Source organism: Lentzea sp. NPDC020367 (genome assembly GCF_044387305.1).
Taxonomy (GTDB): domain Bacteria; phylum Actinomycetota; class Actinomycetes; order Mycobacteriales; family Pseudonocardiaceae; genus Lentzea.
This window is the reverse complement of sequence record NZ_JBIRVV010000003.1, coordinates 574170-799592: the sequence shown is the minus strand read 5'-3', so window position 1 is coordinate 799592 and position 225423 is coordinate 574170. Positions and strand designations below refer to the sequence as shown.

Sequence of the window (225423 nt, the reverse complement as noted above, 5' to 3'; positions counted from 1 at the left end):
CGTCGGCGTCACGTGACCGCGGCCAGGGCTTCGAACAGGGCCTGAACAGCGGCAACATCAAGGTCACCGCCACCGCCGTGGCCGACTTCGACCGCGCCAAGGGCCTCAACGAGACCACGAACCTGTTGCAGGGGCACCCCGGCCTCAAGGGCATCTTCGCCGAGAACGACGAGATGGCGCTCGGCGCGATCAAGGCCCTCGGCGCCCGTGCCGGCAAGGACGTCATGGTCGTCGGCTTCGACGGCACCCCGGACGGCCTGAAGGCGATCCAGGACGGCACGCTCGCCGCGACCATCGCGCAGCAGCCGAAGCTGCTGGGCTCCAAGGCCGTCGAGCAGGCCGTGCACGCCGCCAAGGGCGAGCCGGTCCAGCAGGTCGTGGACGTCGAGGTCAAGGTCATCAACGCGAAGAACGTGGCAGAGTTCATCAAGTGACGAACGCTCTGCTTGTTCTCGGGTCCGCCAACGCCGACCTCGTGGTCGAGGTCGGCAGGCGGCCCGCCGGCGGTGAGACCGTGCTCGGCGGCGACACCGTCGTGCTGCCCGGTGGCAAGGGCGCCAACACCGCCGTCGCCGCTGCCCGCGTCGGTGCTTCCGTCGCGTTGATCGGCGCCGTCGGTGGCGACGGCTACGGCTCGCTGCTGCGGGAATCGCTGGAGTCGTCCGGCGTCGACACCGCTCTGGTGAAGACCTCCGCGCGCCCCACCGGGATCGCCTACATCACCGTGACGCCGGACGGCGAGAACTCCATCGTCGTCTCGCCCGGTGCCAACGCCGACGTGTCACTGTCCGATGTGGACGGTGTTGCGTTCGACGGCGCCCAGGTGCTGACCTGCTCGCTGGAAGTGCCGCTGGAGACGGTGATCCACGCGATCGGCGTCGCGTCCAAGGCGGGCGTCCGCACCGTGCTGAACCTGTCGCCGGTGGCGGAACTGCCCGCGGAGACGTTGAAGCAGCTCACGGTGCTGATCGTGAACGAGCACGAGGCCGCGCAACTGGTCGGCGACGACTGGCGCGACCTGCTCAAGCTCGGCCCGACCTCGGCGATCGTCACGCTGGGCTCGCGCGGAGCGGCCGTCGTGGCGCAGGCGGGCGTGGTCGAGGTGCCGTCGATCGAGGTCGACGAGGTGGTCGACACGACCGGCGCCGGTGACGCGTTCGCCGGAGCGCTCTCGGCACGACTGGCCGAGGGCGACGACATCGTCCAGGCCGCCAGGTACGCGGTGAAGGTGGCCGCGCTGTCCGTCACCAAGGCCGGCGCGCAGCCGTCCTACCCGACGGCCGCCGAGGTCGGCTGACCTACGCCCGCACGGCCGCGCGCTCGTCGAACAGGTCCTCGCTCGGCAGCACGTACCTGTCGACGTCCGGTGCCTTGTCCGGCAACGGGTCCGCGGGCATCTCCGGCTGCAGCGGCGGCGCGGCGACCTGGTTGAACGGGATCCCGCGCGGCGCCCTGGACTTCTTCTGCGGCGCGTCGGCTTCGTAGCGCACGTCCTGGCCGTTGCCGACGATCACGTTGGTCTCCAGGTGGTTGTCCTTCGGGTCCTGGCCGGGGCTCAGCGCCAGCCCGACGCCGGGGTTGCCGGTGATCAGGTTGCGGGACACCAGGTTCTTCGCGCTGGTCAGGATCCTCATGCCGAGCCCGAACGCGCCGTCGGCCTGCGCGGGTGAGAGGGCCTCGTCGTTGTCGGACACGAGGTTGCCGACGAGCACGACGTCCTCCTGGCGTTCGGCGGCCGAGGTCATGCCGACCCGGTTGCCGCTGAACCTGTTGCCCAGCACGAACATCCGGCCGGACGCGTTCGTGCCCTGGTAGCCGACGGCGTTGCGTTCGGCGACGTTGCCGCGCACGACGACGTCGCACGGCTTGCACCGGCCGACGGAGAACCCGGAGTCCGCGCTGCCGCTCGCGTAGCTCTGCTCGATCACACCGTTCTGGGCGTTGAGAGCGCGGACGCCGAACCGCGCGTTGTTGCTGGCCGTCACGTAGGAGACGCGGAAACCGCGCTGCTCGGAGATCAGCACACCGTGGGCCGTGTGGTTGCGAACGGTCAGGTTCTGCACGGACACGTCCTCAGCGGCGACCTCGATCCCGTTCTCGCGCTTGACCTCGCCGTCGATGATCACGCTGCCGCGGCGGGCTCCCCTGATCGTGAGGCCCTTGGTCCTGACCCGCACCGATTCCTCGTAGACGCCCGGCGACACGACGATGGTCGCGCCCTCCTGCGCCGCGTCCACTGCCTCCTGGATGGTGCTCAGCTGAGCGGGAACGTTGATCTCGGGGCCGAGGCCCGGTTGCGCCGACGTGCATCCGGCGACCAGGAGGACTGCGGCGAAGACGGACGGAAGTCGCACAGCGGGACCGTACTGCTCCGAACGGCCTACTGTCACACCGCCGTCGGCCGTCCGTGTTAAGCCATGATGACGAACGGAGCATCGTTGCGCGTTCCGCCGCTCAATTGGTCACACTGAGCTGTCCTGGGTTTCCGGTCGGAGGGTATGGTCTAGACCATGTCGAGCGCGCGGCTGAGCGGTGTCGGTGTGAGCAGTGGTCGGGCAACCGGCCCCGTGGTGAGGATCGCCGAGGCCCTGCCGGAACCTCCTGCGGGCCAGCGAACAGCGGATACGAAGATGGAAGCCTCCCTCATCCGCCCTGCGGCCGAGGTCGTGGTGCAGCGCCTGATGGAGCGCGCGAAGACGGTCGAGGGCGACGCCCGTGCCGTTCTGGAGACCACGGCGGCGATGGCGGGTGACCCGTCGCTGATCAAGGCCGCCGAGAAGCTCGTCGTCGACCAGTCGCTGACCGCCGCCCGTGCGGTGCACCAGGCCGCCGAGAAGTTCATCTCGGCACTGCAGGGCGCCGGTGGCTACATGGCTGAACGGGCCCGTGACGTCCAGGACGTCCGCGACCGCGTGGTGGCCGAACTCCTCGGCCTGCCCGCGCCCGGCGTTCCCGACCTGGCTTCGCCGTCCGTGCTGGTGGCGCGCGACCTCGCGCCCGCCGACACCGCCGGCCTCGACCCGTCGAAGGTCCTGGCCCTGGTCACGGAGGAGGGCGGCCCGACCTCCCACACCGCGATCCTCGCCCGGTCGCTGGGCATCCCGGCCGTCGTCGCGTGCCGCGGCATCCTGGCGTTCGAAGGCACCTCTCTCGACGTCGACGGCGACACCGGCCAGGTCCGCGAGTCGGACGGCAAGGTCCGCTCGGCCGGTACCGGCAAGAAGGCCTCGTGGAACGGCGTCGGTGTCCTCAAGGACGGCCACCGCGTCAAGGTCCTGGGCAACGTCGGCTCCCCTGCCGATGCTCAAGCCGCTGCTCAGGCGGGTGCGGAGGGCGTCGGCCTGTTCCGCACGGAGTTCTGCTTCCTGGACGCCGCAGAGGAACCGACCGTTGCTGAGCAGACTGCTGCTTACGAGGCTGTGCTGGCGCCGTTTGCGGGCAAACCCGTTGTGGTGCGCACCCTCGACGCGGGCGCGGACAAGCCGCTGGCGTTTCTGAACCCGGCCCCCGAGCCCAACCCGGCCCTCGGTGTCCGCGGCCTGCGCGTCGCGTTCGACCGCCCGGAGATCCTGGACCGCCAGCTCGAGGCCATCGCCGCCGCGGCCAAGTCCTCCGGCGCCGACGTCTCGGTCATGGCCCCGATGGTCGCCACCGCCGCCGAAGCCGCCTGGTTCGTGGAACGTGCCCGCAAGGCCGGCATCCAGCGCGCCGGCGTGATGGTCGAGGTCCCGTCGGCCGCACTGTCGGCCCGCGAGATCCTTCAGGTCGTCGACTTCATCTCCATCGGCACCAACGACCTGGCCCAGTACGTCTTCGCCGCCGACCGCCAGCTCGGTGGCGTCGCCGCGCTGAACGACCCGTGGCAGCCCGCGTTGCTGCGCCTGATCGCCCAGGTCGGCGAGGCGGCGACCGCCACCGGCAAGCCCGTCGGCGTCTGCGGCGAGGCGGCGGCCGACCCGTTGCTCGCGTGCGTGCTCATCGGCCTCGGCATCACGTCGTTGTCCATGAACCACACGGCTCTCACGGGCGTCGGCGCGAAGCTCGCGACGACCAGCGTGGACATCTGCCAGCTCGCCGCTCGTGGCGCGCTGGCGGCGGGCGACCCGGGCTCGGCCAAGCTCGCTGCCCGCGCACCGCACTAGCTGATCGCGGTCACGCGGATCTCGATGCGCATCTTCGGGTGACCGAGGGCGGTGACCCCGCTCTCGGTCCAGATGGGTGCGCGGTCGCCCATCCGCGCACGGAACTGCTCGACCATCACGCGGTTGTGGTCGTCGAACGAGTCGTCGCCGAGCACGTGGTACGAGTTCACGTGCACGACGTCGGCCCAGGACGAGCCCGCCGTCGCGAGCGTGCGCTCGACGTTCTCGAACGCGCGCACGATCTCCTCCTCGAGCGACTCGGGAAACTCGAACTCGTCGCTCCAGCCGCCCTGACCTGAGGTCTCGACGCGGTCGCCGATGCGCACGGCCTGGCTGTACCGCATGTTCTTGAGCTGGGTGTCGCCGTATCCGGGGGTGGCGAAGAACTCCGGCTTGCTCATGACTCTTCCCTTCGATGACTTCATGCTTGAAGTCAAACCTAGCATGACTTCAAGCATGAAGTACGCTGCGCGGTGTGGAGTGGCTGAACGCCGACGAGAAGGACGCCTGGACCGGCCTGGTCTCGATGCTGTTGTTGCTGCCGGGCCGGCTGGAGGCACCGTTGCAGCAGGAGTCGGGCCTGAGCCTCTTCGACTACCTGGTGCTGAGCCACGTCTCGGAGGCGAAGGACCGCAGCATGCGGATGAGCGAGCTCGCGCACCTGGCGAACGGCTCGCTGTCGCGGTTGTCCAACGTGGTCAAGCGCTTCGAGCAACGTGGCTGGGTGGTGCGTTCCCCTGACCCGGACGACGGCCGCTACACGATCGCCACGCTCACCGACGAGGGCTTCGAGGTGGTCGAGGCCGCCGCGCCCACGCACCTGCGCGCGGTCCGGGAGTTCGTGCTCGACCCGCTCACCGCCGCCGACCGCCAGGCGTTGACGCGCATCGCGGCCAAGCTGCGCCTGACGATCCCGCCGCCCTAGCGCTGGAGCTGGTCGAGAACCGCGCTGATCAACGGGTGTTCCTCCGACCCCTTGCGCACCGCCGCGACCACCCGCCGCAACGGCGCGACTCCGGCGACCGGCACGCCGCGCACGGCGTTGCGGGGAGCCAACGCCACCCCGGCTCCCGCGTCGACGAGCGCCTGGATCGCCCGGAAGTCATCAGACGTGTGCCTGATACGCGGCGTGAACCCCGCCTGCGCGCACGCCATCTCCACGACGTCCCGCAACGGGTTGCCCGGCAGCGTCACGACCCAGTCCTCGTCTGCCAGTTGCTGCAGCTCAACCGGTCCCTTCAGCGCGTGCCCCGGCGGCAGCACGACGTCGAAAGGCTCGGTGTAGAGCGGGAACCGCGTGAAGCGGTCGGTGGTCCGGTGCTCCTCGGTGATCGCCACGTCGATCTCGCCGTCCAGCAACAGCCGCACGCTCTCGTGCCCCTCGGCGTCGCGCACGGACAGTTCGATCGACCGTTCCTTCAACGCCGCCAAGGCCGGCGCCACCACCTGCGTGATCGCCGACGCGAACGCCGCCACCGCCACCCGCCCCGCCGAACCGGAGGCGAGAGCGTCCAAAGTGGCCTGCGCGCGTTCCAGTTCCGCGGCGACGACATGAGCGTGCGTGACGAGCAGTTCACCGGCGGGCGTCAGCGACACCCGGCGGCCCTTGCGCAGCAGCAACGGGTGCCCTGCCTCGGACTCCAGCGCCGCGAGCTGCTGCGACACCGCTGACGGCGTGAGGTGCAGTGCGGCGGCCGCGGCCGTCACGGTGCCGTGGTCAGCGAGTGCGCGCAGCACGCGAAGCCGTCGTGGGTCGATCACCGCTCAATGATGGGGGATTCCACTTCGCCGTTCACGGGGACGTCCTGAGGCACGATCGGGTCGAAGTCCACCTGCTCCAGCAGGAGGTACTCCTCCTCCGAGATGGCCATCTGCGCGGGCAGTCCGAGCTGAGGCCTGGTGAGCACGTCCCGCCTGAGGATCGGCAGGCCGGTCTCCGGGTTCATCACCAGCTGCGTCTCGACGTCGGAGAACTGGAACGTCGGCGGCGCGGCGATCGCCACCGCGATCCCCTTGCGTTCGTTGGGCACCGTCACCTCACCGAGGAACCGCGCCCCGTCGAGCGTCTTGAGCAGCTCGAACGCCGCCCGCCGCTGGTCGTCGCGCACGTTCGAGCTCATCAGGTCCATCGCGAGCGACCCGATCCGGTAGGTGTCCTTCCCCACGACGGTCTCCAGCGCCTTCCTCAACTCCTGCGGGTCTGCGGGCAAGGAGTCGAACGAGTCGAAACGCGTCTGGCTGTGCAGGGACATCTGGAACCCGGAGACGCTGGTCTTCTGCACGGCCGGCTTCATCGGGCCGATGCGCACCAGGTGGTTCCCGCCGACCTGGGGCACGGTCTCCGGCCTGCCCGCCTCCTCCCACTCCCTGCCGTCGGGCTGGAGGGAGAACGCCCGCACGTCACCGTCCTTCTGGACGACCGTGACCTGCTGGTTGGTGGCCAGCCACCGTTCGGTCTTGGAGTCGAAGAACGCGGCGTACGGCTTGGCCGGGTCGCCGACGATCATCACCGACCACTGCCGCGTGAGCGCGTGCCACCACTTCGGAGGCGCTGCGGGCTGCACGGGCTGAGGAGGTGCGGGCAGCAGCACGACCGCGAGCACGATCACCGCACCGATGACCGCCAACGGAGCGAACCGCCGCACGAGCTGCTTCCTGGCAGGCTTCTCGTGGGGCAACAAGACGATGCGCGCGAGGTCGCGTTCCATCCGCCCGGAGTCGACCTCCGGCGTCGGAGGCTTGGCCTGCGCCAGGTCTTTCAGGATGTCTTCCACGACGCCCTCGCACTGTCGAATTTCGGAGTCCAGAGAGCGGCCTGCAAACGTCGTCGAGCCCGATGCAGCCGCACGAAGAACGTCGCCGTCGTGCACCCGAGCACCTGCGCGGCCTCGGCCGCCGCCAGCCCGTGCCACGCGATGAGCGTCAGCACCTCCTGGTCGGCCTCGGACAGGCTCGCCAGAGCCGCACGCAGCTCGATCACCGCGAAGTCGTCTTCTGCGGGGAAGTCGGTGAGTTCGTAGGTCGTCGCCTCGCGACGGGTCGCGCGCACCAGGTTGCGGGCGATGCCGAGCAGCCACGGCAGCGCGTTCGACGGCATCTGGTCGAGCCTGCGCCAGGCGATCGTGAAGGTCTCGCTGGTGATGTCCTCGGCGACCCGGCCGCCCGCGTGGCTCGCCGCATAGGCGAGCACTCGCGGGTAGCACTCGCGGTAGACGATCGAGAATTCCTCCACGACGGGAAGTGCGCTGACCGGGCCGATTCTTACAACTGAGTGACGCGGGTCACAGTGCGGAGGAAGGCCGACCACGCCTCGTCCGACACGGGCAGGTGGGTGGCCGGCGCCTTGCTGTCCCGGATGCCGATGCCACGTCCGACCTCAACGCAGTCGCTGGAGTTCGGGCTGTAGGAGCTCTTGCGCCAGGTCGACATGCGGAACGTCTCCTCAGGTCAGGAAGCCGGTGATCAGCTCCTTCGATTCTTCCGGATCCAGAGCTTGATCGTCGAGTCGCTTCACCACGGAGGAATAGACGGCAAGTGAGGCCGCGTCCTCGAGGAAGAGGCCAGAGTTCTCGCCTTCGAGGAAGACCACTGGCTCGAACTTCTCGTAGCCGAGCCGGATGAATGACCCTGAGACGCCTGCGTGCGCGCCGATCTCGGCAGGCACGATTCGCAAGGCGATGTAGGAGCGTTGTGCCATCGCCAAAAGGTGGATGTATTGATCCTTCATCACGTCCGGCCCACCGACCGGGAGGCGGAGAGCGTATTCGTGGACGTAGAAGACGAACGTGCGACTCCAGTGAAAGAGGTTGTGACGCTCGACCTTCGAAGCGATGACTTCCTCGTAGTCGACAGTCTTGGGGCGAACTACTCCGTCGATGGCCGCACGCATGTAGTCGGTGGTCTGGAGGTGACCTGGGACGAGGAGCGACGACCAGACGGTGATCTCGTTGGCCAGGCGTTCCTGTGCAAGTAGTGCCGGTACCTGGTCGTCGGGGAACTTCAGATATCCGCGCACTCGAGTCTCGCGGAACAGGACTAGCAGGTGCTGGATCACGTCCGGCTTGACGTGGCAGTAGCTGAGCAGCTGCATCACTTCGACTTCGGTCACGCCGCCCTTGCCGCGGACCAGGTCGGAGAGCTTTGCTTCGTCCCAGCCGAGTTCTGAGGCGAGCCGACGGTGGGTCATTCCGGTCTGTTCGGTGATGCTGCGAACGGCATCACCGAACTCGCGTCCCACCACGGTGGACGTTCGTCGTGGCATGTCGACGAAAGTAGAAGAAGAACCTGTACCGGCTCCAGCTTTTCCTCGAAAGAAGTAGTTTTTGGAGCCGGTACAAGAACGGTGTTCACATCTTTTCGCGTGCGGCGATAAACGCGTCGACGGCGCGGTTAACGTCCTCGGTCGTGTGTGAAGCCGACATCTGCGTGCGGATACGTGCCTTGCCGTGCGGCACGACCGGGTACGAGAAGCCGATGACGTAGACGCCCTGTTCCAGCAGCAGATCCGCGAGCTTGGCCGCCTCCGCCGCGTCGCCGATCATCACCGGGATGATCGGGTGCTCGCCCGGCAGCAGGTCGAAGCCCGCCTCGGTCATCCGCCGGCGGAACAGCTCGGTGTTCGACCTCAGCTGAGTGAGCAGCTCCGTGGAACTGGACAGCATGTCGAGCGTGGCGATCGCGGCCGCGGTGATCGACGGCGCGAGGGAGTTCGAGAACAGGTACGGGCGCGAGCGCTGGCGCAGCAGTTCGACGATCTCCTTGCGGCCGGACGTGTAGCCGCCGGACGCGCCGCCCAGTGCCTTGCCCAGCGTGCCCGTGACGATGTCGACGCGGTCCTGCACGCCGAACAGCTCCGGGGTGCCGCGGCCGGTCGGGCCGGTGAAGCCGACGGCGTGCGAGTCGTCGACCATGACCAGGGCGTTGTAGCGCTCGGCCAGGTCACAGATCTCGTCGAGCGGCGCGAGGTAGCCGTCCATCGAGAAGACGCCGTCGGTCGCGATCAGGCGGTAGCGGGCGTCGGCGGAGTCCTTGAGCTGGCGCTCCAGGTCGTCCATGTCGCGGTTCTTGTAGCGGAAGCGCTTGGCCTTCGACAGGCGGACGCCGTCGATGATCGACGCGTGGTTCAGCTCGTCGGAGATGATCGCGTCCTCGGCGCCGAGCAGCGTCTCGAACAGGCCGCCGTTCGCGTCGAAGCACGAGCTGTAGAGGATCGTGTCCTCGGTGCCGAGGAACTCGCTGAGCTTGCGCTCCAGTTCCTTGTGCGGTTCCTGGGTTCCGCAGATGAACCGGACGGAGGCCATGCCGAAGCCCCAGTCGTCCAGAGCCTTCTTCGCGGCCGCGATGAGCTGCGGGTGGTCGGCGAGACCGAGGTAGTTGTTGGCGCAGAAGTTCAGCACGTCGTCGCCGGAACCGACCCTGACGCTGGCGTTCTGCGGGGTGGCGATGACGCGTTCGGACTTGTAGAGCCCGGCCTCCCTGATCTCCTCGATCGTCTTGAGGAGGTCGTTCTTCAGCTCGCCGTACATCAGGCTCCCGTCCAGTCGAGGATGACCTTGCCGCACTTGCCTTCGCGCGCGGTGGCGAACGCCTCCGCGTGCTGCGTGTGGTCGAACCGGTGCGTGATCACCGGCGTGAGGTCGAGGCCGCGCTGCAACAGCACGGTCATCGAGTACCAGGTCTCGAACATCTCGCGGCCGTAGATCCCCTTGATGTGCAGCATCTTCAGCACGACGCTGCTCCAGTCGACGGAGAACTCGTCCGCGGGCAGGCCCAGCATCGCGATGCGGCCGCCGTGCGCCATGTTCGCGATCATGTCGCGCATCGCGACCGGCTTGCCGGACATCTCCATGCCGACGTCGAAGCCCTCGGCCATGCCGAGCTCCGCCTGGGCATCCGCGATCGTCCGCTCGGCGACGTTCACCGCGAGGTCGACGCCGACCTTGCGGGCCAGGTCGAGGCGGTGCTCGGAGATGTCGGTGATCACGACGTTGCGCGCGCCCGCGTGCTTGGCGACGGCGGCGGCCATGATGCCGATCGGCCCGGCGCCCGTGATGATCACGTCCTCGCCGATGACCGGGAAGCTCAGCGCGGTGTGCACGGCGTTGCCGAACGGGTCGAAGATCGCGGCCACGTCCAGGTCGACCTTGGTGCGGTGCACCCACGCGTTCTGCTCGGGCAGCACGACGTACTGCGCGAACGCGCCGTTGGAGTGCACGCCCAGACCACGCGTGTTGGCGCAGAGGTGGCGGCGGCCGGCCTTGCAGTTGCGGCAGGTCCCGCAGACGAGGTGACCCTCGCCGCTGACCAGGTCGCCGACCTTGACGCCGGTGACGCTGTTGCCGATCTCGACGACCTCGCCGACGAACTCGTGCCCGAGGACCAGTGGCGCCTTGATGTTCTGCGCCGTCCAGTCGTCCCACGAGTCGATGTGCAGATCGGTGCCGCAGATGCCGGTGCGCAACACCCTGACCAGCACGTCCGTCGGACCCGGTGTCGGGTCGGGGACGTCGGTCAGTTCGAGTCCAGGCCCAGCGGCGACCTTGACGAGAGCCTTCATGCGGGAAGTTTCACCCTTTGCTGCTTGTGCAGTCCATCAGGACTTTCTGAAGTTCTTGTGCAGCTCAGCTTCATTGGCGATGTTGCGCACCATGCCGCCGAACACGATGCCGTGAAACGGCCAGACGACCGCCCAGTAGAGGTGTCCGGCGAGCCCTTTGGGCACGAACACGGCGCGTTGGCGGTAAGTGGACCCGTGTGCCTCGTTGCCCGCCACTCGAAGCTCCAGCCACGCCTTCCCGGGCACCTTCATCTCGGCGCGCAGCCGCAGCAGATGCCCGCGTTCGATCTCCTCGACGCGCCACCAGTCGAGCGCCTCGCCGACGTTCAACCGGTTCGCGTCGCGCCTGCCACGCCGGAGCCCGACGCCGCCCGCGGCCCGGTCCATCCAGCCGCGCACGGCCCAGGCCAGCGGGAACGAGTACCAGCCGCGTTCGCCACCGATGCCCTCGACGACCTCCCAGAGCCGTTCGGGCGTCGCTTTGGTCCTGCGTTCGCGTTCGTCGGTGTAGACCGAGCCGCCGGACCAGTCGGGGTCGGACGGCAGCGGTTCGCTCGGCGCACCCGGCAGCGACGCCCCTGACCAGCGGGTCTCCACGTCGGCGTCCCGGATCTTGTCCAGCGCCAGTTCGACGGCCTTGACGAAGCCGGTGTTCTCGCCGGGCAGCACCTCGCGGATGTCGTTCTCGCGGCACACCACCTCGTGCACCAGCGACTCGATCAACGGCCTGGCGATCGACTTCGGCACCGGCGTGACGACGTTGACCCAGTGCGAGGACAGACCGGGTGTCAGCAGCGGCACGGGCAGCACGCGGCGCTTGGGCAGGCCGGCGACCTCGGCGTACCGGAGCATCATCTCGAGGTAGGTCAGCACGTCCGGGCCGCCGATGTCGAACGTCCGGTTGGCTTGGAGAGTCGTGGCGTCGACCAGGTAGCGCAGCACGTCCCGGACGGCGATCGGCTGGATCCGGTTGTGCACCCAGCGCGGCGTGACCATGACCGGCAGCCGTTCGGTGAGGTAGCGCAGCATCTCGAAGCTCGCCGACCCGGACCCGATGATCACCGCGGCCTGGAGCACGACCGCCGGCGTCTTGGCGCGCAGGAAGACCTCGCCCACCTCCTTGCGGGAGGCGAGGTGCGGCGACAGCTCGACGTTGGCCGGGTGCAGTCCGCCCAGGTAGACGATCCGCTGCACGCCCGCGCGTTCGGCAGCCCGTGCCGTGTTCTCCGCGGCCTTGCGGTCGGCGTCGGCGAAGTCCTTCGACTGCAGCGAGTGCACGAGGTAGTGGACGACCTCGACGTCCCGCATGGCCTCGTCCAGATCGCCGAACACGTCACCTTTGACGATTTCGACGTCAGCGGCCCACGGGACGTCGCGCAGCTTCTCCGGCGAACGCACCAGACAACGCACCTGGTGCCCTTCGGCCAGCAGCCGGGGCACCAGTCGTCCGCCGAGATATCCGGTCGCGCCGGTCACGAGGCATCGCATGCCTCGATCCTGCGTGTTCGCGCGACCGTTCGCAGATCAGCGCCTGCTCTTCTTGATCACCACGGTTCCGCCGCGCACCGCGCCCTTGAGCTGGAAGTGCGGGTTGCCCACCGAGTTGTGGACCTTGTCCTTCAATTCGCCGGCGGTGATCTCGACGGCGTCGGCGTTGACCGACGACCCGGCCGGCAGCAGCAGCTTCACCGTGCCCAGCGACACGTCCAGGTCGACGTTGACGACCGGTGGCACGTCGGCGGCGGTGAAGTCGAGGTTCGTGGTGCCGAGGGTGTTGCGGATGACGAGCTCCTGCGGCACGACCCAGTGGCCCTTGCGGGTCGTGGTGCTCATCGTGTTCTTCAGCTCGGTCCGCTCGCGGGCCAGCTCGTTGTTGACCATGCCGGGCAGGTCGACCAGCACGGCGTTGAGATCAGCCCTGGTCTTCGCGGCGAGAGCGGTGTCCGTGCGGACGGTGAACTCGTCCAGCGTGATCATGCCGCGGCCCACCGCCTTGTTCAGCAGGGTGACGACGTGCTCACGTTCCGCATCGGACACGCGTAACTCTCTGGGGTCTGTCATTTCTCTGCCTCCGGTTCGGCGTCAAGACCGTGCTCGATGGCATAACGCGCCAACTCCACTCGGTTGTGCAGTTGAAGCTTCCGCAATGTTGATTGCACGTGGTTTTCGACCGTGCGGTGGGAGATCACCAGGCGGTTCGCGATCTGTCGTGCGGTCAGGCCCTTGGCAACCAGTCGCAGCACCTCGGTCTCCCGATCGGTGAGCTGCGGCTTCTCCTCCGAGTCGTCCGGCGCGGCGGCCATGCGCCGGTACTCGCCCAGGACCAGGCCCGCGAGGCCCGCGGTGAACACGGCGTCCCCTGCGGCGGTGCGGGACACGGCCTCGACCAGTTCCTCCGAGGACGCGGACTTCACGAGATATCCGGACGCGCCAGCTTTCACGGCCTGCAGCACGTCGTCGTGCTCGCCGGACGCGGACAGCACGAGCACGCGCGTGTCCGGCAGTTCAGTGGTGATCATCAGGGTGGCGTCGACCCCGGAGAGTTCGCCGAGGTTGAGGTCCATCAGGACCACGTTGGGCCGCACGGCTTTCGCGATGCGCACGGCCGAGGGCGCGTCGCTCGCGGTCGCCACCACCTCGAAGCCCCGCTCTTGCAGATCGCGCGCCACGCCGTCGCGCCACATCGGGTGGTCGTCCACGACCATCACCGAGACCGTCATCCTGCCGCCCCCTTCCTGAACACCCGAACCTCCCATTCCGTGCCCTCCCCCGGCCCGGTCTGGAGCTCCAGCGTTCCGCCGAGCGACTCCACCCGGCCTTTGATCGACTTCTCGATCCCCATCCTGCCTTCCGCGGCGGCCGACGCGATCCGGCCTTCCGGGATGCCAGGCCCATCGTCCCTCACGCTCAGCACGATCTCCTCCCCGAGATCTTCCAGCAGCACCCAGGCCCGTGCGTCCTCACCGGCGTGCTTGTCCACGTTGGACAGCGCCTCGCGCACCAGCGACGTGAGCTCGCCCGCCGCCGGTGCCTCGAACATCACCTGGGTCGCGGGCGTCGACACCTGGATCCTGGGCGTGGCGAGCAGCTGCAGGCCGGGCCGCAGGTCGATCTCGCCGTCCACAGTGGAGTCGGCAGGCGCGGCGGCCACTAAATTCCTGAGCGCCACCTCCTGCTCGCCCGCCATCTTGGCCAGCTCGGCAGCCTCGCCGCCGACCTCCAGGCCGCGCTTGCGCACGCGGGCGAGGACCTGCAGCACGCTGTCGTGAATCGAACGGGCAAGCCGTTCCCGTTCCGCCGTGGCCGCTTCCGCCCTCAGGGCCTGGGCGAGGAGCACCGCACTGCGCCGTGCGGTCGCCGACGCCATGCCGACGACCATGCCCGCGCCCGCCAGCAGCACGACGTCGCGCAGCAGGTCGAGGCTCGGCACGCCCTTGGACAGGTAGGTGGAGAGACCGACGGCCAGTCCGCCCGCGAAGCCCGCGTAAGCCCCGCCGAGCGCGCCTAGTGCAACTGCTGGCACGCACGCCCAGATCGTCGTGATCAACGGGACGTTCAGGGTCAGCAGCTGGTGGTCGGACATGATCAGCGGCGACAACGACATGAGTCCGCAGGTCAGGGCCAGGTCGACGAGTACGAGCGGCCACCGCCTGCCCCACGTCGTGCTGTACGCACGGCTCGTGAAGACGGACCACAGCGCCATCACCCCGAGCGTGGTCCACGCGAGCCACGGCCGGACGTAACCGGATTGGTTCGCGATGACGTTCGCCGCTGCGAAGAGAAATGTGACTATGCGTAGCGCAATCGTCCCGCGCCACAGGGGCGTGGCCGGGTCGTCGATCACCTTCGTCACACGTTCGGCAGGCTCTTTGCGCACGCTGTGCTCCTTTCGGACACCATCCTGCCGCGTGAACGTGTGCTGGCTAACCCCCAGGTGGCCGTCTTCTGCCGAACGGAGGAATGTGCGACGCTCTCCGGGTTCGGGGGAGGGCGATGCAGGTGCGGGACTGGCCGGTGTGGACTTTGCGGCGGCCTGCGCTCTGCTACTGGTTGCTGATCGACGTGGCGGCGTTCGCGACCGTCGTCTACACGATCGTTTCCTCCGAAACGCCGTCACCCTCCGAAATCGCCAGGTTCGCCGCGATCGCGGGCACGGCCGGCGCGGTGATCATCGGCAGCTCCATCTACAGCCACCGCCTGGGCGAGACCGAGCGCAACCCGTGGGCAGCCCACCTCTGCTACCTGACGGCGGGCATCCTGGCCCTCCCGCCGAACCTGCTCGTCCTGCTCCTCTTCGGCCCCGCCCTGCACAGCCTGCTCTCCCCGCGCCCGGAGACCCACCGCTGGCTGTTCACCCTGAGCGCCACGGCACTGGCCGTCTTCACCACCCGCTACGTGCTCGGCTGGGCGGACCCGCACGCCAACCTCCTGATCCTCACCCTGGGCGCGGCCCTGCTGCTGATCCTGCGCGCGGGCCTGATCTCGTTCGGCCTGAAGCTGCGCAGCCCCTCAGCCACGTTCGAGGAGAACGTCGGCGAACCCATCGACGCCATCCTCGGCATCGTGGCGGTGTCGATCGGCGGCCTCATGGGCTGCGTGGCGGAGGCGAACGCCATCCACGCCCTCATCGCCGGCCCACCCCTGGCACTTTTGGAACGAGCAGCCCAACTCCCGCAGTGGCGTCGCTCAGCCCAGCGCGACGCCAAAACCGGCCTGGCCAACGCCGTCCACTGGGACAGCCGAGCCCGCTACGAACTGACCAAGGGCTCCGGCCGCGCCCGCCCGATGGCCGTCATGCTCCTCGACCTCGACCACTTCAAGCGCGTCAACGACGAGGTGGGCCACCTGGCAGGCGACGCGGCACTGGCCGCGATCTCGTTGCTGCTGCGCGGCACCGTCCGCCGAGGAGACCTGGTCGGCCGGTTCGGCGGTGAGGAGTTCGTGGTCCTGCTGCCCGAGGCCACCCCCGACGAGGCCGAGTACGTCGCCGAACGCGTGCGCAAGGCCGTTGCGGCTCTTCGCGTGCCGACGATGGCCACCGACGGCAAGCCGCACGAGTTGCACGGCCTGACAGTGTCTATCGGGGTGTCGACGACGACTCGGTTCGGGTACGAGCTGCCGGACCTGCTGGTGGCGGCCGACGCGGCGTTGCTGGCGGCCAAGGCTTACGGCCGCAACCTCGTGTCGATGGCCTAGGACTCAGCGCAAAGCACGCCCTCACCAAGGCAAACGTTGCAGTTCTGCGGGTCGTACGCACTGCTTGTCGGATCGTGTGCCGTGCGGTTGTCGCAAGGGATCACGGTGCGGTGCGGGCCGTAAAGCTCTTCGTAGGTGTGCATGGCCCGAAGCTGCGGGCGCGGTGTTACCCGACCGTCGCGGCGGACGCGCAGCTGGTTGAGGGGCCGGGCCGCGCCTGCTCACTAGAGGTCCTGGAGTTCTCTGCAGTCCTGGCACATATCGCAGTCGTCCGCGTCGTGGGCGGCTACTCGGCCAGCCCTGTTCGGACACTCCTTGCGGGGCGGAGGGTCGAACCGCGCGAATGCATGCTGGTGTAACCCGACACGGCCAAGGCTTACGGCCGCAACCTCGTGTCGATGGCCTAGGCGTTCAGGTACTTCTCGAGCTCCGCGGCCATGTGCTCGTGCGCGAACCGAGCCTTCGCGAAGCCGTAAGAGAACAACGGACTCGGCGCCTCGAAGGTGATGCCGACCCCGATCCGCACCCGCCCATCACCGGCGTCCTGCACCCGGACGTGGCTGCGCAGGGTCGTCTTCGGCTGCTGGTGGGCCACGGTGATCACCTCGTCGTCGCCCTGGACCATCAGGTCGGCGCGGTAGGTGATCTTCATGGCCATCGGGCCGAGCTTCAGCCGCGAGGTCACGGCGGTGCTGCGCAGCACGCCCGGACCCGGCGGAACGGCCTTGGTCGCGATCGCCAGCGGGTGCATGGTGACCAACCGAGGCACGTCGGCCATCAGTTCGACGGCGTCGGCGACCGTGCCGCGGCCGTTGATCGTGTAGTCGAAGGTTCCTGTCCGCACGGCGTTAGAGCTCCTTGACCCGCTTGCTCGTGTCGTCCTTCGGTGCCGTGTCCTGAGGATTCAGCACGTCCACCTTCTCCGGCTTCTGCACCGCGTCCGCATCGGAGATGAGCGACCGGATCCCGGAGTTCAGCACCGCCAGCAACGGCACGGCCAGCAGCGCACCGGCGATGCCCCCGGTCACCAACCCACCGGCGATCGCCAGCACCACGGCCAACGGGTGCAGCTTCACAGCACGCCCCAGCAGCAACGGCTGCAAGACGTGCGACTCCAACTGCATCACGCCGATGAGCACGGCCAGCACGACAAGAGCGGCGATAGGCCCGTTGGTCACCAACGCGATCAACACCGCCACGGCGCCCGTGAACACCGCACCGATGATGGGGATGAACGCGCCGAGGAACACCAACGCGGACAGCGGCACCACGAGCGGCACACCGATGATCGCCAAGCCGACACCAACGCCGACTGCGTCAACGATCGCGACCACGGCCGTAGCGCGCACATAAGAAACGAGAGAGCCGAACCCGCGGCGCCCGGCCACGTCGACACGCTGACGCACGTCGCGAGGCACCGCACGCGTCACGAAGCGCCAGATCCCGTCGCCGTCGTGCAAGAAGAAGATGAGAGTGAACAGCGCGAGCAACAGCCCGGTCAGCAACTCGCCCAGCGTCGCCGCGGTGGTCAGCGCGCCGGACGTGATCTCGGCCTGGTTCTCCTTGATCGTCTTCACGATCTCGTTGACGTAGTTCTGCAGCTGCGCGTCGGACAGGTGCGCGGGCCCGTCCTTCAGCCACTTCTGGATCGTGTCGAGCGAGGCCGCCACCTGCGTCTGCAGTTCGGGCAGGCCGCGGGAGAACTCGCTGATCACGAACGTCAGCACGCCGCCGAGCACGCCGATGCCGATGATCATCATCACGGTCGTCGCCACGCCGCGCGGCACCCGCCACTCGACGAGTTTCGCGACGCCCGGCGAGAGCAGTGCGGCCAGCAGCAGGGCGATGGCGACGGGGATCACTATCGACGCCAGGAAGCTCAGTGCGTAGGCGACCACGTACAACGCGGCGATCACGACGACGAACCGCCAGCTCAGGGCGGCGCTCACCCGTAGCAGCAGGGGAACGCGGTTGCTGATCTCCGACTCCGGCGCGCTCATGGACCTCACGGTAACTGGTCGGACCCTCGCCAAGCCGGAGCCTCACCAGGGATGATCCGACTCGTCAGGGGAGGACGAAGTGATCAAGCCGGAAGACTTGACCGATGTCGAGCGCCAGGTCGCAGGGGGCTACGCGGGGGGAACCGAGACAGACCTGACCGGACAGAGCGTTCGCGGCGAGGTGCTCACCGGTCTGTTGACCGGCATGTACCGGGTGCCGCGCAAGGGATTGCCCGCTCTGCGGCTCCGAAACGCGCGGATCACCGGCAGGTTCGAACTGGAGGGCACCCGCGTCACGCGGGTCATCGACCTCACCCACTGCACCTTCGAGGAGTCGCTCGACCTCCGCATGGCCCGCCTCATCGGGCTCCGGCTGCGCGGCACCCGCGTCCCCGGCCTGCAGGGCCGCAACCTCCGCGTCTTCAGCGACCTGGTCCTCGAAGCCGGCTTCACCTGCACCGGCACCGTCGACCTCACCGACGCCGCAGTCGACGGCACGCTCCGCCTGGCCGGCGCGGTCCTGCGCAGCAACACCGACCACGCACTTCTGGGCGCACGGCTGCGAGTCAGCGGTTCCGTCCAGGCCATCGCGATGCGCGCGCAGGGCGAGGTCCGGCTCAGGGGCGCGGCGATCGGCGGCAGCGTCCACCTCGGCGGCGCCCGTCTGATCAACCCCGGCAAGGACGCGCTCGACGCGTCCGGGATCGTCGTGTCGGGCAACGTCTTCTGCAACGCAGAGGGCGGCCGCTTCAACGCGGACGGCCGGGTGCTGTTCGACGGCGCGCGCGTCGGCGGGAACGTCGAGTTCACCGGCGCCCGCCTGCACTCCGCCCACCGCGTCGACAACCAGGTGCTGGTCCTGCCGCACGGATCGGCCGACGAGGCCGCGACGCTCGTGGCCGACCGCATCCGGGTCGAGGGCAACGTCGAACTCGACGACGGCTTCACCAGCGAGGGCACGGTCCGGCTGCCCAACGCGAGCATCGGCGGTTACCTCCGGCTCTCCGGCGCGGTGATCGGGCCGCGCGAGATCGCCGAGGAACTCGCCGGCGACGTCACGAACCGCATCCCGGTCGCCCTGCACGCGGACGGCATGCAGGTCCGCGGCGACGTCGAGGCGCGCAGCGCGGTCAACGGCGCCGGCGCCCGTTCGCTCGCGTTGCAGACCTACGGCCAGGTCCGGTTGTCCAACGCGACCATCAACGGCAGCGCCAGCATGTCCGGGGTGTCGTTGCACGGGCCCGGCATCGACGTCCTGTTCGCCGACCGCCTCCAGATCGGCGGCACGCTCTTCCTGCGCGAGTTGCGGGCCAAGGGCTCGGTCCGCCTGCAGAACGCGAACATCGGCTCGACGCTCGACATGTCCGGCGCCGAACTGACCCTCCCGCGGCTGCGCGCGAACGGCACGCAGAAGCCGTCGCTGGACGCCCGCGCCATCACGATCGGCAAGGACCTCCTGTGCAGCCGCGGGTTCACCGCGGTCGGCGGCGTGCGCATCCGGCTGGGCGAGGTCGGCAAGATGGCGACGTTCAGCAACTCGCACCTCGGCTCGACCACCGCGGACATCGCGTTGAACGCCTACGGGCTCACCGTCCACCAGTTCCGCCTGCACATCCCGGAGGGCCAGCAGCCCAAGGGCAAGGTCGTGCTGAGCCGGCTCAAAGCGGTGTCGGTGACCGACGGGCCTGGGCTGTGGGACGCCGAGGGCGGCGTCGCCGTGGACGACTTCGAGTTCGCCGGCATCACCGCCGACCCCGACGTGCCGGTGCAGACGCGGCTCAAGTGGCTGCTCAAGGTGCAGCCCGACTTCGCGCCAGGTCCGTACGAACAGCTCGCCGCCGTCTACCAGCAGGGCGGCGAAGAAGAACTCGCGCAGAAGGTCCAGCTGGAGAAACAACGCCGCCGCTACTCCGAACTCGGCCGCGCCGGGCGGGTCTGGGGCGTCGTGCAGCGGTTCACGGTCGGCTACGGCTACCGGCCGTGGCTCGCGATCTGCTGGCTCGGCGTGTTCTGGCTGTTCGGCGCGCTGTGGTTCAACTGGCACCCGATGGTCAAGCTCAACCAGGACGAGGACCCGGTCTGGAACGCGTGGCTGCTCGCGCTCGACCTGTTGATCCCGATCATCGACTTCGGCCACGACGGCAAGTGGCAGTTCACCGGTGCGTCGCAGTGGATATCTTCGCTGCTCGTGGCCGTGGGCTGGGTGCTCGCGTCGACCGCGGCGGCGGGTGCGGCACGCGTGCTGAAGCGGGTGTGAGTCCCAGGACGTCGTTCACACGATGTAGTTAACCGAGCGCTCAGAGCGTGCATTCGGGGTGGATGGACTGGCAGAGTCGCCGACGTCGACTTGATCACGTTGATCGTCGGCGAATCCCTTGAGTGCCACCGAGTAGCGAGGTTTCCTGCGTTGTCCGCTGACATGCGAGCGAAGACGGGAGCGAACGGCATCCGCCGGTTCGCCACCCGAGCGCTGCTCGCCGTCGGTGGGGCGCTCGCGGGAACGGCCGTTGCCTGGGCGCTCACCACGTCTGCCGCGAACGCGGAGACGGTGCCTACTGCCGATGCGCAGCAGGTCGACGTCGTCAGCAAGCTCGTCGCCAAGACGGACGAGAAGCTGCCGGTCGTCGTGCCCGCCGCCAAGGCAGTGCACAAGCTCGACGAGACCTTGCGCGCCGAGCAGGAGAAGGCTCGCGCCGCCCTGCCGGACGTGCAGGTCTCCCAGGCGGTCGAGCAGATCGCCGCACGAATCCTGCCGCAGGTCACCAGGATCGGTCAGTCCAGCACCCCCGCCTCCGAGCGGGCCATGGACGTGACGTTCCCGGAGATCCCGGCTCCCGCCACCGATGCCGGACAGTCGCCGGCACCGGTGGTCTCGCAGTTCACCGGCTCGTCCGGTGCCAAGTGGACGGATCTGTTGGAGCCGGGCGACTTCGTTGTGCCCTCCGAGCAGCGTCCGTCCCTGCCCAGCAACCCGTTCCCGAAGCTGCCCGTCCCGGCCCCCGCGCCGGTGCAGTGCTCTTCGTGCAACGACGGTTCTGGCTCTGCCAAGGGCAGCACGTTCGCTGCCTTCGCTGCGTCCGGCACTTCTCACGGCATCTCGTCGACGAGCGCTCTCGCGCCGTCCACTGACGAGGTCACCGTGACGCCGGGCAAGCAGCCCGGTATCAACCCCGACTGATTCCAGCGCGCGGTCCGCGGCAGCCTCCTCCCCCGGCTGTCCGGAAGTCGACCGTCGCGCTTTTTTCTTGCGCTCACACAGGTCGATCACCGCGTGCGATTCCCCCGGTGATGGCGCGCCTTCCCCTGCGCGCTTCGGCCCCACCCCCTTGAGCCCCCGTCGCTTTCTCGACGGGAAACCGATGAAGGAGATCTAATGCAGACCTGGGCAAAGCGCGGACTTCAGACCGCGTTTGTCACTGGTGGTTTGCTGATGCTCGGTACGGGCATCGCTTCTGCCCAGGAGAACGTCGACCCGGACGCAGCGCCTCCGGCCGTCGACGTCGCGGCCGCGGTTCCCATCAAGGCCGACCAGAACAAGCTGGCCACCCCGGTCAAGGAGATCACGGTCCCCAAGGTGGACCGCACGATCAGCACGGACCGCGTCACCAGCGCGGTGCCCACCCGCACGGCAGCGCCCGTCGCGAACCCGCTGGTCCGTCAGGCCGGCGAGCGCCTTCAGGGCACCCCGCTCCAGAACCTGGTGCGCGGCAACACGATCCAGGCGCACGTCGATGTGCCGATCAACATCTGCGGTAACGCGATCGCGGTTCTCGCCAACACCGAGGCGACCGGCGACTGCACGCAGACCACGCACCGCGACGGCACCATCGTCACCGATGGCGCGGGCCAGGCTCTTGCCGGCAACGTCGTCGCCGTCAACCACGTGCTCCCGGTCCAGCTGACCGGCAACGCGATCGCGGCGGGTGGCAACGCCACCACCAACACCGACGCCAAGCAGGTCTCCACGACCGGCGGCGACATCACCACCAACGGTGACAAGGGCGCCATCTCCGGCAACGTCGTCTCCGAGCAGGGTGCGACCCCGGTCCAGATCACCGGCAACGGTGTGGGTGCGGCCGGCATCGCCGACGCCAACTCGACCGCCGACACGTTCGCCTCCTCCGAGGGCGACGTCCTGACGAGCGGCAAGAGCAGCTCGATCTCGGGCAACGCCGTGCCGATCCCGCTGTCCCCGCTGGCCGAGGTCAACGGCAACGCGGCAGCCGGTGCCGGCAACGCCGACACCCACTCGACGCAGACCGGCACCGCCATCACCGGTGGCAACGTCGACACCAACGGCGACCCGGCCACGCTGGCCGGCAACATCGTCGAGCCCGCGCTCGCCGGCCCGATCACGGTCGACGACAACGCGGCCGCCGTCGGTGGCAACTCGAACGCCGTCAGCGACACGGCCAACTGGTCGAACGCCGGTGGCACGAAGCACACCAGCGGCACCGGTTCCACCGCCTCGGGCAACGTCGCCGGCGCGCCGGTCTCGCTCCCCGCCGCCGTGGGTGGCAACGGCGCGTCGCTCGTGGGCAACGCGCTCACCGACCACGCCAACGCCGCGACCTCGAACGCCGGTGGCGAGACCTACACCCAGGCCGACAAGTCGGTCCTGTCCGGCAACATCGCAGACGTTCCCCCGGCCACGGCCGTGGACGCGTGCGGCAACGGCGCCACCCTCGCGGGCCAGGCTGCTGGTACCTGCGAGAACGACGTCAAGTCGACCACCAACGGTTACCAGGGCACGACCGGCAACGACTCGGTCATCTCCGGCAACATCGCGTCGACCCCGCTCGCCGCTCCGGCCGAGGTCTACGGCCTCGCCGCGACCCTCGGTGGCCAGGCGTCCGGTTCCGCGGACGAGACCAAGCTGGTTCGCTCCAGCGGTCAGCCGAACACGCAGGACGACAACGGCACGGTCTCGAGCAACATCGTGACCGCCCCCACCGCCGTCGCCCCGCAGGTCTTCGCCGTCACCGCCGGCCTGGTGGGCAACACCACGTCCGACTCGGCGAACGACACCACGGTCATCGCGGGCAAGGACCCGAAGGCCTACGGCAAGAAGTCCTCGGTCTCCGGCAACATCGTCCAGGTCCCGACCTCGACGCCGGCCCAGGTCTTCGCCGACGGTGCCACCCTGGTCGGCAACAACAAGACCACCGGTGACAACGACACCGACATGAAGGCCGGCGGCGACGCTCTCACCACGGGTGAGAAGGGCTCCATCGCGGGCAACGTCGTCTCGGCTCCGGTCGCCACCGGCACCCAGGTGCTCGGCTGGTCGGTCGGCGGCGGCAGCAACGTCGACGCCTTCTCCACCAACTCCCTGTCGTCCGTCGCCGGTGGCGACGTGAACAGCATCGGTGACGGTGGCGCGGTCTCCGGCAACCTGATCGGCGCGCAGCCGGCCGTCCTCCCGGCCGTCCCGGGCAACTCGGTCGCCGCCGCGGGCATCACCAACTCCGACGTGGTGTCCGACACCAACGTCGTGTCCGGTGCCGACAGCTACTCGAAGGCCGACGACGCCTCGGTGTCCGGCAACCTGATCCACGTCCCCGCCAACGCCTTCGCCGGCGTGTACGCGGACGCGGTCGCGGCTGCGGGCAACGCGACGACCGTCACCGACAAGACGTCGCACACGCAGGCCGGTGGCGAGATGCTCACGGAGGGCAGCGGACCGCTGACCGCCCGCGAGATGACCGTTCCGGTCGAGGCTGCCGCCAAGGTCGCGCGCATCCCCGTCGAGGTCGTCGGCCAGGCGACCACGCTGGGCACGAGCGACGACACGCAGCTCACCGGCGAGGACGCCGGCACCCTGCGTGCCGCGCAGCTCAAGGGCCTGGAGCTCCCCAAGGGCGTCGACAGCCTGATGAAGGCCAACGAGGTTCCGGCGTTCCACGGCCTCGACAGCAAGCTGCCCGTGAACCAGTTCCCGAACCCGGCTGACCTGGCGGCCATGGCCGGCCAGCTGCCCATCGGGTCCCTGCCGGGCGTGGCGCAGGAGCGCTCCGCTCTGCCGGTCAACGGTGGCGTCGCGAGCCTGTCCCCGAACGTCCAGGGCCTGCCCATCGGCCAGCTGCTCGACGGTGCGAAGGACCTGGTCCCGGCCACCGCCACCGAGCGTTCGCTGCCGTCCCTCCCGGTGACGGCCCCGGCCCTGCCGGTGCCCGTGCAGCTGCCCGCGCTCCCCACCGAGCGCTCGCTGCCCACGCTGCCCGTCGACGGCCCGGCCTCCCTCTCGGGTCTGAACCTGAACCCGACCCAGGGCCTGGCCCCGAAGGCCGACGAGCGCGCGCTGCCGCAGCTGCCGTTCAACGCCCCGGCGCTGGCCTCGATCGACCCGGCCAACCTGTTCCAGACGGTGACCGGCTCGCTGTAAGTAACACCCCGCAGTAACCCGCAGTTGTAACACCCTCCTCCGGTAAGAAACTGAGCCCCAGCGACAGACGTTGTCGCTGGGGCTCAGTGCCGTGCGGGGGGTGTTTGTGCTGTTGCGAGCATGTTCTGAGGCTCTGTCTCACCGTCACTCGTCACCCAGTGGACGTGCGGCCGCTTTCCTATCAGCTGCCTGATCAACTCCGCGATCGGCGCTCCGTCCCCGAAGTCGTGCTCGGCCAGCACAGCCAGCACCGCGTCTGCGTACCGCGCGACCGTGAAGTCCGGTCTCAGGCCTTGCCTCAGGGCCTTCGCCGCTTTCAGCACGTCGTCCGGCGCCGTGATCAGGACCAGCGTCACGAGCGTGCCGCGGGTTCGGGCGCGGATGAGTGACTGCTCCAGGCGGTCCAGGAGCAGGGCGTGGCCGGGCAGGCCCGTGAGCGGGTCGTGCAGCACAGTCCGGTTCTAGCCGAGGTCAGGGCTGTTGACCAGGAGTGGGGCAACGATCAGCCCCGTACGGCTGAACGACGGGTCTGCGGCCGCGCAACCTGCAGGTCGCTCACCGGACAACGATTCCTGATTTTCGCGGCGCGGGCCGTGCGGCAATTCGCCGCACCGCCCGCGCCTTGTGTGTTTTCTGCTCACTCATGAGGAATAACGCGGCAATTCGTAACGAGCTGCAAACCGGTCACGACGATCCCGGCGTCACCGCGCATGAGTGAGGAGTCGGTCATTGACCCTTCCCCGAATCTCTTGTCATCGAGGTTCTGCGCCGGTCGAGGTGCTCGGCACCTCGACCGTGGAGGACGCCGGCACTCGAACCTTCTGCTCTGGAAGTTCCGAGTGGTCTGCTCCACCACCGATCAGCACCGCCAGGAGCGCGGTCGCTGATGTCAGGGCACCCGCGATCTGGAGCACATCGGCGATGCGCCCCAGCCAGATCCAGATCGGAGCGGTCGAACCGGCTGCTCCGTGATGACGTCCGCCGGACGTCCGGCGGTGCCCACCCGCTCTGTGACGGTGACGCCCTCCTGGGGTGAGAGACCGCGAGGCGTGCGCGCGCATGAACGTTCCTTCCGCAGCGTGAACATGACGCGCGGCAGTGCTGAGCGCTCGCCCGGAACTCCCCCTTTTACTCAGAAGAAACTTGAAAAATTCTTGTTCGTGCTGGTCAGGGGTGTGTGATGGTTGATCTTGCCGACGTGGGGACCGGGTATTCCGATCCGGGCGACGTCGAACTGGTCCGGGCTGTGCAGGTCGCGCGGAAGCGGTCTCCGGAGCAGATGGACGCGTTCGAGGCGATCGTGCGCAAGTACCGGGAGCGGGTCCTGCGGTGGTGTCTCAGACACCTGGGCGACGAGGTGAACGCCCACGACGCCTGTCAGGACACGTTCATGGCGGCGCTGGCGGGCATCCGTCAGGTCAAGGAGCCTCATCGGCTGAGGTCGTGGCTCTACACGATCGCGAAACGTCGTTGCATCGCGATCATCAACGGGAAGCGTGAGCGCGGCATTCTGGCTTCGGACATGCGGCTCGAGATCGAAGAGCACCAGCGTGTCGAGCAGGAGCTCGCAGAGCTGCAGCCGTTCTTCGACCGCCTGCTGCACCAGGTGATCGACTCGTTCGGGCCTGCGGAGCGGGCGCACGGCAAGGTGGTCAGCTCCAAGGACAAGTTGAGTGGTGAGGAACTGGCCGCCCGGCTCGGCCGGAAGACCGCACAGGACGCGTGGCGCCTCGCGGGCAAGATCAGAGCGAAGATCTCGATCGGCCTGCGAGCACTGGCGCTGGCCAGGAATGGCCGTGAGGAATGCGGCCTGCTGGATCGCGTTCTGCTCAGCGAGAAGGAGTGGAAGGGCGAGGAGGTCTTCACCAAGTACCTGCGGAACGGAATTTCCTTTCATTGGCACCGTTGCAGAATGGCGTTGCTCTCGCATGCCCGTAATCAGTGCGCTGAGCAGGCGCCTGCTTGTACGCATTGCGCCGCGTGTGCACGACAGAAAGACGAGAAGGTCAAGGAGTACATGCCGGCGATGGCGCCGGTCATGGCGGTACTGCCCTGGGACGAGCCGCTGCCCGAGTACGAAGAGGACGAGGAAGACGAGCTCGTTGCGAAGGAGGCCGGGTCGCCTCCCGTTCGCCGCCGAGGCAAGCGCGTCCTGGTGGCAGGGGCGGCGCTGTTGATCGTCGCGGTGTTGGTGCTGCTGTTCGTGCTACCCGATGACCAGCAGATCGCCGCACCACCGACGGTTCCGTCCACGGTGCCGTTCCGCGCGATCGCCTACACCAGCAGTGACAACGTCTGGTTGTTGCCGGGACCAGGTGAACAGCCCAAGCCCATCGGCGAAGCCACGGCCAACCGGGTTCGGCGTGTTGCCGGGTGGTCTGCGGACGGCAGGCTCACGGCCTACCTCACGCAACAGGAGGACGGTGTCGGCGTAGCCGTGTACGAGCCGAGCACCGGCAAGAGCCGAGTCGAGGGCTGTGCGGGGTGCAGCATCGCGTTCGTCGGGTCCACACCCGTCATCACCGACGCCACCAGTCCGACCGGCTTCTCGACGTTCCCCGTCGAGGGAGGCGGAGCTCCTTTCACGGTCTCCGGCCTGCCTGCGGTCGATCCGGTGGAGAACGTCTACGGCAACACTGCTTCCAGGTACACCTTCTTGACCCGTAGCGGCTCGTCCGGTCAGCGCGTCTACCTGACCAACGGTCCCGAACGCTTCAGTCTGCAGTCGCCGGAGACTCTGTACTCCGTGGGTGACGACGGCTCTGCCAAGGCCATCTACACCACAGCGGACGCGATCCTCGACTTCGCCTTCAACGACGATGGTGATCGTCTGCTCGTGGTCACGCCCCAGGACAACGGGCAGGTCGCGCAGCTGGTTGACCCGAAGTCCGGAGCGGTCCTGTCACCCGTTCTCCTGGTCGACAAGCCGGCCACAGGAGGCGCGCAGGGTGTGCGACTCGCCGACCTCGGCTTCGACAACCAGGGCACCCCGTATGCCGTGACCATGGCTGTCGGTGAACTGCGATGGGACCCGAACACCAGCCCACAGGTCGAGCCTTCGTCGGCCACCACTCATCGGCTCTCCGCCGGAGCCTGGGGTGCATCGACCGACCCGGTGAGCACTGCCGCGGGCAACGGGTGGACAGCGACACTCGCCTACGACTCGGTCATGGGCAAGGTCGCGCTTGGCGTCCTCACCTTCCGAAAGGAGGGAAGCGCCGAGGTGAAGGTGTCTGCGGTTTCGGTCGCCGCGGTGTTCTCCGCGAAATGACCGCGATCAGGTCTGGGCCAGGTCCGTGAAGCGGCTGTAGTGCAGCTGGTGCGCCACGACGATGGTCGCGGTCGGGCCCGCGCGGTGCTTGGCGATGATCAGGTCGGCCTCGCCGGCGCGCGGGTCGTCGCGTTCCCAGGCGTCGGGGCGGTTGACCAGGATGACCATGTCGGCGTCCTGCTCCAGGGAGCCCGACTCACGGAGGTCGGAGAGCATCGGGCGCTTGTCGGTTCGCTGTTCGGGGCCTCGGTTGAGCTGCGAGATCGCGATGACCGGGACGTGGAGTTCCTTGGCGATCAGCTTGAGGTTTCGGGAGAACTCCGAGACTTCCTGCTGGCGCGACTCGGTCTTCTTGCCCGACGACATCAGCTGGAGGTAGTCGACGACCACGAGCTTGAGGTCGTGGCGCTGCTTGAGGCGCCTTGCCTTGGCCCTGATCTCCATCATCGTCAGGTTGGGGCTGTCGTCGACGAAGAGCGGGGCCTCGCTGATCTCGCTCATTCGGCGGGCCAGGCGGGTCCAGTCGTCGTCGCTCATCGTGCCGCCTCGCATGTCGCTCAGGCGGATGCGCGCCTCGGCGGAGAGCATGCGCATGACGATTTCGGTGCGGCTCATTTCCAGGCTGAAGATGGCGCTGGTCATGCCGTGCTTGACGGAGCACGACCTGGCGAAGTCGAGGCCCAGCGTCGAGTTGTGGGTGGGGATCATCGTCTCGCCCGCGAGGTACAGGTGGTCGTGGTTGTCGACCTCGACGCAGCGCACCGGCACGGAGGCGACGGGGCGGACGGCGACGATCTCCACCTGGTCGTGGCGGCCGAGGCCCGCGATCAGTTCGGCCAGGTCGCGGCGCAGGCGGGCGAAGCGGCCGTCGATCTGCAGGGCGGCGAGCAGTTCCTCGCGCTGCTTGCGGGACGCGCGCAGGTACGCGGCGGGGATGTGCGGGTCGTCGGCCAGGTCGAGGTCCTTGGCGACGCGCAGTTCGTCGTCGGTCAGTTCCAGGTCGCCCAGGCCCGAGAGGAACAGGCCGAGCGAGCGGGGAGTGAGAGGCAACGAAGCGGTAGGCAGGTCCCAGGCCGCGGACAGCCGCACGAACATGCGGCACACGCCGACGCGCTCGAACAACTGCGCGGTGGTGCGGATCGCCCAGAAGCCGCCGGTCTCGCTGCACGACTCCGTCAGCCACTGGTGCTCGCCGTCGGCGACGATCACGGTGCCGTCGGAGAACTCGACCTCGAAGCACGGGCGGCCCGTCATCACCTCGGTCGCGGCGACCACTCGGGTCGGGCGGCCGTCGGCGCCGATCAGGAACTCCCCGACGGAGATCCCGCCCATCGTCGTCCAGCCGGACGGGGTGGGCAGCGGGGTGTTCAGGGCCAGCGCCTTGCCGACACCGGGACGGGCGGCGACGATGATCATCTGGCCGCCGTGCAGGCCGTTGGTCAGTGCGTCGAGGTCGGCGAAGCCGGTGGGGATGCCCTGGGACATGCCGCCACGGGACGCGATCGCGTCGATCTCGTCCATCGTCGGCTGCAGCAGGTCTTCGAGGGCGACGTAGTCCTCGGTCGTGCGGCGGTCGGTGACCTCGTAGATCGCGGCCTGCGCGCGGTCGACCACCTCGTCGACGTCCGCGCCCTCGGCACCGTTGTACCCGAGCTGCACGATGCGGGTGCCCGCCTCGACGAGACGGCGCAGCACCGCCTTCTCGGCGACGATCTCGGCGTAGTAGCCGGCGTTCGCGGCCGTGGGCACGGTCGCGATCAACGTGTGCAGGTACGGCGCGCCACCCACGCGCAGCAGTTCGCCGCGGCGTTCGAGCTCGGCCGAGATGGTGATCGGGTCGGCCGGTTCGCCGCGGCCGTAGAGGTCGAGGATGCAGTCGTAGATCGCCTGGTGCGCGGGGCGGTAGAAGTCGTTCGGCGCGAGCGCCTCGATGACGTCCGCGATCGCGTCCTTCGACAGCAGCATGCCGCCCAGAACGGACTGCTCCGCGGCGAGGTCCTGCGGCGGCTGACGCTCGAATGCGGGCTCCGCCATGCCCCGGTCGTCCACGAGCGCCACTGCTGAATCACCCCTGCGAAGAGTCGAAAGCCGGTGCGTGAGTCCCCTAGTTGTACCGCGAGGCACCGACAATTTCGGGCGGCCACGCTGTGCGATGGCCTTGCCCTGGTCGCGACGCTAGAGGGACCCGTCCGGAGCAAGCAAACCAGCGTGTGGATCGTCCTGTGGACAACTGGGGGACAACCTGTGGATGGATGCTCACAGGGGTCACGGCACTGGGGACAACCTGTTGACAACCAGTGGAGTGACAGAAGTAACCGCAGCTCAGTGGCTGTGCACAAGTTGTGGAAAAAGTTGTGCGCCACACCCTCGGCGTGTCGCGAAAAACACCCTCTTCGGCGTGTCGCGACCACGCTGAACGCGCGGTTTATCCACAGGACGTGGACAGAACGGCACTGGTCCGAACGAGCGAAAGCGCCACCCACCCGGAGCATTCCGGGTAGGCAGCGCTTCAGCAAACCGAACCGTGGGCGGACCCCACCAACGTGTGGCGGGGACGCCCCAGGATCACTCGCCGGCGGTGACGACCAGCGGCAGGGCGACGGTGACCTCGGGGTGGAGGCGAACCGTGACCGAGTGCTTGCCGGTGGTCTTGATGTGACCCGGCAGCTCGATGGCGCGCTTGTCCAGGACCGGACCACCGGCGGACTTGACGGCAGCCGCCACGTCCGACGCGGTGACCGAGCCGAACAGCTTGGTGCTGCCGGCGGCGGCCTTGGCCTTGAGCTCCACGGAGAGACCCTCGAGCGCGGTCTTGATCTCCTTGGCGTGGTCCAGGTCGCGCACGCGGCGGGTGTCCTGCGCGCGGGTGATGACCTGGATCTGCTTCTGCGCGCCACGGGTCGCAACGATCGCGAAGCCACGCGGGAGCAGGTAGTTGCGGCCGTAGCCGTCCTTGACCTCGACGATGTCGCCGGGAGCGCCAAGGCCGGAAACGTCAGCGGTGAGGATGAGCTTCATCGCAGTGTCTCCTTCTCTTAGCGAGCGGTCGAGGTGTAGGGCAGCAGGGCCATCTCACGGGCGTTCTTCACGGCAACAGCGACGTCGCGCTGGTGCTGCGAGCAGTTGCCCGTGACGCGGCGGGCACGGATCTTGCCGCGGTCGGAGATGAACTTGCGGAGCAGCGTCGTGTCCTTGTAGTCGATCAGGGACGCGCTCTTGTCCTTGCAGAAGGCGCAGACCTTCTTCTTGGGCTTGCGCACAGGCGGCTTGGCCATGTGTCTCTAACTCCTGAATACGCGATGTGTGAAGTACTGGATGACCGGTGCAGTCGGTCTAGAAGGGGGGCTCGTCGGCGAAGCCACCAGAGCCGGCCGGCGGGGCGGAACCCCACGGGTCGTCTGCCGGCGCGCCACCGCCACCGCCGCGAGACTGCTGACCGCCGCCGCCGCCGAAGCCGCCGCCACCGCCGCCGTCTCCACGGCTGACCTTGTTGACCTTCGCGGTCGCGTAGCGCAGCGAGGGGCCGATCTCGTCGACCTCCAGCTCCACGACAGTGCGCTTCTCGCCTTCCTTCGTCTCGAAGGAACGCTGGCGCAACCGTCCGGAGACGAGCACTCGCGAACCGCGGGTGAGCGACTCGGCCACGTTCTCGGCGACCTGCCGCCACACGTTGCACCGCAGGAACAGCGCTTCGCCGTCCTTCCACTCGCCCGAATTCTTGTCGAACGTGCGGGGCGTGGAGGCGACCGTGAAGCTGGCCACCGCCGCGCCGGACTGGGTAAAGCGCAGTTCGGGGTCGGCAGTCAGGTTCCCGACTACCGTGATCGTCGTCTCACCAGCCATGTCTTGGGAGCTCCCCTAATTCAGGTTCGTCAGGCCTTGACGGCCGACTTGGCGGGCTCGCGGCGCAGGACCTTCGTCCGGAGCACCGTCTCCTGCAGACCGAGCTGGCGGTCCAGTTCCTTCACCGCGTCGGGCGTCGAGGTCAGGTCGAGCACCGCGTAGATGCCCTCGCTGTTCTTGTTGATCTCGAAGCTCAACCGGCGCTTGCCCCAAACTTCAACCTTCTCGACGTTGCCGCCCGACGTCTTGATGACGTTGAGGAACGTGTCGAGGGACGGCGCGATCGTGCGCTCGTCGAGACTGGGGTCGAGGATGACCATCACTTCGTAATGACGCATGAGGACCACTCACCTCCTGTGGACTCACGGCCACGGGCTTTCCGTGGCAGGAGGGTCGTCGCGTCAGCAACTGACAAAGGTTAACAGAGCGCGTCCGGCGACTACGCAGGGGTGCGGCGGAGCACCCAGGTCCGCACCAGCGCACCCGTGACCAGGGCCAGCAGCAGCACCGCGACCAGCACCGGAGCGCCGACACCGCCGGGACCGCTCAGCCGGGGCAACGCCGTGGCGCGGCCGGCCGCCTGCACCGAGTCGCCTTCGATGCCGGTGCCGTTGGACGCGCGGGGCACCTGCGAGCCGTACCGGACGCCGGGCGACGGCGAGTACAGGCCGGGCATCGCGAACGGCAGCGAGCCGTAGCTGAACAGCGGCACCCGGCCGAAGTTCGAGCCGATGGGGTAGAGCGAGAAGTCGCGGTTGCTCGGCGCGCCGGCGCCCACACCGGGGATCCCCGGCTGCGTGCCGGGCTGACCGGGCGGGGTGCCTGGCTGCGGAGAAGGCTGCTGACCAGGCGGTTTCGGTGCGCCGGGGATCGCGCCGACAGCCTTCTCGGAGGCGTCGCCGACCGCTTTGGCGCCATCTTGGATGGGCGCGACCACCTGGTTGACGGCGACGACCGTCACCTGGCAACCCTGCGTCAGCGTGGTGCGCAGGTTCGTGTCGATCGTGCCGAGGACTGGACCGAGCAACGGCAACTTCCGCACTTCTGCCACTACCGCGTTCGCGATCGTGCCGCCGCTGATGGTCGTCGTGCCGACCTGTACCGCGCCGATCGGAATGGGCTTGAGCTGCGCGAATGCCGGCTGGAGCCCTTTTACGATCTCCGGCCCCAGGATCGGTACAGCGCGAACCAGGTCCGTCACAGGCTGGAGCACGGCAGTTGGACTGAGAGAGACGGGGGTGCCGGGCGCGCCCTGCACGGTGGTGGCACAACTGCCGACCACGATGGGATCTGCCGCGTGCGCGACCCCGCCCACCGAAGCGGACACGAGGGCCAGCAGCGCCGTGGCGGCGACGCTCAACAGCCTCATGCGAACCCCTTTCCTACTCTCAAGTAACGACCGTAGGTCCTGGTGGTGACGTAGACCATCCCCAGTTTTTCCAATTACTCCTATCGGCGGCGGCTGCGATGGCGTTATGGACGCCGACTACCCTCCTGCGTATGCGCATCGGGGCCCATGTACGCGACGACGACCCGGTCGGCGCCGCGGCCGAACGCGGGGCCGAGGTCGTCCAGTTCTTCCTGTCGGATCCCCAGGGATGGAAGAAACCCAAACCTCATCCGCAGACGGAAGCCCTGCTGGCGTCCGACCTCGAGGTGTTCGTCCACGCCCCGTACATGATCAACATCGCGTCGCTGAACAACAAGATCCGGATTCCGTCCAGGAAGAACGTGATCCAGCACGCGGAGGCGGCCGCGACCGTGGGCGCGAAGGGCCTGATCGTGCACGGCGGGCACGTCACGAAGGGCGAGGACCCGGCGGAGGGCTTCGCGAACTGGCGCAAGTTCTTCGAACGTCAGGTCGCCGAGGGCGGCTTCGCGGTCCCGGTCCTGATCGAGAACACCGCGGGCGGCGACGGCGCCATGGCCCGCACGTTCGACTCCCTCAAGCTGCTCTGGGACGCGGTCGGCGAGTTCGGCGCGGGCTTCTGCCTCGACACCTGCCACGCGTTCGCCGCCGGTGAGGACCTGGTCGGCATCGTCGATCGGGTGAAAGCCATCACCGGCCGGATCGACCTGGTGCACCTCAACAGCTCACGCGACGAGTTCGGTTCCTCGCGCGATCGGCACGACAACATCAAGACTGGCACCATCGACGCCGACCAGCTGGCGGCCGTGGTCGCCAGTGCCGGATGCCCCGTAGTGGTGGAGACGCCGGACGAGGGCCAGGCCGACGACATCGCCTTCCTGCGCGACCGCGCCGGCCGGTGAACTCCGTGCACGAGGTGGTGAGCGTGACGCCCGAGCGAGGCGACGCCGGGCGTTTCGTGAACCGCTTCGGCAGGCCCGCCGCTGTCGTGCTCGTGCTGCTGTGCGGGCTCACGCTGCTGCTGGGCTTCATCAACAAGGACCGCTGCACCGGTCCCGCGTTCGACCAGTGGGGCCGCACGCAGCCCGACTATGACGAGCGCAACAAGGAAGACGTCTGCTACTCCGACATCCAGCACCTCTGGATCGGGCGCGACATCGACCGCCACGTCTTCCCGTACGTCGACGGCAACATCAACGACAAGGGCACCCTCATCGGGGGCTCGGTCGAGTACCCCGTGCTCTCCGGCCTGATCATCTGGGCGGGTGCGATCTTCGCGCACAACGACGCGGAGTACCTGCTCTACTCGTCGCTGCTGATGGCGCCGTTCGGCCTGCTCACGGGCTGGCTGCTGGGCAAGCTCGCCCGCTGGCGCGCGTTGCTGTGGGCGATCGGGCCACCGCTGATCCTCTACGCGTTCCACAACTGGGACCTGCCGGTCGTGCTGTGCTCGGTCGCCGCGGTCTTCGTGGTGCACCGCTGGAACCGGCCGCTGGTCGAGAGAGCCACGGTCGCGTCCGTGCTGCTCGGGCTCGGGTTCGCGTTCAAGGTCTACCCGGCGGCGTTCGTGCTGCCGCTGATGCTCTTCGTCGCCACCGGCGGCTGGCGCGGCCAGGAGATGCCGAACGGCAAGAAGTTCGACATCGCGGGCGCGGTCAAGGTCGGGCTCGCCTCGATCATCACGGTCGTGCTGGTCAACCTGCCGTTCGCGATCGCGGGCTACGACGGCTGGGCGGCGTCGTTCGAGTTCCAGCAGCTGCGCCGGGTCGACATCACCACGAACTCGATCTGGTACTGGGGCCTGCGGCCGTTCATCGGCGACGACGCCATGCAGTCGCTGGTCGGCGTCATCTCGCCGATCACGATCCTGATCTCGTTCGCGATCGCCGCCGGCTACGGCTGGATGCGGTTCCGGCGCGAGGGCACCTACCCGTGGATCGCGGTGTCCGGCGCGATGCTGTGCGGCTTCATGCTGCTGCACAAGGTCCACTCGCCGCAGTACACGCTGTGGCTGGTGCCGTTCCTCGTGCTGCTGCGCGTGCGGCTGGCCTGGGCGTTCGCCTACTTCGTGGTCGACCTCGCGATGGGCATCGGCATCTTCCGCTGGTTCTGGGCGATCGAGTTCGGTCAGCCGGCCGGGATCTACGACAGCTTCTCCGCGCAGGCCGTGATGATCGGCGTGTGGGGCAGGGCGGCGTTGCTCGTGGCGTTGTTCGTGGTCTTCCTCAAGGCCAGGGACGTGACCGAGGACGATCACGAAGACCTGAAGTTCCTCCGCGGGGCCGTAGCAGCGAAGGCCTGATCAGCCGCAGACTTCACCCGTGAGGGTGATCATCGTGCTGGCGTTGGTGCTGGTCTGCGGTGCCTCCGGCGTGCCCGTGCGCTCGGAGGTGATCCGCTGGCTGCCCGTGTGGCAGGCCGTGCCGACGCTGTCGAGTTCCGTGCCGGACCAGAGCGTGCGCACGACCGTCGACCTCGCGGCGGGCGGCACGTCGGTCCGGGTGCGGCTGTCGAACCTGATGGGCATCAAGCCGGTTCGCGTCGAGCAGGTCACCGTGACCGCCGACGGCGAGACGCGGCAGCTCACGTTCGGCAGGTCCCGTTCCGTCACGATCAGGGCCCGCGACGACGTCTACAGCGACGCGGTGCAGCTCAAGGTCACCAAGACGCTCGACATCAGCACGTACTCCCCCGCCGGCACGCCGTGTCAGGCACGCGCCCATCGGACGATCACGTCGACGCGCGAGCAGATCTGCCTCGTCTCGGCCGTCGAGGTCGCGGGCTTCACCGCGCCGGGTGCGGTGGTGATGTTCGGCGACTCGATCACCGAGGGGTTCGCCGAGAACACCTGGCCGTCGCTGGTCAAGACCGACTACGCGGTGCTCAACGCGGGCATCAACGGCAACGGCGTGGTGCTGGGCACTGCGCCGATGGTCACCCGTGTGCACCGGGACGTCCTGTACAGCAAGGAAGTGCGCAAGGTCGTGTTGCTGGGCGGCATCAACGACATCCAGAACGGCGTCAGCGCCGAGAACGTCATCGCCGGCATCCGCACCGTTCAGCTGCGGTGCCAGAACGCGGGCGTGGAGTTCCACGTCGGCACCATCACGCCGTGGCACGGCTGGTACACGTGGACCGAGGAGAAGGAACAGCAGCGGCAGAAGGTGAACGCGTGGATCCGCGCCACCTTCCCCGCCGCGATCGACTTCGACGAGGCCGTGCGCGACCCCGCCGATCCGCTCAGACTGCGTCCGGAGTTCGACTCCGGTGATCACCTGCATCCGAACGGGACCGCATTCGGTGCGATGGCTCGCCTCGTGCGGGTCTGACGACCTGCCGGTCCGGCGCGTCGGCCAGGACGCCCGCCAACGGGTCGTCGCCCGCCATCCGCACGCGGTCGCGCTCCGGGTGGTAGATCTCCTTCAGGATGATCACGCACAACGTGATGACAGCCGCGTCCCGCAGCAGCACGGCGCCGAGGAACCAGTCGATCGGCAGTCCCTTGTTGTCCGTGCCGAGGTAGAAGTACATGCGCGGCACCCACACCAGCGCGTCGACCGTCATCCACGCCAGCAGCAGCTTCCAGCGCGGCAACGCCAGCACGGCGAGCGGCACCAGCCACAGCGAGTACTGCGGGCTCCACACCTTGTTCGTCAGCAGGAACGCCGCCACGACCAGGAACCCGAGCTGCGCGAGCCGGGGTCTCGTCGGCGCCGAGAGGGTCACGTAGGCGATGCCGGCGCAACAGACGAGGAACAGCACGGAGCTGACCGTGTTGAGGACCGTCGGCGGTTGCCCCTGCGTCAGCCCGGGGTCGAAGCCCTGCCACCCCGTCCACTGCACGAGGACGTTGTAGAGCGTGTCCGGGTCGGCGTTGCGTTCGGTGTTGAGGCGGAAGAATTCCCGCCACCCCGTCTGCGAGGCCGGGTTCAGGGCGATCGGCGCGTTGACGAGCGCCCACGCGCCTATGGCCGCTGCGGTGGTGGTGAGGCCTGCCTTGATCCTCTTGGACCGCCAGCACAACAACAGCAACGGCCCGAGCAGGAACAACGGATAGAGCTTCGCCGCACCACCGAGCCCCAGCAGCACGCCGGCGAGCGCGGGTTTCTTGCGCGCCCACGCCAGCAGGCCGGCCGTCGCGAACGCCGTCGCGATCGTGTCGAAGTTCGTGAACGCGTGGACGATGACCAGCGGGGACACCGCCACGATCGCCGCGTCCCACATCCGGCGCCGGGCGATCCTGGCCACCGAGAACACGGTCACCAGCCACGCCACGGCCAGCCAGAACGCGGTGACGTCGAAGAACACGATCACCGTCATCGGCAGCCCCGGGACGAGCGCCACGAGCCCCTGCGCCACCCGCGCGTTGAGCCACATGAACACGCCGGTGACCACCGGGTACTCCATGTACCGGACGTGCTCGGTCGGCTTGCCCTCGTCGTCCTTCCAGGACGTGATGTACGGGAAGGCACCGCGCTGGTCGAGCCGTTCCGCGGTGTAGAGCGGCACGGTGTCGGAGTAGCAGAGGGCGGTGAACTGCTTGCTGCCCCGCCAGTCGAGCTGCACGACGCCCTTGTCGTCCGTGTACTGCTGGATGCACGGCGACTTCTGCACCCACCCCAGCATCAACGTGACCACGGCGAGCATCAGGATCACCCGCAGTGCCGTCCAGAAGTAGTTCCGGCCGATCTGCGCGTGCTCGCCGAGAGGACCGCCGAACGGTCTGCTCAGACCGCGGGCGAGCGACTCGGTCCAGGTCGGGGCGACGCGCTCTTCGTGAGTGAGCGAATCGGTTTCCTCGGAGAGGTCCTTCTCGGGGGCCTCGGCGGGAAGCTCGGCAGGGCTGCTGGGCACGTCGCGGATGTTACGGCCAAGACCGTTTCGCCGTGGTCAACATCCCTGGACCGAAGCAGAAAGGGCCTGACGCGGAGTACGCGTCAGGCCCTTTCTCATGATCGATCTTTAGCCGCCACCCGGATTGCGGCCCCCGTTCTCGGGGTCGTCACTCGGGTCCGGCGGGCCGGACGGCGGGCAGATGATCTGGCCACAGCCCGACGGCTTGGTCGGCTTGGTCTGCGACGGCTGCGTGTTGCTCGGCTGCGTGTTGCTGGGCTGCTGGTTGCTCGGCTGCTGGTTGCTCGGCGGCGGCGACGGCGGGTCCGACTTGCGCGGCGGGTTGAAGTTGCCCAGCGGGACCGGCTTCGCGAACGGCTCCTTCTGCGCGCCCGCGAGTGCCGTGTCCATGAACTTCTTCCACATCAGACCAGGCAGGCCACTACCGAAGATCGGGTTGCCCTGCTTGTTCTTGATGGCCACGTTGCCGGCGTCCTTGCCGACCCACACGGAGGTGGACAGCTGCGGCGTGTAGCCGACCATCCAGGCCTTCGAGTTCTGGTCGACGCTGCCGGGGAGCTCGTGCGTACCGGTCTTGCCGGCGCACGGGCGGCCGCTGGCACACGCGATCGGCCCCGACGGGATGTCCTTCAACGTCTCGGTGACGTTGTCCGCGATGTCCCGGCTCTTCGTCTCCACCGGGTCGAACGCCGGCACCGGCTGGTCGACGTGCTGGTAGAGCACGTCACCGGTGGGGCCGACGATCTTCGTGACGAAGAACGGAGCCCGGTAGATGCCGCGAGCCGCGAAGGTCGCGAACGCCGAGGCCATGTCGAACGGCCGCACCTGGGCGCTGTCGGCACCGATGGAGATACCGGCGGTGGGCGGGTTGCCACCCTCACCGACCAGGGTCTCCTTGTCCTGGCCGCCCACCCGGACGACCTTCGGGATGCCGGCCGCGTGCGCCGCGTCCGCCACTGCCTTCGTGCCAGTGCCCTCGGGGCCCGCCACCATGTCGTAGAACACGGTGTTGAGCGATTCCTTCATGGCCTGCTTGATCGGGCACTGCTTGCCGCACTGACTGGTGCCGGCGTTGCGGATCTCGACGCCGGCGATCTTGCGCGGTGTGGCGTCGTAGGTGTCGCCGATGCCCTTGCCCATCTTCAGGGCCGCCACCAGGTCGAACGGCTTGAACGACGAGCCGGCCTCCTGGATCGTGCCCTTGGCGTAGTCGATGCCCTTGAGGCCGTCCTTGCCCGGGTAGTAGGCCTTGACCGCGCCGGACTGCGGTTCGATCGCGCTGAGCGACGTGCGCAGGTCGGCGTCCTGGCCGTCCATCACGGAGTTCACCGCGTCGACCGCGGCCTGCTGCATCTTCGGGTCGATCGTCGTGTGGACGGTGACGCCGACCTTCTGCGCCTTCTCCATCGTGAGGCCGACGAGCTCGCTGTCGATCTCGTTCTGGACCTGCTGGCTCACGCGGGCGAGCGGGCCGTCGAGACCGGCGGGCTGCGTCTGCTCGAACGGCAGCGGCTGCGGGTACTGGCGGGCGTCGTAGTCGGCCTGGCTGATCCACTTCTTCTGAAGCATCTGGCCCATCACGAATTCCCAGCGCTTCTTCGAGTACTCCTCGTCCTCGGACCAGGAGGGCGTCTGGATCATGCCCGAGATGAGCGCGGCCTCGGAGGGACTGAGGTCCTTCATCGGCTTGTTGTAGTAGACCTGCGAGGCGGCCTTGAAGCCGTTCGCGCCACGACCGAAGTACACCGTGTTGAGGTACGCGGTGAGGATCGTGTTGTGGTCCGACTCGTTGCTCATCTTGTAGGCCTTGACGAGCTCGGTGAACTTACGAGTCAGCGTCGCTTCCTCGTTGCCCGTGGCCTTCTTGATGTACTGCTGCGTCAGACCGGAACCACCCGAGCTACCACCCGTCGCCTGGATCCAGACGGCGCGGACGATGGCCTTGGCGTCGAAGCCGGGGTTGTCGTAGAAGTTCGCGTCCTCTGCGGCCATGACCGCGTTCTTGACGTTGTCCGGAATCTCCTCGTACGTCAGCATCGTGCGGTTCTGACCGGGCGAGGTGATCTTGCCCATCTCGGAGTTGTCCGAGTAGAGCAACGTGATCGTCTTGTCCTGCGCGTCCGCGATCTCGTTCGGGCGCGGCCACTCGACGAGCGGGTACGCGACCGCGATGGCGATCACGGGGCCGAGGATCATCAGGCCGATCGCGACGAACGCACCGATTCGGACGCGCTTCCAGATCTTCTTCTTGCGCAGACGACGCTCCTCCTCTTCGGTGAGCTCCGGCTCGTCGTCGTAGTACTCGTCGTCATCGTCGGCGACACCGGCCATGAGGAACTCGTCGTCCGGCTCGCGGTGCGTGATGAGCTCGGGTTCGCGCTGCGGCGGCCGGTTGACCGGCGGCATCTGCGTGGTGCGTTCCTCACCGGGGTTGCGCGGGGGCATGCCGGGGCGACCGGGACCACCAGGACCGCCCTGAGGGCCGCCGGGTCCGCCAGGTCCACCGGGGCGACGGCCACCGGGAGGCGGCGCGATCGGCATCCCGCCGGGAGGCGTCGGAGGACGGCCGCCCGGACCACCGGGCCCGCCCTGCGGACCGCCGGGACCGTTCATCCCCGGTCCCTGGGGACGCCCTGGAGCGCCCTGGGGCCCACCGGGACCGCCCTGCGGACCGCCTGGTCCGTTCGGGCGGCGTGGGGGCTGCTGCTGTGGGAAACCACCAGGTGGCGTGCCACCCTGGGGAGGGCGCGCGAAACCACCGGGTGGGGTGCCCGGTCGCGGCTGATTCGGGACATCGCGCCTCGTGCCGCCGCCGTCCGGGTCGTCCCCGGTCGGCCACTGCGGCTCGCCTCCGCGCTGCCGGTCATCATGCTGGTCGTTCACGTGAAAAGGCCTCCCAGACCGGCGTGCATCAGCACACGGTTCGGTGGTCGTACTTCATTCGGAGCAGTGTCACCTGTGGGTCATTCCGCCGCAGTTCGCCTGCGTGGCTTTTCCAGCCCACGCTTCCCCAGGACGTATGACTGCACCAGGTGGTTCCAACTGCACGTGCGACAAACTTCAACTAGGTACACGGAGAACTCGTCGAAGAGGTTCGCCATCTTCACCAGTTCTTCAGGCGTGCGTGCCGAGCCGGCCGCGTGCTTGAGTTCGTCACCGTAGACCCACGACACGTGCGTGAGCGGTTCCTTGCGGCACACCGGACAGGGCACGTCGGTCGCCGTCCCGTGGAACTTCGCAGCTCGCAGCAGGTACGGGTTCGCGTCGCAGACCTCCATGGTGCCCGTCCGACCGGCATAGACCTCCGCCAGCAGCGCACGCCGCTGCAGCGAGTAGTCCACCACCTGCCGTTGGGTCAACACGTCACCAGAGTACGTGCCGACCGCTTTCCGATGATGGGCCGTTCAGGGCAGCGAGGTCCGGCGCGGTATCACGGTGTGCCACATCCCACAGTTGCAAGGAGCCATCGATGTATCGAGCCGATATAATCGCCTCACCTATCGGTGCAGGTGCGAGGAGGTGACTCGTGTTCGAGTTCGCGCTGCTCGGCCTGCTGCACGAGGCGCCCATGCACGGCTACGAGCTGCGCAAGCGCTTGCATGACCTGCTCGGAGCGTTTCGCGCGTTCTCCTACGGATCGCTGTACCCAACACTGCGGCGACTCCAGAGGACGGGCCTGATCGTGGAGGAGGGGCCAGAGGAATCGGCTCTCTCCTGGGGACGTCGGGCTCGCAAGGTCTACAAGCTGACGCCGGAGGGCAAGGAGCGGTTCGCCGATCTCCTGGCCGACGCGGGTCCGCAGACCTGGGACGACGACTCGTTCGGAGTCCACCTGGCGTTCTTCTCACGCACGCCGGCCGACGTCAGGATGCGCATCCTGGAAGGCCGCCGGCGGTGTGTCGAAGAACGCAGGGAGGGGCTTCGCGAGCGGCTCACGCGCACGGGTGAGCAGATCGACCGCTACACCCGTGAGCTGCACAGCCAAGGCCTGGAAAGCACGGAGCGCGAGGTGCGGTGGCTCAACGAGCTCATCGCGCACGAGAAGTCCGAGCAGGACGAGTAGCGATTCACTGTTGATCAAGGAGGACTCGGCAATGGGCGAAAACCGCCGCACCGTTCGAGTGGCCATCGTCGGGGTGGGCAACTGCGCGGCGTCGCTGGTGCAGGGCGTCCACTACTACCGTGACGCCGACCCGAACACCCGCGTGCCCGGTCTGATGCACGTGCAGTTCGGCGACTACCACGTGCGCGATGTCGAGTTCGTCGCAGCGTTCGACGTCGACGCGAAGAAGGTCGGTACCGACCTCTCCGAGGCCATCGGGGCCAGCGAGAACAACACGATCAAGATCGCGGACGTGCCGCCGCTCGGCGTCGTCGTCCAGCGGGGTCACACCTTCGACGGTCTCGGGAAGTTCTACCGGGAGACGATCGAGGAGTCCGACGCCGAGCCGGTCGACGTTGTTCAGGCGCTGCGTGACGCCGAGGTCGACGTGCTGGTCTCGTACCTGCCGGTGGGTTCCGAGGACGCGGACCGCTTCTACGCCCAGGCCGCGATCGACGCCGGTGTGGCGTTCGTCAACGCCCTGCCCGTCTTCATCGCGTCGGACCCGGAGTGGGCGGAGAAGTTCCGCGCCGCCGGCGTCCCGATCGTCGGTGACGACATCAAGTCCCAGGTCGGCGCCACCATCACGCACCGCGTGCTGGCGAAGCTCTTCGAGGACCGCGGTGTCCAGCTCGACCGCACCATGCAGCTGAACGTCGGCGGCAACATGGACTTCCTGAACATGAAGGAACTGGAGCGCCTGGAGTCCAAGAAGGTCTCCAAGACCCAGGCCGTCACGTCCCAGGTGGACCGCGAGATGGGCAAGCGCAACGTCCACATCGGCCCGTCCGACTACGTGGCGTGGCTCGACGACCGCAAGTGGGCCTATGTCCGGTTGGAGGGTCGCGCCTTCGGTGACGTGCCGCTGAACCTCGAGTACAAGCTGGAGGTCTGGGACTCCCCGAACTCCGCGGGCATCATCATCGACGCCGTGCGCGCGGCGAAGATCGCCCTCGACCGCGGCATCGGCGGCCCGATCCTCTCGGCGTCGTCGTACTTCATGAAGTCCCCGCCCGTGCAGTACTCGGACTCCGAGGCGCACGAGGCCGTCGAGAAGTTCATTCGCGGCGAAGTCTGATGCCGTGAAGGGCCGCTCTCCTTCTTGGAGGGCGGCCCTTCGCGTTCAGCGCTTCGAGAGCCGCAGCTTCTGCCAGCTGCCGTCCGCGGTCCACCCGCCGTCGACCGGCAACGCGACTCCGTTGATGTACCGAGCGTTGTCGCTGGCCAGGAACCTGACCGCCTGCGCGATGTCGTCCGGCGCCGCGAACCGGTTCATCGGCACGTGGTCGGTGATGTCCTCGTCGACGTAGTACCCGCCGGCCTGCGACTCGACGTCCATCTCGGTCTTGACCCAGCCGGGACACACGGCGTTGACCCTGATCCCCCGCCCGCCCCACTCGACGGCGAGCGTGCGCGTCAGCCCGATCAGCCCGTGCTTCGTCGTGTTGTACGCGGCCCGGTCCGCCACACCCTGCAGCCCGGCGACGGACGCGATGTTCACGACGCTGCCGGATCTCTGTTCCAGCATGACCTTGCCCAACGCCTGCGTGAGCAGGAACGGCCCGGTCAGGTTGACCGCCATGATCCGTTCCCACTGCTCCAGGCTCGTGTCCTCGAACGGCACGATGCCGGCGATCCCGGCGTTGTTGACCAACACGTCCACGCGACCGTAGGTGCTGGTCACGTGATCGGTCAGGCGCTGGACGTCCGCGGCGCTGGCGACGTTGCCGACGATCCCGTCCTTGCTCTCCTGCAGGTCGAAGCCGACGACGGCGAACCCGTCCTCGCGCAGCACGTCCGCGATCCGCAGGCCCATGCCCTGCGCGGTGCCGGTGACCACAGCAACTCGTTGCGTCATACCCGCCACGCTAGGCACAGTTCGGGCGCGGCGGGAGTCTCCGTGGTGCGATCTGGCGCTCAGCACCAGCTCAGCTGACAGAAGACCGAACTGCCTTCGTGCCGTTGTTTCCGCCGCACGGTGATTTGCCCTGAAATCGGTGTGCGGCCGACTCCCCCGGCATTTTATGAATTGTCGAAGCACTTACTGCCGTCTCTGAGGAAACGGCGCTGGCGTGAAGTGTCCACTTCTTGTCCGGTTACGGCGCGTGCAGAGTGGGCATCACACGTACGGAGTATTAATGCGGCTTGCTCACGGGAGGCGCGCTGTTCGGAGGTCACGCACGGGATTGGTCGAGTGGCGCGGCAGGTTAACACCAGATCGATGCTGTTCGCGCAGTCGATGTCGGCCTATGACGTCCCAGACTGTCCCAATAGTCGCTCAGACCGTTCCGACTCCTTGCACAGCCTACTTCGCTCACGCATGCTCTTGCCATCGCAGCCGGGCTTGTGCATGAACGATCGAGATAGAGGTGTTTGGGCTTGAGGTCGTGTGCTGGAGACACGGAAGGAGCAACAGGAGATGTCGTGCGTTAGCCGTTCTCGTTCAGATGCCCCCTTGTCTTCGGATCGACCGCGTGTTCGAGACTTCGTGATCAGATCGTGGAGCAGACTGCTGCGCCCTCCGTGGTGGACTGAGTGCGACACCGCTGAACTGCGGTGACATCTTCCCATGTCAGCAGGCCTCCTGGCTGCTGCGGCATGTGCGATCGGCTACACTGGTGGCATGACCACGACCGGCTCCGCTGTTTTTCGCGAAAGAGTCCGGGTGGCGTGATGTCAATTCAATCACCAGTGGCGCGGAATGATCGGCCTCGACCGTTCGGCATTGCCCGTCCGACGCACCCGAGTGTTGTGGTCATCGAGATGAGTTGTGGCGTGTAGGGTGTCGCCACGACGTTTCGCACAGTCTTCCCGGAGTCTCTCCCAGTTTCGCGATCCGGTGGGGGCGTCGGGATTAGGAAAGGCTCCTCGCCTGCCAGCGGGGAGCCTTTCGCTTTTCTGGGATCGCGTCGGGCCGTGTGGGGAACTGGTCGGCGCGTGGTCTGAACCACTCTCTCCGGCGGGCTTGGTTGATAGCCCGTTCAGCGCAATTTCGAACCTCGCCCGAAATCAGGCGCTGGAGTCTGTTTAGTCCATCCAAAATGGACTAGTTCGGCGTGGACGTTTCCCGTTGTCGGCATTCACGCCTTCGAGTCCGCTTTGAGTTATGATCGCAGAGCCTCGGCCATCCGTTACTTCTCATCTGGCAGTGAGAGGACGGTCGCGGCGGACAAGTCCCCCATCGGATCGCGATGTTGTGGAGAGGAGGAAAGGCCATGCTCACACGACTTTGCATTCTCCTGTGGCTCACCGGCGTCGTGCAGCCCATCACCTGGATCACCATGCTGGTGCTGGGTTTCTCGTTGAACCAGGCGCTCGCCGCCACAGGTGCGCTCATGGTCGTCGCGGCTGAAGTCGCGGTGCGTCTGTTGCAGTCCGGCGGTGGTCCCCCGGCGCTTCGCCCCGCACTCGCGTAATCGACAGTGCGTCCGTGAAGGCAGGTCCCTCGGGTGAGGGGCCTGCCCTCGGGGGAGGAGAAGGTCATGTCCGTTGAGAACTCCAATGCGAACGATGACCTCACGGCCGCGGCCGTCGAGGTGTTCGCGTTCCACCTCCGCCGGGCACGCCGAGACGCGGGGGACCTTTCCCTCCGTCAGCTCGCCGACCGGATCGGGCGGAGCGCGAGCCGGGGCTGGGGCTCGTCGAGCACCCTGCAGAGGGCGTTCGCGGGGAGGTCACTGCCGTCCTGGCCTGTCGTCGAGGCACTGCTCGTCGACGGGTTCGGCATCGACCACGAGCGCGTGCACCAGGAGTGGCGGCGGCGCTGGGTCGAGGTCAAGGACCTGGTGGAGCCGCTGGATCCACCCTTTCCGAAGGATCCGAAGACTGACGGTGTCGTCGTCCCGCTGCTCAAACCCGCTTAGCGGTCAACGAGATCCAGTGGCCCCGGCACGCCGGGGCCACTGTCGTCTTCCGGAAACACTCGGCGAGCCTTGCCGGTCGAAGGACGAACACCGCTAGGTTCGGCCGGTGCGCACGCTGCTCGTCGCCCTCCCCGGCCTGATCCTCGCCGGCATCGGCCTGACCCACCCGCACCACCTCGACGCGTCGACCGCGCAGTGGTGGCAGAACATGCACATCATCCTGGCGGTGATCTTCCCGCTGCTCGGTGCGGCGCAATGGGTCCTGCTCGACGACAGCCCGAAGTACGTCCGCTACCCGGCCCGCGCGGCCACCTTCGGGTACGTCGTCTTCTACGGCGCGCTGGACGCGTTGGCGGGTATCGGCGGCGGTGCGATGACGCTGGCGAACGGTGGCCGCACCGCAGCCGACGAGCCGTTGTTCAAGATCGGCAACCAGCTCGGGACCGTGGGCGCGTGGTGCTTCTTCGCGGCCAGCCTCGCGATCGCGGTGTGCGCGTTGCTCAAGGTCAAGCTCAAAGCCCTGCCCGGGGCGGTCTTCCTGCTGGTCGGCAGCTATCTGTTCCTCGGCAGCCACATCTACTGGCCGAAGGGCGTCATCGCCTGCACGTGCATCGCGATCGGCATGGCCGCGATCAGTTACGCCAGCGCGTCCGGCAGGTCGGCGATCGAGGACAGCACCCGCACCTGAGCCAGCACGTCCTCGGCGGGTGGGAAGTGCGGGTTCGGCACGGCCAGCACGGTCATGCCCGCCGCCAGCGCCGCCTTCAGGCCGTTGGTCGAGTCCTCGACGGCGTAACAGGACGCCGGAGAAACGCCGAGCTGCGCGGCGGCCGCGAGGTACACGTCCGGTGACGGCTTGCCCGCGGCGCACGATTCCGACGACACCGCGACGGGCACCGGCAGGCCGGTCACCTCCAGGAACACCTTGATCAGCACGGCCGGAGCCGAGGACGCGATCGCGACCGGGAAGCGGGACGCCACGGCGCGAACGGCGTCGACGGCGCCTGGAATCACCGGCAGGTGTGCGGCGTAGGCCTTCTCCATCTCGGCGACCACGCCGGCGGACGTCTCCGCGGCGGTCAGCCGCACGCCCACGTCCGACACCAGGTACGCGGCCCACTCGGGCGTCGACATGCCCTGCATGGCACGGGTCGCGGTCGGGGTCCACGTGCCGCCGTGCGCGGCGGCGAACGCCTGGCGCACCTCGTCCCACACCTGCTCGGAGTCGATCAGCACGCCGTCGAGGTCGAAGATCACCGCATCCACGCCGAGAACCGTACCTTGTGGCCCACGATACTTCGCTATGCTAAGCAAAATCGGTTAGGATAGCTAAGTGAATTTCAAAGCTCAGCCCAAGCAGGTGTGGATCACGGCGTTCGCCGCGGTCATCGCCTTCATGGGGATCGGGCTCGTGGACCCGATCCTGTTGTCCATCGCGGAGGGTCTGCACGCAACACCCGCGCAGGTCACCCTCCTCTTCTCGTCCTACCTCGGTGTTCAGGTCGTGGCGATGCTCTTCACGGGCGCCGCGACGGCGAGGTTCGGGGCCAAGCGCACGCTCGTCGGCGGGCTCGCGCTGATCGTCGTCGCCACGCTGGCGTGCTCGGCGGCAGGGAGCATCGGCCAGCTCGTGGGACTGCGGGCCGTGTGGGGGCTCGGCAACGCGTTCTTCATCGCCACCGCGCTCAGCGTCATCGTCGGCGCGGCCAGTGGCGGGCAGAAGGCCGCGATCCTGCTCTACGAGGCCGCGCTCGGCCTCGGTCTGAGCGTCGGGCCGCTGCTCGGCGCGTTGCTCGGCAGCTTCTCGTGGCGCGGGCCGTTCCTCGGCACCGCCGTTCTCATGGCCGTCGCGTTGATCCTTTGTGCAACGTTCCTGGCCAGGGACTCGCACCTGGAACGTCCGAAGATCGGCCTGCTCGACCCGCTCAAGGCCCTCAGGAACCCGGTCCTGCTGCGCACCTCGGTCGGAGCGGCGCTCTACACGGCCGCGTTCTTCACGGTTCTGGCCTGGTCGCCGTTCGTCCTGCGCTGGGGCGCCGTCGAGATCGGACTGATCTTCTTCGGCTGGGGCGTGTGCGTCGCGGTCTCCAGCGTCTTCCTCGCGCCACGGCTCGCGGACCGCGTCGGCGAGAAGGCGGCGATCATCGGGTCGGTCCTCGCGTTCGCCGTGCTCATGCTGCTGATGGCGGTGCCGAGCAAGCCGTTGCTGGTGGCCGCCGTGGTCGTGAGTGGCCTGGTCAGCGGCCTGCTGAACACCCTGTTCACCGGCACCGCGATGAGCGTCAGCGACGCGCCGCGGCCGGTCGCGAGCGCCGGGTACAACTTCCTGCGCTGGCTCGGCGGCGCGCTGGCGGCGACGTTCGTGAGCCACCTCGCCCAGCCGTTCGTCGTGGCGGCGGTGCTGTGCGGAGTCGCCGCTGTGCTGCTGGCGTTCAACCGTACTGATACGCACGAGGTACCTACGGAAGTCGTGATCGCGAGCGAGCAGCTAGTGGGTTAACAAAAGGTGAACTACGGTCGGTCGCGGTTCCCGCACCGACCGTAGGAGGCCACCACCATGATCCCCCTGCCGCTCGTCAACCATCGCGTCGGCAGAGCAGCGGTGACATGTGAGTACCGCTGTGGCGACGCCTGCTTCCACGAGGTCCCGAACACCTCGGACAACACCTACTTCGGCGACCTGGTCAGCCGGCGGACCGCGCTCAAAGCCGGTGCCGTCGTCGCAGCCGCCGCCACCGTCTCGCTGCCGGCCACCGCTGCCGCCGCTCCCGACACCGCCGCCGCGCCCGAGTCCCAGGGCCGCCCACCCAGGGGACTCGACTTCAAGCCCGTCGAGGTCAACACCAAGGACGAGGTCGTCATCCCCGAGGGGTACGAGCAGGGGATCGTGATCCGCTGGGGCGACCCGCTCTTCCCCGGCGTTCCCGAGTTCGACTTCGACAACCAGACCGCCGCGAAGCAGGAGAAGCAGTTCGGCTTCAACTGCGACTTCGCCGCGATCCTGCCGCTGGACCCGTTGGAACTGACCGGGATCATGGTCACCAACCACGAGTACACCAGCGAGCCGTTCATGTTCCGCGGCTACGACGCGAACAACCCCACCGAGGAGCAGGCGAAGATCGCGTGGGCCGCGCACGGCCTCTCGGTGTTCATGATCAAGCGCTCGCTGTTCTCCGGCCACTACCGGCCGCGCTTCAGCAAGTACAACCGCCGCATCACCCTGAACACGGCGTTCGAGGTGCGCGGTCCGGCCGCGGGCAGCGACCTGCTCAAGACGTCCGTCGACCCGGCGGGCAAGAAGGTCTTCGGCACGATCAACAACTGCTCCGGCGGCGTCACGCCGTGGGGCACGATCCTGTCCGGCGAGGAGAACTTCAACCAGTACTTCGCGAACGCCGCCGGCCGCAACGACCCGAGGCTGACCCGCTACGGCGTCACCGGCACGGCGACCACGCGCAAGTGGGAGCGCTTCGACAAGCGCTGGGACCTCGCCCAGGAACCCAACGAGGTCAACAGGTTCGGCTGGGTCATCGAGCTCGACCCCCACGACCCGGACTCCACGCCGATCAAGCACACGCACCTCGGCCGGTTCAAGCACGAGACCGCGAACATCCGCGTCGCCGACGACGGCCGGGTCGTCGCGTACTCCGGTGACGACGAGCGGTTCGAGTACATCTACAAGTTCATCTCCAACGGCAAGATGAAGCACGGCAACAGCAAAGCCGCGCGCCGTCACAACATGACGCTGCTCGACGACGGCACGCTGTACGTCGGGAAGTTCAAGGGCGACAGCCCCGTGTCCGAGATCGACGGCACCGGAAAGCTGCCCAGCGACGGCAAGTTCGACGGCACCGGCGAGTGGATTCCGCTGGCCGCGGGCAAGAAGTCCTTCGTGCCCGGCATGACCGCCGAGGAGGTGTACGTCTTCACGCGCATCGCGGCGGACAAGGTCGGCGCGACGAAGATGGACCGCCCCGAGGACATCCAGTGCCACCCGCGCACCGGCGCGGTCTATTGCGCGCTCAGCAACAACGTCGAACGCGGCGTCACTGCGGGCAAGGAAGGCGCGACCGAGCCGAACCCGCGCGTCAACAACCGCCACGGCCAGGTCATCGAGATCGTCGAACGCCGCAACGACGCGCTCGCGCTGACGTTCAACTGGGACCTGTTCCTGGTCTGCGGCTTCCCGGAAGATCCGAACACCTACTTCGGCGGCTACGACAAGTCGCAGGTCAGCCCGATCTCCAGTCCGGACAACGTCGCGTTCGACCGGCACGGCAACCTGTGGATCTCCACGGACGCCGACGGCAAGCTCGACGGGCTCAACGACGGCCTCTACGGCGTGCCGCTGGAAGGGCCGGAACGCGGGCACCTCAAGCTGTTCCTCACGGTGCCGCGCGGCGGTGAGACCTGCGGTCCGGTGATCGGCGAGCGGGTGATCACGGTGTGCGTCCAGCACCCCGGCGAGGTGGACGGCGCCAGTGCCGACAAGCCCGCCTCGAACTGGCCGGACCGAGGTACCGCGAGGCCTCGTCCGTCGGTCGTCGCGGTGTGGCGCAAGGGTCGTCGTCAGCTGGGTGAAATCGGTTGATCACCCTGCGTGCTGTGATCGTTCGGGAGTAGTACGAGTTCGCCTGCCGTTCACCTTCTGGACGGCAGGCGATCTCGTTGGGCTCTTAGGTTCGGCCAGTTCCCACACTGACCGATCTCGGAGGCCTGCGTGTCCTCACCCACCGATCGGGGCCGCCGCATGCTGCCCCTGCTCCCGACGAACCACCCGCTCGGACGTCAGGCCGTCACCTGCGAGTTCCGCTGCGGCAACGCTTGCGCGCACGAGGCGCCCAACTCGTCCGCCAACGCGTACTTCGGCGACGTCGTCAAGGAGGTCGTGAGCCGGCGCGGCATGCTGAAGGCCGGTGCGGTCGTCGCGGCCGCCGGTGCCGGCGCGCTCGCGTTCTCCGGTTCGGCCGCGGCAGCCCCGGTGAACGTCGACCTCGACCTCGGTCGCGGAGGCAACGACGGTCTGAACTTCGAGCCGGTGGCGCCCAACACCCTCGACCAGATCACCATCCCCCAGGGGTTCCAGCAGGACGTCGTCATCCGCTGGGGTGACGGGGTGCTGGACGACGCGCCGAAGTTCGACTTCGACAACCAGACGCCTGAGGCGCAGGCCAAGCAGTTCGGCTTCAACAACGACTTCTGCGGTCTCGTCCCGGTGCCGGGCTACCACGACAGCTGGCTCATGGTGAGCAACCACGAGTACACGACCGAGTCGTTCATGTTCAAGGACTGGTCGCCGACCACCATCACCGAGAAGCACGCCAAGATCGCGTGGGCCGCGCACGGCCTGTCGGTCGTGATGGTCGACCGCGACCCCCGCACGGGCAAGCTCTTCGTCTGCCCGGACGACAAGAAGAAGTACAACCGCCGGATCACGCTGACCACGCCGTTCGAGGTGAAGGGCCCGGCCGCCGGTTCGAAGTTCCTCAAGACCTCGGCCGACCCGACGGGCAAGAAGGTTCTGGGCACGCAGAACAACTGCTCCGGCGGCGTGACGCCATGGGGCACGATCCTGTCCGGCGAGGAGAACTTCAACCAGTACTTCGCCAACGCGAGCCTGGTTACCGACCCGGACACGAAGGCCAAGTTCGCCCGCTACGGCATCAGCGGCGGCGCGTCGCTGCGCCAGTGGGAGAAGTTCGACAAGCGCTTCGACCTGGCCCAGGAACCCAACGAGGCCAACCGCTTCGGCTGGATCGTCGAGATCGACCCGCTCGACAAGACGTCGACGCCGGTCAAGCACACCGCGCTCGGCCGCTTCAAGCACGAGGGCGCGAACGTCATCGTCGCCAAGGACGGCCGTGTGGTCGCGTACATGGGCGACGACGAGCGCTTCGACTACATGTACAAGTTCGTAACGGACGAGAAGATGCAGAAGGGCGACTCGAAGCGCGCCCGCGAGCACAACAAGCAGTTGCTGGACAAGGGAACGCTGTACGTCGCGCGCTTCACCGGCGACAGCCCGGCCGCTGAGATCGACGGCCTCGGCACGCTGCCCGAGGACGGCGAGTTCGACGGCTCCGGCGAGTGGATCGCGTTGGCGCACAACGACAAGTCGTTCGTGCCCGGCTTCACGGCAGAAGAGGTCTACGTCTTCACGCGCCTGGCCGCGGACAAGATGGGCGCCACGAAGATGGACCGCCCGGAGGACGTCGAACCCTCGACCCACAACCGCCGGATCTACGCCGCGCTGACCAACAACACCGACCGCGGCAAGGCGGGCAAGGAAGGCCCGACCGAGATCAACCCGCGCAACGGCAACAAGCACGGCCACGTCCTGGAGATCGAGGAGCGCCGCAGCGACAACACCGCGCTGGCGTTCTCGTGGAAGCTGCTGCTGCTCTGCGGCGACCCGAAGGACCCCGGCACGTACTTCGGCGGCTTCGACAAGTCGCAGGTCAGCCCGATCTCGTGCCCGGACAACGTCGCGTTCGACACGCACGGCAACCTGTGGATCTCCACGGACGGCAACGCCCTGGGCTCCAACGACGGCCTGTTCGCGCTGCCCGTCGCCGGCAAGCGCCGCGGCTTCGTGAAGCAGTTCCTCACGGTGCCCAAGGGCGCGGAGACCTGCGGTCCCGTCGTCACCGAGGACTTCGTGCTGGTGTCCGTGCAGCACCCCGGCGAGATCGACGGCGCCTCGGCGAACAACCCGCTCTCGCACTGGCCAGACGGTGGCACCTCGCAGCCGCGTCCGTCCGTCGCGGTGGTGTGGCGCAAGGACCGCAGGAAGATCTGCGACTGATCGTGTGGTCCGGCTCACTCTGATCTTGTGAACCGGTGCGGCCGCCCGTCCGTGTGATGGGTGGCTGCACCGCGGACAGCCGGGATCGGGAAAGTCCACTTTGGCTGTCCACTTTGGAGTGAGTCGTGAATGTTCGTCTTCTCGTTGGTGCTGCTGCTCTTCTGGGTCTTGCTGCGTGTGGCACCCCCACCGCCGGCACCGCTACCCCCACTCCCGTCGCTCAGGCGAAGGACACGCCCGTCGCCGCGGCCGTCCAGGTACCGGCAGGCCAGAGGCTGGTCGGCGAATACCAGGCCACAGGCGTCCAGACGTACTCCTGCACGGGCAACGCGTGGAAGGGTCTAGAGCCCGCCGCGACGCTCGTCGACAAGAACGGCAAGCCGATCATCATCCACTCCCGCGGCCCCGTCTGGATCTCCGCCGTGGACGGCAGCGCGGTCGAGGCGACCCCCGTCGACGGTGCCAAGAACGACGTCAAGGGCGCCGTGCCCGAGCTCCTGCTCAAGACCAAGACCGCTCGCGGCGACGGCCTGTTCGGCAAGGTCACCTACGTCCAGCGCCTCGCGACCGAGGGCGGCGTCGCTCCGGCCGGTGGTTGCACGGCCGGTGCGCAGACCTCCGTTCCGTACAAGGCGCTCTACACCTTCTACGCGCCCGCCAACTGAGACGGTACTGAACCGGTCCGGTTTTCGGTCCGTACGACGTGGAGTGATGAAACGTGCTGGCTTAGTCCTGGTCTCATCAACTCTTCTGGGCATCCTCGCAGGAGGTGTCGGCTCCACCGCGGCGCCGACCCCGGAATCCATGAGCGGCGGAGCTGAGGCGAGGGTCGCACCCGCCGTTCAGGTCCCGGCCGGGAACAAGATCGTCGAAAAGTTCTACGCCAAGGGCGTGCAGACCTACACCTGCACGGCCGGAGCGTGGAAGGGCCTGGAACCCGCCGCGACGCTGGCGGACCGGCTCGGCAGGGCGGTCGCGCTGCACTCGCGCGGCCCGATCTGGGTCTCCACGGTCGACGGCAGCGCGGTCGAGGCCGCCCCGGTCGACGGAGCCCGCAACGAGGTTCCGGGAGCCGTTCCGGAACTGCTGCTGAAGGCCAAGTCCACCAGGGGCGAAGGAACGTTCGCCGGCGTCAGCTACGTGCAGCGGCTCAACACCAAGGGCGGCGTCGCACCCGCCGGGAGCTGCACCGAAGGCGCCCAGACCTCTGTCCGCTACGAAGCCCTCTACACCTTCTCCGTGCCCGCCCTCTGAACGAGCGCGACCACCGCTGCGGTGATCATCGTGATGCCGACGACCCAGAGGCCCGTCTTCTGGGTCCCGGTGATGTCACGCAGCCAACCGGTCACGTAGGGCGCCACGAAACCGCTCAGGTTGCCCAGTGAGTTGATCAACGCAATGCCACCCGCCGCAGCCGCACCGCCCAGGAAGCTCGTGGGAAGCGCCCAGAACGTGGGCAGTGCGGCGCAGACACCGATCGCGCAGACCGAGACCGCCACCATCGCCGCGATGGGGTTCTCCAGGTAGAGCGCGACAGGGATCGCTGCTCCACCCAGCAACATCGGCGCGGCGACGTGCCACTTCCGTTCTCCGGTGCGGTCGCCGTGCCTGGCCCACAGGACCATGGCGACCGCGCCGAGGACGTACGGAATCGCGTTGATCAGCCCGCGCTCGACCACGCCCGCCCCCGGCGCCAGTCCCTTGATGATCGTCGGCAGGAAGAACCCCAGCGTGTACAGCCCGTACACGATCCCGAAGTACACGAAGCTCAACGCCAGGATCCGGGGATGGGTGAGGGCCTTCTTCAACGGCCAGTGCTCTTCCTCCGGCTGCTCGACGGCCTCCTCCGGCTTGTCCGGCAGCCAGAACCACGTCACGAACGCCAGTGCGATCGCCGGCAGTCCCTCGATGAGGAACATCGTGCGCCAGTCCGTCCACTGGATCAGCAACCCGCTGAACGTGGCCCCGAGCGCCGTCGAGATCGGGATCGCCACCATGAACAACGCGACGATCCGCGCCCGGTCCTTCTGCGGGTACCAGTAGGTCAGGTACAGGATGATCCCAGGGAAGAACCCGGCCTCCGCCACACCCAGCAGGAACCGCAGCACGATCAGCACGGTCCCGTTGGGCACGAACGCCATCGCCGTGGCGACGATCCCCCAGCTGATCATGATCCGGGCGATCCACTTCCGCGCCCCGAACCGGTGCAGCGCCAGGTTGCTCGGCACTTCGAGCAGCAGGTACCCGATGAAGAACACCCCGGACGCGAACCCGAACACGGTGGCCGAGAGCTTGAGCTCCTCCGACATCCCGTTGGGCCCGGCGAACCCGATGTTGACCCGGTCGAGGTAGTTGATGAAGTAGAGCAGGCAGAGGTACGGCAGGATCAACTTCCTGGGCACTATGGTCCCCCCATGACTGATCGTCCGGTCGCCCTCGTCACCGGGGCATCCAGCGGAATCGGCTCGGCCATCGCCAGAAGTCTGGCCCCAACTCACGATCTGCTGCTAGGCGGACGAGACGAAACATCGCTCTCGGTGCTCGCCGCGGAACTCCCCGGAGCGCAGGCCTGGCCCTTCGACCTGACGAACGTGGCCTCGTCGGACCTGGGCAGCGTCTCGCGCCTGGACGTGCTCGTCCACAGCGCGGGCATCGCCCTGCTCGGCCCGTTGGCCGACGCGACCCAGGCCGACTGGCGGAAGACCTTCGACGTCAACGTCTTCGCGGTCGCCGAACTGACCAACCTGCTCCTGCCGCAGCTGCGCACCGCCGGCGGCCACGTCGTCCTGATCAACTCGGGCGCCGGCCTGAACGCCAACCCGGGCTGGGGCGTCTACGCGGCGTCGAAGTTCGCCCTGCGCGCCTACGCCGACGCGCTGCGCGGCGACGAGCCGGCGTTGCGCGTGACCTCGGTGTATCCCGGCCGGACCGCCACGCCGATGCAGGAGGACGTGCGCCGCCAGGAGGGCGGCGACTACGACCCCTCGCAGTACATCGACCCGGCCTCGGTGGGGCGGGCGGTGGCGTCAGCCGTGCTGGCGACGCCCGACGCCCACATCACCGAGATCAACGTGCGGTCCCGGCCCCGCCGCTAGTTGTCCACAGGCTTGTCAACAGCCTGTGGCTAGAGGTTGACGCTCCGTGAGGAGCGTCGCTTTGAATGAATTGTAGAACGAGAGCTGAGCGCATGGGAATTACTGCGAGGAGCAACTCTTCCTCGCAGTAATTCCATCTTTGTTGGCGCGAACTCACGCGCTACACTGTGATCGGTTGTTGGATTGACTGATCCGACTGTTGGCCCAGTTGGATCAGTATTAAAAGATGGAGATGAAGTAGTTCTCCAGCCACTGGTAGATGCGGCGGCCTGCTCCGTGTGCGAAGCCGCCCCCTAGTCCTGCTGCCCACCATCTCCCTAGCGCAGGACTGGGTGTCGAGGGGTGCTGCGGCGGGTTTCGGCGGTATCTTTTCTTCTTGCTCAATAAGTGCTCCTCGGTTTTTTGGGATAGCAAAGAGCGCGGATACGATGTTCGCATCCGCGCTCTTGCAATGGTGAAACCCTAGCATTCCGTGCCCCAGGTGCACAAGCCTTTACTTGTTGCTGGCGCCCGTTCTCCAGCGCATATCCCGGCGAGCTGCGGAAATGCAGCTGGTGTCAGATAGTGCGAAGGCGCCGCGCCACCGCGGCGACTCCGGCCTGAGCCTCGTGCCGATCCACCCGCGTCGACTCGCCACCAGCGACCACGTGGTCACCGGCGACCCACACGTCGGTGACCCGGCGCGACCCGGACCCCCACACCAGGTTCGCCAGCAGCTGCGCGTCCGGCGCGTCCAGCCCGGTCGCGAAGGCGGGGTCGTCGGCGGCGATGTGCACGACGTCGCCCCACCGCCCGGCCTCCAGCGCGCCGATGTCGTCGCGTCCCAGCGCGTCGGCACCGCCCCGAGTGGCCATCAGCAACGCCTGCGCCGCCCCGAGCACGGTCGCGTCCATCTTCGAGACGCGCGCCAGGAGCCCGGCCAGCCGCGCTTCCTCCAGCAGGTCCAGGTCGTCGTTGGACGCGGGCCCGTCCGTTCCCAGCCCGACCGACACGCCCGCGGCCAGCAGTTCCGGCACGCGCGCGATCCCCGAAGCGAGCTTCGTGTTGGAGCCGGGGCAGTGCGCGACGCCGACGCCGTGCGCCGCGTACAGCGCGATGTCCTCGTCGGACAGGTGCACGGAGTGCGCGGACAGCACGCGCCCGCCCAGCACGTCCGAAGCCTTCATCAGGGCCGGCACGGAACCGAACTCGGCGCGGGCGGCCTCGTCCTCGAACGGCGACTCGGCCACGTGGACCATGAACAGCGCGCCACGGGCTCGCGCCTCGACAGCGATCGCCGTCAGCTGCGGGGCCGACAACGTGTAGGCGGAGTGCGGCCCGTAGGCCAGCTCGACCCGCTCACCAGGCCCGAACCGCAGTCCGTCGGAGTCGATCCACGACGAGATCTCGTCGGTCTGCGACTTCCAGTCCATCCCCGGCACGTCGAGGATCGCGCCGCCGAACACCACCCGCGACCCGGCGGCCAGCACCGCAGAAGTCAGCTCCGGCCCGTGGAAGTACATCTCGGCGGAGGTGGTGACGCCGTGCCGCAGCATCTCGACGGCGCCGAGCAGCATGCCCGTGCCGATGTCGGCGGGCGTCATCTGCGCCTCGTTCGGCCACATGGCCTCCTGCAGCCACCGCAGCAGCGGCAGGTCCGAACCCAGGCCGCGGAGCACCGTCATCGGGCTGTGCGCGTGGGTGTTGACCAGGCCGGGCATCAGGATTCCGGAGAGGGAGCGCACCTCGCCGTCGAAGGCGGGGGCATCGGCGATGGCACCCACGTAGGTGATCCGGCCGTCGACGACGTCCACGACGGCGTCGCGCAACACGGCGCAGGACGGGTCGCAGGGCAGGACCACCGGGGCGTGCAGACGCAGTGACATGCGGAGAATCCTGCCATTGTGATGCCGATCACATGCATGCATACATCCGGACGGGATGGGAATCCTCGTTCTGTCGGGCGCGGGCCGACCCCCAGGGTCCGCCCCGGCCTAAAACTTCTCCCCGACCAAGGGGCCCGTTGCGCGTGATGCGACGGGCCCTTTGTGCATCCAGAGCAACCACAGGCAGGACAGGGGCGTCTCAAGATCATGTCGAAGAAGCCGTGCACGACCAGTGGATCGTTTCGCCGCGCGCAGAAGCCCTCGACCCCCAAGCCGCCGACCCGGCGCTGAGTTGGCATGATCACACTCCACGGTACGGGCGTGATCATGCGGAGGCATCAGTGGCCGACATCGACCCTCAGAACGACGACCAGCTCAGCGATGTCGAGATGACTCAGGAGTTCGAAGTCATCCGCGACGACATGTGAGCTAGGAGATCGGCAGCTCGGCGCGGACCGTCCACCCGGTTGGTTCGCGTCGGCCTGCGGAGAACGTGCCACCCAGCAGTTCCGTGCGCTCGCGCATGCCGACGAGCCCGTAGCCTCCCGATCCGCCAACGGGCACGCCGGAGGCGACGCCGTCGTCGAGGACCGCCAAGTGCAGCACACCGTCGCTTGAGGACAGTGCGACGTCCACAGAGGACACCGCGGAAGCGTGTTTCTGGGTGTTCGTCAGCGATTCCTGCACCAGCCGCAGCACCGAGCGGGCCAGTTCCTGCGGCACCGCGTCCTGCAGGTCGAACGAGAGCTGTACCGGCAGCTCGGATTCCGCGGCCAGCGAGCGCACGTCGTCCACCAGTGACGAGGACGCGGCCGGCCCGGACGACTCGCCGTCCCGCAACGTTCCCACCAGCCGCCGCATCGCGGTCAGTGCCTCGTAACCGGACGCCTCGATGGTCGGCAGCACCTGTTCCGCTGCCTCGCGGTTGAGCTGGCCTGCCTGCGCGTGCACGACGATCGCCGTCACGTAGTGCGCCACCACGTCGTGCAGTTCGCGGGCGAGTGCCATCCGTTCGGCGTTCTGGGCCGCCGCAACGGAAGCCGCGAGCTGCGACGCGCGTTCGCTGTCCCTGGCCCGGAAGTACAGCCCCGTCCCCAGCGAGAGGACGAGCAGCACGCCCGCCGCGATCCCGAAGTTCCACGCGTCCGGGCGCCACTCGCCGTATTCGAGCGGCGCCACGATCGGCCATCCCATGACCTCCGCGAACGCCATGGCCGCGAGCACCACCACGGTCCCCAACACGGCTTTCCCGCGAGATGCGTCCCGCACGAGAGTCGCGATCGTGGCCATCGCCGCGCCGGTCATCGAGATGCCCGCGCCGCTCCAGAAGAGGTGCGGCTCGATCGCCACACCGAGCAGCCGCATGTAGACGGCCACGCACGCGATGGCGAACGCCAGAGCGAGGGCGGCGTCGAAAGGTCTGCGCGGCGCGAGCACCGCGATCACGCAGATCACCGCGATCCCCGGTATCTGCCACCAACCGAGATCGGTCGAGATCGCACCCAGTTCGGCGACCGCGATCGCGGCCAGTGAGAGCGCCAGCGGCCACTGACGCTTGGCGAGCAGCCGCCAGTTCAAGTCCGTGCTCTCCACCCGAGCAACAGTAGGGCCGAAAGTGCGACCCCGCGTCCGACCGGGGGCTACCCCGGCATCAGCCAGAAGGCTGAGAGGGCGACCTGCGGAAATACCCTCACGGCGGATGTCAGATTACGCAGCGGTCACGGACTCTGGAGGAGCGAAAGTCGGGGAAACGGAGGACGCCATGTTGTCAGTTGTGTTCACTTGGGCCGCCGCTGTGGTCGGCCTGTTGGTCCTTGCGCTGATGGCTCTCTCAGGCGTGATGATCGACTCGAAGCACTAGGTCTTCCCGGCAGCCAGCGTGTGATGGGGAAGTCAGACGCTGGTCAGGGAGTGTTGCTGGCGGAGCAGTTCCGCCAGCCTGCTCGTCGGCTGAGGCCGGGTCTCGTCCAACGCGGCCGTGAAGCGCGCCGGAGAACCGTTCCGTGCGCGCGCCGCGGCCGCGGTGTCCAACCGGAACGCGGGACGCGCGGCAGACGGGCGTTGGCGGGAGCGCAGCCAAGCGAGACGGTGCAACGCTTCCGCGTGGTGGTCCGTGATGGTGACGGCCGCCTTGTCGAACGAGTGCAGCACTGCCGCGTTCAGGTGAACGGTCGCGAAGTCCCGCCACAGCGTGCGTTCGGACGAGGTGTCCAAACCCAACGCATCGGCAACCTCACGCGCCACACCGTAAGCACCTTCCTCAGCCAGCGACCGCGTGCCGATCTCGGCGCCGACGAACCACGAGTTGAACGGTGCGGCCGGGTAGTGCACGCCACCGATCGACAGCCGCATGTTCGCGATGACCGGAACCGCGTGCCAGCGCAGCCCCATCTCGCCGAACCACGGCAGAGTCGGGTGCTCCAAAGGAACTTCGTGCACGATCTCGGACGGCAGCGTGAACAGCCGCGGTCCCTCGTGCTGCGTCTCCACCACCAACGGCAACAGGTCGAAGCGTGAGCGCCGCACCGGTGGCCGCCAGCCCATGCCCTGCATGGTCTCGGTGAACCCGGCGTACCGGCGGTCCCCCACGCCGTCGGAGTACCCGGCGTAGCGGATCAGCTGCTCGTTCCAGATCACCGGCCCTGGCGAACCGGGCGCGTCCGGCGCGAAAACCGTTACCAGCGGCCGAATTTCACCGCCGTTGGTCGCCAGCCGAAGATGTTCGACGCATTCGCCGGCGACGGCGGCCGCGTTGCGATAGCCGCGCAGATCGCGGACTTTCAGCCGGCGCCACGGCACACCTGAGGTGCACCAGCCGGAATCTCGCAACGCGATCCGCGCGCCGTACGCGAGCTCGTTGGTGGTGTGGCGGTAGGTTCCGGTCTCGGTGATCTCGGCGCGCACCTGGGCGATGCGGGCGGTCAGCGAGCCTGCGTCGGAGTGCGCCGCGTGGTACATGCGGACGAACTCCTCCGCGACGGGGAGGACGTCGGGGGTCACGCAGCGAGACGCTAAGGCCGGAACAGCCTCACGCGTCACTGCCACTCGGGGCATTTCGGGTGATCAACACCCGCCACTCCAACGAGTGAAGGCTAGACCCAGGGTGTTCACTCGATCGGCTTGAGACCTCGATCAGGTGAGGTCGTTCCGCCGGAACATCAGGTCGTGCGAGACCCGATCTTCGTTCACGGCCCGCTGCTCGAACTTCGTGACGGGCCGCCAGTCAGGCCGCGGCGCCCAGCCGTCGTGGACGTTGGTCAGCAGCCGCTCGCCGGAGCAGACCTCCAGCATCTGGTCCGCGTAGTGCTCCCAGTCCGTCGCGAGGTGCAGCACGCCACCCGGCTCCAGCCGCGACGCCAGCAGCGCCACGAACTCCGGCTGCACGAGCCGGCGCTTGTGGTGCTTCTTCTTCGGCCACGGGTCCGGGAAGAAGATCCGCACGCCGTGCAACGACGCGGGTGCGATGTGGTCGGTCAGCAGGTCGACGGCGTCACCGCGCAGCACGCGCAGGTTGTCGAGCCCCCCGAGGTGCTCGCCGCGCAGCAGCAGCTGGGCGAGGCCCGGCTTGTAGACCTCGACGGCGACGTAGTTGAGCTCGGGCGCGGCGGCCACGAGCTGCGAGGTGGTCTCGCCCATGCCGGACCCGATCTCCAGCAGCACGGGCGCGGAGCGGCCGAACCAGGAGTCGAAGTCCAGCGGCCCCTCGGGCAACGACTTCACGTCGTTGCCCATCTTCTCCCAGTACGTGTCCCAGGCACGCTCCTGTCCCACGGTCATGCGCTCGCCGCGCTGGACGAAGCTGACGATGGAACGGGGGAACTCAGGCCTGGTCACGACCGGAGAGTCTAAGCAATCAGTTCGATGTCCTCGATCTGAGCACGCAGGTCATCGATGGTGAAGTCGATCGGCTGGGCGTGACCGGGTCCGTGGTGCGCGGGTACGAGGTGAATCCAGCCGCGGTGAGCGGCGGTGAACTGCACGGTCGTCGGCGTTGCGGGACCGTAGACACCACTTTCGGAGGGAACGAACTCCCAGTAGCCGATCTCGCCGTAGTCGACCCACGGCACGAAGACCCAGCCGGGACGAGCGGACAGCAGTTCGGTCACGGCGTCCTCGACGGCGTGACCCTCGGCACGGGACGACAGCTTCCCGCGGTCCAGCGCACGCAGCCACCACGGCGCGGGCGCGTCACCAACGGCGTTCACGGCACGATAGGTCGCCAGGACCTGCTTCTCGTCCGCCTTGTTCACCCACGACCGGCGAAGTTCCGCCGGTGCGTTGGCCAGATCAGAGGAGTTCGGAACTTCGAGCGCATCAGACCACTCGAGGCTGAGCATTGCTTCGACACGGACCGCCACAGGCCACCTCCGGCACGGGGATAACCCCATTGAACGCGACGTCAAACAACGAAGTTGTCCAAATTGCGGCTTTTCACGGGTTGTTAACAGCGCTCTTACGCACAGTGTGACGCCAGGCACGTTGCGCCGTGACCTGGAAACACGATGTAGCTGACGTGCACCTGCTCTCCGCGCTCGCCGTCGCGCTGCCGTTGCTGCTCGCCGCGCAGTCGATCGAGGAGCAGGAGTGGCACCTCGACGCGCTCGACGTGTACACGGCGCAGGCCCAGGCGCGCGGGGACGGTGTGATCGTCGCGGTCATCGACTCGGGCGTCGACGCCAAGCACCCCGACCTCGCCGGGCAGGTCTTACCCGGAGCGGGCTTCGGCCGTTCCAAGGGCACCGACGGCACGACCGACACCGACGGCCACGGCACCGGGATGGCCGGGATCATCGCCGCGAACGGCAAGGGCGGCGGCGCGCTCGGCATCGCGCCCGGCGCCAAGATCCTGCCGATCGCGAGTGCCGACGAGAAGGAGCAGTTCGGGCTCGACGTCGTCGCCGACAGCATCAGATGGGCCGCCGACCACGGCGCCAAGGTCGTCAACATGTCGCTGGGCTTCTCCAGTTCGATGACGCCGACGCTGGTCAAGGCCGTGAACTACGCGATCGAGAAGGACGTCGTCCTCGTCGCCGCCACCGGCAACGAGGGCAAGGAGGTCTCCGCGCCCGCCAACATCAACGGCGTGATCGCGGTCGCGGGCACGAACAAGGCGGGCAAGCCGTGGGCGTCGTCCAACGTCGGCGCGGACACGGTGCTCGCGGCTCCGGCGGAGGGCATCGTGACGATCGCGCCGGAAGGCGTCTACGCCAGCGGCTATGCCGAGATGGACGGCACGAGCGCGGCGTCGGCGATCGTGACCGGAGTGGTCGCGCTGGTGCGGGCCAAGCACCCGCAGATGCCGGCGAAGGACGTCGTCAACGCGTTGATCAAGACCGCGACCGACCTGGCGGAACCCGGCAGGGACGCGGCGACCGGGTTCGGCATGGTCAACCCGATGGGCGCGCTCACCGCGCAACTCCCGGCGGTGGAACGCAATCCGCTGCTGCCGGCGCCGCCACCCTCGACGACGCAACCGACTCCGACGCTCGCGGCGCAACGCCCCTCGCAGCAGCCGGTCGACGTGAAGGCCAGGCTGCCGTTCGTCGCCGCCGTCGCGGGCGGCACCGCGGTGATGACCGGTCTGCTGATCGCACTACCGGCCATCAGGTCGCGGCGCCCCAAGCCCGTCGTCAGTGTGCGTGATACTCCACCGACTCCTTGGTGAGCTGCATGAAGGCCTCCTCCAGCGAACCGCGCTGAGGGCTGAGTTCGTGCAGCACGATCTGGTTCTCCGCCGCGAGCTCACCGATCTGCTGCGCCGGAATCCCGTGCACCACCAGGCTTCCGCTCACCGAGTCGTCGGTGACCGTCGCGTGCGCCGCGAGGATCTCCCGCAGTTTCGCGGCGTGCGGCGACCGCACCCGGACGGTGTCCTGGGTCGCGTCGGCGATGAACTGCTCGGTGGTGGTCTGCGAGATCAGCTGGCCCCTGCCGATCACGATCAGGTCCTGGGCGGTCTGCGCCATCTCCGACAGCAGGTGGCTCGACACGAAAACCGTGCGGCCCTCGCCCGCGAGCCGGTGCATGAACTGCCGGATCCAGAGGATGCCCTCGGGGTCGAGGCCGTTGACCGGCTCGTCGAACAGCAGCACCTCGGGGTCGCCGAGCAGCGCGCCCGCGATGCCGAGCCGCTGCGCCATGCCGAGCGAGAACCCGCCGGCGTTCTTGTGCGCGACCTCGGTGAGGCCGACGATCTCCAGCACGTCCTTCACCCGGCTGACCGGGATCTTGTTCGAGACCGCGAGCCACTTCAGGTGCGAACGCGCGGAACGGTTGGGGTGCACCCACTTCGCGTCGAGCAGCGCGCCGACCTTGCGCAGCGGCTGCTTGAGCTCGACGTAGTGCTTCCCGTCGATCTTGACGTCGCCGCCGGTGGGGGTGTCGAGGCCGAGGATCATCCGCATGGTCGTGGACTTGCCTGCGCCGTTCGGACCGAGGAACCCGGTCACGCGGCCCGGCCTGACGACGAACGACAGGTCGTCGACGGCCTTGGTCTTGCCGTAGTGCTTGCGAAGACTGACTGCTTCGATCATGACCTCTCCCGGTTCGCTCGAAAGAACTGACAGGGACCTGGGTCACCCCCCGACGGATGGCCCAGGTCCCTCTCCCCCTTTATTCGGAACAGGTCACGCGTCCCGCCGCTTCGCGACGATCAGTGCGACCACCAGCATCGCGATCGCGATGGCGGCGAAGTAGGCCAGCGATCCCCACTGGCTGAACTTGAAGTCGACGCCCGCCCCCGCCTGTTCGGCCGGGTTCTCGCCGCCGAGCTGCAGGAAGTGGTTGGCGTTCATGAAGGGCAGCCACGCCTGGATCTTGACGCCGGCCTTGGGGATGATCCCGATCAGGCCTTCGAGCAGCATGTTCCAGACGAGCAGGATCGCCACGGCGCCGGCGGTCTGGCGGACCAGGATGCCGACCGCGATCGCGATGATCGCGCCGATTCCGTACAGCAGGCCGACACCCGCGACGTGCCGCCACTCGGCGCCGGAGTTGATCGCGAGGTCGGAGGCGGGCGACAGCAGCTTCGCCATGCCGACCGAGCCGAACGCGATGATCTCGCCGAGGACACCGGCGATGAACGCCACCACGACGGTCTTGGCGACCAGTGCGGACGTGCGGTTCGGCACCGCGAGGAACGTGGCGCGGATCGTGCTGAAGCGGTACTCGGTGGTGACCGCGAGGGCCGCCATCACCAGCACGACGGACAACGCGAGCTGGCTGCTGCCGAACTGCGTGGCGCCGAGGGACAGCTGGCCGTTGTCGGTCGAGGCCGCGATGATCGCGGTGAGGCCGACACCGAGGATCAGGGCGAGCGCGCTGCACCAGTACGGCGAGCGGGTCGAGAAGAGCTTGATTCTCTCAACAGCCAACAGGGTCATCAGACTCACTTCCCGATCTCTGCGTGGTACTCGACAGCATCGCCGGTCAGCTGCATGAACGCCTCTTCGAGCGAACCGCGCTGGGGGCTGAGCTCGTGCAGAACAACACCGTTAGCAGCGGCGATGTCCCCGATCTGGTCACTCGTTGCACCCGATACGGACAACGCGCCGTCCGCACCGTCACGAACGGTGAAGCCCTTGTCGACGAGCAGCGGGCCGAGCTTGAAGAGCTGAGGACTGCGCACGACGACGGAGTTACCCGTCGCGCCGTCGATGAACTCCTGCGTGCTGCTCTGGGTGATCAGCTTCCCCCGGCCGATCACGATGAGCTCGCTGGCCGTCAGCGCCATCTCCGACAGCAGGTGGCTCGACACCAGGACCGTGCGGCCCTCGGCGGCGAGGTTCTGCATGAACGTGCGGATCCAGAGGATGCCCTCCGGGTCGAGGCCGTTGACCGGCTCGTCGAACAGCAGCACCTTCGGGTCGCCGAGCAGTGCCGCGGCGATCCCCAGCCGCTGCGACATGCCGAGCGAGAACCCGCCGGCGTTCTTGCCGGCGACCTGGGTGAGACCGACGGCCTCCAGGACCGCGTCCACCCGCTTGTTCGGCAGCCCGTTGGACTTCGCGAGCCAGCGCAGGTGGGCACGAGCGGACCGGTTGGGGTGCACCCACTTGGCGTCGAGCAGCGCGCCGACCGTCTGCAGTGGACGGTCGAGCTCCACGTAGGGCTTTCCGTCGATCAGCACGCGGCCTGCCGTCGGACGGTCGAGCCCCAGGATCATCCGCATGGTCGTGGACTTGCCCGCGCCGTTGGGACCGAGGAACCCGGTCACTCGTCCAGGTTGGACGGTGAACGACAGGTCGTCGACCGCGACCGTCCTGCCGTATCTCTTGGTGAGGCCGACTGCCTCGATCATTGGCTTTCCCCTCTCGATGATGGGATCACTCTGTCCCTCCGAGGGGTCCTGGCACATCGGCCTGCGGTCTGCGGTGTGCGTCAACTTCCGTCGCCCGGTGCCGCTACCTCCGTCGTAGTTGAATGAGCCACATGGGATACACGGAAGCCCCGGACGGCTGGTGGCGCGAGTTCGTCCTGGCCAAACCAGCCCGCACCGGCAAGCTCGCGGTCACCCGCAAGGACGGATCACCGCACGTCGCACCGGTCTGGGTGGATCTCGACGGCCCCGACGTCGTCTTCCTGACCGCCCGCGACACCATCAAGGGCAAGTCGATCCTGCGCGACGGCCGCGTCGCCCTGTGCTTCGACGACGAGACGCCGCCGTTCAACTTCGTGACGATCACCGGCCAGGCCGTGATCGACGAGGACCCCGAACAGCTCAAGTACTGGGCGGGCCGCACCGCCGCGCGCTACATGGGCGACGACCGCGCCGACGAGTACGCCGAGCGCAACGGCGTGCCGGGCGAGATGGTCGTGCGGATCAAGGTCGACAAGGTCGTCGCCGTGCAGAATGTCTCGGACTAGTTGTTGACGGTGGTGAGCGGGGCGACGCCGTAGTTGCGCGCGTATCCAGCTCTGCCGCCACCCGCACGTCTCGGTGTCCCGCCGCGGCCGGGTGCGCGGCCCGCTGGATGATGCCCTGCACGCCGTCCGCCTGCGCCGGCACGTCGCCGCGGTGGTGCCGTTCTTCTCGGCCGCCGCCCAGTTGGTGGCGTCGAGCGACTACCTCGGCCTGGTCCCGCAGCGCCTCGCCGCGCAGTACTCGGACCTGCGGTGGTTCCCGATCGGCCTGCCGCTGCCGGAGGTGGAGGCGCGGATGCTCTGGTACGCCCGCCTCGACGCCGACCCGGCGCAGCGCTGGCTGCGCGAGACCGTCCTGTCCTCCGTCTAACCGGGGAAGTAGCGGTTCAGCACCTGCGCCGCGCCGTCCTCCAGCACGGTCGGCCCCACCTCGTCCGCCGCCGCGTGCACGTTCGTCGGCGCCTGTCCCATCGCGACGCCCACCCCCGCCCACCGCAGCATCTCGACGTCGTTGGTCCCGTCGCCCATCGCGAGCGCGTCCTCGGCACCGACACCCAGCGTCGCGCTGATCTCTTCCAGCGCCGAGCCCTTGGTCACGTCGAGCGGCACCGCGGTCAGCCACGCCTCGGTGTGGTCGACGGACCACTCGACGCCCGGCAGTTCCAGCTCGCGGACGGCGAACGACAGCTCGGCCGGCGTGTGGTCCAGCCAACGCATGACCAGGCGTGAGGTCGGCTCCGTCATCTCGTCGAACGTCGCCTGCCTCGTCACGCCCCACAGGTCGCCCGGCAGGAACTCGCCCATCGACAGGCTGCCGACGCCGGTCAGTTCCACCGCGAACACCGATCCCGGCAGCAACGTCTGGAGGGCCTTGATCGTCGGGCCGGGGTCGAAGGTCACGCGCCTGGTGACCTCGCGGCGAGCCGGGTCCCACCACACGGCGCCGTTGGAGCACACGCAGAACGTCACGGGCAGTTGTGCGGCGACCTCGGCGATGCCGATGAGGCTGCGGCCGGTGCAGAGCACGACGAGAGCGCCGTGTTCCGTCGCGCGCACCACAGCCGCTTTCACGGCGGGCGAGATGTCGTTCGAGCCGACAGGGGTCAGGGTTCCGTCGATGTCCAGCGCCACCAGACGCGGTCTCCAGCTCACGTGGCACCACCCTATGCGAAGGTTAGTGAACTGTGGTTCACTAACGTCGTGGCACGACCTCGCACGATCACCGACGAACGGATCCTGAACGCCGTCGCGGCCGTCATCGACCGGCGCGGACCGGAGTTCACCGTCGCGGACGTCGCGGCGGAGGCCGGGGTGTCGGTCGGGGCGGTGGCCAAGCGGTTCGGGTCCAAGAGCGGGCTCCTCCAGGCGCTCACGAAGGCGGGCACCGAGGAGGTCACGCGACGGATGCGTGAGGCCGGCACCGTCCGCGAGGCGCTGCTGACCTGGTTCGACCGCCTCAACGATCCACAAGTGGCGACGAACAACCTGGCGCAGCTCGGGGTCGACCTCATCGACCCGGAACTGCGCGCGCTGCTGGCCCAGCACTACGCGGTGCTGGAACGGGAACTGGAGATCCTGTGCGCGGCCGAGGAACTGCCGCCGAACGCGGCCCGCGTCCTCGCCGCGCTGGTGTACGGGATCTCGATGGACTGGTCTGTGCGCCCGCGCGGCGACCTGCTGGCGCGCATGGAGGAAGACATCGATCTGGTGCTGAAAGGAATGCGCTGATGGCTACCTGGGCGGAGTTCGCGGCCGAACAGCCCGACATGGCCGCGTTCGTGCAGGGCAGGTTCGCCGCGGACCGGCACGCGTTGATCGCGACGCTGCGCAAGGACGGCGCACCGCGCATCAGCGGCGTGGAACCGGACTTCACGCGCGGCGAGTTGTGGGCGGGCATGATGCCCGGCTCGTTGAAGTCGAAGGACCTGCGGCGTGATCCGAGGTTCGCGCTGCACTGCATGACCACGACCGCGTCGATGACGGAGGCGGGCGACGCGAAGATCAGCGGCACCGCCGAGTTCTGGACGGACAAGGAGACCTACCTGAAGGACCTGTTCGACCGCACGGGCTGGCAGCCGGCACCGGAGGAGATCGACCTCTTCCGGTTCGACGTCACCGAGGTCGTGCAGCTCACCGTCGAGGGCGACGAGATGGTCGTCCTCTCGTGGCACGAGGGAAGGGGAACTCGCCGTGTCAGCAAGAAGTGATCCCGATCTGAGCGGGAAGGTCGCGGTCGTCACCGGCGCCACCCGCGGTGCGGGGCGGGCGATCGCCGTGGAGCTCGGGGCGGCAGGGGCGACCGTGTTCGTCGCCGGCCGGACCACCCGCACGCAGCAGTCCGAGGTCGGCAGGTCGGAGACGATCGAGGACACCGCCGATCTCGTGGACGCCGCCGGCGGCAAGGGGATCGCGGTCCGGTGCGACCTGACGAATCCGTCCGATGTGGACGCTCTCGCGGCACGCATCGACAAGCTCGACATCTTCGTGGACAACGCCTGGGGCGGCGAGAGCCTCGTCGAGTGGGGCAAGTTCTGGGAGCACGACCTCGACCGGCAGCTGCACATGTGGCGCAACGGCATCGAGACGCACCTCGTGGCGCTGCACAAGCTCATGCCGATCCTGATCAGGTCCGACGACGGCCTCGTGGTCGAGGTGACCGACGGCGAGGACGGCGAGGCGTACTTCGTGAACCTCACCTACGACGCGGTGAAGAACTCGGTGCGCCGGTTCGGCGAGGTACTGGCGAAGGACCTCAAGGACGTCCCGAACGTGACCGCGCTGGCGGCCACACCGGGGTTCCTGCGCTCCGAGCAGATGCTGGAGACGTTCGGCGTCACCGAGGAGAACTGGCGCGACGCGATCGAGAGGGTGCCGGACTACGCGTTGTCCGAGACGCCGCACTACCTCGGTCGCGGCATCGCGCACCTCGCGGCGGACAAGGACCGCAAGCGGTTCTCCGGGCAGTGCCTGTCGTCGTGGAAGCTCAAGCGCGAGTACGGGTTCACGGACCTCGACGGCTCGCAGCCCGACTGGGGCCACTGGTGGGACGACGTCGTGAAGCCGCGGATGGCGGGTCAGACGGTGGAAGCCGACCCCGAGAAGTACCGCTAGGCGTCGCCGGGGCGGACGAGACCGGTCTCGTAGGCCAGCACCACGGCCTGCACCCGGTCTCGCAGCTCCAGCTTCGCGAGGATCCGGCCGACGTGCGTCTTCACCGTCGCCTCTGACAGGAAGAGCTTGCGGGCGAGCTCGGTGTTCGACAGGCCCTTCGCGATCAGCACGAGCACCTCGCGCTCGCGTTCGGTCAGCACGTCGAGCACCGAGGCGTCCCGGAGCTCACCGCCGCCGTCGCCGAGGAACCGGCCCAGCAGCCGCTTGGTCACCGACGGCGAGACCACCGCGTCGCCGGAGGCCACCGCACGCAGCGCCGACACCAGGTCGGACGGCGGGGTGTCCTTCAGCAGGAAACCGCTGGCCCCGTTGCGCAACGCCGACAGTGCGTACTCGTCCATGTCGAAGGTGGTCATGACCAGCACCTTCGCCGTCTCGGCCTCGGTGATGCGCTTGGTCGCCTCCACACCGTCCAGTACGGGCATGCGGACGTCCATCAGGACGACGTCGGGCCGGAGCTTGTCGGCCATCTGCACGGCGTCGAGGCCGTCGGCAGCCTCGCCGATCACGTCGATGTCTTCCTGCGCGCCCAGCACCATGCGAAAGCCCATCCGCATGAGTTCCTGGTCGTCTACGAGCAGCACCCGAATCACTCGATCACCCTATGCGGCTAGCGGGAATGTTGCGCGGACGCGCCAGCCTCCGCCGGGGTTGGGGCCTGCCTCGAACTCGCCGCCGAGCACCGCCGCCCTCTCCCTCATGCCGATCAGGCCGTTGCCGCCGGAGACCTTGACCACGTCGTGGGGGGTGCCGAAGCCGTTGTCGGTCACCTCCAGCCGCAGTTCCTCCGGCAGGCGGCCCAGCCGCACCGTGGCGGTGGTGCCGGCTCCCGCGTGCTTGATGGTGTTCGTCAGAGCTTCCTGCACGATCCGGTAGACGCTCAGTCCCACGCCGACGGGGAGGTCGTCCACGTCGCCGGTGATCTCCAACCGCACGGGGACTCCGGCGGCGCGGGTGTTCTCGGCCAGTTCGACCACACCACGCGCGTCCGGCTGGGGAGCCCACTGCGTCTCGGCGTCGTCGCTGCGCAGAACGCCCAGCAGGCGGCGCATCTCGGTCAACGCCTGGCGGCCGGTGTCGGCGATCGTGCGGACCGCGTTCTCCGCCACCTCCGGCTGGGACCTGATCGTGTAGGCGGCGCCGTCGGCGTGGACGATCATCACGCTCACCGCGTGGGCGACGACGTCGTGCAGTTCGCGGGCGATCCGGGAACGTTCCTCGCCCACCGCGATCTTGGCCTGCTGGTCGCGTTCGGTCTCGAGAAGCACCAGTCGTTGCTCCATCTCACGCTGGTAGGCGCGGCGGGCGCCGATGAACTCGCCCATCGCCCAGCTGAAGCCGAAGATCACGAAGACCAGGAACACGAGGAACACGGCCTGGATCTCGCCGACCTGGAAGATCCCCCAGAGCAGCGTGCCCGCGAGCAGCCAGCCCAGGTAGATCAACGCCGTCTTGCGGTTCGTGCTCGCGACGAGCGTGTACAGCGCGATGGCCAGCGCGAAGTCGGACATCCGCACCGGCAGGCCGTTGATGCCACCGTGCGTGAAGAGCTGCAGGAACCCGCCCGCGAGGATCAGGTAGCTGGTGCCCAGCGGGTGGTAGCGCCGGAACGGCAGCGGCCCGAGCATCAGCAGCGTCACCGCGAGGTAGGCCGAGAACGACACCCCGTTGTCGACCGCTGTGACCGCGAAGCCCATGTCGAAGAGCAGCAGAATTCCGGCGATCAGGGAGTCCCCGAACGCCGGATGAGCCTTCATCCACAGACTGAACCGCCGCACTGGACAAGGTTAGGTGCGGGCCGAACTTCCGCGCGTCGCGCCACGGGTTGACGCTGCGTACGACTTCAGTGTGAGTTATTGTGTCGAGGGGTTGATACAAACTTCGGGGGTGGCCGTGTTCGACAGGGATTTCTGGATCCAGCTCGTGGTGCTGGCCGCGGTCGGCCTCTTCCTGCTGATCATGCTGTGGCCGACGGCGTCGACGGGCAGGCGGCTGCTGCGGAAGTGGCAGGTGCAGGACCCCTCCGACGCGCAGGTCGAGGACGCCATCCGCTACCTCAAGCGGCGCCGGCTGCTCTACCCGTGGCTCTACGTGACGATCGGGTTCGTTCCCATGAACCGTGACGACTCGACGACGCAGTTCCTCGTCGTCGTGCTCGCGGGCACGTTGCTGGCCGAACTGCTGGCCCTGCGGGTGCCGCGGGAGGGGCGCCGGGTGGCGTCGCTCGCCCCGCGCGGGTTGTCCGACATAGCCGCCAAAGGCGTGCTGATCTCCTATCCGGTGGTCATCCTCGTCATGGCGGTCCCGCTCGTCATCTGGGGAGAATGGGCGCGGCTCGGCTGGCTCGCGCTGTCCGTGCTCGTGGTCGTGGTGATCGTCTGGGCCGCCGTGGCACGGCCGGCGGTCGGTGACGAGATCGTCGACCTGGCTCTGCGCACCCGCAGCGTGCACGTCTCTGCCGGGCTGGGTGCCGGCGTGGCGGGTGTGCTGGTTCACGGTGTGGTGGGGTTCGTCGGCATCCTCGCGTGGATCGCGCTCGCCAACACGAAGCCGATGCCGGCGAAGACGGCGCTGTGACTGCTCCCCGGATCGTGGTCGACGTCGAGAACGGCGTCGCGCCCTGGCGTCAGGTGCGCGACCAGTTGGTGAGGTTGATCGGCGGTGGTGTGCTGCCGGTCGGATCTCGGCTGCCGACGATCCGCCAGCTCGCCGCGGACCTCGGACTCGCCGCCGGCACCGTCGCGCGGGCCTACCGGGAGCTGGAGACCGAAGGCGTGCTCACGACAGGACGAAGGCAGGGCACCGTGGTGGCTGCCCTGCCTTCGCATGCACCGGACCCGCTCTCCGCCGCTGCGGCGGAGTTCGTCGCCGTCGCTCGGTCACTCGGCGCCAGCGAGGGGGAGGCGCTGAACGCCGTGCGAGCCCACTACGTGGGTGAGTAAGGCGACTCGATCTTGGGCGCGGGCCGCGGTTCGCCTACGTGTGCCTGTCGCTCTTCTTGCCGCTCTTCGTAGATGCGGTGTTCCTCCGCCATCTGGTCCGCGAGCTGCTGCTGCATCTGGCGATCCCGAATCCTGGCCAGGATCGCCATCGTCGCGCCATGAGCGGCTGCCAGCAGCAACAGCACGATGCCCAGCTTCAAGACCACGTGCTTCACCGCGTTGTCGGTGTCGAAATCGATGATCGACACGATCGCCAACAGGCCGAGCACGACGAGGTGGAACAGCACGGCCGTCAGCTTCATCATGCCGCTGGCCTGCTCGTCGTCGTACGCGGCGCGCCTCAGATATGCCTTGCCGCTGTGGTAGATCAGCTGGCCGTCCACCGCGACCAGGACGATCCCCAGCACTAGGAACGTCACGTAGCTGTCAGCCATGCGCTGTGGCTACCCGCGCACGCACGCGCACAAACCGTGGCACGATCAGTGCCTGTGACGGCGTTGCAGGGACAACAACTGGCCGGACCGCTGTGTGCGGCGGTGGCCAACCTGTGCGTTGCCCTGCAACCACAGGTCTCCCCGCAGACCGCCGCCGGATTCCAGGAAGTGCTGCGCCGCCTGCACGCGCCGTTGCAGGTCGCGGTCGCCGGCCGGATCAAGTCCGGCAAGTCGACTCTGGTGAACGCGTTGATCGGACGCCGGGTCGCGCCCACCGACATCGGCGAGTGCACCCGGCTCGTCACGCGCTACCAGTACGGCACGGTCGACCGCATCGAAGTCGTGCTGCGAGACGGCAGACGGCAGGTGCTGCCGTTCGACGCGAACGGCATGATCCCCGCTTCTCTTGGCGTGGAAGGCATCTCGCACATCGAGGCGTACCTGACGAATGCCGTGCTGCGCGACTTCACCGTCATCGACACGCCAGGGCTCGGTTCGCTGGACGCGGCCTCGGTCGCACGCACCGAGGAACTGTTGGATCCCGTGTCGCGCAACGCGGTCGCGGGTGCCGAGGCCGTTCTCTACGTCGTGACGCAGGGCGTGCGTGCGGATGATCATTCGACGTTGGCCGCCTTCACCGCCGCGACCGCGTCCCGTGAGGCCGGGCCGGTCAACGCCATCGCCGCGCTGAACAAGGTCGACAACGTGGCACCGGAGACCGTCGAGGGCTCGGAGGGCGACGTCTGGCGGGCCGCGCAGATTCTCGCGTCGAAGCAGGCCGACCTGCTCAAGCCGCGGGTCGCGGACGTGCTGCCGGTGATCAGCCTGCTCGCCGAGTCCGCGGAGACCGGGGAGTTCACCTCGGCGGACGCGGAGGCGTTGCGGGCGTTGGCGGCCCTGGACGCGGACACCCGCACGATGATGCTGATGTCCGGTGACCTCTTCACGTCGTGGGACTGCGACGTCGCGGCCGGCGTGCGGTCCCGGTTGCTGGAGAAGCTCGACCTCTACGGCATCGGCCAGGCGCTCCGAGCTCTGGACGCCGAACCCGCGCTCACCGCCGGAGCACTCCGGCGGGTGCTGTTCGACGCGTCGGGGTTCGCGGCCGTCCGAGGCCGGTTGGACGCGGTCTTCCGGGCACGGGCCGACGGCATCAAGGCCGCCGCCGCGCTGGCCTCCGTCACGTCGCTGGCCGCGGGTGACGCGGGCGAACGGCAGCGCGTGCACGACGCGATCGAGGTCCTGCTGGCCCGTCCCGAGGCGCATCAACTGCGGCTGCTGGAGGCGTTGACGCTGGTCTCGTCCGGCGCGGTCACGCTGGCCCCCGACCTGACGGAGGAAGTGCTGCGCGTCGGCAGCACCCCGGACATCGCGGCCCGGCTGGGCATGGCCGGTCGGCCCGGCTCCGAGCTGGCCGCGTTCGCGCTGGAACGGGCCGGGTGGTGGCGTTCGTTCGCCTCGTTCGGCGCGACTCCGGCGCAGGCTCGAGTGGCGCACGTCGTCCACAGGGCGTATTTCCTCATCTGGCAGCAACTACGTGCTGGGGGGCACCGATGAGCGTGAACGGAACCGAACCCGCCGATCTGGCGTCGGATCACGGTGTGGAGACCATTGCCGACGAGCTGCTCGACCAGGCGCTGGCCGAGCGCCGCGCGCTGGTCCAGCTGTGCATGTACGCGCTGGACCGCGCCAGTGCGGGCGTGGTCCAACGGATCGAGGAAGGCCTCTCGTCCATAGGGGTCGTGGCGGTGCGGGCGGACGGTGAGCGCTTCGACCCGTCGCAGCACGAGGCCGGCGGCACCATGCCGACGGACGACCTGTCGTTGCAGGGCCTGGTCGCCGAGACCGAGGTGCCCGGCTTCTGCGACCGCGGCCGTGTCCTGCGGGCTCCCGTCGTGACGGTCTACACGGCCCGATGAGCAACCTCTCGCAGACCGTCCGGCAGACCCGCGAACGGCTGGTGTCCGTCGTGCGCGAGCTCGACCCGTCGATGGCCGACTGGGTGGCTCGCCGCGCGGTGCCGGAGGTGTCGTCCGTCGTGATCGTCGGCGAGACGAACCGCGGCAAGTCGTCGCTGGTCAACGCCCTGCTGTCGGCCCCAGGTCTCTCGCCGGTCGACGCCGACGTGGCCACCTCGACCTACCTCGTCTTCCAGCACGGCCCGACCTGGGCGGCCCGCGCCTGCTACCCCGGCCTGCTCGCGCCGGTCAGCTTCCCGCTGCCCGCGCTGATCAACTGGGTCTCCGCCGCCCACGACCTGCCCGAGGGCGAACTGCCCCCGCGCTACGTCGAGGTGGACGCCCCGATCCCGTTGCTGGAACGGATGTCCGTTGTGGACACTCCCGGCGTCGGCGGCCTGGAGTCGGTGCACGGCGAACTGGCCCTGGAAGCGGTCACCTCGGCCACCGCCCTGGTCTTCGTCGTCGACGCCTCGTCGCCGTTCACCCGCGGCGAGCTCGACTTCCTCAAACGCGTCGGCGACCGCGTCGAGACCGTCGTCTTCGCCCTGACCAAGACCGACCAGTACCGCGGCTGGCGCCAGGTCCTCGACGCCAACCAGGCCCTGCTCGCCGAGCACGCCCCGCGTTTCGCCGACGCCACCTTCCACCCGGTGTCGTCGCGCATGTTCGGCATGGCGGCCCAGGCCCCGAACCCGGACGCGGCCGCCATGCTCCGCGAACGTTCCGGCATCTCCGCCCTGCAGACAGCCCTGCAGGAACTCGTCACGGGCCGCGCCGGAATGCTGGCCGAGGCCAACGCCCTGCGCGCGCTGTCGACCGTGCTGGCAGAGCTGGAAATCCGCCTCGAACACGAGAAGCGCGCCCTGTCCGTGGGCGAGGACGAGGCCGTCGTCCTGCGCGCCCGCCGCGAAGAACTGCAGACCGAACGCCGTTCCTCCACCCGAGGCTGGCAGGTGAGGCTGCGCGGCGAAGTGCAGCGCGCCAGGATCGAGAACTCCCACGAGATCTCACGCCAGATGCGCGACCTGCAGACCTGGTACCGCCAGGCCATCGACGCCGCCGACCGCACCGCCCTCGCGTCCCTGCCGCAACAGGTCGACACGGCGTTGCAGGTCGTGTCCGGCCGCATCTCCACGGCACTCTCGGTACGCCTCGCCCAGGTCACCGACGCAGTGCTGGCGACCCTGTTCAACACCGAGGAACTGACCCTGATCCGCGGCCAGTTCGCGCGCGGCGAGCGCCCACCGGTCGTGTTGCGCCCCAAGGAGAAGCGCCCACCCACAGCCGAGGACAAGCTGCTGGTCTTCATGGGCGTCTCCGGCGGCCTGGGCGCCGGCAAGCTGGCCGTGATGCCACTCGCGGGCCTCGGCATCGCCGTGCTGAACCCGATCGTCCTGCCGGTCACCATCGCCCTGGGCCTCGGCGCGGGCTGGTGGATGGCCCGCACCCGCACCCACACGGCGGAAAAGCAGCACGTCAAGCAGTGGCTCTCCGACGCCATCGCCGACGCGCGCTCCACAGTGGACCAACTGGCCGCCGAACAGCTGATCGAGGCCGAACAGGCTCTGTCCTTGGCCCTGGACGAGGCGCTGGCCAAGCGCATCGAGGCCATCGAGGCGGAGCTGCGCGAGGTCGACAGGGCGTTGCGGATGGAGGCCGGCGAACGGGGGCGCGAACTGCAGGCCGTGACCCGTCAGCTCGCGGAGGTGGAGCAGGGCCGCTCGAAGGCGGAGGAGCTACTGGGCCGGATCAGGTCCGTCCGCGATCGCGCGTAGGAAGAATTTCCAAGCAACGCGCGAAAACTTGACGCGCCGTCCGTTCGGATCTTTGGGGTCACGTACCCAGACATCTTCGTCGGTGTGCCTGACCTCGACGCCATCGTCAGCATCGTCTGGGTCGTCTGGACCGTGGTGGGCTTTTCGCCAGGGGCTCACCTAGTTGCTCCTTGCTGATGTTGGGCATGGTCGATAAACCAGCGCATGGGCTGGTTCCGCTGGTAAGTCAGTCGATCTGTGCCGAGTGGCCGAGGTGTCCGCGATTAGAGCGAATTGTTCGAAGAATTACCCGATTGAGTGAGTCAGGTTCGGAAAACGTTCCGTCGGGGGGATCGATGCTGGTCAGCGCACTAGAGGCTCCTGGAGAGAAAGTTGATCAATGCTACCCGGCTGTCCTGCGGGCTCCATGCGAGATCTGTGATCTGCTCGAACATCTGTTGCATTCGGGCCGTGTCGGACGGCTGATCATAGTAGGTAGGTGTGCCGTACAAAGTAGATGTGAACGTGATCGGTTGTGTCGTGTCGAAGTCCAACGTCACCATCCCGCCGCCGAGCCCTGGGTTGCCAGGCGTGGCCAGACCGACGACGCGAATGTTCAGGGTTGGGTGTTGCTCCTCCAACTGCAGGAGATGGAGCACCTGTTCGCGCATCACCGACTGGTCACCCACCACGTGTAGAAGGCTGTCTTCGGTGAAGATGATGTCGATGCGCTGGGCTCTTCCGCCGGAGAGCACCTGCTTCTGAAGGTCGAGGCGGAAGGCTATGCGTCCCGATGTCTCTTCCTCGGTCTGGACAGAACTGCCCGCGCGGATGAGGCCCTCGACGTATCTCCGCGACTGAACGAGGCCGGGAATCACACCGCACTCGTACCAGCCGATGCCCCTTGCTGCCGCGAGCAGGTCCATGAAGCGGACGTACGAGTCGGGCAACGTGTCGAGGTAGCCGAGACGTGGCTGTCGGCGCCTGCTCGCCTTGCCCAGCGCAAGCACCGAGTCACGCTCTGCAGACGACACCTCGTAGAAGTCGAGCAGCCGGGTCAGCTCCTCCGAACCCAGCGCGCCCTTCCCGTTCTCGACCTGGCTCAACCGGCCCGCACTTCGGCCGATCTCGTCCGCCGCTTCCTGCTGGGACTTCCCGGCAGCCAGACGGAGGCGCTGAAGCGTGAGCCCCAGTTGGAGGCGCTCCACGGTCTGTCGGGCTTGACCCACTTGGTTGCCTTCCAATCATTCGCTTAGGCGAGCGACTTTAGCCTCAAGTAGCTCTAAAGTTAAGTCTAATACAGGCTGCCTGATGCGAAGATGACGTTGACCATGGGCGTCAACGCGAGGGGCTCCTCCACTGCAGCGACAGCTACGCGAACCGGGCGGTGTGCGAGGTCAGCATGAGCGCCGGTGGGGTGGAGATCGCCGGCCCCGACGGCCCGGCCTTCACGCTCGTCGGCGCCGAGATCCTGGATTTTCGCGCCGCCCTCAACGCGGCCATCGACCAGAGCGAGATCGACGGGCACACCCGCCGCAAGGTTGGCGACGGAACCAAACCGGCATAACGTGGGTCATACCGGTACATGAGCAAGTAGGAGGTGTGTCCCGGTGTACATCGACGAGAACGGTGCGGCCGACGCCGAGTTGAAGGTCACCGTCGAGGATGAGGAGTACACCGCCGACGTCACCTTCGACCTCGACCAGGACGGCGTGAACGACTCCGCCGTCGTCGAGACGGATGACGGTGGTCATCTCGCGTTCACCGACACGAACGGCGACGGTGACGCCGATCTGATGAGCACGTTCGACAAGGACGGCAATCTCCTGAGCCAGGCCCGGTTCGAGGAGAATTCCGGCGAGTGGGTTGCGGTAGGCCCGAACGACCCTCATCAGGAAAAGACGAATTCGTCGCCCAAGCAGGCGATTGTCGTGCAGACAGACGACGGCGAACGAAACGTCGGGCAGGCCACCGAGGACACCGACGGAGACGGCAAGGCCGACACCGCGATCGTGCGGGACGACGACGGTGACACGTGGCTGTTCACCGACGCGAACGGCGACGGCAAGGCCGACGTGGCGACCGAGATCACACGATCCGGCGAGGTCACGATGTCCGAGCACCGCGGCGACGACTGGGTCGAGGTCGAGCACGGGCACATCGAGTCCGACGGCCGGTACGTGACCGACTCGAAGAGCGGCATTTTGGACGACTCGGACGACTGGCTGGAGGAAGAACGGTTCGACGGCGTCGTCCGAATCGATTCCACAACGGGGCAGTGGATCAGCCCGAACTGACCCCGTAACTGAAGCGCAGGTCACAGGCCCCGGTGTGGTGAGAACCGCACCGGGGTCTCTTGTGTTTTTCCCACCTCAAGCCGGCCTTAACGCCGTCCGAGTGCTGAATCGATTCCAGAATCGGTTTTGTGAGGGAAGCGACAGGCTGGGGGTGCTTTACCTGCCATTCACCGGGCTAACCTCGGTCCATCCCCTTCCACGTACGCCCGGCTCCACCGGGCGTCTGGAGCTATTCCCGAGGACGACGAAGTCCTGCACCGGACCACCACGTGCTCGGGTTGCCGAGGCGTTCAGTCAGGAGACGAGACGAGATGACGGCAGTGACCATTCCCGGTCTCGAACACGCACCTACCAACCACGCGCGTCTGCTCGCATGGGTTCAGGAAGTCGCTGAGCTGACCTGCCCCGACGAGGTTGTTTGGGCTGACGGGTCTCAGGGCGAATGGGACCGTCTCACGAAGAAGCTCGTCGACGCCGGCACGTTCGTGCCGCTCAAGAAGAAGCCCAACTCGTTCTGGGCTGCCTCGGACCCCAGTGACGTCGCTCGCGTGGAGGAGCGGACCTACATCTGTTCGGTGCGCGAGGAGGACTCGGGCGCGACGAACAACTGGATGGACCCTTCCGAGATGAAGGCCATCATGACCGAGCTCTACCGGGGCTGCATGCGTGGCCGCACGATGTACGTCATCCCGTTCTGCATGGGCCCGCTGGACGCGGAGAAGCCGATGCTCGGTGTCGAGATCACCGACTCGGAGTACGTCGTCGTCTCCATGCACATCATGACCCGCATGGGCACCAAGGCGCTGAACCTGTTCGGTGAGGACGCCCCGTACGTGCCCGCGCTGCACTCGCTCGGCGCTCCGCTGGAGCCCGGCCAGGAAGACGTGCAGTGGCCGTGCAACACGACCAAGTACATCTCGCACTTCCCGGAGACCCGCGAGATCTGGAGCTTCGGCTCCGGCTACGGCGGCAACGCCCTGCTGGGCAAGAAGTGCTTCTCGCTGCGCATCGCGTCCGCCATGGCGCGCGACGAGGGCTGGCTCGCCGAGCACATGCTGATCCTCAAGCTCACCTCGCCGGAGAACAAGGCGTACTACATCGCCGCCGCGTTCCCGTCGGCCTGCGGCAAGACGAACCTCGCCATGCTCGAGCCGACCATCCCCGGCTGGAAGGTCGAGACGCTCGGCGACGACATCGCCTGGATGCGTTTCGGTGAGGACGGCCGCCTGTACGCGGTGAACCCGGAGAACGGCTTCTTCGGCGTCGCGCCCGGCACGGACTACCACACCAACCCGAACGCGATGCGCACCATCGCCAAGGGCAACTCGCTGTTCACGAACGTCGCGCTGACCGACGACGGCGACATCTGGTGGGAGGGCATCGGCGAGGCGCCTGCCCACCTGACCTCGTGGAAGCACCAGGACTGGACGCCGGACGGCGACGAGCTGGCCGCGCACCCGAACTCGCGCTACTGCACGCCGATCGAGCAGTGCGACATCAAGGCGCCGGAGTGGGAGGACCCGAACGGCGTCCCGATCTCGGCGATCTTCTTCGGTGGCCGCCGCGCCACGACGATCCCGCTGGTTACCGAGTCGCGCGACTGGCAGCACGGCACCTACATGGGCGCCACGCTGTCGTCGGAGACCACGGCCGCCGCGGTCGGCAAGACCGGTGTCGTGCGTCGCGACCCGATGGCGATGCTGCCGTTCATCGGCTACAACGCCGGCGACTACTTCCAGCACTGGGTCGACCTCGGCAAGCGCGCCGACGCCGACAAGCTCCCGAAGATCTTCTACGTCAACTGGTTCCGTCGGGGCGACGACAAGCGCTTCCTGTGGCCCGGATTCGGCGAGAACTCGCGCGTGCTGAAGTGGGCCATCGAGCGCATCGAGGGCAAGGCCGCCGCGCAGGAGACCCCGATCGGCTACGTGCCGACCGCCGACGACCTGGACCTCGAGGGTCTGGAGGCGTCGCGTGAGGACATCGAGGCCTCGCTCGAGTTCAACGCCGACGAGTGGCGCGCCGAGATCCCGCTGGTCGAGGAGTGGTTCGAGAAGATCGGCGAGAAGGTCCCGACCACGCTCCGCGACGAGCTGGCGAACCTGAAGCAGCGCCTCGGCTAGTCAGTTCGAGGTGTTTGTGATGACCCAGCGGTCAACGGCGACCGCTGGGTCATCTTTTTGAGGTACTACTGATCGTGTGACGCAAGACGACTTCCTCGGCGGCCTCAACTTCGACGGCTCCCAGCGCGATGTGGAGGTCGGCCCGACCACGGGCATCGTGCGCTACTACCCGGTGCCGCCCGCCCCGCCGGTCCGTCCGTCGCGGTGGCGCTACGTCCTCGTGTTCGGCATCGGTTTAGCGATCGGCGTGATTGCCGGCGTGGTCCTGTGCAGCAATTTTCTCTGAATCCGCCCAGCTCATCGTCCACATGAGACGAAGTTGTCCACAGGTGTGGACGGGTTTGTGCACATGTTGTGGATAGCTGTGGACAAGCCTGGGGACTTCTTCGCGCACCCAGAAAAAGTCTTGCCCCGGGAATGAACCTCGCCCCTACCGGGAACGTCCTAAGTGTGTGATGGCGGTCACAAAGATCGTCACTGGACGGTAGGGAGGTGTGCCGTGGGGATCGCAGGAATCGCGATGCTGGTGCTGTCCCTGGCCGCCGTGCTGATGGTCGTGGTCGCCGGGTCAGTTCGGGAGCGGGTTGTCCCGGATGCCGAGGAGAGTGCCGCTGAAGGCCTTGGTGGCCTCCGCGTAGCAGACGGCGTTGGTCCAACCCTCTGACCAGGCCTGCGAGCCGGGGTTCCGCCACGCGGGGAACACGTCGGTGCGCTTGGTCGAGCCCAGGTAGTCGTGCACGGCCTTGGTGCACTTGTCGTTCGCCAGCGTGTTCATCTGCTCCTTGGACGGAGCGGGGTCGGTCGACTTGCCGAGCGACACGACACCGGCGGGCACTGCCTCCGCCAGGTGCGGGGTGTTGCAGGCGACGACCTTGACCTCCTGGTCCTTCGACGGCGAACCCTGGGTGCAGGTCTGGAAGGTGCTGAAGCCGTTCGTCTTCAGCGTGTCCTTCACGGAACCCTTGCGCGCCAGCGGCTTCTCGTCGGGGCTGATCTCCACGACGGTGCACAGCCGCCAGCGCTGGCCGTCCTTCCAGCCCTGCTCGTTCGGCCAGAACGCCCAGACCCGCAGGCGCGTCGAGTCCGAGTCGCCGCCGCCCAGGTACTCGCTGAGCGTCTGGCGGCACGGCGGGAGCGCGGCCTTGCGCAGCGCCTGCGTGTCCGGGTAGGTCGACGGCAGGCCGGTGAGCTCACCGACGCTCATGACCTCGGCCTCGTGCGATTCGGTGCACTGCAGCACCTTCAGCTCGTAGGCGTTCATGCACTGCCCCGCCTTGGGCAGGGTGGGCGCGGAGGCGGAGGCCGTGGACGGCAACGGTCCAGGGACCGCTTGCCCTCCCACCTGAATCGCGCACGCGGACAGCGTCAACGCGCTCAGGACAATTGCCACCGCCAGCCGCACACGAGTCACACCACAGAGACTAGGGCCTTGACCTGATCGGCGATGTCCCGACGCTGCTTTTCGAAGGCGGAATCGGTCAGCGCGGCCGGGTCGGCCGGCTGCCCGAGCACCGGCGTGTGCAGGTGTCCGCCGAGGACATTCGTTGCTCCGTAACCGATTCGCAGCCGGTTGGCCCGATACATGCTCTCGTTGGAGAGGTAGTCACCGCCGCCACCGGACGCCGCGACCCTGCCCGGCGTCGGCTCGTCCGTGCGGCACGACTGCTGCGAACCGACGACGACCCACTCGCAGAACGCCCGGTTGAAGTTCACGGTGAACGGGCCGGTGCCCGCGTCGATCATCTTCTGGAACGGCAGCGAGGTCTCGATGAACTCGTTGGCCGGCTGCGGCCAGCCCGCCGCGTTCGGGACGCTGCCGAACGAACCGACGTTGTTGTTGTCCGCGAAGCCACCACGCCAGCGCGCCGCCCACCGCTCGACGTCGAAGCGGCCCGGCCTGCCCTGGCTGATCGTCACGAACGCGTCGGGCTTCTGCTGCAGGGCCGATCCGTAGAACTGCTCGACGACGCCCTCGTCGAAACCACCCCACAGCACCGGAAGCACCGCGGCCTGCAGCACGACCTTGCCACTGGGCGTGGAGATCTCACGGCCGTCGAGCTGCAACGCCGCCGCGCCCGCGGGGTTCGCCCGCCGCACGTTCGCGCCGGTGAGCTGGAACGGGTCGAAGCCGGTCACCGCGATCTTGCGCACGCCGGGCCTGGCGGGGAACGCCGCGTCGCTCAAACCCCGTGACGCCCAGTCGAACTGCTGGATGAGCTTCGCGCGGTCGTTGGGCGCCATGGCGAACCGCGGCGTCCACTGGCGCAGCGCGGAGCTGAGCTGCAGCCGTGCCCAGTAGAGCGGACGGTCGTCGTAAGCGTCGTGTGTCACGGGTTTTGTGCTCTGCGCGCGGGCGACGGCGGCCTTCCACAGCGCGTTGCCCTCGCGTTGCACGAACTGCTGAGCCTGCTTCGGCGCGATCTGGCGGCAGAGCTTGGCGGTGAAGTCCGTGACGCGGCCGTCGAACCCGGCCAGCTTCACGAGTTCGGGGCCGACGGCGGGGCCACCGGTGACGAGCGTGTCGTCGAGCCGTTGCTCCTCGACGGTCAGCGGAACGGTGGTGTCGTAGCAGTTCGCGTCCTGCGCGTGGGCGACGGCAGGACTCAGGGTGAGGGCGAGTGCGGTCAGACCGACCAGTCCGGCGATGGTTTTCACGTGATCGATCCTCAACGCAAAGGGCCACCCGCCGTAACCGACAGGTGGCCCATAGTGTTGCGGACTTCGTCTCAGTGGGCAGCGACGGGCTTGACCCGAGGGTTGTCCTCGTCGACGTGGTAGTCGGACGGATCGGTCTGGTCCGTGCCGTTGAACCACTTGGCCTTCTTGGCGATCAGCGTGATCACCACCGCGACCAGGAGGTTGACGAACAGCGCGACGATGCCCGCGTAGATCTGCGTCGTCGAACCGCTGAACGGGTGCCAGCCGAAGAACGAGATGTCGCCCAGCGGCAGCGCCGAACTGGCGAAGTGCTTCTTGCCGGTCGCGGGGTTGCCGATGTTGTAGAGCAGCCACATGCCGTAGCCCATGCCCGCGATCCAACCGGCGACCAGGGCGTGGACGTGGAACCAGCGCGTGTACAGCGCGATCGCGACCGCCGGCAGCGTCTGCAGGATCATCACACCGCCCATGAGCTGCAGGTCGATGGAGTACTGCGGGTCGATGAGCACGATGAACAACACGGCGCCGAACTTCACGACGAGGCTGGCGAGCTTGGCCTGCTTGGCCTCCTCCGCCGGGGTGGCGTTCTTCTTGACGTACTCCTTGTAGATGTTGCGCGTCCACAGGTTCGCCGCCGCGATCGACATGATCGCCGCCGGCACCAGCGCGCCGATGCCGATGGCCGCGAACGCGATGCCCGCGAACCACGACGGGAAGTTCGCGCCGAAGAGCTCGGGGATGATCGTGTTGTTGTCGGCACGGCCGGTCGCCTGGTTGACGAGCGGCTTGGTGCCCGAGCTGATCGCGACGAAGCCCAGCAGCGCCAGCAGACCCAGCAGCAGCGAGTACGCCGGAAGCGCGACCATGTTGCGCTTGATGACGTTGCGGCCGCGGCTCGCGAGGATGCCGGTCAGCGAGTGCGGGTAGAGGAACAGCGCGAGCGCGCTGCCCAGTGCCAGCGTGGCGTACTGCAGCTGGTTGGTGCCGGTCAGCAGGATGCCGTCGGCCTTGCTCGGCGTGGCGTCGAACTTGGCCTGCGCGTCGTTGAAGATCTCGCCCCAGCCGCCGAACTTCGAGGGCAGGTAGATGATCGCCACCAGGATCACCAGGTAGATCAGGATGTCCTTGACGAACGCGATCAGCGCCGGCGCGCGCAGACCCGACTGGTAGGTGTAGAGCGCGAGGACCAGGAACGCGATGAACAGCGGCAGGTGCCCCATGATGCCGCTGCCGTTGAGGCCCATGCTGCGCAGCACGGCTTCGAGGCCGACGAGCTGCAACGCGATGTAGGGCATGGTCGCGACGATGCCGGTGATCGCGATCAGCAGCGCCAGCCAGTGCGAGCCGTAGCGGCCCTTCACGAAGTCGGCCGGCGTGACGTAGCCGTGCACGCGGCTGACCGACCACATCCGCACCAGCGGCAGGAAGACCAGCGGGTACAGGATGATCGTGTACGGCAGGGCGTAGAAGCCGATGGCACCCGAGCCCCACATCAGCGCGGGCACCGCGACGAACGTGTACGCGGTGTAGAGGTCACCACCGACCAGGAACCACGTGATCCAGCTGCCGAACTTGCGGCCGCCCAGGCCCCACTCGTCGAGGTGCTCGAGCGTGTCGCCCTTCTGCCACCGCGCCGCCAGGAAGCCCATCACCGTGACGACCAGGAAGAGAACGCTGAAAACGATCAGCTCGGTCCACTGCATCAGTTCGCTCCCTCGTCCAGGTCGTCCACGCCGAGCTTGTCGGCCTTGCCGGTGACCACGGGCTCGTCCTTGGTCTTGACGTAGACGAGGCCGACGCACAGGACGCCGAGCGGGACGAACAGGAACTGGTACCAGTAGAAGAACGGCAGCCCCAAGATCCTGGGCTCGTCCTGGTTGAACCACGGCGTGATGAGCATGAACAGCGGAAGTATCAGCAGCAGGTTCCAGTTGCTCCAGCGCAAGCCGGTCTTGTGATCCGACGGCATGGTGGCCCTCCGTGTACGCGGTGTTGCGCGGATGTTAGGCCTGATGAAGAGTGCCGTCAGCCTCGTGATCGGAATCGTTGCCTTCGGCTTAACGTTCTCTTTGGACTAATCCGCCGTCAGACGGCTGACGAGGTCCTGTTCGGCGGCGTCGAAGTACTCGTCGAGCTGCTGGACCGCCTGCTCGACCGTGCCGCCGTTCAGCAGTTCGACGATCTTGCGGTTCCACGGCAGGTAGGTCTGGTGGAAGGCCTCCACCTCGTGCGCGACGCGGAACGCGAGCATGAGCTCGGCGAAGAGCCGGTCGGACTCGTCGCTCAGGCGGATGCTGCCCGCGAGGCCGACGATGCCGCGGTGGAACTGGATGTTCGCGGTGCCGGTCTTGCTGAAGTCGTTCTTCTCCGCGCGTGCCACGGCCTGGCGGACTGGCGTTCGCACGGCTTCCCGCTGCTTCTCGCTGACGTCGTTCCAGCGGCGGAGGGCGCCGCACTCGATCACGCGGCGGGCGGCGTAGAGGTCGCGCACGTCGTCGCCGGTCGGCCGGCGGACGAAGACCCCGCGGCTGTGCTCGTGCACCAGGATCCGGTCGCGCGTGAGCAGCCGGAACGCCTCCCTGAGCGTGTTGCGGCTGACGCCCAGCGCGCCGCCGATCGCTTCCTCGCTCAGGCGCAGGCCCGGTTCCAGCTCACCGTCGAGCACCCGTTCGCGCAGCATGTCGGCGACCTTCTGCGCGGTGCTCGCGCGCTCCAGGTCGGCCTTGCTCTGAGCCAGCGTCGACACCCACGTCTCGGTCACCTCAGCAGTCTATTTGCAGGATCGTTCCATTGCACTATCGTAGAATCGTTCAACAATCCCACGATCCAACAAAACGAGCGCGCCTAGGGGGACGTCCATGGACCTGAACGCAGACTTAGGCGAGGGCTACGGCCAGTGGACCCTCGGCGACGACAAGGCCTTGCTGAACATCGTGACCAGCGCGAACATCGCCTGCGGCTACCACGCGGGCGACGCCGACACGATGCGCGAGACCTGCGCGCTCGCCGCCTCCGCAGGCGTCGCGGTAGGCGCGCACGTCGGCTATCGCGACCTGGCGGGCTTCGGCCGCCGATTCATCGACGTGGCTCCGGACACGCTCACTAACGAGGTCCTGGCCCAACTAGGAGCTCTGGCAACGTTCGCCCGAGCCGCCGGCACCCGCGTCTCGTACGTGAAGCCGCACGGCGCGCTCTACAACACCCTCGTCCGGCACGAGGCCCAGGCCGACGCCGTCGTCGACGCGGTCCGCCTCTTCGACCCGACGCTCGCCGTGCTCGGCCCACCGGGCGCGGTCTGGCTGAAGCGAGCCTCGGTGGCCGGGCTGCGCGTGTGGCACGAGGCCTTCGCGGACCGCGCCTACACGGCGTCCGGAACGTTGGTGCCGCGCGGCGAACCAGGAGCCGTCCTGCGCGATCCGGCCGAGATCGCGGCCCGGTGCGTACAACTGGCGACGGAGGGATGGGTCCGCAGCGTCTCCGGCCGCCCGGTCCGGATCCAGGCCGATTCCCTCTGCGTGCACGGGGACACGCCGGGCGCGGTGGAGATCGCTCGCACGGTTCGTGCGGCCCTGGACGCGGCGGGCGTCGCGGTGGGCCGCGTGGAGTCGCCGCTGCGGCACACCCGTCAGGCGGTCTGACGGACGGGCAGCGTGAAGCCGCTGCTGCGGCGCACCTGTCAGGCGGTCTGACGGACCAGCGCGGCCGCGCCCACCAGCCCGGCCTCGCCGCCGAGTTCCGCCTGCCGCACCTCGAGCCCGGCCAGGTACGACAGCCCGGCGTGCGTCTTCAACGTCTTCCGCACCGGCTCGAACAGCAGGTCCCCGGCCTGCGCCACCCCGCCCCCGATGACCGCGAGCTCCAGGTCGCACACCGCGGCCGCCCCGGCGATCGCCATCCCGACGGCCCGACCGGCGCGTTCGAACGCCTCCAGCGGGATCTCCTCGCCGGACAACGCGGCGGCGGCCAGCAGAGCGGCGTCGGCGTGGTCCGGTGCCCGCCAGCCGATGCGGCGCGCCCACTCCACCATGCGCGGGCCGCCCGCGACGGTCTCCACGCAGCCGCGGCCGCCGCACGTGCAGAGTTCGCCGTCGGGCTCCACGACGATGTGGCCGATGTGTCCCGCGTTGCCGGTGCGGCCGCCGAACGGCCGTCCGTCCAGCACCAGCCCGCCGCCGACACCGGTCGACACGACCAGGCCGACCATGAACCTGCTGCCCCGGCCGGCGCCGCGCCAGTGCTCGCCCAGCGCCATGCACACGCCGTCGCCCGCGAGTTCCACCGGAACGCCGGGAAACAGCGACGCCACCGACTCCCGCAGCGGGAACTCCTGCCACGACGGCACGTTGATCGGCGAGACGGTGCCGGCGACCGCGTCCAACGGGCCCGCCGAGGCGATGCCCACGCCGGCCACGACCGCGTCCTGCACGACCGACGAGATCACCGAAACGACGGCGTCCCAAGGGTTCTCGGACGGCGTCGGCACGCGCGAGGAGCGCACCACCGTGCCGTGGGGGTCCACCAGGGCGGCGGCGATCTTGGTGCCGCCGAAGTCCAGTGCCAGCACCAGATCAGTCACGATGACGCAGCTTAACCAGCCACTTCGAGGCGGATGGGCGCAGTGGTCCGCACCAGCTCACCGGCGGTCACGCGGACCACGGCCGACCACGTGCCCGGCGTGGCCCAGGGCGGCGCTTCCAGGACGAAGTCGAGTGGCAGCCGGCCCTGAGCGGGGAGCAGACCGCCCACGCAGAACGGGCCGACGAAGTCCCACGAGTCACGCGGCGACAGCAGTCGGGCCTGCACCGGCAGGTCGCCGTGCGCGCCGGAGGCCATGACCACCCGGAACGTCGACGATTCCCCTGGCCGCACCGACACCACCGACGGTGAGGAAGCCGCCCACAGGACCTCGACGGGATCATCGGCGTCCCACTCGGGCACCGTCAGCAGCGCGATGTCGTAGACCTCGAACGGCAGGCCCTCCAGGGTGGCGCGCACCGGATGGCAGCCAGGAACGAGCGACGGCACCAGGTCCACGTCGGCCGTGAGATAGCCGCCCGCAGGAAGCGATACCGGCAGTGAGTCCCACGACGCCGACCAGCCGTCGGGCAACGAGAGCCGGACGACGCCCGAGAACGCCGGTCCGTCCGACACGGCCACCACCCGCAGCCGCGTCGGACTGAGCACTTCCAGCTGGACGTTCGCGGCCAGCCCGCCCAACGGCGCGGGCTCGTGCAGCCAGTAGCGCGCGAACACCGGGGTCACGGCAGGCGAATCAGGCCCGAGCGGTCCCCCCGGCGCCGTCCTGGGAACGCCCAGCACGGCGAACAACGGGGACGGACCGAGGTGGTCGACGTCGTTCCACAGCGTGAAGGTCGTGGACCCGACCATCTTCTCGCCGACCTCGCTGTGCCAGACGCTGATCGGCCCGACCAGCCGCGGTGCCTTCAGAGCAGGGCCATCCACGGCGACGAGAGAAGCGATCGGGTCGTACGACAGGACGTAGTGAGTGGAGGCGATCTCGGTGCCGAAGCCGCGCTTCCAGCCGTGGTCGACGTCGTCCTCGACCAACTCGTACGTGCAACACCCGCGTGCGGGCACATCGCGCGCCAAGAACGTCACGGTCACACCGTCGACCAACGTGGGCAGGACCACACCGTCGCACTCCACGTGGACGTTCGAAGCAGTCGGCAGATGCACGGACACGATGTCGGTGCACGGAGAAGGCAACGGGTTCCAGACGGTCACCGAAGAGTCCACAGTGGACGTCAACGCGGCCAGTGACCGCGACACGACCTCGGACCGCAGGTCGAAGGCCTCGCGAGGGTGTGCGAGGGCGGCACGCTCCAGCGCGGCGTGCGGAAAGGCCAATCCAGTCAGACGGGCGAACACGGCAGCAGGCGAGTCGTCCACCGAACCAGGCGGCACGGGCACAGAGCCGCGCACGTAGTAGTCGCGCGGCAACGAGCAGACGATCCGCGGCCACGTGTAGCGCGCGCTCCAGTCGTGATGAACAGCGGTAACCCACGGATTCGGCGCATCACGAGCACCACCGACCGGCAGCATCACGTGCGGAGCGGAAGCCCCGGACCGCAGTTCCAGGAACGACGAGTAGACCGACCGCTCGGCCTCGCCGAGCGAAGAGGCCGTCAGCGGCACGCCGGAAGGCAGCGACGAGAGCAACGGCGTCACACCGACCACATTGGACTCGGACCCGACGACCTCGACCCGTCCCTCGGAGATCAGCCGCAACAGCAGCGAACGGTGCTGCGGGAACGTGTCCCAGTACGGCTGCAACAACTCCACCGACGTCACGGCGAACCGGTAGGCGGGATCGGTCAGCGCCAGGTCCAGATGCGCCCGCACCGCAACGAACGGCGCATCGCCCGCAACGTGCCCAATGAGGTGCACGGTCCACCCCGGCGTGCCCACGACCAGCGAGAACGTGCACGACTCCTCGCCGGCCGCAGACCGCATCACGGCCTGAGCGGGCACCACGGCGCCCGGCGGATGCGAGGAGACGTCGACGCCGAGCTCGTAGCCGAACGGCCCCGGCACCAGCGATCCGCCGTGCCGCGGCGAGTGCAGGCCGGGCCCGGACACGTGCGCGTGCACCGCTCCCGCCACCGCGGGCGAGGTCAGCCGCACCACCTGCAGCAGCGCGGTCCGAGGCCCGACGAAGAGTTCGGTCGACTCGGCGGCGATCACCACAAGATCGCACCACCGTTCATCACCGGGCGAAATACCCCGATGGTGGAGTTCTACCGCTTGAGCATCCGGGTCAGACCGGCCGCCACCGTCGTCGCCAGCACCCAGCCCGTCACGATCAGCCCGGACGCGATCCACTGCGACGCTCCCGGCGTCTGCCAGCGGTTCTTGTTGCCGAAGTCGACGATCGGCACCACCAGGTCGATCGTGTAGAGCCACGCGTTCCACGGCAGGTGGTCGTCGGCGTTGATCTCGACCAGCGGCCCCTTGAACTGGAACCACATGCTGCCGAGCGCCCACGCCGCGATCAGCCACCCCAGAGCGCGCGCCGGGCGGTAGCCGTAGCCGACCATCGACCGTTGCAGGAAGCTCCACACCAGCACCAACGGACCGAAGAACCGCATGCCCTCGGCGACCGCGCGGTACCGCAGGCGTTGCTTCTCGATCAGCACGGTCGAGGCGTGCTCCTCGTTGCCGGCCGCGGTCAGCATCTCGGCGAACTGGTCGTACGGGCGCGGGTGGTAGCTGCGCCGCATCGCCTGCCTCAGCCAGCGCAACCGCTGCTGCACCTGGTCGTCGTCGCGCAGGTCGATCGGGTACGCGAGAGAGTCGTAGCGGAAGTCGTCGAGGTCGATGAAACCGGTGGCGTTCCAGAAGTTCTCGTTGTCGTCCAACGACGTGCAACGCGCCTGCCGCAGCGTCACCAGGCCCTTGGGCGGCGACACGACGTTGAGCATCAGCTCCTGCACCTGCATGCCCATGGCGTTCAACGCGTGGCTGTCGAGCTTGTACCCGAGTACGGCGCCGTTGAAGTTCGCCATGCGGCCGATCACCGCGCGACGGCAGCGCACGCCGCCATGCGCGACGAACTCCTTGTCGCCACGTGCGCAGATGAGGTCACGGCCGATCGTGGCGCCGCCGATGTCGAGCGACGGCTTCTCGCGCGGCTGGTGCCGGTACTTGCCCGGCTTGATCAACCGGCTGCCGCGCAGGTCGAGGTTCGCGCCGACGGTGATGCCGCGCAGCTCCAGGCCGCCGGAGACCTCCGACTCGCGCACCACGAAGTTGCTGCCGATCTGGGAACGGTTGGCCAGCACGGCATCCGCGGCCGGATTGTCCACAGTGGCCCGTTCGATCGTGATGCTGCCGCGCACGTGCGTGTCGACCATGCGCAGCTGGCCCTTGATCTGCACACCCCGGCCGACGACGTCACCACCGATCTCCGCGCCGTCGACGTGCAACGCGCGGCCGGAGCCGGTCGGGTCGGTGCCGACGGCGGGCGGCGACACGGCGTCCAGCACGGCGTCTGCCAGCGACAACGTGCCGCCGATCTTCGCGTTCACCGCGCGGATGGTGCCCTGGCTGGTGAAGCCGCGGTCGAGCTCGAGGTCGCCGGAGACGTCGACGCGGTCGAGGATCAGCGTCGCCGACGGGTCGTCGTGCGGGTCACTGCTGTCGGCGAAGTCGGAACCGCGCGAGAGCATCGCGCCGCTCAACGACAGCGTCGAGCTGATCCGGGAGTTGGACAGGAACACCACGCCGTGCGAGGTGAACGCGCCGAGGAAGTTGCCGCCGACCTGCATGCCGTTGCCGTTCAACGTGAAACCGTCGGCGTTCTCCAGCACCGCGCTGCCGAGGTTGACGTTGCCGCCGATGCGCGAACCCGCCAGCCGGATCTCGCCCTCGGTGTGGATGCCGAACCCGAGCAGCGCGCCGGCGATCGTCAACCGGTCGCCGTGCAGACACAGTCCTCCGGGAAGGCTGAACCTGGTGTCCCGCAACAGGACCGAGCCCGCGATCTCGGCATCGGTCAGGTCGGTGAGCCCGGTGACGCGGCAGCCGAGCAACGAGACGTCGTTGCCGCTGTGGAGGTTGCGCGCCTCAAGACCGGGCAGGTCGCAGTCGGTGAACGAGATGCCGGCCAGGTTGGCCTGCCGCAGGTCCGGCGCCCCCTCGAACTGGCAGCGCTCGAACTCCAGCACGTAGGGCACCTCGACCGCGCGCAGGTCGAGCACGTCGGTGACCACCCGGTCCACCACGCGGATGACGGGTGGGGTGCTCGGCCTGCGCCGAGGCAACCTCCACCCGCCACCACCGGAATTCTCGTTCTCCCCCAACAGCCCCCGCAGCACGTCCGCCGCGGCGACTTTCCCCCTCGCCACCGGACCAGGCTAGGCCGGGTCGCGCGGGCCGTGGTGCGTCGGGTCGAGCACCCGCGCCAGGAACTCCTGGGTGCGCGCCTCCTGCGGGTTGCCGATCACCTCGGCCGCGGGGCCCTCCTCGACGATGTAGCCGCCGTCCATGAAGATCACCTTGTCGGCGACCTCGCGGGCGAACTGCATCTCGTGCGTCACGACCAGCATCGTCATGCCCTCGTCGGCGAGCTGGCGCATCACGCCCAGCACGTCACCGACGAGCTCGGGGTCGAGCGCCGAGGTGGGCTCGTCGAACAGCATCACCTCGGGGTCCATCGACAACGCGCGGGCGATCGCCACGCGTTGCTGCTGGCCACCGGAGAGCTGCGCGGGCATCGAGTTGGCCTTCTCCGACAGGCCGACCCGCGCCAGGTTGCGCAGTGCGACCTCCTGCGCCTCCTTCTCGCCGCGCTTGAGCACCTTGCGCTGCGCGACGGTGAGGTTGGCCAGGACGTTCAGGTGCGAGAACAGGTTGAACGACTGGAAGACCATGCCGATCTTCGTGCGCGCCAGGTCGATGTCGACGTCCTGGTCGGTCAGTTCGACGCCGTTGACGACGATCTTGCCGTCGTTCGGCTCCTCGAGCAGGTTCACGCAGCGCAGCAACGTCGACTTGCCGGAACCGGACGGGCCGACGATGCAGACCACGTCACCGCGGTTGACCGTGACGTCGATGCCCTTGAGGACGTCCAACGAGCCGAACGACTTCTTCAGCCCGGTGATCTCAACGGAAATCTCGCTCACAGGACGGACACCTTCTTTCCGCCGGAGCGGCGCTCCAGGTACCGCGAGAGGTACCCGAGCGGCAACGTGATGATCAGGTAGCAGAGACCGACGACGAGGATCGGGGTGAGCGACGGGCTGCGGCTCAGCGTCTCCCGCCCGAACTTCGTCAGCTCGTACTGGTCGCGGGCCAGTCCGATGATGTAGATCAGCGAGGAGTCCTTGGTCAGCAGGATCAGCTCGTTGGTCAGCGGCGGCAGGATGATCCGGAAGGCCTGCGGGATCACGATGGTGATCATCGCGCGGCCCTGCGACATGCCCAGCGAACGCGCCGCCTCGACCTGACCCTTCGGCACGGCCTGGATGCCGGCGCGGATCGTCTCGGCCATGTAGGCGGCACCGACGATGCCGAGCGCCAGCATGGTCGTGGAGTAGATGTCGAACTGGATCTGGAACGCGAGCGGCACGCCGAACGCCAGACCGATGAACACCAGCAGCGCGGGAATGCCGCGGAAGAACTCGATGTAGACGGTCGCGATCCACCGGTACGGCGCGATCGACGAGAGCTTCATCAGCGCGAGGACCAGGCCCAGCGCGAGGCCGAACGCGAACCCGAGCGCCGTGTAGATGAGGGTGTTCTTCAACGCGATGACGATGACGTTGGGGAACATCTCCCGCATCGTCTTGATGTTGAAGAACGCCGTGCGGATCTGCTCCCAGTCGGCCAGGAACACGATCACCAGGGCGATGACGACGAGCAGCGTGTATTGCGAGTACCGGAAGTATTCGGCCCGCTTGCGCTTGGACAGCGCCATGGTCTGACTCCTAGCGGCTTCGGTTCGGACACGAACGGGGCGGCGTCATCCGCCGCCCCGTCGTTGGAGAGCTACTTCTTCTCCGGCTTCTTGCCGAACCACTTCTCGTAGATCTCGTCGTACTTGCCGCTTTCCTTGGCCTTCTTCAGGACCTCGTTGACCTTGGTGGTCAGCGCGGTGTTGCCCTTCTTGATGCCGATGCCGTACTGCTCGTTCGTGTTGAACTCGGCGGAGACCGTGGTGTCCGGGAACTCCTTGGCGTAGTCGAAGAGCACACCGTTGTCGTTGATCGCGGCGTCGACGGCGCCGGTGCGCACGGCGGTCTCCATCAGCGGGAGGTCCTCGAACTGGATGACCTCGTAGCCGTTGGCGGCCTTGTTCTCGTTGGCGTAGATCTCACCGGTGGTGTCCTGCTGGACACCGATCTTCTTGCCCTTGAGGTCCGCCAGCGCCTTGATCGGCGAGTCCTTCTTGACCAGCAACGCCTGCGTGGCGTCGAAGTACGGGTCGGAGAAGTCGATCGCCTGCTTGCGCTCTTCCTTGATCGTCATGCCGGCCGCGGCGACGTCGCACTGGTTCGCGTTGAAGCTCGCGCCGGACGTGATCGTCTCGAACTGGGTGTCGAAGATCTCCTGCTTGACCTTCAGTTCGTCGGCGATCAGGTCGACCAGGTCGACGTCGAAACCGACCGTCTTGTCGCCGTCGGTGTACTGGAACGGCTTGTAGGAAAGATGGGTGCAGGTGACGAGCTTGCCTTCCTTGACAAGCTTGATGCCACCGTCGGTGGTGCCACCACCGCTGTTGGTGCTCGTCGCGCAACCGGCGAGCGCGGTCAGCGCTAGGGCCGCTGCGGGCAGCAGGGCGAGCACGTGCCTGGATCGACGAGCCACTGCGTCACTCCTCGTAACTGTCGCGGACGAGTGAACGGGATCCTGCCACTCGGGTGACGCGGTGGACAGCACGTGGGTGTTACAGGCCACTGCCTTGCAATGATCTTGCGTCAAATCAGGTGTTCGGGTGCAGAATCTTGCGTGATTTGAGCCAAGTCACACAACTTCTTCACGTATTGCGCATGAATAGTAACGATCCGCAAGCGTGTCCTTGATCAGGATTTGATCACGACGGTGCTGGTCAGCGTGTTCGTTCGGTCAGCAGACCCGCCACCAGAGCCGTCCAGCCCGTCTGATGGGTCGCGCCGAGGCCTTCGCCCGTGTCTCCGTCGAAGTACTCGCTGAAGGTGACGTGCCTGCGCCAAAGGGGTGACTCGGAGGCCTCGATCCGCTTGCCGTCCGACGGCCTGCGTCCGTCGTGGTCGGGCAGGAACAGCCCGACGAGCCGGTCGCTCAGTTCGTCCGCGACCTGACCCGCGGTGACCCAGCGTCCGGAGTGGGTCGGCATCTCGACCTGGAACATGCCGTCGTGGAACGCGCAGACCGTGCGGAGCGCCTCCACCAGCAGCGCGTTGGTCGGCAGCCAGACAGGGCCGCGCCAGTTCGAGTTGCCGCCGAACATCGGCGTGTGCGACTCGCCGGGTTCGTAGCCCATGCGGTGGTCCTGGCCCGCGACGTTGACCTCGAGGCCCTCGCGATGTGCCGCCGAAAGGCTCCGGATGCCGTGCGGCGACAGGAACTCCTGCTCGTCCAGCATGCGGTGCAGTACGCGCTTGAGCTTGCCCTCGTCGAGCAACGACACGAACGCGCCGCGCTCGTAGTGGAACGTGATGAACTGCCGCAGTTCCGGCCGGCGCTTGAGCAGGTGCTCCAGCCGGCTGGTGAACCCGTGCAGGTCGCTGAGCACCCACGGTTCGAGGACGGCCGACGCCAGCAACGGGATCAGGCCGACCATCGACCGCACGCGCACCGGCTCGGACTGGACGTGACCGTCCGGGTGGCGCCGCGAGACGCGGTCGTAGCAGAAGCCGTCCTCGTCGTGCCAGATTCCGCCGCCGTGCGAACCGAAGTGCGTGAACGCCTCCGCGATCGACAGGAAGTGCTCGACGAACTTGGTGGCAACGTCCTCATAGGACTCGTCGTCGCGCGCCAGCTCCAGCGCGATCTGCATGAGGTGCAGGCTGTACGCGGCCATCCACGACGTGGCGTCGGACTGCTCCAGCCGCCACTCGCCCAGCATCGGCGCCGACCGGTTGACCGGCCCGATGTTGTCCATGCCGAGGAACCCGCCCTCGAACAGGTAGCTGCCGTCGGCGTCCTTGCGGTTGACCCACCAGGAGAAGTTGAGCAGCAGCTTGTGGAAGATCTTGGCGAGGAACCCGCGGTCCCTGCTGCCGTCCGCGCGGTAGACCTGCAACGCCGCCCACGCGTGCACCGGCGGGTTGACGTCGCCGAACTCCCACTCGTAGGCGGGAATCTGGCCGTTGGGATGCATCATCCACTCACGGCAGAACAGCAGCAGCTGCTCCTTCGCGAACGCCGGGTCGACCAGCGTGAACGGGATCGTGTGGAACGCCAGGTCCCACGCCGCGAACCAGGGGTACTCCCACTCGTCCGGCATCGAGATCACGTCGGCGACGTCGAGGTGCCGCCAGTGCACGTTGCGCGCCTCGGGCGTTCTTCGGCTCGACGGCGCCTCGGGCTTGGTCGGGTCGCCGTCCAGCCAGTCGCGCGTGCGGAACCGGTAGTGCTGCTTCGTCCACATGAGCCCCGCGAGCGCGCGCCGCAGCACGTGCTTCTCCTCGAGGCTCGTGTCCGGCGCGATGTCGTCGTGGAACTCGTCGGCTTCGAGCTTGCGGGCGCTCATGGTCTCGTCGAAGCTCGGCCCGAACGGGTCCAGGTGCCCGTCGCCGCCGACGAGGCGGACGCGGATCGTCACCGTCTCGCCCGGCTCCACCGGGTCGAACGAGTACCAGGCCGCGAACTTCGTGCCGGCCGCACCGGCGTCGTCCGGCCCCACGACCTGACACGTGGACGTGCTGCCGTGCACCACGTAGTTGCAGATGCCGTCCTTGGCCCACGGCGACGGATTGCGCTCGGCCCCGAAGAGCGACATCTCGTTGCTCTCGTTGTCCGTCATGAGCATCGACGGCGAATCGTCCAGGTGCAGCGTGTACCGGCCGAGGTTGCCGTGGTCAGCCGTGACCTTGCGTCCGGTCGTGGTGCTCGCAACGAGCTGACACGGCCGTTGGTCCCGCCCCCACGCCCACGTGTTGCGGAACCACAGCTGCGGCAACAGGTGCAGCGGCGCGTCCTCAGGCCCGTGGTTGGTGGCGCTGATCTCGATGCAGATGTCGTCCGTCTCGGCCTTGGCGTAGGTGACCTGGACGTCGAAGAACCGGTTCTCGTCGAGCACCCCGGTGTCGGCGAGCTCGGGCTCGCGGTTCTCCCGGCCGGCGTTGCGCGCCATCTCCCGCAGCTGGCCGTACGGGAACTCCCGCTGCGGATACCGGTAGACCACCTGCATCCAGGAGTGGGTGGGCGTCCCGTCGGTCACCCACCAGTGCTCCTTGACGTCCTCACCGTGGTTGCCCTCTTCGTTGGTGAGGCCGAAGTACCGCTCCTTGAGGATCGGGTCCTTGCCGTTCCACAGGGCGACCGCGAAGTTCATGAACCCGTGCACGTCGCAAATGCCGGCGATGCCGTCCTCGCCCCACCGGTAGGCGCGCGCACGGGCGTGGTCGAACGGGAACGACGCCCACGCGTCACCCTCGGGCGAGTAGTCCTCGCGGACCGTGCCCCACTGGCGCCCCGAGAGGTACGGCCCCCACAGCCGCCACGGCGAAGTCGGTGTGTCCGACTCCGCGAGACGCGCCCGTTCCGCTTGTTCGCCCATCGGCCCAGTGTGGGACACCAGGGAGGACGGCCGGTCGGGCCCAGGTGTTGTCTGAGTCTTTCCTCACTAAAAGCGGGGTCAGGACTGCCTGGAATGGGAGTCGAGGACCAGGGCGATGGCCTCGGTGACCCGAGCGGCGTGCGCCAGGTGCAGCCATTCGTCCGGCACGTGGCAGTTCGAGTCCGGCCCGATCACGCCCGTCACCACGAACTGGGCCTCGGGGTACGCCTCGTGCAGCAGCCCCATGAACGGGATCGAGCCGCCCAGCGACACGGTCCGCCACGGCGCGCCGAAGATCTCCTTGCCCGCCTCGTCCAGGACGGCGGACAGCCAGGGCGCCAGCTCGGGCGCGTTCCAGCCGTCGGCCGACTCGACCCGGGAGAGCTCCACGGTCGCGTTGTAGGGCACGTCGGTGGTGAGCTTCTCGCGCACCGCCTCCAGCGCCGCGGCGGCCGAAGCCGTCGGGGGCAGGCGGAACGACAGCACCAGCGAGGTGAACGGCCGCAGCACGTTGCCGGCGTCGTCCGGCAGCGGCAGACCCTCGGCACCGGTGACGGACAGGGTCGGCCGCCAGCCGGAGTTCAGGGCCAGTTCGACCTCGTCCTCGGAGACCGGCTGCAGGTCGCCGACGCGCGGCACCGCGCCCCAGAGCGCGCCAGGAGCGGCCTCGACGGCCTCGCGGACCTCGGCCAGGCGTCCGGCCGGGATCTCGACGTGCATCTCCGGCACGAGGATCTCGCCGGTCTCCGCGTTCTCGATCCGGTCCAGCAACACGCGGGCGATCCGGAACGACGACGGCACGATGCCCGACGCCATGCCGGAGTGCAGTCCGCCGTCCAGCACCCGGACGGTGGCCGTGACCTGCACCAACCCGCGCAGTGACGTGGTCAGCCACATGCGGTCGTAGTCGGAGCCGCCGGAGTCCAGGCAGACGACGAGCGACACCCGGCCCAGCTGCGCGGAGAGGTGCTCCAGGTACGCGGGCAGATCCGGCGAACCCGACTCCTCGCCGGTCTCCAGCAGCACGACGCAACGGGCGTGCGAACCACCCGCCGCGCGCACGGCCTCGATCGCCGCGATTGCGGCATATCCGGAATAGCCGTCATCAGCCGCGCCGCGGCCGTAGAGACGTCCGTCACGCAGAACCGGGGTCCACGGACCGAGCCCTTCACCCCAGCCGCCCACCGGGGGCTGCTTGTCGAGGTGTCCGTAGAGCAACACCGTGTCGTCGCCCGAGTTACCGGACGCGGGCACGTCGACCACGAGAAGCGGCGTGCGTCCCGCCAGTTGGACGACTTCGAGGGTCGCTCCGGGGAGGTTCCTGGAGGCGATCCAGAGGCGCACGTGCTCGATCGCGGCGGCCAGTTCGCCGTGTTCTTCCCAGGCGGGATCGAACGCGGGCGAGATCGCCGGTACGGCGACGAGCTGAGACAGGCTCGGGACGATGTCGTCGTCCCAGAGCGTCCTGACGGTGCTGGTCACAACTGAGCGGTCCACCTCTCGATCCTGTCACGACTCCGCCTCTGCTCGCGTGCTTAGGCTCTTGCCTGGAGGCCCGCAGCTAAGTTAACGATCGGTAACCGGGACAGCAGCGTCCGGTAATCGGACGGCCTAGTCGGAGGACAAAAGGTCGAACCTCCGACTGTTGTCGCTGATCAGAACGTTGACTCGTGTGTTACGAAGTGGGACGGGTCTCACCAAGTCGGGTGAGGCCGTGTCAGGATGTGGTCGTAAGCCACCGTCACCGTCGACGGCAGCCTCCGGCCCCACAGGGTTGGCGGCGACCGCCGACGTCGCCGCACGAGGTCGTCACGAGCGATCAGGCGGTCGGAGTAGACAGAGGAGAAGGCGCATGTCGTCCCCTGAGCAATGGACGCACCCTGAGCCGGATGCAGCGCCGGCCGCCACTGCCGCAAAACCGACAGCGGAACAGGTGATCGCAGGCTTGCGAGCGACAGACGAGGGCGGCGCCGACCTGGTGCAGCTCCTCACCCCGGAGGGTGAGCGGGTCCAGCACCCCGACTTCGACATCGACATCACGGCGGAGGAACTGCGCGGTCTGTACCGCGACATGGTCCTGATCCGCCGGGTCGACCGCGAAGCGAACGCGTTGCAGCGCAAGGGCCAGCTCGGCATCTGGGTGCCGCTGCTCGGCCAGGAGGCGGCCCAGATCGGCGCCGGTCGCGCGATGCGTCAGACGGACATGGCGTTCCCGAGCTACCGCGAGCACGGCATCGCGTGGACGCGCGGGATCAACCCGACGGAGCTGCTCGGCATCTTCCGCGGCACGGACCAGGGCACCTGGGACCCCGTCGAGAAGCGCTTCCACCCGTACACGATCGTCATCGGCAACCAGGTCCTCAACGCGGCCGGGTACGCGATGGGCCAGAAGTTCGACGGCAAGGTCGGCGACGACGAGGGAGAAGCCACCATGTGCTTCTTCGGCGACGGCGCGACCAGCCAGGGTGACGTGCACGAGGGCTTCGTGTGGGCCGCGGTCTACGACGCGCCGCTCGTCTTCTTCTGCCAGAACAACCAGTGGGCCATCTCCGAGCCCACCGAACGCCAGTCGCGGCTGCCGCTGTACCAGCGCGCCCGCGGCTACGGCTTCCCCGGCATCCGCGTCGACGGCAACGACGTCCTCGCGACGCTCGCCGTGACGAAGTGGGCGCTGGACGAGTGCCGCCACGGCAACGGCCCGATCCTGATCGAGGCGTTCACCTACCGGATGGACGCGCACACCACCTCCGACGACCCGACGCGCTACCGGCTGTCGGACGAGCTGGAGATGTGGAAGCTCAAGGACCCGATCGAGCGCGTGAAGGTCTACCTGGTCCGCCAGCAGTGGGCCGACCACGACTTCTTCGACAGCGTCGAGGCCGACGCCGACAAGCTGGGCGAGGAGCTGCGGGAGTTCTGCACGAACATGCCCGATCCGCCCGCTGAACGGATCTTCAGCAACGTGTACGCGGAGGGCAGCCCCGTCCTCGACGCGCAGCGCGACGAATTCCTCGACTACGTCTCGGGTTTTGCTGGAGGTGAGCACTGATGGCTGCTCCGACCATGGACCGTTCCACCGCCGCAGCGCCGGCCGGCCCGCAGACGCTCACGATCTCCAAGGCCCTGAACATGGGACTGCGGGCGGCCATGGAGGCCAACCCCAAGGTCATCATGATGGGCGAGGACATCGGCAAGCTCGGTGGCGTCTTCCGAATTACCGACGGCCTGCAGAAGGACTTCGGTGAGCAGCGCGTGCTCGACACGCCGCTCGCGGAGTCCGGCATCATCGGCACCGCCGTCGGCCTCGCGATCCGCGGCTACCGCCCGGTGTGCGAGATCCAGTTCGACGGCTTCATCTTCCCCGGCTTCGACCAGATCGTGTCGCAGGTCGCGAAGCTGCACTACCGCACCCAGGGCAAGATCAAGCTGCCCATCGTGATCCGCGTGCCGTTCGGTGGCGGCATCGGTGCGGTCGAGCACCACTCGGAGTCGCCGGAGTCGTACTTCGCGCACACCGCCGGCCTCAAGGTCGTCTCGTGCTCGAACCCCGCCGACGCGTACTGGATGATCCAGCAGGCGATCGACAGCGACGACCCGGTGCTGTTCTTCGAGCCCAAGCGTCGTTACTACGAGAAGGGCGAGGTCGACACCACGGCCCAGCCCGGCAAGCTGTTCGAGTCGCGGGTGCTGCGCCCCGGTACGGACGCGACGCTGGTCGCGTACGGCCCGATGGTCAGGACCTCGCTGGACGCGGCCAACGCGGCCGCGGAGGACGGCACGTCGCTGGAGGTCATCGACCTGCGCACGCTGTCGCCGCTGGACCTCGCGCCGGTCTACGACTCGGTGCGCCGCACCGGTCGTCTGATCGTCGTGTCCGAGGCGCCGTCCGAGTCCTCGATCAGCAGCGAGATTGCAGCCAAGGTCCAGCAGGAGTGCTTCTACTCGTTGCAGGCACCGGTGCTGCGGGTGACCGGTTTCGACACCCCGTACCCGCCCTCGAAGCTCGAGGAGGAGTTCCTCCCCGACCTCGACCGGGTGCTGCACGCCGTCGACCGCTCTCTCGCCTGGTAAGGGGACAACCGGAAATGCCGCAGTTCAAGCAGTTCCCCTTGCCCGACACGGCAGAGGGTCTGACCGAGGCCGACATCCTCACCTGGCACGTGAAGCCGGGTGACACCGTCACGGTCAACCAGATCATCGTCGAGATCGAGACGGCCAAGGCCGCCGTCGAGCTGCCCTGCCCGTGGGCGGGCGTCGTGACCGAGCTCCTCGCGGAGCCCGGTCAGACCGTCGAGGTCGGCGTCCCGATCATCACGATCGACACCGACCCCGGTGGCGCGGCCGCCCCCGCTCCCGTTGCGGCGGAGGCGAACGGCACCTCGTCCGGCAAGATCGGCGAGGAGATGCCGGGCGGGCGCATCGCGACGCTCGTCGGCTACGGCCCGAAGTCGGGTGCCGCGAAGCGCCGTGCCCGCAAGGACGCGCCTGCCGCACCCGCCGCTGCTCCGGCCGCGGCGGTCGTGGCCCCGCCTGCTCCTGCTCCTGCTCCGGTCGTGGCTCCTCCCGTTGTGGTGGCTGCTCCGGTGCAGACGCCGGGTGGTTACGTGCCGCTGGCCAAGCCGCCGGTGCGCAAGCTGGCCAAGGACCTCGGCGTCGACCTGCACGCGCTCACGGGCTCCGGTCCGAACGGCGTGATCACGCGGGACGACGTCGAAACCGCGGTGGCGGCCCCGGTCGCCGCAGCACCGGCAGCGTCCTCTGTGGACAACGGCTCGCGCGAACGCCGGGTGCCGATCAAGGGCGTCCGCAAGGCGACGGCGCAGGCGATGGTGGACAGCGCGTTCACCGCACCGCACGTCACCGAGTTCCTGACGGTCGACGTGACGCCGATGATGGAACTGCGCGCGCGCCTGAAGAACGCGCCGGAGTTCCGCGGCGTGAAGCTGACGCCACTGGCGTTCTGCGCCAAGGCGATCATCCTCGCGGCCCGGCGCACGCCGGACGTCAACGCGACGTGGGACGCGGCGGCGAACGAGATCGTCTACAAGGACTACGTCCACCTGGGCATCGCGGCCGCCACGCCGCGCGGCCTGGTGGTGCCGAAGGTCCGCGACGCCGACCGCATGTCGTTGAAGGAACTCGCGGTGGCACTGGACGAGCTCGCCACGGTCGCCCGTGACGGCAAGACGTCGCCGGCCGACATGATGAACGGCACGATCACGATCACCAACGTCGGCGTCTTCGGCGTCGACACCGGCACGCCGATCCTCAACCCCGGAGAGTCCGCGATCCTCGCCCTCGGCGCGATCCGCGACATGCCGTGGGTGGTCGACGGCGAGATCAAGATTCGCAAGATCTGCCAGCTCGCTCTGTCGTTCGACCACCGCGTGGTCGACGGCCAGCAGGGTTCGCAGTTCCTGGCGGACGTCGGCGCGCTGCTGGCCGAGCCGGGCATCGCGATGACCTACTGAGGTTCGCTCGACGTGACGGCGGGGAGTCCTTCGGGCTCCCCGCCGTTTTCGGTTGAGTTGTTCGTGAACCGCAGTGCCTCGAAGCCGGGCTCGAACGTCCGCACGTCGATGGTGCTGTCGACGAGCGTGCAGCGTTCGACCCGGACCGGCAGGGACAGCGTCATGTCCCGCCCGACGACGCTGCTGCTGGTGAAAGTGCTGCGGTAGAAGTCGATCCCACGGCCGAGCGCGCTCATCCGGCGCATGTCCAAGATCGCGTGCTCGAACGTGCAGCCGACGAACTCGATCGCCCCGTAGTCGAAGTACGTGTCCTGGAAGTTCACGTCGGTGTGCGTGAACGTCGTGCCGTGGCAGCTCAACGTGGTGTTCTTGAACGCGGTGCGTTCGAACGAGGTGTTGTCGCCGGTGAACTCGGCGCCGTCGAAGACGACCGCGCCGGCGAACGTGCGTTCGCTGAAGTCGGCGTCCACGAACCGAACACCGGTGAAGTCGAAGTTCAGCGCCGACCACGGTCCGGCTTCTCGGTGTGATCCGAGCCGGTCGCGCAGGGCACGGAAGATCTTGTTCGCCGTCTGGTCATCGCCCTCGTGCAGCCGCAACTGGTCGATCAACGCGTCCACGCACATCTGCCGCTGGGCCTCCCAGTCGTCGGCGAGACCGGCCATGGCGGAGACACCCGCGATCCGCAGACCGGCCTGCTCGCCGCTCAGCAGCTCCGCGGCGACCTTGAAGCGTTCGTTGAAAAGCTTGGTGCGCTCGCGTTCCTCCTGGTTGAGGCTGTGCGCGTGTGCGGCCTCTGTGACGCGCTGCTTGCGGTAGTTGACCGCGAGCGCGACCACACCACCGAACCCCGCGACCACCGCCAGTCCGATCTTCAACAGGTCCAGCATCTCGGTCGTGCTGAACGCCGCCTGCTTGGGCATCGTCGGCCAGCCCAGCAACCACAGCAGTCCGCCGCCCGCCGTCGCCGCCACGAGCAGCGCGATCAGCAGCCAGCCGACGATCGACAACCAGACGGGCGACTGGGCGTCGCGCCGAGTCCGACGCCGCCGAATCGGTAGACCGAGGCGCCGGACCAGCAACAACAGCCACACCACGGCCAGCGCTCCCGCCGCCGCGTACTGCCAGGTGATCGCCCCCACGCAGGTGATCGTGCCTCATGGGCGGCTCGGTATGTGGAGGGTCCGCGGATGTCGATCGGCAGACCCCTTCGATCGACGCAGGTGTGTCAAAGCTTCTCCTGAGGGGACACACGAAAATGCGCAAGCGACTGTCTTTGCTGATCAGTGCGGGTCTGCTGCTGGGTCTGACCGGGGTGGCGCAGGCCGCCGACACCGGCCTGGTGCGGACCGACTCCGGACCGGTGCGCGGCACCGTTCTTGCTGATCACCAGCAGTACCAGGGAATTCCGTACGCGGCACCGCCTGTCGGTGAGCTGCGATGGCGTTCGCCGCAGCCGGTGACGCCGTGGACGACTCCTCGCGACGCCACCCAGCCCGGTCCGGCCTGTGCCCAGTCGGCCGGTGCCGGTTCGCCGAGCACCAACGAGGACTGCCTGTACCTCAACGTCACCACGCCTTCGCGGCACGGGCGCAAGCCGGTCATGGTGTGGATCCACGGTGGCGGCAACAGCTACCTGTCCGGCGCCGGGTTCGGCACGAACCGGTTGGCCGTGCAGGGCGACGTGGTGGTCGTGACCATCAACTACCGCCTCGGTTTCTTCGGCTTCTTCGGACACCCGGACCTGCCCGACTCCGGCGCGTACGGCATCGAGGACCAGCAGGCCGCGCTGAAGTGGGTGCAGCGCAACGCTGCCGCGTTCGGCGGGGATCCGCGCAACGTCACGGTTTTCGGTGAGTCGGGCGGTGCGTTCGACGTGTGCGCGCACGTGACGTCACCGCTGTCGCGTGGCCTGTTCCAGAAGGCGATCGCGCAGAGCGGCGGGTGCTCCACGACGTGGGGTGCCAACGGCGTGATCCACGGCAAGCCGGCCAGTGCTCCCTGGATCTCGAAGTCCGCGGCGCAGACCGACGCGGTGGCGTTGTCCGCGCAGCTCGGTTGCTCGGACGTGGCATGCCTGCGGTCGTTGCCCGCCAGCGCTTTCACCGCCATCGACCGCGGCGCGACCCCGGTCGTGACCGGCAACCGGGTGCTGCCGGTGAACCCCGTCGACGCGTTGCGGTCCGGCCGGTTCAACCGCGTCCCGCTGATCTGGGGCAACACGCGTGACGAGGGCAGGCTGACGTCCGCGACCGTGCCGGAACCGTTCGACTACAACGGTTTGCTGGCTCAGGCGTATGGTGCGGAGAAGGCAGTCAAGATCGCTGCCGAGTACCCCGTCGGCGAGTCCGCACGCCTTGCGTACGGCACGGTTCTCACCGACAGCGTGTGGGCCTGCAACCAGCTCGCCGACGACCGGCTGCTCTCCCGCTACACGCCGACGTACGGCTACGAGTTCGCCGACCGCACCGCGCCGCTCGGCTACTTCAAGGACCTCTTCTCGGAGACCTTCCCCGGCGGAGCCCCGCACACCGCCGAGCTCGCCTACCTGTTCGACATCCCGATGTTCGACCTCGACCCGGCCCAGCAGCGGCTCGCGGCGACGTTGATCCGCGACTGGACGACGTTCGCCCGCACCGGCAACCCAGGCTGGGCGACCTACCGCACCGGCAACGTCCAGGAGTACTCGCTCGGCCGCGTCGGTCAGGTCAACGGCCTGACCAGGCACAACTGTTCGTTCTGGAACTCGATCGGTTAATGCCGTTTGACTCTCCAGTCACTGGAGACTGCACAGTTGTCCCCGTGACGCGCTACCAGATCGGCGAGCTGGCCAGGATGACCGGCCTCACCGTCAGGACGATCCGGTTCTACTCCGACCAGGGCCTCATCCCGCCCACCTCCAGAACGGTCGGCGGCTACCGGACGTACGACGGTGAGGCGGTCGCCAAGCTCAAGCTCGTCCGCACCCTTCGCGACCTGGGTGTGGATCTGCCGACCGCCGGGCGGATTCTCGCCCGCGAGGTCTCGATGACCGACGTGGCGCGCACCCATGCGGATGCGATCGACGCGCAGATGAGGACGTTGCGGCTGCGCCGCGCCGTCCTGCGCGCCGTCGCCAAGGGAGGGGAGATGGAACTGATGAACGAGTTGGCACGCATGTCGGACGAGGAGCGCCAGCGCATCCTCGACGACTTCTTCGAGGAGGTGTTCGGGCCCTACGAGCTGGACCCGCAGTTCGAGCAGCACATGCGTTCCGTGCGGATCGAACTGCCGGACGACCCGTCGACCGAACAGCTGGAAGCCTGGGTCGAGCTCGCGAAGCTCGTGCAGGACCAGGACTTCCGCGCGTCGGTCAAGCGGATGTCCCAGCAGCACGAGGAACAGCGCAGGGCAGGCGCGGACATGGGGCCGCCGGCCGAGGGCCAGATGGAGGCGTTCAACTTCGCGATCGCTCAAGCCCGCGAGGCTCTCGACGCGGGCATCGCGCCGGAGTCCGCCGAGGCCCGCGCGGTCGTGGACCGCGTGAACGCCAACTGGGCGGAAGCGCTGAACCTGCCGAACGACGAACGCCTCGTCGAGCGGCTGCGCGAACTCTCCGACTTCGCGGACCCGCGTGCCGAGCGGTACTGGGTCCTGATCGCGAGGATCAACGGCTGGCCCGCCATGCCGGACCACTCGCGTGAACGCGCCTGGCTGCGCGAAGCCGGCCAGCCGTTCGGCTGACCTCCAAGATCGCGGGAACCAGCTGGGCGCCCAGCTCGTTTCCGTGACAACGAAGGGGGTTCGTTCATGTCTGTGCTTTTGGAGATTCTCGGGGGAGTCTTCGCGGAGGCCTTCGGGCCCAGCGGAGAAGAAGACCACTCACGCGGCGACGGCGACGTCTTCCTGGACGGCGAGTGGCAGGAGGGCGAGCTGTTCTTCGGCCCCACCAAGCTCATCTGGGCCGAGCAGATCGTCTTCAGCGACGCCGAAGGCCGCGTGGAGCAGATCACCGACCACGACGCGCCCCACCCGAACTTCGTGGTGCTGCGCTTCCGCCGCCCGGCCGACGTGGTGCTGCTGGCAGTGCACCGCCGCGAGCTCAAGCGCATCGGCACGATCCTGACGCTCCCTCTCTAACGCGAGTCCGCAGCGCGCCGGCCGATCCCGGCGTAGAAGAGCGAGCCCGCGGCGAACGCGGCGGCGAGGCCCACCCATCCGCGCTGGTTCGCCGCCTCGTCGAGACTCCCGATGTCGGGTTCGGTCAGCAGCGGGTAGGCGAAGAGGAAGACCCCGCCCCAGAACGCGATCGTCGCCGCCACGACCAACCACACCGGCAGCGTCCTGCGCAGCAGCTTCCACATCGACCCGACGCTGTCGTAGCCGAACCCGCCCTTGGACCACAGCAACGTCCCGAACATGACGGCTATGGAGATCACTGTCAGCAAGACGTTCGCGGCCCGCGGCAACAACGCATGGCCGGTCACCAACGCGAACAGGACCACGACGGCATCGACGAGAAGCACCACGAACGCGGCCCATTGCGGCGGCAACAACCTCATGCGTCAGAACCCTAGGGCCACCAGGCTGTTTACCGGGCGATAACCGGGAACCCCGATGCTTGCGCGAGTGGCCCGCCGGTTCAGGGGAACGGCGGGCCACCTCACTTCAGCCCTTTGACGACGTTCCGCAACTCGGCCTCCTTGCGGTACAACGTCGGCACCACCTTGGTCACCTTCGCCAGCAACACCGTCTGATCCACCGGCGCCACCGCGTCCCACGTGAGCCCACCGGGCTTGGCCAGCTGATCCACCAGCCCGATGGCGGTCTTCGCCGTGTCCGCGGCCACCGTCAACTCGGCCCTGCTGCCCTTGAGCGGCTGCGCCTCGACCACGGCAGCGGCCTCTGTGATCGCCTTGACCTGCCCGGGCAACGTGCACGGCACGTCCGGCGAATGCAGCCCCTTCCGCTTCTCGACGGCGCTGTTGTTCGCTTCCTTGGCCTGGTCGAGAAACCGGATGCCGTTCACGGTGGGCACCGCGAGCCCCTCACCGATCAAGGTGGCGTTGACCAACTTCCCGTCCTGTGTGGACAGAGCGACGAACGGCCCTTCCCACGTCACAGTCACCTGCGTACCTTCCGGCAGCAGCTGGGTGAGCAGATCCTGCGCCTCCGCGTGCAGACACTCGCCTGCTGCAGGCGCGGCAACGTTCACGAGCTTCACGGCCGTCGTGCGGTCGCCTTCGCGCACCTCGACCGTCTCCGCGTCGACGACGCGCACGACATGACTGACGACGACCGGTTGTGGGCGGTCCACGACCGTCACCACGTAGGCACTGCCCGCGGCCCCGGCCAGGACCGCGGCGGCCATCAGGAACACATTCGGGAGCACCACGATCCCCCTAACGCCGACCTACTGGGCTGATCGGCGTAGCGGGACGCGGCGTTACTCCTCAATCACACTCAGGCACGACTCACTTGATCTGAATGCCCGAGATCATGCGGGACACCACCAGCCGCTGGATCTCCGAAGTCCCTTCGAAGATGGTGAAGATCTTGGCGTCGCGATGCATCCGCTCGACCGGGTGCTCCCGCGTGTACCCGGCCCCACCGAGGATGTGGATCGCCCGCTCGGTCGCCCACACCGACACCTCGGAAGCCTTGAGCTTCGACATCGACCCCTCGCCGGCGGTGAACGGCACGTTGTTGCGCCCCATCCACGCCGCCCGCCACACCAGCAGCCGTGACGCGTCGATCTCCATGCGCATGTTCGCGAGGTCGAACGCGATCGACTGGTTCTCGATGATCTTGCGCCCGAACGCCTCGCGGTCCTTCGCGTAGTCGAGCGCGTACTCGTAGGCGGCACGTGCGACACCGACCGCCATCGCGCCCACGGTCGGACGCGTGGTCTCGAACGTGGCCATCGCCGCCTGGCCGCCCGCCTTCAGGCCTTCGCGGGCACGGGCGAGCCGCGCTTCCAGTCGTTCCTTGCCACCCAGGACGCAGCGGCCGGGGACGCGCACGTCGTCGAGGAACACGTCGGCCGTGTGCGAGGCGCGCATGCCGTGCTTCTTGATCTTGCCGGGGGACGACAGGCCGGGTGTGCCGGGCGGGACGATGAAACCGGCCTGGCCACGGGAACCCAGCGCGGGATCGATGACGGCGGTGACCACGTGCACGTTCGCGATGCCGCCGTTGGTGGCCCATGCCTTCTGGCCGTTGAGCACCCACTCGTCGGTGGCCTCGTCGTAGCGTGCGCGGGTCCGGTAGCCGGCGACGTCAGAGCCCGCCTGGGGTTCGGAGGCGCAGAAGGCGGCCAGCTTCGGGTCCGACTCGTCGCCGAAGCACTCCGGCACCCACTCGGCCAGCTGCTCGGGCTCGCCGCCCGCGAAGATTCCCGCGACGGCGAGGCCGGTGCCCATCAGGGCCAGTGCGATGCCGGCGTCGCCCCAGAAGAGTTCCTCGGTCGCGATCGGCAGCGACAGGCCGATCGGGTCCGCGAACCAGGTCGCGAGGGACTCGAAGCCGTAGAGGCCGATCTTCGCCGCCTCCTGGATCACCGGCCACGGTGTCTCCTCGCGCTCGTCCCACTCGGAGGCCGCCGGCCTGATCACGTCGCGAGCGAAGCCGTGGACCCAGTCGCGCAGGTCGGTCTGGTCTTCGTTCAGCTCGAGCGAGAAGCCACCCACAAGAAGTCTCCTAAGCCTTCGGGATGTTGAACAGGCTCATGAACCCGGCCGCGAACCCCAGGTCGCCCTTGACCTTCAGCTTGCCCGTCATGAACAGCACGGGCGCGGACGCGTTGCCGGTCGCGAGCTTCAGGAAGTCGGCGGGCGTCAGCGTCACGATGGCACGGGCCTCGCGCGTCACGCCCTTGTTGATCGTGCACTGCGCGTCTTCGATGATGGCCTCGTAGACGTCTTCCAGCACGTGGAAGTGCACGACGGCACGCGTGGAGCCCGCCCGGTCCGAACGGAAGTGGACCTCCATGCGGCGGAACACCTCGTCCAGCACGCGCACGCGCAGAGCGGGGTCGGCCACGACGGCCTCGATCTGGTCCTTCGAGGCGCGCGAGATGATGCGGGCGAAGTTGGACGGGTCCATCTTCGACAGGTCGAGGTCCGCGCCGCCGTCGGCGAGCGCGCCCAGGGCGTTCAGCAACGCGGCGAAGTCCTCGCGACCCAGCTTCTTCGGGTCGATGCCGCGGGCGATGACGTCGATGTTCACATCGGCCAGCGCCGGGTCGTCCGGCGTGATCTGCTGCAACGTGCTGATCAGCTCGGCCGGGCTGAGCTTCGCGATCGCCTCGGTGGTGAGGTCGAGCGTCATGGACACACCTCCTGGTACCTACTCGCGAGTAAGACTACTCACCAGTAGATAGAGCGGCAAGCCGATCGGATAATCTTGCTGCTCCGAACCGAGGGGTAATGATGCGCACAGAAGGTCGAGCCAAGCGCTTGCCACGCGCCGTGCGTGAGCGGCAGATCATGGATGCCGCCGTCGACGTGTTCTCACGCCTCGGCTTCCACTCGGCGTCGATGGACGAGATCTCCGAGGTCGCGGGCATCTCCAAGCCGATGCTCTACGCCTACCTCGGCTCCAAGGAGGAACTGTTCGCGACCTGCATCCGGCGCGAGGCCACCCGCATGATGGAGGCCATCGCGACGGGCGTCGAGCCCGACCAGGAACCCGACGTGCAGCTGTGGAGCGGCCTGCGGGCGTTCTTCGGGTTCGTCGGCGAGAACCGGGCGAGCTGGCAGGTGCTGCACCGGCAGGCGTCCACCCAGGGCGGGCCGTTCGCGGTCGAGCTCACGGACATGCGCGGCCGCGCGGTCTCACTGGTCGCGGCGCTGCTCACCCAGTCCACGAAGGCACCGGCGACCAAACTGGAGGCAGAGTCGCTGGCCGCCGCGCTGGTCGGGGCCGGCGAGTCGCTCGCCGACTGGTGGCTGGATCACCCGGAGGAACCCGCCGGCGTCGTCGCGGCCCGCCTCATGAACCTCGTCTGGATGGGCTTCGGCGACCTCGTCGACGGCAACGTCTGGCATCCACCGTCACGCCGCTGAACCGACCAGGTGGGGCCCCTTGCCCCACACGGCGAACTCCCAGCCGTCCGCGCCCTCGGCCGCCGAGAACTCGACGCGACCGGGGATGAGCAGCGGCTTCTTGAACCGGACGGCCACCGTCACGGCCTCGGGAAGCCGCCCCTCGAGCGCGGCCAGGCAGCGTGCCTTCGTCCACATCCCGTGCGCGATCGCCCGCTTGAAGCCGAACAGCCTGGCGCTCAACGGGTAGAGGTGGATCGGGTTGCGGTCACCGGACGCGGCGCCGTACCGCCGTCCGATGTCCGCGGGCACCCGCCACACCGCCGACCCGACCGGCCGGTCCAGCTCCTCACCGGAACCGGACGAGCCGCCGGAGCGCCGCAGATAGGTCGAAACCCCTTCCCAGACACCGGAAACCGACGTCACGACGTCGACCTGCGTGCCCTGCGGATGCGGCCGCAGATCGCGCGCGGACACCGTGATCTCCAGCTGCTCGTCCAACGTCAGCGGACGCGACTGCGTGATCCGGTTCGCGACGTGCACGAGACCCGGCAACGGAAACGGGAAACCGGCGCCCGACATCAGCTTCATCTGCAAGGGAAAGCCCAGCACGTGCGGATACGTCAGCGGCAACGCGTCGCGCAGCCCGAACCCGCACACCGCGTTGTACGCCGCCAGATGCTTCAGCGACACGTCCAAAGACGCCGAAACCGGTTCCGCGGCAAGGGTTTCCCCGCGCCGGAACGACGTGAGAGCGGCACGCAGCAACATCAGGCCCCCAGCAGCATCTGGCCGCACACCCGCACGACGTTCCCGTTGACGCCACCGGAACCCGGCGACGCGAACCACGCCACGGTCTCCGCGACGTCGGCCGGCAACCCGCCCTGCGACAGGCTGTTCATCCGCCGCCCGACCTCACGCGTCGCGAACGGCACCGCCGCGGTCATCTTCGTCTCGATGAAACCGGGCGCCACGGCGTTGATCGTGGCGCCGCGAGCAGCGAGAACGGGTGCGAGCGTCTGCACCATCCCGATCACGCCGGCCTTCGACGTGGCGTAGTTGGTCTGGCCGACGTTGCCCGCGATGCCGGCGATCGACGACACCCCGACGATCCGCCCGCCGGCGCGCAGCACGTCGCCGTCCAGCAGTGCTTCGTTGATCCGTTCCTGGCAGGCGAGGTTGACCTCCAGCACCGAGTCCCACAGCGAGGAGTCCATGCGCGCCAACGACTTGTCGCGGGTGATGCCCGCGTTGTGCACGACGACGTCGACGCCACCGTGCCGTTCCAGCAGGTACGAGGTCAGCCGCGCGGGGTCGCCGGTGATGTCGAGCTGCAACGCCGACCCGCCGACGGCGTTCGCGACCTTCGACAGCTCGTCCCCGGCAGCGGGCACGTCGAGGCAGACCACGTGCGCGCCGTCGCGTCCCAAGGCCGTGGCGATCGCCTCGCCGATGCCCCGGGAAGCGCCCGTGACCAGCGCGACCTTGCCGTCCAGCGTGCCTGCGGGCGAGTTCCCGGACACGTGGACGACCTGCCCGGACACGTACGCCGACCGTCCGGACAGCAGGAACCGCAGCGTCGACTCCACCCCGTCCTCGGCGCCGTCCGCCACGTAGACCAGGTTGGCCGTGCCGCCGCGGCGCAGCTCTTTGCCGACCGACCGCACAAAGCCTTCGAGTGCTCGTTGTGCGATGGAGTCCGGCGACCGCCCGATCACGATCACCCGCCCGCACGGCCCGAGCTGTGTGATCGCCGGGTGGAAGAAGTCGTGCAGCTGCCGCAGATCCGCGATGGCAGAGATCTCGGACGCGTCGAACACGAGCGCGCCATAGGGAGCCGCTCCTGTTTCCAGCTGCTTCAGAAAGGGCAGCCGGGAAGCTCCACCCACCAGAACGGGTGTCGCCAAGGCGGCGTCACGGCGGAGCGGATACGGGTTCGGCAGGCCGAGCCTGCGCACGAGCTGGCGACCGAGCCCCGACGTCGCGAACTTCTGGTACCTGTCCACGTCACACAACCTACTCGCTAGTAAGTCTACCCGCTAGTAGGTAGTATGGCGGCATGCGAGTAGCGATCATCGGCGGCAACCGCATCCCGTTCGCCCGCTCGAACGGCCCGTACGCCACCGCGTCGAACCAGGACATGTTCACGGCGGTGCTGGACGGCCTGGTCAGCCGCTTCGGCCTGCAGGGCGTACGCCTCGGCGAGGTGGTCGCCGGTGCCGTGCTGAAGCACTCACGCGACTTCAACCTCGTCCGCGAGTCGGTCCTCGGCAGCAAACTCAGTCCCGAAACCCCTGCGTACGACCTCCAACAGGCGTGCGGCACCGGTCTGCAGGCGATCATCGCCGTCGCGAACAAGATCGCGCTCGGCCAGATCGAGGCGGGCATCGCGGGCGGCGTCGACACCACCAGCGACGCGCCGATCGGCGTGAACGAGAACTTCCGCAAGCTCCTGCTGGAGTTCAACCGGACCCGCAAAGTCGGCCTGCTGACCAAGCTGCGCCCCAGCCACGTCGTTCCGCACCTGCCCCGCAACGGCGAGCCGCGCACCGGCATGCCGATGGGAGAGCACGCGGCCATCACCGCCGCCCAGTACGGCATCACGCGCGAGGACCAGGACGAGCTCACCGCGCGCAGCCACCAGAACCTCGCCCGCGCCTACGACGAGGGCTTCTTCGACGACCTGGTCACCCCGTACCTGGGCCTGACCCGCGACCAGAACCTCCGCCCGGACAGCACCGCCGAGAAGCTCGCCAGGCTCAAGCCGGTCTTCGGCGACACGATGACCGCCGGCAACTCGACCCCGCTCTCCGACGGCGCCTCCGCGGTCCTGCTCGCCACCGAGGAGTGGGCTGCCGAACGCAAACTTCCGGTTCTCGCCTACCTGACGTTCGCCGAGACCGCCGCCGTCGACTACGTGCACGGCGACGAGGGCCTGCTCATGGCACCCGTGCACGCCGCACCGCGCATGCTCGACAAGGCTGGCCTCACGCTGCAGGACTTCGACTTCTACGAGGTGCACGAGGCGTTCGCGTCGCAGGTGCTCGCCACGTTGAAGGCCTGGGAGAAGGAACTCGGCGAGATCGACAGGTCGAAGCTGAACGTCAACGGCTCGTCGCTCGCGGCAGGCCACCCGTTCGCCGCGACCGGTGCCCGAATCGTGGCGACTTTGGCGAAGTTGCTGCAGCAGAGGGGAAGTGGACGCGGGTTCGTGTCCATTTGCGCCGCGGGAGGTCAGGGCATCACGGCTATCTTGGAACGGTGACGCTGCAGACGCTGCTCGAGTCCCACCGCGACACCGTTCCGGTCTCGGTCGCCGTCATCGCCCGAGGTGACGCCGTCGAGTTCGCGGCGGTCGGCGAGTCCCGCGAGGCGGTCTTCCCGATCGCCTCGATCAGCAAGCCGATCGTCGCCACGGCGGCGGCGCTCCTGGTGCGCGACGGCGGGATCGGGCTCGACGACCCGATCGCGAACTGGTTGCCGGAACTGGCGAACCCGCTGGTCGTGCGCACGCCGGCCAGCGAGATCACCGACGTCGTCCCGGCGACGGGGCCGATCACCGTCCGGCACCTGCTGACGTCCCGCTCCGGCTGGGGCTTCACGGCGGACTTCTCGTTGCCCGCCACCGCCAAGCTCTTCGAAGAGGCACACCTGCACGGCCGCGCGGACCTGCCGTCCCCCGACGAGTGGCTCAAGCAGCTCGCCCAGGTCCCGCTGCTGCACCAGCCCGGCGACGGGTGGCTCTACAACACCGGGTACGACGTGCTCGGCGTGCTGGCCGACCGCGTCACGGGTTCGCTCCCCGGTTACCTGGCCGACCGCTTCTACGAACCGCTCGGCATGACGAACACCGGCTTCGTCAGCGACGTCTTCCCGTCCGGTGCCGGCGGCCTGAAGTCCACTGTGGACGACCTGCTGGCCTTCAACCGCTTCCTGCTCACCAGCGATCTGCTGCCGCGACTGGCGACCGACACGACGTCCGAGCAGGAACGCGAGGCCGCGCACATCTTCCTGGAGGGCCAGGGCTGGGGCATGGGCGGCAGCGTCGACATCGCCGAGATCGACCCGTGGAACTCGCCCGGCCGCTACGGCTGGGTAGGCGGTTGCGGCACGGCCGCGCACGTCGTCCCGGCCCAAGGCGCGGTCACGATCCTGCTCACCCGCACGGCCATGACGAGCCCCAGCCCGACCACGATCATGCGCGACTTCTGGCGGTACGCGGCGGAGTAAGGCTTGCCGAACCGGACGGTCCTTCATGCACACTCACAGTGTCGCTTCGCTGCGACACTGGGGGTGGGGGAATGCGGGACCTGCAGGTCGATCCCGAGAAAGATCCGGTGCTGGCGCGCGCACTGGTCGGCACCCTCCGCGACGAGTGGCGACCGGCCGCCGACGCGATGAGGTCGGCACGCGAGTGGGAGCGCCGCGCCTACATCCTGTTGACGCTGGCAGCGGCCGCCAAGCGCCGCGTCGAGTGGCTCAGGAGATGGCTCAAGGCCCGTCCGGACGACCGCGACGCCGTTGCGGTGCACAACACGATGGAATCACTCAACGGGCACTAGTCACCCGCTGCCGGCTGACGCGCACGACGACGAGTTGTCGTAGGTGCCGTTCGGCTTGGCGCGGTACTGGTAGCGCCCTTCCCTGCGCCCGCGCCGCACCCGGCGACCGGCCAGGAGCAGGCCGGTGAAGATGACCAGGAAGAGCAACGCCACCCCGATGATGCCCAGAAGCAGTCCTGTCGGCATCGTCAGTCCAGCAACGACCACGCGGCCGTGCACGAAGCCGACACGGTGATCTGCTGCGCCTTCAGGTTCAGCTGGTCGACCATCCCGGCGGGCCCCGCCATGTCGAACGACTGGGCGCCGCTCATCATCCGCGGCTGGTAGTGCGCGCCGCCCTCGGTGTCGCCGATCCGCAGCAACGGACCGAGCCGCCGCCCCAGCGCCGATGCGTACCCCTCAGCGCGACGCAAAGCATCGGCTACGGCTTCTCGTTGCGCCTCACGGATGGCCTCGGTGTCGTCGACGAGCGTCCACGACGGGCCGTTGATCCAGGACGGTTCCGCCTGCACCAGCTCGGCGAGCAGTCCGTCGAGGCGGTCCAGGTCCTTCACCCAGATCACGTACTGCTGCGACGCACGGCTGCCGACGCGCTGGTTGTTGTCCCAGTTGTCGTGCGCGGACAGCTGCCGCGACCGCACCTCGAACTCCGTGAGCAGCGGCTCGATGGCGGAAATGCGCTGGTTGAGCGTGCTCACCGCCTCGGAGCGCTCGGCACCGAGCGCCTCGAACGTCACGTCCACCTGGGCGCGGTCGGCGGTCCGCTCGACCTCGCCGGTCCCCTTCGTCACGACTTCAGCCACGTCACGCAGCCAACCGGCACCGAGGTTCATCCGCAACTATTAAGCTCTATTGCTCCATCACTAGATAAACGTATACAGCGGCATCCGGCCCCACTTCGAGGTTCGTCTGCGCGTCTCTAGAGCCGTCGCTAGAAACGCGGATACGGTGCGAGCCATGGACCCGGTGCGCAATCCGTTCGCCCCCGGTGCAGGCCAGCGGCCTCCTGAGCTCGCCGGCCGGGACAAAGAGGTCGGCGCGTTCGAGGTGGTGCTCGAACGGGTGGCCCGCGGCCGTCCCGAACGCAGCCTCGTGCTGACGGGGCTGCGGGGCGTCGGCAAGACCGTGCTGCTCGGCGAGCTGCGGTCGATGGCGGTCAAACGCGGCTGGGGCGCGGGCAAGGTCGAGGCCAGGCCGGATGCGGACCTCCGCAGACCGCTGTCCGCCGCGCTGCACCGGGCGATCCGGGATCTCGCGGTCCGGCACCGCGCGCCGGACCGGGTCGAGGCGATCCTCGGGATCCTCAAGGCGTTCGCACTGAGAGCGGCTCCGGACGGCGCCAAGCTGCGCGACCGCTGGCAGCCCGGCATCGACGTCCCGGCGGCGTCCGGTCGTGCGGACTCCGGTGACATCGAGATCGACCTGGTCGAGCTGTTCACCGACGTCGCCGAACTCGCGCAGGACGTCGGCACGGGCGTCGCGCTGCTCATCGACGAGATGCAGGACCTCAAGCCGGACGACATCAGCGCGTTGTGCGCGGCGTGTCACGAGCTCTCACAGATCGGCGCGCCGCTGGTGGTCGTCGGCGCCGGCCTACCGCATCTGCCGGCGGTCCTGTCCGCGAGCAAGTCCTACTCGGAACGCCTCTTCCGCTACGTCCGCATCGATCGCCTGAGCCGGGAGGACGCCGACCGCGCCGTGCTCGCCCCGGTCGAACGGGAGGACGCGGGCATCACGGACGAGGCGCTCGACGCGTTGTTCGACGCGTCCGGCGGCTACCCGTACTTCATCCAGGCCTACGGCAAGGCCGCCTGGGACGCCGCTCCTGCCGATCCGATCACCGCGATGGATGTCTCCGTGGCCGCTCCCGAGGCCGACGCGGAGCTGGCCGTGGGGTTCTTCGGCTCCCGATACGAGCGTGCGACGCCCGCTGAACGCGAGTATCTCCGGTCGATGGCCGAGTTGACCGACGGAAAGGATGCGGGCGTCAACACCGCCCAGGTGGCCGACCACCTCAAGCGCAAGCCCTCGTCGCTGTCGCCCGCGCGGGACTCGCTCATCAAGAAAGGCCTGGTCTACAGCGCGGAACGGGGTCAGATCGCCTTCACCGTGCCGCACTTCGGCAGGTTCCTGCTCGGCCGCGAGGAGTGATCCGGCGCACCCCGGCGCAACCCCAGCGTTGTCCGGCTGTTCACGTTGTCAGCCGATGATTCATCGGCATGTGCCCCACCTCACCGGATAATCGCGTGCTTTTGTGTGCGCGTAGGTGCATACTTGGGTTACCAACCAAACAGACCTCACAGAGGGAAGTGCAGACCGAGATGAACTTCGCAGCGAAGCTCCGCGCCCGCCGTGCCGAGGCGCGCAACCGGAAGGCCGTGGCTCGCGCGATCGACATGGCGACCACCCCGTCCATGCGTCACGAGCTGATGGCCATCGCCCAGGCTCAGGTCACCACCCTCCGCTGACCACGACCCGGCACTCGCACGGCGCCCCGTCGCGAGTGCCTCCCCAACGGGAACCCCTGGAGCACCTCCCGCGCTCCAGGGGTTTCATTCTGTTAAACGTGATGCGCGCCACAGTATGATGGCGTTGTAACAGCGCACGTCGGTCCGCCGATGTCACTGTTGACCCCGCGGTGCTGTCGGACCCCCGACCTGGCAGCACCGCGGGGTTTCTTGTTTGCTGGGGGACATGAAGATCGCCGTGCTCGGCACCGGCCTCATGGGTGCCCCCATCGCAGCCAACCTCGCCGCGGCCGGACATGAGGTCCGGGTCTGGAACCGCACGCGCGCCAAGGCCGAACCGCTCGCCGCGCAGGGCGCCACCGTCGCCGACACCCCCGCTGCCGCCGTCGAGGGCGCGGAGATCGTGCTGACGGTGCTCAACGACGGCCCCACGGTCACCGCGGCCATCCAGGCCGCCGCCGAGTCCCTGCCGCACGACGCCGTGTGGATCCAGGCGTCCACGGTCGGCATCGACTCCACCGAGGACCACATCGCGCTGGCCCGTTCGCTCGGGCTGGAGTTCGTCGACGCCCCCGTGCTCGGCAGCACGAAGCCCGCCGCCGAAGGCAAGCTCGTCGTGCTCGCGTCCGGTGCCGACGAACTGCGCGAGCGCGTGCAGCCCGTGTTCGACGTGATCGGGGCCCGCACGATGTGGGTCGGTGAAGCCGGTGCGTCGTCGAAGCTGAAGCTCGTCGCGAACAGCTGGGTGCTCGCGCTCACCGCGGCGGTCGGCGAGGCCGTGTCGCTGGCCGAGGCGTCCGGGCTCGACCCGAAGCTGTTCCTGGAGGCCATGTCCGGCGGCGCGATCGACACCCCGTACCTGCAGATGAAGGGCGGCGCGATCATCGCCCGTTCCTTCGAGCCCGCGTTCACCGTCGAGAACGCGTTGAAGGACGCGCGGCTCGTCGCGGAGGCGGCGGAACGGGCGAACGTGCGCCTCGACGTCGCGCAGGCGTCCGCCGAACGGCTGAGCCGCGCGGTCGACGGCGGGCACGGCGACAAGGACATGGCCGCGTCTTATTTCGCCAGCTACGAATAAGCCCGACGATCGGCCGGTCCGGCGGGGCGTGCGCGCTCAATAGTTTGGCGTGGTGAACAGACTCGCGCGCTCCCTGCTGGCGTTCGGCCTGGTGTCCGCACAGGTCGTGGCCACCGCGGCGGTCGTGTCCGCCGCCCCTGACATCAAGGACCGCATCGCCGCCATCCCCGGCGTGCGGATCATCAGCGAGGGGACGTCCGGCACCGCGCGGACGTTCGTCCTCGGCATCCAGCAGCCCGCGGACCACCGCAGGCCGCGCGGCACGAAGTTCGAGCAGCGCTTGTCATTGCTGCACAAGGCCGAATCGAAGCCGATGGTGCTGCACACCTCCGGCTACAACCTGTCGGGTCCGAGCCCGTCCGAGCCCGCCCGGCTCGTCGACGGCAACCAGATCAGCGTCGAACAGCGGTTCTTCACGCCCTCGCGGCCCGCGCCGGCCGACTGGGACGACCTGAACATCTGGCAGGCCGCCAACGACCACCACCGGATCGTCGCCGCGTTCAAGAAGATCTACGGCGCGAAGTGGCTCTCGACGGGTGCCAGCAAGGGCGGCATGACGTCGATCTACCACCGCCGCTTCTTCCCGCGCGACGTCGACGCGACCATCGCGTACGTGGCGCCGAACGACGTGGTGAACGACCGTGACGTCTACGGCGAGTTCATCCGCGAGGTCGGCGACGACCCGGCGTGCAACCAGCGTCTCGAGGGCGTGCAGCGGCAGATCCTGCAGCACCGCGACGAGTTCGTCTCGCGGCTGGAAGCCAAGGGCTACACGTACAAGCAGTTCGGCAGCGCGCACAAGGCGCTGGAGATCCTGGTCCTGGACACGCCGTTCACGTTCTGGCAGTACGGCACCCAGGAGCAGTGCGCGCTGGTTCCCGGCGCGGGTGCCTCGGTGGACGACCTCTGGACGTTCATCGACAAGACCGTGGGCTGGGACTTCTACAACGACGCCGGCGTCGCGCCCTACACGGCGTACTACTACCAGGCAGGCACGCAGCTCGGCTGGCCGGAGGCGGACGAGTCGGCGGTGCGCGACCTGCTGCGCTACCCCGGTTCCTCGGTGCCCCGGTCGATGGTGTCGCCCGACATCAGGTTCCCGCGTTTCGACCGGTCGGCGATGCGCGACGTGGACTCGTGGGTGCGTTACCAGGGTTCGCGGCTGCTGTTCGTGAACGGCCAGAACGACCCGTGGAGCGCGGAACCGTTCCGCCTCGGACCGGGCACGCGTGACTCGCTGTCGTACTCGGTGCCTGGTGGCAACCACGGCTCGAACATCGCCAAGCTGCCCGAGAAGGAACGCGCCGCCGCGACCGCCGCCGTGCTGCGCTGGGCCGGGGTCTCCGCCGCTCCCGTTGCGGCACTTGCCGTGGACGAGGGCCCGGACTCGCTGGACGCACTGCGGGCACGCCGGGGCTGAGGCACTCTGAGGGTGTGAAGCCGTTGCTCGTGGTCGATGCAGCCAACGTCGTGGGATCGGTCCCGGACGGGTGGTGGCGCGACAGAGCGGGCGCGGCCGAACGCCTTCGCGACGCCCTGCGCGGCCGCGACGAGGAGGTCGTCCTGGTCGTGGAAGGCAAGGCGCGCAACGTTTCCTCTGTCGACGACGTCCGGGTGGTCTCGGCTCCCGGCGAGGGCGACGACACGATCGTCGAGGTCGTCCGGGCCGAAGGCGCTGGACGAGTCGTGACGGTGGTGACCGCTGACCGCGCGTTGCGGCAGCGGGTGATGGCGCTGGGCGCCGGGGTGGTGGGACCCACCTCGGTGCCGCGCCGTTAGAGCTTGAAGAGGCTTTCGAGGATCTGCGCGACGCCGTCCTCGGTGTTCGGCGGCGCGTGGTTGGTGCAGGCCTGCTTCACGAGCGGGTGCGCGTTGCCCATCGCGTACGCCGTGCCGGCCCACCCCAGCACCGACAGGTCGTTCGGCATGTCTCCGAACGCGATGACCTCGTCCTTGCCGATTCCCCTTGTGTTGCACAGGGATTCGAGCGTGGCGGCCTTCGAGACGCCCGGCGGGCTGATCTCCAGCAACCCGAGCCCGCCCGAGTGCGTGACCGTGACGTGCTGACCGACGGCCTCTCTGGCGATCTCCATCATGTGGTCGACCTCGGCGTCCGGCGCCCAGGCGAGCATCTGCACGACCTGGTGCGCCTCCGCGAGGACGTGGTCGAGCAACTCCAGTGTCCTGTGTGGATTCTTCGGCCCGAACCCCTGGAAACCGGGCTCTGACAGCACCTCCAGCCCGGTCTCGACCGCGATGCCGACGTTCGGGATCACCTCGGCCAACGCCTCCGACACCTTCCTCACGACGTCGAGCGGCACCGTCTGCGCGTGCGTGACCTCGCGGTTCGTCAGGTCGTAGATCATCGCGCCGTTGGAGCAGATCGCCGTCCCGGTCAGCTCCAGGTCCTGCACGAACCGCGGCGGCCGTGCCGTGACGACCACGACGTCCGCGTCGACGGCGTGGAGCGTGGCGCGGGTGCGGTCGCTCAGCACCCCGCCCGGTTGCAGCAGCGTGCCGTCGAGGTCGGTCGCGATCAACCTGATCATCGGCAGATTATTCAACAACTCGGCTGCCTGGTGCGTTCGAGTTTTGATCGGCAAGGGGATGGGGGCCTCAATGAAGCACGTCGGCGATTTCTTCGGGGAAGCAGCGATCACGCTCGTGCTGCTGGCGATCGGGCTCGGCTTGTTCTTCCTGGTGAAGTGGGGGTGGAGCGAGTCGCCGCTGATCACCGTCGTCTCGGGGGTGGTGGCGCTGGGGTTCATCGTGTTCGGCGTGGTGGCGATGTCCGAGCACAGGGACTTCGGAACGCTGGGGACGATCGCGGCAGTCACGGCCGTGGTCGCGGGGAGCGCGGCGTACGTCCTCGTTCAGAACGGAGGTCCGCTGCTGGCCACCTAGTTCGGGCAAGATCGATCCATGACCCATCGAGTTGACGACATGCCGTTGCCGGTTTGGCTCCCGGAGTCCGGTTCCGGCCCCGGCATCGTGCTGATCCAGGAGATCTTCGGCCTGGACGGGTACCTGCGAGGCATCGCCGAGAAGCTCGCCGCGCTCGGCTACGTCGTGGCCGTGCCCGAGCTGTTCCACCGCTTCCAGCCGGGCTGGGTCGGCGAGCACGACGAGGCCGGCATCGCGAAGTCCATGGAGGTCGTCGGCAACCTCGACTTCCCGCTCGCGGTGCGGGACGTCGTCGCGTCGGTCGAGTACCTGCGCGGCCTGCCCGAGGTCACCGGCGGCGTCGGCGTGCTCGGCTTCTGCCTCGGCGGCACCCTGGCCTACAACGCGGCCGTCGTTGCCGACCCGGACACCGCCGTGTCGTTCTACGGCTCGGGCGTGCCGGACCAGATCGGCACGTTGGACCAGGTGTCCTGCCCGATCCAGTTCGTCTTCGGCTCCGAGGACGCGTTCATCACCGGCTACCAGAAGGTCGTGGACGCGGTGCCGTCGCACGAGGGCGCCGAGATCCACCTGGAGCCCGCAGGTCACGCGTTCCTCAACCACCTCGGCCCCTGGTACGACGAGGCCGCCGCCGACCGTGCCTGGGACCAGTCCGTGAAGTTCCTCGCGCGCACGCTCCCCGTCTAGGCGATGCACGGCACCGCGAGCTGCTGCGAGAAGAACCTCTCCAGCGGCTTGCGGTGCAACCGGCGCTCGACCGCGATCAGCTCGTTGCGCCGGTAGTGCCTCACCTGCGTGCTCGTGACGACGAACCCGTTGCGTTCGGCCGTGGGCATCTCGTCGTAGAGCAACGCGTGCTGTCCTTGCGTCACAACGACATCCGCCAGTCCGTCCGGAATCTCGCCGGCGCGCGTCGCGATGGTGGCGGCGAGCGCGTCCGGCCGGTTGCGCAACCGGCGGTGCGGCCACGGCACCCCGTGGTGCTCGGCCTCCAACGTCCGGTGCAACGCCCTGGCCGCGTGCCGGATCGCCTTGATCGAATCGCCGGTGAGCACGTGCACCTCGGGCGCGTCGAGCGTGGTGTCCCTGCGGAACCCGGTGCACACGATCACCTTGTCGTAGCGCAGTTCGCCGGTGCCGTCGATCGTCGCGACGAACTCGTTGCCCTCCTTGACGACCCGTTGCACCGTCCGCCCGACGGTGTGCGTGATCCGCGCCGTGGACGCGATGTTGTCCGCCGTCTCGAACGCGCTGTGCCCACGTCCGATGATCAGCACCCGCTTCCCCGCGTACTCGGTCGGATCGGTGCTGGCCGTCGCGTACGTCTCCGCGTGCTCGACGCCGGGAACACCTGGCACGTAAGGCTTCTTGCCGGTGGCGACGATGACGTGCCGCGCGTTGTACTGCCCGGTGTCGCTGACCGGCGTGTTGTAGCGGACGTTCAACGGCCGCGCGAAGTCCTCCAGGTACCGCACCAGGTCGTCCGCGTTGGGGAAGGACCTCTTGCTGTAGCGCGCGAACGGCACGCCCTCGAACAGCGAGTTGTCGTCCGTCGAGAGCACACGATGCCGCGGGAACGTCCGGAAGAAGCTCGCCGGCTCCGGTCCCGCCTCGACGATCAGGTAGTCGCGGCCTGCACGGTGTAGAAAGCGCCCCATCTGCAAGCCCGCCGGACCTGCACCGATCACCAGGTACTCCACCATCACGCACCTCCCGGCGTCCTCTACGCCGAGCACGGCGAAAAGGTTCAGACGGGCGGTCTGCCTCCATGATGACCGCTACTGGCGAGTTCTGGCCAACCTTCCCGCCTGCCGGACACGCGTCACGCGGATACGCTGGTCCGATGAGGCTCATCGCGGTGTCGGCCCTGGCGTTGCTGCTGGCTGCCTGCGCCTCCCAGGCCGCGCCTCAAGCCACTCCGTCACCCGAACCCACGAGCGAGTCCACGATGCCGCCGACGCCGCCCAGGCAGGAACCGTTCGAGATCACGACGGAGGTCAACGGCGTCCGCGAGTGGCAGAACTCCCCGCAGGAGATGGGATTCGTCTACCGCGTGCAGCCCATCGACTTCACCCTGACGGCGCGCAACACCGGCAGCACACCGCAGTCGGACGCCCGCATCAGGTTCGTCGTCGAGGACATGGACGGCGAGGGCGACCTGACCGTCGGCGGCGAGGGCTGGGCGTGCGAAGGTGGCCGTGACATCGCGTGCACCGCCACCGGCACCACCGCGGCCGGCGGCACGTGGGCCCCGCTGACGCTGACCATGCGGCACACCAAGGCAGGCCAGACCAGCGTGGTCGTCCACTGGGCGGACGTCGCGCCCAACGTGATCTTCCGTTACGACGCGGGCACCTGATCCTCGGTTACCGTCGAACGCATGGGGAGATCTCTGGGGGCTCTGCTGCTGTTGTTCGTCGCGGCCTGTTCGGCACCAACGCCGACCGAGGCTCCTTCGGCCGAACCTCCGGTACCGACGGACTGGTTCGAACTGGACCTCGACGGGATGGGGTACGCCGCCACGTATCCGCGCCAAATCCGGTACCGCCAGCATCCGGTCGACGTGGTCGTGAAGTTCCGCAACGCGGGCGACAAGACGCTGAAGAAGCCGGCGATCCAGTTCAAGATCAAACCGAACGACCACAACGGCGAGGCGGTCACCGTCGTCATCAACGGCGACGGCGACGGCTGGAAGTGCGAGATCGCCCGCGAATCGGCGACCTGCCGCAGCAGCGCCCAGGTCGCGCCGGGCGAAGAGCTGCCGCAGATCGACATCGGTGTGGCGTTCGAGTGGGAGAACGACGGCCGGGGCTATCTCGCCGACTACTTCACCGCGACCTTCGGCGACGTCGTCTACGAGGGGAGCATCGCATACGACACCAGCGTCTGACCTTCCCCACTACGCTCGCGCCGTGGCGAAGGCTGATCGCGAACTCTGGTCGATCCGGACGCACATAGGCACGGTGGTGCTGATCGGCCTGGCGGTCTTCGCGATCGCCGCCGCGCTCCTGTGGCTGGCCCTGGGCATGCCGGCCGCGGTGAACACCCGAGTCGACATCATCAAGATCGCGCTGTCGGTGGTCGCCGGCGTGGGCGGCGTCGTCGCGCTGGTGGTGGCCTACCGCAAGCAACGCGTCGGTGAGTCCGCAGAGAAACGCGAACACGCCAAGGTCCTCAACGAACGCTTCGCCACCGCCTGCAACCAGATCGGCCACGACAAGCCCACAGTCCGCCTGGCCGGCCTCTACGCCATGGCGTCGCTGGCAGACGAATGGACCACGCAACGCCAGACGTGCATCGACGTGCTGTGCGCGTACCTCCGCATCCCGTACGAGCCGTCGCTGGACTCGGAATGGGACCACGACGAGGAGACCGAGGTCCGCCTCTCGATCACCAGCGTCATCGCCGCCCACCTGCGCGACGACGCCCCGACGAGCTGGCAGGGCCACGACTTCCACCTCACCAGGGCGGTGCTGCGCGCAGCGGACTTCGCCGGCATCCACGTGACCGGCGGCAACCTGGTGCTCAGCCTGGCGCGCTTCCCCGGCGGCTGGGTGTCGTTCGACGGCATGAAGGTGAGCGGCGGCGAGGTGTGGTTCGGCGGCGCGACCTTCGCCGGCGCACGCGTCACGTTCCACGGCGCGCAGTTCAGCGGCGGCCGCGTGAAGTTCGAGGGCGCGGAGTTCAACGGCGGCGAGGTGTCGTTCCGCGGCGCCCCGGTTCGCCGGTGGTGAGGTGGACCTGTCGGAAGCGGAGATCACGGTGGCGCCGGTGTTCGACGACGGCGAGAAGCCGGGCCTGAAACTGCCGTGACCGAAATTGTCGGTGGTGGCTGCGAAGATCGCCGCCATGGGCACCTGGGACATCGGACACTTCGACAACGACACCGCCGCGGACTTCTCCGGCTCTCTCGACGAGGCACCGGAGATCGAGCGCGAGAACATCATCCGCACCGCGCTGACCCGCACGATCGAGACTGACGAGTACCTCGACAGCTACGAGGCGTGCAAGGCACTGGCCTCGGCCGCGCTGATCGCGGCGCAGTGTCCCGGCGGCACGCCGATCACCACTGCGTACGCCCCCGACAAGCCGTTGCCGGTCCTCTCACCCGACCTGCGACCCCTCGCCGCGCGAGCCCTCGACCGCATCCTGGCGGCGGATTCGGAGCTCCCGGAACTGTGGGACGAGACCATCAGCGGCCCGCAGTGGCGGCAGAGCGTCGCCGACCTCAAAGCCGTACTTCTCACCTGATGGACGCCGGAACACCCCGACTGTCCACAGTGTTGGATACCGCCGTGACGACTGTGAAGCGCCGTGCCCGTGTCCGTGCCCCTGAGCTGGTAGGACGGGGCTGGCTGAACACCGGCGGCGAGCAGATCAGCCTCAAGGACCTGCGCGGCAAGATCGTGCTGCTCGACTTCTGGACCTTCTGCTGCATCAACTGCCTGCACGTCCTGGACGAGCTGCGGCCCCTCGAGAAGGAGTTCGAGGACGTCCTCGTCACCATCGGCGTGCACTCGCCGAAGTTCGTCCACGAGGCCGACCCCGAGGCGCTCAAGGCCGCCGTCGAGCGGTACGAGGTGCACCACCCGGTCCTGGACGACCCCGAGCTGACGACCTGGCAGCACTACGCCGTGAAGGCGTGGCCGACGCTCGCGCTGGTCGACCCCGAGGGCTACGTGGTGCACGTCGCCGCTGGTGAGGGGCACGTCGAGGCGCTGAAGACCATCATCAAAGAGCTGATCGACGAGCACGACGAGAAGGGCACGCTGCATCGCGGCGAAGGGCCGTACCAGGCGCCGGAGCCGGCGAACACCACGCTGCGGTTCCCGGCGAAGGCCATCGTGACGCCGAGCAACACGCTCCTCGTCAGCGACTCCGCCCACCACAGCGTCGTGGAGCTCGAAGCGGACGGCGAGACCGTCATCCGTCGCATCGGCACCGGCGAACGCGGGCGGCAGGACGGCACCACGCCCACCTTCTCCGAGCCCGCGGGTCTCACGCTGGTTCCCAACACTCACGGCTACGACGTCGTCATCGCGGACACGGTCAACCACCTCCTCCGCGGCCTCAATCTCGACACCGGTGAGGTCACGACCCTCGCGGGCACCGGCGAGCAGTGGCGTGACGGCGAGACGGACGGGCCCGCCGACAAGATCGAGCTGACCAGCCCGTGGGACGTCGCCTGGTGGAACGGCGGCGTCGCCATCGCCATGGCCGGCAACCACACGCTGAGCTTCTTCGACCCCGCGCGGAACACCGTCGAACGACTCGCGGGCACGACCGTCGAGGGCATCAACGACGGACCGGCGGAAGGCGCTTTCTTCGCGCAGACGTCCGGGCTCGCGGCGGACGGCGACCGGTTGTGGATGGTCGACTCCGAGACGAGCGCGCTGCGCTATCTCGAGAACGGCGAGGTTCACACGGTCATCGGCAAGGGGCTGTTCGCGTTCGGCCACAAGGACGGCGACGCGGACGAGGCGCTCCTGCAGCACCCGCTGGGCGTCACGGTCCTCAAAGACCACTCGGTCGCCATCAGCGACACCTACAACAACGCCATCAGGCGCTTCGACCCCGAGACGAACACCCTCACCACCATCGCCACGGACATCGCCGAGCCGTCCGACGCGCTGATCGTCGACGACGAGCTCGTGGTCGTCGCGAGTGCGGCGCATCGGCTCGAACGGTTCGCGGCGGCCGCGACGAAGATCGACGGCGCGGCCCACGAGGTGAAGCGCCCGTCGACCGACATCGGGGCGGGAGCGTTCGAGCTGGCGGTCATCTTCACCCCGCCGACTGGGACGAAACTGGACGAAAGGTACGGACCGTCCACCCGTCTCGAGATCACCAGCTCACCCCCGGAGCTGATCCTGGAAGGCGCGGGCGTCGGCACGGAACTGGTACGGGCGTTGCGGATCAACGATCAGGTCACGAACGGCGTTTTGCACGTCGTAGCGCAGGCCGCCAGTTGCAGTGACGATCCTGCCGACGAACACCCGGTCTGCCGCCTGACCAGGCAGGACTGGGGGGTGCCGGTTCGAGTTGTTGCCGATGCACCTACCAGACTTCCGTTGCTCATGGGCGGCATGGACGAGGAGGGTCCGCAGGCCACGTAGACTCTGCGGGTGCCTGATGTCAAGCTCGAGATCCAGATGCTGTACGACCGGGTAATGGTCCGCATTTCGCCGGAGGATGGCGAGCGGCGTTCCAGCGGTGGCATCGTGATCCCCGCTACGGCCCAGATGGCGAAGCGGTTGGCGTGGGGTGATGTGTTCGGAGTCGGTACCAGCGTGCGCCACGTGAAGGTCGGCGACCGGGTGATGTTCAACCCGGAAGATCAGCTTGAGGTCGAGGTGCACGGCACCACGTATCTCGTGATGAGGGAACGCGATCTGCACGCGGTTGCGACGGAGCTCACCGAGCACGGTACTGGTCTGTATCTATGAGCCGCCGGTTGTGATCGACGCCTGATAGCTGCACACATTTGCCACCTCAGGAGAGACAGGGCGACGGGGAGAGCTGTGCCGTACGACGCTGACAAGACGAGAGCGATGCCTCCGGTGGGTCCCGGCGGCACCTCCTCCGAGCAGACGACCAAGATCGCTCCGGTCCGGGTGGACACCTCGACCGAGGCGTGGCCGTCTGAGGAGCCGGACTCGAGCGAGCCGACCGTCACCGCTGCCGTGCCCGGTGTCGGGTACCCGGCCAGCGAGGACGCGACCGAGTACATGAGGCCGGTGCTGCCACCGGAACCGCGGCCGGAGGACTCCGGTGTCTACGGGCCGGTGATGATCGAGCCCGGCGAGGACGAGGCCCAGCCGAAGTTCAACCGGAAGCGGGCGGTCATCGTGGCCGCGGCCGTGGTCGGCGCCTTCGGCCTGCTCTACGGCCTCGACATCCTCGTGTCCAGCGGCAACGTGCCGCGCGGCGTGACGGTGGCGGGTGTCGACGTCGGCGGTCTGAGCCACGCCGACGCCGAGAAGAAGCTGCGTGACGAGATCGGTCCGCGCCTCGACAAGCCCGTCGCGCTCAAGGCCGGCGACGTCACCGCCGAGCTCGACCCCAAGTCCGCGGGTCTGGAGCTCGACTGGAACGGCACGATCGACCGTGCGGGCAGCCAGCCGCTGAGCCCGATCACGCGCGTCACCTCGTTCTTCACCAGCCGTGAGGTCGGTGTCGCGACGAAGGCGGACGACGCGAAGGTCTCCGGCGCGCTCGAGGCCCTGCGCCCCAAGCTCGACCACGAGCCGATCGAGGGCACCATCAAGTTCGAGGGCGCGAAGCCCGTCGCCGTCGACCCGCACGACGGCCAGAAGCTCAAGGCCGAGGACGCGGCCGGTGCCGTGGTCGCGAACTGGGCGTCCGGCAACCCGGTCGAGGTCCCGATGGACTTCACCGCCGTCAAGACGACCAAGGAGGGCGTCGAGAAGGCGCTCAACGACGTCGTGAAGACCGCGGTCTCCGGTCCTGTCGTCATCAAGGGCGAGGGCAAGGACGCGACGCTCTCGCCGGAGCAGATCGGGGCCACGCTGGCCTTCGCTCCCGGCGACGGCGGCGCGCTGAACGTCACGCCGAACAAGGACAAGCTCGCCGAGGTGACCGCGCCGCAGCTCAAGGACACGGTCAAGGAGGGCAAGGACGCCGAGATCGTCTTCGAGGGCGGCAAGCCGACGGTCAAGCCTTCGGTGGACGGCCTCGACCTCGACTGGGACAAGAACCTCCAGCCCTACTTCGACACGCTGAAGAAGACGGACGCGCGCGAGGTCAAGTTCGAGTACAAGCACACGCCCGCGAAGGTCACCACCGAGCAGGCGAACAAGATGGGCATCAAGGAGGTCATCGGCGAGTTCCAGACCGGTGGCTTCGCCGCCGCCTCCGGCGTCAACATCCGGGTGGTCGCCGAGAAGGTCAACGGCGCGATCGTGAAGCCCAAGGAGACGTTCAGCCTCAACAAGTACACGGGCCCCCGCGGTACCGCGCAGGGCTACGTCGAGGCGGGCATCATCGAGAACGGCATCCCCGGCATGGCGGTCGGTGGCGGCATCTCGCAGTTCGCGACCACGCTCTACAACGCGTACTACTACGCGGGCATGAAGGACGCGGGCCACCGAGAGCACAGCTACTGGATCACGCGGTACCCGAAGGGCCGCGAGGCCACCGTGTTCATGGACAACGCGGGCAACAGCCTGATCGACATCGCGTTCACGAACCCGGACGACACGGGTGTCGCCATCCAGACGATCTGGACCGGCTCGTCGATCAAGATCGTGCTCTGGGGCACCAAGAACTACGACGTCACCGGCTCCACCAGCGGCGAATTCAACCCCACCCAGCCGCAGGAGAAGAAGGTCAGCAAGGCCGGCTGCGCGCCGAGCAACGGCGCCCCCGGCTTCTCGGTGACGGACACCCGCACGATCACGGACCGCCGCTCCGGCCAGTCCCGCAACGAGTCGCGCACGGTCCGCTACGACCCGCAGTTCAAGATCATCTGTGAGCCGCCGCCCGGCGGCTGAGCAACATTCAGGTTCACGGTGGCCACGCGGGGGTATTCACCCCTTCGTGGCCACTGTTGCGCAGGAAGCGCGAAGACACCCCGTCGTCCAGACGCTCGGACGCGCGGGGATGGTGTTGTACGGGGTCGTGCACGTCCTTGTGGCGTGGCTTGCGATCCAGGTCGCGTTCGGTGACTCCGAACAGGCCGACTCGAAGGGCGCGGTCAGCGACATCGCCCAGGGCGGCGTGTGGCTGCTGTGGACGCTGGGCATCGGGCTCGTGTTCTTCGCGCTGTGGCAGCTGCTTCTCGCGTTCGTGGGGTACACGTACATCGGGAAGAAGCGGAAGCGGATCTCCAAGCGCATCGGGTCCGCGGCCCGCGCCGTCACGGCGACCGGTATCGCGCTGGGTGCCTTCAAGTACGCGACGGGCTCCGGCGGCGGCGGTGACCAGAACCAGCAGCAGCAGGAACTGACGGCGCAGGTGCTCGCCCTGCCCGCCGGCCAGTTCCTCGTCGGCGCCGTGGCGATCGGCATTCTCGCCATCGCCGGCGTGATCATCTACAAGGGCGTCAAGAAGTCCTTCGAGAAGGACCTCGACATGAGTCGAGCTCCGAAGTGGATCGAACCGGTCGGCAGGGTCGGCTGGATCGGCAAGGGCGCCGCGTACGGCGTGATCGGTGTCCTCGTCGGGCTCGCCGCGATCAACGCGGACCCCGAGCAGTCCGGTGGCATGGACAAGGCCCTGAAGACGTTGGCGGCACAGCCTTACGGCATGTTCCTGCTGTCCGCGGTGGCGATCGGCATCGCCGCGTTCGGCTTCTACTGCTTCGCCGCCGCGCGGGCGCTCAAGGAGTGATGCCGGTGGCCGCGAGCCTGTGCCGATGCCGGGCCGCGGCCGCCTGCGCCTCCACCGTCATCGACGCCAGGACCTGCCCCGCGGCCACGTAGAAGACGTTGGGGCTGGTGTTGTCCGGACCCCAGCCGGGACTTCCCCGCAGCAGCAGGAGATCACCCGGATCCGGGTTCATCGCCTCGAACCAGGAGTCCTGCTCGACCCCTGTCCGCTGCCACGCGATCACGGCCTTGGTGCCGCTCCCCGCTCGTTGGTACACCTGCGCGACGCTCGCCAGCTCTGCTCCCGGCGACGCGTCGCGCAGCTCGTTCATGTGCCGCCGGTACCCGAACCACAGCTCGTCCTGGCGGACCTGCCGGTTCTTCAAGCGGCGCAGGACGACCGTCGCGAGCGCCAAGACGCCGGCGATCGCGCACACCATCAGCAGGTACAGGAACACCGGCCAATCTTTGATTCCGAACGAGGGACTGTCAACTGACAACGAAATCAAGCTGCATCCGGTGAGGTGATCGCGCTAGCGTGCGGTCATGTCGAGTCCTGAGGCATCCAGGGTCGGGTCTGCGGTCTAACCGTCAGCCCCGAAAACCCTTCATCCCTCGGAGCTCCTCCGTGCCTTTTTCGCTGTACCTGCTTGCCCTGGCCGTGTTCGCCATGGGCACTTCCGAGTTCATGCTCTCCGGGCTGTTGCCCGCCATCGCCGCGGACTTCGACGTGTCCGTCGGCACCGCCGGCCTGCTCACCTCCGCGTTCGCCGCGGGCATGGCCGTCGGAGCGCCGCTGCTGGCGGTGCTCGCCCGCACCTGGTCGCCGCGCCTGAGCCTGTTCGGGTTCGTCGTCGTGTTCCTGGTCGCGCACGTGGCCGGTGCCGCCACGACGAGTTTCGCGCTGTTGCTGGTCTCCAGGGTGCTCGCCGCTCTCGCGAATGCCGGGTTTCTCGCTGTGGCACTGACAACGGCCGCCGCGCTCGTGCCGCCGCAACGACGTGGACGGGCGCTCGCCGTGCTGCTGTCCGGCACGACGGTGGCCACGATCGCCGGTGTGCCGGGAGGGGCGCTGCTCGGCACCGCGCTCGGCTGGCGCGCCACGTTCCTCGCGGTCGCCGTGCTCTGCGTGCCGGCCGCGATCGGTGTGCTGCAAGGGATTCCGGCGCACCTGGAGCATGCCGCTCCACCCGCGTTGCGTCCGGAACTCGCCGAACTGGTCAAGCCGAGGCTGGCGTTGGTCATCGCTCTCGCGGTCCTCGTGAACGCGGTGACGTTCGGCCACTTCACATTCCTCGCCCCGGTGGTGACGGACGTCGCCGGGCTGAGCGAGTGGTGGGTGCCGGTCGCGCTGGTGCTGTTCGGTGTCGGCTCGTTCCTCGGCGTGGTGATCGGCGGCAGGCTCGCCGACACCTCGCCACGGCCTGTCGTGGCGTTCGGCGGGCCGTTGGTGCTCGCCGGCTGGGTGAGTCTCGACGTGCTCGGCAGGGAGCCGATCGCGTTGCTGGCACTGGTCTTCGTGCTCGGCGTGCTGTCGTTCGCGGTCGGCAGCACGTTGATCGCGCGCGTGCTGCACCACGCGTCAGGGGCGCCCACGATGGCCGGTTCCTACGCGACCGCCGCGTTCAACGTCGGCGCCGCCATCGGCCCGATGCTCCTGTGACGCAATGAAAAACGGGTCCGCGCACCCCGGGCAGGGGATGCGCGGACCCGTCGTCCGTGAGGCGCTTTAGAAAACGCTCTCGTCGATGTCCATCAGCGCGTTGTCCGTGGACTCGGCGATCTTGCGGCGCGAGGTGAGCTCCGGCAGCACGGTCTTCGCGAAGAACGACGCCACGGCGATCTTGCCCTCGTAGAACGCCTTGTCCTTGGCGGACGGCGTGCCACCGAGCTTCTCCAGCGCGACCTCGGCCTGGCGCAGCAGCAGCCAGCCCACGAGGACGTCGCCCGCGGTCATCAGCAGGCGGACCGAGTTCTGGCCGACCTTGTAGAGATTGCGGACGTCCTCCTGCGAGGTGGTCAGGAACCCGACCAGCGCGCCGAGCATGCCCTGCAGGTCTTCGAGACCCTGCTTGAGCAGCGCCCGCTCCTCCTTCAGGCGACCGTTGCCGCCCTCGTTGTCGAGGAACTTCTGGATCTCGCCGTTGATGAACGTGAGCGCCTGGCCCTTGTCGCGGATGATCTTCCGGAAGAAGAAGTCCAGCGACTGGATGGCCGTGGTGCCCTCGTACAGCGAGTCGATCTTCGCGTCGCGGATGTACTGCTCGATCGGGTACTCCTGCAGGAAGCCCGAACCGCCCAGCGTCTGCAGCGACTGCGCCAGCTGCTCGTACGCGCGCTCGGAACCGACGCCCTTGACGATCGGCAGCAGCAGGTCGTTGACCTGGGCCGCCAGCTTGGCGTCGTCGCCGCCGAGCATCACCTTGTCCTGCTGGGTCGCGGTGTACAGGTACACGGCGCGCAGGCCCTCGGCGTACGCCTTCTGCAGCATCAGGCTGCGACGCACGTCAGGGTGGTTGGTGATGGTGACGCGGGGCGCGGTCTTGTCCGTCATGCGCGTCAGGTCGGCGCTCTGCACGCGCTCCTTGGCGTAGGACAGCGCGTTCAGGTAACCGGTCGACAGCGTCGCGATGGCCTTGGTGCCGACCATCATGCGGGCGTACTCGATGACGTCGAACATCTGCGCGATGCCGTCGTGCACCTCGCCCAGCAGCCAGCCCTTGGCGGGCACGCCGTGCTGGCCGAACGTCAGCTCGCACGTGGTGGACGCCTTGAGGCCCATCTTGTGCTCGACGTTGGTGACGAAGGCGCCGTTGCGCTCGCCCAGCTCACCGGACTCCGGGTCGAAGTGGAACTTCGGCACCAGGAAGAGCGACAGGCCCTTGGTGCCCGGCCTCGCCTCGACGCCTTCGCCCTCGGGACGCGCGAGCACCATGTGCATGATGTTCTCGGTCAGGTCCTGGTCGGCCGACGTGATGAAGCGCTTCACGCCGTCGATGTGCCAGGAACCGTCCGCCTGCTTGAAGGCCTTGGTGCGGCCGGCGCCGACGTCGGAACCGGCGTCCGGCTCGGTCAGCACCATCGTGGCGCCCCAGCCGCGGTCGATCATCAGCTGGGCCCACTGCTTGTCACGCTCGGTGCCGTTGTTGTAGACGACCGTCGCGAAGCTCGGACCCGCCAGGTACATGTAGACGGCCGGGTTCGCCCCGAGCAGCAGCTCGGACGCGGCCCAGGTGACGGACGGCGGGGTGCCGAAGCCGCCCAGCTCGTTCGGCAGGAACAGGCGGTACCACTCGCCGTCCCACACCGCCTGGTACGACTTCTTCAGCGACTCCGGCAGGGTTGCCGAGTGCGTCGCCGGGTCGAACACCGGCGGGTTGCGGTCGGCGTCGACGAAGGAGTCCCCCAGGACACCCTCCGCGAGGTTCTTCACCTCGGCCAGCACGCTGCGCGCCGTGTCCTCGTCGGACTGCTCGAACGGCCCCGTGCCGAGGTGGTCCTGCACGTTGAAGACCTCGAACAGGTTGAACTCGAGATCCCGGACGTTGCTCTTGTAGTGGCCCATCTCGTCAGCTCACTCCTCAGGGTCGCGGCGGGGTCGCCTACTGACCGGTAACAACAGAGTATTACCCGACAGTAACCCCGGCAAGGCCGACCACCCACTGGTGGCGAAGTAGACAGTCCACTGAGTGACCTGAATCGGGCATGAGGGCCGGTCAGACGTGTATCGGGCGGCCGGGGGTCATCTGGGTGAGTTGCTCGGCGGGCGGGACGGCATGACAGGTTCAGGGAGCTCGCACCTCGTCTCGGACACCGCACGGCAGGTGCCGGCGCGGTAGGCGTGGCTGGGCGGACACGTGCGGCGGGCGTGGCGGGCCGCACGCGTGGGCGAACACGTGTGCCAGGCGACGTGGGGCAGGCGTCGCGAGCGGACACGTAGGCAGGCGTTGCGCTGTGGATGCCGTGGGGCAGGTGCTGCGAGCGGACACGCAGGGCATGTGTCGTGCGGCGGACACCGACGGCAGGCGTCGCGCTACGGACGTCATGGCAGGACGCCCTGCGGCGGACACGTGAGGGCGGGTGCGGTGTGCCAGGCGTGAGCAGCCGAAGGCCGCGTCCAAGCGATCCGGACGACCGCTGCCGAGGCGCTGCCGGGGGCGTTGCCAGCTGGAAGCTCTGGCCCTCGGCTTGCCGTGCTGGTCAGACGTGCGCTGGGCGCTCACGGACCATCTCGAGCAATGCGGGGTTCGTTCGCTCGGCGAAGCTCACCGAGCGGGGCAACATGACGGATTCGTAGGCCCGCACCCCGTCCCGGACGCCGTCCGCGGCGATCGCGAGCGCCAGTTCGGCCGCGTCCTGCATGGCGAGGTTCGCCCCGACGCCGAGCGGAGGCTGCAGGTGGGCGGCGTCGCCGAGCAGCGTCACGCCGGGCGTGTGCTCCCAGACGTGGGGCACCGGCAGCGAGTACAGCGGGCGGTAGATGAGCTCGCCCTCGAGGAACGCCAGCAGCGACGGGTGCCAGCCCGCGTAGAGCTCCTTCAGGTCAGCGTTGGAGGGCTTCCAATCCTCGCTCGCGCGCACGCACGCATAGGCGCGGATGTGATCGCCGCTGTTGCGCTGAGCCCAGAGCATCAGGCCGTCGTCGTCCGCGACCATCGTGCCCTGGCCGGTGAGGTCGAGCAGCCGTTCGTCGTTGTCGTGCCGGGTCTCGACGAACATCACGCCGGTGTACAGCGGCACGGCCTGCGTCAGGGCGGGACGGACCCGCGACCAGGCGCCGTCCGCCCCGATGACCAGGTCGAACGTGGCGGTGGAGCCGTCCAGGAAGGTGATCTCGCCCGGCTTCGCCGAGTCGATGCCCAGGCCCCAGGTGACGGTTCCCGGCGCGAGCGAGTCGAGCAGGAGCCGGCGCAGCTGGCCGCGGTCGATCTCCGGCCGGAAGTCGCCCTCCGCCGGTTCGTGCTCGACCAACGCGGCCGTGGCGTGGTCGACCTTGCGCTGCTCCTGGCCCTCGAAGCGGGCGAGTGCGCGCCACTGGTCGAAGAGACCCGCGGCCCGCACGGCCTCCTGGCCGCTGCCGGCGTGCAGATCGATGGTGCCGCCCTGCTGGCGGGCCTCCGGCGAGCTCTCCCGCTCGAAGACGGTGACGTTCTCGAAGCCGTGCAGCTGGAGGACGCGGGCACAGGTGAGGCCGCCGATGCCGGCCCCTGCGATGGCGATGCGTGGTGTGGTCATGGCTCAATGTAAGCGTATCGACTGCGAAAGTGCAACCGCTACACTTTTGAACCTGCTCAACCCATGCGGTACGATCGGGCGGTGAGCGAGCTCGGCCGCCGCGAGCGGAAGAAGCTGCAGACCCGTCAGTCGATCTCCGACGCGGCGACGAGGCTGTTCCTCGAGCGCGGGTTCGACGCCGTGGGTGTGAAGGAGATCGCCGACACCGCGGACGTGTCGGTGACGACGCTGTTCAAGCACTTCCCGAGCAAGGAGGCGCTGCTCTTCGACGAGGACGAGCAGCAGGAGTCGGCGCTGGTGGCGGCTGTGCGCAACCGCGAGGGCCGGTCGATCCCGATGGCGTTGCGCGACCACTTCGTGCAGGCGGCGAAAGGGCACGCCGACCACCCGCAGTTCGAGGTCTTCCAGCGGCTGGTGCTGGACACGTCCGCGCTGCGCGAGTACGGGCACCGGATGTGGACGCGGCACCAGGGCGCGCTGGCGGCGGCCATCGCGGAGGAGATCGGCGCGCCGGCGGACGACGTCAGGTGCGCGGCACTGGCCCGGTTCGCCCTGGAGGCGCGGGACGTGATCTTCGATCGGCCCGACCGCGAACGGGCGGCCGACGAGGTGTTCGGGTTACTCGAGCACGGCTGGTCGGCCGATCAGCAGGCCTGACCGGTAGGCGAGCGACACCGCGTGCGTCCGGTCGCGTGCGCTGAGCTTGCGCAGGATGCCCTTCACGTGGGTCCGCACGGTCTCCACGGACAGGATCAGCTCGTTCGCGACCTGCTGGTTCTCCAGGCCGTCGGCGATGAGCGTGAGCACCTCGTACTCGCGCTTGGTCAGCATCGGCCGTTCCTTCGGCCGCAGGTCGGGGTGCACGTACCCGCGCGAACGGAAGGTCTCGGCGATCACCCGGACGATCTGCTCCGGCTGGGCCGATCGCGGTACGACGCCGCGGACACCTGCCTCTAACGCCGTCGTCACGTAGTTCGCGTGCGAGTGCGCGTCGCGGACCAGCCCGATGACCAGCAGGGCCGGGTCGCGTTCGACCAGCAGCCGGGCCACGTGGCCGACCGGGTCGAGCACGGAGTCGATGAGCAGCACGTCGGGACGCAGTCGTTCGTGCAGGCGAACGGCAGCGTGCAGATCGCCGGTCGAACCGAGCCAGCGCAGGCCTGGGGTCCTTCTGATCAGGGCGGACAGGCCTTCGCGGTAGAGCGGCACCGGATCGATCAGCGCGACGCCGGGGGCAGGCCGGCTGGGCGGGAGCATCAGCACCTCCGTTCGTGCTTCCAGAGGAGTGACGTAGTTCCCTCGGACGTGTGACGCGGAATAGTCGGTTCATGTGTATGAACAAGGGTCACGAATGTGATTCAAGACGGCCGAAGGTCTTCCGCCCCACGGCAACAGTCTCGTAAGACCTACGTCACATATCCCGTGCGGATGTGCCAGGTTCCGCCGCCATGAGGCCTGGTGCTCTCGCGGGCACACGTGTGTGCACGCAAGGAGGTCACATGGGCACCCTCGATTGGGTCGTGGTTGTCGGCTATTTCTTCGTGATGGTCGCCATCGGGCTCTGGTCGCGTGGGCGGGTCCACAACATCGCCGACTTCTTCACGGCAGGCGGCAAGATGCCGTGGTGGTTGTCCGGCATCTCGCACCACATGTCGGGCTACAGCGCGGTCATGTTCGTCGCGTTCGCCTCTGAGGCGTACCGGCTCGGACTCACCGTCTACGTGTGGTGGTCATTGACGATCGGCATCGGCGTCGGCATCGGTGCGTTCCTGTTCGCCCCGCGGTGGAACCGGCTGCGCTCGAAGCACGACGTCAAGTCGCCGCTCGAGTACCTGGCCAAGCGCTACAACCTGCCCACCCAGCAGGTCATGGCCTACGCGGGCGCGTTGCTCAAGGTCGTCGACATCGCCGCCAAGTGGGCGGCCGTCTCGATCCTGCTGCGCGGCTTCGCGGGCGTCCCGATCACCTGGGGCATCATCATCATCGGCCTGGTCACGATGCTGTACTCGGTGCTCGGCGGTCTCTGGGCCGACGCGCTCACCGACTTCGGCCAGTTCATCATCCAGGCCGCCGCGGGCTTCGCGATGCTCTTCGCCGTCGCCGGCCGCCTCGGCTGGGACTTCCCCGTGACGATCTGGGACAAGCTCCCGGAGAGCCACAGCGACCCGCTCGCCGGCCCGTACACGTCGACGTTCCTCATGGCGCTCTTCCTGATCAAGACGCTGGAGTACAACGGCGGCATGTGGAACCTGGCGCAGCGGTACATGGCCGCGCCGTCGGGCTTCGCGGCCAAGCGCTCGGCACTGCTCTCGTCCGCGCTGTGGCTCGTGTGGCCGCTCGTCCTGTTCTTCCCGATGTGGGCGGCGCCGCTGATCGTGCCGGGCCTCGAAGGCGCTCAGGCGGAGAACGCGTACATCGAGATGGGCAAGCAGATGCTGCCCGCGGGCATGATCGGCCTGGTCCTGGCGGGCTTCTTCTCGCACACCATGGCCATGGTGTCGTCGGACGCGAACGTCATCGCCGCCGTCATCAACCGCGACATGCTGCCGCACATCTGGAAGAAGGTGAAGACGTTCACGGCGGACAACCAGCTGCTGCTGGCCCGCATCACCACGTTCGCCTTCATCGGCATCAGCATGATCATCGCGATCGCCTCCGGAGGCCAGGGCTTCGTGCTCAAGGTGGTGGTCGACCTGGTCGCCGCCACGATGGGCCCGATCGCGATCCCGTTGATGCTCGGCCTGCTGCCGTGGTTCCGCAAGGTCGGCTCGACCGCGGCGATGGCCTCCGTGATCGGCGGCCTGGGCATGTGGGCGTTCCTGTACATCGAGCAGATGAACAAGGCCGCCTGGGTCACCAAGGGCGTGCTCGTGTCGTGGCCCCTGCTGCTCTCGCTGGTGCTCTACCTGGCGATCGGATTCCTGAAGAAGGAGCCCGACACCGAGCGCGACATCCTGCTCGACTCGCTCAACTCCGATGAACCGGAACCGGAGAAGGTGAAGGCGTAAGCCTTTCGTTCCGCATGATCCTCGCGGCGGCGCACCCGAACAGGGTCGCCGCCGCGAGCCACACGTAGGGCATGGGCGTGCCGGTGTAGGTCTGCGCCGTGGACGCCAGCACCACCGTCGCACCCGCGACCAGCCCGGTCGTCTGCGTAACCGGGAACTCGCTCCTCAGCACCGTGACGACCGCGACGGGCACCAGCAGGAAGCCGTAGGCGAACACGCGCGTGATCAGGTTGGCGTGATCGGTGATCTCGTACTGGAGCGCGGGGAGGGCGAGCACCGTGAGGACCACGCCCACGGCGAGTCCGGTCCCGAGGCTCTTCACGCTCTGCCCTTGCCAAGAACGCGTCATGCGCTACAGGACGTATGTGTGACCCGTTGGTTGCCGTGGCGTGCGTCATCGTCACGAGACTCTTCCCCGCCTCCCATGCACAGTGGATGCATGGGTAAGTGGTCTCCCGCAGACGACGCGGAACTCGCCACCGGCTGGCGGCTCTGGCTGGAGCTGAGCGACCGCGTGTGGCCGGACCCGTCGTGGGACGGCACACCGGCCGACGCCATCCGCCAGGTCCGCTCGCTGCTCGAGGTCTGCGAGGAGATCCGGCTTTCCTACCTCGCGGAGTCGCTGCGGCCCTCCACAGCGCTTCTGCAGTTGCTGCAGTCGATGTCGTTCGTCGCCTCGTTCGCCGTCGACCTGTGGCACGACGACACGCACCCGTTGGACGTGGAACGCGCCGAACTGCTGCACGGCGACCTGGCGTCGTTCGCCGACCACGTGGCCGGCGTGCGAGCGGCCCTGGCCCGAGGCGGCGGCTGGGCGGAACTGGACCGCCGCCCGTGGGGCCTGCCGGTCGACTAACCGGCCTGCTGTTCCCGCGCCGCAAGGCGTTCGGTGACCGCCTGCACGAGCGCCTTCGCGTGCGGCTCGTCCTTGGTGGCCCACCCGCGCATCGCCTCGCACTGCACGACCCGGCCGTCGGTCATCAAGATCGACACGCGCTGGATGCGGCTCTGCTCGTGGTCGATGCCCTGGATGTCGTCCCACCGCAGGAACTGGTCACGCCACGAGTTGCGCACGAGCACCCCGTCCGACCTCACGACCACCGCCAGCCGCCAGGTCTGGATCACCGCCACCGACAGCAGGCCGAAGAGCAACCCGGTGAGGGCGTACTCGGCCAACCCCTCCGTCTGGTCGTAGATCCGGAACGACAGGACGAAGTACACGACCACGGCGATGATCACAACGGCGACGCGGGCCGATGGCCTGCGAAAAGTAGTTACCCCCATGGATCGAAACTAGCGCCGTGCGGACCTGGGTGACCCGGAAACGACGAAAGCCCTCCAACCGGAGGGCCTTCGAGTGGAGCGGGTGACGGGAATCGAACCCGCCTCTACAGCTTGGGAAGCTGTCGTTCTACCAATGAACTACACCCGCGCGATCAAGCTCGCCGCCGATCATACACAGACCGGCAACGTGACGTCCCACGGTGCTGGCTCGCCAACCACGCCAACTCGGTTAGCCTGTCCGGGTGCTGCTGAGTGACCAGGATCTGCGCAAAGAGGTCGAGTCCGGCCGTCTCGCTCTCGACCCGTTCGACGTCGAGATGCTTCAGCCGTCGAGCATCGACGTGCGGCTGGACCGGTTCTTCCGGGTCTTCAACAACACCAAGTACACCCACATCGACCCCGCGCAGCAGCAGGACGAGCTGACGAGCCTGGTCGAGACGCCCGAGGGCGAGCAGTTCGTGCTGCACCCCGGCGAGTTCGTGCTCGGGTCGACCTACGAGATGGTGACGCTGCCGGACGATCTGGCCGGGCGGCTCGAAGGCAAGTCCAGCCTCGGCCGGCTCGGGCTGCTGACGCACTCCACGGCGGGGTTCATCGACCCCGGCTTCTCCGGGCACATCACGCTGGAGCTGTCGAACGTCGCGAACCTGCCCATCACGCTGCACCCCGGCATGAAGATCGGGCAGCTGTGCCTGTTCAAGCTGTCGAGCCCGGCGGAGCACCCGTACGGCTCGAAGCAGGCCGGCAGCCGGTACCAGGGCCAGCGCGGGCCGACGCCCAGCCGCGCCTACCTGAACTTCAGCCGCACGGACACGCGCCGCTAGCTCAGGTCCCCGTAGCGCTCCAGCACGCGGCGGCGCAGTTCGGGATCGGTGCGCGGGACGGGTTCCAGGAAGATCTCGTCGAGGTCCGGGAACTCCGCGCGCAGTTCCGCGGAGATGCGCACGCAGGCGTCTTCCAGTTGGTGGGCGGTCAGGGCGTCGTCGAAGTCCAGTCGTGCGCACAGCAGGACGCGGTCGGTGCCGATGAGCATCGTCAGGATGTCCACGACGGCGTCCACCTCGGGTACTTCGCCCAGCCGGCGCCAGATCGCCTTCACCATCACCGGGTCCGCCTGCCGTCCGATCAGCAGGCCGCGGTTGGTGCGGGCGAGCACGTAGGCGACCGATGCCAGCAGCACGCCGATCGCCAGTGAAGCGAGGCCGTCCCACACCGACGAGCCGGTCAGCTGGTGCAGACCGAGGCCCGCGAACGCGAGCAGCAGGCCGACGAGGGCGGCCGAGTCCTCGAGGAAGACGGTCTTGACGGTCGGATCGTCGGACACGCGCAGGAAGTCCCAGAAACCGCGGCTGTGTGCGGCGGACTCGGAGCGGACCTGCCGGAACGCCTGCGTCCACGAGATCGACTCGAGTGCGAACGCCAGGCCGAGCACCAGATAGCCCACCCACGGCCGGGTTTGCTCTTCTGGCGAACCGAAGACCGTGCGGAAGCCTTCGTAGAACGCGAACATCGCGCCGGAGGCGAAGATCGAGACCGCGGCCAGCAGGGACCAGAAGTAGCGCTCCTTGCCGTAGCCGAACGGGTGGCGGCGGTCGGCAGGGCGGTCCGAGCGGCGCAGGGCGGTCAGCAGGAGCGCCTCGGTGAACGTGTCGGCCACCGAGTGGGCGGCCTCCGAGAGAATGGCGGCCGAACCGGTCAAAACGCCCGCAACGGCCTTCATGATCGCAATCGCCAGATTGACCAGCAGGGCCAGTACGACGGTGAGGGTGCTTTCGCCGGAGGCCTGCGGCTTCTCGCTCATGACGATCAGCTTAGGGCGGCGGGCGTACGCGCACCTGCTGCGACAGGCGGGGTCACGGTTGCGTCGCGGGGGCAACCTCCGGTGCATCTCAAACGACTGAAGAATGTCCTGTTCCAAGAATTTCCTGGGGGAAGAAATGGGCAACAGAATTCGCGCTGCGCTCGTCGTCGTCGCGGCCTCGCTGGTCGCGTTCGCCGGTGTCGCGCCCGCGCAGGCCGCGACCAGCTACCTCGGTGGCACCGTGTTCCACGACCTCAACGCCGACGGCGTGCAGCAGGACGACGAACCCGGAATCGCGGACGTCGACGTGATGGTCAAGGACCCGGACGGCCAGAGGACTCCGTTCCCGACCGACGCCTACGGGCACTGGCTCGTCAAGCGCATCCCCGCCGGTGTGTGGGAGGTCAGCTACGCCGACCCCGAACTCCTCGGCACCACGCCGTCGTTGGTGAAGGTCACCGTCGAGGACAACGACGGGTACACCGTCGACTTCGGCGTCCGCGCGGCGTGATCGTTACTGCATTCGAGTGACATTCGGGGGCTGGGGCAACATCCAGATGTCCTGAGGTGTCTTAAGGCTGGGATCTGCTCCGGGGGGACGCTGATCACCAGGGGGTAAGACGGAACGGCCCGCGTCCGGGGAGTGACGCGGGCCGTTCTGCGTGTGGGCGCAACTACCATCACGGGATGGGCAAGCGTGGTGCGGACGACACCGATGCCGAGGTCGAGTTGTGGAGGGCCATGGTTCCGGCGATCGATCCGGTGGTCGAAGGCGTGGTCGACCGGGTGCACCAGATCAGCAAGTACCTCGACTTCCTCGCCACGGAGATCGCCGCGCCGCACGGGCTCAACCGCGCCGACTACGAGATCCTCGCCCGGCTCTTCTGGATCGGGCCGCCGCACCGGCTCACGCCCAAGCAGCTCGCGAACGGCACGCTGAGCCCGGCCACCACGATCACGAGCCGCCTCGACCGGCTGGAGAAGGCGGGCCTCGTCGTCCGCGAACTCGACCCGAGCGACCGCCGGTCGTTGCCCGCGACGCTGACCGACGCCGGCCGCGAGATCTTCCTGCGGATCGTCGCCGGCCAGGCCGAACGGGAGCGTGACCTCTTCACCGCGCTGCCGGGTGCGGACCTGGAGAACCTGCGCGACCTGCTGCGCCAGGTGATGGAGGTGCTGTCCGGCGAACTCGGGCCCGCGCACCGTCGCACGCGGCTCGCACTCGACGGCAAGGAGTAATTGCTACGAACTCGTACTATCCGATATCGTGCTAAATGCGCGAGAGGGAGGGGTGCGAGATGGGTGGCTACCCGCTGTCCGAGTGACCGGTGTCATGCAACGCTGACCCCCGGCGTTCCGATGTCCTAAATGGACAACACGAACGCTGGGGGATCAGTGAGGAACGTCTTCGCCGTCACGCTGACGGCCGCCCTCGTCCTGGCCGCGACAGGCGCGCCCGCCTTCGCGCAGGACGAGACGATCACGGTGGAGGGGCTCGTCTACCTCGACCGCAACGCCAACCGCACCTTCGACGCCGGCGACAGCATCCGTGCGAACGGTGTGGGCGTGCGCGTCACCGACCAGGGCACGAACGAGACCGTCGGCGACTTCGGCACCGGCGCGGACGGCCGCTACCGGGCGGTGCTGCCCAAGGGGCCGTCGTACTCGGTGGCCATCTGGGAACTCGAGTACAGCTTCAACCGGGTCAGCTACGACGGCGTGACCGGGAGCAGGACGGACGCCGACTTCAACCTCCTCGGCCACGTCGTCACCGGCTCCACCTTCGTCGACACCAACGGCGACGGCGTGAAGCAGGCCGACGAGAAGGTCCACCAGGGCAAGGTCAAGGCCGTCGGCACGGCGGCAGGTGGCCGCGCGGTCGAACTGGAGACCCGGGCAGGCCAGGACGGCACCTACTCGCTCGACCTGCCGAACGGCGAGTTCACCGTCACCGCACCGGATCTCACCGCGGACCGCCTCGCACTGGCCGAGCCGAAGACGGCCGACGACGTCGACTGGGTGACCGGCTCTCGCAAGATCCAGCAGATGCTCGACAACCGCACGCACCGCCTCGACCTGCGTTACGTCGAGGCCCAGGCGGACATCGCCCTCGACTCCGCGATCTCGCCCGCCAAGGACAGCTACACCCTCGGCGACCAGATCGACCTCAAGCTCACGCTCTCCAACAAGGGCAACGTGCCGGTCGCGCCGACGTTCGTCCTGGGCAGCCTGGCCGCGAAGGTCCTGTCGTACAGCGACAACGTGACGCTGCGTCCCGGCACCCGCGAGGACTTCACCGTCAAGGACAAGATCCTCCCCGGCAAGCAGGTCGAGGTCGCCCTGAAGCTCGAACTGGACGACATCACGTACACCGAGGTGCACGCCATGGCGCGCTTCAACTTCGGTCGTCTGCCGGACGTCAACCACCGGAACAACGTCGCGATGAAGCCGATCAAGATCGTCGAGAAGGGCACCGCCACGACGACCGCACCGGCCACGTCGACCACCGGCGCCGCCTCGCCGACCACCACGACCACTCCGGCCGTGGCCAAGGCGGGCAACAACTCCGGCCTCGCGTCGACCGGTGCCTCGCCGCTCGGCTTCCTCGCCCTCGGCTCGGTGCTGCTCGCGGCCGGTCTGGGAGCGTTCTTCGTGGCGCGCCGCCGCCGCTCCTGACCACTTAGGACCCGTCACGGTTAGTCTGCGGCATGGGCATCTTGGTGCAAGTGCTGCTGACTGCCGTGGCGGTCTGGGTGTCGACCGCCCTCCCCGGCATCGACCTGGGCGAGGGCTCGACCGGGTCGAGGATCCTCACGCTGATCGGCGTCGCGGTGATCTTCGGCCTGATCAACGCGATCGTGAAGCCGCTGGTGAAGTTCTTCGGCTGCCTGTTCTACCTGGTGACGCTCGGCCTGATCGGGCTCGTGGTGAACGCGCTGCTGTTCATGTTCACCGGGTGGATCGCCGAGCAGCTCGACCTGCCGTTCCGCGTCGACGGCTTCTGGCCCGCGTTCTGGGGCGCGATCATCGTCGCCCTGACCGGCTGGGTGCTGAACGTGTTCTACGACAAGGTCACCGACAGCGACTGACGCAACCTCGGTGCGCGGAGCACGTCTCTCCAGGTGAAGCTCACTTCATCCTGGGGGATTGAAATGCGTGCTGTGACAAGACTTTCCGCACTCGTACTCGCACTGGCGGCGTCGGCCGCCGTCGTTCAACCGGCGATGGCCGACGAGCCCGGTGGTGTCATCACCGGGTCGGCGTGGTTCGACGACAACGGTGACGGCGTCCGGCAGCCGGGCGAGGCGCCGCGGGCCGGCTACACCTTCCTGATTCCGGGGTTGTACGAGGTGGCGACCACCGACGCGAACGGCGACTACCGGTTCGAGAACATCCCGGCGGGCACCTACGTGGTGACCATGTTCGCCCGGAGCTGGGACACGACGTTCACCAAGAACGGCGGTGACTCGGACTTCGGCCAGAACACGCTTCAGACGGAGCGGTTCACTCTCGGGGCGGGCGGCCAGGCCGGTCCGTACGACGCGGGTTTCGTGCAGGGACGGTACGACCCGTCGGTCAGCCGCCTGGACGCGCCTCGCGTGATGAAGGTCGGTGACGTGGTCGACGTCGAGGTCACCTACCGGAACAAGAGCAACATGCCCACGCCGATGTACGGCACCGCCACGTTCCCGTCGGGTCTGACCCCGTTGTCCACCAACGCACCCGCCGGGTTCGTCGATGGACAACGCGTCTACCTGTCGAGCTACTACCAGGCGGACACCTACATCGGCGAGTCCGTCACCTACACGGTGAAGGCGCGGGTGGACACGCAGATCAAGCACGGCGAGATCGTCGCGACCGCCGAGACGTCCGGTGTGACGGACGCCGACCCGGGCAACAACGCCAAGAAGATCAAGGTCTGGGCTCACTGACAACCGACAGGAACGGCCCCGGTCCACAGTGGACCGGGGCCGTTCCTGTCGGTTGACTCAGACGTTCGCGTCCTCGGCCGCCGGCTCCGGCTGTCCGCGCTTCACGGACTCCAGCAGCATCTGCGCCACGTCCACGACCTCGACGTGCGCCCCGGCCAGGCCGTCGGCCTGACGCGCGGTCACGCCGTCGGTCAGCATCACGCGGCAGAACGGGCAACCGGTCGCGATCTTCGACGGTGCGGTGGACAACGCCTCGTCCACGCGGTCGACGTTGATGCGCTTGCCGATCCGCTCCTCCATCCACATGCGCGCGCCACCGGCACCGCAGCACATGGACCGTTCCTCGTGCCGCGGCATCTCGCGCAGCTTCGCGCCGGACGCCCCGATCAGCTCACGCGGTGCCTCGTAGACCTTGTTGTGCCGGCCCAGGTAGCACGGGTCGTGGTACGTGACGTCCTCGGTGACCGGCGCGACCGGCACCAGACGGCGTTCGCGCACCAGCTTGTTCAGCAGCTGCGTGTGGTGCACGACCTCGTACGTGCCACCGACCTGCGGGTACTCGTTGGCCAGGGTGTTGAAGCAGTGCGCGCACGTCACGACGATCTTGCGCTGACCGGCGGGCCGGTCCTCGAACACCGAGTTGAGCACCTCGACGTTCTGCTGCGCGAGCATCTGGAACAGGAACTCGTTGCCGGCGCGGCGAGCCGGGTCACCGGTGCAGGTCTCCTCCGGGCCGAGCACCGTGTACTTCACGCCCGCGGTGTGCAGCAGTTCGGCGACGGCACGCGTGGTCTTCTTCGCGCGGTCCTCGTACGCACCGGCACAACCGACCCAGAACAGGTACTCCGCGTCGCCCAGTTCGCCGTCGAACACCGGCACCTCGAACTCGAGGCCCTCGGTCCACGCCAGGCGGTCCTTGGAGTTCTGGCCCCACGGGTTGCCCTTGTTCTCCAGGTTCTTGAACATGCCGCCGAGCTCGGACGGGAAGTTCGACTCGATCAGCACCTGGTAGCGGCGCATGTCGACGATGTGGTCGACGTGCTCGATGTCCACCGGGCACTGCTCGACGCACGCGCCGCAGGTTGTGCAGGACCACAGCACGTCGGGGTCGATGACGCCCAGCTCGTCAGGGCCGCCGACCAGCGGGCGGTCGGCCTCGGCCATCGCCAGCACGTCGATGGACTCGAGGCGCTTCTTGTAGTCCTCGTACTTGTCCTCGGTGAGGCCGACCTCGTCGCCCGCCATGTCGCGCGAGCCACCGGCCAGCAGGTACGGCGCCTTCGCGTACATGTGGTCGCGCAGCTGCGTGATGACCAGCTTGGGGGACAACGGCTTGCCGGTGTTCCAGGCGGGGCACTGCGACTGGCAACGGCCGCACTCGGTGCAGGTGGAGAAGTCGAGAACGCCCTTCCAGGTGAAGTCCTCGACCTTGCCGACGCCGAACACGTCCTTGTCCGGGTCGGCCTCTTCGAGGTCGAGGACCTTGCCGCCGGACATCATCGGCTTCAGCGCGCCCAGAGCGACGCCACCGTCGTCCTCGCGCTTGAAGTAGATGTTGAAGAACGCCGAGAACCGGTGCCAGGCAACGCCCATCGTGAGGTTGCGGCCGACCACGATCAGCCAGATCATGCCGCTGAGCAGCTTGACCAGCGCCATCACGGACACCCAGATCGCGGCGGTCGGCAGCACGTGCGAGAGCGGCTGCGTCACGAACGACGTCCACAGCGGCGCCTCTTCCAGGCCTGCCGACTGCTTGAACGCCTTGACCAGCAGGATGCCGACGCCCTCGATGATCACGACGGCTTCGACGAAGTACGCGGACTTGAAGTCCGAACCCTGGAAGCGGGAGAGCCGGTCGGCGCGGCGCGGGTGGTTGCGCTGGCGGATGACCGCCAGGGCGACACCACCGACGACGGTGCCGAGGCCCAGCAGCTCGATCAGCAGCAGCCAGACCGACCACGTGCCGATGATCGGCCAGTGGAAGTGCGGGTCGAACACCTCGCCGTACGCCTCGAACAGCACCGCGGACCCGATGAGGAAGCCCCACATCACCATCCAGTGCCACGGGGCGACCGAACGGAACTTCGCCATTCTGGTGTGCGCGACGAACTCGACGATCATCGTCTTCAGGCGTGGCACGAACGGCCCGAAACGGGTGCCGTCCGGCTGGCCGAGCCGGATGATCTTGATCTGCTTCAGCACGGCGGCGACGAACACGCCCCAGGCGACGACGCTCACCGCCACGGCGACGAGTCCGAGAACCAGCTGGAGGGTCATGGCGGGAGTCTAGGACACGTTACTGACCAGTAACCACTTGGACGTGGCCGGTGTCTCCTCACGTACCGGTCAAGTATCCGGAAATTGATCAAAAACTTGTGGAACACTTGTTCAGGTAGTTGTCCTGAGCAAGCCGGAGGTCGCCGTGTTGTACGTGTATCTCGCCGCGGCGATCGTGGGAGAGATCGCCGCCACCGTGTCGTTGAAGCTGTCCGACGGCTTCAGCAGACTGTGGCCGTCGGTCGTTGTCGTCATCGGGTACGCCATCGCCTTCACCGCACTTTCGCGCGCGTTGAAGTTGGGTATGCCCGTGGGCGTCGCTTACGCCGTATGGTCCGCTATCGGCGTTGCAGCCGTCGCGATCATCGGCTGGAAGTTCCTCGGCGAAACCCTCAACCCCACGATGGTCATCGGCCTGGTCCTGATCATCGGAGGCGTGGTGACGCTCGAACTCGGGAGGACGCACTGACCGCGGTAGCAGACATCCAGAAGGTCGACGGCCGCAAGGCGCGCGGCGAGAAGAAGCGCCGTGCCATCGTCGAGGCCACCCTGCGCGTGATCGAACGCGAGGGCGTCGCCGGCGTGACCCACCGCAGCGTCGCCCGTGAAGCCGGTGTGCCGACGACGGCGCCCACCTACTACTTCGCGACGCTCGACGACCTGTTGATCGCCACGCTGGTGTGGTCGGCCGAGTCGCTGTGCGACGACATGCTGAAGATCGTCGCGAGCGGCGGCACCGCCCGTGAGATCGCGAGCAGCCTCGCGAAGGCCGTGAACGAGAACCGCGGCCGCACGCTCGCCGAGTACGAGCTGTACCTGCTGGCGGGCAGGCGTCCCGAGCTGAAGCCCGCCGCGCGCCGGTGGCTCGACCTGGCCGTGGAGGTCGTGCGGCCGGAGGATCCCGTCGCGTTCCGGGCGTTCCTCGCGGCCATCGACGGGCTGCTGATGCAGGGTCTGATCGCCGACGTTGCTCCGAACGAGGACGAGCTGGAGCCAATCGTGTCCTTCTTGATCCGCGGTCGCGACGAATTCACGGCCGCGCCGCGGGAACAATGAGGTCATGAGGTTCGCGCGAGAGGTGTCCGGCATCAGCCACGGGGTGAGCCTGGGGCTGCTCGCCGCGCTGTACGTGCGCGACTCGCTGGCGTTGTCGGTCGACGTCGAGCCGCACGTACCGGGCCTGGACCCGTCGTTGCCCGTGCAGGTGCCGCTGGGCACCGACCGCGCCGCCGTGACCGCCGAGTGGCCGGGCTGGTGGGCCGACGCGCTGGACGCCTGCAGGCGCGGCGCCGAGCCCGCGACGCCCGAGGACGCCGAGGCGTTGCTGACGAGGCCAGCCAGCCGGGCCGTGGTGCTCGCGCTCAAGCCGGGCATCGAGCAGTTGCACCGCGTGCAGAGCCCGGCGGCGTTGCCGATAGGAGACGTGCTGCGCGGCATCGAGTCGCGCATCGGCCGGTGGGCGCAGAGCGTGGAGCTGCACATCGCCGAGGTGCCGGTCGAAGGCCTGCTCTGGGAACGCATCGCGCCCGCGCACGTGCTGGCGTCGACTCACTTCCTGAACGACCCGGCGCGCACGGCTCCGGCACTGCGCGCCGTGCTCGAAGATCTCGTCTAGCGCACGGTAGGGACAACCCCACCCCGCCTTCGGGGGCTTGCTGCCGTGTAGCTGAGCCCCGCCACCTCTAGTTTTGTGCTCATGATGAGGACGGCGCTGGTGGCGTTGGTGGCGGGGGCGGTGCTTACCGGGCTCACGGCCTGTGGCGGCATCCGCATCATGAAGTACGAGTTCCAGGACGACCACGTCGTCGCTGAGAAGTTCACGTCGGTCAAGGTCCGCAGCGACCAGGACTCGGGGGACGTGACGATCCGGTACCAGCAGGGCCTGACCGAGACGAAGGTCCACCGCAGGGTCGAGCACAACAAGGACAACAAGCCTTCGGGTATCTCGCACCGAATCGAGGGCAGCACGCTGGTGCTGGACGGCTGCGGCGACGAATGCGAGATCAACTACGACGTCCTGGTCCCGTCGGCGGACATCACGGTCGTCGGTGACCTCGGTTCGGGGGACGCGACCGTCGAGGGGCTGGCCTCCGTCAACTTCGGGGCGGGCTCCGGCAGGATCATCGCCCGCGACATCGCGGGTGACGTCAAGGTGAAGGCCGGATCGGGTGACTTCGAGGGCACCAGGATCGGTGGGGCCGTCACGGCCGACATGGGGTCCGGCCGGATCGCGCTGGACGCGATCAAGGGCAAGGCGCTGCTCGACACGGGTTCCGGCGACATCAACGGCACCTCGATGGAGAGCGAGGTGATCGCGAAGGCCGACTCCGGGCGAATCACGCTGACGTTGTCGGCGGCGAAGTCGGTGCGAGCCACCACCGGGTCCGGCGACATCACCGTCCGGGTGCCGGGTGGTCCGTTCAAGCTCGTCGGCGCGTCGGGCAGCGGTGACCGCGCGGTCCAGGTCCCGATCGATCCTGGTGCGTCGCTCGAACTCAACCTCAACGCGGGCTCGGGGGACGTGCAGGTGTTCGCGGCCTGAGGCTGACCGGGGGGAATGTGTCGAGGGCCACTCCACAAGGGGTGGCCCTCGTCGCGTTGTGAGGGAACAACCAGACTTTGTCGGCCGTTAGGACAGTCAGAAACCTTGAGTCGGGTAGGCTCAACGTTGAGCGGATGGCAAACTTGAGCCAGCAACACTCAACAAGTACTAGCGGAAGGAACTCCAATGGCGCGTGCAGTCGGCATCGACCTCGGGACGACCAACTCGGTCGTCGCAGTCCTCGAAGGCGGTGAGCCGACGGTCATCGCCAACTCGGAGGGCTCCAGGACGACCCCGTCCATCGTCGCTTTCGCCAAGAACGGCGAGGTCCTCGTGGGCCAGCCCGCGAAGAACCAGGCCGTCACCAACGTCGACCGCACGATCCGCTCGGTCAAGCGCCACGTCGGCACGACCTGGCAGACCGACGAGATCGACGGCAAGAAGTACACCTCGCAGGAGATCAGCGCGCGCGTGCTGATGAAGCTCAAGCGCGACGCCGAGGCGTACCTGGGCGAAGAGATCACCGACGCGGTCATCACCGTCCCCGCCTACTTCGAGGACGCGCAGCGCCAGGCCACCAAGGAGGCCGGCCAGATCGCGGGTCTCAACGTGCTCCGCATCGTCAACGAGCCGACGTCGGCCGCTCTGGCCTACGGCCTCGACAAGGGCGAGAAGGAGCAGACCATCCTGGTCTTCGACCTCGGTGGCGGCACGTTCGACGTCTCGCTGCTCGAGCTCGGCGACGGCGTGGTCGAGGTCCGTGCGACCTCCGGTGACAACCACCTCGGTGGCGACGACTGGGACCAGCGCGTCGTCGACTGGCTTGTCGAGCGCTTCAAGTCGGCCAACGGCATCGACCTGACCAAGGACAAGATGGCCCTCCAGCGCATCCGCGAGGCTGCGGAGAAGGCCAAGATCGAGCTGTCGAGCTCCAACAACGCCTCGATCAACCTGCCGTACATCACCGTCGACGGTGACAAGAACCCGCTGTTCCTCGACGAGACGCTGTCTCGCGCCGAGTTCCAGCGCATCACGAACGACCTGCTCGAGCGCACCCGCGCGCCGTTCAACAACGTGATCAAGGACGCCGGCGTCTCCGTCGGCGACATCGACCACGTCGTGCTCGTCGGTGGCTCCACCCGCATGCCCGCCGTCGCGGAGCTCGTGAAGGAGCTGACCGGCGGCCGTGAGCCCAACAAGGGCGTGAACCCGGACGAGGTCGTCGCCGTCGGCGCCGCCCTGCAGGCCGGTGTCCTCAAGGGTGAGGTCAAGGACGTCCTGCTGCTCGACGTCACCCCGCTGTCCCTGGGCATCGAGACCAAGGGCGGCATCATGACCAAGCTGATCGAGCGCAACACCACGATCCCGACGAAGCGCTCCGAGACCTTCACGACGGCCGACGACAGCCAGCCGTCCGTGCAGATCCAGGTCTTCCAGGGCGAGCGCGAGATCGCGGCGCACAACAAGAAGCTCGGCATGTTCGAGCTGACCGGCCTGCCGCCCGCCCCCCGTGGCGTGCCGCAGATCGAGGTCACCTTCGACATCGACGCGAACGGCATCGTCCACGTGTCGGCGAAGGACCTGGGCACCGGCAAGGAGCAGTCGATGACGATCACCGGTGGCTCCGCGCTGCCGAAGGACGACATCGACCGCATGGTGAAGGACGCCGAGGCCCACGCGGAGGAGGACAAGCGCCGCCGCGAGGAGGCCGAGGTCCGCAACCAGGCCGAGACGCTGGTCTACCAGACGGAGAAGGTCGTCAAGGAGAACGACGACAAGCTCCCGGCCGAGATCAAGGACAAGGTCAACGCCGCGATCGCCGAGGCGAACGAGGCGCTCAAGGGCACCGACATCAACGCCATCAAGACGGCGGTCGAGAAGCTCGCGACCGAGTCCCAGGCCATCGGCCAGGCCATCTACGCCAACGCTCCGGGTGCTCCCGGCGCCGAGGCCCCTGGTGCTGACGCGCCGGGTGCCGCGGGTGCGGGTGCCGGCGCCAAGAAGGACGACGACGTCGTCGACGCCGAGATCGTGGACGAGGACGAGAAGAAGTGACCGAACCGAGGCATGCCGCCCCTGACGAGGAGCAGCCTCAGGTCGTCGTGAACGACCGGCGCCGGATCGACCCCGAAACGGGTGAGGTCCGGCCGCCGGCCCACGTCGCCGAGGAAGAGGGCACTGCTCCGGCCGAATCTCCGGCCGAACCTCTGGTCGCCGAGGTCGTGGACGAGGTGGCCGCCGAGCTGAAGACCCAGCTCGACGAGCGCACCGCCGACCTGCAGCGGCTCACCGCCGAGTACGCGAACTACCGCAAGCGGGTGGAACGCGACCGCGAAGCGGTGATCACCAACGCGAAGGCGTCCGTCGCCTCCGAACTGCTCTCGGTGCTGGACGACATCGAGCGGGCCGCCGCCCACGGCGACCTGACCGGTGCGTTCAAGGCGGTCGCGGACAAGCTCGTGTCCACGCTCGCCAAGACCGGCCTGGAGCCGTTCGCGCACGACGGCGAGGCGTTCGACCCGTCGGTGCACGAGGCCGTGCAGCACAGCACGTCCCCGGACGTCGACGGCCCGACGGTCACCGCGGTCCTGCGCCGTGGCTACACCTTCGGCGACAAGCTCGTCCGGCCCGCGCTCGTCGCGGTGACCGACCACGAGCCCGCCGCGTCGTCCGAAGAAGCCTAGGGAGGAGGAGCCGTCCGGTGAGTCAGAGGGACTGGATCGAGAAGGACTTCTACCGCGAGCTGGGCGTCTCCTCCGAGGCGACAGCGGACGAGATCAAGAAGTCGTACCGCAAGCTCGCCCGCGAGCTGCACCCCGACGCGAACCCCGGTGACGCGAAGGCCGAGGCCCGCTTCAAGTCGGTCTCCGAGGCCTACGGCGTGCTGTCGGACCCGGCCAAGCGCAAGCAGTACGACGAGGCCCGCCGCCTGTTCGCGGGCGGCGGCGGCTTTCCGGGCTCCGGCGGCTTCGGCTCCGGCGGGTTCGACGTCAACGACCTGTTCGGCCGTGCCGCGCAGAACACCGGTGGCGGCGGCCTGGGCGACCTGCTCGGCGGCCTGTTCAACCGGCGTGGCGGCGCGGGGGCGGGTTCGCCGACGCGTCCGCGTCGTGGTGAGGACGTCGAGACCGACGTCCGCATCGACTTCACCGAGGCGGTGAAGGGCGCGACGGTGCCGCTGCGCCTGTCGTCCCCCGCCGCCTGCACGACGTGCAACGGTTCCGGCGCCAAGCCCGGCACCACGCCGCACACCTGTGCGACGTGTTCGGGTTCCGGCCTCGTCACGCGGTCGCAGGGCGCGTTCGCGTTCAGCGAGCCGTGCCGCGACTGCCGAGGCACCGGCAAGATCATCGACGACCCGTGCCCCGAGTGCGGTGGCGACGGCGTCAGCACCCGCACCCGCACGCTGACCGTGCGGATCCCGTCGGGCGTCGACGACGGCCAGCGGATTCGCCTTGCGGGACAAGGCGAACCAGGCCGCAACGGCGGTCCGAACGGTGATCTGTTCGTGCGCGTGCACGTCAACCCGCACAGCGTGTTCGGCCGTCAGGGCAACGACCTGACGCTGACGGCGCCGATGACGTTCTCCGAGCTCGCTCTGGGATCGACGTTGACCGTGCCGACGCTCGACGGCAAGGTTTCCTTGAAGGTGCCCGCCGGCACCGCCTCCGGGCGGGTGCTGCGGGCGCGGGGCAAGGGGATCACGAAGCGGGACGGGACCGCGGGCGATCTCCTGATCACCCTGGAGGTCGCGGTGCCGAACAACCTGTCGTCCGAGGCCCGCAAGGCACTCGAGGCGTATGCCGACGTGACGCAGGACCACGATCCGCGAGGCGATCTGAACGCACTCCTTGAAGGGCGGTGAGTCCGGTGGGTTTTCCGTTCCCTCCGGGGACCGATGAGGACACGCCGTTCTTCGTGATCTCGGTGGCGGCCCAGCTGTCGGGCCTGCACGCCCAGACCCTGCGGTCCTACGACCGGCTGGGTCTGGTCTCGCCGGGCCGCACGAACGGCGGCGGCCGCCGCTACTCGATGCGCGACATCGTGCTGCTGCGCGAAGTCCAGCGCCTCTCGCAGGACGAGGGCGTGAACCTCGCGGGCATCAAGCGGATCATCGACCTGGAGAACCAGGTCGACGCACTGCGCTCGCGGGTCGCCGAACTCCAGCAGGAACTGGCTCAGGCGTTGGCGGCGGCCGATTCCACGGCCGCCGCCGTGCACGCCTCCTACCGGCGTGACCTCGTGCCGATCCGGCAGGAGACCGCGCTGGTCGTGTGGAAACCCAAGCCGCGCAAGTGATCGAGCGTTTGTACGAGGTCTTCGCGACGCCGCGTCCGCGCGTGGTCGACCACTGCGACCACTGCGTGGACGCGGCGAGCGTCGCGCCGTCGTGTGGGCTGACCGCTGACTGCTGACCGCTGACCGCTGACTGCTGACCGCTGACCACGGTCGAGAAGCTCTGGCTGTGGCCGAGATCGGGCCACCCGGACGGGTGAATCTGGTCCTGATCCACGCCTGACGCCGTCTAGTAGATGTCCGGAAACCATGATCACCTTCCCCCCGCAAGCGGAAGGGGGTGGGCGGCGACAGGGCGGTACAACGGCGGCAGGTGATCGGGAGATGGACAGGCCACGCCGTCCACATCGACCGGCCAGAGGTGCGTGAAGTGCCGGAAGACGGCGCGTCACGCGCGTGGAAGAGCGAGCGGGAAATCCGTGCCGCGCTTGAGGAATCTGCGCCGACAGAGCCGGACTCCGGCGGCGCGACCTCCCCGGCGCACCTCGGGTTCGAAGCTCACCTCTCGTCGAAGTAGAACCCGGTCTCCAGGTCCTCCAGGATGCCGGGTTCCTTCGGTTCCCAGCCCAGCAACGCCTTCGTGCGCGCACCGGACGTCGGCGCGTCCCGCGACACCATGAACGCGAGCGGCCCGAAGTGCTCCTGGGCGCGCTCCGCCGGGATGGCCTCGACGGGCACGTTCAGCTTCCGGCCGATGACCTCGGCGATCTCCCGCATCGTCACGGCCTCCTCGGCGACCGCGTGCAGCACCGAGCCCGCCGGGGCCTTCTCCGCGGCCAGCCGGTAGAGCCTTGCCGCGTCCAACGTGTGCGTGGCCGACCAGCGGTTGGTGCCGTCGCCGGGGTAGCCGGAAATCCCCGTGGCGCGGGCGGTCCTGACCAGGATCGGGATGAAGCCGGCCGTGTCCAGTGCACTGTGGACGGTCGGGGGCAGGACGACGACCGAGCCGCGGACGTCCTGGGCGTCGATGATCAGGTTGCGGGCTGCGCCGCGCGGGCCCTCGCTCGAGACCCGTTCCTCCTCGGTGGCGGTGCGGCCGAGGCCTGAGTACGACAGCGTGCCGCCGGTGCCGATCAGCGCCTTGCCGGTGCCGGCGAGCTCGTCCAGGAACGCCTGGACGACGGCGAGGTCGGCGTCGGAGGCGCCCTGGTAGTCGCCCGCGTACATCTCCTCGTGCTTGAACGCCAGGTGGATCACGGCGTCCGCCTCGGCCGCGCCCTTTCGCAGTCCGTCGAGGTCGTCCAGGTCGCCGCGCCGCACGCCGGCGCCCTGCGCTTCGAGCTTGGCGGCGGACGCGTCCGAGCGGGCCAGGCCGACGACCTCGTGGCCCGCGTTCAGCAGTTCTGGGACCAGCGCCGAGCCGACGTGGCCGCTGGCACCCGTGACGAAGACCTTCATGGCACTTCCTTCAAGTGATGGGACTTGGTCTCATCAACCGTAGCAGAGTGATGAGACCAAGTCGCATCACTTATGATGTGAGTCATGGGTCGATGGGAGCCGGACGCGGGAGATCGGTTGGTGCGCGCCGCACTCGACCTGTTCGACGAGCAGGGCTACGAGAACACGGCGGTCGCGCAGATCGCCGAGCGCGCGGGCCTGACGAAGAGCACGTACTTCCGGCACTTCCGGGACAAGCGCGAGGTGCTGTTCAGCGGGCAGGACCGGCTGCTGGAGCTGATCACCGACGGGATCGCCGGCGCTCCCGAGTCCGCCGGCGCGCTGGGGGCGGTCGAGGGGGCGCTCGTGGCGATGGCCGTCACCTTCACCCAGGACCGCTGGGCGAACGGCCCGCGGCGGCTGGCGGTGATCGCCGCCAACGACGAGCTGCGCGAGCGGGACGCGTTGAAGATGGCCGGGTTCGCCCGCACGATGAAGGCCGGGCTGCTGGAACGTGGTGTGCCGGAGCTCGACGCGGACGTCGCCTCCGAGCTCGGCGTGCTGGCCCTGCGGCGCGGCTACGCCCAGTGGCTGGAGGCCGGCGGGGACTTCGCGGAAGTCGCCCGCCGGGCTCTCGAGGAGGTGCGCGGCGCGGCCGTGGGCCTAGAGGGTGCCGAGTAGTTCCTGGACTTCGGTGGCGATGCGGTCCAGCGCCTGGTCGTTGTCGTGGGCGGCGATCGCGCGGTCCATCCAGTTCGCGATCAACGGCATCTGCTCCGGCTTGAGGCCGCGCGTCGTGACGCCGGGGGTGCCGAGCCGGATGCCGGACGGGTCGAACGGCTTGCGGGTGTCGAACGGGACCGCGTTGTAGTTCAGCTCGATGCCCGCCCGGTCCAGGGCCCGCGCGGCCGGCTTGCCGCCGATCAGCTTGGACGTCAGGTCGATCAGCACCAGGTGGTTGTCGGTGCCGCCGGAGACCAGGTCGAAGCCGCGCTCCAGCAACGCCTCCGCGAGCGCCTGTGCGTTCTTCACGATCATGTGTGCGTATTCGCGGAACTCCGGCTGCGACGCCTCGTGCAGCGCCACGGCGATCGCGGCCGTCGTGTGGTCGTGCGGACCGCCCTGCAGGCCGGGGAACACGGCGCGATCGATCGCCTTCGCGTGCTCGGCGTCGCACAGGATCATCGCGCCACGCGGGCCGCGCAACGTCTTGTGCGTGGTCGTGGTGATCACCGGCGCGTGCCCGACCGGTGACGGGTGCGCGCCGCCCGCGACGAGTCCGGCGATGTGCGCGATGTCGGCGACCAGGACCGCGTCGATCTCACGGGCGATCTCCGCGAACGCCGGGAAGTCGATGGTGCGCGGGATGGCCGTGCCGCCGCAGAAGATCACCTTCGGGCGTTCGGCCTGCGCCAGCGCCCTGACCTCGTCCATGTCCACGACACCGGTGTCCTTGCGGACCTCGTACTGGACCGCGTTGAACCACTTGCCGGTCGCGGACACGCTCCAGCCATGCGTGAGATGGCCGCCCATCGGCAGGGACATGCCCATCACGGTGTCGCCGGGCTGCAGGAACGCCAGGTAGACGGCGAGGTTCGCCGGGGCGCCGGACAGCGGCTGGACGTTCGCGTGGTCCACGCCGAACAGGGCTTTCGCCCGGTCGATGGCGAGCTGTTCGACCTGGTCGATGACCTGCTGGCCCTCGTAGTACCGCTTGCCGGGGTAGCCCTCGGAGTACTTGTTGGTCAGCACCGAGCCGGTGGCCTCGAGCACGGCGGCCGACACGTCGTTCTCGGACGCGATCATGCGCAGCTTGCTCGCCTGACGGCGTTCCTCCGCCTGGATGAGAGTGGCGATCTCGGGATCGACTTCGCGCAGCACGGCATCACTCCGTGCCGGGCACCCAGGCGTTCGGTGCGCTCGGCCGTCGCTTCCCGGTGGTCAGTTCCACCCTCGGCACGCCAGTCGCTTACGACGTGCCGAGTTTAGTCCAGCGTGAACGGGTCGTACTTGATCCGGTCGAGAGGAGTTCCGGCGACGAGCATGCGGGAGACCGTCGACCTGATCATGGCTGGGCTGCCGCAGACCAGGACGTCACGCTCTTCCCACGCGCCGTAGCGGGTGACCACGTCGGCGAGGCTGCCCTGCTCGACACCTCGGACGCCGGGGTCCGACTCCAGCACCGGCACGACCGTGAGCCACGGGTTCGTGGTCGCGATGCGCTGCAAGTTGTCCAGGTCGTAGAGGTCCTCGCGGGTGCGGCCGCCGTAGAACAGGTGCACGCGCGGGTTCTCGCCGAACTGCGCCATCTCGTCGATGATCGCGTGCATCGGCGCGACGCCCGTGCCACCGGCCACCATCAGGATGTCCGACCCGGCCGTGCGGTCGACCGACAGACGTCCCATCGGCGGTCCGATCCGCCAGGTGTCGCCGGCCTGCGTGTGGCCGACCACCGAGCGGGACACCCAGCCGCCGTCGACGGACCGGATGTGGAACTCGATGACGCCGTCCTCGCGCGGGGCGTTCGCCGGCGAGTAGTACCGCCACAGGCGCTTGCGCTGCGGCGTCTCCACGCTGACGTACTGACCGGCCTTGTAGCTGACGGGGTGGTCCGGTTGCAGCCGGACGACGGCCAGGTCCCACGAGACGCGCTGGTGCTCCAGCACCGTCGCGTGCCAGTACGCGGGCCCGTTGTCGGCGTCGGCCGCCTCCTGCATCGCCCTGGCCATCAACGTGTAGGCCTCGGCCCACGCCATCTCGACCTTGGGCGTCCAGGCGGCACCGGAGAACTTCTTCACCGCGGACAGCAGTGCCGTCCCGACCGCCTCGTAGTGGACGTTGATGACACCGAACTTGCGGTGGTCACGTCCCAGCTGACGCAGGAAGGGAATGAGGTCGTCCGGGCGGTCGACCATCTGCACCACGTGCACGAGGGCGCGCAGCAGACGGCTGCGTTGCACCTCCATGTTCGCGGGGAACATCTCGCGTGTGGCAGGCGAGAGCGAGAAGAGCATTCCGTAGAAGAACTTCGCCACTTCTTCGGAGTGCGGCTCCACCACCGCGAAGCTCTCCCGGATCATCCGCACCATCGCGGTGACACCAGGCGGGGGTTCTCGGTGGGGCGGGGTAGGGATGGGGCTCAGCACAGCGTTCGCAGTCATGGTCCGCGCGCAGTCTCCACGTTCTCATTGGCGTTCAGTGGCGCCGGCAAGGCGCTGTTCGTCCTCGTCAAGCATCCGTCCCCCGACAGGGTGGACAGTAACCCCTGATCGGGCTGTTTGACTCCTTGATGCCACCTTTGAGCGAAGCATGGTCACTCTAGGTGAGTAGTTGTTACCGCAACAGTGTGAATGTGAGGGTCCGTCTGTACCGGGTTGCGTGCTTGCGTGCTTGGGTTGGGCGCGTGTCCCTGCCTGAACTCACTGAAACCACCTCACCCGACCGTGTCGACCTTCCTGGCTCACGCGGTGAGCACTTCCTCCAATGTGCCCTGGAGACGTCCGATCGCGCTACGCGCTTCTACACGGACCAGGTTCTGGACCACCTCAACCCCGCGATGGCCGAGTTCGTCGGCCGCATGGAGATGGCCTTCATCTCGACGGCCGATGCCGACGGGGAGTGCGACTCCTCGCTGCGTGCGGGGCAGGCCGGGTTCATGACCGTCGTCGACTCCAAGACGGTCGTCTACCCCGAGTACCGGGGCAACGGGGTGATGGCGTCGCTGGGCAACATCATGGAGAACCCGCACATCGGGATGCTCCTGGTGGACTTCACCGAGGACCTGATCGGGCTGCACGTCAACGGCCGCGCCCGGATCGCGCCCCTGGACGAGTTCGAGGAGCTCGCCGGTGACGACAAGCGGGTCGAGCGGTGGGTGGTGGTCGAGGTCGAGGAGGCCTACATCCACTGCCGCAAGCACATCCCCCGGATGGTTCCCGTGGACCGGATCCGCGACTGGGGGACGGACGACGTCAAGCGCAAGGGCGGTGACTTCTTCGGGGCCAAGGCCGACAGGATGAGCGACGCCGGCAGCTGAACCCGCCGAGACAGCCCTCGTCGTCCGCGTTGCGCGTGGACGACGAGGGCTGTCGCGCGATCGGGGCTTGAGCGGGCGGCGTGACCCTGAGGTGTGACCGATCAGCCACCGAATTAGTTGGCCTAGCTAACTATCTCCAGATATAGTTGTATGACATCAACTAACTGCTGGAGGTGTGCCGGTTTTGAGTCGGCCCTCGTCACATCGGGAGATCCTCGAAGCGCTGTCCGGTATCTGGGTGGCGTTGCTCGTCGCGATCCTCAGCTCCACCATCGTCTCGAACGCTCTCCCGACGATCCTGGCCGAGCTCAAGGGCACGCAGACCCAGTACACGTGGGTCATCACGTCGATGCTGCTCGCCTCGACGGCCAGCACGCCGCTGTGGGGCAAGCTCGCGGACCTGTTCGACAAGAAGAAGCTGTTGCAGGCGGCGATCGTGATCTTCGTCGTCGGCTCCGTGCTGTCCGGGTTCAGCCAGAACATGGAGCAGCTCATCTCGTTCCGGGTCCTCCAGGGGCTGGGGATGGGTGGTGTGCAGGCGCTGGGGCAGGTCGTCGTCGGCGCGCTGCTCAGCCCGCGCGAACGCGGCCGGTACAGCGGCTACACCGGCATGGTGATCTCCGCCGGGACCGTGGGCGGGCCGCTGGTCGGCGGGTTCCTCGTCGACTGGCCCGGCTGGCGCTGGTGCTTCTTCGTCTGCGTGCCCCTGGCGCTGGTGGCGCTGGCCGTGCTGCACAAGACGCTGCACCTGCCGGTCAAGAAGCAGCACGTGAAGATCGACTACCTCGGCGCCACGCTGATCACCGGTGGGGTGAGCCTGGTGCTGATGTGGGTGTCGTTCGCGGGCAAGGACTTCGCCTGGATCAGCACGGAGAGCGCGCTGTTCGTCGCCGGTGCGGTGCTCGCGATCGTGGGTGCCTACTTCGTGGAACGGCGGGCGTCCTCGCCGGTCATCCCGCTGCACCTGTTCAAGAACCGGACCGTGGTGCTGGCGATGCTGGGTGGCGTCGCGGTGGGCACGGCGATGTTCGGGGCCTCGGTGTTCATGGGGCAGTACTTCCAGATCGCGCGCGGGTTCTCGCCGACCAAGGCCGGGTTGCTGACCGTGCCGCTGGTGCTCGGGCTGAGCATCTCGTCCACGGTGAGCGGGCAGTTGATCGCCAAGAGCGGCCGGTGGAAGAGCTACCTGGTCTGGGGCTCGTTCTCGCTGGTCGCCGGGCTGGCGCTGCTCGGGACGATCGACCACCGCACCAACCTCGTGCTGATGGGCGGCTACCTCGCGCTGGTCGGCGTGGGGGTGGGGCTGACCATGCAGAACCTGGTGCTGGCCGTGCAGAACGGCGTGGGGATGGCGGACCTCGGGGCCGCGAGCTCCACGGCCACGTTCCTGCGGTCGCTGGGCGGGACGGCCGGCGTCTCGGTGCTCGGGGCCGTGCTGGCCGCCTCGGTGAGCACGAAGACGCTCGACCGCGGTTCCCTCTCCCCAGTCGTACGGGACTCCTACGGCGACGCGATGGGTGAGCTCTTCCTCATCGCCGCCGGTCTCGCGGTGTTCACGGTGATCGCGGTCCTGCTGATCAAGGAGCAGCCGCTGCGGGACTCGGTGGAAGACGAAATTGTCACTCCAACGGGTTCTGGTGCACAGACGGTCGCCACTGAGCTTGACTCACCTGTGGATACTGACCAGCGGATTGTGGACAACTCGGTCCCCGCTGTGGACAAGCTGTTGGTGCTTTCGAGTGACGGCGATCAGGAGGTCGCGGCGCGTTCGGCTGCGCTGCGTTCCACGCAGAACTCGTTGCCCTCGGGGTCGCGCATCGTGACCCAGCCGGTGCCGTCCGGCCTGCGCTGATCGTCGAAGATCGTCGCGCCGATGCCGACGAGGCGTTCGACCTCCTCGTCGCGCGTGTTGTCGGTCGGCTGCAGGTCCAGGTGCAGGCGGTTCTTCAGGTCCTTGCCCTCCGGCACGTTGATGAACAGGTAGCCGATGCCGTTCGGCAGCTGGATCAGCGACTCCGGGTCGCCGGGGTTGTCGTCGGGGTGCAGCGGCAGGCCCAGCACCTTGCTCCACCAGGAGGCGATCTCGTAGGAGTCGCGCGTGTCGATCGTGATGCTGTGGATGATTGAGGTCATGAGCTGATCTTCGCCTAGTCGGCGTGTGATCTGGACCGATTTCAAGGTTGAGCGGAACACGCTCAACTTTTCTGACGTTGTGCGGGATGATGGTCCATGCTGGAGGCTGACCACGAGGTGGAGGAATGGACGCTTTCAACCCGACGACCAAGACGCAGCAGGCCGTGTCCGCGGCGGTGCAGGCCGCGACGCTGAACGGGAACCCGGACGTGGGTTCCGTGCACCTGCTCAGTGCACTGCTGGCGCAGACGGACGGGTTGACCGCCCCGTTGCTGTCGGCCGTGGGTGCCGACCCCGCGCAGGTGCGCAAGGAGCTGGAGCAGCTCTCCCGCTCGTTGCCCAGCGCCTCCGGTTCGACCGTGTCCGCTCCGCAGTTCTCGCGCGACGCCGTGCGGGTGATCAACAAGGCGCAGGAGCTCGCCACCGAGATGGGTGACGAGTACGTGTCGACCGAGCACCTGCTCGTCGGGCTCGCGCAGTACGGCGGCCCGGTGGCCGACCTGCTGCGGCGGCACGGTGCGACGCCCGACGCGCTGACCGAGGCCTTCGCGAAGGTGCGCGGGTCGGCGCGGGTGACGTCGGCCGATCCCGAGGGCACCTACAAGGCGCTGGAGAAGTACGGCGTCGACCTGACCGAACGTGCGCGCAAGGGCGAGCTCGACCCGGTGATCGGCCGTGACGCCGAGATCCGCCGGGTCGTGCAGGTGCTGTCGCGGCGCACCAAGAACAACCCCGTGCTGATCGGCGAGCCCGGTGTCGGCAAGACGGCGATCGTCGAGGGCCTGGCGCAGCGCGTCGTGGCCGGTGACGTGCCGGAGTCGTTGCGCGGCAAGAAGGTCGTGTCCCTGGACCTCGGCTCGATGGTCGCGGGCGCGAAGTACCGCGGTGAGTTCGAGGAGCGGCTCAAGGCCGTGCTCAAGGAGATCACCGACTCGGCCGGGCAGGTCATCACGTTCATCGACGAGCTGCACACGATCGTCGGTGCCGGCGCGACCGGTGAGTCGGCGATGGACGCCGGCAACATGATCAAGCCGATGCTCGCCCGCGGTGAGCTGCGCATGGTCGGTGCCACGACCCTGGACGAGTACCGCGAGCACATCGAGAAGGACGCCGCCCTGGAACGCCGCTTCCAGCAGGTGCTGGTCGGCGAACCGTCGGTGGAGGACACGGTCGGCATCCTGCGCGGGCTCAAGGAGCGCTACGAGGTGCACCACGGCGTGCGCATCACGGACGCCGCCCTCGTCGCCGCCGCCACGCTGTCCGACCGCTACATCACCGCGCGCTTCCTGCCGGACAAGGCCATCGACCTCGTCGACGAGGCCGCGTCCCGGCTGCGCATGGAGATCGACTCCCGGCCCGTCGAGATCGACACCGTCGAACGTGCCGTGCGGCGCCTCGAGATCGAGGAGATGGCGCTGGCCAAGGAGTCCGACGCGGCGTCGGTCGAACGGCTGCACGTGCTGCGCGCCGAACTCGCGGAGAAGCGCGAGGAACTCTCCGCGCTGACGGCCAGGTGGCAGAACGAGAAGGGCTCCATCGACCGCGTCCGCGGCCTGAAGGAGCAGCTGGAGTCGTTGCGCGGCGAGTCCGAACGGGCCGAGCGCGACGGCGACCTCGGTCGTGCCGCCGAACTCCGTTACGGCCGGATTCCCGAGCTGGAGAAGGAACTCTCCGTCGCCGCGGAGTCCACACAGGACGATGCGATGCTCAAGGAGGAGGTCGGCCCCGACGACGTCGCGGACGTCGTGGCGGCGTGGACCGGCATCCCGGCCGGCCGCCTGCTCGAAGGCGAGACCACCAAGCTGCTGCGGATGGAGGACGAACTCGCACGCCGGGTCGTCGGCCAGGCCGAAGCGGTGCGGGTCGTGTCGGACGCGGTGCGCCGCACGCGCGCCGGAGTCGCGGACCCGGACCGCCCGACGGGCTCGTTCCTGTTCCTCGGCCCCACCGGCGTCGGCAAGACCGAGCTCGCGAAGGCGCTGGCGGGGTTCCTGTTCGACGACGAGCGGGCGATGATCCGCATCGACATGAGCGAGTACTCCGAGAAGCACTCGGTGGCCCGCCTGGTCGGCGCGCCTCCCGGCTACGTCGGCTACGACCAAGGCGGCCAGCTCACCGAGTCGGTCCGCCGCCGCCCGTACTCGGTCGTGCTGCTGGACGAGGTCGAGAAGGCCCACCCGGACGTCTTCGACGTGCTGTTGCAGGTCCTCGACGACGGCCGCCTGACCGACGGTCAGGGCCGCACGGTCGACTTCCGCAACACGATCCTGGTGCTCACCTCGAACCTGGGTTCGCAGACCATCGTGAACCCGTCGCTGACCGAGCGGGAACGCAAGGACGCCGTGATGGCCGTGGTGCAACGGCACTTCAAGCCGGAGTTCCTGAACCGGCTGGACGACGTCGTGGTGTTCCACGCCCTCGCCACCGAGGAGCTGACGTCCATTGTGGACATCCAGATCACTCGTCTGGCGGACCGGCTCGCGGCCCGTCGCCTGACCCTGGAGGTCACGCCGTCGGCCAGGGACTGGTTGGCGCTGAACGGTTTCGACGCGATCTACGGTGCTCGGCCGCTGCGGCGGCTGGTGCAGTCGGCGATCGGTGACCAGCTGGCCAAGGAACTGCTGGCCGGCGAGGTGCGGGACGGCGACACCGTGCGGGTCGACGTGCTGGACGACAACAGCGGTCTGATCGTGGGCCGCACCGCGTGATGTTCGTGAGGTATCAGGCGGCGCAGGCCAACGTCAACGGGAACTTCCCCGGAGTCTTCGGACTGGTGAACGGCCTGCGCCGGCGCGGTGAGCTCACCGCGGAGCAAGAAGAGTTCGTGCGCGTCAACAACGCCTGGTACAACGCCGCCTACATCGACCCGTCGACTGTCGACCCGATGGTCTACGACCGGGAAGTCAACCCCGGTGCCCGCGCGTGGTTCAAGGCGGAGGCGACACACCTGGAGGAACGGCTGCCGGGTTACCTCGCCCTCCTCGACGCGCACGGGGTGCGATGGGAGCGACTGACCAGCGACGATCCCGGCCGCGTCGTCTACGAGGACGCGGACCAGGTCGTCGTGGTGCCCCACTCGTCAGCGGCTTTCGATCGTCAGCCCACCTGACATCACCGTGCGGACGTGGTCGCCGCCGAGCAGGTCGTGCGGGTAGCCGGGGTCGATCGCGCTGACCTCGTCGAGACGTGCCACCTGCTCGCCGGTCAGCTCGACCTCCAACGCGTCCAGGTTCCCCAGCAACTGCTCGGGCGTGCGGGCGCCGACGACGGGTGCCGTCACGCCGGGCCGCCGCACGCTCCACGCCAGCGCGACCTGGGCGGGCGTGCGTTCCACCTCCGAAGCCACTTCGCGCACGACGTCGGCGATGCCGAGCGTGCGGGACGTGACCATGCCCAGGCCGGCGTTGAAGCTCTTGCGGTTGCTCTCGGGGGAGTCGGAGCCGGGGGTCAGGTCGGCGCGGGTGTACTTGCCGGACAGCACCCCGCCACCCAGCGGGGAGAACGGGAGCACTCCCAGCCCCAGCGCCCGCGCCATCGGGATCAGGTCGCGTTCGCCGCCGCGGTTGATCAGGCTGTGCTCGATCTGCAGCGCGACCAACGGCGACCAGCCGCGCAGGTCGGCGATCGCCTGCATGCGGGAGATCTCCCAGGCCGGGGCGTTGGACATCCCCACGTACAGGACCTTGCCCTGACGGACCAGGTCGTCCAGGCCGCGCAGGACCTCCTCGGCCGGCGTCATGGCGTCCCACACGTGCACGTACAGCAGGTCGACGTGGTCCGTGCGCAGCCGGCGCAGGCTGTTCTCCACCGACGCGAACAGGTTCTTGCGGTGCGAGCCGCCGGAGTTCGGGTCGCCGGGCGTGCGCAGGGTCGAGTACTTCGTCGCCAGCACCAGGCTTTCGCGCCGGTCGCGGGTGAGTTCGCCCAGCAGCTGTTCGGAGCCGCCGTAGGAGGCCGCGGTGTCGATGAAGTTGCCACCGCGCTCCACGTAGATCTCGAACAACTTGCGTGCGTCGTCCTGCGCGGAGCCCCATCCCCACTCGTTGCCGAAGGTCGCCGTGCCCAGGGCGAGCGGGGAGACCCGCAGCCCGGAGCGTCCCAGCAGCCGGTAGGTGTCGAGCGCCATGGTGTTTCTCCCGTGTTCGTGGTGTGGCGCCAGCCTGCGATCACCACGCGCCGGGGATAAGGGAAGGAACTTCCTGGGAACACGAGTCCTACCCGGACCGTTGCACCGACCATGGTCACCGACGTGACGCAGGAGCTGGCCGCGTTCCTGCGGAGCAGGCGTGAACGGCTGGACCCGCAGGACCTCGGCCTTCCCGCACGCCGGCAGCGGCGGACTCCCGGGCTGCGTCGCGAAGAAGTCGCCGAACTGGCCGGCGTCAGCGTCGACTACGTCGTGCGGCTGGAGCAGGCGCGTGGGTTGCGGCCCTCGGCGGACGTGGTCGAGGCGCTGGCCGGTGCGCTGCGGCTGAACACCGACGAACGTGCCTACCTCTTCGGCCTCACAAAGCGCCACCCGCGCGGCGACGACGAGGCCGCCACCGAGGCGGACCCGGCGCTGGCCGGGCTGGTCGCCGACCTGGCACCGCGGCCGGCCATGGTGATGAACCACCGCTTCGACCTCCTCGCCTGGAACAGCGAGATGGTGAAGGTGCTCGTGGACTTCGACACCCTGCCGCCGTCGCGGCGCAACGCGATCTGGTTGTGCCTGCTGCACCCGGAGATCCGGGAGCGCTACGTCGACCGCGACCGGACCGTGCGCGACGGCGTCGCCCACCTGCGTTCCGCGTGGGCCGCGCACCCCGAGGACCAGGTGCTGGCCGGCCTCATCGCCGAGTGCGTCACCGGCGCCGACGAGTTCGCGCGGCTGTGGGCCGCGGGCGACGTGAGGCTCAACGGTCGCGGGGACAAGGTGATGCGGCATCCGCGCGCCGGTCGGATCGCCCTGCGGTTCGAGACGCTCACGTCCCTTCAGGACCCCGGTCAGCTGCTGGTGGTCTTCCGTGCCGCGGACGCCGGGAGCCAGGCGGCGATGGACCGGCTTTCCTGAGGAAAGGCACGCCCAGGTCACGACGCGCGGAAGTGATCTTCGTTGTTCGCCCCCGACCCACTAGGCTCTGGCTGTGGGCATACCGGCGTGGGTCTGGTTCACCGTCGCCGCGGTGGCGGGCGTGGCGGGGTTTGCCCTGCTCGCGACCGACCGGGCGCAACGAACCGCGCGTAATCGTGAACGGCGCCGTTGGGCTGCTCTGCGCGGCTGGCAGTTCGAGGAGACAGACCACGTGCTGCCGACCCGCTGGGAAGCGGGGGCCATCGCGTACTACGGCACGGGTCTCGCCCGTGACGTCGTCGCGGGCTCCACCTTCACCGCGGACGGCCGCAGGCAGGTCTACGTGCTCGACCACGAGACCGGCGGCAAGGTCAACTCGGTGCTGGTCGGCGTGCGCTGCCGCAAGGCGCTGTCGGTGGTGATCGAACTGTGGCTGTCGACGGTCCCGTTCCAGCGCGACAACGACAAGATGCCGATGCCCGACCTGCTCGGGCCGGTGGGCTCGCGGTACGCGTTCGTCACGGACGTCCCGGCGGCTCGCAAGATCATCACGCCGGACCTGATCGACGCCGCCGAGGAGATCGGTGGCGACGTCACGGTCGTCTGGATGGAGAACGACTGGGTGCTGGCCGCGGCCCCGCCGAACTCGTCGCCCGCGCGCCTGGAACGGCTGCTGCGCGACGTCGGTGAGCTGGCGGACGTCATCGACCCGTTCGACCCCGACCCCTCCGAGCGCGAGGAGCCGGTGGCCGAGGACGACGAGGGTGGCGAGGTCTACCGGCCGTCGTTCGGCCGCAAGCCCTGACCGGAGCCGCCCGATCGTTGGGTGATCACCGGCTTTCCGACTACCGTTCGGTGGCATGCCAACCGCACTGGTGACCGGATCGACCGTCGGGATCGGGGCAGCGTTCGCCCGCAGGCTCGCGGCCGAGGGATATGACCTCGTACTGGTCGCGCGCACCGCGTCCGCGCTCGAGGAACTCGCGAAGCAGCTGCACGACCGGCACGGCGTCCACGTCGACGTCCTGCCGGCCGACCTCAGCGACCACGAGGACCGGCTCAAGGTCGAGAAGCGGCTCGCGGAGTCGGCCGTCGACCTGCTGGTCAACAACGCGGGCTTCGCGAACACCGGCGAGTTCTTCGCGGCCGACATCGAGAAGCTGCAGGCCCAGCTGGACGTCAACGTCGCCACGGTGCTGCGCCTGAGCAGGGCCGCGATCCCGGCGATGATCGCGCGCGGCAAGGGCGACGTGATCAACGTGTCCAGCGTCGCCAGCTTCCTGCCCGGCCGCGGCACCAGCTACAGCGCCGACAAGGCGTGGGTGACGACGTTCTCCGAGGGCATGGCGCTCGCGGCCGAGGGCACCGGCGTGCGGATCATGGCGCTGGCCCCCGGTTTCGTGAAGACCGAGTTCCACAAGCGCGCGAAGATCGACATGACGAAGACGCCGGACTGGCTCTACGTCGACGCCGACAAGCTGGTCCACGAGGCCCTGCGCGACCTGCGGCGGGGCAAGCCGCTGTCGATCCCCGGCCTGCAGTACAAGGCGATCGTGACCATCACGAGGCTGCTGCCGCGGCCGTTCGTGCGCAGGATGGCGTCGAAGTTCGCCGGTGGTCGCGGTCGCACCTGAGTGGAACCGTTCGGCCTAACGGCGCGTCGGAGCCCTCGTGAGCGAACAGTTCCATGTCGAACCGGACGAGCTGCGCGGGTACAGCGAACTGCTGGACCGCAACGCCCAGCACTTCCTGACCATCAAGGACCACGCGATCTCCAAGGGCGGTGACACCAGTGGGTTCACCGGCCTGCTGACGTTGCTGCACCCCGTCGTGACTGGCGTCGCGAACCTCTACGGGGAGACGTTGGACTTCGCCAACAAGACGATGCTCAAGGACGCCGACGCCCTGAGGAAGACGGCGGACTCCTACGAGAAGGTCGACCAGTACGGCCTCAAGCTGATCCAGGGTGCGGGGGGTGGCCGATGACCACGGCGTACGCGGACGTCCAGGACCCGTCGGTCGCGCTCAGCGCCGCCGCGGAGGACCGTCCTGGCCGGCAGACCACCAAGGAGCTGATCGAGGCCGCCGGCTGGAAGCTCCAGGGCGTCAACTGGATCTACGAGAAGGTCACCGGCGAGAACCTGATCGAGTCGCTGATCAGCCCGCTGGTCGGCGACTTCGAGAAGATCGACGCCAACGCCAACGCGTGGGACCAGGTCGCCAAGGCGCTGGACTCCGTGCGGCACAACGTCGGTGACGGCGTCGGTCAGCTCAACCCGCACTGGAACGGCGGTGCCGCGCAGGCGTTCGAGCGCCGCATGGACACCATGTGGGTCATCGCGATCGAGGCGGACTCCCAGGTCGCCAGGATCATCGGCAACAAGTTCCAGTCGATGGCCTCGGCGTGCCGGTCGGCCACGAAGATCGCGCTGTTCCTGCTCGACAAGCTCTGCACGATGCTGCTCGAAGCCGCCATGACCGCCGTGATCCCGGTCGTCGGCTGGGGCCGCGCGGTGTGGATGGTCTACGACGCCATCCAGATCGTCGACGCGATCCGCAAGATCATCCAGTCGATCATGACGCTGATCGAGGGCGTCAAGGGCATGGTCGACGGCATCGTGGCGATGGGCACGGCGCTGATGAAGCTCAAGGACGTCAGGAACGTCAACGACGCGCTGGACGCCGTCGACGGCGTGCAGGACGGCAAGCAGAAGTTCGACAACGGTGTGTCCGCCGCGAAGTCCGGTGCGATCGGTGTCGGTCTCGGTGCCTACAGCCTCGGCAAGGCCGGTTCCGCCGCTTCGGGCCGTTCGAGTTCGGCCCCTGCTCCCGCGCCCGCTCCGGCACCCGCGCCCACCGGCGGGGGTCAGCAGTGACGTTCCCCTACGACCAGGCACGGCTGCAGGCGCTGTTCTCCGAGGTCGACTCCCGGATCGACGACCTGGGCAAGGTCGCGACGGCCGCCTCGCAGGTGCAGCGCCGGTCGCGCGGACTCTCCGAACAGGACCTGGCCGCGATCGAACGGTTCGCGAAGTCGCCCGGCGCGCCGAAGGAGCTCAAGGACCTCCAGCGGCGCGTCGACGCGGGCGAGATGTCGTGGGCCGACGTCGCCGCGGGCCGTGCGATCAACGACCCCGGCGTGCAGCAGGCGCTCGCGGTCGGCGTTCCCGACCTCCAGCGCGCCTACCGCGCGATCGAGGAGGGCCAGGACATCGACGACATCATCGAGTCGGGCAACCCGGCCCCGCAGCCGCCGCCCAGGCCGCGCCGTGACGACGACGAAGAGGACGACGGCCCGAGCCACTTCCGCAAGGACGCCTGGTAGTCAGACGGGCCAGTCCACGCCGCCACTGCTGGTGTGGCGGGTCCCGGTCCCGCGAACGACGTCGAAGGCGACCGCGCACGCGGTCGCCAGCGAGCGCACCGGCTCGGTGACCTGGGGGTTGATCTGGACGCGGTCCCGGCGGACGCGCTTGCCGTGCCGCTTGGCCCGCGCCCCGGTGTCGATCCGTCCGATGTCGCCGAAGAAGCAGAGCTGCTGACCGTTCGGGTCGTGCAGCGACTGCTGCCACGCGCCGTGCGTCTTTATCGTCCCGATCAACTGGCCTTGTGGCGTGCTCACCCGCACGTGCGGGCGTCGTCCGAACTGCTTGGTGATGTGCATGATCGGCCGGCCGTGCGGCGCGACCACGTCGAGGTCGAACGACGTCCAGCCGGAGAACCCGGTGTGCCGCAACGGTCGCTGCAGACCCGGCCCTCCGCGTTCCCTGACCACCATGACCGGCGTGTCATGCTCGTCGAACACCTCCACCCGGTAGTGCGGCCGGAACAACAGGCTCATGGAGGTCCACGGCTGTTCGACGTAGAGGGTGCTCACAGTGATGCAGGGTACGAGGCAGCGACGGCGAGGGTGTGCGAAGCTGACGACCCGTGCGAACTGAAGTGGTCTTGGACGCGAACGCGAAGTCAGAACTCGCTCGTCTTGTGAGCGAATTGGCCGTGGTGCACGGCAAGGTGACCCTCTCCAGCGGCAAGGAAGCCGACTACTACGTCGACCTGCGGCGGGCGACGCTGCACCACGCGGCGGCCCCGTTGATCGGCAGGCTGCTGCGGCAGCTCACGTCCGACTGGGACTTCGTCGCGGTCGGCGGTTTGACGCTCGGCGCGGACCCCGTCGCCTACGCGATGATGCATTCCGCCGGAGCCGACGGTGACGTGCTCGACGCGTTCGTCGTGCGCAAGGCGAACAAGGCGCACGGCATGCAGCGGCAGATCGAGGGCATCGACGTACGTGGGCAGCGTGTGCTCGCGGTCGAGGACACCTCCACCACCGGCGGTTCGGTGCTCACGGCCGTTGCGGCGCTGCGCGAGCACGGTGCTGACGTGATCGGCGTCGCCACCGTCGTCGACCGCGGCACGGGCGCCAAGGAGGCCATCGAGGCCGAGGGCCTGCCGTACCGCTACCTGCTCGACCTGAACGATCTCGGGCTCGCCTGAGGTTTTATCGAGAGCGCTGCGAGCCACCCCGTCCTAGGCTGGAGGACGGGGTGGTGCGAATGGCCAGATTGTTCGCTGAGGCGGTCATGCTGTTGCACTTCGCGGTGCTGGCGTTCCTGCTCGTGGGCGGGTACGCGGCATGGCGGTGGCGTGGCGTGATCTACCCGCACCTGGCGATCGGTGCGTGGGCGATCCTCAGTCTGCTGGTGCCGGTGACGTGCCCGCTGACGACCGCGGAGGAGTACTTCCGCGCCGAGGCCGGCATGCCGCCGCTGGGCACGGGTTTCATCGATCACTACATCGACGGCGTCTGGTACCCGGAGAGCGCGTCGACGCTGGTCCAGCTGGTGCTGGGGTCGATCGTGATCATCTCGTGGGTCGGCTTCTATGCTGGTCACCGTGCTGCTCGAAGGCTTTCACGCTGTTAAGCACGCGTTGCGCTTCGGCGCCGATGTGCACCCGCTGATCACGACGGACCTCGCCGCCGCGATCGGCCTCGCCGAGACGCACGCACCCGATCTGCGCGAGCGGTTCGCCGCTGCCACCGAGGTCGACCAGAACCACTTCAAGCTCCGGGTCGGCCGCACGCACCCGACGGGTGTGGCGGGGTTCGCGGAGCAGCCGGACCTGGCGTTCGACCGCGGCGCCCCGATCGTCCTGCTCGACAACCCGCGCAACCTCGGCAACTTCGGTGCCGCGATCCGGGTGGCCGCCGGCCTCGACGCGGGTGGCGTGATCTCCACCGGCGACGTCGACCCGTGGCACCCCAACGTGCTCAGGGGCTCGGCCGGACTGCATTTCGCGCTGCCCGTGGCCAAGGTCACGCAGCTGGACTTCGCGGGCGACCTCATCGCGTTCGACGCGGACGGCGACCTGCTCAAGGGCCCGATCCCGGACGACGCCGTGCTGGCGTTCGGCTCGGAGCGCCACGGCCTGTCCGCCGAGGTCCGCGCGAAGGCCACCAGGATCGTCCGGCTGCCCATGCGCGAGAAGGTCAGCAGTTACAACTTGACGACTTCGGTGGCCATGGGTCTCTACCACTGGGTGATTCATCGAGCTTCTTGACCGGTCAAGCACGCACGATGACCAGGTGGTGATCGCGAAACTGCTGGCGGCACGCGCGGGTGTCGCGGAGCGCGCGGTGTACTCCAGGCACCTTCGGCGGGTCTGGGGTGTGCCGGGCACGCTCCTCGGGGCGCGGGCGTGGCCCCCGCTCTTCAAGGACAAGATCCACACCAGCTTCAACTACTGGTGGCAGGCTCATCTGCTGGACTGCATGATCGACGGCTACCTGCGCTCGCCCAACGAGCTGCGCAAGACGGCCATCGCGAAGGTCGTGCGGGGCATCAGGGTGCGCAACGTCCTCGGCTGGACCAACGACTTCTACGACGACATCGCGTGGCTCGGCCTCGCCCTGCAACGGGCCCAGAACGAGGTCGGCGTCGCGAGGCCCAAGGCGCTCGACGCGATCGCCGTGCGGCTGAGGGACGGCTGGACCGACCACGCCGGCGGCGGCATCTGGTGGAAGCGCAACGACGACTTCAAGAACGTCCCCGCGAACGGCCCGGCCGCGATCTTCCTGGCCCGCCAGAACGAACGCACCGACCTCGCCCGCGCACGGTCCATCGTGGACTGGGTCGAGGAACACCTCGTCGATCCGGGCAACGGCCTCGCGTGGGACGGCCTGCACGTCCACCCCAACGGTGAGATCCGCGAGTACGAGAAGAACATCTACACGTACTGCCAAGGGGTTCTGATCGGCGCGTGCGTCGAGCTGGCCAAGCACGGGCAGCAGGACAAGTGGCTCGACAAGGCCGCCCGCACGATCACCGCCGTGCACGACGACCTGGCCACCAACGGCGTGATCCGAGGCCAGGGCGGCGGGGACGGCGGCCTGTTCGCGGGGATTCTGACGCGCTACCTCGCCGAGGCCGCGCTGACGATCCCCGACCTCGATCCCGAACGGCACGAGACCGCCGATCTGGCCAGGGAACTCGTCGTGCAGTCGGCGGAAGCGGCGTGGAACAACCGCGTGATGGCGGTGAGCGGCCCGTTGTTCGGTCCGGAGTGGACGATCCCGGCTGACGAGAAGGAGGGCCGCGACCTGTCCGTCCAGCTCGGTGGCTGGATGTGCCTGGAGGCGGCCGCCCTGCTCGAACGGCACGGTCTGAACGTCGCTACGGCTTGAGGTAGCTCAGCAGCGTCCTGGCGTCCTCGCGGAACTGCTCCGGCGAGTCGTCCAGCACGAACTCGAGCAGCGCGTTGCGCTCGACGCCGTCGCGCGCCAGCTCGGTCAGCACCGGCTTCCACAGGTCTCGGCGTTCGGCGAGCGGGAACCGCTCCTTGAAGCCGCCGGCGCCCCACGAGAAGACGTGCGCCGTCACCGGTTCCAGCGTCCGCACCTCGTGCACGGCGGAGAACACGTCCTGGCCCCCGCGCGGCTGCCAGTACGACACCACGCCGTCGACCTCGTCGAGCAGCTGCACCGCCGAGTCGAGCGTGTCCGTGAGCGTGTTCGGGTGGTACTCCAGCGCGATCTTCGTGCCCAGCGCGTCCGCGTGCTCCACGGCGTGCTGCAACGCCTCGACCACCGGACTGCGGTCGGGGCACTCGGCCGACCCCGCGGTGCCCGCCCAGACCCGCACGAACGGCGCGTCCAGCTCGGCCGCGGTCTCCAGGATCGGCGCCAGGTCGGCTCGATCGGAGACACCCGCGCGGTAGTACGACCCGTACGCGGCCACTTTCAGACCGGTGTCCAACGCCCGCCGCGCCGCCGCGAAGTCGCCGGGCGGCACGTGCACGTCGCCGCCCCACTCCACGGCCCGCAGCCCGCACTCCGTCGCCAGCTCGCCGATCTCCTCGACGGTGAGCTGCCGGAACGTCACCGAGACCAGTCCGGGGATCAGCATCCGCAGGACTGCCGGTGCCGCAGCGAGGGCGCCAGCCGGATGGTCTCCGGCGGCCGTTCCGGGTCGGCGATGCGCGAGAGCAGCAGCTTCACCGCGGTCCGTCCGATCTCCTCGACCGGCTGGGCCAGCGTGGTGAGCGGCGGTTCGATCAACGTGGCCCACTCGACCTCGTCGTAGGCGACGACGGCCAGGTCCGTGCCGAGCTTCAGGCCGCGGGCGCGTGCCTCGTGCAGCATGCCGACGGTGACCAGGTGGTCCGCCGCGACGACCGCGGTGGCCGGGTCCTCCTGGTCGAGCAGCGGCGCGAGCCACCCGCTCTGCGAGACCAGGGCCTCGTCCCACTTCAGGCCCGCGCGGCCGAGGCCGAGGCGGTAGCCGAGGATGCGTTCCTCGGTCGTCGCCACGCCCGCCTGGCCGCAGACGATGCCGATCCGCCGGTGCCCCAGTTCCGCCAGGTGCTTCACCAGACCCGAGGTGGCCTGCACGTTCTCCGGCCCGACCTGGTCGATGTCCTTGGCCACGGTCAGCCGGTCCACCAGCACGGTGGGGATGTTCAGCCGCTTGAGCTCCGGCAGCACGAGGCTTCCCCCGGTGCCGGCGGACGGTGTGAGCAGCAACCCGTCGACTCTTCGCGAGCGCAGCGTTCTGACCGCCGTCTGCTCGGACTCGGGGGTGTCTCTCGTGTCGATCAGCACGAGCGAATAGCCGTTGCGAGTCGCCTCGGACTCGATGGCGGCGATCAGCTCGGCGAAGTACGGGTGGGAGACCAGTGACACGGCCAGGCCCAGCGACTTCGTGCCGCCCATGACCAGCGAACGCGCGATCGCGTCCCCCGTGTACCCGGTCTCGTCGATCGCCTTCTGGACGCGCTCTCGCGTGTCCCCCGCGACCGGCCTCGTCTCGTTGATCACGTGTGACACCGTGGTGATGGAGACTCCCGCGAGAGCCGCTACATCCCGCATGGTGACCATGACCTGGGACCATACCCGTTTGGAGGAAGCCCTCATGGCAGCCGTGCTGTGTGTCGGCCTCACAACTCTCGACGTGACCCAACGGGTGGACGCCTTCCCCGAACCCGGCCAGAAGATCCGCTCGCTCGGCGCGGTGCTGTCGCCCGGCGGACCGGCGGCCAACGCGGCCCGCGCGGTCGCGGCACTGGGCGGACGGGCGGCGTTGCTCACCGCGTTGGGCGCCGACGCTCTGGGTGAATTCGTCCGCGCTTCCTTGGAACCGGTTCAAGTCACCGCGGTGCCAGGAACGACGCCCGTGAGCATGGTCGTCGTCAGAGACGCTGATGGGGAGCGCACGGTCGTTTCGCGCAACGCGTCGGTGCCGGTCGAGGCGCCGGATTTGTCTGATCTTCTGGCCGCCGCGGACGTGGTGCTCTTGGACGGACACCACGACGGCCTCGTGATCCCCGTCGCCCGGCAGGCGAAAGCGCGGGGATTGCCTGTGGTGCTCGACGCCGGGAGCTGGAAACCTGTCCTCGATCACCTGTTGCCGCTGGTGGACGTGGCCGCCTGCTCTCACGGGTTCGAGCGGTCCGAGGCCGAGGTGCACTCCTACGGGGTGCCGCTGGTCATTCGCACGCAGGGTGCGAAGCCGGTCACCTGGTCGCGGAACGGCTCGTCCGGGGAGCTGCCCGTGCCCGCGGTGGAGGTGAAGGACACGAACGGTGCCGGCGACGTCTGGCACGGCGCGTACGCCTACGCGCTCGCGTCAGGGACGGATCCGGTGGCCGCCATCGGGTTCGCCTCGGAGGCGGCCGCCGTTCGCGTCGGTGCGGTCGGGGACTGGGTTGAGGAGCTGGCGCGGTGGCAGGACAGCAGGTCAGGTTCGACGAGCTGCTAGAGCGGGCTCGGGTTCTCACCGATCAGGGTGAGCGCAAGATTCTCGGCATCGGCGGCGCACCCGGTTCGGGCAAGTCGACACTCGCGCGGCGGCTCGTCGAGGCCCTCGACGGCCAGGCCGTCCTGGTCGAGATGGACGGCTTCCACCTCGCGCAGAGCGAGCTCGAACGGCTGCGGCTGGTCGAGCGCAAGGGCGCGCCCGACACGTTCGACATCCCCGGCTACGTGGACCTGCTCGGCCGGATCAAGGCGTGCGGGCCGGACATGATCTACGCGCCGGAGTTCCGCCGCGAGATCGAGGAACCGGTCGCCTGCGCCGTGCCGGTGCACCCGGACGTCCCGCTCGTCGTCACCGAGGGCAACTACCTGCTGCTCAACTACGACAAGTGGAAACGCGTCCGGATCATCCTGGACGAGGCGTGGTTCCTGTTCATCGACGAGGACGTGCGCGTGCAACGGCTGATCGACCGCCATCTGCGGTACGGGCGCACCCTGTCGGAGGCGGAGGAACGCGTGCTGCACGGCACGGACCACGTCAACGCGTTGATGGTGAACTCGTCCAAGGGATCAGCGGACCTGCTGATCACCGAAGTCCTGTAGGCAACCGGATCACTGGTCCGTGCGTGCTCTGCCGCGGGGGGATGAACCGTGGACTCTGTGCTGGGAATCCTGCTGCGCCACCACCGGATCGCCGTCGGGCTGACCCAGGAGGCGCTGGCCGAGAAGGCGGGCCTGAGCGGGCAGGCCATCGGTTCCCTGGAACGGGGCGACCGGCGCCATCCGCATCGCGCCACGGTGCTCCGGCTCGCCGACGCGCTCGGCCTGGGCGCGGACGAACGGGCCGAGTTCGCCGCGGCCGCCGCCCGCACGCCCAGACCGCGCCGCGTGCCGTGCGCCCCGGTCCGGCAGCTGCCCGCCGCGCCGGTGCGGTTCTCCGGGCGGGAGGCCGAGGTCGCCGAGCTGACCGGTCTGGTGCAACGGTCGGGCGTGGTGGTCGTCTCGGGCATGGCCGGCGTCGGCAAGACGTCGCTCGCGCTGCACGTCGCCCATCAGGTGGGTGAGCTCTTCCCGGACGGCCAGCTCTACCTGGACCTGCGCGCGAGCCTCCAGCCGGAGGACGCGCTGGCCCAGCTGTTGCGCGCGCTGGGCCGTCCCGACCACGGCGGAACGCTGGCCGAGACCGCCGCGCGGTTCCGGTCCGCACTTGCTGGGCGGCGGGTGCTGCTCGTGTTCGACGACGCGGCGACGGCTGGCCAGATCCAGCCGCTGCTGCCCGGCACCGTCGGGTGCGCGGCGATCGTGACCAGCCGCCGGGCCATGGACACCCTGCCGCAGGCCCACCACCTGAGGCTGGACGTGCTGCCCGAACGCGAGGCGCTCGACCTGCTCGCGGCCTACGCGGGACCGGAACGGACCGGCGCCGACCCCTCGTCGGCGCTGCAGGTCGTGGAGCAGTGCGGGCGGCTGCCGCTCGCCGTCCACCTCGCCGGTGCCCGGCTCGCGTCGCGTCCCGCCTGGCCGCTCGCCCACCTCGCGCGCCGCCTGGCCGTGCGCAGGCTCGACGAGCTGGACCGCGACGACGCGGGAATCCGGGCGAGCTTCGCCGTGTCCGTCGACCAGCTGGACGCGGCGGACCAGCGCGCGTTCACGCTGTTCGGCGTCTTCGAGGACGTCTCGCTGCCGGTCGCCGCCCGGCTGCTCGACGTGGACGGGCTCGCCGCCGAACTGGTGCTGGAGCGGCTGGCCGACCTGCACCTGATGCAGGCCACGACGCCCGGCCGCTACCGGATGCACGACCTCGTCCGGACCTACGCGCGGGAACGGCCCGCGGATCCCGAGGCGCTCGGCCGGGTCGCCGACTTGTTCGTCGCGGTGGCGTGGCGGTCGGTGGCGCTGGCCGTGCCGCACAGCTTCCGCGGGACCTGGGCCGACCCGGAGTGGACCGCGGGCGCACCCGACTTCACCACGGCCGCGGCGGCCTTCGCCTGGCTCGACGAGCACCGCCCGCACCTGGCCGACCTCTGCCGGACGCCCGGTGTGCCCGCCCAGGCGCTGGTCCGGCTCGCGACCGGGCTGTTCCCGTACTACCTGAGCCGCGGTCATCGCGCGGACTGGGCCGAGCTGTGCGGACTGGCGTTGCCCGTGGCGAGCGACCCGCGGGCGCACGCGATCGTCGAGATGGACCTGGGCGTCGCGTCGCGGGACGCCGGCCCTCTGCGCCGCGCCCTGGCCTCGTTCCGCGAACTGGGCGACACCAACGGCGTGGCGGTCTGCCTCACCAACCTCAGCGAGGTGATGGACACCGTCGAGACGGGTGAGGAGAGCCTCGCACTGGCGCGTGAGCTCGGGTTGCAGTGCGTCGAGGCCGCGGTCCTGGAACACCTGGGCAGCGCCTACGGCCGGCGTGGCGACCACGAGCGCGAGCTCCGTTGTTACCTGGACAGCCTGCGGCTGAACGCCGAGGAGAGCGACGAACGCGTCAGTGCGAGCGTGTTGCACCGGATCGGCGCGCTGCACCGCCGGTCAGGCCGGACAGAGGACGCCGCGACGGCGCTGGCCAGGAGCCTGCACCTGTTCCGCGAGGGAGGAGACGCGACCGGCGAGGTGGCGTGCCTGGAGGAGCTGGGGCTGGTGCACCTGCTGCGCCGGGACCGGGCGGCGGCGGCCGAGACGTTGCGCCGCGGCCTGGGCATCGCCGAGCGGCACGGCGACCTGAGACGGCAGGCGAGCCTGCGGCAGCACCTCGCGAAATGTGGAGGTTCTTCGTAGAGGTTGTCGCTGTCGAGGTCCTTGCGTTCTCGCAACCATCGACGGCATGAGCAACCTCTCGAGGACACTCGCCAGGACGGCCGTCGCCGGCACGCTCGCCGCCGTGGCGGTCGCCGTCGCCACGCCTGCCGCCTCGGCCGCGGCGCGCGACGGCAAGTGCGACGACAACGAGTTCTGCTTTTACTGGGCCAACAGCAACACGGTTTCGTTGTCGGACTTCGCGTCGTCGCTCAAGAACTACGGATCGACGCAGCCGGGGTGCTACGAGTACCGGACGCCGGGCACGCTCGGTTATGGCGAGTGCATCAAGAACAACGCCGTAAGGGCGTGCAACTACAGGTCAAAGCCCGTGCGCGTGTACTTCAACAGCGACCACAAGGGCACTTACGACACGATTCCCGCAGAGACCTGCACGCTTCTCGACAACACGCTCTTCAACAACGCGTCGCACCTGTTCCTCTGACAGGTCAGCCCGCGATGTCGACGGTCTCGTCGATCGGCTTCGCCATCTCCTGGCGGTAGCGCCAGATGCCCCAGCCGGTGCCGCCCAGGAAGAACGCGATGCTGACGACGATCGCCGCCGTCTCGAGCCACGGGAACGCCTGCAGGACGCCCGCGCCGTAGTAGCCGGCCAGCACCAGCGTCGGCACCCAGGCGATGGCGCCGATGGTCGTGGCCAGCGTGAACCGGCGGAGGTCCATCCGCGCGGCACCGGCGATCACCGGCGCCAGCGTGCGGATCCACGGGATCCAGCGGGCGAGCACGACAGCCCAGAAACCGCGCCGGTCGAGGAAGTCGCCCGCGCGTTTCAGGTTCTGCCGGTTCAGCACCTTGCCGCCCTTGCGGGCGAGCATGCGCGTGCCGGTACCCCGGCCGATGAAGTAACCGACCTGATTGCCGACGACGGCCACGATCAGAGCCGCGAGGGACAGCAGCCATGCCGACAACTCACTGTTGTGCGTGGCCAGCACCACACCGGCCGCGAACAGCAGCGAGTCACCGGGCAGGAAGAGCCCGAAGATGAAAGCGCACTCGACGAAGATGAAGCTCAGCACGATGACCCAAACGGCCAGCGGACCCGCGGTCTCCAGCGAGGCGAAAGCATGCGCCACGGTGAGCCAGCCTACGTCGTGCTGTGCGAGCGGCACGGCGACATCGGGTTAACGGGTGGGCGAAATCTGGATTGAGCACGCTGAGTCACTGCGTGAACTCCCTTCGATTGAGATCACCTTCGAGATCACCATCGAGTGAACCAGTCGAATCGGACTAGCGGGGCGGTTCGGCACATCTCGCCGGGCGTGAATTGACCCGCCACTGTGCCGAGTCGTCCTACTAGCGTGGTGAGCATGGAGAGCTTGCTCGCTGAACTCCGCACCGCCGTGGGTGACTCAGGTGTCCTGACCGATGCCGACGTCACCGCGAGCTACCAGCGCGACATGATGCCGTTGGCGCCGCACGGCAGCCCGTTGGCGGTGGTGTTCCCGCTGAACACGGAGCAGGTCCAGGCCGTGGTGAGAGCCTGCGCGAGCCATCGCGTGCCGATCGTCCCGCGTGGCGCCGGCAGCGGGTTGTCCGGTGCCGCGAACGCCATCGAGGGCTGCGTCGTCCTGGTCACGACCAAGATGAACGCGATCGTCGAGATCGACACCGACAACCGCCTGGCCGTCGTCGAGCCCGGCGTGATCAACCTCGACCTGCGGGGCGCCGTCGAGAAGGACGGCCTGTTCTACCCACCGGACCCGAGCAGCTACGACTGGTGCACGATCGGCGGCAACCTCTCCACCAACGCAGGCGGCCTGTGCTGCGTGAAGTACGGCGTGACCACGGACTCGGTGCTCGGGCTGGAGGTCGTGCTGGCCGACGGCGAGGTGTTGCGCACCGGCCGCCGCACGGTCAAGGGCGTCGCGGGCTACGACCTCACCAAGCTCTTCATCGGTTCCGAGGGCACTCTGGGCGTGATCACCAAGGCCACGCTCGCCCTGAAGCCTCTCCCGCAGGCCCCCGCCACGCTGGTCGCCGCGTTCAGCAGCACCGCCAAAGCCGGCGCCGCGGTCAGCCGGATCGTCCGCGAGGGCCTGGTGCCGTCGCTGATGGAGATCATGGACCGCACCTCGATCGAGGCCGTCGAGCAGTACCTGAAGACCGAGCTCGGCGCCGGGCCGGGCTGCGCGGCGTTGCTGATCTGCCAGTCCGACGCGGGTGGCGAGCAGGCCAGGCACGAGCTCCAGAAGATCGAGGAGATCTGCCTGGAGGCCGACCTCGTCTATGCGACCCACGACGTCAATGAGGGCCGCGACCTGCTCACGGCGCGCCGGGCGGTGCTGACCGCGCTGGAGATCTACGGCTCGTGGCTGACCGACGACGTGTGCGTGCCCCGCACCCGCATCGCCGAACTCATCCAGGGCTGCGAGGACATCGCCGCGGAGGTCGGGCTCAAGATCGCTGTCGTCGGCCACGCGGGCGACGGCAACATGCACCCGACGATCGTCTACGACCCCGCCGACGCCGACCAGTTCGCGCGCGCCCAGAAGGCGTTCGACGACATCCTCGCGGTCGGGCTCTCGCTCGGGGGCACGGTCACCGGCGAGCACGGCATCGGCAAGATCAAGCGCGAGTGGCTGGCGAAGGAGATCGGGCCGGTCGGTCTCCGGGTCCACCGCGAGATCAAACGCGCGCTGGACCCGGAGAACCTGTTCAACCCCGGTTCGATGTTCTAGCAACAGATGCGCGCGGCCGTGGGGATCGGCTCCTGAGCGGCCTTCTCCACGTCCGCGAGCATCCGCTGCCGTTCGGCCGGCCCGAGAACTCGGCCTCGGGTCAGCACGGTGTGGATCCGTTGCGTGTTGCGGATGTCCTTGAGCGGGTTGCCGTCGAGCACCACGAGGTTCGCGGCCTCACCGGGCTTCACGGTGGCGTCCCGCGTGCCGGCCCTCAGTGTCGCCTTCGCGGACAGGCCCGCCTCGACCAGCAGTTCCAGCTCCTCGTGCAGCGAGAAACCGGGGAACGTGTACGGGTTGCCCGCGTCCGTGCCGGCCAGCACCTCGACGCCGTGGGCGTGCATCTCGGCGACCTGGTCCATGCGGCGGCGCAGGAACTCCGCCTGCTGCCTGATCTCCTGCTCGGTCACCGGAGCCCAGTTCTTCAGCCCGTCGCGCCAGAAGTCCCGGTAGAACGCGGGCATGTACTTCATCCGCGGGTCGTTCGCGAACCGGTCCAGCGGGCTGGCGAACACCCGCATGGTGACCATCGTCGGCACCAGTGCGGAGTTGTTGCGCTGCAATCGTTTCGCGAGTTGTGCCGCCTTGCTTCGGCTGTGTGACAGGGTTGCCCGCCGTTCGAACTCCAGCACCTGCCTGAACCAGGCGAACGAGTTCGCCGGGTCGAGCGGCAGGTCCGCGATCGCCTGGCGCAGCGGGGTTTCCCGCGTGCTCGTGGCGAGCGGCAGGCCGTACATGTGCTCGAACGTGCGCTGCCCCAGGTCGCTCGCGTCGCCCAGCGCGACGTGGTTCGAGCAGTGCCCGGCGAACGTGATGGCCTGCTTCGAGCACTCGTCCGCGATGGCGGCGAGCGTCGCGCGGTCGAGGAACGAGTAGACCTTCACGAAGTCCGCGCCCTGGGTCTTCGCGTCCCGCACGGCCTGGCGGCCCTCGTCGGGCGTGCTGACGATCAACGCGCCGGGCAGTGTCGAGTGCGGCCCGTCGACGATGGTGCTGCCGACGATCAACCGTGGCCCGAGCACCTCGCCGCGCTCGATCCGTTCGCGCAGCTCGTAGATCTGCGGGAAACCCCACATCTCGCGGATGCCCGTCACGCCGTTGGCCAGGCACAGCGGCAACGTGATCCGGTCCATGTACGCACCGTGCACGTGCATGTCCCACAGGCCGGGGATGACGAACTTGCCCGCGAGGTCCAGCACCGTGGAGCCGCGCGGCAACGGCAGGTCGCACGAGCCGACCGCGAGAACTTTGTTGTCCGCCAGGACGATCGTCGCGTTGGATCGGACGCCGGACGAGTCGATGAGCGTGACGTCGCGCAACGCGGTGACGCCCACGGAGGCACTGGCCCGGCCCGGCAGCAGGCCGATGCCCGCTGCCGCACCGAGTCCGGCCAGCCATCCCAGCACTTCACGTCGAGTGGTGTCGGTCATGGAGCTCAACCAACACCTTGACGCTACGGGAGACTCAAGTCAGCGGGACATCGCCTTCAGCAGCGAGTACTGGGCGTCGTCGTGCCCGAGCTCCCACATGAACGTGCCGAGCAGCCCACGTGCGCGAGCGAAGTCCGCGCGGATCCCGATCGACCGCGGGTTCTCGTACGACACGAACTTCTTCTCGGCCGCGTTGTACAGCCACGGCGACTGCGCGACCGGGTGCCAGTACTCCTGCCAGCCCGGCGTCGCCTTCAGCTTCAACGCCTCGTCGTAGCCGTCGACCCAGAACGCGCTGTCGTAGGCCTGGTAGAGGCCGTGCTGCGGGCCTTCGGTCTTCACGTTGAAGCCACGGCCGTAGAACGGCGTGCCGAGCACCATCTTGCGCGGCGAGACGCCGTGCCGCTGGTAGTAGTCGATGGCGCCGACGACGTTGTTCCACTTGCGGTCGGCGGCGGGCATCGGGTCGTTGGCGACCTCGCGGAAACCGGCGTTGAACGTGGACACGGGTGAGAAACCGGTGCCCAGGTCGTAGGTCATGACGTTGATGAAGTCCATGATCTGCGACAGTTCGCGCAGCTCGAACGACTTCGCCACGTTGTACGGTCCGTCGGTCTGCAGCCGGCCGGCGGGCAGCGCGGCGGTGACGAGCTTGCGCGAGCCCAGTGCCTTGCGGAAGTCACGGGTCAGCAGCGTCATGTTGCGCTTGTCCGCGGGACGGTCGGTGATCTCCGTGGGGCCGCCGTAGACCGGGAACTCCCAGTCGATGTCGATGCCGTCGAACGTGCCGTCGCGGAAGAACAGGTCCACACAGGACTGAACGAGCGTCCTGCGCGAGGCGGGAGTCAGTGCGGCGTCGGAGAACCCGCCCGCGCCCCAGCCGCCCAGCGAGATCAGCGCTTTGAGCGAAGGCTTGCGCTTCTTGAGATCCCGGATGTCCGCGAAGTCCTTGGGCGCGGTCTCCGCCGGCATCACGCACTTGCCGTTCTCGATGAGCGAGAACGCGTAGAACAGGTGCGTGATCGGCGTGTTCGAGGGAATCGACGAGATCGGCTTCGAGCCGCTGTACCAGTTTCCGTAGTAGGCGCCCACGATCTTGCGGGGCGAGGCGTCGGCGACACCGATGCCGACTGAGACGGACAGTGCGGCCAACGCGACCGCCACTCCCTTGCGGAACAACGACATCGGTGGCCTCCACCCAGGTGGTCCAGACCACTAGCAACCTAGGGCCGATAGCCGACCTGGTGCAACACCTTGTGGAGATAGGTCTCCAGTTCGTCCGGGGTGTTGTGCTCCGGGCGGGTCAGCGCACGGTAGAAAAGCGCACCTCCGGCCATGTCCACGACGACGTCCATGTCGGTACCGGGCGGAAAACCGGGACGCACCAGGTCCTTGAGGACCGCCCGGCGCGGTGCGATGAAGAGCTCCCAGTACCGCCGCATCAACCCGAAGTTGTCCGCGGACGCGCCGATGATCCGGCGCAGCAACTGGACCGCCTCACCCGTCGACATCAGCGCGGCCCAGCCCTTGATGATCTCCTCCTGCGAGGAGACGGCCATCCGCGCGGGATCGAGCGCCGCGACGTCGCGGGGCAGCTCGATCACGCTGAACAGCAGCTCCTCCTTGGTGGCGAACCGGCGGTAGACCGTCGCGCGGGTCACTCCCGCACGACGAGCCACCTGCTCGATCGACGTGCCGTCGAGGCCGCGTTCCAGGAACAGCTCGAAAGCCGCCGTCAGGATCGCGTTGTCAGCCTCGGGGTCGCGGGGACGCCCAGCACTTCGTTCAGCCACGCAGAAAGCCTCTCCGGGGAAGACGGACCGCGCCACGCCAGGTGCCCGTCGGGACGCACCAGCAGCGTGTCGCCGGCGCGTTCATGGTGCACGACGTCTCCGAGCCGTTCCCGCGCCACCTCCAGGCACGTCGCGGGCCCCGCCAGCACCCACCGGCCGACCCTGGCGAACGCCGGCACCCGCGGCCCGCCCACCGATCCCGAGTAGCGGACGCCGAGCTGAGAGGCGAACCGGATGAGCCCGCGCTGCACCGGCGGGAGGCCCAGCAACGGGAACAGCAGGCCGCGCGCCAGTCGTGAGATGCGCCCGGAGCCCATCGAGATCCGCGTCGCCGGCGTGGTCGACCCGAGCACCTTCGCGGCGACCGGCCGCCGTTCGGCCTCGTAGGTGTCGAGCAGCGACGTGGCGGCCCTGCCCTGCACCACCAGCGCGAGCTTCCAGGCGAGGTTCTCCGCGTCGCCGAGACCGGTGTTCATGCCCTGCCCGCCCAACGGGCTGTGGATGTGCGCGGCGTCGCCCGCCAGCAGGACGTTGCCCCGCCGGTAGGCCGACGCCAGCCGCCGGTGGATGCGGAACGTCGACTCCCAGTCCACGGCGCCGATCGGCCCCGGCGTCCACCGCCCGCCGTCCGGCGACATGACCCGCCAGAGATCGTCGCCGGGCAGCGGGAAGATCGCCGTCAGGTGCCCGTTCTCGAGGTGGACGTGCACCGACGACCGGTCGAGGTCCCAGTCGGCGTGTAGGTCGCGCAGCAGGAAGTTCTCCATCACCGCCTCGCCGTCGAACGAGATCCCCGCGATCTTGCGCACCGCCGAGTGCGCGCCGTCGCAGCCGACCAGCCAGTCGTCGCCGCGCACGGGGACCGACCCGATCGGCGTGTTCCACTCGACGGCGACCCCCAGTTCGGCCAGCCGGTCCCGCAGCCGTTGCTCGACCCACGTCTGCGACGCGATCAACGCCCCCGCGTCGCGCATCGGCGTCAGGTCGAGCCGCTTGCGCCCGTTGACCCGCAGCGCTTCCATCCGGATCGCCTTCTCCGGCAGGTCGCCCAGCGCCCCCAGCCTCGCCAGCACCTCCGCGCCGCGCGGCTGCACCCCCAGCGCCCGCGACGTCGTGGCCGGGCCGGCAGCCGCGTCCACGACCCGTACCTCGTCCACCCCGAACTTCCGGAGTCCGCACGCCAGCGCCAAGCCGGTCGGACCCGCCCCCGCAATGATGACCATACAAATACAGTACAGCTCTGTATTCAAACTGGAACAGCAAAAAACCCGCCTGCCGGAACAGGCGGGCTCGAGTTGCTGGTCAGCGCTCGACGCGGGGGATGATCTGCGTCGAGTCGTCCTGGATCTGCGCCTGCATGACCTGGGTGATGTCGTCGGCCTCGGCCTGCACGAGAGTCTTCTTCTCCTTGCGCGCCTTGATCACCTCGATGATGATCGGCACGACCGACAGGAGCACGATGGCGATCAGCGTGATCTCGAGGTTGTTCTTGATGAACGCGACCTGGCCGAGGAAGTAGCCCAGGATCGTCAGACCCGCGGCCCACGCCACGCCGCCGATCGCGGAGTACGTGAAGTACTTCTTCGGGTCCATCTTGCCGACACCGGCCATCGCCGTGATGAACGTGCGGACGATCGGCACGAACCGGGCGAGGACGATGGCGCGCGCGCCGTACTTGTCGAAGAACTCCTGCGTCTTGTCGACGTACTCCTTCTTGAAGATCTTCGACTCCGGCTTGCTGAACAGCGCCGGACCGGCCTTCACGCCGATGTAGTAGCCGGCGACGTTGCCGATGAACGCGCACACCGTCAGCAGCACGCAGACGAGCCAGAGCGGGGTGTCGATGGTGCCCGCCGCGACGAAGAGACCCGCCGTGAACAGCAGCGAGTCGCCGGGCAGGAAGAAACCGACGAGGAGCCCGCACTCCGCGAAGATGATGAGGCACAACCCGATGAGCATGTACGGGCCGAGCCCGTTCAGCAGAACGGTGGGGTCCAGCCAGTCAGGGCCCAATGCAATCGTCACGGCGACAACGGTACAGGTCAGCTCAGGGTGATCACTGCGGCCACCGTGCCCGCTGCCAGGCCCAACAGGAGCGCGAGGCCCAGCACCCACCACACGGACATGGGTGCGGGACGCTCGTCGTCAATTGGGACAGGTACGGCAAATCCGGCATTCGTGCTGGTCGCCTGCGCTCGCAACGCGTCGGTCACCAGTCGTTCCGGATCGTCCGCCATCCACCTATTCCTTGACCCACTCGCCCCTGACCATCACGTCCTGCGGCTTCAATTCTGCATCGAGGACGACGATGTCCGCAGCGAGTCCGGCTTCCAGCTTGCCCGTGTCGAGGCCGAGCAGCTCCGCACCGCGGGTCGAGGCGGCGTGCGTGGCCTCCACGAGCGACAGCCCGCACGAGTTGACGGCGTTGCGGAACGCCATGTCCATCGTGAGCGTGCTGCCGGCCAGCGAGGCGCCCCCTGCCAACGTTGGCACTCCGTCGACGACGCGCACCTCCAGGCCGCCGATGTCGTACACGCCGTCGCCCACGCTCGCCGCCGCGATGGCGTCGGTGATGAGGACGGTCCGCTTGAGGCCCGCGTGCCGCGCGGCGAGGCGGACGGCGGTCGGGTGCAGGTGCACCAGGTCGCAGATGAGCTCGACGGTCACGCGTTCGTCGTCCAGCAGCGCGCCGATCGGGCCGGGCTCGCGGTGGTGCAGCGGGCGCATGCCGTTGAACAGGTGCGTCGCCACGGACGCACCCGCGTCGACGGCGGGCCTGACCTGCGCCTCGGTCGCGTCGGTGTGACCGATCGCGGCGAGGACGTTGTTGTCCACGAGCTGACGCACGGCGTTGACGGCGCCCTCCAGCTCGGGCGCGATGGTGACCATGCGGATGGTGCCCTTGCCCGCGTCGAGCAGCTTCGCCACCGCGGTCTGCTCCGGCGGGCACAGGATCGCCGGGTCGTGCGCGCCGCAACGGGCGGCGGACAGGAACGGGCCTTCGAGGTGGACGCCCGCGACGACGCCCTCCTGGACCAGTTCGGCCAGCGCGGACACCTGGTCGGCCAGCTCCGGCACGGGGCGGGTGACCAGCGAGGCCAGCACCGTCGTGGTGCCGTGCTTGCGGTGCGCCGCCGCGGCCTTGCGGACCTTCTCCGGGTCACTGCTGGTGAACGCGGCACCGCCACCGCCGTGGCAGTGGATGTCGACGAACCCCGGCACGATCGTGCCGCCACCGACGTCGTGGGTCGGGCCTTCCGGCGCCGCGCCCTCGCCGACCGCGGCGATCCTGCCGTCCTTGACGCTGACCCACCCGTTCTCGAGCACTCCGCCCGGCGTGACGACCCGACCCCCGGTCAGGATCACGTCGACAGGTCCACCCCACGTGCTCATCACGCCTCCAGCGTGTCGATGGCCAGCAGCGCCGCGCCGAGGAAGCCCGCCTCGTCGCCGAGCGCCGCGAGCCGAAGCTCCGGTCGGCGCTGGAAGGCGATCAGCCCGTCCAGCCTTTCCCTCAGGGGCTCCACCAGCAGGTCTCCTGCGAGTGCGAGCCCACCGCCGAGCACGACGGCCTCCGGACCGAGCAGCGTCGCCAGCACCAGGATCCCCCTGGCGAGCGCGTCCACGGCCTCGTGCCACACGGCGACTGCGTCCTGATCCCCGTCCCTGACCCTGAGTGCGACCTCAGCGGCCCCTTTGACGGGGGTGCCGGTACGTGCGGTGTACCGGCGGGCGATCGCCGCGGAGGACGCCACTGTCTCCACGCAGCCGATCTGGCCACAGGCGCAGGGCACGCCGTGGCCGACGTTCACATGTCCGATCTCACCCGCGTAGCCCTCGCCGCTGTAGATCTTGCCGTCCAGCAGCAGCGCGCCGGCGATACCGGTGCCGATGGGCATGATCACCGCGTTGCGCAGGTCCCTCGCGGCGCCCATGCGGCATTCGGCCAGGCCCGCGGCACGCACGTCGTGGCCGAACGCGACGGGCATGCCCAGCCGTTCGGTGAGGACGGTGCTGAACGGGAACTGGCTCCACGGCAGGTTCGTCGTGTACACGCCGACGCCGTTGGCCTCGTCCACGATGCCCGGCGCCACGATCCCCACGGCGTCGATCTCGTGTTCGGAGGCGTCGCCCAGCTCGCTGACGAGCTCGGCGATGACGTCGAGGAGAGGCGCCAGCTCGCCGGGAGTCGCCCGGCGCGCGTGCTTCTGCGCCGCCACCGACTCCCGGGTCCCGGAGACCAGCGCCGCCTTGGTTTCGGTGCCACCGATGTCAACGGCGACCACGTGTCTGCGTGCCACGGGAACTGATCCTGCGGCATGGGGGGCCTATTGGTCTATACCAAGTACCGATTTGGGCGCGTGGTCTTACGAGCTGAAACCGCCCGCAACGGACGAAACGGCCTCAGCTGGCTAAACGGTGAAGTTTGCTTACTGTTGCGACTACCCGGCCATGATCTTCTGGAGGGCGTCGAGCGCACGGGACGCCGTCGACTTCACGGTGCCCTTCGAGATGCCGGTGGCCTCGGCGATCTCCGCCTCGGACAGGTCGCCGTAGTAGCGCAGCACGAGCACCTCGCGCTGGCGCGGCGGCAGCTGCTGCAACGCCTTGACCACGGCCTGGTGCTCCGCGGTCAGCATCGCCAGCGACTCGGCCGACCGCGCGTTCGCCACGTGCGGCGGGATGTAGTCGCGGGCCGTCTTGCGCCGGCGCAGCACGCTGCGGGAGCCGTTGACCACGGCCGTGCGGAGGTAGCCGACGGCCGCCTGGGCGTCCCGGAGGCCCTTCCAGTTGCGGTGCAGGCCGGCGAACGCCTCCTGCACCACGTCCTCGGCTGTGGACGGCTCGTCCACGAGCAGCAGCGCGAGCCTCACGAGGCGCATGCGGTGCTGCTTGTACAGGTCTTCGAGCGTGAGGGGCCCTGTGGGAGGTCCTGCGACGCCGTCCTTGATTCGCAGGTTGGTCAGGGTGTCCTGCACGGTGCGCGGGGTTTCTTCGCCAACCACAAGGTAGGACGGTACCGGTCAGCGTCGCTACGGTGGACGCATGGCCCGCTTTGCAGTCGAATTGGTGTTCGGTCCCGACAGCGAGAAGCGCCTCGCGGTGCGCCCCGCACACCGCGAGTACATCGCCTCTCTCGCCGAGAAGGGTGTGGTCCTCGCCGCAGGTCCGTACGCGGACGACACCGGCGCGTTGATCATCTACGAGGCGGCGGACGAGGCCTCGCTGAAGGAGATCCTGTCCGCCGATCCCTACACGCCGGCGAACGTCATCACGAAGTGGAAGATCCGCGTCTGGAACGCCCTGCTCGGCTCCTGGCTCACCGACTAGCGGCCTGACCGCCCGGCCCGACCAGTCCCGAGGTGTCCGACTTCGCCATCTCGAGGTCGGCCGCCGCCACCTCCTCGACCGCCTGGCGGTCCACGACCATCGGCGTGAACGCGCGGAAGTACTTCAGAGCGCCGACCCAGCCGGGGACGTGGACCGCCTTCGCCCGCTTCTCGATGCCCCTGACGACGGCCCTGCCGACGTTGCGGACGGGGTACTTCTTGCCGGCCACACCGGGCATGCCCTTGCGCAGCTTGCCGAAGACCGGGTGCTCGTCGGCGCTGTTGACCATGTCCGTGGAGATCCACGAGAAGTACGCGGTGCCGACGTCGACGCCCAGGTGCCTGACCTCGGCGCGGAGGCTGTCCGCAAACGCTTCGCAGCCCGCCTTGGCCGCCGAGTAGGCCGCGTTGCCGGGGATGTGGACGATCGCCGCGAGCGACGACACGACCAGGCAGTAGCCGCGGCTCTTGATCAGGTGCGGCAGCGCCGTGCGGACCGTGCGCCACACACCGAGCAGATTGACCTCGATGACCCGTTCGAACGCCTTCGGGTCCATCGAGCGCACGAACCCCGTGGCCGCGATGCCCGCGTTCGCCACCACGACGTCGATGCCGCCGAAGTGGGCCGCGACCTCGTTCATCACGCGGTCGAGCACGTCCCAGTCCGTGACATCGGCTTCCCACGCCTTGCCGCCGGTCTGCCGCGCGACCTCTTCGAGCTGGGCCATCTCCAGCCCTACGAGCGCGAGACGAGCCCCGCGCGCGGCCAGTTGCCTCGCCACCTCGGCGCCGATGCCCCTGGCCGCGCCGGTGATCAGTACCACCTTGCCCGTGACGTCCATGCTCGTCACGGTAACGCAACCTACTCCCAGTAAGCTACTGGCAAGTTAAATTGCGCTGAGGCGATCCACCTCGGCCTGCGTGAGCTCCAGGGTCAGCGCCGGGAGCAGGTCGCTGAGCTGCTCCAACGTCCGGGCGGACGCGATCGGCGCGGCCACCGTCGGCTGCTGGGCGAGCCACGCGAGGGCGACCGCCGCGACCGAGGTCTCGTGGGTTTCGGCCAGCTCGTCGAGCACTTCGAGGACCTGCAGACCGTGCTCGTCGAGGAACTTCGAGGCCGCGCCGGCCCGTGCGCTCTGAACCTCGACGCTCGGCCGGTACTTGCCGCTCAGGAAGCCCTTGGCGAGCGACGAGTAGGTCAGGGTGGCGAGGCCGAGCCTCGCCACGGTGTCCTGGAGCTCGCCCTCGAACTTGGCGCGGCTGACCAGGCTGTACTCGGGCTGCAGCGCCACGAACTTGGCGAAGCCCTCGCGTTCCTGGATGTCCAGCGCCTGCGCGAGCCGTTCGGCGGAGAAGTTGGACGCGGCGACGTACCGGACCTTGCCGTCGCGGACGAGCTGGTCGTAGGCGGCGAGCGTCTCCTCGAGCGGCGTGTTCGGGTCGTCGACGTGGTTGTAGTAGAGGTCGATGTGGTCGACGCCGAGCCGCTTCAGCGAGCGTTCGGCGGCCGTCAGCACGGTGTCGCGCTTCTGGTTGTTGAAACCGGCGAGCATGCCGACCTTCGTGGCCACCACGATCTGGTCGCGGTCGCTCCTCCCGGCCAGCCACCTGCCGATGATCGTCTCCGACTCGCCGCCGGAGAGGCCCTCGCCCCAGGCCGAGTACACGTCGGCGGTGTCGATGAAGTTCCCGCCCGCCCTGGTGTAGGCGTCGAGCACTGCGAACGACTGGTCCTCGTCAGCGGTCCAGCCGAACACGTTGCCGCCCAGGCAGAGGCGGGACACGTTCAGGTCGGTGGTGCTCAAGATCGGCATACTGCGAAAGGTAGTACGCCGCGACGATTGGGGTTCGCATGCTGGGAACGTTCGGGGTCTGGGGCTCGCACCACGAGTGGGCCGGGAGGATCGGCGAGATCGAGGCGCTCGGCTACGGGGCGTTCTGGATCGGCGGCTCGCCGGAGATCGGTGTGGTCGGCGAGGCGCTGGACACCACGGAGTCGATCACCATCGCGACCGGCATCGTCAACGTGTGGCAGTCCGACCCCGAGGCGGTCGCGGCCGAGTTCCACCGGCTCGCGAGCGACAGGTTCCTGCTCGGCGTCGGCGTGGGTCACCCGCAGCTCGACCAGGCCTACGAGAAGCCCTACGACAAGCTCGTGTCCTACCTCGACCGGCTCGACGTGCCCGCCGACCGGCTGGTGCTCGCCGCCCTCGGCCCGAAGGTCCTCAGGCTCGCCGCCGACCGGACCGCGGGCGCCCACCCGTACCTCGTGCCGGTCGAGCACACCGCCGAGGCTCGCAAGGTGCTCGGCGACAAGCTCCTCGCGCCCGAGGTGACGGTGGTCGTCGAGGAGGACGTGGAGGTCGCGCGTGCCATCGCGCGCGAGAAGCTCTCGTTCTACTTCTCGCTCACCAACTACACGAACAACTGGCAGCGCTACGGGTTCACCGCCGAGGACGTGAAGGGCTCGGATCGCCTCGTCGACGCGTTGGTCGCGCACGGCAGCCCGGACCAGGTGGCCGCGAAGCTGCGTGCGCACGTCGATGCGGGTGCCGACCACGTGGCCGTCCAGTCGCTGAACGGCCACTACGCGGAACTGGCCGACGCCCTCGGGCTCAGGCGCTGATCTCGACGCCCTTCCAGAACGCCACGTGGCCCTTGATCTGCTTCGCCGCGTCCTTCGGCTCGGCGTAGTACCAGGCCGCGTTGGTGTTCTCGGCGCCGTCTACCTGCAACGAGTAGTAGTTCGCGTCGCCCTTCCACGGGCAGTGCGAGGTGTGGTCGGTCGGCTTCAACACGGCCGGATCGACCGATTCCAGCGGGAAGTAGTGGTTGCCTTCGACCACGACGGTGTCGTCGCTCGAAGCGATGATCTTGCCGTTCCACTGAGCAGTTGCCATGTCATCCACTATCCCCCTACCGGCGGGTAGCGCAGACCGGCTGGTCAACTGGTACTTGATCGATCACTCTGTGAGGGCGGCCACCGAGTTGGCCCCGTGACTCGGCCTCGTAGGATGCGAGCTGACACCCGTTCAGGGCGCCTGAGGAGGACCACCGATGCCCATCGCAACTCCCGAGGTCTACGCGGAGATGCTGGACCGGGCCAAGGCGAACGAGTTCGCCTACCCCGCCATCAACGTCACGTCGTCGGAGACGCTCAACGCGGCTCTTCGCGGCTTCGCCGAGGCTGAGAGCGACGGCATCATCCAGGTCTCGACCGGCGGTGCCGAGTTCGCCTCGGGCACCAAGGTCAAGGACATGGTGACCGGCGCCGTGGCGCTCGCGGAGTTCGCGCACGTCGTCGCGGCCAAGTACCCCGTGAACATCGCGCTGCACACCGACCACTGCCCGAAGGACAAGCTCGACGGGTACGTGCGTCCGCTGATCGCGATCAGCCAGGAGCGCGTCGACAAGGGCGGCAACCCGCTCTTCCAGTCGCACATGTGGGACGGCTCGGCCGTCGCGCTGGACGAGAACCTCCAGATCGCGAGCGAGCTGCTCGACCTGTCCGCCAAGGCGAAGATCGTCCTCGAGATCGAGGTCGGTGTCGTCGGTGGCGAGGAGGACGGCGTCGACAACGAGATCAACGACAAGCTCTACACGACCGCCGAGGACTACCTGAAGACCCTCGAGGCGCTGGGCGCCGGCGAGAAGGGCCGCTACCTGCTCGCCGCGACCTTCGGCAACGTGCACGGCGTCTACAAGCCGGGCAACGTGAAGCTGCGCCCGGAGATCCTCAAGCAGGGCCAGGACGTGGTGGCGGAGAAGCTGGGCCTCCCGGCCGGCTCCAAGCCGTTCGACCTGGTCTTCCACGGCGGCTCCGGCTCGCTGCTCGAGGAGATCCACGAGGCCGTGTCGTACGGCGTCATCAAGATGAACATCGACACGGACACGCAGTACGCGTTCACCCGTCCGATCGCGGCGCACATGTTCGCGAACTACGACGGTGTGCTGAAGATCGACGGCGAGGTCGGCAACAAGAAGGTCTACGACCCGCGCAGCTACCTCAAGGCCGCCGAGACGGCCATGGGCGCGCGCATCGCGCAGGCCTGTGAGCACCTCAAGTCGTCGGGCCGCATGATCGCGGGCTGACACCTGGCGTGACGAGGGCCCCGGCTTCGTGCCGGGGCCCTTTTGCTTTCAGCGGAAGGCTTCGACGTTGCGTTCGGCCCAGTCGGCGAACGTGTGCGGGGCGCGGCCGAGGACCTCTTCCGCGTCCGGGCTGACGCGCTGCTCGTGCTCGGTCGGCGAGCTGAGGATGTCCAGGGTGTCGTCGGCGAGTTCTCCCGGCATCATCTGTTCCATGCCCGCCTTGGCCTCGGCACGGGTGAGCTCGTGGAACCGCACCGGCTCGCCGAGTGCTCGTGCGATGGCCTCGGTCTGCTGCCGTGGCGTGATCACCTCCGGGCCGGTCAGCTCGTAGATCCTGCTGCTGTGCCGGTCGTCGGTCAGGCAGGCGGCCGCGACCTCGGCGATGTCCGCCGGGTCGAGGATCGGCACACCGGTGTCGCCGAACGGTGCCGCGACGGTTCGCTGGGCTTTGACGGACTCGGCCCACCACAGCGCGTTGGACGCGAAGCCGCCCGGCCTGATGATCGACCAGTCCAGGCCGGAGGTCCGCAGTGAGTCCTCCAGTTCCAGCATCGCGATCCGCGTCGTGCCGAACGGCCTGGTCACCACACCCAGCGTGGAGAGCAGGACGACTCGGCGGACCCCGCTGTCCGCGGCCTGGGCGATGACGTCGGCCGGGTTGGCGCCGACGGCGTGCAGATCGCCGGACAGCAGCAGGAACAACGCCTTGGCGCCGTCCAGCGGGAGGGTCTTCGGGTCGGCCAGATCGGCCACGACGTGCTTGACGCCGTCCGGGACGTTCGCCGCGTGCCGCGACACCGCCGTCACCTGCTCGCCGGCCTTCGCCAGCGCCGTCGTCAGAGGCCTGCCGATGTTGCCGGTAGCGCCGGTCACCACGATCATTTTGAAGCTCCTTCGTCGTTGTGGTGACGACGCTAGGAACCAGGCTTACTTTTCGTAAGGACGTACCTGTAGGTAAGCTCCCGACATGGCAGTCGGAACTCAGTTCACGCGGTCCGAGTCGACGGAGCGGTATGAGGTGTTTCACACCGACTGCCCCGCGCGCGAGATGGTCGACCACGTGACGAGTCGGTGGGGAATCTGGGTGCTGATCTCCCTGCAGACCAACGACCTCAGGTTCTTCGAGCTGCGCGAGAGCATCCGCGGCATCAGCGAGAAGATGCTCTCCCAGACCCTGCGCGGGCTCGTCGAGGACGGCCTGATCTGGCGGAAGGTAGAGCCGACGACCCCGCCCCAGGTCACCTACGGGTTGACCGAGTTCGGGCGGGACGTCGGCGAGCCTCTCGCGGAGCTGTTCGGCCGGATCACCAGCCGGTTGTCAGCCCAGCTTGAGGCGTGACGCGATCAGTTGCGTCTCCGGTCGGTGGATCACCATGTCCCCGACCGTCCACAGCACCGCCAGCAGCACGGCCGTGACCGCCGCCGACGAGAACGAGATCGGCGGCCCCCACAGGTACTCCTGCTGGAACCAGATGCCGACGTAGCCGACCGTGGTGACGGCCGCCGACCCGAGCACGGCCGCGGCCGGCGTGGGCATCTTGACCGCGTGCGCCGCGTCGACCGCGAGCCCGACCAGGATCAGGAACAGCGGCACCGCGGACTTCGGGAAGTCGATCCCGGCGAGCAACGGCCAGATCAGGCACCGGTACGCGACGTACCCGCCGGCGACCACCGTGGCCGCCCAGGGCCGGTCGATCGTGCGCCGGGCGATGACCAGCACGATCGCCGCCGCGACGAGCCCCCACACCGGGTAGACCCAGTCCGCGATGGGCAGCGCGAAGTGCACGACCGCCTCGCGTCCGACCGGCACGCCGAGTTGATCGGCGGCGAACTGCAGCAGGATCGGCTCGGCCTCGGCCTTACCGCTGTCCCAGGCCTGCAACGCGCGCACGCCGTACTCCTGGTGCTGGTTGGGGAACCAGACGTTCTCCAGGAAGAAGAACCACAGGGCCGTCAGGCCGAGGGTCCTCGCGTTGCCCGCGGGGTAGTACTTCATCCACCCGCGGATCGCGCCGGCCAGCATCACCGCCGTGCCCAGGTAGAGCAGCGCGTGCGACCCGCTCCAGCTCGTGATGTCGAGCCCGTTGATCCGGTGGTTGATGATGTCGATCGGCAGGGCGATGAGGAAGATCCCGCTGCCGACCTGCATCAACCGGATCGTCAGCTTGTCGCCGCCGTACCCGGTGAACGTGTGGAACAACGTCAGCGCGACCACGATGACCGTGCCGACCGTGTTGATCAGGTGCGGCGGCGCGAGGTCGTCGCGCAACCACTTGAAGTGCCACGAGACGTCCCACGACGACCCGATCAACTTGAGCAGGAGACCGACGAGCCACAGCTGGTAGAGCTGCTTCGTGAGCGCTTGTGGTGTCTCCCGGCCGGGCGCGCCCCGCTCCCAGTACTGGTCCCGGAACTGCCTTACCCCCTGAATCATCCGAACATCATGAGCGCAGCTCGGGTGTCCAGGTAGGGCGAACGGCCCTGGTTTTACCCTGATGTTTCCAATTCGTGTGCACGATGGAGTGAAGCGGAGTGCGCGAAGTTGAAGTTCGGTGGGGTGGATCGGCAAGGTGCACGGGCATGAGCTCTGACGGGTATGGCGACGGTTACGACGACAGGTACAAGGCGACCACGAAGCAGCGGATCATCGCCGGGGTGCTCGTCACCGTGCTGATGCTGGCCGTTGTGGCCGCCGTCATGAGGATGTTCATCTAGTACGGGTCTGCGGATGCGGCACGATGGGCCGCATGGTTGAGAACCTCCTCGGGCCCGAGCCGACTCGTCTTCCCGAACGTCCTGAGGCGCAAGCCGCTGCTGATGGCGGTACTGACCCTGCCAAGATCGTTCGGGCCTACCCGGACTTTTCTGAGGCTTGGGCGTTGCTGGCTGAGCGCGCTTTGCACGCTGGGGACCCTGTTGCTGCTTATGCGTACGCCCGGACTGGGTACCACCGTGGGCTTGACCAGTTGCGTCGGTCTGGGTGGAAGGGGTTTGGGCCTGTGCCTTGGGGGCATCGGCCGAACCAGGGGTTTTTGAGGGCGCTCGCTGCGCTCGCGCTGGCTGCTCGGGAGATCGGGGAGGACGAGGAGTGGGACCGGTGTTCCAAGTTCCTCGCGGACTCGGATCCTGAGGCTCCGGCTGCGCTTGGGCTGGTCTGACGCGTTTTTCGTAGCGTTCCCCGGCTTGCGGGCGGCGAGTCCTGTTGCGTGCTTCCCCTGGGGGCTCTGCCCCCAGACCCCCGGCAATCTGATCGGGGGGTAGCGCCGCCTGCGGGTAGATGGCACGCCAGTTGCTTTGGGCGGCTGCCTGTTGCGTAGAAGGTTGCGTTGGCGGTGGGGTCCCGTCACGAGCCGAACCAAGAGCGAGCCACATGCGGGTATGGGTGTCAAGCGGGCGAAAAGCGTGCCCGCTTGACACCCATACCCGCATGCAGCAAGAGCTATGGTGCGACTCGTGACGGGACCCCACCGCCGGGCCCGCTCGGTAGGACGGCTCGCCTTCGGCTTCGCGGTGGGCATCAGTGGTGGAACAGCAGGCGGGGGTGAGTTGTGGGCGCGGTCAGGGACGCGATCGGGCGTGGGTTTTCGCGGTGGCGCGGGGCTGCGCTGCCGATCGTCCAAAGTGCCCTGTCCGCTGGGCTTGCCTGGGTGGTGGCGACCCTTGTCATCGGGCATCAGCACCCGTTCTTCGCGCCGATTGCCGCTGTCGTTTGTCTTGGGGTTTCGCTGGGGCAGCGGTTGCGGCGGGTCGGTGAGCTCGTTGTCGGCGTTTCTGTTGGTGTTGGGGTTGGCGACGCGCTGATCAGTTGGATCGGTAGTGGGCCCTGGCAGATCGCGCTTGTTGTTGCGTTGGCGATGTCGGCCGCTGTGTTGTTGGACGGCGGGTCTGTCATCGCGTTGCAGGCTGGTAGTAGCGCTGTTCTGGTGGCCACGTTGTTGCCGCCCAGTGCTGGTGGTGGGTTCGATCGGATGATCGACGCGTTGACTGGCGGGCTGATGGGGCTGGCTGTTGCCGCGCTCATTCCGGCCAATCCCGTCACGGTGGCGCAGCGGCAGTTGAAGGCGCTCACGAACACGCTGAGCGGGGCACTTCGAGAGCTTGCCGGTGCCCTGGAGGAGAAGGATTCCGTCAAGGCTGCTGGGGTGCTTGCCGAGTTGCGGACCAGTCAGACGACCATTGACGACTACAAAGCCGCGTTGCAGACCGGGAGTGAGATCGCTCGGATCGCGCCCATTCGGTGGCGGTCCAAGGACGAGCTCAAGCGGTATCAGGCTGCTGCTGGGCCTGTCGACTACGCGATTCGGAACACGCGGGTGTTGGCTCGGCGGGCCATGGCTGCGTTGAAGGCCGATGAACCCATTCCGGACGGGGTGCCGGATGTGTTGAAGGACTACGCGGACGCTGTGGACTGCCTGAAGGGTGAGTTGGAGAAGGGGGCCGAGCCCAAGAAGACTCGGGAGGCCGTGCGGGACGCCGCGCGGGTGCTTACCGCGCGGCGTCTCGGCGGGGACGGGTTCTCGTCCAAGGTCGTGCTGGCGCAGATCCGGAGTGTTGCCGTGGACCTGCTGCAGGCGACCGGGCTGAACCGGAGTGAGGCGATGGAGGCGTTGCCGCCGCTCAGCCCTCCGGCCGGTTCAGCAGGGCCAGCAGAAGCGAGTGCACCTGTTCGTGATCGCGAGGATCAGTCAGGACGCACGAAGCACCCGTGATCGCGTACCACTCTTCCGCGCCCTCGTAGCGGACCAGTGCTCGGAACTTTCCGTCGTCGGAGAGTTCTGTGCTCAGTTCCAGATCGCCTGTCACGACGCCGACCTCGTCGGTCATCACGCCGCCTGGGCCCGCTACGAAAAGCGCGGAGAGTGTCGCCATCAGCAGGTGCTCAGCATGCTCGTCAACGCCGCCTTCTCAGCCGAATCGGTCTTCAGGTTGTACCGGTACTTGGTGTGTACCCACATTTTGGCGTAAGTGCAGTAGTAGGACGTCAGCGGCGGCTTCCAGGTGCCGGGGTCCTGGTCGCCCTTGGACTGGTTGACGTTGTCGGTCACCGCGATGAGCTGCGGGCCGGACATGTCGTTCGCGAACGCCTGGCGCTGCGCCGTGGTCCAGGAGTTCGCTCCTGACCTCCAGGCCTGCGCGAGCGGCACGATGTGGTCGATGTCCACGTCGGAGGCCGCGGTCCACGTCGCGCCGTCGTACGGCGAGAACCAGCGGCCCGACGTGGCGGCGCACGACGAGTCCGTCACCACGTTCGTGCCGTCGCGCTTCAGCACGGCCTCACGGGTGTTGCAGCTGCCCGACTGGGTGATCCAGTGCGGGAAAAGGTCGCGTGAATAGCCCGTCATCGAGCCCTCGGTCGCGACCGTCAGTCCGGCCAATTCGGACTTCGCGGTGGCGGCAGGGGGGATGTTCGGCGGTGTCGCGAGTGCAGGGGAAACAAAACCAATGGTGAGAGCCGCGGTGGCAACTAAAACACCAATGGTTCGGTTAACTTTTGACATCGTCCCGACCTTCCTTGTTGGAAAGTGATCGGGACCTACCCTCAGTCACATTATGAAATTAGGCAATGCCTTCGAGTGACACTCAAGTGAATGACAGCCGGACGGCTAGAGGCCTCGCACGAGCCTCAAGTCCTCGGTGTGGCGGTACCAGGTCCACTTGTCGACCGGGCGCGGGTGCTTGTGGCCGTCCAGGACCGCGGTAGTGGGCAGGCAGCCGAGCTGGAACGCGCGCGGGCGGCTGACGCGGACCTTGGAGCCGAAGAGGCGCTTGTTGACGATCCGGATCTGCAGGCCGAGGCCGCCCTCCGGGTCCGGGGTGCACTCGATCCGGCTGGCCTGACCGCGCAGCACGTTGTCCGCGTCGCTGTAACCAACGCCACGAACCGGGGACAACACGCCGAGACCCATCAGCACTCCGCCGACGTCGTCGCGGACGAGCGGAACGGGATCTACGTCACCGTTCAGTGCGACGTCCAGGGCCCGGGCGGGATCGGTCGAAAGCCCCCAAAGCGCGGCAACGGACGAATCGGCGACCGGCACGTAGCCCAGTGCCACCGAGCCGAGCTTTTCCTTGCGCAGCAACCTCAACGCCACCGCCGCGAGGTCGGCGTCGGTGCCCACGACGACGAGCCGTCCGGCGTCCAGATGCTGATCAACGTGGTCCTTGCCGGGGCGGGCGGGGACCACCCGCACGTCGTCACGTTGAGCGATCATTGGCGACTGCGTGTTTCCGCAGGCCAACACGATTCCGCGCACGGTCATCTCCTGGTCTACCCTCACGTACCGGCATTCGCTTGAACCAGTCCAAGTGCTTGGAGTTTCACATGCCGGCCGTCGTGCTGATCGGTGCCCAGTGGGGCGATGAGGGCAAGGGCAAGGCCACCGACATCCTCGGTGAGCGTGTCCAGTGGATCGTTCGCTACCAGGGCGGCAACAACGCGGGTCACACCGTCGTCCTCCCGGACGGTCAGAAGTTCGCCCTGCACCTCATCCCGTCCGGCATCCTCACGCCCGGCGTGAAGAACGTGATCGGCAACGGTGTCGTGGTCGACCCCGGCGTGCTGCTCACCGAGCTCGCGGGCCTGGAGGAGAAGGGCGTCGACACCAGCGGACTGCTGATCTCGTCGGACGCGCACTTGATCATGCCGTACCACGTGGCCATCGACAAGGTCACCGAGCGCTACCTGGGCAAGGCCAAGATCGGCACGACCGGTCGGGGCATCGGGCCCGCCTACCAGGACAAGCTCGCCCGCGTCGGCGTGCGCGTGCAGGACCTGCTGGACGAGAAGATCCTCCGGCAGAAGGTCGAGGCCGCCCTGGACTTCAAGAACCAGGTGCTGGTCAAGGTCTACAACCGCAAGGCGCTCGACCCCGAGCAGGTCGTCGACCAGGTGCTCGAGCACGGTCAGCACTTCGTGCACCGCATCGCGGACACCCGCCTGCTGCTCAACCAGGCGCTCGACCGCGACGAGATCGTGGTGCTGGAGGGCTCGCAGGGCACCCTGCTCGACGTCGACCACGGCACCTACCCGTTCGTCACGTCGTCGAACCCGACCTCGGGTGGCGCGACCGTCGGTTCCGGTGTCGGCCCGACCCGCATCAGCACCGTGATCGGCATCCTGAAGGCGTACACGACCCGCGTCGGCTCCGGTCCTTTCCCGACGGAGCTCAACGACGACATGGGCGAGTACCTGCGCAAGCAGGGTGGCGAGTTCGGTGTCACCACCGGACGTTCGCGCCGCACCGGCTGGTTCGACGCCGTGATCGCCCGCTACGCCTCGCGCGTCAACGGCATCACCGACTACTTCCTCACCAAGCTCGACGTGCTGTCGGGCCTCGAGAAGGTGCCGGTCTGCGTCGCGTACGAAGTGGACGGTCGCCGCACCGACGAGATGCCGATGACGCAGACCGACGTGCACCACGCCGTCCCGGTCTACGAAGAGCTGCCGGGCTGGTTCGAGGACATCTCGTCGTGCCGCACGTTCGACGAGCTGCCGGCCAACGCCAAGGCCTACGTCGAGTACCTGGAGAGCATCATCGGCGCCCGCGTCTCGGCGATCGGCGTCGGTCCCGGCCGCGACCAGACGATCGTGCGCCACGACGTGCTCAGCTGACAGCTCGCTTCTGGGCCTCGATCAGCGCGTTCTGCGTGTTCTCCAGCTGGTCGAGGCCCTTCAGGAACTCGCTCGACATCGAGCCGTCGTCCTTGCCCGCGTCCCGGAAGACGACGAGGCACGAGCGCGTGCCGTTCTCCATTGCCCGCAACCCCTCCGTCCACGTCGTGGCGATCTTCGGGTCGGGCGGCAGCGGGAACGGCTCGCGCAGCACGGGTCCGAGCTGCTCGCACCCGGCCGCGATGGCGGCCGGGTCCGCGGCCCGCACGCCCGCGAACACCTTGTCCTGTGCTCGTACCACGGCCATCATCCGGTCCCAGCCGCCGCCGAAGATCCAGGTGTTCACGGCCTCGTCGGTGTCGACCTTCGTTTCCGTCGGGGGCGCCGGCTGCAACTGCTTCGCCGTCGGTGCCGCGTGGGGCCACCAAGCGGCCACCGCGACACCCAGGACCGCGATTCCTGCCGCCCAGATCGGCCCTGAGCGGGCGTAGCCGCGCTGGAGGCCGTAACCACCCGCGATCAGTGCCGCGAGGGTTCCCAGGACCGGCAGGACCTGGTGTGGCCGCGTCGCGAGGACGCTGTCGACCTCGGACCCGTGCAGGTGCGTCAGCCAGATCGCCGCCGTCCCCGCCAGCCCGATCAGCCACGCCGTGAGCAACGCGCCCACCCGGTCCACCCGCGCCACCGCCACCGCGACCAGCTGGACGGCCACCACGGCGATGATCTGCCAGGCCGTGGCGTCCAGTGGCGTTCCGGCCGAGCCGAGCAGCACCACCGCGGCGGCCGCGAGCACACCGCCGAGCACGCCGGCCAGCGCGGCGAACCGGGGGAACTCGCGGCGCAGCACCAGCGGCACCAGCCACAGCAACGCCAGCGCCACGACCGTCGGCACCCGGTTGAAGTTCAGCAGGAACGGAAGGACCACGGCCTTCGTCGCGGAGGCGTCGAGCAGGTCCAGCACCGGCACGATGTTGTTGCGCCACAACGTCTCCGCGGCTCGGATCTCGTTGAACCAGCCCAGCAGTGTGAACGTGACCACGGCGATGGAGAGTCCGAGGAACCAGCCGTGCCACCGGGTGCGCACGAGCGTGGCGCAGTACCCGGCCCAGATCGTCATGAGCATCCCGGTGCCGCCGAGCGCGATCGAGGCGATGACGCTGTGCGGAGTGATCGGGAGGACGTTCATCACGTCCAGCCGGTCGCCGAGCACCAGTCCGAGCCCCACGGCCAGTCCCGGCAACGCGAACGTGCCGCGCCGGGGCCCGAAAGCCGCACCGCGCCAGGCGATCAGGCCGATGAGCCCGGCCACCACCACGGTCCAGACGATTCGCATGACCAGGTACGACTCGTTGCCCTCGCGGTACCAGGTCAGCTCGCGCAACCCGGCTGTCGCGTGCCACCAGGCGATCTGCACGGCGAGCGTGCTGCCGAGCGTCTCCCAGAAACCCGGTCGCAGCAACGACTTCGGGTCGCGCATGACGGCCTCGCGACTGGCGGGTGCCGGGTGGTGGCCCAGCCAGCGGCGCAACCGGCCGGCCGGCAGCAGCAGCCGGTACGGGGCCGGGTCGCCCGTCCACCGCACCACCAGCGCGTCCGCGTGCTTCTCGCGAGCCCTCAGCACGGCGACGCGTGCGGCGAACACGAGCAGCACCAGCAGGGTCAGGCCCGAGATGTGGACGTACGAGATGTACCCGACCGGCATCGGCTGGAACAGCGTGATCACGTACGGCAGCAGGATCGCGACGACGAAGGCGCGCCAGATCGCCAGCGTCGCGTAGGTGATCGAGACGTCGTTGCGGACGTGCGCGAGCTCGTGCAGCACGATCGTGCGGAACGACGCGGGTTCGACGCGGCGCAACGCCATCATGCCGACGTTGAGCGCGACGTACTTGCGGCGATGGGTGCCGAACGCGACACCGCCCGCGCGGATCTTCGCCCGGTCGAGCAGGAACGTCGGTGCCTTCGCGAGCCCTGCCTCCGCGACCAGTTCGGCGAGCGGCTCGTCCAGTTCTTCCGGCACGGCGACCAGGTTCCGCCGGTACCGCAACCACGCCGGGCGCAGCGCGTAGATCAGCAACGCCACCGCGAAGAGCAGCACCAGCCCGCCGGCGAGCCACGCGGCACGGGTGCCGAGGAACGTCGCCATGCACGCCCGATAACCGTCCCATTTGGACTCGTCGGGATCGACCTCGAGAGTCGACGTGAGGTAGAGGCCCGACCGCACCTGGCACCGGGCGTTGTCGAGCGAAGTGACCGGCCGCCACACGGACGCGAACTGACCGAAGACGAACAACGTAGTAGCGACCGCCAGCAGCACCAGTGACGCGAACCGCAGCGTGGTGCCCGAAGGCACCCCAGGTCTGTCCCCCTCTTCCATGCCTGCATGTTGATCGTCTCTGGCCGCCCTGTCACTAAGCCGTTGGCGGGAAATATGTCCGTGCGGGGAACATCTCCATGTCCGACGCATTTTCACGATTTGGGCGTCGTTGACTCATCCCGTGGGCTCGCCTGTACTTCGGCCCATGACCTTGTCCATAGCGGGAGTGGCCGCGCGGCCGAAAACCGCGACGCCTTCGCAGGCGCGGAAGTTCAAGCTGCCGCTGCGCTGGATCAGCCCGGTCGCGCTGGTCCTGCTGTGGCAACTGGCCAGCTCAACGGGTGTGCTGTCGCCCGACAAACTCGCTTCTCCGCTCACGGTCGCCCAATCCGCCGGTGAGCTCATCGCGGACGGCCAATTGGGCGAAGCGTTCGCGGTGTCGATCGGACGCGTTTTCTTCGGATTTCTGATAGGCGGCTTTGCCGGCGTTGTTCTGGGGCTCGCCTCCGGCCTTTCCCGGTGGGGCGAGACATTGCTGGATCCGCCGGTGCAGATGTTGCGGACGCTGCCGCACCTCGGCCTGATCCCGCTGTTCATCCTCTGGTTCGGCATCGGCGAGGAGCCCAAGCTCGCGCTGGTCGCGGCCGGGGTGGCGTTCCCGCTGTACCTCAACCTGCACGCCGGGATCCGGCAGACCGATCCCGGCCTGGTCGAGGCCGCGCGCGTGCTCGGCTACAGCCGGATCGAACGGATCGTGCACGTCGTGCTGCCGTCCGCCGTGCCGCAAACCCTGGTGGGACTGCGGATCGCGTTCGGCACCGCCTGGCTGTCGCTGATCGTCGCCGAGCAGATCAACGCCGACGCCGGCCTCGGCTTCCTGATCAACAACGCCCGTGAGTTCCTCCGCACCGACGTCGTGGTCGTCGGCCTCGTGGTCTACGCGCTGCTCGGCCTGACGACGGACGCCCTGGTGCGGTTGCTGGAGAGGAGGATCCTGCGATGGCAAGCCCGGTGAAGTCGGCGGTGAGCGTTCGGGGTCTGCGCAAGGCCTTCGGCCCGCGGACCGTGCTGGACGGCATCGACCTGGAGGTCCAGCCGGGCGAGTTCGTGGCGCTGCTCGGCCGCAGCGGCTGCGGCAAGTCGACGTTGCTGCGCATCCTCGCCGGCCTGGACCGCGAGGTCGAAGGCCAGGCCGAGGTCCCCGGCACGGTGTCGATCGCCTTCCAGCAGCCGCGTCTGCTGCCGTGGCGCAAGGTCTGGCGGAACATCTCGCTCGGCCTGCACAAGCCGGACGGCCGCGCGGTCGCGTTGAAGGCGCTGGAAGAAGTGCGGCTGACCGACCACGCCGACGCGTGGCCGCTGACGCTGTCCGGCGGTGAGGCGCAACGGGTCTCGCTCGCGCGGGCGTTGGTGCGCGAACCGGACGTGCTGCTGCTCGACGAACCGTTCGGCGCGCTGGACGCGTTGACCCGGCTCGCCATGCACCACCTGGTGGAAGACCTGTGGACCAGGCACAAGCCCGCCGTGCTGCTCGTGACGCACGACGTCGACGAGGCGTTGCTGCTGGCCGATCGCATCCTCGTGCTCGACGAGGGCCGGATCGTCGCCACGCACCACGTCGACCTGCCCCGCCCGCGCCGCCGGGCATCCGTTGTGGAGCAACGCACCCGCGTGCTCGCCGATCTGGGAGTGGACGTTGAAGAAGCTGCCTGACAGAAAGCTGCTCGCCCTTCTCGCCGCGATCCTCTTCGCCACCGGGTGCTCGACGGCCACGCAGTCCCAGGACACCCCGGCCGGCGACGTCGTGCTCAAGGTCGGTGACCAGAAGGGCGGCGCCAAGTCGGTGCTGACCGCGGCCGGTCTGCTCAACGACTTCCCGTACAAGATCGAGTGGTCGACGTTCACCTCCGGCCCGCCCCTGCTCGAAGCCGCTTCGGCCGGCGCGATCGACGTCGGCGCGGTCGGCAACACACCGCCGATCTTCGCCGCCGCCGCGAACGCCAAGATCGCCGCCGTCGGCGTGTCGAAGGGCCAGGTCGAGGCGGACGCGATCCTCGTCCCGGAGAACTCGCCGTTGAAGTCGGTCGGCGAGTTGAAGGGCAAGAACATCGCCGTGGCCAAGGGAAGTTCCGCGCACGGCCAGATCCTGCTGACGCTGCGTTCGGCCGGTCTCACGACCAAGGACGTCACGCTGAACTTCCTGCAGCCCGCCGACGCGTACGGCGCGTTCACGCAGGGCAAGGTCGACGCGTGGGCGATCTGGGACCCCTACACCGCGCAGGCGCAGCAGGAGGCCAAGGCGCGCGTGCTGACCACCGGTGAGGGGAAGTCGAACGGCTACGGCTTCAACGTCGCCGGCAAGAAGGCCTTGGACGACAAGGGGAAGAACCCGGCGCTCAAGGAGTACCTGATCCGGTACTACAAGGCGCAGAAGTGGGCCGACACGCACCGCGAGGAGTGGGCGAAGGCGTGGGCCGCGGAGACGGGCCTGAAGTACGAGGTGGCGCTCGCCGCGGTGCAGCGCAACGGCGACCAGGTCGTGAAGCTGGACGACACGGTCATCAAGTCCGAGCAGGAGCTCGCGGACGCGTTCACCGAGGACAAGACCCTGCCGGGCAAGGTCGACTTCGCGAAGTTCGTCGACACGAGGTTCCAGGGAGATCTCACATGAGCATCACGCTGCACTGGTTCCTGCCGACCTCCGGCGACGGCCGCACGGTCGTGGAGCACTTCCACGCCAACCGCGCGCCGGCCGCGGGTGCGCGCCGTGATCCGGACATCGACTACCTGGCGCAGATCGCGCGCACGGCCGAGCAGGTCGGGTTCACCGGCGTGCTCACGCCGACCGGCACGTGGTGCGAGGACGCGTGGCTGACCACGGCCGCGTTGATCGCGCAGACCAAGACGCTGAAGTTCCTGGTGGCGTTCCGGCCCGGCGTGCTGTCGCCGACGCTGGCCGCGCAGATGGCCTCGACGTACCAGCGGATCTCGCGCGGGCGGTTGCTGCTGAACGTGGTGACCGGCGGCGATTCCGTTGAGCAGCAACGGTTCGGCGACTGGCTCGGCAAGGACCAGCGCTACGAGCGCACCGACGAGTTCCTCCAGGTCGTGCGCGGGATCTGGACCGGCAAGCCGTACACGTTCCAGGGCAAGCACTACCAGGTGCAGGACGCCACGCTGCTGGCCGCGCCAGACCCCGTTCCGCCGATCTACTTCGGTGGCTCGTCCGACGCCGCCCTGCCGGTCGCGGCCGCCCGCGCCGACGTCTACCTGACCTGGGGCGAACCGCCCGCCGACGTGGCGGAGAAGATCGCACGGGTGCGGGCGCTGACCGATCGCCCGATCCGGTTCGGCATCCGGCTGCACACGATCAGCCGGGACACCTCGGCGGAAGCGTGGGCGTCCGCCGCGAAGCTGCTCGACGCGCTGGACCCGGCGGTGGTCGCGAAGGCGCAGGAGCAGCTGGGCGCGTCGGAATCCGTTGGCCAGCAACGGATGCTCGCCCTGCACGGTGGAGACCTGAGCCGTGGCGTGCGCGGGCTGGAGATCTACCCGAACCTGTGGGCTGGTGTCGGACTCGTGCGTGGTGGCGCGGGAACGGCGCTGGTGGGGTCGCACTCCGAGGTCGCGGATCTCATCGAGGAGTACCACTCCATCGGGATCGACGAGTTCGTGCTGTCCGGGTACCCGCACCTCGAAGAGGCCTACTGGTTCGGTGAGGGCGTGCGGCCCCTGCTCAAGCAGCGCGGGCTGCTCGACGGGGACCGCACGCTCGCACTGGCTAACGCTTGACCTTGGCCTCCACGGCCGTGTCGGGGTTGTCCGCGAACACGCCGTCGATGCCCTGCTTGAAGAACAGGTCGTACTCCTCGAAGGCCCGGCCGTACGCGGCCGGGTCGGTCGAGGACCGGAAGTCCGCGGGCAGGAACGAGTTCTCGTTGCGGAACGTCCAGGAGTGCACGATCAAACCCGCCTTGTGGGCGTCCTTCACGACCGTGGTCGGCGCCTTGAGGAACCCGTTGGCGTCCCGAGGGATGATCAGGTCCTTGGTGAGGCCGACGCCGTCCGCGTAGCTCCGCACCTCGCGCAGACCGGCCGGGGTGACCAGGTCGGCGTAGGTGCGCTTGTCGCCCGCCGCGATGAAGTCGTACGGCGCGCCGGAACCGTTGACCAGCTGCACGATCGGCACGCGCAGCGACCTGTTGAGCTCCTTGAGGTTCGCGACCTCGAACGACTGCACGTACACCTTGGCGCTGCCGCGGTTGAGACCGTTGCGGTTCAGCGTGTCGACGAGCTTCGGCTCCAGCGCGAGACCGATCGACTTGAAGTACGTCGGGTGCTTGGTCTCCGGGTAGATGCCGATCTCGCGGTGCAGTTCGCGGGACAGGCGCTTCGAGAGGTCGATGACCTCCTGCAGCGTCGGGATCTCGAACCGGCCGTCGTAGAGGGTGTTGCGCGGGCGGATCGCCGGGATGCGTTCCTTGGCGCGCAACGTCTTCAGCTCGGCGAGCGTGAAGTCCTCGGTGAACCAGCCGGTGATCGCGACACCGTCGATGGTCTTGGTCTTCCTGCGGTCGGCGAACTCCGTCTTGGTGTCGACGTTGGTGGTGCCGCCGATCTCGTTCTCGTGCCGCGTGACCAGCTTGCCGTCCTTGGTCGGCACCAGGTCGGGCTCGATGAAGTCGGCGCCCATCCGTGCCGCGAGCTCGTACGCCGCCAGCGTGTGCTCTGGCCGGTACGCCGACGCGCCGCGGTGCCCGATGACGATCGGCCCCTTGTCGTCGTGTGCGGAGGCGGAGGGCAGGGACGCCACCACCGCACCCGCGAACACGAGGACTACGGCGGCAAGACCTCTCCGATACATCGTTCGACCTCCCGTTTCGTGTTGAGAGCGGAACCCAAGCATCGCAACACGAAAAGCAGGTGAACGGTTACTCACGGGACAGTGCCGCTTCCTCCAGGTCCAGTTCCCGCATGACCCGGAACAGCACCTCGTCGTCGATCTCACCGGCGTCGCGGGCCTTGACGAACTCGTCACGTTCGGCGCTGAGCATCAGCCTGCGCAGCCTGCGGTAGGCAGCGGCCGGGCTCTCCTCCTCCTGGCGCCCGAGCCGTTCCCACGCGGCGTTGCCCCGGTGCTCGGCGAGCGAGCGCAGCTGGTCGCGGACGTGCTCGGGGACGTCCTCGATCTCCTCGTCCAGCCTGGTCACGGCGGCCTGCGCGGCCCGGTGCTGCACCTGCGCCTCGGCCAGCGCGTCCTTGCGGGCGTCGTCGCCCTCGAAGCCGATCTTGTTGATGACCCACGGCAACGTCATGCCCTGCAGCAGCAGCGTGCTGATCGTCACGACGAATGCGCAGAACACGATGATGTCGCGTCCCGGTACCTCCGGCGGGATCGCCGCCGCGGCCGCGAGCGTGACCACACCGCGCATGCCCGCCCAGGCGATCACGGTGACCTGACCCAGGTGCGGCGTGCCCTCGCGTTCCCGCCTGCGTTGGGACGTGTAGATCGGGATGTACGAGGCCGGGTACATCCAGATGAACCGCGCCGCGATCGCCGCGACCACCACCGCGGCCGCCCCGAGCAGCAGACTCGCGTTCAGGTCGACGTTGCTGATGATCGACGAGACCTGCAGCCCGATGAGCGCGAACACGAACGACTCCAGCAGCACGTCGGCCGACCGCCACACGGCCGCGTCCTGCAGCCGGGTCGAGTACTTGCCGCGCGGCGAGTTGTGGCCGATGTAGAGGCCGGCCACGACGACCGCGAGCACCCCGGAGAACTGGATGCCGAACCCGTGCAGGCCCTCTTCCGCGAGCAGGTAGGCGCCGAACGGCACCAGCAGGCCGAGCGCGCTCTCCAGCACGCCCTCGCAGAGCCGTTTGCGCAGGTAGCGGACCACCACGCCGACGAGCAGCCCGACCGCGATGCCGCCCGCCGTGATGTACAGGAACATCCAGATGCTCGCGACGGGATGCATGGCCGTGCCCGCCGCGGCCGCCACCGCGACCTTGAACGCGGTCAGCGCCGTGGCGTCGTTGATCAGGCTCTCGCCGACCAGCAGCGTCATCGCCCGGCGCTGCAGACCCAGCTTGCGGCCGATCGCGACCGCGGCGACGGCGTCCGGCGGCGCCACGACCGCGCCCAGCACGAGCGCGGCGGCGAACGGCAGGTCCGGGAAGACCAGGCTCGCGGTGACCCCGACCAGCACCGTCGTGAACAGCACCAGCCCGACCGCGAGCAGCCCGATCGGCCGCAGGTTCGCGCGGATGTTGAGGTACGAGCTGTCCAGCGCGGCGCTGTAGAGCAGCGGCGGCAGCACCAGCACCAGGATCAGGTGGGGATCGAGCTGGAACTCCGGCACGCCCGGTATGAACGAGACCACCAGGCCGACGGCGACCAGCACCAGCGGCGCCGACCAGTTCAGGCGGCGGGCGACGGACGTCACGATCAACGCCCCGAGGAGCAGCAGCAGTAGTTCAGGCCCGTGCATGCCGCTCATTCTGCGTAATGATGGAAGCCATGACCTGTTCGCACGTGGCAGCTCTGCCTCAATTGGTGGAACCGGAGTCGGCCGAGGACTGCGTCGACTGCCTCGCCCTGGGTGAGCGCAACTGGGCTCATCTGCGGATGTGCCTCTCCTGCGGGCACGTGGCGTGCTGCGACTCGAGCCCTCACCGGCACGCGACCGCGCACTTCGGCTCGTCCCAGCATCCGGTCATGCGCTCGTTCGAGCCGGGCGAGGACTGGCGTTGGTGCTATGTGGACAGTGCCATCGTGTGAGTCTTTGCAGTCCCTTTGGATTGATCCCCTGATGCTGTGATCGGCCCCACAGTACGGTCGGTTCGTGGCCAACCCGGACCTCGCCCGCATCGTCGCGGAGCATGACGAGGAGATGCCGTCGCGTTCGCTCTCACCCCGGTGGGAGCAGGCGCTGTGGATCGCCGGCCTGCTGATCGCGCTCCTCGTGCTCAAGCAGGTGTTCTTCCCGTTCGCCAAGGGAAGCCAGTACTACCTGATCATCTTCCTGGCGGTGACGCTGCCGCTCGTGTTCCTCGCGTACGGCCGCGGGCACACACCGCCGTGGTGGGACTGGATCCTGGCGGGGCTGGCGTTCGTCGTCGGCGCCTATCCGCTGTTCGGGGGCTTCGACGAGTTCCTGAACCGGCAGGGCCAGCTCTCGACCCTGGACGTGATCGCGGGCTCGGTGCTGCTGGTGCTGATCCTGGAGGCCTGCCGGCGCACGACCGGGTGGGTGCTTCCGGTGGTGTGCCTGGCGTTCATCGCCTACGCCTACTACGGCGGGTTCCTGCCGCCGTCGTGGTCGATCTCGCACTCCGGCGTCGACTTCCCGCAGATCATCAACGGTTTCTTCAACGACGCCAGCGGGTTCTACGGCACGCCGCTGGACGTCGCCGCGACCTACATCGTGCTGTTCACGATCTACGGCGCCGTGCTGAACGCCTCCGGCGCGGGCAAGTTCTTCGTCGACGTCAGCTTCGCCGCCTTCCGCAAGTCCAGGACCGCGCCCGGACGTACCGCGGCGACCGCGGGCTTCCTGCTCGGCACGGTGTCCGGTTCCGGCACCGCCACGACGGTGTCGCTGGGCGCCGTGACGTGGCCGATGCTGCAGAAAGCCGGATATCCCAAGGAGAACGCGGGCGGACTGCTCGCGGCGTCCGGCATCGGGGCGATCCTGTCACCGCCCACGCTGGGCGCGGCGGCGTTCATCATCGCCGAGTACCTGCAGGTCTCGTACCTGGAGGTGCTGATCTGGGCGATCATCCCGACGCTGCTCTACTACCTGGGCATCGCGCTGGCCGTGGAGGCGGACGCGCGGCGGTTCGGTGCCCGGCCGGTCGACGTGGACGCGCCGCGGTTCTGGGACGTGCTCAAGCTCGGCTGGTACCACTTCCTGTCGCTCTTCATCATCATCGTGTTCCTGGCGCTGGACATCCCGGTCTACAAGGCCGTCGTGTACGCGACGGGCGTGGCCGCGCTGTTCGCGTTGATCAACCACCGGCGCGAGTGGCTGCGGCTGATCGCGGACGCGCTGTCGGTCGGCGTGCGCTCGGCGTTCCCGGTGATCGCGGTGTGCGCGGCGGCCGGCGTGGTGACCTCGACGATCACCAAGACCGGGCTGGGGCAAGCGCTTGCGGGGTCGTTGGTGGACCTGGCGTCGGCGATCAGTTCGGAACCGGTCGTGGTGCTGATGCTCACGGCGGTGCTTGCGGCCGTGGCGGTGTCCGTGCTCGGGCTGGCCGTGCCGGTGACGGCGTCGTTCATCATCTCGTGGGTCGTCATCGGGCCGGCGTTGATCACGCTGGGCGTCGAGCCCGCCGAGACTGCGATGTTCATCTTCTACTACGCGGTGTTGTCCGAGGTGACACCGCCGACCGCTCTTGCGGCCGTTGCCGCGGCTGCTCTGACCGGCGGCGACGTGATGAAGACGATGTGGCAGACGTGGAAGTACACGCTGCCCGCTTTCCTCGTGCCGCTGGCGTTCGTGCTGACCGACGGTGGCGCTTCTCTGCTGCTGCGCGGGCCGTTGCTGGACTCGGTGTGGGCGTTCGGCGCGTCCGCGCTGGGGGTGGCCGCTCTCGCCGTGCTGACGGGCGGCTGGTTGTTCGGTCCCGCCCGCTGGCCGGAACGCCTGCTGTGCGTGCCGGCCGCGTTGTTCCTGCTCTATCTGCAGCCGTTGACGATCGCCATCGGGGCCGGGTTCCTCGTGGTGGCCGTGGCGGTACACCTGGTTTCCCGTGGGAGGGTTCGTGATGCTGCGTAGGTACGCGATCGGTGCGATCGCATTGGCGCTCGTGGTTTCCGGGTGTGGCGGCAAGCGCACACCCACGACGCCGGACGCGTCGGGTGGCGGTGCGTCCTGTGAGGCGTCGGACGGGCGGATCACGATCGCGACCGGCAACTCCGGTGGCGTGTACTTCGTGGTCGGCGGCGGTCTGGCGAAGCTGATCTCCGACAACTCGAAGCTGAAGGCCTCGTCCGCCGAGACCGGCGCGTCGGTGCAGAACATCCAGCAGCTCGTCGCCGGCACCTACGACATCGCGTTCTCGCTGGCCGACACCGCCGCGGACGCCGTCAACGGCACCGGGGCGTTCAACGGCAAGAAGGAGAAGATCGCGGCGCTGACGCGGATCTACCCGAACTACACGCAGGTGCTCGTCCGGGCGGACTCCGGGATCAACTCCGTGGCCGACATGAAGGGCAAGCGGATCTCGACCGGTTCGCCGAAGTCCGGCACCGAGGTGATCGCCGGACGCCTGCTGAAGACGGCCGGTCTCAACATCGACTCCGACGTGCAGGCGCAGCGGCTCGACCTGACCAAGACCGCGGACGGCATGAAGGACGGCAGCATCGACGGCCTGATCTGGTCCGGCGGGTTGCCGACGCCGCAGATCACGGACATCACCACGTCCCTGAAGGACAAGGTGAAGTTCATCGACATCACCCCGCTGCTGCCGGAGATGAAGAAGATCAGCCCGGTGTACGACACGGCGCCGATCCCGGCGGCGACCTACGGGGTGGCCGAGGTTCCCACGATCGTGGTGCCGAACCTGCTGCTCGTGCGCGAGGACTTCGCGGCCAACAACGCCTGCGCCGTCACCAAGCTGATCTTCGACAAGAAGGCTGACCTGGAGAAGGTGCACCCGGCCGTGAAGGACATCTCGAAGGACAAGGCCGCGGCCTCCGACCCCGTCCCGCTGCACCCTGGGGCGAAGCAGGCACTGGGCTGAACTAGGCTCGGCCCTCGTGCGCGTCCTGGTCATCGGGTCTGGAGCCCGTGAGCATGCCCTTGTCCTCGCGTTGTCGCGCGACCCGCAGCTGACTGCTTTGGCGTGCGCGCCGGGCAACGCAGGCATAGCCGGGCACGCCGAGATCTACGGCCTCGACGTCGCGGATGCCTCGGCCGTCGCCGCCCTCGCGAAGGAGTGGAAGGCCGACCTCGTCGTCATCGGCCCCGAACAACCGCTGGTGGTCGGGGCCGCGGACGCTGTCCGGGCGCTCGGCATCCCGTGCTTCGGCCCGTCGAAGGCCGCTGCCTGCATCGAGGGGTCCAAGGCGTTCGCCAAGGACGTCATGAACGCCGCGGGGGTGCCGACTGCGCACAGCGAGGTCGTGGACAACCCGGCCCGTCTGGACGCCGCCCTGGCCCGGTTCGGGCCGACGTGGGTCGTGAAGGACGACGGCCTGGCCGCCGGCAAGGGCGTCGTGGTGACGGCTGATCTGGCCGCCGCCCGCGCCCACGCCATGACGTTGCTCGACGGCGGCCACCCGGTGCTGCTCGAGTCGTTCCTCGACGGCCCCGAGGTGTCGCTGTTCTGCGTCACCGACGGCGAGACCGTGGTGCCGCTGCTCCCGGCGCAGGACTTCAAGCGCGTGGGCGACGGCGACGCCGGCCCGAACACCGGCGGCATGGGTGCCTACGCGCCGCTGCCGTGGGCGCCGGAGGGTCTCGTGTCGGAGATCGTTTCGCGCTGCGTGCAGCCTGTCGTAGACGAGCTGCGCGCACGGGAGACGCCGTTCGTCGGCCTGCTGTACGCGGGGCTGGCGCTGACGTCCAACGGCGTGCAGGTGATCGAGTTCAACTGCCGCTTCGGTGACCCGGAGACGCAGTCCGTCCTCGCACTGCTGAAGTCGCCGATCTCTTCTTTGTTCCTGGCGGCGGCCTCCGGTGCGCTTGGTGATCTTCCTGCTCTGGAGTGGGAGAACGGCTACGCCGTCACCGTCGTCCTGGCGGCAGAGGGCTACCCGAACCGCCCGCGCACCGGTGACGTGATCACCGGCTCCGAGGCCGAGGGCGTCCTGCACGCGGGCACGCGCCGCCGTGAGGACGGCGCCGTGGTCTCGGCGGGCGGCCGGGTGCTGTCGGTCGTGGGCACCGGCAAGTCGCTGTCGAAGGCCCGTGACCGCGCCTACAAGCGCATCGCGGACATCCACCTCACCGGCTCGCACCACCGTTCGGACATCGCTTCGAAGGCCATCGACGGGAAGATCACGCTGCCGTGAGCCTGCTGGGCTGTGTGCTGGGCGGGGCCGTCGGCGACGGCCTGGGCGCGCCGATCGAGTTCTCGTCGATCGACGCGATCCGCCGCCAGTACGGCCCAGCGGGCGTCGTCGACCTGCCTTCCTTGGAGATCACCGACGACACCCAGATGGTGCTGTTCACGCTCGAAGGTCTTTTGCTGGCGAGGAATCTCGGCATTGACCCGCTCCTGACCGTGCGGGCCGCCTACGCGCGCTGGCTGCACACGCAGGGCGGCCCGGAGGTCGCTTCGGACGGTTGGCTGATGGCGGACCAGCGCCTGCACTCACGGCGGGCGCCGGGCCACACGTGCATAACCGCGTTGAAGCACAACGAAAAGAACAACTCGAAGGGCTGCGGCGGCGTGATGCGCGCCGCCCCGGTGGCCGTCTGGTCTTCAGACGTCCGCGAGGTCTTCGAGCTGGCCGTGGGCACGGCGAAGATGACGCACCACCACCCGAGCGGCTACCTGTCCGCAGGCGCCCTGGCCGTGATCGTCCGTGCTCTTCTCTCTGGTGAGGACTTGCCGTCCGCCGTCGCCGTGGCACGCGCGGAACTGGTCCGCTGGGACGGCCACGAGGAACAGACCTCGTTGCTGGACAAGGTGATGGGCCTGGGACCCCTGACCCCGGAGGAGATCGAGTCCGAACTCGGCGGCGGCTGGGTGGGCGAAGAGGCCCTGGCCATCGGCCTGCACGCCGCCTTGGTTGGTGCGGACTTTCCTGCTGCCCTGCGGCTCGCCGTGAACCACTCGGGCGACAGCGACTCGACGGGTTCGATCTGCGGCAACATCCTCGGCGCGCGCGACGGCGTCACCGTGATCCCCGCCGACTGGCTTGCCGTTCTGGAACTGCGAGACGTGACGGAACGCCTCGTCCTCAGCTGGTGACGGGAATCCACAACTCCGCGGTCGCCTGGTCACCGTTGATCTGCGTGCGCAACATCGACGGCCCCTCAACGCTCTCGTAGCTGTTGGACGGGAACCACTGCGTGTACACGTCCCGCCACATGTACTGAATCGTCTCGGGATAGGGCCCCTCAGCCGTGAACACAGCCCACGTGTTCTTCGGCACCTGCAGGGTCTCCATGTCCTCCGGCGCCTCCTCGCTCGTGACCACCCCCTGGAAGTAGTCGAGCATGTCGCCCTCCTCGACCCCTTCCTGGTTGAAGGTGAGCGACAGCATCCCGCCCGGCTCCCCGTCACTGAGCGCCTTCATCCGGTCCAGCGTCGGCATCCCGATGCCCTTCACGAACTCGACGATCGCGGGATTCATCCCCAAGTGCACCAACGGCACCCGCGTCCCCCGTCCGACAACCCGGAACGCCTCCTTCTCCACAACCCGGTACTCCATGCTCGTACTCCCCTCCACAACCAGTCTGAACGTGAGAATCTGCTGCGACTGCAACACCTTCTTGCTGGCCCGAGCCTCCTGAGGCCCAACCCCGTGCATGGCCTTGAAGGCCCGCGCAAAGGCCTCGTTGGACCCATAACCCCACCGGACAGCGACATCGAGCAACGACTCCCGTCCACTGAGGACCTCGTTCGCCGCCTTGGTGAGCCTCCTGCGCCTGATGTACTCGCTCAGCGGAATCCCGGCGAGCGCACTGAACATCCGGCGCAGGTGGTACTCGCTGGTGCCTGCGATCCGTGCGAGCACTTTGACGTCCACCTCGCCTTCGAGGTCGTCCTCGATGCGGGCCATGGCCTCGTTGAGTCGTTCCAGCACGTGCTCAACGCTATGGGGCTCGACGCCTTATCACCCGACTAGCTGTGCCCTATCCGATCGCCTGCGGCACGCTTTGCGATGGACGACACTGAGGGTGATGTGGAACCGACGAGGGGTGGTCTTCGTCCAACCACAGGTACGTCTTACGCAGGCGTTGGTAGCCTGCGAAGCGGGACCGAACCGTTACCAACCGTACGGGGGTAGGACGTCGTGACACAGGAGAACGCGGGGGCGGATGCCGTTCTCGGTGCCGCAGCGGGAGCGGCCGGCGGTGTGGCGGGGGTGGCGTTCAGTGCCCTGAAGGCCGCGAACTCGGTCATGGACAGAGTCTCGGAGAGCTTCGCGGGTGGGGGAACCCAGAAGTTCCACGTCGAGAAGGAGACGGTCCTTCAGGCGGGCAAGGTCGTCCACGAGCAGATGATGATCCTCAACCGGGCTTACCGTCACATCGCGCCCAAGCTGCGAATTGTGACCATGGACGGCCAGGTCACCTCTGACGTCGTCACCGCCTGGAATGACCGGCTGCTTTTCAGTGACGACTCGTACGGTAAGCGGATCGAAGCCTACGTGAAAGTCCTGGAGAATCTTTCTGAGCAGCTGAAGGCGTCGGCCCAGCAGTACGGCTTCAGTGAAGAAGAGATCCAGGCGACGTTCAGGCTGAAAGAGTGACGATGCGTATTTCCACGATAGCTGTTGTGGTCCTTCTTGCGGCGGCGCTCTCGGCGTGCACCACCGGTGAGAAGGGGAACCCCACCGCTTCGCCGCCGTCGAGCGGATCGTCGGGGAACGACTCTGCCAGCAAGTTGCCCCCGCGTCCGGCAAGCCTGAAGGTCGACTCGGTGGACACCTGCAAGTTGCTGACCGCAGATCAGATGAAGCAGGTCGACACGCTTGCTGCGGAACCAGACAAACTCGATCTGGTGGATGGGCAGCAATCGGCGAGCTGCCACTATTCGAACTATGCCAAATACAATTACACGATCGGTGCTGTCACCCACAAGGGAGTCGATTACTGGCTCTTGGGTGGTGGAAACCTCACCACCAAGGTGATCAAGGTCGCCGACTATGGCGCCGTGAAAGTCGAACTGGCCGGTGGTAGCGGTTTCGACTGTTCTGTGGCGATCGACGTTGCCGACGGTCAGCAGTTGATGGTGAGTTACATTCCGGTGACGACCGGTGAGAAGGATCAGTCCGTTCTCTGTGGCAAGGCCGAGAAGGCCGCTGGTCTCGCGCTTGCGACGCTCAAGACATTGAAGTGAGGGGGAACCATGTCGGGATATCGGCAGCTCACTGACTGGAACTTCGAGGGTTGGTCCAACGCGGATCTCGCGAACGAGGTCCAGAAGCTCTCGGGCACCTCGGTCGCTTCGAAGTTCGGCGAAGCGTCCGCAGCGCTGCGCGACTTGGCCAACACCCTGGAATCGGTCGACAAGACGATCCGTGACCAGCTCAAGACGCTCAAGATCGAGTGGGGTGGCGCCACCGCTGAGCGGAGCCACGCGAAGACGGACGTGGTCGCAGCGGGTCTCGACGACAGCAGCCAGGCGTCGAACGAGAGCTCCCAGGCGATGACGCAGCAGGGTGAGAGCACCAGCCAGGCCCGCTACAGCACGCCCCCGTCGCAAGACCTGCGCGGCGACACCGAGAAGAACTTCGGGGACAAGGTCGGCGGCTTCTTCGGCGTCGAGACCGACCACGCCAAGGAGGTCGCGGCGACCAACGCGGCTCGTCAGCAGGCGATCGACAGCCTCAACGGCTACGTCACGAACAGCCAGGGCTCGCTCGACGGCTTCCGCGCGCCCAACACGCCGCCGGACATCGTGGTCGCCAGCGGTGCGGTCAGCACGCCCGTCGGTCCTCCTGTCGGTGGTCTGCCGCAGGGTGGCCCTGGCGGCGTCCACGGTGGACCGGGCTTCACCGGCTCGCCTGGTAGCCCCGGCACCCCAGGCTTCTCCGGCGTGCCCGTCGGCCCCACTCCGGGCACTCCTGGCAACGCCACCGGCATCCTCCCCGGCGGCAATACGCAGAACCCGCTCGCAGCCGGCCCCGGCCTGCCCAAGCCGTTCGGCGCTCCGCCGCTCGGTGTGGCTGCAGCCACGGCCGCTGCCGCCGGCCTCGCCGGTGGCACGGCCAGCGCACGCGGCGCCCAGGTCGTGGGCGGCGGACGTGGGCCCAGCCAGGCTCCGAAGACGCCCATCGCGCCCGCCGGGCCGAAGGGTGCGCCGAGCACGATCGGCGGCGGCAAGGCCGGTGCCGGAGGTGCTGGTACCGGTGCCGCGGGCAAGGGGCCCGGTGGCGCGATGACGCCTGGTGGTGCCAGTGGCGTCGGACCTGAGGCCGGTCGGCCCGGTGCGGCTGCGGGCAAGGGCAGCGTCGGTGGCAAGGGCGCCGGGTCGCTCATGTCGCCCGCGGCCAGTGCTGCCAAGGGTGAGGAAGAGGAGGACGGCGAGCACGTGCGCAAGTACGGCGTCGACTCCGACGAGATGTTCGGTGACGACCGCATGGTGGTTCAGTCCGTCATCGGCGAAGACCCGAAGGACAAGTAGATCCCTTGAGCTCACCAGGTTCTGTGGTTCTGTCCACAGTGGAGTTCGCCGTGGTCTGGGAGGCGCAGCGCCTCCCGGCCGCGCACGTCGCGCTCGACACGCGGATTCCCTCCATCACCCACACCGAGAAGTCCGAGGTGGTGAAGCGGGCCTGGGAGTCGCTGGAGGCGCGCGGCCTGGCCCGCAACGGCCGGGTCGTGCCGGAGCTCGCCGACGGGTTCGCGCTGCTGGCGAACCACCAGGTGGCGATCGACCTGTGGATCTGGGCCGACCGGCAGATCACCGGACTGGCAGCGGCCATCGGGGACGAGGCGATCCTGGCGGTGCGGGATCGCGACGAGATGTGGTTGATCGAGGCTCGCGGCACGGCGCTCGCCGAGGCCGCCGTGTCCGTCGCCGGGGAGATGCCCGCCGGGTTCGGGCGGTCGATCAGCATGCCCTACGACGAACTCGTGGCGGCCGCCAAGGACGTCGGGCTGGACGCGCAACGGATGATCACCATGCTGGAGCGGCGGGGAATGCGGCTCGGCGACGCGCAGGAACTGGCCGGAATGCTCGACGGCATGTCCACGCGCGGGCAGTTCGGTGTGCAGCGCAACGGTCAGCGCGCCGGCCGTGTCGTTTCCTTCCACGACACGCACAACGGGCGTTACCTCCGTCAGCTCAAGCCGAGCAGCGACGGCCGCAACTGGTGCACCATCACGCCGGTCGACAACCACCGGCTCGCCGGCTCGATCTGGGAGCTCCTGCAAGAAGTCTGATCGTGGAACCCTCGTTGGTGCCCGCCCGTCGAAGTCGACGGGCGGGCATCGTCGTTCGAAAGAGCGAATCGACGCCCCGCCTGACGCAATTCGTTCTAAGGTCGGCGAGTAGACGTTGAGGGGGTAGGCGCGCGTGGCTGCGACGAAGTTCAACACAGAAGCCATGGAACAGTGCCGAACGACCGTGAGCAGTCAGGCCGGGCAATTCGGCGCGATCGGCGACGGCTTTTCCGGCCAGTACGGCAATTCGGACATCTTCGGGAAACTCGGTTCTTCCGGTGCGATCTCGGGCGCGGTGTCCGCAATGGATCAGGCGGGCACGCAGGAGTTCGAAGCGGCCGAGAAGGTGCTGCGCAAGATCGAAGGCGCGCTCGACGTGATCCAGACCAATGCGGCCGACGTCGAGGAAGCCAACAAGAACTCCCTGAAGGCGGTGTGACGTGAGCGCGATGGACGAAGTCGCGGCGTTGCCCGGCGGCGGCGAACTGGCCGCACTAGCGGACAAGGTCGAGACCGCACAGCCCCAGGCCGTGCGCGACATCGCGAACCGCTGGAAGCAGGCAGCGGGTAAGTGCGGCGACCAGACGAACGTCCTGCAGCGGTCGGTGACGCAGCTCGACGGCGCCTGGGAAGGCAAGTCCGCGGACGGCTTCGTCGCCTACATGGCCAACGTGACGAAGTGCGGCACCTCGATGGCCGACGCGCTCAACGGCGCCGCGACCGACCTGGAGGCGGCCGCGAACGCGTTGGAAACCGCGAAGACCTCGATGAGCCGCATCTGCGAGAACCTCCTGAGCCGCGCCCGCCAAACGCGCCAGCAACTCCACGGCCAGCCGCAGGAGGACGTCGACAGCGTCATCCGCGGCTACAGCGCCGAAGCCGTCAGCGACGCCCAACCCGTTGTCTCCCAAGCGGAAAGCGCCGTCAACGCTGCAGCCGGCACCCTGAAGGGCCGCCCCGGCGCGCTGACCCCGAAGTTCTCGTCACTCGAAGACCCGAACACCCAGTCCTTCACGCCCGCGCCGGGCAAGCCCGTCGAGTGGACCCCGACCGCACCGCCCGACGACTCGACCAAGGCTTCGTCCACATCGGACCCGCAGCCCACATCCACCCCCGCACCTGCGGCTTCCGGCCATGGCGGAGGTGGGGGCGGTGGCGCTTCCGGTGGTGGAGGCGGCGGTGGCGGTGGAGGTGAGGGCGGCGGGATGGGCGGCCTCGGCTCCAGCGGCGGCCCGCCCTCGGGCAGCCCGCCTCCCGGCAACGTCGAGGAGTGGATCCGCGAGGCCATCAAGATCCTGCAGGCCAACGGCATTCCGGTCACCGACGAGAACATCGACGAGATCTGGAAGATCATCGAGAAGGAGTCGAGCGGAAACCCGCACGCCATCAACCTCTGGGATTCCAACGCCCAGGCGGGAACGCCCTCCAAGGGCCTCATGCAGTGCATCGACTCGACGTTCAACGCCCACAAACTGCCCGGCCACGACGACATCTGGAATCCGATCGACAACATCATCGCCGGCGTCCGCTACACGTTCTCGCGCTACGGCGGTTTCGAAGGCCACCCCGGCCTGAAGGCGATGTCCCAGGGCGGCGGCTACCAAGGGTATTAGTTCTGCTCGATCGGGTGAGATTTGTCCGGAACCCGGCCCATCTTCGTCAGGTATGTCGTGACGGAAATGGGCCGGGTTTCGGTTATTCACACCCACACGGGTAACGAATGTCCTGAAACACTGTTATCTGCGCCCGCATATTGCGGAAGCGCGGGGGTTGCGACGGAAGGTATTGCAACTCAGGCGCTGCCACGAGCTCTGCGACGAGACGGTGCAGCCAGGCCGCTGCTGCCAGGCCGCTGCTGCCAGGCCGCTGCAGCCCAGGTGTGGCGAACCAGGTGAGGAGGCCTGAGGTGGCGAGAGCATCGGGCAGCGAAGCCAGAGGTGGCGAGAGCTGCGGTTGGGGAAGCCAGAGGTGATGAGAGCCTCGGCCAGGGGGCGAGAGCCTGGGTGGCGAGGCGAGGCCTGGGGTGGCGAGGCCTGGGGTGGCGAGGCCTGGGGTGGCGAGGTCTGAGAGAGGAAGCCTGAGGTGGCGAGGCCCGAGGTGAGGAACGAAGGGACGGAGATGAGGTGTGGAACAGACAGAGGTGAGGAGAGGTGGCGGCGAGTTAGCCTGGCGGCATGCTGACCGTGGCTGCCCGCGCCGACGTCCCGCCCTTCCACGTCATGGACGTGCTGTCCGCCGCCGCGCAGAGGCAGCGGACGCACGGGGACGTGATCTCCCTGGCCGCCGGACAGCCGTCGAGCCCCGCGCCGCGCCCGGTGCGAGAGGCCGCGGCGCGAGCCCTGGGTGAGCACGCGCTGGGGTACACCGAGCAGCTGGGGATTCCCGAGCTGCGGCAGGCCATCGCCGGGCACTACAAGCGGCAGTACGACCTGGACGTGACCGCGGACGACGTGGTGGTGACCACGGGGTCGTCCGGCGCGTTCACGTTGGCGTTTCTGGCGGCCTTCGACGCGGGCGACAGGGTTGCCCTGGCTCGGCCGGGTTATCCGGCTTACCGGAACATCCTCAAGGCGTTGGGGTGTGAGGTCGTCGAGTTGCCGTGTGGGCCGGAGACTCGGTTTCAGCCCACGGTCGAGATGCTCGATCCTGGGCTCAAGGGTGTGATCGTGGCCAGCCCGGCCAATCCGACCGGGACGGTCGCCAACGTCGAGCCGATCGCTGCCTGGTGTGCTGCCAACGGGGTTCAGCTGGTCAGCGACGAGATCTACCACGGGATCAGTTACGGGGAGCCGCTGCGGTGTGCCTGGGAGACGTCGCGGGATGCGATCGTCGTGAACTCGTTCTCCAAGGCGTTCGCGATGACCGGGTGGCGGCTTGGGTGGATGTTGTTGCCGGAGCGGTTGCGGCGGGCCGTGGACTGTCTGACGGGCAACTTCACGCTTTGTCCGCCTGCGCTGGCTCAGTATGCGGCGGTTGAGGCGTTTCACGAGGACTCGTACGCGGAGACGGCTGGGCATCTTCAGCGGTACCAGGTGAATCGGGATCTGTTGCTCGAAGGGTTGACGGACCTCGGCATCGACAAGTTGGCGCCGGCGGACGGGGCGTTCTACGTGTACGCGGACGTCCGGCACCTCACGGACGACTCGATGGGGTTCTGCAAGAAGTTGCTCGACGACACCGGGCTTGCGATCGTGCCCGGCATCGACTTCGACCCCGTGGACGGGCACCACTTCGTGCGGATGTCGTTCGCCGGCGCCACGCAGGACATCGAGGAAGCGCTCCGGCGGTTGAAGGCCTGGCTCTGAGCGTCGGACGAGCGACAAACCGAACGAGAGCCGGGCGAGCGACAGAACCGGGCGAGCAGGGCCGGGCGAGCAGGGCCGGGCGAGCAGGGCCGGGCGAGCAGGGCCGGGCGAGCAGGGCCGGGCGAGCAGGGCCGGGCGAGCAGG

At 68.3% G+C, this 225423-nt stretch carries 228 protein-coding genes, 1 tRNA gene, 2 pseudogenes and 1 riboswitch (1 of these 232 cut by a window edge); of the genes and pseudogenes, 127 read left to right on the top strand and 104 right to left on the bottom strand.

Translation table 11 applies throughout. From position 1 onward, the window contains the following. Positions 1-434, top strand: the 3' end of a protein-coding gene (locus ACH413_RS16230; RefSeq protein WP_360047491.1) for a substrate-binding domain-containing protein. It extends 487 nt beyond the left edge of the window; 434 of the gene's 921 nt are visible here — the last part of the coding sequence; its start codon lies off the left edge, out of view; it ends in the stop codon at positions 432-434. Then, complete coding sequence (locus ACH413_RS16225; RefSeq protein ID WP_360047490.1) at positions 431-1297, top strand: ribokinase; 867 nt, start codon at positions 431-433, stop codon at positions 1295-1297. Before ACH413_RS16230 ends, ACH413_RS16225 begins: the two co-directional genes overlap by 4 nt. Position 1298: 1 nt before the next feature. Here ACH413_RS16225 and ACH413_RS16220 read toward each other — a convergent pair whose 3' ends face one another. Continuing rightward, positions 1299-2354 (bottom strand): right-handed parallel beta-helix repeat-containing protein, encoded by a 1056-nt coding sequence (locus ACH413_RS16220; protein ID WP_360047489.1) that lies wholly within the window; start codon positions 2352-2354, stop codon positions 1299-1301. A 156-nt stretch (positions 2355-2510) separates the two neighbouring features. On the opposite strand from ACH413_RS16220, the gene ptsP reads away from it, so the two are divergent. After that, a complete protein-coding gene (gene ptsP, locus ACH413_RS16215; RefSeq protein WP_360047488.1) occupies positions 2511-4142 on the top strand; it encodes a phosphoenolpyruvate--protein phosphotransferase in 1632 nt (543 codons plus the stop codon). Here ptsP and ACH413_RS16210 read toward each other — a convergent pair. Further along, a complete protein-coding gene (locus tag ACH413_RS16210) occupies positions 4139-4543 on the bottom strand; it encodes a Rid family hydrolase (protein ID WP_360047487.1) in 405 nt (134 codons plus the stop codon). The two genes, ptsP and ACH413_RS16210, sit on opposite strands and share 4 nt — an antisense overlap. Positions 4544-4668: 125 nt before the next feature. On the opposite strand from ACH413_RS16210, the gene ACH413_RS16205 reads away from it, so the two are divergent. Continuing rightward, positions 4669-5067, top strand: coding sequence for a MarR family transcriptional regulator (locus ACH413_RS16205; RefSeq protein ID WP_360047574.1), 399 nt, complete (start codon positions 4669-4671; stop codon positions 5065-5067). Here ACH413_RS16205 and ACH413_RS16200 read toward each other — a convergent pair. From ACH413_RS16200 to macS, 11 genes are all read right to left on the bottom strand, one after another. Then, a complete protein-coding gene (locus ACH413_RS16200; protein WP_360047486.1) occupies positions 5064-5903 on the bottom strand; it encodes a LysR family transcriptional regulator in 840 nt (279 codons plus the stop codon). The genes ACH413_RS16205 and ACH413_RS16200 overlap by 4 nt on opposite strands. Beyond that, positions 5900-6916, bottom strand: coding sequence for a hypothetical protein (locus tag ACH413_RS16195; protein WP_360047485.1), 1017 nt, complete (start codon positions 6914-6916; stop codon positions 5900-5902). The genes ACH413_RS16200 and ACH413_RS16195 overlap by 4 nt, the downstream gene beginning before the upstream one ends. Further along, positions 6901-7374, bottom strand: coding sequence for a sigma-70 family RNA polymerase sigma factor (locus ACH413_RS16190; RefSeq protein ID WP_360047484.1), 474 nt, complete (start codon positions 7372-7374; stop codon positions 6901-6903). Before ACH413_RS16190 ends, ACH413_RS16195 begins: the two co-directional genes overlap by 16 nt. Positions 7375-7403: 29 nt before the next feature. Then, positions 7404-7571 carry a DUF397 domain-containing protein gene (locus ACH413_RS16185; RefSeq protein ID WP_360047483.1) on the bottom strand — a complete coding sequence of 56 codons (168 nt, stop codon included), beginning with the start codon at positions 7569-7571 and terminating at the stop codon, positions 7404-7406. 13 nt (positions 7572-7584) lie between these two features. Continuing rightward, positions 7585-8403 carry a helix-turn-helix transcriptional regulator gene (locus ACH413_RS16180; RefSeq protein ID WP_360047482.1) on the bottom strand — a complete coding sequence of 273 codons (819 nt, stop codon included), beginning with the start codon at positions 8401-8403 and terminating at the stop codon, positions 7585-7587. An 85-nt stretch (positions 8404-8488) separates the two neighbouring features. Further along, positions 8489-9667: a glycine C-acetyltransferase gene (locus tag ACH413_RS16175; RefSeq protein ID WP_360047481.1), complete on the bottom strand. Its 1179-nt coding sequence runs from the start codon at positions 9665-9667 to the stop codon at positions 8489-8491. Further along, positions 9667-10698 carry an L-threonine 3-dehydrogenase gene (tdh, locus tag ACH413_RS16170; RefSeq protein ID WP_360047480.1) on the bottom strand — a complete coding sequence of 344 codons (1032 nt, stop codon included), beginning with the start codon at positions 10696-10698 and terminating at the stop codon, positions 9667-9669. Before tdh ends, ACH413_RS16175 begins: the two co-directional genes overlap by 1 nt. 36 nt (positions 10699-10734) lie before the next feature. Next, positions 10735-12186, bottom strand: a complete 1452-nt coding sequence (locus ACH413_RS16165) for an SDR family oxidoreductase (protein WP_360047479.1) — start codon at positions 12184-12186, stop codon at positions 10735-10737. A 36-nt stretch (positions 12187-12222) separates the two neighbouring features. Beyond that, on the bottom strand, positions 12223-12735 hold the full coding sequence (locus tag ACH413_RS16160) for a DUF1707 domain-containing protein (RefSeq protein ID WP_360047478.1): 513 nt from the start codon (positions 12733-12735) through the stop codon (positions 12223-12225). Positions 12736-12755: 20 nt separating this feature from the next. Further along, positions 12756-13418, bottom strand: coding sequence for a response regulator transcription factor (locus ACH413_RS16155; protein WP_360047477.1), 663 nt, complete (start codon positions 13416-13418; stop codon positions 12756-12758). Then, positions 13415-14575, bottom strand: a complete 1161-nt coding sequence (macS, locus tag ACH413_RS16150) for a MacS family sensor histidine kinase (RefSeq protein ID WP_360047476.1) — start codon at positions 14573-14575, stop codon at positions 13415-13417. The genes ACH413_RS16155 and macS overlap by 4 nt, the downstream gene beginning before the upstream one ends. A 116-nt stretch (positions 14576-14691) precedes the next feature. Between macS and ACH413_RS16145 the strand changes: the two genes are divergently transcribed. Then, positions 14692-15894: a diguanylate cyclase gene (locus ACH413_RS16145; protein WP_360047475.1), complete on the top strand. Its 1203-nt coding sequence runs from the start codon at positions 14692-14694 to the stop codon at positions 15892-15894. A gap of 403 nt (positions 15895-16297) precedes the next feature. Here the strand turns inward: ACH413_RS16145 and ACH413_RS16140 are convergent, their stop codons facing one another. Both ACH413_RS16140 and ACH413_RS16135 read right to left on the bottom strand, forming a co-directional pair. After that, positions 16298-16738 carry an SRPBCC family protein gene (locus tag ACH413_RS16140; protein WP_360047474.1) on the bottom strand — a complete coding sequence of 147 codons (441 nt, stop codon included), beginning with the start codon at positions 16736-16738 and terminating at the stop codon, positions 16298-16300. 4 nt (positions 16739-16742) lie between these two features. Then, positions 16743-17894 carry an AI-2E family transporter gene (locus tag ACH413_RS16135; protein ID WP_360047473.1) on the bottom strand — a complete coding sequence of 384 codons (1152 nt, stop codon included), beginning with the start codon at positions 17892-17894 and terminating at the stop codon, positions 16743-16745. Positions 17895-17973: 79 nt separating this feature from the next. On the opposite strand from ACH413_RS16135, the gene ACH413_RS16130 reads away from it, so the two are divergent. From ACH413_RS16130 to ACH413_RS16120, 3 genes are all read left to right on the top strand, one after another. Further along, a complete protein-coding gene (locus tag ACH413_RS16130; protein WP_360047472.1) occupies positions 17974-20151 on the top strand; it encodes a hypothetical protein in 2178 nt (725 codons plus the stop codon). A gap of 162 nt (positions 20152-20313) precedes the next feature. Further along, a complete protein-coding gene (locus ACH413_RS16125) occupies positions 20314-21072 on the top strand; it encodes a hypothetical protein (protein ID WP_360047471.1) in 759 nt (252 codons plus the stop codon). Positions 21073-21267: 195 nt separating this feature from the next. Continuing rightward, positions 21268-24279 (top strand): chaplin family protein, encoded by a 3012-nt coding sequence (locus ACH413_RS16120; RefSeq protein ID WP_360047470.1) that lies wholly within the window; start codon positions 21268-21270, stop codon positions 24277-24279. 83 nt (positions 24280-24362) lie between these two features. On the opposite strand, the gene ACH413_RS16115 is transcribed toward ACH413_RS16120, so the two are convergent. Further along, positions 24363-24731 (bottom strand): hypothetical protein, encoded by a 369-nt coding sequence (locus tag ACH413_RS16115; protein ID WP_360047469.1) that lies wholly within the window; start codon positions 24729-24731, stop codon positions 24363-24365. 728 nt (positions 24732-25459) lie between these two features. Between ACH413_RS16115 and ACH413_RS16110 the strand changes: the two genes are divergently transcribed. Further along, a complete protein-coding gene (locus ACH413_RS16110; protein ID WP_360047468.1) occupies positions 25460-27550 on the top strand; it encodes a sigma-70 family RNA polymerase sigma factor in 2091 nt (696 codons plus the stop codon). Between the two features lie 6 nt (positions 27551-27556). Here the strand turns inward: ACH413_RS16110 and dnaB are convergent, their stop codons facing one another. The 6 genes from dnaB to ACH413_RS16080 form a co-directional block, all read right to left on the bottom strand. After that, positions 27557-29515, bottom strand: coding sequence for a replicative DNA helicase (dnaB, locus tag ACH413_RS16105; protein WP_396425012.1), 1959 nt, complete (start codon positions 29513-29515; stop codon positions 27557-27559). 600 nt (positions 29516-30115) lie between these two features. Continuing rightward, positions 30116-30568 carry a 50S ribosomal protein L9 gene (gene rplI / locus ACH413_RS16100; RefSeq protein ID WP_093595229.1) on the bottom strand — a complete coding sequence of 151 codons (453 nt, stop codon included), beginning with the start codon at positions 30566-30568 and terminating at the stop codon, positions 30116-30118. A 17-nt stretch (positions 30569-30585) separates the two neighbouring features. Continuing rightward, positions 30586-30825, bottom strand: a complete 240-nt coding sequence (gene rpsR / locus ACH413_RS16095) for a 30S ribosomal protein S18 (protein ID WP_030480165.1) — start codon at positions 30823-30825, stop codon at positions 30586-30588. 58 nt (positions 30826-30883) lie between these two features. Next, positions 30884-31393: a single-stranded DNA-binding protein gene (locus ACH413_RS16090; RefSeq protein ID WP_093595232.1), complete on the bottom strand. Its 510-nt coding sequence runs from the start codon at positions 31391-31393 to the stop codon at positions 30884-30886. 29 nt (positions 31394-31422) lie between these two features. Continuing rightward, entirely contained in the window at positions 31423-31731 is a 309-nt protein-coding gene (gene rpsF / locus ACH413_RS16085; RefSeq protein WP_093596207.1) for a 30S ribosomal protein S6, read from the bottom strand. A gap of 101 nt (positions 31732-31832) precedes the next feature. Continuing rightward, the gene (locus tag ACH413_RS16080; protein WP_360040348.1) at positions 31833-32762 is read right to left on the bottom strand and encodes a hypothetical protein; all 930 of its coding nucleotides are present in this window, start codon (positions 32760-32762) and stop codon (positions 31833-31835) included. A gap of 131 nt (positions 32763-32893) precedes the next feature. Here ACH413_RS16080 and ACH413_RS16075 point away from each other — a divergent pair, with 131 nt between their 5' ends. The 3 genes from ACH413_RS16075 to ACH413_RS16065 are packed head-to-tail and all read left to right on the top strand — an operon-like array spanning position 32894 to position 36091. Further along, a complete protein-coding gene (locus ACH413_RS16075; RefSeq protein WP_360040351.1) occupies positions 32894-33664 on the top strand; it encodes a deoxyribonuclease IV in 771 nt (256 codons plus the stop codon). A gap of 23 nt (positions 33665-33687) precedes the next feature. Beyond that, positions 33688-35064: a hypothetical protein gene (locus ACH413_RS16070; protein WP_360040354.1), complete on the top strand. Its 1377-nt coding sequence runs from the start codon at positions 33688-33690 to the stop codon at positions 35062-35064. A gap of 19 nt (positions 35065-35083) precedes the next feature. Continuing rightward, positions 35084-36091, top strand: coding sequence for a GDSL-type esterase/lipase family protein (locus ACH413_RS16065; RefSeq protein WP_360040356.1), 1008 nt, complete (start codon positions 35084-35086; stop codon positions 36089-36091). On the opposite strand, the gene ACH413_RS16060 is transcribed toward ACH413_RS16065, so the two are convergent. From ACH413_RS16060 to ACH413_RS16050, 3 genes are all read right to left on the bottom strand, one after another. After that, positions 36003-37616: a glycosyltransferase 87 family protein gene (locus ACH413_RS16060; protein WP_360040359.1), complete on the bottom strand. Its 1614-nt coding sequence runs from the start codon at positions 37614-37616 to the stop codon at positions 36003-36005. The genes ACH413_RS16065 and ACH413_RS16060 overlap by 89 nt on opposite strands. Positions 37617-37724: 108 nt before the next feature. After that, a complete protein-coding gene (locus tag ACH413_RS16055; protein ID WP_360040361.1) occupies positions 37725-40229 on the bottom strand; it encodes a transglycosylase domain-containing protein in 2505 nt (834 codons plus the stop codon). A 350-nt stretch (positions 40230-40579) separates the two neighbouring features. Beyond that, complete coding sequence (locus ACH413_RS16050; RefSeq protein WP_030480154.1) at positions 40580-40978, bottom strand: DUF5318 domain-containing protein; 399 nt, start codon at positions 40976-40978, stop codon at positions 40580-40582. A gap of 164 nt (positions 40979-41142) precedes the next feature. On the opposite strand from ACH413_RS16050, the gene ACH413_RS16045 reads away from it, so the two are divergent. Both ACH413_RS16045 and ACH413_RS16040 read left to right on the top strand, forming a co-directional pair. Further along, a complete protein-coding gene (locus ACH413_RS16045) occupies positions 41143-41679 on the top strand; it encodes a PadR family transcriptional regulator (protein WP_360040364.1) in 537 nt (178 codons plus the stop codon). Positions 41680-41710: 31 nt separating this feature from the next. Beyond that, positions 41711-42796, top strand: a complete 1086-nt coding sequence (locus tag ACH413_RS16040; RefSeq protein WP_360040367.1) for an inositol-3-phosphate synthase — start codon at positions 41711-41713, stop codon at positions 42794-42796. A gap of 45 nt (positions 42797-42841) precedes the next feature. Here the strand turns inward: ACH413_RS16040 and ACH413_RS16035 are convergent, their stop codons facing one another. Continuing rightward, positions 42842-43576, bottom strand: a complete 735-nt coding sequence (locus ACH413_RS16035) for an SDR family oxidoreductase (protein WP_360040369.1) — start codon at positions 43574-43576, stop codon at positions 42842-42844. A gap of 1357 nt (positions 43577-44933) precedes the next feature. Between ACH413_RS16035 and ACH413_RS16030 the strand changes: the two genes are divergently transcribed. From ACH413_RS16030 to ACH413_RS16020, 3 genes are all read left to right on the top strand, one after another. After that, on the top strand, positions 44934-45134 hold the full coding sequence (locus tag ACH413_RS16030; RefSeq protein WP_360040372.1) for a hypothetical protein: 201 nt from the start codon (positions 44934-44936) through the stop codon (positions 45132-45134). A 66-nt stretch (positions 45135-45200) separates the two neighbouring features. Continuing rightward, on the top strand, positions 45201-45581 hold the full coding sequence (locus ACH413_RS16025; RefSeq protein ID WP_360040375.1) for a helix-turn-helix transcriptional regulator: 381 nt from the start codon (positions 45201-45203) through the stop codon (positions 45579-45581). A 106-nt stretch (positions 45582-45687) separates the two neighbouring features. Beyond that, on the top strand, positions 45688-46269 hold the full coding sequence (locus ACH413_RS16020; protein WP_360040378.1) for a hypothetical protein: 582 nt from the start codon (positions 45688-45690) through the stop codon (positions 46267-46269). On the opposite strand, the gene ACH413_RS16015 is transcribed toward ACH413_RS16020, so the two are convergent. Beyond that, entirely contained in the window at positions 46218-46847 is a 630-nt protein-coding gene (locus ACH413_RS16015) for an HAD family phosphatase (protein WP_360040381.1), read from the bottom strand. The two genes, ACH413_RS16020 and ACH413_RS16015, sit on opposite strands and share 52 nt — an antisense overlap. Positions 46848-46914: 67 nt before the next feature. On the opposite strand from ACH413_RS16015, the gene ACH413_RS16010 reads away from it, so the two are divergent. From ACH413_RS16010 to ACH413_RS15990, 5 genes are all read left to right on the top strand, one after another. Beyond that, a complete protein-coding gene (locus ACH413_RS16010; RefSeq protein WP_360040384.1) occupies positions 46915-48081 on the top strand; it encodes an MFS transporter in 1167 nt (388 codons plus the stop codon). Positions 48082-48138: 57 nt separating this feature from the next. Next, positions 48139-50172, top strand: coding sequence for a PhoX family phosphatase (locus ACH413_RS16005; protein ID WP_360040387.1), 2034 nt, complete (start codon positions 48139-48141; stop codon positions 50170-50172). A 159-nt stretch (positions 50173-50331) separates the two neighbouring features. Next, a complete protein-coding gene (locus ACH413_RS16000) occupies positions 50332-52386 on the top strand; it encodes a PhoX family phosphatase (RefSeq protein ID WP_360041061.1) in 2055 nt (684 codons plus the stop codon). Positions 52387-52511: 125 nt separating this feature from the next. Beyond that, positions 52512-53051: a DUF3455 domain-containing protein gene (locus ACH413_RS15995; RefSeq protein ID WP_360040390.1), complete on the top strand. Its 540-nt coding sequence runs from the start codon at positions 52512-52514 to the stop codon at positions 53049-53051. 139 nt (positions 53052-53190) lie between these two features. Next, the gene (locus tag ACH413_RS15990) at positions 53191-53640 is read left to right on the top strand and encodes a DUF3455 domain-containing protein (RefSeq protein WP_360040393.1); all 450 of its coding nucleotides are present in this window, start codon (positions 53191-53193) and stop codon (positions 53638-53640) included. Here ACH413_RS15990 and ACH413_RS15985 read toward each other — a convergent pair. Next, on the bottom strand, positions 53613-54788 hold the full coding sequence (locus ACH413_RS15985) for an MFS transporter (RefSeq protein WP_360040396.1): 1176 nt from the start codon (positions 54786-54788) through the stop codon (positions 53613-53615). The genes ACH413_RS15990 and ACH413_RS15985 overlap by 28 nt on opposite strands. 12 nt (positions 54789-54800) lie before the next feature. On the opposite strand from ACH413_RS15985, the gene ACH413_RS15980 reads away from it, so the two are divergent. Next, positions 54801-55481: an SDR family oxidoreductase gene (locus tag ACH413_RS15980; RefSeq protein WP_360040399.1), complete on the top strand. Its 681-nt coding sequence runs from the start codon at positions 54801-54803 to the stop codon at positions 55479-55481. A gap of 557 nt (positions 55482-56038) precedes the next feature. On the opposite strand, the gene ACH413_RS15975 is transcribed toward ACH413_RS15980, so the two are convergent. Beyond that, positions 56039-57346, bottom strand: coding sequence for an amidohydrolase (locus ACH413_RS15975; protein WP_360040402.1), 1308 nt, complete (start codon positions 57344-57346; stop codon positions 56039-56041). Between the two features lie 221 nt (positions 57347-57567). On the opposite strand from ACH413_RS15975, the gene ACH413_RS15970 reads away from it, so the two are divergent. Continuing rightward, a complete protein-coding gene (locus tag ACH413_RS15970; RefSeq protein ID WP_360040405.1) occupies positions 57568-57774 on the top strand; it encodes a hypothetical protein in 207 nt (68 codons plus the stop codon). 1 nt (position 57775) lies between these two features. Here the strand turns inward: ACH413_RS15970 and ACH413_RS15965 are convergent, their stop codons facing one another. The 4 genes from ACH413_RS15965 to ACH413_RS15950 form a co-directional block, all read right to left on the bottom strand. Next, the gene (locus ACH413_RS15965; RefSeq protein WP_360040408.1) at positions 57776-58939 is read right to left on the bottom strand and encodes a histidine kinase; all 1164 of its coding nucleotides are present in this window, start codon (positions 58937-58939) and stop codon (positions 57776-57778) included. 300 nt (positions 58940-59239) lie between these two features. Next, on the bottom strand, positions 59240-60346 hold the full coding sequence (locus ACH413_RS15960) for a nitric oxide synthase oxygenase (protein ID WP_360040411.1): 1107 nt from the start codon (positions 60344-60346) through the stop codon (positions 59240-59242). A gap of 132 nt (positions 60347-60478) precedes the next feature. Further along, a complete protein-coding gene (trmB, locus tag ACH413_RS15955) occupies positions 60479-61123 on the bottom strand; it encodes a tRNA (guanosine(46)-N7)-methyltransferase TrmB (RefSeq protein ID WP_360041064.1) in 645 nt (214 codons plus the stop codon). 68 nt (positions 61124-61191) lie between these two features. Beyond that, on the bottom strand, positions 61192-61704 hold the full coding sequence (locus ACH413_RS15950; RefSeq protein WP_360040414.1) for a hypothetical protein: 513 nt from the start codon (positions 61702-61704) through the stop codon (positions 61192-61194). Positions 61705-61832: 128 nt separating this feature from the next. Between ACH413_RS15950 and mycP the strand changes: the two genes are divergently transcribed. Next, a complete protein-coding gene (gene mycP, locus ACH413_RS15945; protein WP_360040417.1) occupies positions 61833-63011 on the top strand; it encodes a type VII secretion-associated serine protease mycosin in 1179 nt (392 codons plus the stop codon). Here mycP and ACH413_RS15940 read toward each other — a convergent pair. From ACH413_RS15940 to ACH413_RS15930, 3 genes are all read right to left on the bottom strand, one after another. Beyond that, positions 62977-63879, bottom strand: a complete 903-nt coding sequence (locus ACH413_RS15940) for an ATP-binding cassette domain-containing protein (RefSeq protein WP_360040419.1) — start codon at positions 63877-63879, stop codon at positions 62977-62979. The genes mycP and ACH413_RS15940 overlap by 35 nt on opposite strands. A gap of 93 nt (positions 63880-63972) precedes the next feature. Beyond that, on the bottom strand, positions 63973-64728 hold the full coding sequence (locus tag ACH413_RS15935) for a hypothetical protein (RefSeq protein WP_360040422.1): 756 nt from the start codon (positions 64726-64728) through the stop codon (positions 63973-63975). A gap of 5 nt (positions 64729-64733) precedes the next feature. Further along, positions 64734-65645 (bottom strand): ATP-binding cassette domain-containing protein, encoded by a 912-nt coding sequence (locus ACH413_RS15930; protein ID WP_360040425.1) that lies wholly within the window; start codon positions 65643-65645, stop codon positions 64734-64736. Positions 65646-65776: 131 nt separating this feature from the next. Between ACH413_RS15930 and ACH413_RS15925 the strand changes: the two genes are divergently transcribed. Both ACH413_RS15925 and ACH413_RS15920 read left to right on the top strand, forming a co-directional pair. Then, positions 65777-66211, top strand: coding sequence for a PPOX class F420-dependent oxidoreductase (locus ACH413_RS15925; RefSeq protein ID WP_360040428.1), 435 nt, complete (start codon positions 65777-65779; stop codon positions 66209-66211). A gap of 19 nt (positions 66212-66230) precedes the next feature. Next, a pseudogene (locus tag ACH413_RS15920) lies at positions 66231-66578 on the top strand (LysR substrate-binding domain-containing protein); the annotation flags it as partial. Here the strand turns inward: ACH413_RS15920 and ACH413_RS15915 are convergent. Beyond that, positions 66575-67360, bottom strand: coding sequence for an HAD family hydrolase (locus ACH413_RS15915; RefSeq protein ID WP_360040431.1), 786 nt, complete (start codon positions 67358-67360; stop codon positions 66575-66577). The pseudogene ACH413_RS15920 and the gene ACH413_RS15915 overlap by 4 nt on opposite strands. Before the next feature lie 48 nt (positions 67361-67408). On the opposite strand from ACH413_RS15915, the gene ACH413_RS15910 reads away from it, so the two are divergent. The 3 genes from ACH413_RS15910 to ACH413_RS15900 are packed head-to-tail and all read left to right on the top strand — an operon-like array spanning position 67409 to position 69319. Then, complete coding sequence (locus ACH413_RS15910) at positions 67409-67936, top strand: TetR/AcrR family transcriptional regulator (protein WP_360040434.1); 528 nt, start codon at positions 67409-67411, stop codon at positions 67934-67936. Continuing rightward, entirely contained in the window at positions 67936-68415 is a 480-nt protein-coding gene (locus ACH413_RS15905) for a pyridoxamine 5'-phosphate oxidase family protein (RefSeq protein WP_360040437.1), read from the top strand. Before ACH413_RS15910 ends, ACH413_RS15905 begins: the two co-directional genes overlap by 1 nt. After that, the gene (locus ACH413_RS15900) at positions 68399-69319 is read left to right on the top strand and encodes an SDR family oxidoreductase (RefSeq protein ID WP_360040440.1); all 921 of its coding nucleotides are present in this window, start codon (positions 68399-68401) and stop codon (positions 69317-69319) included. The genes ACH413_RS15905 and ACH413_RS15900 overlap by 17 nt, the downstream gene beginning before the upstream one ends. Here ACH413_RS15900 and ACH413_RS15895 read toward each other — a convergent pair. Both ACH413_RS15895 and ACH413_RS15890 read right to left on the bottom strand, forming a co-directional pair. Further along, entirely contained in the window at positions 69316-69972 is a 657-nt protein-coding gene (locus ACH413_RS15895) for a response regulator transcription factor (RefSeq protein WP_319976447.1), read from the bottom strand. The two genes, ACH413_RS15900 and ACH413_RS15895, sit on opposite strands and share 4 nt — an antisense overlap. Before the next feature lie 9 nt (positions 69973-69981). Beyond that, positions 69982-71157, bottom strand: a complete 1176-nt coding sequence (locus ACH413_RS15890; protein ID WP_360040443.1) for a sensor histidine kinase — start codon at positions 71155-71157, stop codon at positions 69982-69984. Positions 71158-71266: 109 nt separating this feature from the next. On the opposite strand from ACH413_RS15890, the gene ACH413_RS15885 reads away from it, so the two are divergent. Then, the gene (locus tag ACH413_RS15885; protein WP_360040445.1) at positions 71267-71956 is read left to right on the top strand and encodes a hypothetical protein; all 690 of its coding nucleotides are present in this window, start codon (positions 71267-71269) and stop codon (positions 71954-71956) included. After that, positions 71953-72321, top strand: coding sequence for a GntR family transcriptional regulator (locus ACH413_RS15880; RefSeq protein ID WP_360040447.1), 369 nt, complete (start codon positions 71953-71955; stop codon positions 72319-72321). The genes ACH413_RS15885 and ACH413_RS15880 overlap by 4 nt, the downstream gene beginning before the upstream one ends. Here ACH413_RS15880 and ACH413_RS15875 read toward each other — a convergent pair. Then, positions 72306-72755, bottom strand: a complete 450-nt coding sequence (locus ACH413_RS15875; RefSeq protein ID WP_360040449.1) for a hypothetical protein — start codon at positions 72753-72755, stop codon at positions 72306-72308. The two genes, ACH413_RS15880 and ACH413_RS15875, sit on opposite strands and share 16 nt — an antisense overlap. Before the next feature lie 54 nt (positions 72756-72809). Between ACH413_RS15875 and ACH413_RS15870 the strand changes: the two genes are divergently transcribed. The 3 genes from ACH413_RS15870 to ACH413_RS15860 are packed head-to-tail and all read left to right on the top strand — an operon-like array spanning position 72810 to position 76491. Then, a complete protein-coding gene (locus ACH413_RS15870; protein WP_360040451.1) occupies positions 72810-74312 on the top strand; it encodes a dynamin family protein in 1503 nt (500 codons plus the stop codon). Next, positions 74309-74674 (top strand): nucleotide exchange factor GrpE, encoded by a 366-nt coding sequence (gene grpE, locus ACH413_RS15865; RefSeq protein WP_093595321.1) that lies wholly within the window; start codon positions 74309-74311, stop codon positions 74672-74674. The genes ACH413_RS15870 and grpE (ACH413_RS15865) overlap by 4 nt, the downstream gene beginning before the upstream one ends. Further along, positions 74671-76491 (top strand): dynamin family protein, encoded by a 1821-nt coding sequence (locus tag ACH413_RS15860; RefSeq protein ID WP_360040454.1) that lies wholly within the window; start codon positions 74671-74673, stop codon positions 76489-76491. The genes grpE (ACH413_RS15865) and ACH413_RS15860 overlap by 4 nt, the downstream gene beginning before the upstream one ends. On the opposite strand, the gene ACH413_RS15855 is transcribed toward ACH413_RS15860, so the two are convergent. Next, on the bottom strand, positions 76453-76650 hold the full coding sequence (locus ACH413_RS15855) for a DUF397 domain-containing protein (protein WP_360040457.1): 198 nt from the start codon (positions 76648-76650) through the stop codon (positions 76453-76455). The two genes, ACH413_RS15860 and ACH413_RS15855, sit on opposite strands and share 39 nt — an antisense overlap. Before the next feature lie 191 nt (positions 76651-76841). After that, positions 76842-77678, bottom strand: a complete 837-nt coding sequence (locus tag ACH413_RS15850; protein ID WP_360040460.1) for a helix-turn-helix transcriptional regulator — start codon at positions 77676-77678, stop codon at positions 76842-76844. Positions 77679-77872: 194 nt separating this feature from the next. On the opposite strand from ACH413_RS15850, the gene ACH413_RS15845 reads away from it, so the two are divergent. From ACH413_RS15845 to ACH413_RS15830, 4 genes are all read left to right on the top strand, one after another. Beyond that, on the top strand, positions 77873-78037 hold the full coding sequence (locus ACH413_RS15845) for a hypothetical protein (protein WP_360040463.1): 165 nt from the start codon (positions 77873-77875) through the stop codon (positions 78035-78037). A 43-nt stretch (positions 78038-78080) separates the two neighbouring features. Beyond that, on the top strand, positions 78081-78767 hold the full coding sequence (locus ACH413_RS15840; protein ID WP_360040466.1) for a DUF6802 family protein: 687 nt from the start codon (positions 78081-78083) through the stop codon (positions 78765-78767). 311 nt (positions 78768-79078) lie between these two features. Then, positions 79079-80890 carry a phosphoenolpyruvate carboxykinase (GTP) gene (locus tag ACH413_RS15835; protein WP_360040468.1) on the top strand — a complete coding sequence of 604 codons (1812 nt, stop codon included), beginning with the start codon at positions 79079-79081 and terminating at the stop codon, positions 80888-80890. A gap of 76 nt (positions 80891-80966) precedes the next feature. Next, positions 80967-81176: a hypothetical protein gene (locus tag ACH413_RS15830; protein ID WP_360040471.1), complete on the top strand. Its 210-nt coding sequence runs from the start codon at positions 80967-80969 to the stop codon at positions 81174-81176. Positions 81177-81458: 282 nt separating this feature from the next. Here ACH413_RS15830 and ACH413_RS15825 read toward each other — a convergent pair whose 3' ends face one another. The 5 genes from ACH413_RS15825 to ACH413_RS15805 form a co-directional block, all read right to left on the bottom strand. Further along, on the bottom strand, positions 81459-82301 hold the full coding sequence (locus ACH413_RS15825) for a septum formation family protein (protein WP_360040474.1): 843 nt from the start codon (positions 82299-82301) through the stop codon (positions 81459-81461). Further along, complete coding sequence (locus ACH413_RS15820) at positions 82298-83545, bottom strand: hypothetical protein (RefSeq protein ID WP_360040477.1); 1248 nt, start codon at positions 83543-83545, stop codon at positions 82298-82300. Before ACH413_RS15820 ends, ACH413_RS15825 begins: the two co-directional genes overlap by 4 nt. A gap of 71 nt (positions 83546-83616) precedes the next feature. Then, positions 83617-85251: a monocarboxylate uptake permease MctP gene (gene mctP / locus ACH413_RS15815; RefSeq protein WP_360040480.1), complete on the bottom strand. Its 1635-nt coding sequence runs from the start codon at positions 85249-85251 to the stop codon at positions 83617-83619. Next, positions 85251-85517, bottom strand: coding sequence for a DUF3311 domain-containing protein (locus ACH413_RS15810; protein WP_360040483.1), 267 nt, complete (start codon positions 85515-85517; stop codon positions 85251-85253). Before ACH413_RS15810 ends, mctP begins: the two co-directional genes overlap by 1 nt. A 105-nt stretch (positions 85518-85622) precedes the next feature. After that, positions 85623-86309, bottom strand: coding sequence for a GntR family transcriptional regulator (locus ACH413_RS15805; RefSeq protein ID WP_360040486.1), 687 nt, complete (start codon positions 86307-86309; stop codon positions 85623-85625). 97 nt (positions 86310-86406) lie between these two features. Between ACH413_RS15805 and ACH413_RS15800 the strand changes: the two genes are divergently transcribed. Next, positions 86407-87186 carry a 5-oxoprolinase subunit PxpA gene (locus ACH413_RS15800; protein WP_360040489.1) on the top strand — a complete coding sequence of 260 codons (780 nt, stop codon included), beginning with the start codon at positions 86407-86409 and terminating at the stop codon, positions 87184-87186. 38 nt (positions 87187-87224) lie between these two features. Here the strand turns inward: ACH413_RS15800 and ACH413_RS15795 are convergent, their stop codons facing one another. From ACH413_RS15795 to ACH413_RS15760, 8 genes are all read right to left on the bottom strand, one after another. Next, a complete protein-coding gene (locus ACH413_RS15795; protein WP_360040491.1) occupies positions 87225-88124 on the bottom strand; it encodes an ROK family protein in 900 nt (299 codons plus the stop codon). Between the two features lie 11 nt (positions 88125-88135). After that, the gene (locus ACH413_RS15790; protein ID WP_360040494.1) at positions 88136-90253 is read right to left on the bottom strand and encodes an NEW3 domain-containing protein; all 2118 of its coding nucleotides are present in this window, start codon (positions 90251-90253) and stop codon (positions 88136-88138) included. Positions 90254-90306: 53 nt separating this feature from the next. Further along, positions 90307-92415 (bottom strand): hypothetical protein, encoded by a 2109-nt coding sequence (locus ACH413_RS15785; RefSeq protein WP_360040497.1) that lies wholly within the window; start codon positions 92413-92415, stop codon positions 90307-90309. A gap of 9 nt (positions 92416-92424) precedes the next feature. Beyond that, positions 92425-93192 (bottom strand): amino acid ABC transporter ATP-binding protein, encoded by a 768-nt coding sequence (locus ACH413_RS15780; RefSeq protein ID WP_360040500.1) that lies wholly within the window; start codon positions 93190-93192, stop codon positions 92425-92427. After that, entirely contained in the window at positions 93189-93986 is a 798-nt protein-coding gene (locus tag ACH413_RS15775) for an amino acid ABC transporter permease (RefSeq protein ID WP_360040503.1), read from the bottom strand. Before ACH413_RS15775 ends, ACH413_RS15780 begins: the two co-directional genes overlap by 4 nt. A gap of 71 nt (positions 93987-94057) precedes the next feature. Next, the gene (locus ACH413_RS15770) at positions 94058-94876 is read right to left on the bottom strand and encodes an ABC transporter substrate-binding protein (protein WP_360040506.1); all 819 of its coding nucleotides are present in this window, start codon (positions 94874-94876) and stop codon (positions 94058-94060) included. A 241-nt stretch (positions 94877-95117) separates the two neighbouring features. Further along, the gene (locus ACH413_RS15765; RefSeq protein WP_360040509.1) at positions 95118-97772 is read right to left on the bottom strand and encodes an MGH1-like glycoside hydrolase domain-containing protein; all 2655 of its coding nucleotides are present in this window, start codon (positions 97770-97772) and stop codon (positions 95118-95120) included. Positions 97773-97850: 78 nt separating this feature from the next. Further along, positions 97851-99269, bottom strand: a complete 1419-nt coding sequence (locus ACH413_RS15760; protein WP_360040512.1) for a M20/M25/M40 family metallo-hydrolase — start codon at positions 99267-99269, stop codon at positions 97851-97853. A 355-nt stretch (positions 99270-99624) separates the two neighbouring features. On the opposite strand from ACH413_RS15760, the gene pdhA reads away from it, so the two are divergent. The 3 genes from pdhA to ACH413_RS15745 are packed head-to-tail and all read left to right on the top strand — an operon-like array spanning position 99625 to position 103243. Continuing rightward, complete coding sequence (gene pdhA, locus ACH413_RS15755) at positions 99625-100821, top strand: pyruvate dehydrogenase (acetyl-transferring) E1 component subunit alpha (protein ID WP_360040515.1); 1197 nt, start codon at positions 99625-99627, stop codon at positions 100819-100821. Beyond that, entirely contained in the window at positions 100821-101843 is a 1023-nt protein-coding gene (locus tag ACH413_RS15750; protein WP_360040518.1) for an alpha-ketoacid dehydrogenase subunit beta, read from the top strand. The genes pdhA and ACH413_RS15750 overlap by 1 nt, the downstream gene beginning before the upstream one ends. A gap of 14 nt (positions 101844-101857) precedes the next feature. After that, positions 101858-103243, top strand: coding sequence for a dihydrolipoamide acetyltransferase family protein (locus tag ACH413_RS15745; RefSeq protein ID WP_360040521.1), 1386 nt, complete (start codon positions 101858-101860; stop codon positions 103241-103243). Here ACH413_RS15745 and ACH413_RS15740 read toward each other — a convergent pair. Continuing rightward, positions 103237-104385: a hypothetical protein gene (locus ACH413_RS15740; RefSeq protein WP_360040524.1), complete on the bottom strand. Its 1149-nt coding sequence runs from the start codon at positions 104383-104385 to the stop codon at positions 103237-103239. The genes ACH413_RS15745 and ACH413_RS15740 overlap by 7 nt on opposite strands. 116 nt (positions 104386-104501) lie before the next feature. Between ACH413_RS15740 and ACH413_RS15735 the strand changes: the two genes are divergently transcribed. From ACH413_RS15735 to ACH413_RS15725, 3 genes are all read left to right on the top strand, one after another. Continuing rightward, positions 104502-106001 carry a carboxylesterase family protein gene (locus ACH413_RS15735; protein WP_360040527.1) on the top strand — a complete coding sequence of 500 codons (1500 nt, stop codon included), beginning with the start codon at positions 104502-104504 and terminating at the stop codon, positions 105999-106001. A gap of 44 nt (positions 106002-106045) precedes the next feature. Further along, entirely contained in the window at positions 106046-106966 is a 921-nt protein-coding gene (locus ACH413_RS15730) for a MerR family transcriptional regulator (protein ID WP_360040529.1), read from the top strand. Positions 106967-107032: 66 nt separating this feature from the next. After that, the gene (locus tag ACH413_RS15725) at positions 107033-107362 is read left to right on the top strand and encodes a hypothetical protein (protein WP_360040532.1); all 330 of its coding nucleotides are present in this window, start codon (positions 107033-107035) and stop codon (positions 107360-107362) included. On the opposite strand, the gene ACH413_RS15720 is transcribed toward ACH413_RS15725, so the two are convergent. The 4 genes from ACH413_RS15720 to ACH413_RS15705 all read right to left on the bottom strand — a co-directional run bounded on the left by ACH413_RS15720 (position 107359) and on the right by ACH413_RS15705 (position 110551). Beyond that, entirely contained in the window at positions 107359-107784 is a 426-nt protein-coding gene (locus ACH413_RS15720; protein WP_360040534.1) for a hypothetical protein, read from the bottom strand. The two genes, ACH413_RS15725 and ACH413_RS15720, sit on opposite strands and share 4 nt — an antisense overlap. A 101-nt stretch (positions 107785-107885) precedes the next feature. Then, positions 107886-108593, bottom strand: coding sequence for a hypothetical protein (locus ACH413_RS15715; protein ID WP_360040537.1), 708 nt, complete (start codon positions 108591-108593; stop codon positions 107886-107888). A gap of 103 nt (positions 108594-108696) precedes the next feature. Continuing rightward, on the bottom strand, positions 108697-109911 hold the full coding sequence (locus ACH413_RS15710) for an acyl-CoA dehydrogenase family protein (protein WP_360040540.1): 1215 nt from the start codon (positions 109909-109911) through the stop codon (positions 108697-108699). Between the two features lie 10 nt (positions 109912-109921). After that, the gene (locus ACH413_RS15705; RefSeq protein ID WP_360040543.1) at positions 109922-110551 is read right to left on the bottom strand and encodes an SCP2 sterol-binding domain-containing protein; all 630 of its coding nucleotides are present in this window, start codon (positions 110549-110551) and stop codon (positions 109922-109924) included. Between the two features lie 98 nt (positions 110552-110649). Between ACH413_RS15705 and ACH413_RS15700 the strand changes: the two genes are divergently transcribed. Then, the gene (locus ACH413_RS15700) at positions 110650-111288 is read left to right on the top strand and encodes a TetR/AcrR family transcriptional regulator (RefSeq protein WP_093595411.1); all 639 of its coding nucleotides are present in this window, start codon (positions 110650-110652) and stop codon (positions 111286-111288) included. Here ACH413_RS15700 and ACH413_RS15695 read toward each other — a convergent pair. Continuing rightward, positions 111277-112038, bottom strand: coding sequence for a MaoC/PaaZ C-terminal domain-containing protein (locus ACH413_RS15695; protein ID WP_360040549.1), 762 nt, complete (start codon positions 112036-112038; stop codon positions 111277-111279). The two genes, ACH413_RS15700 and ACH413_RS15695, sit on opposite strands and share 12 nt — an antisense overlap. Next, a complete protein-coding gene (locus ACH413_RS15690; RefSeq protein ID WP_360040552.1) occupies positions 112038-113273 on the bottom strand; it encodes a 3-oxoacyl-ACP reductase in 1236 nt (411 codons plus the stop codon). The genes ACH413_RS15695 and ACH413_RS15690 overlap by 1 nt, the downstream gene beginning before the upstream one ends. 53 nt (positions 113274-113326) lie before the next feature. On the opposite strand from ACH413_RS15690, the gene ACH413_RS15685 reads away from it, so the two are divergent. From ACH413_RS15685 to ACH413_RS15675, 3 genes are all read left to right on the top strand, one after another. Continuing rightward, positions 113327-114532 carry an acetyl-CoA C-acetyltransferase gene (locus ACH413_RS15685; RefSeq protein WP_360040555.1) on the top strand — a complete coding sequence of 402 codons (1206 nt, stop codon included), beginning with the start codon at positions 113327-113329 and terminating at the stop codon, positions 114530-114532. Then, the gene (locus tag ACH413_RS15680) at positions 114529-115497 is read left to right on the top strand and encodes a serine hydrolase domain-containing protein (RefSeq protein WP_360040558.1); all 969 of its coding nucleotides are present in this window, start codon (positions 114529-114531) and stop codon (positions 115495-115497) included. Before ACH413_RS15685 ends, ACH413_RS15680 begins: the two co-directional genes overlap by 4 nt. Before the next feature lie 71 nt (positions 115498-115568). After that, positions 115569-115829, top strand: a complete 261-nt coding sequence (locus ACH413_RS15675) for a hypothetical protein (protein ID WP_360040561.1) — start codon at positions 115569-115571, stop codon at positions 115827-115829. Here ACH413_RS15675 and ACH413_RS15670 read toward each other — a convergent pair whose 3' ends face one another. Both ACH413_RS15670 and ACH413_RS15665 read right to left on the bottom strand, forming a co-directional pair. Next, positions 115830-116015, bottom strand: a complete 186-nt coding sequence (locus tag ACH413_RS15670; protein ID WP_360040564.1) for a hypothetical protein — start codon at positions 116013-116015, stop codon at positions 115830-115832. Between the two features lie 2 nt (positions 116016-116017). Then, on the bottom strand, positions 116018-116632 hold the full coding sequence (locus tag ACH413_RS15665) for an SIMPL domain-containing protein (protein WP_360040567.1): 615 nt from the start codon (positions 116630-116632) through the stop codon (positions 116018-116020). A 154-nt stretch (positions 116633-116786) separates the two neighbouring features. Between ACH413_RS15665 and ACH413_RS15660 the strand changes: the two genes are divergently transcribed. The 5 genes from ACH413_RS15660 to ACH413_RS15640 all read left to right on the top strand — a co-directional run bounded on the left by ACH413_RS15660 (position 116787) and on the right by ACH413_RS15640 (position 121154). Continuing rightward, a complete protein-coding gene (locus tag ACH413_RS15660; RefSeq protein ID WP_030480083.1) occupies positions 116787-117980 on the top strand; it encodes an ATP-binding protein in 1194 nt (397 codons plus the stop codon). Between the two features lie 170 nt (positions 117981-118150). Beyond that, the gene (locus ACH413_RS15655) at positions 118151-118297 is read left to right on the top strand and encodes a hypothetical protein (RefSeq protein WP_169746017.1); all 147 of its coding nucleotides are present in this window, start codon (positions 118151-118153) and stop codon (positions 118295-118297) included. 226 nt (positions 118298-118523) lie between these two features. Continuing rightward, the gene (locus ACH413_RS15650) at positions 118524-119375 is read left to right on the top strand and encodes an NAD(P)-dependent oxidoreductase (protein WP_360040571.1); all 852 of its coding nucleotides are present in this window, start codon (positions 118524-118526) and stop codon (positions 119373-119375) included. Between the two features lie 52 nt (positions 119376-119427). After that, positions 119428-120795 (top strand): S28 family serine protease, encoded by a 1368-nt coding sequence (locus ACH413_RS15645; protein WP_360040574.1) that lies wholly within the window; start codon positions 119428-119430, stop codon positions 120793-120795. Between the two features lie 14 nt (positions 120796-120809). Further along, a complete protein-coding gene (locus tag ACH413_RS15640; protein WP_360040576.1) occupies positions 120810-121154 on the top strand; it encodes an NTP pyrophosphohydrolase in 345 nt (114 codons plus the stop codon). On the opposite strand, the gene ACH413_RS15635 is transcribed toward ACH413_RS15640, so the two are convergent. After that, positions 121151-121924 carry an HAD-IIB family hydrolase gene (locus ACH413_RS15635; protein ID WP_360040579.1) on the bottom strand — a complete coding sequence of 258 codons (774 nt, stop codon included), beginning with the start codon at positions 121922-121924 and terminating at the stop codon, positions 121151-121153. The genes ACH413_RS15640 and ACH413_RS15635 overlap by 4 nt on opposite strands. 70 nt (positions 121925-121994) lie before the next feature. Here ACH413_RS15635 and ACH413_RS15630 point away from each other — a divergent pair, with 70 nt between their 5' ends. Together ACH413_RS15630 and ACH413_RS15625 are read left to right on the top strand one after the other, a co-directional pair. Beyond that, the gene (locus ACH413_RS15630; RefSeq protein ID WP_360040581.1) at positions 121995-122279 is read left to right on the top strand and encodes a hypothetical protein; all 285 of its coding nucleotides are present in this window, start codon (positions 121995-121997) and stop codon (positions 122277-122279) included. A gap of 18 nt (positions 122280-122297) precedes the next feature. Beyond that, complete coding sequence (locus ACH413_RS15625; RefSeq protein WP_360040584.1) at positions 122298-122966, top strand: dienelactone hydrolase family protein; 669 nt, start codon at positions 122298-122300, stop codon at positions 122964-122966. On the opposite strand, the gene ACH413_RS15620 is transcribed toward ACH413_RS15625, so the two are convergent. Further along, a complete protein-coding gene (locus ACH413_RS15620; RefSeq protein ID WP_360040587.1) occupies positions 122963-124015 on the bottom strand; it encodes an NAD(P)-binding domain-containing protein in 1053 nt (350 codons plus the stop codon). The two genes, ACH413_RS15625 and ACH413_RS15620, sit on opposite strands and share 4 nt — an antisense overlap. Positions 124016-124122: 107 nt before the next feature. Here ACH413_RS15620 and ACH413_RS15615 point away from each other — a divergent pair, with 107 nt between their 5' ends. From ACH413_RS15615 to ACH413_RS15580, 8 genes are all read left to right on the top strand, one after another. After that, positions 124123-124638 (top strand): hypothetical protein, encoded by a 516-nt coding sequence (locus tag ACH413_RS15615; protein ID WP_360040589.1) that lies wholly within the window; start codon positions 124123-124125, stop codon positions 124636-124638. A 21-nt stretch (positions 124639-124659) separates the two neighbouring features. Then, positions 124660-125169, top strand: coding sequence for a hypothetical protein (locus ACH413_RS15610; protein WP_360040592.1), 510 nt, complete (start codon positions 124660-124662; stop codon positions 125167-125169). A 22-nt stretch (positions 125170-125191) separates the two neighbouring features. After that, on the top strand, positions 125192-126013 hold the full coding sequence (locus ACH413_RS15605) for a hypothetical protein (RefSeq protein WP_360040594.1): 822 nt from the start codon (positions 125192-125194) through the stop codon (positions 126011-126013). Between the two features lie 94 nt (positions 126014-126107). After that, positions 126108-126530, top strand: coding sequence for a DUF4259 domain-containing protein (locus ACH413_RS15600; protein WP_360040597.1), 423 nt, complete (start codon positions 126108-126110; stop codon positions 126528-126530). Beyond that, positions 126530-128395 carry an NHL domain-containing thioredoxin family protein gene (locus ACH413_RS15595; RefSeq protein WP_360040600.1) on the top strand — a complete coding sequence of 622 codons (1866 nt, stop codon included), beginning with the start codon at positions 126530-126532 and terminating at the stop codon, positions 128393-128395. The genes ACH413_RS15600 and ACH413_RS15595 overlap by 1 nt, the downstream gene beginning before the upstream one ends. 36 nt (positions 128396-128431) lie before the next feature. Continuing rightward, positions 128432-128725, top strand: coding sequence for a co-chaperone GroES (locus tag ACH413_RS15590; protein ID WP_084401587.1), 294 nt, complete (start codon positions 128432-128434; stop codon positions 128723-128725). Positions 128726-129007: 282 nt separating this feature from the next. Then, positions 129008-130792, top strand: coding sequence for a VanW family protein (locus ACH413_RS15585; RefSeq protein WP_396425011.1), 1785 nt, complete (start codon positions 129008-129010; stop codon positions 130790-130792). 46 nt (positions 130793-130838) lie between these two features. Next, positions 130839-131630, top strand: a complete 792-nt coding sequence (locus ACH413_RS15580; RefSeq protein WP_360040606.1) for a DUF1206 domain-containing protein — start codon at positions 130839-130841, stop codon at positions 131628-131630. On the opposite strand, the gene ACH413_RS15575 is transcribed toward ACH413_RS15580, so the two are convergent. Next, positions 131620-132066 carry a hypothetical protein gene (locus tag ACH413_RS15575; protein ID WP_360040608.1) on the bottom strand — a complete coding sequence of 149 codons (447 nt, stop codon included), beginning with the start codon at positions 132064-132066 and terminating at the stop codon, positions 131620-131622. The genes ACH413_RS15580 and ACH413_RS15575 overlap by 11 nt on opposite strands. Positions 132067-132236: 170 nt before the next feature. Between ACH413_RS15575 and ACH413_RS15570 the strand changes: the two are divergent. Next, positions 132237-133265 (top strand): annotated as a pseudogene (locus tag ACH413_RS15570) (Cmx/CmrA family chloramphenicol efflux MFS transporter); the annotation flags it as partial. Positions 133266-133337: 72 nt separating this feature from the next. On the opposite strand, the gene ACH413_RS15565 reads toward ACH413_RS15570, so the two are convergent. Then, positions 133338-135173: an acyl-CoA dehydrogenase gene (locus ACH413_RS15565; RefSeq protein WP_360040614.1), complete on the bottom strand. Its 1836-nt coding sequence runs from the start codon at positions 135171-135173 to the stop codon at positions 133338-133340. A gap of 635 nt (positions 135174-135808) precedes the next feature. Beyond that, on the bottom strand, positions 135809-136843 hold the full coding sequence (locus tag ACH413_RS15560; protein WP_360040616.1) for an FAD-dependent monooxygenase: 1035 nt from the start codon (positions 136841-136843) through the stop codon (positions 135809-135811). A gap of 81 nt (positions 136844-136924) precedes the next feature. Between ACH413_RS15560 and ACH413_RS15555 the strand changes: the two genes are divergently transcribed. Then, positions 136925-137500: a helix-turn-helix domain-containing protein gene (locus ACH413_RS15555; protein ID WP_360040619.1), complete on the top strand. Its 576-nt coding sequence runs from the start codon at positions 136925-136927 to the stop codon at positions 137498-137500. On the opposite strand, the gene ACH413_RS15550 is transcribed toward ACH413_RS15555, so the two are convergent. Continuing rightward, entirely contained in the window at positions 137462-138100 is a 639-nt protein-coding gene (locus ACH413_RS15550) for a response regulator transcription factor (protein ID WP_360040622.1), read from the bottom strand. The two genes, ACH413_RS15555 and ACH413_RS15550, sit on opposite strands and share 39 nt — an antisense overlap. Positions 138101-138342: 242 nt before the next feature. Between ACH413_RS15550 and ACH413_RS15545 the strand changes: the two genes are divergently transcribed. After that, positions 138343-139851, top strand: a complete 1509-nt coding sequence (locus tag ACH413_RS15545) for a sodium:solute symporter family protein (RefSeq protein ID WP_360040625.1) — start codon at positions 138343-138345, stop codon at positions 139849-139851. Here the strand turns inward: ACH413_RS15545 and ACH413_RS15540 are convergent. Beyond that, positions 139811-140173: a hypothetical protein gene (locus ACH413_RS15540; RefSeq protein WP_360040628.1), complete on the bottom strand. Its 363-nt coding sequence runs from the start codon at positions 140171-140173 to the stop codon at positions 139811-139813. The two genes, ACH413_RS15545 and ACH413_RS15540, sit on opposite strands and share 41 nt — an antisense overlap. A gap of 117 nt (positions 140174-140290) precedes the next feature. Here ACH413_RS15540 and ACH413_RS15535 point away from each other — a divergent pair, with 117 nt between their 5' ends. Continuing rightward, on the top strand, positions 140291-140707 hold the full coding sequence (locus tag ACH413_RS15535) for a hypothetical protein (protein ID WP_360040630.1): 417 nt from the start codon (positions 140291-140293) through the stop codon (positions 140705-140707). On the opposite strand, the gene ACH413_RS15530 is transcribed toward ACH413_RS15535, so the two are convergent. After that, on the bottom strand, positions 140704-141135 hold the full coding sequence (locus ACH413_RS15530) for a PH domain-containing protein (protein WP_360040633.1): 432 nt from the start codon (positions 141133-141135) through the stop codon (positions 140704-140706). The two genes, ACH413_RS15535 and ACH413_RS15530, sit on opposite strands and share 4 nt — an antisense overlap. A gap of 74 nt (positions 141136-141209) precedes the next feature. Beyond that, a tRNA-Gly gene (locus ACH413_RS15525) sits at positions 141210-141283 on the bottom strand. A gap of 94 nt (positions 141284-141377) precedes the next feature. Between ACH413_RS15525 and dcd the strand changes: the two genes are divergently transcribed. Further along, positions 141378-141959 (top strand): dCTP deaminase, encoded by a 582-nt coding sequence (gene dcd, locus ACH413_RS15520; protein WP_360040636.1) that lies wholly within the window; start codon positions 141378-141380, stop codon positions 141957-141959. Here the strand turns inward: dcd and ACH413_RS15515 are convergent. After that, the gene (locus ACH413_RS15515; protein ID WP_360040638.1) at positions 141956-142936 is read right to left on the bottom strand and encodes a cation diffusion facilitator family transporter; all 981 of its coding nucleotides are present in this window, start codon (positions 142934-142936) and stop codon (positions 141956-141958) included. The genes dcd and ACH413_RS15515 overlap by 4 nt on opposite strands. Positions 142937-143072: 136 nt before the next feature. Between ACH413_RS15515 and ACH413_RS15510 the strand changes: the two genes are divergently transcribed. The 5 genes from ACH413_RS15510 (at position 143073) to ACH413_RS15490 (ending at position 146868) form a co-directional block, all read left to right on the top strand. Beyond that, a complete protein-coding gene (locus tag ACH413_RS15510) occupies positions 143073-143447 on the top strand; it encodes an SdrD B-like domain-containing protein (protein ID WP_360040641.1) in 375 nt (124 codons plus the stop codon). A gap of 176 nt (positions 143448-143623) precedes the next feature. Then, entirely contained in the window at positions 143624-144175 is a 552-nt protein-coding gene (locus tag ACH413_RS15505; protein WP_360040644.1) for a MarR family transcriptional regulator, read from the top strand. Between the two features lie 156 nt (positions 144176-144331). After that, positions 144332-145612 (top strand): hypothetical protein, encoded by a 1281-nt coding sequence (locus ACH413_RS15500; protein WP_360040647.1) that lies wholly within the window; start codon positions 144332-144334, stop codon positions 145610-145612. A 32-nt stretch (positions 145613-145644) separates the two neighbouring features. Continuing rightward, positions 145645-146025 carry a phage holin family protein gene (locus ACH413_RS15495; protein ID WP_360040649.1) on the top strand — a complete coding sequence of 127 codons (381 nt, stop codon included), beginning with the start codon at positions 145645-145647 and terminating at the stop codon, positions 146023-146025. A gap of 72 nt (positions 146026-146097) precedes the next feature. Further along, entirely contained in the window at positions 146098-146868 is a 771-nt protein-coding gene (locus ACH413_RS15490) for an SdrD B-like domain-containing protein (RefSeq protein ID WP_360040652.1), read from the top strand. A 57-nt stretch (positions 146869-146925) separates the two neighbouring features. Here ACH413_RS15490 and ACH413_RS15485 read toward each other — a convergent pair whose 3' ends face one another. Further along, complete coding sequence (locus ACH413_RS15485) at positions 146926-149145, bottom strand: (Fe-S)-binding protein (protein WP_360040655.1); 2220 nt, start codon at positions 149143-149145, stop codon at positions 146926-146928. A gap of 145 nt (positions 149146-149290) precedes the next feature. Here ACH413_RS15485 and ACH413_RS15480 point away from each other — a divergent pair, with 145 nt between their 5' ends. The 8 genes from ACH413_RS15480 (at position 149291) to ACH413_RS15445 (ending at position 155986) form a co-directional block, all read left to right on the top strand. Beyond that, the gene (locus tag ACH413_RS15480) at positions 149291-149614 is read left to right on the top strand and encodes a multidrug efflux SMR transporter (protein ID WP_360040657.1); all 324 of its coding nucleotides are present in this window, start codon (positions 149291-149293) and stop codon (positions 149612-149614) included. Between the two features lie 14 nt (positions 149615-149628). Further along, positions 149629-150201, top strand: coding sequence for a TetR family transcriptional regulator (locus ACH413_RS15475; protein ID WP_093596257.1), 573 nt, complete (start codon positions 149629-149631; stop codon positions 150199-150201). A gap of 4 nt (positions 150202-150205) precedes the next feature. After that, complete coding sequence (locus ACH413_RS15470; RefSeq protein ID WP_360040660.1) at positions 150206-150760, top strand: hypothetical protein; 555 nt, start codon at positions 150206-150208, stop codon at positions 150758-150760. Between the two features lie 81 nt (positions 150761-150841). Beyond that, a complete protein-coding gene (locus ACH413_RS15465) occupies positions 150842-151687 on the top strand; it encodes a DUF4097 family beta strand repeat-containing protein (protein WP_360040663.1) in 846 nt (281 codons plus the stop codon). Positions 151688-151873: 186 nt separating this feature from the next. Continuing rightward, positions 151874-153742: a molecular chaperone DnaK gene (dnaK, locus tag ACH413_RS15460; protein ID WP_360040666.1), complete on the top strand. Its 1869-nt coding sequence runs from the start codon at positions 151874-151876 to the stop codon at positions 153740-153742. Further along, the gene (gene grpE, locus ACH413_RS15455; RefSeq protein ID WP_360040669.1) at positions 153739-154371 is read left to right on the top strand and encodes a nucleotide exchange factor GrpE; all 633 of its coding nucleotides are present in this window, start codon (positions 153739-153741) and stop codon (positions 154369-154371) included. The genes dnaK and grpE (ACH413_RS15455) overlap by 4 nt, the downstream gene beginning before the upstream one ends. 17 nt (positions 154372-154388) lie before the next feature. Continuing rightward, positions 154389-155552 (top strand): molecular chaperone DnaJ, encoded by a 1164-nt coding sequence (gene dnaJ / locus ACH413_RS15450; protein WP_360040671.1) that lies wholly within the window; start codon positions 154389-154391, stop codon positions 155550-155552. A 5-nt stretch (positions 155553-155557) separates the two neighbouring features. After that, complete coding sequence (locus tag ACH413_RS15445; RefSeq protein WP_360040674.1) at positions 155558-155986, top strand: heat shock protein transcriptional repressor HspR; 429 nt, start codon at positions 155558-155560, stop codon at positions 155984-155986. 495 nt (positions 155987-156481) lie between these two features. Here ACH413_RS15445 and ACH413_RS15440 read toward each other — a convergent pair whose 3' ends face one another. Continuing rightward, on the bottom strand, positions 156482-157381 hold the full coding sequence (locus ACH413_RS15440) for an SDR family oxidoreductase (protein WP_360040677.1): 900 nt from the start codon (positions 157379-157381) through the stop codon (positions 156482-156484). Between the two features lie 84 nt (positions 157382-157465). On the opposite strand from ACH413_RS15440, the gene ACH413_RS15435 reads away from it, so the two are divergent. Next, on the top strand, positions 157466-158041 hold the full coding sequence (locus ACH413_RS15435; protein WP_360040680.1) for a TetR family transcriptional regulator: 576 nt from the start codon (positions 157466-157468) through the stop codon (positions 158039-158041). Here the strand turns inward: ACH413_RS15435 and glyA are convergent. Both glyA and ACH413_RS15425 read right to left on the bottom strand, forming a co-directional pair. Continuing rightward, the gene (gene glyA / locus ACH413_RS15430) at positions 158024-159241 is read right to left on the bottom strand and encodes a serine hydroxymethyltransferase (protein WP_360040683.1); all 1218 of its coding nucleotides are present in this window, start codon (positions 159239-159241) and stop codon (positions 158024-158026) included. The genes ACH413_RS15435 and glyA overlap by 18 nt on opposite strands. 13 nt (positions 159242-159254) lie before the next feature. Beyond that, positions 159255-159339: riboswitch (ZMP/ZTP riboswitch) on the bottom strand. A gap of 6 nt (positions 159340-159345) precedes the next feature. Then, positions 159346-160449, bottom strand: coding sequence for an FAD-binding oxidoreductase (locus tag ACH413_RS15425; RefSeq protein ID WP_319976539.1), 1104 nt, complete (start codon positions 160447-160449; stop codon positions 159346-159348). Between the two features lie 314 nt (positions 160450-160763). Here ACH413_RS15425 and ACH413_RS15420 point away from each other — a divergent pair, with 314 nt between their 5' ends. Together ACH413_RS15420 and ACH413_RS15415 are read left to right on the top strand one after the other, a co-directional pair. Beyond that, the gene (locus tag ACH413_RS15420; RefSeq protein WP_360040686.1) at positions 160764-161396 is read left to right on the top strand and encodes a pyridoxamine 5'-phosphate oxidase family protein; all 633 of its coding nucleotides are present in this window, start codon (positions 160764-160766) and stop codon (positions 161394-161396) included. Between the two features lie 175 nt (positions 161397-161571). Continuing rightward, positions 161572-163248, top strand: a complete 1677-nt coding sequence (locus ACH413_RS15415; protein ID WP_396424993.1) for an MDR family MFS transporter — start codon at positions 161572-161574, stop codon at positions 163246-163248. Here ACH413_RS15415 and ACH413_RS15410 read toward each other — a convergent pair. Next, entirely contained in the window at positions 163146-163529 is a 384-nt protein-coding gene (locus ACH413_RS15410) for a VOC family protein (RefSeq protein WP_093595533.1), read from the bottom strand. The two genes, ACH413_RS15415 and ACH413_RS15410, sit on opposite strands and share 103 nt — an antisense overlap. A gap of 125 nt (positions 163530-163654) precedes the next feature. On the opposite strand from ACH413_RS15410, the gene clpB reads away from it, so the two are divergent. Together clpB and ACH413_RS15400 are read left to right on the top strand one after the other, a co-directional pair. After that, complete coding sequence (clpB, locus tag ACH413_RS15405; RefSeq protein WP_360040692.1) at positions 163655-166237, top strand: ATP-dependent chaperone ClpB; 2583 nt, start codon at positions 163655-163657, stop codon at positions 166235-166237. Then, a complete protein-coding gene (locus tag ACH413_RS15400) occupies positions 166237-166638 on the top strand; it encodes a hypothetical protein (protein WP_360041067.1) in 402 nt (133 codons plus the stop codon). The genes clpB and ACH413_RS15400 overlap by 1 nt, the downstream gene beginning before the upstream one ends. On the opposite strand, the gene ACH413_RS15395 is transcribed toward ACH413_RS15400, so the two are convergent. Further along, the gene (locus ACH413_RS15395; protein ID WP_360040695.1) at positions 166609-167655 is read right to left on the bottom strand and encodes an aldo/keto reductase; all 1047 of its coding nucleotides are present in this window, start codon (positions 167653-167655) and stop codon (positions 166609-166611) included. The two genes, ACH413_RS15400 and ACH413_RS15395, sit on opposite strands and share 30 nt — an antisense overlap. A gap of 111 nt (positions 167656-167766) precedes the next feature. Between ACH413_RS15395 and ACH413_RS15390 the strand changes: the two genes are divergently transcribed. The 6 genes from ACH413_RS15390 to ACH413_RS15365 all read left to right on the top strand — a co-directional run bounded on the left by ACH413_RS15390 (position 167767) and on the right by ACH413_RS15365 (position 171907). Further along, a complete protein-coding gene (locus ACH413_RS15390) occupies positions 167767-168582 on the top strand; it encodes a helix-turn-helix transcriptional regulator (protein WP_360040698.1) in 816 nt (271 codons plus the stop codon). Between the two features lie 73 nt (positions 168583-168655). Continuing rightward, positions 168656-169387, top strand: coding sequence for a hypothetical protein (locus ACH413_RS15385; protein WP_360040701.1), 732 nt, complete (start codon positions 168656-168658; stop codon positions 169385-169387). A gap of 55 nt (positions 169388-169442) precedes the next feature. After that, positions 169443-170216, top strand: a complete 774-nt coding sequence (locus ACH413_RS15380; RefSeq protein ID WP_360040704.1) for an SDR family oxidoreductase — start codon at positions 169443-169445, stop codon at positions 170214-170216. A gap of 37 nt (positions 170217-170253) precedes the next feature. Next, on the top strand, positions 170254-170568 hold the full coding sequence (locus tag ACH413_RS15375; RefSeq protein WP_319976548.1) for a hypothetical protein: 315 nt from the start codon (positions 170254-170256) through the stop codon (positions 170566-170568). Next, complete coding sequence (locus tag ACH413_RS15370) at positions 170565-171458, top strand: hypothetical protein (RefSeq protein WP_360040708.1); 894 nt, start codon at positions 170565-170567, stop codon at positions 171456-171458. Before ACH413_RS15375 ends, ACH413_RS15370 begins: the two co-directional genes overlap by 4 nt. Further along, complete coding sequence (locus ACH413_RS15365; RefSeq protein WP_360040710.1) at positions 171455-171907, top strand: hypothetical protein; 453 nt, start codon at positions 171455-171457, stop codon at positions 171905-171907. The genes ACH413_RS15370 and ACH413_RS15365 overlap by 4 nt, the downstream gene beginning before the upstream one ends. On the opposite strand, the gene ACH413_RS15360 is transcribed toward ACH413_RS15365, so the two are convergent. Then, positions 171908-172459: a hypothetical protein gene (locus ACH413_RS15360; protein WP_360040713.1), complete on the bottom strand. Its 552-nt coding sequence runs from the start codon at positions 172457-172459 to the stop codon at positions 171908-171910. 65 nt (positions 172460-172524) lie between these two features. Between ACH413_RS15360 and pyrE the strand changes: the two genes are divergently transcribed. The 4 genes from pyrE to ACH413_RS15340 are packed head-to-tail and all read left to right on the top strand — an operon-like array spanning position 172525 to position 175267. Continuing rightward, a complete protein-coding gene (pyrE, locus tag ACH413_RS15355) occupies positions 172525-173079 on the top strand; it encodes an orotate phosphoribosyltransferase (protein ID WP_319976945.1) in 555 nt (184 codons plus the stop codon). A 59-nt stretch (positions 173080-173138) separates the two neighbouring features. Then, a complete protein-coding gene (locus ACH413_RS15350) occupies positions 173139-173507 on the top strand; it encodes a DUF2784 domain-containing protein (RefSeq protein WP_360040716.1) in 369 nt (122 codons plus the stop codon). Further along, positions 173467-174144: a TrmH family RNA methyltransferase gene (locus ACH413_RS15345; protein WP_360040719.1), complete on the top strand. Its 678-nt coding sequence runs from the start codon at positions 173467-173469 to the stop codon at positions 174142-174144. Before ACH413_RS15350 ends, ACH413_RS15345 begins: the two co-directional genes overlap by 41 nt. A 25-nt stretch (positions 174145-174169) precedes the next feature. Continuing rightward, complete coding sequence (locus ACH413_RS15340) at positions 174170-175267, top strand: glycoside hydrolase family 76 protein (protein ID WP_360040722.1); 1098 nt, start codon at positions 174170-174172, stop codon at positions 175265-175267. On the opposite strand, the gene ACH413_RS15335 is transcribed toward ACH413_RS15340, so the two are convergent. Together ACH413_RS15335 and ACH413_RS15330 are read right to left on the bottom strand one after the other, a co-directional pair. Then, a complete protein-coding gene (locus ACH413_RS15335; RefSeq protein ID WP_360040725.1) occupies positions 175257-175988 on the bottom strand; it encodes a TIM barrel protein in 732 nt (243 codons plus the stop codon). The genes ACH413_RS15340 and ACH413_RS15335 overlap by 11 nt on opposite strands. Next, positions 175982-176959, bottom strand: a complete 978-nt coding sequence (locus tag ACH413_RS15330; protein WP_093595559.1) for a LacI family DNA-binding transcriptional regulator — start codon at positions 176957-176959, stop codon at positions 175982-175984. Before ACH413_RS15330 ends, ACH413_RS15335 begins: the two co-directional genes overlap by 7 nt. Positions 176960-176993: 34 nt before the next feature. Here ACH413_RS15330 and ACH413_RS15325 point away from each other — a divergent pair, with 34 nt between their 5' ends. Genes ACH413_RS15325 through ACH413_RS15310 form a run of 4 tightly spaced genes read left to right on the top strand, consistent with a single transcriptional unit; the run spans position 176994 to position 181070 of the window. After that, positions 176994-177839: a PfkB family carbohydrate kinase gene (locus ACH413_RS15325; RefSeq protein WP_360040728.1), complete on the top strand. Its 846-nt coding sequence runs from the start codon at positions 176994-176996 to the stop codon at positions 177837-177839. Next, entirely contained in the window at positions 177803-178438 is a 636-nt protein-coding gene (locus ACH413_RS15320) for a nucleoside/nucleotide kinase family protein (RefSeq protein WP_093595565.1), read from the top strand. The genes ACH413_RS15325 and ACH413_RS15320 overlap by 37 nt, the downstream gene beginning before the upstream one ends. 48 nt (positions 178439-178486) lie before the next feature. Beyond that, the gene (locus ACH413_RS15315; protein ID WP_360040731.1) at positions 178487-180607 is read left to right on the top strand and encodes an NB-ARC domain-containing protein; all 2121 of its coding nucleotides are present in this window, start codon (positions 178487-178489) and stop codon (positions 180605-180607) included. A gap of 46 nt (positions 180608-180653) precedes the next feature. Beyond that, on the top strand, positions 180654-181070 hold the full coding sequence (locus tag ACH413_RS15310; protein ID WP_360040734.1) for a hypothetical protein: 417 nt from the start codon (positions 180654-180656) through the stop codon (positions 181068-181070). A gap of 4 nt (positions 181071-181074) precedes the next feature. On the opposite strand, the gene ACH413_RS15305 is transcribed toward ACH413_RS15310, so the two are convergent. After that, on the bottom strand, positions 181075-181719 hold the full coding sequence (locus tag ACH413_RS15305) for a DedA family protein (RefSeq protein ID WP_360040737.1): 645 nt from the start codon (positions 181717-181719) through the stop codon (positions 181075-181077). Positions 181720-181953: 234 nt separating this feature from the next. Here ACH413_RS15305 and ACH413_RS15300 point away from each other — a divergent pair, with 234 nt between their 5' ends. Continuing rightward, complete coding sequence (locus tag ACH413_RS15300) at positions 181954-183324, top strand: FAD-binding oxidoreductase (protein ID WP_396424992.1); 1371 nt, start codon at positions 181954-181956, stop codon at positions 183322-183324. Here the strand turns inward: ACH413_RS15300 and ACH413_RS15295 are convergent. From ACH413_RS15295 to ACH413_RS15255, 9 genes are all read right to left on the bottom strand, one after another. After that, positions 183321-184754, bottom strand: coding sequence for an amidohydrolase family protein (locus tag ACH413_RS15295; RefSeq protein WP_360040742.1), 1434 nt, complete (start codon positions 184752-184754; stop codon positions 183321-183323). The genes ACH413_RS15300 and ACH413_RS15295 overlap by 4 nt on opposite strands. 39 nt (positions 184755-184793) lie before the next feature. After that, complete coding sequence (locus ACH413_RS15290) at positions 184794-185939, bottom strand: glycoside hydrolase family 18 protein (RefSeq protein ID WP_360040745.1); 1146 nt, start codon at positions 185937-185939, stop codon at positions 184794-184796. Positions 185940-185977: 38 nt separating this feature from the next. Beyond that, complete coding sequence (locus ACH413_RS15285; RefSeq protein WP_360040753.1) at positions 185978-186547, bottom strand: TetR/AcrR family transcriptional regulator; 570 nt, start codon at positions 186545-186547, stop codon at positions 185978-185980. Then, positions 186490-187770, bottom strand: coding sequence for an FAD-dependent monooxygenase (locus ACH413_RS15280; RefSeq protein ID WP_360040757.1), 1281 nt, complete (start codon positions 187768-187770; stop codon positions 186490-186492). Before ACH413_RS15280 ends, ACH413_RS15285 begins: the two co-directional genes overlap by 58 nt. Before the next feature lie 79 nt (positions 187771-187849). Beyond that, positions 187850-188566, bottom strand: coding sequence for a VTT domain-containing protein (locus ACH413_RS15275; protein ID WP_360041070.1), 717 nt, complete (start codon positions 188564-188566; stop codon positions 187850-187852). Positions 188567-188589: 23 nt separating this feature from the next. Then, on the bottom strand, positions 188590-188784 hold the full coding sequence (locus ACH413_RS15270; protein ID WP_360040760.1) for a hypothetical protein: 195 nt from the start codon (positions 188782-188784) through the stop codon (positions 188590-188592). 4 nt (positions 188785-188788) lie between these two features. Further along, entirely contained in the window at positions 188789-189940 is a 1152-nt protein-coding gene (nagA, locus tag ACH413_RS15265) for an N-acetylglucosamine-6-phosphate deacetylase (protein ID WP_360040763.1), read from the bottom strand. Then, entirely contained in the window at positions 189940-190848 is a 909-nt protein-coding gene (locus ACH413_RS15260; protein ID WP_360040766.1) for an ROK family protein, read from the bottom strand. The genes nagA and ACH413_RS15260 overlap by 1 nt, the downstream gene beginning before the upstream one ends. A 141-nt stretch (positions 190849-190989) precedes the next feature. Next, positions 190990-191553, bottom strand: a complete 564-nt coding sequence (locus tag ACH413_RS15255) for a SigE family RNA polymerase sigma factor (RefSeq protein ID WP_093595593.1) — start codon at positions 191551-191553, stop codon at positions 190990-190992. 40 nt (positions 191554-191593) lie between these two features. Here ACH413_RS15255 and ACH413_RS15250 point away from each other — a divergent pair, with 40 nt between their 5' ends. Then, positions 191594-191878: a YciI family protein gene (locus ACH413_RS15250; protein WP_360040770.1), complete on the top strand. Its 285-nt coding sequence runs from the start codon at positions 191594-191596 to the stop codon at positions 191876-191878. On the opposite strand, the gene ACH413_RS15245 is transcribed toward ACH413_RS15250, so the two are convergent. Together ACH413_RS15245 and ACH413_RS15240 are read right to left on the bottom strand one after the other, a co-directional pair. Then, a complete protein-coding gene (locus tag ACH413_RS15245; protein ID WP_360040773.1) occupies positions 191868-192719 on the bottom strand; it encodes an SDR family oxidoreductase in 852 nt (283 codons plus the stop codon). The two genes, ACH413_RS15250 and ACH413_RS15245, sit on opposite strands and share 11 nt — an antisense overlap. Before the next feature lie 45 nt (positions 192720-192764). Next, the gene (locus ACH413_RS15240) at positions 192765-193691 is read right to left on the bottom strand and encodes an aldo/keto reductase (RefSeq protein ID WP_360040776.1); all 927 of its coding nucleotides are present in this window, start codon (positions 193689-193691) and stop codon (positions 192765-192767) included. Between the two features lie 38 nt (positions 193692-193729). On the opposite strand from ACH413_RS15240, the gene ACH413_RS15235 reads away from it, so the two are divergent. Beyond that, positions 193730-194503: a TIGR03620 family F420-dependent LLM class oxidoreductase gene (locus tag ACH413_RS15235; RefSeq protein ID WP_360040779.1), complete on the top strand. Its 774-nt coding sequence runs from the start codon at positions 193730-193732 to the stop codon at positions 194501-194503. On the opposite strand, the gene ACH413_RS15230 is transcribed toward ACH413_RS15235, so the two are convergent. Then, positions 194493-194777 carry a DUF427 domain-containing protein gene (locus ACH413_RS15230; RefSeq protein ID WP_360040782.1) on the bottom strand — a complete coding sequence of 95 codons (285 nt, stop codon included), beginning with the start codon at positions 194775-194777 and terminating at the stop codon, positions 194493-194495. The genes ACH413_RS15235 and ACH413_RS15230 overlap by 11 nt on opposite strands. A 157-nt stretch (positions 194778-194934) precedes the next feature. On the opposite strand from ACH413_RS15230, the gene fbaA reads away from it, so the two are divergent. Then, complete coding sequence (fbaA, locus tag ACH413_RS15225) at positions 194935-195969, top strand: class II fructose-bisphosphate aldolase (RefSeq protein WP_319976576.1); 1035 nt, start codon at positions 194935-194937, stop codon at positions 195967-195969. Positions 195970-196017: 48 nt separating this feature from the next. Here fbaA and ACH413_RS15220 read toward each other — a convergent pair whose 3' ends face one another. Continuing rightward, complete coding sequence (locus ACH413_RS15220; protein ID WP_360040785.1) at positions 196018-196851, bottom strand: NAD(P)H-binding protein; 834 nt, start codon at positions 196849-196851, stop codon at positions 196018-196020. Between the two features lie 85 nt (positions 196852-196936). On the opposite strand from ACH413_RS15220, the gene ACH413_RS15215 reads away from it, so the two are divergent. After that, positions 196937-197308 (top strand): helix-turn-helix domain-containing protein, encoded by a 372-nt coding sequence (locus tag ACH413_RS15215; protein ID WP_360040788.1) that lies wholly within the window; start codon positions 196937-196939, stop codon positions 197306-197308. Here ACH413_RS15215 and ACH413_RS15210 read toward each other — a convergent pair. After that, positions 197288-198403, bottom strand: coding sequence for a hypothetical protein (locus ACH413_RS15210; RefSeq protein ID WP_360040791.1), 1116 nt, complete (start codon positions 198401-198403; stop codon positions 197288-197290). The genes ACH413_RS15215 and ACH413_RS15210 overlap by 21 nt on opposite strands. Positions 198404-198549: 146 nt before the next feature. Between ACH413_RS15210 and ACH413_RS15205 the strand changes: the two genes are divergently transcribed. The 3 genes from ACH413_RS15205 (at position 198550) to ACH413_RS15195 (ending at position 200678) form a co-directional block, all read left to right on the top strand. Next, positions 198550-198684: a hypothetical protein gene (locus ACH413_RS15205; RefSeq protein ID WP_360040794.1), complete on the top strand. Its 135-nt coding sequence runs from the start codon at positions 198550-198552 to the stop codon at positions 198682-198684. Positions 198685-198716: 32 nt separating this feature from the next. Continuing rightward, positions 198717-199127 carry a DUF3151 domain-containing protein gene (locus ACH413_RS15200; RefSeq protein ID WP_360040797.1) on the top strand — a complete coding sequence of 137 codons (411 nt, stop codon included), beginning with the start codon at positions 198717-198719 and terminating at the stop codon, positions 199125-199127. 390 nt (positions 199128-199517) lie between these two features. Next, positions 199518-200678: an FUSC family protein gene (locus tag ACH413_RS15195; protein WP_360040800.1), complete on the top strand. Its 1161-nt coding sequence runs from the start codon at positions 199518-199520 to the stop codon at positions 200676-200678. A 159-nt stretch (positions 200679-200837) separates the two neighbouring features. Here the strand turns inward: ACH413_RS15195 and ACH413_RS15190 are convergent, their stop codons facing one another. Both ACH413_RS15190 and ACH413_RS15185 read right to left on the bottom strand, forming a co-directional pair. After that, complete coding sequence (locus ACH413_RS15190; RefSeq protein WP_360040803.1) at positions 200838-201467, bottom strand: HNH endonuclease family protein; 630 nt, start codon at positions 201465-201467, stop codon at positions 200838-200840. A 105-nt stretch (positions 201468-201572) separates the two neighbouring features. Next, positions 201573-202181 (bottom strand): hypothetical protein, encoded by a 609-nt coding sequence (locus ACH413_RS15185; protein WP_360040805.1) that lies wholly within the window; start codon positions 202179-202181, stop codon positions 201573-201575. A gap of 110 nt (positions 202182-202291) precedes the next feature. Between ACH413_RS15185 and ACH413_RS15180 the strand changes: the two genes are divergently transcribed. Continuing rightward, complete coding sequence (locus tag ACH413_RS15180) at positions 202292-203581, top strand: adenylosuccinate synthase (RefSeq protein WP_093595627.1); 1290 nt, start codon at positions 202292-202294, stop codon at positions 203579-203581. Here the strand turns inward: ACH413_RS15180 and ACH413_RS15175 are convergent. Continuing rightward, positions 203574-205958, bottom strand: a complete 2385-nt coding sequence (locus ACH413_RS15175; protein WP_360040808.1) for a hypothetical protein — start codon at positions 205956-205958, stop codon at positions 203574-203576. The genes ACH413_RS15180 and ACH413_RS15175 overlap by 8 nt on opposite strands. A gap of 145 nt (positions 205959-206103) precedes the next feature. On the opposite strand from ACH413_RS15175, the gene ACH413_RS15170 reads away from it, so the two are divergent. The 4 genes from ACH413_RS15170 to ACH413_RS15155 are packed head-to-tail and all read left to right on the top strand — an operon-like array spanning position 206104 to position 209690. Further along, positions 206104-206913: an ABC transporter permease subunit gene (locus ACH413_RS15170; RefSeq protein ID WP_360040810.1), complete on the top strand. Its 810-nt coding sequence runs from the start codon at positions 206104-206106 to the stop codon at positions 206911-206913. After that, positions 206898-207611 (top strand): ABC transporter ATP-binding protein, encoded by a 714-nt coding sequence (locus ACH413_RS15165; RefSeq protein WP_330272001.1) that lies wholly within the window; start codon positions 206898-206900, stop codon positions 207609-207611. The genes ACH413_RS15170 and ACH413_RS15165 overlap by 16 nt, the downstream gene beginning before the upstream one ends. Further along, positions 207604-208569 carry an ABC transporter substrate-binding protein gene (locus ACH413_RS15160; protein WP_360041073.1) on the top strand — a complete coding sequence of 322 codons (966 nt, stop codon included), beginning with the start codon at positions 207604-207606 and terminating at the stop codon, positions 208567-208569. Before ACH413_RS15165 ends, ACH413_RS15160 begins: the two co-directional genes overlap by 8 nt. Further along, positions 208566-209690: an LLM class flavin-dependent oxidoreductase gene (locus tag ACH413_RS15155; RefSeq protein WP_360040814.1), complete on the top strand. Its 1125-nt coding sequence runs from the start codon at positions 208566-208568 to the stop codon at positions 209688-209690. The genes ACH413_RS15160 and ACH413_RS15155 overlap by 4 nt, the downstream gene beginning before the upstream one ends. On the opposite strand, the gene ACH413_RS15150 is transcribed toward ACH413_RS15155, so the two are convergent. Then, positions 209680-210762, bottom strand: coding sequence for a glycerophosphodiester phosphodiesterase (locus ACH413_RS15150; protein WP_360040817.1), 1083 nt, complete (start codon positions 210760-210762; stop codon positions 209680-209682). The genes ACH413_RS15155 and ACH413_RS15150 overlap by 11 nt on opposite strands. A 67-nt stretch (positions 210763-210829) precedes the next feature. Further along, the gene (locus ACH413_RS15145; RefSeq protein ID WP_360040820.1) at positions 210830-212401 is read right to left on the bottom strand and encodes a Na+/H+ antiporter; all 1572 of its coding nucleotides are present in this window, start codon (positions 212399-212401) and stop codon (positions 210830-210832) included. Positions 212402-212421: 20 nt separating this feature from the next. Here ACH413_RS15145 and ACH413_RS15140 point away from each other — a divergent pair, with 20 nt between their 5' ends. The 5 genes from ACH413_RS15140 (at position 212422) to ACH413_RS15120 (ending at position 217829) form a co-directional block, all read left to right on the top strand. After that, positions 212422-212682: a UBP-type zinc finger domain-containing protein gene (locus ACH413_RS15140; protein WP_360040823.1), complete on the top strand. Its 261-nt coding sequence runs from the start codon at positions 212422-212424 to the stop codon at positions 212680-212682. A gap of 112 nt (positions 212683-212794) precedes the next feature. Next, a complete protein-coding gene (locus ACH413_RS15135) occupies positions 212795-214684 on the top strand; it encodes a TRAP transporter fused permease subunit (RefSeq protein ID WP_360041076.1) in 1890 nt (629 codons plus the stop codon). After that, a complete protein-coding gene (locus ACH413_RS15130; RefSeq protein ID WP_360040826.1) occupies positions 214674-215651 on the top strand; it encodes a TAXI family TRAP transporter solute-binding subunit in 978 nt (325 codons plus the stop codon). Before ACH413_RS15135 ends, ACH413_RS15130 begins: the two co-directional genes overlap by 11 nt. A 16-nt stretch (positions 215652-215667) precedes the next feature. Next, positions 215668-216924, top strand: a complete 1257-nt coding sequence (gene purD, locus ACH413_RS15125; protein WP_360040829.1) for a phosphoribosylamine--glycine ligase — start codon at positions 215668-215670, stop codon at positions 216922-216924. Further along, on the top strand, positions 216921-217829 hold the full coding sequence (locus ACH413_RS15120) for an ADP-ribosylglycohydrolase family protein (protein ID WP_360040832.1): 909 nt from the start codon (positions 216921-216923) through the stop codon (positions 217827-217829). Before purD ends, ACH413_RS15120 begins: the two co-directional genes overlap by 4 nt. Here the strand turns inward: ACH413_RS15120 and ACH413_RS15115 are convergent. After that, the gene (locus ACH413_RS15115) at positions 217819-218667 is read right to left on the bottom strand and encodes an AraC family transcriptional regulator (RefSeq protein ID WP_360040835.1); all 849 of its coding nucleotides are present in this window, start codon (positions 218665-218667) and stop codon (positions 217819-217821) included. The genes ACH413_RS15120 and ACH413_RS15115 overlap by 11 nt on opposite strands. Positions 218668-218877: 210 nt before the next feature. Between ACH413_RS15115 and ACH413_RS15110 the strand changes: the two genes are divergently transcribed. The 7 genes from ACH413_RS15110 to ACH413_RS15080 all read left to right on the top strand — a co-directional run bounded on the left by ACH413_RS15110 (position 218878) and on the right by ACH413_RS15080 (position 225279). After that, positions 218878-219336, top strand: coding sequence for a hypothetical protein (locus ACH413_RS15110; protein ID WP_360040838.1), 459 nt, complete (start codon positions 218878-218880; stop codon positions 219334-219336). Between the two features lie 2 nt (positions 219337-219338). Beyond that, positions 219339-219926, top strand: a complete 588-nt coding sequence (locus tag ACH413_RS15105) for a DUF3558 domain-containing protein (protein WP_360041079.1) — start codon at positions 219339-219341, stop codon at positions 219924-219926. A gap of 9 nt (positions 219927-219935) precedes the next feature. Next, positions 219936-221213, top strand: coding sequence for a hypothetical protein (locus tag ACH413_RS15100; RefSeq protein ID WP_360040841.1), 1278 nt, complete (start codon positions 219936-219938; stop codon positions 221211-221213). 23 nt (positions 221214-221236) lie between these two features. Continuing rightward, on the top strand, positions 221237-221974 hold the full coding sequence (locus ACH413_RS15095) for an ESX secretion-associated protein EspG (RefSeq protein ID WP_396424991.1): 738 nt from the start codon (positions 221237-221239) through the stop codon (positions 221972-221974). A gap of 133 nt (positions 221975-222107) precedes the next feature. Further along, a complete protein-coding gene (locus ACH413_RS15090; protein WP_360040846.1) occupies positions 222108-222413 on the top strand; it encodes a hypothetical protein in 306 nt (101 codons plus the stop codon). A gap of 1 nt (position 222414) precedes the next feature. Continuing rightward, positions 222415-223587 carry a transglycosylase SLT domain-containing protein gene (locus ACH413_RS15085; protein WP_396424990.1) on the top strand — a complete coding sequence of 391 codons (1173 nt, stop codon included), beginning with the start codon at positions 222415-222417 and terminating at the stop codon, positions 223585-223587. Positions 223588-224148: 561 nt separating this feature from the next. After that, complete coding sequence (locus tag ACH413_RS15080) at positions 224149-225279, top strand: pyridoxal phosphate-dependent aminotransferase (RefSeq protein WP_360040852.1); 1131 nt, start codon at positions 224149-224151, stop codon at positions 225277-225279. Positions 225280-225423 lie beyond the last annotated feature (144 nt).

What these genes read in the sequence shown, in the direction of transcription:
- ptsP (WP_360047488.1), top strand. Translation starts at nt 2,511, where the DNA reads ATGTCGAGCGCGCGGCTGAGCGGTGTCGGTGTGAGCAGTGGTCGGGCA.
- ACH413_RS16210 (WP_360047487.1), bottom strand. Translation starts at nt 4,543, where the DNA reads ATGAGCAAGCCGGAGTTCTTCGCCACCCCCGGATACGGCGACACCCAG.
- ACH413_RS16205 (WP_360047574.1), top strand. Translation starts at nt 4,669, where the DNA reads ATGCTGTTGTTGCTGCCGGGCCGGCTGGAGGCACCGTTGCAGCAGGAG.
- ACH413_RS16185 (WP_360047483.1), bottom strand. Translation starts at nt 7,571, where the DNA reads ATGTCGACCTGGCGCAAGAGCTCCTACAGCCCGAACTCCAGCGACTGC.
- ACH413_RS16180 (WP_360047482.1), bottom strand. Translation starts at nt 8,403, where the DNA reads ATGCCACGACGAACGTCCACCGTGGTGGGACGCGAGTTCGGTGATGCC.
- ACH413_RS16175 (WP_360047481.1), bottom strand. Translation starts at nt 9,667, where the DNA reads ATGTACGGCGAGCTGAAGAACGACCTCCTCAAGACGATCGAGGAGATC.
- tdh (WP_360047480.1), bottom strand. Translation starts at nt 10,698, where the DNA reads ATGAAGGCTCTCGTCAAGGTCGCCGCTGGGCCTGGACTCGAACTGACC.
- ACH413_RS16165 (WP_360047479.1), bottom strand. Translation starts at nt 12,186, where the DNA reads ATGCGATGCCTCGTGACCGGCGCGACCGGATATCTCGGCGGACGACTG.
- ACH413_RS16155 (WP_360047477.1), bottom strand. Translation starts at nt 13,418, where the DNA reads ATGACGGTCTCGGTGATGGTCGTGGACGACCACCCGATGTGGCGCGAC.
- ACH413_RS16145 (WP_360047475.1), top strand. Translation starts at nt 14,692, where the DNA reads ATGCAGGTGCGGGACTGGCCGGTGTGGACTTTGCGGCGGCCTGCGCTC.
- ACH413_RS16135 (WP_360047473.1), bottom strand. Translation starts at nt 17,894, where the DNA reads ATGAGCGCGCCGGAGTCGGAGATCAGCAACCGCGTTCCCCTGCTGCTA.
- ACH413_RS16125 (WP_360047471.1), top strand. Translation starts at nt 20,314, where the DNA reads ATGCGAGCGAAGACGGGAGCGAACGGCATCCGCCGGTTCGCCACCCGA.
- ACH413_RS16120 (WP_360047470.1), top strand. Translation starts at nt 21,268, where the DNA reads ATGCAGACCTGGGCAAAGCGCGGACTTCAGACCGCGTTTGTCACTGGT.
- ACH413_RS16110 (WP_360047468.1), top strand. Translation starts at nt 25,460, where the DNA reads ATGGTTGATCTTGCCGACGTGGGGACCGGGTATTCCGATCCGGGCGAC.
- dnaB (WP_396425012.1), bottom strand. Translation starts at nt 29,515, where the DNA reads ATGCTGCTGTCGAAGGACGCGATCGCGGACGTCATCGAGGCGCTCGCG.
- rplI (WP_093595229.1), bottom strand. Translation starts at nt 30,568, where the DNA reads ATGAAGCTCATCCTCACCGCTGACGTTTCCGGCCTTGGCGCTCCCGGC.
- rpsR (WP_030480165.1), bottom strand. Translation starts at nt 30,825, where the DNA reads ATGGCCAAGCCGCCTGTGCGCAAGCCCAAGAAGAAGGTCTGCGCCTTC.
- ACH413_RS16090 (WP_093595232.1), bottom strand. Translation starts at nt 31,393, where the DNA reads ATGGCTGGTGAGACGACGATCACGGTAGTCGGGAACCTGACTGCCGAC.
- rpsF (WP_093596207.1), bottom strand. Translation starts at nt 31,731, where the DNA reads ATGCGTCATTACGAAGTGATGGTCATCCTCGACCCCAGTCTCGACGAG.
- ACH413_RS16080 (WP_360040348.1), bottom strand. Translation starts at nt 32,762, where the DNA reads ATGAGGCTGTTGAGCGTCGCCGCCACGGCGCTGCTGGCCCTCGTGTCC.
- ACH413_RS16075 (WP_360040351.1), top strand. Translation starts at nt 32,894, where the DNA reads ATGCGCATCGGGGCCCATGTACGCGACGACGACCCGGTCGGCGCCGCG.
- ACH413_RS16055 (WP_360040361.1), bottom strand. Translation starts at nt 40,229, where the DNA reads ATGAACGGTCCCGGCGGTCCGCAGGGCGGGCCCGGTGGTCCGGGCGGC.
- ACH413_RS16040 (WP_360040367.1), top strand. Translation starts at nt 41,711, where the DNA reads ATGGGCGAAAACCGCCGCACCGTTCGAGTGGCCATCGTCGGGGTGGGC.
- ACH413_RS16035 (WP_360040369.1), bottom strand. Translation starts at nt 43,576, where the DNA reads ATGACGCAACGAGTTGCTGTGGTCACCGGCACCGCGCAGGGCATGGGC.
- ACH413_RS16030 (WP_360040372.1), top strand. Translation starts at nt 44,934, where the DNA reads ATGCTCACACGACTTTGCATTCTCCTGTGGCTCACCGGCGTCGTGCAG.
- ACH413_RS16025 (WP_360040375.1), top strand. Translation starts at nt 45,201, where the DNA reads ATGTCCGTTGAGAACTCCAATGCGAACGATGACCTCACGGCCGCGGCC.
- ACH413_RS16005 (WP_360040387.1), top strand. Translation starts at nt 48,139, where the DNA reads ATGATCCCCCTGCCGCTCGTCAACCATCGCGTCGGCAGAGCAGCGGTG.
- ACH413_RS16000 (WP_360041061.1), top strand. Translation starts at nt 50,332, where the DNA reads ATGCTGCCCCTGCTCCCGACGAACCACCCGCTCGGACGTCAGGCCGTC.
- ACH413_RS15990 (WP_360040393.1), top strand. Translation starts at nt 53,191, where the DNA reads ATGAGCGGCGGAGCTGAGGCGAGGGTCGCACCCGCCGTTCAGGTCCCG.
- ACH413_RS15980 (WP_360040399.1), top strand. Translation starts at nt 54,801, where the DNA reads ATGACTGATCGTCCGGTCGCCCTCGTCACCGGGGCATCCAGCGGAATC.
- ACH413_RS15975 (WP_360040402.1), bottom strand. Translation starts at nt 57,346, where the DNA reads ATGTCACTGCGTCTGCACGCCCCGGTGGTCCTGCCCTGCGACCCGTCC.
- trmB (WP_360041064.1), bottom strand. Translation starts at nt 61,123, where the DNA reads ATGACCGTGGGACAGGAGCGTGCCTGGGACACGTACTGGGAGAAGATG.
- ACH413_RS15940 (WP_360040419.1), bottom strand. Translation starts at nt 63,879, where the DNA reads ATGATCGAAGCAGTCAGTCTTCGCAAGCACTACGGCAAGACCAAGGCC.
- ACH413_RS15935 (WP_360040422.1), bottom strand. Translation starts at nt 64,728, where the DNA reads ATGACCCTGTTGGCTGTTGAGAGAATCAAGCTCTTCTCGACCCGCTCG.
- ACH413_RS15930 (WP_360040425.1), bottom strand. Translation starts at nt 65,645, where the DNA reads ATGATCGAGGCAGTCGGCCTCACCAAGAGATACGGCAGGACGGTCGCG.
- ACH413_RS15925 (WP_360040428.1), top strand. Translation starts at nt 65,777, where the DNA reads ATGGGATACACGGAAGCCCCGGACGGCTGGTGGCGCGAGTTCGTCCTG.
- ACH413_RS15905 (WP_360040437.1), top strand. Translation starts at nt 67,936, where the DNA reads ATGGCTACCTGGGCGGAGTTCGCGGCCGAACAGCCCGACATGGCCGCG.
- ACH413_RS15875 (WP_360040449.1), bottom strand. Translation starts at nt 72,755, where the DNA reads ATGGCTGACAGCTACGTGACGTTCCTAGTGCTGGGGATCGTCCTGGTC.
- grpE (WP_093595321.1), top strand. Translation starts at nt 74,309, where the DNA reads ATGAGCGTGAACGGAACCGAACCCGCCGATCTGGCGTCGGATCACGGT.
- ACH413_RS15860 (WP_360040454.1), top strand. Translation starts at nt 74,671, where the DNA reads ATGAGCAACCTCTCGCAGACCGTCCGGCAGACCCGCGAACGGCTGGTG.
- ACH413_RS15845 (WP_360040463.1), top strand. Translation starts at nt 77,873, where the DNA reads ATGAGCGCCGGTGGGGTGGAGATCGCCGGCCCCGACGGCCCGGCCTTC.
- ACH413_RS15835 (WP_360040468.1), top strand. Translation starts at nt 79,079, where the DNA reads ATGACGGCAGTGACCATTCCCGGTCTCGAACACGCACCTACCAACCAC.
- mctP (WP_360040480.1), bottom strand. Translation starts at nt 85,251, where the DNA reads ATGCAGTGGACCGAGCTGATCGTTTTCAGCGTTCTCTTCCTGGTCGTC.
- ACH413_RS15810 (WP_360040483.1), bottom strand. Translation starts at nt 85,517, where the DNA reads ATGCCGTCGGATCACAAGACCGGCTTGCGCTGGAGCAACTGGAACCTG.
- ACH413_RS15800 (WP_360040489.1), top strand. Translation starts at nt 86,407, where the DNA reads ATGGACCTGAACGCAGACTTAGGCGAGGGCTACGGCCAGTGGACCCTC.
- ACH413_RS15775 (WP_360040503.1), bottom strand. Translation starts at nt 93,986, where the DNA reads ATGGCGCTGTCCAAGCGCAAGCGGGCCGAATACTTCCGGTACTCGCAA.
- ACH413_RS15765 (WP_360040509.1), bottom strand. Translation starts at nt 97,772, where the DNA reads ATGGGCGAACAAGCGGAACGGGCGCGTCTCGCGGAGTCGGACACACCG.
- pdhA (WP_360040515.1), top strand. Translation starts at nt 99,625, where the DNA reads ATGTCGTCCCCTGAGCAATGGACGCACCCTGAGCCGGATGCAGCGCCG.
- ACH413_RS15750 (WP_360040518.1), top strand. Translation starts at nt 100,821, where the DNA reads ATGGCTGCTCCGACCATGGACCGTTCCACCGCCGCAGCGCCGGCCGGC.
- ACH413_RS15745 (WP_360040521.1), top strand. Translation starts at nt 101,858, where the DNA reads ATGCCGCAGTTCAAGCAGTTCCCCTTGCCCGACACGGCAGAGGGTCTG.
- ACH413_RS15735 (WP_360040527.1), top strand. Translation starts at nt 104,502, where the DNA reads ATGCGCAAGCGACTGTCTTTGCTGATCAGTGCGGGTCTGCTGCTGGGT.
- ACH413_RS15725 (WP_360040532.1), top strand. Translation starts at nt 107,033, where the DNA reads ATGTCTGTGCTTTTGGAGATTCTCGGGGGAGTCTTCGCGGAGGCCTTC.
- ACH413_RS15720 (WP_360040534.1), bottom strand. Translation starts at nt 107,784, where the DNA reads ATGAGGTTGTTGCCGCCGCAATGGGCCGCGTTCGTGGTGCTTCTCGTC.
- ACH413_RS15715 (WP_360040537.1), bottom strand. Translation starts at nt 108,593, where the DNA reads ATGGCCGCCGCGGTCCTGGCCGGGGCCGCGGGCAGTGCCTACGTGGTG.
- ACH413_RS15705 (WP_360040543.1), bottom strand. Translation starts at nt 110,551, where the DNA reads ATGACGCTCGACCTCACCACCGAGGCGATCGCGAAGCTCAGCCCGGCC.
- ACH413_RS15700 (WP_093595411.1), top strand. Translation starts at nt 110,650, where the DNA reads ATGATGCGCACAGAAGGTCGAGCCAAGCGCTTGCCACGCGCCGTGCGT.
- ACH413_RS15695 (WP_360040549.1), bottom strand. Translation starts at nt 112,038, where the DNA reads ATGTTGCTGCGTGCCGCTCTCACGTCGTTCCGGCGCGGGGAAACCCTT.
- ACH413_RS15685 (WP_360040555.1), top strand. Translation starts at nt 113,327, where the DNA reads ATGCGAGTAGCGATCATCGGCGGCAACCGCATCCCGTTCGCCCGCTCG.
- ACH413_RS15675 (WP_360040561.1), top strand. Translation starts at nt 115,569, where the DNA reads ATGCGGGACCTGCAGGTCGATCCCGAGAAAGATCCGGTGCTGGCGCGC.
- ACH413_RS15670 (WP_360040564.1), bottom strand. Translation starts at nt 116,015, where the DNA reads ATGCCGACAGGACTGCTTCTGGGCATCATCGGGGTGGCGTTGCTCTTC.
- ACH413_RS15660 (WP_030480083.1), top strand. Translation starts at nt 116,787, where the DNA reads ATGGACCCGGTGCGCAATCCGTTCGCCCCCGGTGCAGGCCAGCGGCCT.
- ACH413_RS15655 (WP_169746017.1), top strand. Translation starts at nt 118,151, where the DNA reads ATGAACTTCGCAGCGAAGCTCCGCGCCCGCCGTGCCGAGGCGCGCAAC.
- ACH413_RS15650 (WP_360040571.1), top strand. Translation starts at nt 118,524, where the DNA reads ATGAAGATCGCCGTGCTCGGCACCGGCCTCATGGGTGCCCCCATCGCA.
- ACH413_RS15635 (WP_360040579.1), bottom strand. Translation starts at nt 121,924, where the DNA reads ATGATCAGGTTGATCGCGACCGACCTCGACGGCACGCTGCTGCAACCG.
- ACH413_RS15630 (WP_360040581.1), top strand. Translation starts at nt 121,995, where the DNA reads ATGAAGCACGTCGGCGATTTCTTCGGGGAAGCAGCGATCACGCTCGTG.
- ACH413_RS15625 (WP_360040584.1), top strand. Translation starts at nt 122,298, where the DNA reads ATGACCCATCGAGTTGACGACATGCCGTTGCCGGTTTGGCTCCCGGAG.
- ACH413_RS15615 (WP_360040589.1), top strand. Translation starts at nt 124,123, where the DNA reads ATGAGGCTCATCGCGGTGTCGGCCCTGGCGTTGCTGCTGGCTGCCTGC.
- ACH413_RS15610 (WP_360040592.1), top strand. Translation starts at nt 124,660, where the DNA reads ATGGGGAGATCTCTGGGGGCTCTGCTGCTGTTGTTCGTCGCGGCCTGT.
- ACH413_RS15595 (WP_360040600.1), top strand. Translation starts at nt 126,530, where the DNA reads ATGGACGCCGGAACACCCCGACTGTCCACAGTGTTGGATACCGCCGTG.
- ACH413_RS15590 (WP_084401587.1), top strand. Translation starts at nt 128,432, where the DNA reads ATGCTGTACGACCGGGTAATGGTCCGCATTTCGCCGGAGGATGGCGAG.
- ACH413_RS15585 (WP_396425011.1), top strand. Translation starts at nt 129,008, where the DNA reads ATGAGGCCGGTGCTGCCACCGGAACCGCGGCCGGAGGACTCCGGTGTC.
- ACH413_RS15565 (WP_360040614.1), bottom strand. Translation starts at nt 135,173, where the DNA reads ATGGGCCACTACAAGAGCAACGTCCGGGATCTCGAGTTCAACCTGTTC.
- ACH413_RS15560 (WP_360040616.1), bottom strand. Translation starts at nt 136,843, where the DNA reads ATGACCACACCACGCATCGCCATCGCAGGGGCCGGCATCGGCGGCCTC.
- ACH413_RS15550 (WP_360040622.1), bottom strand. Translation starts at nt 138,100, where the DNA reads ATGCTCCCGCCCAGCCGGCCTGCCCCCGGCGTCGCGCTGATCGATCCG.
- ACH413_RS15545 (WP_360040625.1), top strand. Translation starts at nt 138,343, where the DNA reads ATGGGCACCCTCGATTGGGTCGTGGTTGTCGGCTATTTCTTCGTGATG.
- ACH413_RS15535 (WP_360040630.1), top strand. Translation starts at nt 140,291, where the DNA reads ATGGGTAAGTGGTCTCCCGCAGACGACGCGGAACTCGCCACCGGCTGG.
- ACH413_RS15530 (WP_360040633.1), bottom strand. Translation starts at nt 141,135, where the DNA reads ATGGGGGTAACTACTTTTCGCAGGCCATCGGCCCGCGTCGCCGTTGTG.
- ACH413_RS15515 (WP_360040638.1), bottom strand. Translation starts at nt 142,936, where the DNA reads ATGAGCGAGAAGCCGCAGGCCTCCGGCGAAAGCACCCTCACCGTCGTA.
- ACH413_RS15510 (WP_360040641.1), top strand. Translation starts at nt 143,073, where the DNA reads ATGGGCAACAGAATTCGCGCTGCGCTCGTCGTCGTCGCGGCCTCGCTG.
- ACH413_RS15505 (WP_360040644.1), top strand. Translation starts at nt 143,624, where the DNA reads ATGGGCAAGCGTGGTGCGGACGACACCGATGCCGAGGTCGAGTTGTGG.
- ACH413_RS15495 (WP_360040649.1), top strand. Translation starts at nt 145,645, where the DNA reads ATGGGCATCTTGGTGCAAGTGCTGCTGACTGCCGTGGCGGTCTGGGTG.
- ACH413_RS15485 (WP_360040655.1), bottom strand. Translation starts at nt 149,145, where the DNA reads ATGACCCTCCAGCTGGTTCTCGGACTCGTCGCCGTGGCGGTGAGCGTC.
- ACH413_RS15470 (WP_360040660.1), top strand. Translation starts at nt 150,206, where the DNA reads ATGAGGTTCGCGCGAGAGGTGTCCGGCATCAGCCACGGGGTGAGCCTG.
- ACH413_RS15465 (WP_360040663.1), top strand. Translation starts at nt 150,842, where the DNA reads ATGATGAGGACGGCGCTGGTGGCGTTGGTGGCGGGGGCGGTGCTTACC.
- dnaK (WP_360040666.1), top strand. Translation starts at nt 151,874, where the DNA reads ATGGCGCGTGCAGTCGGCATCGACCTCGGGACGACCAACTCGGTCGTC.
- ACH413_RS15440 (WP_360040677.1), bottom strand. Translation starts at nt 157,381, where the DNA reads ATGAAGGTCTTCGTCACGGGTGCCAGCGGCCACGTCGGCTCGGCGCTG.
- ACH413_RS15435 (WP_360040680.1), top strand. Translation starts at nt 157,466, where the DNA reads ATGGGTCGATGGGAGCCGGACGCGGGAGATCGGTTGGTGCGCGCCGCA.
- ACH413_RS15425 (WP_319976539.1), bottom strand. Translation starts at nt 160,449, where the DNA reads ATGGTGCGGATGATCCGGGAGAGCTTCGCGGTGGTGGAGCCGCACTCC.
- ACH413_RS15410 (WP_093595533.1), bottom strand. Translation starts at nt 163,529, where the DNA reads ATGACCTCAATCATCCACAGCATCACGATCGACACGCGCGACTCCTAC.
- clpB (WP_360040692.1), top strand. Translation starts at nt 163,655, where the DNA reads ATGGACGCTTTCAACCCGACGACCAAGACGCAGCAGGCCGTGTCCGCG.
- ACH413_RS15400 (WP_360041067.1), top strand. Translation starts at nt 166,237, where the DNA reads ATGTTCGTGAGGTATCAGGCGGCGCAGGCCAACGTCAACGGGAACTTC.
- ACH413_RS15395 (WP_360040695.1), bottom strand. Translation starts at nt 167,655, where the DNA reads ATGGCGCTCGACACCTACCGGCTGCTGGGACGCTCCGGGCTGCGGGTC.
- ACH413_RS15390 (WP_360040698.1), top strand. Translation starts at nt 167,767, where the DNA reads ATGGTCACCGACGTGACGCAGGAGCTGGCCGCGTTCCTGCGGAGCAGG.
- ACH413_RS15380 (WP_360040704.1), top strand. Translation starts at nt 169,443, where the DNA reads ATGCCAACCGCACTGGTGACCGGATCGACCGTCGGGATCGGGGCAGCG.
- ACH413_RS15370 (WP_360040708.1), top strand. Translation starts at nt 170,565, where the DNA reads ATGACCACGGCGTACGCGGACGTCCAGGACCCGTCGGTCGCGCTCAGC.
- ACH413_RS15350 (WP_360040716.1), top strand. Translation starts at nt 173,139, where the DNA reads ATGGCCAGATTGTTCGCTGAGGCGGTCATGCTGTTGCACTTCGCGGTG.
- ACH413_RS15345 (WP_360040719.1), top strand. Translation starts at nt 173,467, where the DNA reads ATGCTGGTCACCGTGCTGCTCGAAGGCTTTCACGCTGTTAAGCACGCG.
- ACH413_RS15335 (WP_360040725.1), bottom strand. Translation starts at nt 175,988, where the DNA reads ATGCTGATCCCCGGACTGGTCTCGGTGACGTTCCGGCAGCTCACCGTC.
- ACH413_RS15330 (WP_093595559.1), bottom strand. Translation starts at nt 176,959, where the DNA reads ATGGTCACCATGCGGGATGTAGCGGCTCTCGCGGGAGTCTCCATCACC.
- ACH413_RS15325 (WP_360040728.1), top strand. Translation starts at nt 176,994, where the DNA reads ATGGCAGCCGTGCTGTGTGTCGGCCTCACAACTCTCGACGTGACCCAA.
- ACH413_RS15310 (WP_360040734.1), top strand. Translation starts at nt 180,654, where the DNA reads ATGAGCAACCTCTCGAGGACACTCGCCAGGACGGCCGTCGCCGGCACG.
- ACH413_RS15300 (WP_396424992.1), top strand. Translation starts at nt 181,954, where the DNA reads ATGGAGAGCTTGCTCGCTGAACTCCGCACCGCCGTGGGTGACTCAGGT.
- ACH413_RS15295 (WP_360040742.1), bottom strand. Translation starts at nt 184,754, where the DNA reads ATGACCGACACCACTCGACGTGAAGTGCTGGGATGGCTGGCCGGACTC.
- ACH413_RS15290 (WP_360040745.1), bottom strand. Translation starts at nt 185,939, where the DNA reads ATGTCGTTGTTCCGCAAGGGAGTGGCGGTCGCGTTGGCCGCACTGTCC.
- ACH413_RS15280 (WP_360040757.1), bottom strand. Translation starts at nt 187,770, where the DNA reads ATGGTCATCATTGCGGGGGCGGGTCCGACCGGCTTGGCGCTGGCGTGC.
- ACH413_RS15270 (WP_360040760.1), bottom strand. Translation starts at nt 188,784, where the DNA reads ATGGCGGACGATCCGGAACGACTGGTGACCGACGCGTTGCGAGCGCAG.
- nagA (WP_360040763.1), bottom strand. Translation starts at nt 189,940, where the DNA reads ATGAGCACGTGGGGTGGACCTGTCGACGTGATCCTGACCGGGGGTCGG.
- ACH413_RS15250 (WP_360040770.1), top strand. Translation starts at nt 191,594, where the DNA reads ATGGCCCGCTTTGCAGTCGAATTGGTGTTCGGTCCCGACAGCGAGAAG.
- ACH413_RS15245 (WP_360040773.1), bottom strand. Translation starts at nt 192,719, where the DNA reads ATGGACGTCACGGGCAAGGTGGTACTGATCACCGGCGCGGCCAGGGGC.
- ACH413_RS15240 (WP_360040776.1), bottom strand. Translation starts at nt 193,691, where the DNA reads ATGCCGATCTTGAGCACCACCGACCTGAACGTGTCCCGCCTCTGCCTG.
- ACH413_RS15235 (WP_360040779.1), top strand. Translation starts at nt 193,730, where the DNA reads ATGCTGGGAACGTTCGGGGTCTGGGGCTCGCACCACGAGTGGGCCGGG.
- ACH413_RS15230 (WP_360040782.1), bottom strand. Translation starts at nt 194,777, where the DNA reads ATGGCAACTGCTCAGTGGAACGGCAAGATCATCGCTTCGAGCGACGAC.
- fbaA (WP_319976576.1), top strand. Translation starts at nt 194,935, where the DNA reads ATGCCCATCGCAACTCCCGAGGTCTACGCGGAGATGCTGGACCGGGCC.
- ACH413_RS15220 (WP_360040785.1), bottom strand. Translation starts at nt 196,851, where the DNA reads ATGATCGTGGTGACCGGCGCTACCGGCAACATCGGCAGGCCTCTGACG.
- ACH413_RS15215 (WP_360040788.1), top strand. Translation starts at nt 196,937, where the DNA reads ATGGCAGTCGGAACTCAGTTCACGCGGTCCGAGTCGACGGAGCGGTAT.
- ACH413_RS15210 (WP_360040791.1), bottom strand. Translation starts at nt 198,403, where the DNA reads ATGATTCAGGGGGTAAGGCAGTTCCGGGACCAGTACTGGGAGCGGGGC.
- ACH413_RS15205 (WP_360040794.1), top strand. Translation starts at nt 198,550, where the DNA reads ATGAGCTCTGACGGGTATGGCGACGGTTACGACGACAGGTACAAGGCG.
- ACH413_RS15200 (WP_360040797.1), top strand. Translation starts at nt 198,717, where the DNA reads ATGGTTGAGAACCTCCTCGGGCCCGAGCCGACTCGTCTTCCCGAACGT.
- ACH413_RS15190 (WP_360040803.1), bottom strand. Translation starts at nt 201,467, where the DNA reads ATGTCAAAAGTTAACCGAACCATTGGTGTTTTAGTTGCCACCGCGGCT.
- ACH413_RS15185 (WP_360040805.1), bottom strand. Translation starts at nt 202,181, where the DNA reads ATGATCGCTCAACGTGACGACGTGCGGGTGGTCCCCGCCCGCCCCGGC.
- ACH413_RS15180 (WP_093595627.1), top strand. Translation starts at nt 202,292, where the DNA reads ATGCCGGCCGTCGTGCTGATCGGTGCCCAGTGGGGCGATGAGGGCAAG.
- ACH413_RS15175 (WP_360040808.1), bottom strand. Translation starts at nt 205,958, where the DNA reads ATGGAAGAGGGGGACAGACCTGGGGTGCCTTCGGGCACCACGCTGCGG.
- ACH413_RS15170 (WP_360040810.1), top strand. Translation starts at nt 206,104, where the DNA reads ATGACCTTGTCCATAGCGGGAGTGGCCGCGCGGCCGAAAACCGCGACG.
- ACH413_RS15165 (WP_330272001.1), top strand. Translation starts at nt 206,898, where the DNA reads ATGGCAAGCCCGGTGAAGTCGGCGGTGAGCGTTCGGGGTCTGCGCAAG.
- ACH413_RS15155 (WP_360040814.1), top strand. Translation starts at nt 208,566, where the DNA reads ATGAGCATCACGCTGCACTGGTTCCTGCCGACCTCCGGCGACGGCCGC.
- ACH413_RS15150 (WP_360040817.1), bottom strand. Translation starts at nt 210,762, where the DNA reads ATGTATCGGAGAGGTCTTGCCGCCGTAGTCCTCGTGTTCGCGGGTGCG.
- ACH413_RS15145 (WP_360040820.1), bottom strand. Translation starts at nt 212,401, where the DNA reads ATGAGCGGCATGCACGGGCCTGAACTACTGCTGCTGCTCCTCGGGGCG.
- ACH413_RS15140 (WP_360040823.1), top strand. Translation starts at nt 212,422, where the DNA reads ATGACCTGTTCGCACGTGGCAGCTCTGCCTCAATTGGTGGAACCGGAG.
- ACH413_RS15135 (WP_360041076.1), top strand. Translation starts at nt 212,795, where the DNA reads ATGCCGTCGCGTTCGCTCTCACCCCGGTGGGAGCAGGCGCTGTGGATC.
- ACH413_RS15130 (WP_360040826.1), top strand. Translation starts at nt 214,674, where the DNA reads ATGCTGCGTAGGTACGCGATCGGTGCGATCGCATTGGCGCTCGTGGTT.
- ACH413_RS15105 (WP_360041079.1), top strand. Translation starts at nt 219,339, where the DNA reads ATGCGTATTTCCACGATAGCTGTTGTGGTCCTTCTTGCGGCGGCGCTC.
- ACH413_RS15100 (WP_360040841.1), top strand. Translation starts at nt 219,936, where the DNA reads ATGTCGGGATATCGGCAGCTCACTGACTGGAACTTCGAGGGTTGGTCC.
- ACH413_RS15080 (WP_360040852.1), top strand. Translation starts at nt 224,149, where the DNA reads ATGCTGACCGTGGCTGCCCGCGCCGACGTCCCGCCCTTCCACGTCATG.